Source organism: Gemmatimonas aurantiaca (assembly GCF_037190085.1).
GTDB classification, from domain to species: domain Bacteria; phylum Gemmatimonadota; class Gemmatimonadetes; order Gemmatimonadales; family Gemmatimonadaceae; genus Gemmatimonas; species Gemmatimonas aurantiaca_A.
The window spans coordinates 460,156-690,841 of sequence record NZ_JBBCJO010000012.1 but is presented as its reverse complement, the minus strand read 5'-3'; the positions used below and the strand labels follow the sequence as shown (position 1 = coordinate 690,841).

At 65.8% G+C, this 230,686-nt stretch carries 196 protein-coding genes and 1 riboswitch (1 of these 197 cut by a window edge); of the genes, 125 read left to right on the top strand and 71 right to left on the bottom strand.

Going from position 1 to position 230,686, the window contains the following annotated elements:
• Positions 1-267 precede the first annotated feature (267 nt).
• Entirely contained in the window at positions 268-552 is a 285-nt protein-coding gene (locus tag WG208_RS17525) for a type II toxin-antitoxin system Phd/YefM family antitoxin (protein WP_337172680.1), read from the top strand.
• A 72-nt stretch (positions 553-624) separates the two neighbouring features.
• Entirely contained in the window at positions 625-873 is a 249-nt protein-coding gene (locus WG208_RS17520) for a Txe/YoeB family addiction module toxin (protein ID WP_337172679.1), read from the top strand.
• Positions 874-978: 105 nt separating this feature from the next.
• Here the strand turns inward: WG208_RS17520 and WG208_RS17515 are convergent, their stop codons facing one another.
• Positions 979-1,800: a PEP-CTERM sorting domain-containing protein gene (locus WG208_RS17515; protein WP_337172678.1), complete on the bottom strand. Its 822-nt coding sequence runs from the start codon at positions 1,798-1,800 to the stop codon at positions 979-981.
• A 275-nt stretch (positions 1,801-2,075) separates the two neighbouring features.
• Between WG208_RS17515 and WG208_RS17510 the strand changes: the two genes are divergently transcribed.
• Complete coding sequence (locus WG208_RS17510; protein ID WP_337172677.1) at positions 2,076-2,834, top strand: hypothetical protein; 759 nt, start codon at positions 2,076-2,078, stop codon at positions 2,832-2,834.
• Positions 2,835-4,155: 1,321 nt separating this feature from the next.
• On the opposite strand, the gene WG208_RS17505 is transcribed toward WG208_RS17510, so the two are convergent.
• Both WG208_RS17505 and WG208_RS17500 read right to left on the bottom strand, forming a co-directional pair.
• Positions 4,156-5,355, bottom strand: a complete 1,200-nt coding sequence (locus tag WG208_RS17505; RefSeq protein WP_337172676.1) for a histidine kinase — start codon at positions 5,353-5,355, stop codon at positions 4,156-4,158.
• Entirely contained in the window at positions 5,352-6,173 is an 822-nt protein-coding gene (locus WG208_RS17500; RefSeq protein ID WP_337172675.1) for a LytTR family DNA-binding domain-containing protein, read from the bottom strand. The genes WG208_RS17505 and WG208_RS17500 overlap by 4 nt, the downstream gene beginning before the upstream one ends.
• A 105-nt stretch (positions 6,174-6,278) precedes the next feature.
• On the opposite strand from WG208_RS17500, the gene WG208_RS17495 reads away from it, so the two are divergent.
• A complete protein-coding gene (locus tag WG208_RS17495) occupies positions 6,279-8,102 on the top strand; it encodes a glycoside hydrolase family 9 protein (protein WP_337172674.1) in 1,824 nt (607 codons plus the stop codon).
• Here the strand turns inward: WG208_RS17495 and WG208_RS17490 are convergent, their stop codons facing one another.
• Positions 8,103-11,078, bottom strand: coding sequence for a BTAD domain-containing putative transcriptional regulator (locus tag WG208_RS17490; protein WP_337172673.1), 2,976 nt, complete (start codon positions 11,076-11,078; stop codon positions 8,103-8,105). It lies immediately after the preceding gene.
• Positions 11,079-11,272: 194 nt separating this feature from the next.
• On the bottom strand, positions 11,273-11,764 hold the full coding sequence (locus WG208_RS17485) for a hypothetical protein (protein ID WP_337172672.1): 492 nt from the start codon (positions 11,762-11,764) through the stop codon (positions 11,273-11,275).
• A gap of 197 nt (positions 11,765-11,961) precedes the next feature.
• Here WG208_RS17485 and WG208_RS17480 point away from each other — a divergent pair, with 197 nt between their 5' ends.
• Positions 11,962-12,864 (top strand): hypothetical protein, encoded by a 903-nt coding sequence (locus tag WG208_RS17480; RefSeq protein ID WP_337172671.1) that lies wholly within the window; start codon positions 11,962-11,964, stop codon positions 12,862-12,864.
• A 47-nt stretch (positions 12,865-12,911) separates the two neighbouring features.
• On the opposite strand, the gene WG208_RS17475 is transcribed toward WG208_RS17480, so the two are convergent.
• Positions 12,912-13,832 carry a 3'-5' exonuclease gene (locus WG208_RS17475; protein WP_337172670.1) on the bottom strand — a complete coding sequence of 307 codons (921 nt, stop codon included), beginning with the start codon at positions 13,830-13,832 and terminating at the stop codon, positions 12,912-12,914.
• A gap of 47 nt (positions 13,833-13,879) precedes the next feature.
• The gene (locus WG208_RS17470) at positions 13,880-15,106 is read right to left on the bottom strand and encodes a PLP-dependent aspartate aminotransferase family protein (RefSeq protein ID WP_337172669.1); all 1,227 of its coding nucleotides are present in this window, start codon (positions 15,104-15,106) and stop codon (positions 13,880-13,882) included.
• Positions 15,107-15,176: 70 nt separating this feature from the next.
• Between WG208_RS17470 and WG208_RS17465 the strand changes: the two genes are divergently transcribed.
• From WG208_RS17465 to WG208_RS17430, 8 genes are all read left to right on the top strand, one after another.
• A complete protein-coding gene (locus tag WG208_RS17465; protein WP_337172668.1) occupies positions 15,177-15,680 on the top strand; it encodes an Lrp/AsnC family transcriptional regulator in 504 nt (167 codons plus the stop codon).
• A 28-nt stretch (positions 15,681-15,708) separates the two neighbouring features.
• Entirely contained in the window at positions 15,709-16,491 is a 783-nt protein-coding gene (ytxJ, locus tag WG208_RS17460; RefSeq protein WP_337172667.1) for a bacillithiol system redox-active protein YtxJ, read from the top strand.
• A gap of 98 nt (positions 16,492-16,589) precedes the next feature.
• Positions 16,590-18,689 (top strand): M1 family metallopeptidase, encoded by a 2,100-nt coding sequence (locus WG208_RS17455; protein ID WP_337172666.1) that lies wholly within the window; start codon positions 16,590-16,592, stop codon positions 18,687-18,689.
• Positions 18,690-18,800: 111 nt separating this feature from the next.
• Positions 18,801-20,363: a methyl-accepting chemotaxis protein gene (locus WG208_RS17450; RefSeq protein ID WP_337172665.1), complete on the top strand. Its 1,563-nt coding sequence runs from the start codon at positions 18,801-18,803 to the stop codon at positions 20,361-20,363.
• Positions 20,364-20,557: 194 nt separating this feature from the next.
• A riboswitch (SAM riboswitch) is annotated at positions 20,558-20,632 on the top strand.
• Between the two features lie 58 nt (positions 20,633-20,690).
• Complete coding sequence (locus WG208_RS17445; protein WP_337172664.1) at positions 20,691-21,683, top strand: hypothetical protein; 993 nt, start codon at positions 20,691-20,693, stop codon at positions 21,681-21,683.
• An 89-nt stretch (positions 21,684-21,772) separates the two neighbouring features.
• A complete protein-coding gene (locus WG208_RS17440) occupies positions 21,773-23,350 on the top strand; it encodes an amidase family protein (protein WP_337172663.1) in 1,578 nt (525 codons plus the stop codon).
• 219 nt (positions 23,351-23,569) lie between these two features.
• Positions 23,570-24,124, top strand: a complete 555-nt coding sequence (locus WG208_RS17435) for an ECF-type sigma factor (RefSeq protein ID WP_337172662.1) — start codon at positions 23,570-23,572, stop codon at positions 24,122-24,124.
• Between the two features lie 7 nt (positions 24,125-24,131).
• Positions 24,132-26,429 (top strand): serine/threonine-protein kinase, encoded by a 2,298-nt coding sequence (locus WG208_RS17430; protein WP_337172661.1) that lies wholly within the window; start codon positions 24,132-24,134, stop codon positions 26,427-26,429.
• Positions 26,430-26,504: 75 nt separating this feature from the next.
• On the opposite strand, the gene argJ is transcribed toward WG208_RS17430, so the two are convergent.
• Positions 26,505-27,692, bottom strand: coding sequence for a bifunctional glutamate N-acetyltransferase/amino-acid acetyltransferase ArgJ (gene argJ / locus WG208_RS17425; protein ID WP_337172660.1), 1,188 nt, complete (start codon positions 27,690-27,692; stop codon positions 26,505-26,507).
• A gap of 157 nt (positions 27,693-27,849) precedes the next feature.
• Here argJ and WG208_RS17420 point away from each other — a divergent pair, with 157 nt between their 5' ends.
• Positions 27,850-29,862: a M1 family metallopeptidase gene (locus tag WG208_RS17420; RefSeq protein ID WP_337172659.1), complete on the top strand. Its 2,013-nt coding sequence runs from the start codon at positions 27,850-27,852 to the stop codon at positions 29,860-29,862.
• A gap of 228 nt (positions 29,863-30,090) precedes the next feature.
• Positions 30,091-30,609, top strand: coding sequence for a hypothetical protein (locus tag WG208_RS17415; RefSeq protein ID WP_337172658.1), 519 nt, complete (start codon positions 30,091-30,093; stop codon positions 30,607-30,609).
• A 3-nt stretch (positions 30,610-30,612) separates the two neighbouring features.
• On the opposite strand, the gene WG208_RS17410 is transcribed toward WG208_RS17415, so the two are convergent.
• Positions 30,613-32,115 carry an MBL fold metallo-hydrolase gene (locus WG208_RS17410; RefSeq protein WP_337172657.1) on the bottom strand — a complete coding sequence of 501 codons (1,503 nt, stop codon included), beginning with the start codon at positions 32,113-32,115 and terminating at the stop codon, positions 30,613-30,615.
• Between the two features lie 128 nt (positions 32,116-32,243).
• Here WG208_RS17410 and WG208_RS17405 point away from each other — a divergent pair, with 128 nt between their 5' ends.
• Together WG208_RS17405 and WG208_RS17400 are read left to right on the top strand one after the other, a co-directional pair.
• Complete coding sequence (locus tag WG208_RS17405; RefSeq protein WP_337172656.1) at positions 32,244-33,002, top strand: hypothetical protein; 759 nt, start codon at positions 32,244-32,246, stop codon at positions 33,000-33,002.
• Positions 33,003-33,140: 138 nt separating this feature from the next.
• Entirely contained in the window at positions 33,141-35,321 is a 2,181-nt protein-coding gene (locus WG208_RS17400; RefSeq protein WP_337172655.1) for a TonB-dependent receptor, read from the top strand.
• Between the two features lie 37 nt (positions 35,322-35,358).
• Here WG208_RS17400 and WG208_RS17395 read toward each other — a convergent pair whose 3' ends face one another.
• Complete coding sequence (locus tag WG208_RS17395) at positions 35,359-36,342, bottom strand: hypothetical protein (RefSeq protein ID WP_337172654.1); 984 nt, start codon at positions 36,340-36,342, stop codon at positions 35,359-35,361.
• A gap of 92 nt (positions 36,343-36,434) precedes the next feature.
• Positions 36,435-38,342 carry a signal peptide peptidase SppA gene (gene sppA, locus WG208_RS17390; protein ID WP_337172653.1) on the bottom strand — a complete coding sequence of 636 codons (1,908 nt, stop codon included), beginning with the start codon at positions 38,340-38,342 and terminating at the stop codon, positions 36,435-36,437.
• 253 nt (positions 38,343-38,595) lie between these two features.
• On the opposite strand from sppA, the gene WG208_RS17385 reads away from it, so the two are divergent.
• Positions 38,596-40,386 (top strand): acyl-CoA dehydrogenase C-terminal domain-containing protein, encoded by a 1,791-nt coding sequence (locus tag WG208_RS17385; RefSeq protein ID WP_337172652.1) that lies wholly within the window; start codon positions 38,596-38,598, stop codon positions 40,384-40,386.
• Positions 40,387-40,669: 283 nt separating this feature from the next.
• The gene (locus WG208_RS17380; protein ID WP_337172651.1) at positions 40,670-41,749 is read left to right on the top strand and encodes a GGDEF domain-containing protein; all 1,080 of its coding nucleotides are present in this window, start codon (positions 40,670-40,672) and stop codon (positions 41,747-41,749) included.
• A 271-nt stretch (positions 41,750-42,020) separates the two neighbouring features.
• Here WG208_RS17380 and WG208_RS17375 read toward each other — a convergent pair whose 3' ends face one another.
• Complete coding sequence (locus WG208_RS17375) at positions 42,021-43,916, bottom strand: heavy metal translocating P-type ATPase (RefSeq protein WP_337172650.1); 1,896 nt, start codon at positions 43,914-43,916, stop codon at positions 42,021-42,023.
• Between the two features lie 117 nt (positions 43,917-44,033).
• Between WG208_RS17375 and WG208_RS17370 the strand changes: the two genes are divergently transcribed.
• The gene (locus WG208_RS17370) at positions 44,034-45,656 is read left to right on the top strand and encodes an ATP-binding protein (RefSeq protein ID WP_337172649.1); all 1,623 of its coding nucleotides are present in this window, start codon (positions 44,034-44,036) and stop codon (positions 45,654-45,656) included.
• A 388-nt stretch (positions 45,657-46,044) separates the two neighbouring features.
• Here the strand turns inward: WG208_RS17370 and WG208_RS17365 are convergent, their stop codons facing one another.
• Together WG208_RS17365 and WG208_RS17360 are read right to left on the bottom strand one after the other, a co-directional pair.
• Positions 46,045-46,275 carry a hypothetical protein gene (locus WG208_RS17365; RefSeq protein ID WP_337172648.1) on the bottom strand — a complete coding sequence of 77 codons (231 nt, stop codon included), beginning with the start codon at positions 46,273-46,275 and terminating at the stop codon, positions 46,045-46,047.
• 112 nt (positions 46,276-46,387) lie between these two features.
• Positions 46,388-47,731 (bottom strand): DNA polymerase IV, encoded by a 1,344-nt coding sequence (locus WG208_RS17360; protein ID WP_337172647.1) that lies wholly within the window; start codon positions 47,729-47,731, stop codon positions 46,388-46,390.
• A gap of 99 nt (positions 47,732-47,830) precedes the next feature.
• Between WG208_RS17360 and ybaK the strand changes: the two genes are divergently transcribed.
• On the top strand, positions 47,831-48,301 hold the full coding sequence (ybaK, locus tag WG208_RS17355; protein WP_337172646.1) for a Cys-tRNA(Pro) deacylase: 471 nt from the start codon (positions 47,831-47,833) through the stop codon (positions 48,299-48,301).
• Between the two features lie 67 nt (positions 48,302-48,368).
• Here ybaK and WG208_RS17350 read toward each other — a convergent pair whose 3' ends face one another.
• On the bottom strand, positions 48,369-49,505 hold the full coding sequence (locus tag WG208_RS17350) for an alanine racemase (protein ID WP_337172645.1): 1,137 nt from the start codon (positions 49,503-49,505) through the stop codon (positions 48,369-48,371).
• A gap of 103 nt (positions 49,506-49,608) precedes the next feature.
• Between WG208_RS17350 and WG208_RS17345 the strand changes: the two genes are divergently transcribed.
• Positions 49,609-49,977 (top strand): Rid family hydrolase, encoded by a 369-nt coding sequence (locus WG208_RS17345; protein ID WP_337172644.1) that lies wholly within the window; start codon positions 49,609-49,611, stop codon positions 49,975-49,977.
• A gap of 46 nt (positions 49,978-50,023) precedes the next feature.
• Complete coding sequence (locus tag WG208_RS17340) at positions 50,024-50,293, top strand: hypothetical protein (protein WP_337172643.1); 270 nt, start codon at positions 50,024-50,026, stop codon at positions 50,291-50,293.
• 363 nt (positions 50,294-50,656) lie between these two features.
• Here WG208_RS17340 and WG208_RS17335 read toward each other — a convergent pair whose 3' ends face one another.
• The 4 genes from WG208_RS17335 to WG208_RS17320 form a co-directional block, all read right to left on the bottom strand.
• Positions 50,657-51,094: a S4 domain-containing protein gene (locus WG208_RS17335; protein ID WP_337172642.1), complete on the bottom strand. Its 438-nt coding sequence runs from the start codon at positions 51,092-51,094 to the stop codon at positions 50,657-50,659.
• Positions 51,081-51,431 (bottom strand): hypothetical protein, encoded by a 351-nt coding sequence (locus WG208_RS17330; RefSeq protein WP_337172641.1) that lies wholly within the window; start codon positions 51,429-51,431, stop codon positions 51,081-51,083. The genes WG208_RS17335 and WG208_RS17330 overlap by 14 nt, the downstream gene beginning before the upstream one ends.
• Positions 51,432-51,534: 103 nt before the next feature.
• Positions 51,535-52,740, bottom strand: coding sequence for an HDOD domain-containing protein (locus WG208_RS17325; RefSeq protein WP_337172640.1), 1,206 nt, complete (start codon positions 52,738-52,740; stop codon positions 51,535-51,537).
• A gap of 10 nt (positions 52,741-52,750) precedes the next feature.
• Positions 52,751-54,241 (bottom strand): CHAD domain-containing protein, encoded by a 1,491-nt coding sequence (locus WG208_RS17320; protein ID WP_337172639.1) that lies wholly within the window; start codon positions 54,239-54,241, stop codon positions 52,751-52,753.
• Between the two features lie 207 nt (positions 54,242-54,448).
• On the opposite strand from WG208_RS17320, the gene WG208_RS17315 reads away from it, so the two are divergent.
• Entirely contained in the window at positions 54,449-55,213 is a 765-nt protein-coding gene (locus tag WG208_RS17315; RefSeq protein WP_337172638.1) for a hypothetical protein, read from the top strand.
• Positions 55,214-55,266: 53 nt separating this feature from the next.
• On the opposite strand, the gene arfB is transcribed toward WG208_RS17315, so the two are convergent.
• Both arfB and WG208_RS17305 read right to left on the bottom strand, forming a co-directional pair.
• On the bottom strand, positions 55,267-55,716 hold the full coding sequence (gene arfB, locus WG208_RS17310; protein ID WP_337172637.1) for an alternative ribosome rescue aminoacyl-tRNA hydrolase ArfB: 450 nt from the start codon (positions 55,714-55,716) through the stop codon (positions 55,267-55,269).
• Positions 55,716-57,074, bottom strand: coding sequence for a hemolysin family protein (locus WG208_RS17305; protein WP_337172636.1), 1,359 nt, complete (start codon positions 57,072-57,074; stop codon positions 55,716-55,718). Before WG208_RS17305 ends, arfB begins: the two co-directional genes overlap by 1 nt.
• 141 nt (positions 57,075-57,215) lie before the next feature.
• Between WG208_RS17305 and WG208_RS17300 the strand changes: the two genes are divergently transcribed.
• The 20 genes from WG208_RS17300 (at position 57,216) to WG208_RS17205 (ending at position 80,612) form a co-directional block, all read left to right on the top strand.
• A complete protein-coding gene (locus tag WG208_RS17300) occupies positions 57,216-58,928 on the top strand; it encodes an ATP-binding protein (RefSeq protein WP_337172635.1) in 1,713 nt (570 codons plus the stop codon).
• Entirely contained in the window at positions 58,925-60,304 is a 1,380-nt protein-coding gene (locus tag WG208_RS17295) for a sigma-54 dependent transcriptional regulator (protein ID WP_337172634.1), read from the top strand. Before WG208_RS17300 ends, WG208_RS17295 begins: the two co-directional genes overlap by 4 nt.
• Before the next feature lie 2 nt (positions 60,305-60,306).
• Positions 60,307-60,684 carry a type II secretion system protein gene (locus WG208_RS17290; RefSeq protein WP_337172633.1) on the top strand — a complete coding sequence of 126 codons (378 nt, stop codon included), beginning with the start codon at positions 60,307-60,309 and terminating at the stop codon, positions 60,682-60,684.
• Positions 60,685-60,975: 291 nt separating this feature from the next.
• Positions 60,976-61,344, top strand: a complete 369-nt coding sequence (locus WG208_RS17285; RefSeq protein ID WP_337172632.1) for a prepilin-type N-terminal cleavage/methylation domain-containing protein — start codon at positions 60,976-60,978, stop codon at positions 61,342-61,344.
• Positions 61,345-61,495: 151 nt separating this feature from the next.
• Positions 61,496-62,713 (top strand): ATP-binding protein, encoded by a 1,218-nt coding sequence (locus WG208_RS17280; protein ID WP_337172631.1) that lies wholly within the window; start codon positions 61,496-61,498, stop codon positions 62,711-62,713.
• A 54-nt stretch (positions 62,714-62,767) separates the two neighbouring features.
• On the top strand, positions 62,768-63,208 hold the full coding sequence (locus WG208_RS17275; RefSeq protein ID WP_337172630.1) for a hypothetical protein: 441 nt from the start codon (positions 62,768-62,770) through the stop codon (positions 63,206-63,208).
• Between the two features lie 8 nt (positions 63,209-63,216).
• A complete protein-coding gene (locus WG208_RS17270) occupies positions 63,217-64,116 on the top strand; it encodes a prepilin-type N-terminal cleavage/methylation domain-containing protein (RefSeq protein ID WP_337172629.1) in 900 nt (299 codons plus the stop codon).
• Positions 64,113-65,213, top strand: coding sequence for a hypothetical protein (locus tag WG208_RS17265; protein ID WP_337172628.1), 1,101 nt, complete (start codon positions 64,113-64,115; stop codon positions 65,211-65,213). Before WG208_RS17270 ends, WG208_RS17265 begins: the two co-directional genes overlap by 4 nt.
• 308 nt (positions 65,214-65,521) lie before the next feature.
• Entirely contained in the window at positions 65,522-66,565 is a 1,044-nt protein-coding gene (gene pilM, locus WG208_RS17260; RefSeq protein WP_337172627.1) for a type IV pilus assembly protein PilM, read from the top strand.
• An 11-nt stretch (positions 66,566-66,576) separates the two neighbouring features.
• Entirely contained in the window at positions 66,577-67,335 is a 759-nt protein-coding gene (locus WG208_RS17255) for a PilN domain-containing protein (protein WP_337172626.1), read from the top strand.
• Between the two features lie 12 nt (positions 67,336-67,347).
• On the top strand, positions 67,348-67,965 hold the full coding sequence (pilO, locus tag WG208_RS17250; protein WP_337172625.1) for a type 4a pilus biogenesis protein PilO: 618 nt from the start codon (positions 67,348-67,350) through the stop codon (positions 67,963-67,965).
• Entirely contained in the window at positions 67,962-68,507 is a 546-nt protein-coding gene (locus WG208_RS17245) for a hypothetical protein (RefSeq protein WP_337172624.1), read from the top strand. The genes pilO and WG208_RS17245 overlap by 4 nt, the downstream gene beginning before the upstream one ends.
• 8 nt (positions 68,508-68,515) lie before the next feature.
• Positions 68,516-70,714 carry an AMIN domain-containing protein gene (locus WG208_RS17240; protein ID WP_337172623.1) on the top strand — a complete coding sequence of 733 codons (2,199 nt, stop codon included), beginning with the start codon at positions 68,516-68,518 and terminating at the stop codon, positions 70,712-70,714.
• Positions 70,715-70,736: 22 nt separating this feature from the next.
• Positions 70,737-73,145 (top strand): hypothetical protein, encoded by a 2,409-nt coding sequence (locus tag WG208_RS17235; protein WP_337172622.1) that lies wholly within the window; start codon positions 70,737-70,739, stop codon positions 73,143-73,145.
• Between the two features lie 156 nt (positions 73,146-73,301).
• The gene (aroC, locus tag WG208_RS17230; protein ID WP_337172621.1) at positions 73,302-74,546 is read left to right on the top strand and encodes a chorismate synthase; all 1,245 of its coding nucleotides are present in this window, start codon (positions 73,302-73,304) and stop codon (positions 74,544-74,546) included.
• An 8-nt stretch (positions 74,547-74,554) separates the two neighbouring features.
• Complete coding sequence (locus WG208_RS17225) at positions 74,555-75,145, top strand: shikimate kinase (protein ID WP_337172620.1); 591 nt, start codon at positions 74,555-74,557, stop codon at positions 75,143-75,145.
• A gap of 3 nt (positions 75,146-75,148) precedes the next feature.
• Entirely contained in the window at positions 75,149-75,577 is a 429-nt protein-coding gene (locus tag WG208_RS17220; RefSeq protein WP_337172619.1) for a DUF494 family protein, read from the top strand.
• A 4-nt stretch (positions 75,578-75,581) separates the two neighbouring features.
• Entirely contained in the window at positions 75,582-78,179 is a 2,598-nt protein-coding gene (topA, locus tag WG208_RS17215) for a type I DNA topoisomerase (protein WP_337172618.1), read from the top strand.
• An 8-nt stretch (positions 78,180-78,187) separates the two neighbouring features.
• On the top strand, positions 78,188-79,603 hold the full coding sequence (gene trmFO, locus WG208_RS17210) for a methylenetetrahydrofolate--tRNA-(uracil(54)-C(5))-methyltransferase (FADH(2)-oxidizing) TrmFO (protein WP_337172617.1): 1,416 nt from the start codon (positions 78,188-78,190) through the stop codon (positions 79,601-79,603).
• Entirely contained in the window at positions 79,572-80,612 is a 1,041-nt protein-coding gene (locus WG208_RS17205) for a tyrosine recombinase XerC (protein ID WP_337172616.1), read from the top strand. Before trmFO ends, WG208_RS17205 begins: the two co-directional genes overlap by 32 nt.
• Before the next feature lie 64 nt (positions 80,613-80,676).
• On the opposite strand, the gene WG208_RS17200 is transcribed toward WG208_RS17205, so the two are convergent.
• Positions 80,677-81,654, bottom strand: a complete 978-nt coding sequence (locus tag WG208_RS17200) for a threonine/serine dehydratase (protein ID WP_337172615.1) — start codon at positions 81,652-81,654, stop codon at positions 80,677-80,679.
• A 9-nt stretch (positions 81,655-81,663) separates the two neighbouring features.
• Between WG208_RS17200 and hslV the strand changes: the two genes are divergently transcribed.
• Positions 81,664-82,218 carry an ATP-dependent protease subunit HslV gene (gene hslV / locus WG208_RS17195; RefSeq protein WP_337172614.1) on the top strand — a complete coding sequence of 185 codons (555 nt, stop codon included), beginning with the start codon at positions 81,664-81,666 and terminating at the stop codon, positions 82,216-82,218.
• 18 nt (positions 82,219-82,236) lie between these two features.
• Here the strand turns inward: hslV and WG208_RS17190 are convergent, their stop codons facing one another.
• Entirely contained in the window at positions 82,237-84,657 is a 2,421-nt protein-coding gene (locus WG208_RS17190; protein ID WP_337172613.1) for a DUF5916 domain-containing protein, read from the bottom strand.
• 33 nt (positions 84,658-84,690) lie between these two features.
• Between WG208_RS17190 and hslU the strand changes: the two genes are divergently transcribed.
• From hslU to WG208_RS17150, 8 genes are all read left to right on the top strand, one after another.
• Positions 84,691-86,085 carry an ATP-dependent protease ATPase subunit HslU gene (gene hslU, locus WG208_RS17185; protein WP_337172612.1) on the top strand — a complete coding sequence of 465 codons (1,395 nt, stop codon included), beginning with the start codon at positions 84,691-84,693 and terminating at the stop codon, positions 86,083-86,085.
• Between the two features lie 130 nt (positions 86,086-86,215).
• Complete coding sequence (locus WG208_RS17180) at positions 86,216-86,461, top strand: hypothetical protein (protein WP_337172611.1); 246 nt, start codon at positions 86,216-86,218, stop codon at positions 86,459-86,461.
• Positions 86,445-87,014, top strand: coding sequence for a hypothetical protein (locus tag WG208_RS17175; RefSeq protein WP_337172610.1), 570 nt, complete (start codon positions 86,445-86,447; stop codon positions 87,012-87,014). Before WG208_RS17180 ends, WG208_RS17175 begins: the two co-directional genes overlap by 17 nt.
• A gap of 130 nt (positions 87,015-87,144) precedes the next feature.
• Positions 87,145-88,077 (top strand): ornithine carbamoyltransferase, encoded by a 933-nt coding sequence (gene argF / locus WG208_RS17170; RefSeq protein ID WP_337172609.1) that lies wholly within the window; start codon positions 87,145-87,147, stop codon positions 88,075-88,077.
• Between the two features lie 121 nt (positions 88,078-88,198).
• The gene (gene gcvT / locus WG208_RS17165) at positions 88,199-89,323 is read left to right on the top strand and encodes a glycine cleavage system aminomethyltransferase GcvT (RefSeq protein ID WP_337172608.1); all 1,125 of its coding nucleotides are present in this window, start codon (positions 88,199-88,201) and stop codon (positions 89,321-89,323) included.
• A 74-nt stretch (positions 89,324-89,397) separates the two neighbouring features.
• On the top strand, positions 89,398-91,002 hold the full coding sequence (locus WG208_RS17160; RefSeq protein WP_337172607.1) for a sigma-54 dependent transcriptional regulator: 1,605 nt from the start codon (positions 89,398-89,400) through the stop codon (positions 91,000-91,002).
• A 160-nt stretch (positions 91,003-91,162) separates the two neighbouring features.
• On the top strand, positions 91,163-92,122 hold the full coding sequence (locus WG208_RS17155) for a hypothetical protein (protein WP_337172606.1): 960 nt from the start codon (positions 91,163-91,165) through the stop codon (positions 92,120-92,122).
• A 338-nt stretch (positions 92,123-92,460) separates the two neighbouring features.
• On the top strand, positions 92,461-93,750 hold the full coding sequence (locus tag WG208_RS17150) for an HD-GYP domain-containing protein (protein WP_337172605.1): 1,290 nt from the start codon (positions 92,461-92,463) through the stop codon (positions 93,748-93,750).
• Here the strand turns inward: WG208_RS17150 and WG208_RS17145 are convergent.
• From WG208_RS17145 to WG208_RS17135, 3 genes are all read right to left on the bottom strand, one after another.
• Positions 93,747-97,022, bottom strand: a complete 3,276-nt coding sequence (locus WG208_RS17145) for an AAA family ATPase (RefSeq protein ID WP_337172604.1) — start codon at positions 97,020-97,022, stop codon at positions 93,747-93,749. The genes WG208_RS17150 and WG208_RS17145 overlap by 4 nt on opposite strands.
• A 216-nt stretch (positions 97,023-97,238) precedes the next feature.
• The gene (locus WG208_RS17140; RefSeq protein WP_337172603.1) at positions 97,239-98,225 is read right to left on the bottom strand and encodes a MoxR family ATPase; all 987 of its coding nucleotides are present in this window, start codon (positions 98,223-98,225) and stop codon (positions 97,239-97,241) included.
• A 148-nt stretch (positions 98,226-98,373) separates the two neighbouring features.
• On the bottom strand, positions 98,374-98,763 hold the full coding sequence (locus WG208_RS17135; protein ID WP_337172602.1) for a BsuPI-related putative proteinase inhibitor: 390 nt from the start codon (positions 98,761-98,763) through the stop codon (positions 98,374-98,376).
• 355 nt (positions 98,764-99,118) lie between these two features.
• Between WG208_RS17135 and WG208_RS17130 the strand changes: the two genes are divergently transcribed.
• From WG208_RS17130 to WG208_RS17080, 11 genes are all read left to right on the top strand, one after another.
• Positions 99,119-99,430, top strand: coding sequence for an AtpZ/AtpI family protein (locus WG208_RS17130; RefSeq protein ID WP_337172601.1), 312 nt, complete (start codon positions 99,119-99,121; stop codon positions 99,428-99,430).
• A 13-nt stretch (positions 99,431-99,443) separates the two neighbouring features.
• Entirely contained in the window at positions 99,444-99,851 is a 408-nt protein-coding gene (locus tag WG208_RS17125) for a hypothetical protein (RefSeq protein WP_337172600.1), read from the top strand.
• Between the two features lie 23 nt (positions 99,852-99,874).
• Positions 99,875-100,864 carry a F0F1 ATP synthase subunit A gene (atpB, locus tag WG208_RS17120; protein WP_337172599.1) on the top strand — a complete coding sequence of 330 codons (990 nt, stop codon included), beginning with the start codon at positions 99,875-99,877 and terminating at the stop codon, positions 100,862-100,864.
• Between the two features lie 189 nt (positions 100,865-101,053).
• Complete coding sequence (gene atpE, locus WG208_RS17115) at positions 101,054-101,323, top strand: ATP synthase F0 subunit C (protein WP_197525981.1); 270 nt, start codon at positions 101,054-101,056, stop codon at positions 101,321-101,323.
• A 78-nt stretch (positions 101,324-101,401) separates the two neighbouring features.
• Entirely contained in the window at positions 101,402-102,010 is a 609-nt protein-coding gene (gene atpF, locus WG208_RS17110) for a F0F1 ATP synthase subunit B (RefSeq protein WP_337172598.1), read from the top strand.
• Positions 102,010-102,567, top strand: coding sequence for a F0F1 ATP synthase subunit delta (locus WG208_RS17105; RefSeq protein ID WP_337172597.1), 558 nt, complete (start codon positions 102,010-102,012; stop codon positions 102,565-102,567). The genes atpF and WG208_RS17105 overlap by 1 nt, the downstream gene beginning before the upstream one ends.
• On the top strand, positions 102,564-102,941 hold the full coding sequence (locus tag WG208_RS17100) for a cupin domain-containing protein (protein ID WP_337172596.1): 378 nt from the start codon (positions 102,564-102,566) through the stop codon (positions 102,939-102,941). Before WG208_RS17105 ends, WG208_RS17100 begins: the two co-directional genes overlap by 4 nt.
• 144 nt (positions 102,942-103,085) lie before the next feature.
• Positions 103,086-104,075, top strand: coding sequence for a sugar phosphate nucleotidyltransferase (locus WG208_RS17095; RefSeq protein ID WP_337172595.1), 990 nt, complete (start codon positions 103,086-103,088; stop codon positions 104,073-104,075).
• On the top strand, positions 104,075-105,469 hold the full coding sequence (locus WG208_RS17090; protein ID WP_337172594.1) for a Gfo/Idh/MocA family oxidoreductase: 1,395 nt from the start codon (positions 104,075-104,077) through the stop codon (positions 105,467-105,469). Before WG208_RS17095 ends, WG208_RS17090 begins: the two co-directional genes overlap by 1 nt.
• Before the next feature lie 16 nt (positions 105,470-105,485).
• Complete coding sequence (locus WG208_RS17085) at positions 105,486-106,364, top strand: sugar phosphate nucleotidyltransferase (RefSeq protein WP_337172593.1); 879 nt, start codon at positions 105,486-105,488, stop codon at positions 106,362-106,364.
• 15 nt (positions 106,365-106,379) lie between these two features.
• The gene (locus WG208_RS17080; protein WP_337172592.1) at positions 106,380-107,759 is read left to right on the top strand and encodes a galactokinase family protein; all 1,380 of its coding nucleotides are present in this window, start codon (positions 106,380-106,382) and stop codon (positions 107,757-107,759) included.
• Between the two features lie 49 nt (positions 107,760-107,808).
• On the opposite strand, the gene WG208_RS17075 is transcribed toward WG208_RS17080, so the two are convergent.
• The 4 genes from WG208_RS17075 to WG208_RS17060 form a co-directional block, all read right to left on the bottom strand.
• Positions 107,809-109,017, bottom strand: a complete 1,209-nt coding sequence (locus tag WG208_RS17075; protein ID WP_337172591.1) for a M20/M25/M40 family metallo-hydrolase — start codon at positions 109,015-109,017, stop codon at positions 107,809-107,811.
• 17 nt (positions 109,018-109,034) lie between these two features.
• Positions 109,035-111,434 (bottom strand): prolyl oligopeptidase family serine peptidase, encoded by a 2,400-nt coding sequence (locus tag WG208_RS17070; RefSeq protein ID WP_337172590.1) that lies wholly within the window; start codon positions 111,432-111,434, stop codon positions 109,035-109,037.
• Positions 111,435-111,541: 107 nt separating this feature from the next.
• Positions 111,542-111,778, bottom strand: a complete 237-nt coding sequence (locus WG208_RS17065) for a YbdD/YjiX family protein (protein ID WP_345787009.1) — start codon at positions 111,776-111,778, stop codon at positions 111,542-111,544.
• A 104-nt stretch (positions 111,779-111,882) separates the two neighbouring features.
• Complete coding sequence (locus tag WG208_RS17060; protein ID WP_337172588.1) at positions 111,883-113,955, bottom strand: carbon starvation CstA family protein; 2,073 nt, start codon at positions 113,953-113,955, stop codon at positions 111,883-111,885.
• 250 nt (positions 113,956-114,205) lie between these two features.
• On the opposite strand from WG208_RS17060, the gene WG208_RS17055 reads away from it, so the two are divergent.
• From WG208_RS17055 to WG208_RS17035, 5 genes are all read left to right on the top strand, one after another.
• A complete protein-coding gene (locus WG208_RS17055; RefSeq protein ID WP_337172587.1) occupies positions 114,206-115,219 on the top strand; it encodes an isocitrate/isopropylmalate family dehydrogenase in 1,014 nt (337 codons plus the stop codon).
• Between the two features lie 28 nt (positions 115,220-115,247).
• A complete protein-coding gene (locus tag WG208_RS17050; protein ID WP_337172586.1) occupies positions 115,248-116,105 on the top strand; it encodes a metallophosphoesterase in 858 nt (285 codons plus the stop codon).
• 90 nt (positions 116,106-116,195) lie between these two features.
• Positions 116,196-117,353, top strand: coding sequence for a VOC family protein (locus tag WG208_RS17045; protein ID WP_337172585.1), 1,158 nt, complete (start codon positions 116,196-116,198; stop codon positions 117,351-117,353).
• Positions 117,354-117,362: 9 nt separating this feature from the next.
• Positions 117,363-118,088, top strand: coding sequence for a hypothetical protein (locus WG208_RS17040; protein ID WP_337172584.1), 726 nt, complete (start codon positions 117,363-117,365; stop codon positions 118,086-118,088).
• 100 nt (positions 118,089-118,188) lie between these two features.
• Entirely contained in the window at positions 118,189-119,007 is an 819-nt protein-coding gene (locus tag WG208_RS17035) for a SprT-like domain-containing protein (RefSeq protein ID WP_337172583.1), read from the top strand.
• Between the two features lie 100 nt (positions 119,008-119,107).
• On the opposite strand, the gene WG208_RS17030 is transcribed toward WG208_RS17035, so the two are convergent.
• Positions 119,108-121,951, bottom strand: a complete 2,844-nt coding sequence (locus tag WG208_RS17030) for a hypothetical protein (RefSeq protein WP_337172582.1) — start codon at positions 121,949-121,951, stop codon at positions 119,108-119,110.
• Between the two features lie 179 nt (positions 121,952-122,130).
• Between WG208_RS17030 and WG208_RS17025 the strand changes: the two genes are divergently transcribed.
• The 6 genes from WG208_RS17025 to WG208_RS17000 all read left to right on the top strand — a co-directional run bounded on the left by WG208_RS17025 (position 122,131) and on the right by WG208_RS17000 (position 132,078).
• A complete protein-coding gene (locus WG208_RS17025) occupies positions 122,131-123,369 on the top strand; it encodes an acyl-CoA dehydrogenase family protein (RefSeq protein ID WP_337172581.1) in 1,239 nt (412 codons plus the stop codon).
• A gap of 189 nt (positions 123,370-123,558) precedes the next feature.
• The gene (locus tag WG208_RS17020) at positions 123,559-126,651 is read left to right on the top strand and encodes a SusC/RagA family TonB-linked outer membrane protein (RefSeq protein WP_337172580.1); all 3,093 of its coding nucleotides are present in this window, start codon (positions 123,559-123,561) and stop codon (positions 126,649-126,651) included.
• 5 nt (positions 126,652-126,656) lie between these two features.
• The gene (locus WG208_RS17015) at positions 126,657-127,892 is read left to right on the top strand and encodes a RagB/SusD family nutrient uptake outer membrane protein (RefSeq protein ID WP_337172579.1); all 1,236 of its coding nucleotides are present in this window, start codon (positions 126,657-126,659) and stop codon (positions 127,890-127,892) included.
• A gap of 250 nt (positions 127,893-128,142) precedes the next feature.
• Entirely contained in the window at positions 128,143-128,898 is a 756-nt protein-coding gene (locus WG208_RS17010) for an electron transfer flavoprotein subunit beta/FixA family protein (RefSeq protein WP_337172578.1), read from the top strand.
• A gap of 2 nt (positions 128,899-128,900) precedes the next feature.
• Positions 128,901-129,890, top strand: coding sequence for an electron transfer flavoprotein subunit alpha/FixB family protein (locus WG208_RS17005; protein ID WP_337172577.1), 990 nt, complete (start codon positions 128,901-128,903; stop codon positions 129,888-129,890).
• Positions 129,891-130,023: 133 nt separating this feature from the next.
• Positions 130,024-132,078, top strand: a complete 2,055-nt coding sequence (locus WG208_RS17000; protein WP_337172576.1) for a (Fe-S)-binding protein — start codon at positions 130,024-130,026, stop codon at positions 132,076-132,078.
• A 61-nt stretch (positions 132,079-132,139) separates the two neighbouring features.
• On the opposite strand, the gene WG208_RS16995 is transcribed toward WG208_RS17000, so the two are convergent.
• Positions 132,140-132,622: a hypothetical protein gene (locus tag WG208_RS16995; RefSeq protein WP_337172575.1), complete on the bottom strand. Its 483-nt coding sequence runs from the start codon at positions 132,620-132,622 to the stop codon at positions 132,140-132,142.
• A 191-nt stretch (positions 132,623-132,813) separates the two neighbouring features.
• Positions 132,814-133,548 carry a methyltransferase domain-containing protein gene (locus tag WG208_RS16990; protein WP_337172574.1) on the bottom strand — a complete coding sequence of 245 codons (735 nt, stop codon included), beginning with the start codon at positions 133,546-133,548 and terminating at the stop codon, positions 132,814-132,816.
• Between the two features lie 127 nt (positions 133,549-133,675).
• Here WG208_RS16990 and WG208_RS16985 point away from each other — a divergent pair, with 127 nt between their 5' ends.
• A complete protein-coding gene (locus WG208_RS16985; protein ID WP_337172573.1) occupies positions 133,676-133,960 on the top strand; it encodes a hypothetical protein in 285 nt (94 codons plus the stop codon).
• 154 nt (positions 133,961-134,114) lie between these two features.
• On the opposite strand, the gene glp is transcribed toward WG208_RS16985, so the two are convergent.
• Genes glp through gpmI form a run of 5 tightly spaced genes read right to left on the bottom strand, consistent with a single transcriptional unit; the run spans position 134,115 to position 139,880 of the window.
• Complete coding sequence (gene glp, locus WG208_RS16980; RefSeq protein ID WP_337172572.1) at positions 134,115-135,434, bottom strand: gephyrin-like molybdotransferase Glp; 1,320 nt, start codon at positions 135,432-135,434, stop codon at positions 134,115-134,117.
• 60 nt (positions 135,435-135,494) lie between these two features.
• Positions 135,495-137,102, bottom strand: coding sequence for a D-alanyl-D-alanine carboxypeptidase/D-alanyl-D-alanine-endopeptidase (gene dacB, locus WG208_RS16975; RefSeq protein WP_337172571.1), 1,608 nt, complete (start codon positions 137,100-137,102; stop codon positions 135,495-135,497).
• 32 nt (positions 137,103-137,134) lie between these two features.
• Positions 137,135-137,563: a 6-carboxytetrahydropterin synthase gene (locus tag WG208_RS16970; RefSeq protein WP_337172570.1), complete on the bottom strand. Its 429-nt coding sequence runs from the start codon at positions 137,561-137,563 to the stop codon at positions 137,135-137,137.
• A gap of 20 nt (positions 137,564-137,583) precedes the next feature.
• Positions 137,584-138,318, bottom strand: coding sequence for a hypothetical protein (locus tag WG208_RS16965; RefSeq protein ID WP_337172569.1), 735 nt, complete (start codon positions 138,316-138,318; stop codon positions 137,584-137,586).
• Entirely contained in the window at positions 138,318-139,880 is a 1,563-nt protein-coding gene (gpmI, locus tag WG208_RS16960; RefSeq protein ID WP_337172568.1) for a 2,3-bisphosphoglycerate-independent phosphoglycerate mutase, read from the bottom strand. The genes WG208_RS16965 and gpmI overlap by 1 nt, the downstream gene beginning before the upstream one ends.
• 120 nt (positions 139,881-140,000) lie before the next feature.
• Between gpmI and WG208_RS16955 the strand changes: the two genes are divergently transcribed.
• From WG208_RS16955 to WG208_RS16900, 12 genes are all read left to right on the top strand, one after another.
• A complete protein-coding gene (locus tag WG208_RS16955) occupies positions 140,001-140,624 on the top strand; it encodes a hypothetical protein (protein WP_337172567.1) in 624 nt (207 codons plus the stop codon).
• A gap of 41 nt (positions 140,625-140,665) precedes the next feature.
• The gene (locus WG208_RS16950; protein ID WP_337172566.1) at positions 140,666-141,472 is read left to right on the top strand and encodes a L,D-transpeptidase; all 807 of its coding nucleotides are present in this window, start codon (positions 140,666-140,668) and stop codon (positions 141,470-141,472) included.
• An 85-nt stretch (positions 141,473-141,557) separates the two neighbouring features.
• Positions 141,558-142,604 (top strand): hypothetical protein, encoded by a 1,047-nt coding sequence (locus WG208_RS16945; protein WP_337172565.1) that lies wholly within the window; start codon positions 141,558-141,560, stop codon positions 142,602-142,604.
• Entirely contained in the window at positions 142,601-143,587 is a 987-nt protein-coding gene (locus tag WG208_RS16940; protein ID WP_337172564.1) for a D-Ala-D-Ala carboxypeptidase family metallohydrolase, read from the top strand. The genes WG208_RS16945 and WG208_RS16940 overlap by 4 nt, the downstream gene beginning before the upstream one ends.
• A 28-nt stretch (positions 143,588-143,615) precedes the next feature.
• Positions 143,616-144,101, top strand: coding sequence for a hypothetical protein (locus WG208_RS16935; protein ID WP_337172563.1), 486 nt, complete (start codon positions 143,616-143,618; stop codon positions 144,099-144,101).
• A gap of 3 nt (positions 144,102-144,104) precedes the next feature.
• Positions 144,105-144,692: a YkvA family protein gene (locus WG208_RS16930; RefSeq protein WP_337172562.1), complete on the top strand. Its 588-nt coding sequence runs from the start codon at positions 144,105-144,107 to the stop codon at positions 144,690-144,692.
• 79 nt (positions 144,693-144,771) lie between these two features.
• Positions 144,772-146,262: an IMP dehydrogenase gene (guaB, locus tag WG208_RS16925; protein ID WP_337172561.1), complete on the top strand. Its 1,491-nt coding sequence runs from the start codon at positions 144,772-144,774 to the stop codon at positions 146,260-146,262.
• A gap of 178 nt (positions 146,263-146,440) precedes the next feature.
• On the top strand, positions 146,441-148,012 hold the full coding sequence (locus WG208_RS16920; RefSeq protein ID WP_337172560.1) for an amino acid permease: 1,572 nt from the start codon (positions 146,441-146,443) through the stop codon (positions 148,010-148,012).
• Positions 148,009-149,040, top strand: a complete 1,032-nt coding sequence (locus tag WG208_RS16915) for a bifunctional oligoribonuclease/PAP phosphatase NrnA (RefSeq protein WP_337172559.1) — start codon at positions 148,009-148,011, stop codon at positions 149,038-149,040. The genes WG208_RS16920 and WG208_RS16915 overlap by 4 nt, the downstream gene beginning before the upstream one ends.
• Positions 149,041-149,162: 122 nt before the next feature.
• Complete coding sequence (locus tag WG208_RS16910; RefSeq protein WP_337172558.1) at positions 149,163-150,311, top strand: Mrp/NBP35 family ATP-binding protein; 1,149 nt, start codon at positions 149,163-149,165, stop codon at positions 150,309-150,311.
• Complete coding sequence (locus WG208_RS16905) at positions 150,292-151,665, top strand: MATE family efflux transporter (RefSeq protein ID WP_337172557.1); 1,374 nt, start codon at positions 150,292-150,294, stop codon at positions 151,663-151,665. Before WG208_RS16910 ends, WG208_RS16905 begins: the two co-directional genes overlap by 20 nt.
• Positions 151,666-152,119: 454 nt before the next feature.
• Positions 152,120-152,878 carry an SAM-dependent chlorinase/fluorinase gene (locus WG208_RS16900; RefSeq protein ID WP_337172556.1) on the top strand — a complete coding sequence of 253 codons (759 nt, stop codon included), beginning with the start codon at positions 152,120-152,122 and terminating at the stop codon, positions 152,876-152,878.
• Positions 152,879-152,925: 47 nt separating this feature from the next.
• On the opposite strand, the gene WG208_RS16895 is transcribed toward WG208_RS16900, so the two are convergent.
• Complete coding sequence (locus WG208_RS16895) at positions 152,926-153,699, bottom strand: zinc ribbon domain-containing protein (protein ID WP_337172555.1); 774 nt, start codon at positions 153,697-153,699, stop codon at positions 152,926-152,928.
• 176 nt (positions 153,700-153,875) lie between these two features.
• On the opposite strand from WG208_RS16895, the gene WG208_RS16890 reads away from it, so the two are divergent.
• Genes WG208_RS16890 through WG208_RS16855 form a run of 8 tightly spaced genes read left to right on the top strand, consistent with a single transcriptional unit; the run spans position 153,876 to position 159,785 of the window.
• Entirely contained in the window at positions 153,876-154,655 is a 780-nt protein-coding gene (locus WG208_RS16890; protein WP_337172554.1) for an ABC transporter ATP-binding protein, read from the top strand.
• Positions 154,652-155,356 carry a heme exporter protein CcmB gene (locus WG208_RS16885; RefSeq protein ID WP_337172553.1) on the top strand — a complete coding sequence of 235 codons (705 nt, stop codon included), beginning with the start codon at positions 154,652-154,654 and terminating at the stop codon, positions 155,354-155,356. Before WG208_RS16890 ends, WG208_RS16885 begins: the two co-directional genes overlap by 4 nt.
• A gap of 6 nt (positions 155,357-155,362) precedes the next feature.
• Positions 155,363-156,127, top strand: a complete 765-nt coding sequence (gene ccsA, locus WG208_RS16880) for a cytochrome c biogenesis protein CcsA (RefSeq protein WP_337172552.1) — start codon at positions 155,363-155,365, stop codon at positions 156,125-156,127.
• Positions 156,124-156,264 (top strand): hypothetical protein, encoded by a 141-nt coding sequence (locus tag WG208_RS16875; protein ID WP_337172551.1) that lies wholly within the window; start codon positions 156,124-156,126, stop codon positions 156,262-156,264. Before ccsA ends, WG208_RS16875 begins: the two co-directional genes overlap by 4 nt.
• A 6-nt stretch (positions 156,265-156,270) precedes the next feature.
• Positions 156,271-156,759: a cytochrome c maturation protein CcmE gene (locus WG208_RS16870; protein WP_337172550.1), complete on the top strand. Its 489-nt coding sequence runs from the start codon at positions 156,271-156,273 to the stop codon at positions 156,757-156,759.
• Between the two features lies 1 nt (position 156,760).
• On the top strand, positions 156,761-158,782 hold the full coding sequence (locus WG208_RS16865) for a heme lyase CcmF/NrfE family subunit (protein ID WP_337172549.1): 2,022 nt from the start codon (positions 156,761-156,763) through the stop codon (positions 158,780-158,782).
• A 2-nt stretch (positions 158,783-158,784) separates the two neighbouring features.
• Positions 158,785-159,357 carry a redoxin domain-containing protein gene (locus WG208_RS16860; RefSeq protein ID WP_337172548.1) on the top strand — a complete coding sequence of 191 codons (573 nt, stop codon included), beginning with the start codon at positions 158,785-158,787 and terminating at the stop codon, positions 159,355-159,357.
• Positions 159,354-159,785: a cytochrome c-type biogenesis protein gene (locus WG208_RS16855; protein WP_337172547.1), complete on the top strand. Its 432-nt coding sequence runs from the start codon at positions 159,354-159,356 to the stop codon at positions 159,783-159,785. Before WG208_RS16860 ends, WG208_RS16855 begins: the two co-directional genes overlap by 4 nt.
• Before the next feature lie 21 nt (positions 159,786-159,806).
• Here the strand turns inward: WG208_RS16855 and WG208_RS16850 are convergent, their stop codons facing one another.
• From WG208_RS16850 to WG208_RS16835, 4 genes are read right to left on the bottom strand one after another with little or no spacing between them, the layout of a single operon-like run.
• Complete coding sequence (locus tag WG208_RS16850) at positions 159,807-161,273, bottom strand: cytochrome c3 family protein (RefSeq protein ID WP_337172546.1); 1,467 nt, start codon at positions 161,271-161,273, stop codon at positions 159,807-159,809.
• Entirely contained in the window at positions 161,270-162,760 is a 1,491-nt protein-coding gene (locus WG208_RS16845; RefSeq protein WP_337172545.1) for a hypothetical protein, read from the bottom strand. The genes WG208_RS16850 and WG208_RS16845 overlap by 4 nt, the downstream gene beginning before the upstream one ends.
• The gene (locus WG208_RS16840) at positions 162,757-164,886 is read right to left on the bottom strand and encodes a hypothetical protein (RefSeq protein ID WP_337172544.1); all 2,130 of its coding nucleotides are present in this window, start codon (positions 164,884-164,886) and stop codon (positions 162,757-162,759) included. The genes WG208_RS16845 and WG208_RS16840 overlap by 4 nt, the downstream gene beginning before the upstream one ends.
• A 38-nt stretch (positions 164,887-164,924) precedes the next feature.
• Positions 164,925-166,481 (bottom strand): cytochrome c3 family protein, encoded by a 1,557-nt coding sequence (locus WG208_RS16835; RefSeq protein WP_337172543.1) that lies wholly within the window; start codon positions 166,479-166,481, stop codon positions 164,925-164,927.
• A gap of 274 nt (positions 166,482-166,755) precedes the next feature.
• Between WG208_RS16835 and WG208_RS16830 the strand changes: the two genes are divergently transcribed.
• From WG208_RS16830 to dsrP, 5 genes are read left to right on the top strand one after another with little or no spacing between them, the layout of a single operon-like run.
• Complete coding sequence (locus tag WG208_RS16830) at positions 166,756-169,014, top strand: molybdopterin-dependent oxidoreductase (RefSeq protein ID WP_337172542.1); 2,259 nt, start codon at positions 166,756-166,758, stop codon at positions 169,012-169,014.
• Entirely contained in the window at positions 169,011-169,790 is a 780-nt protein-coding gene (locus WG208_RS16825) for a hypothetical protein (protein ID WP_337172541.1), read from the top strand. Before WG208_RS16830 ends, WG208_RS16825 begins: the two co-directional genes overlap by 4 nt.
• Positions 169,787-170,536, top strand: coding sequence for a hypothetical protein (locus WG208_RS16820; RefSeq protein ID WP_337172540.1), 750 nt, complete (start codon positions 169,787-169,789; stop codon positions 170,534-170,536). The genes WG208_RS16825 and WG208_RS16820 overlap by 4 nt, the downstream gene beginning before the upstream one ends.
• Positions 170,536-171,516 (top strand): 4Fe-4S dicluster domain-containing protein, encoded by a 981-nt coding sequence (locus tag WG208_RS16815; RefSeq protein WP_337172539.1) that lies wholly within the window; start codon positions 170,536-170,538, stop codon positions 171,514-171,516. Before WG208_RS16820 ends, WG208_RS16815 begins: the two co-directional genes overlap by 1 nt.
• 9 nt (positions 171,517-171,525) lie before the next feature.
• Positions 171,526-172,770, top strand: a complete 1,245-nt coding sequence (gene dsrP, locus WG208_RS16810) for a sulfate reduction electron transfer complex DsrMKJOP subunit DsrP (protein ID WP_337172538.1) — start codon at positions 171,526-171,528, stop codon at positions 172,768-172,770.
• Here the strand turns inward: dsrP and WG208_RS16805 are convergent.
• From WG208_RS16805 to WG208_RS16790, 4 genes are all read right to left on the bottom strand, one after another.
• Positions 172,757-173,182 carry a tetratricopeptide repeat protein gene (locus tag WG208_RS16805; protein ID WP_337172537.1) on the bottom strand — a complete coding sequence of 142 codons (426 nt, stop codon included), beginning with the start codon at positions 173,180-173,182 and terminating at the stop codon, positions 172,757-172,759. The two genes, dsrP and WG208_RS16805, sit on opposite strands and share 14 nt — an antisense overlap.
• A gap of 410 nt (positions 173,183-173,592) precedes the next feature.
• Positions 173,593-174,321, bottom strand: coding sequence for a hypothetical protein (locus WG208_RS16800; RefSeq protein ID WP_337172536.1), 729 nt, complete (start codon positions 174,319-174,321; stop codon positions 173,593-173,595).
• Between the two features lie 16 nt (positions 174,322-174,337).
• Entirely contained in the window at positions 174,338-174,859 is a 522-nt protein-coding gene (locus tag WG208_RS16795) for a hypothetical protein (RefSeq protein ID WP_337172535.1), read from the bottom strand.
• 213 nt (positions 174,860-175,072) lie between these two features.
• Positions 175,073-175,675: a sigma-70 family RNA polymerase sigma factor gene (locus tag WG208_RS16790; RefSeq protein ID WP_337172534.1), complete on the bottom strand. Its 603-nt coding sequence runs from the start codon at positions 175,673-175,675 to the stop codon at positions 175,073-175,075.
• A 116-nt stretch (positions 175,676-175,791) separates the two neighbouring features.
• Here WG208_RS16790 and WG208_RS16785 point away from each other — a divergent pair, with 116 nt between their 5' ends.
• The 6 genes from WG208_RS16785 to WG208_RS16760 all read left to right on the top strand — a co-directional run bounded on the left by WG208_RS16785 (position 175,792) and on the right by WG208_RS16760 (position 181,048).
• Entirely contained in the window at positions 175,792-176,559 is a 768-nt protein-coding gene (locus WG208_RS16785; protein WP_337172533.1) for a ubiquinone/menaquinone biosynthesis methyltransferase, read from the top strand.
• Between the two features lie 21 nt (positions 176,560-176,580).
• Positions 176,581-178,086, top strand: a complete 1,506-nt coding sequence (locus tag WG208_RS16780) for a menaquinone biosynthesis decarboxylase (RefSeq protein WP_337172532.1) — start codon at positions 176,581-176,583, stop codon at positions 178,084-178,086.
• Entirely contained in the window at positions 178,086-179,045 is a 960-nt protein-coding gene (locus WG208_RS16775) for a UbiA-like polyprenyltransferase (RefSeq protein WP_337172531.1), read from the top strand. Before WG208_RS16780 ends, WG208_RS16775 begins: the two co-directional genes overlap by 1 nt.
• Complete coding sequence (locus tag WG208_RS16770) at positions 179,042-179,677, top strand: flavin prenyltransferase UbiX (RefSeq protein WP_337172530.1); 636 nt, start codon at positions 179,042-179,044, stop codon at positions 179,675-179,677. The genes WG208_RS16775 and WG208_RS16770 overlap by 4 nt, the downstream gene beginning before the upstream one ends.
• Positions 179,678-179,882: 205 nt before the next feature.
• Positions 179,883-180,560, top strand: coding sequence for a hypothetical protein (locus WG208_RS16765; RefSeq protein WP_337172529.1), 678 nt, complete (start codon positions 179,883-179,885; stop codon positions 180,558-180,560).
• The gene (locus tag WG208_RS16760) at positions 180,557-181,048 is read left to right on the top strand and encodes a metallophosphoesterase family protein (RefSeq protein WP_337172528.1); all 492 of its coding nucleotides are present in this window, start codon (positions 180,557-180,559) and stop codon (positions 181,046-181,048) included. Before WG208_RS16765 ends, WG208_RS16760 begins: the two co-directional genes overlap by 4 nt.
• On the opposite strand, the gene WG208_RS16755 is transcribed toward WG208_RS16760, so the two are convergent.
• The 6 genes from WG208_RS16755 to WG208_RS16730 form a co-directional block, all read right to left on the bottom strand.
• On the bottom strand, positions 181,006-182,292 hold the full coding sequence (locus WG208_RS16755) for a GIY-YIG nuclease family protein (RefSeq protein WP_337172527.1): 1,287 nt from the start codon (positions 182,290-182,292) through the stop codon (positions 181,006-181,008). The genes WG208_RS16760 and WG208_RS16755 overlap by 43 nt on opposite strands.
• The gene (gene mutM, locus WG208_RS16750; RefSeq protein ID WP_337172526.1) at positions 182,252-183,091 is read right to left on the bottom strand and encodes a bifunctional DNA-formamidopyrimidine glycosylase/DNA-(apurinic or apyrimidinic site) lyase; all 840 of its coding nucleotides are present in this window, start codon (positions 183,089-183,091) and stop codon (positions 182,252-182,254) included. The genes WG208_RS16755 and mutM overlap by 41 nt, the downstream gene beginning before the upstream one ends.
• Positions 183,084-184,364 carry a phosphoribosylamine--glycine ligase gene (purD, locus tag WG208_RS16745; RefSeq protein WP_337172525.1) on the bottom strand — a complete coding sequence of 427 codons (1,281 nt, stop codon included), beginning with the start codon at positions 184,362-184,364 and terminating at the stop codon, positions 183,084-183,086. The genes mutM and purD overlap by 8 nt, the downstream gene beginning before the upstream one ends.
• A gap of 158 nt (positions 184,365-184,522) precedes the next feature.
• Positions 184,523-185,587 carry a M48 family metallopeptidase gene (locus WG208_RS16740; RefSeq protein WP_337172524.1) on the bottom strand — a complete coding sequence of 355 codons (1,065 nt, stop codon included), beginning with the start codon at positions 185,585-185,587 and terminating at the stop codon, positions 184,523-184,525.
• Between the two features lie 39 nt (positions 185,588-185,626).
• Positions 185,627-186,796 carry an aminotransferase class I/II-fold pyridoxal phosphate-dependent enzyme gene (locus WG208_RS16735; protein WP_337172523.1) on the bottom strand — a complete coding sequence of 390 codons (1,170 nt, stop codon included), beginning with the start codon at positions 186,794-186,796 and terminating at the stop codon, positions 185,627-185,629.
• A gap of 196 nt (positions 186,797-186,992) precedes the next feature.
• The gene (locus WG208_RS16730; protein ID WP_337172522.1) at positions 186,993-187,712 is read right to left on the bottom strand and encodes a hypothetical protein; all 720 of its coding nucleotides are present in this window, start codon (positions 187,710-187,712) and stop codon (positions 186,993-186,995) included.
• Positions 187,713-188,135: 423 nt separating this feature from the next.
• On the opposite strand from WG208_RS16730, the gene glmM reads away from it, so the two are divergent.
• A complete protein-coding gene (glmM, locus tag WG208_RS16725) occupies positions 188,136-189,506 on the top strand; it encodes a phosphoglucosamine mutase (RefSeq protein ID WP_337172521.1) in 1,371 nt (456 codons plus the stop codon).
• Between the two features lie 11 nt (positions 189,507-189,517).
• Positions 189,518-191,344, top strand: coding sequence for a glutamine--fructose-6-phosphate transaminase (isomerizing) (gene glmS / locus WG208_RS16720; RefSeq protein ID WP_337172520.1), 1,827 nt, complete (start codon positions 189,518-189,520; stop codon positions 191,342-191,344).
• Between the two features lie 278 nt (positions 191,345-191,622).
• Here the strand turns inward: glmS and WG208_RS16715 are convergent, their stop codons facing one another.
• The gene (locus tag WG208_RS16715; RefSeq protein WP_337172519.1) at positions 191,623-192,957 is read right to left on the bottom strand and encodes an ankyrin repeat domain-containing protein; all 1,335 of its coding nucleotides are present in this window, start codon (positions 192,955-192,957) and stop codon (positions 191,623-191,625) included.
• A gap of 530 nt (positions 192,958-193,487) precedes the next feature.
• Here WG208_RS16715 and WG208_RS16710 point away from each other — a divergent pair.
• Entirely contained in the window at positions 193,488-195,131 is a 1,644-nt protein-coding gene (locus WG208_RS16710; RefSeq protein ID WP_337172518.1) for a peptide chain release factor 3, read from the top strand.
• Positions 195,132-195,208: 77 nt separating this feature from the next.
• Here WG208_RS16710 and WG208_RS16705 read toward each other — a convergent pair whose 3' ends face one another.
• Positions 195,209-196,561 (bottom strand): hypothetical protein, encoded by a 1,353-nt coding sequence (locus tag WG208_RS16705; protein WP_337172517.1) that lies wholly within the window; start codon positions 196,559-196,561, stop codon positions 195,209-195,211.
• A gap of 280 nt (positions 196,562-196,841) precedes the next feature.
• On the opposite strand from WG208_RS16705, the gene dtd reads away from it, so the two are divergent.
• Positions 196,842-197,315 (top strand): D-aminoacyl-tRNA deacylase, encoded by a 474-nt coding sequence (gene dtd, locus WG208_RS16700; RefSeq protein ID WP_337172516.1) that lies wholly within the window; start codon positions 196,842-196,844, stop codon positions 197,313-197,315.
• 108 nt (positions 197,316-197,423) lie between these two features.
• Here dtd and WG208_RS16695 read toward each other — a convergent pair whose 3' ends face one another.
• Positions 197,424-198,605: a PLP-dependent transferase gene (locus tag WG208_RS16695; RefSeq protein WP_337172515.1), complete on the bottom strand. Its 1,182-nt coding sequence runs from the start codon at positions 198,603-198,605 to the stop codon at positions 197,424-197,426.
• Between the two features lie 122 nt (positions 198,606-198,727).
• Between WG208_RS16695 and WG208_RS16690 the strand changes: the two genes are divergently transcribed.
• Positions 198,728-199,357: a Maf family protein gene (locus WG208_RS16690; protein WP_337172514.1), complete on the top strand. Its 630-nt coding sequence runs from the start codon at positions 198,728-198,730 to the stop codon at positions 199,355-199,357.
• On the opposite strand, the gene WG208_RS16685 is transcribed toward WG208_RS16690, so the two are convergent.
• Genes WG208_RS16685 through WG208_RS16670 form a run of 4 tightly spaced genes read right to left on the bottom strand, consistent with a single transcriptional unit; the run spans position 199,347 to position 204,426 of the window.
• Complete coding sequence (locus WG208_RS16685; RefSeq protein WP_337172513.1) at positions 199,347-200,456, bottom strand: glycosyltransferase family 9 protein; 1,110 nt, start codon at positions 200,454-200,456, stop codon at positions 199,347-199,349. The genes WG208_RS16690 and WG208_RS16685 overlap by 11 nt on opposite strands.
• A complete protein-coding gene (locus WG208_RS16680) occupies positions 200,453-201,274 on the bottom strand; it encodes a lipopolysaccharide kinase InaA family protein (RefSeq protein WP_337172512.1) in 822 nt (273 codons plus the stop codon). The genes WG208_RS16685 and WG208_RS16680 overlap by 4 nt, the downstream gene beginning before the upstream one ends.
• 7 nt (positions 201,275-201,281) lie before the next feature.
• On the bottom strand, positions 201,282-202,904 hold the full coding sequence (locus WG208_RS16675; RefSeq protein ID WP_337172511.1) for an adenylate/guanylate cyclase domain-containing protein: 1,623 nt from the start codon (positions 202,902-202,904) through the stop codon (positions 201,282-201,284).
• Positions 202,905-202,926: 22 nt separating this feature from the next.
• The gene (locus WG208_RS16670; RefSeq protein WP_337172510.1) at positions 202,927-204,426 is read right to left on the bottom strand and encodes a chorismate-binding protein; all 1,500 of its coding nucleotides are present in this window, start codon (positions 204,424-204,426) and stop codon (positions 202,927-202,929) included.
• A 142-nt stretch (positions 204,427-204,568) separates the two neighbouring features.
• Between WG208_RS16670 and WG208_RS16665 the strand changes: the two genes are divergently transcribed.
• A complete protein-coding gene (locus WG208_RS16665; protein WP_337172509.1) occupies positions 204,569-205,201 on the top strand; it encodes an NUDIX domain-containing protein in 633 nt (210 codons plus the stop codon).
• Here WG208_RS16665 and WG208_RS16660 read toward each other — a convergent pair.
• The 11 genes from WG208_RS16660 to WG208_RS16610 form a co-directional block, all read right to left on the bottom strand.
• Positions 205,119-205,799 carry a hypothetical protein gene (locus tag WG208_RS16660; protein ID WP_337172508.1) on the bottom strand — a complete coding sequence of 227 codons (681 nt, stop codon included), beginning with the start codon at positions 205,797-205,799 and terminating at the stop codon, positions 205,119-205,121. The two genes, WG208_RS16665 and WG208_RS16660, sit on opposite strands and share 83 nt — an antisense overlap.
• Positions 205,796-206,458 (bottom strand): ribosome biogenesis GTP-binding protein YihA/YsxC, encoded by a 663-nt coding sequence (gene yihA / locus WG208_RS16655; protein WP_337172507.1) that lies wholly within the window; start codon positions 206,456-206,458, stop codon positions 205,796-205,798. Before yihA ends, WG208_RS16660 begins: the two co-directional genes overlap by 4 nt.
• Positions 206,455-208,812, bottom strand: coding sequence for an endopeptidase La (gene lon, locus WG208_RS16650; protein WP_345787008.1), 2,358 nt, complete (start codon positions 208,810-208,812; stop codon positions 206,455-206,457). Before lon ends, yihA begins: the two co-directional genes overlap by 4 nt.
• An 83-nt stretch (positions 208,813-208,895) precedes the next feature.
• A complete protein-coding gene (gene clpX, locus WG208_RS16645; RefSeq protein ID WP_337172505.1) occupies positions 208,896-210,158 on the bottom strand; it encodes an ATP-dependent Clp protease ATP-binding subunit ClpX in 1,263 nt (420 codons plus the stop codon).
• A gap of 340 nt (positions 210,159-210,498) precedes the next feature.
• Positions 210,499-211,113 carry an ATP-dependent Clp protease proteolytic subunit gene (locus WG208_RS16640; protein WP_337172504.1) on the bottom strand — a complete coding sequence of 205 codons (615 nt, stop codon included), beginning with the start codon at positions 211,111-211,113 and terminating at the stop codon, positions 210,499-210,501.
• 47 nt (positions 211,114-211,160) lie between these two features.
• Positions 211,161-212,405, bottom strand: coding sequence for a trigger factor (gene tig / locus WG208_RS16635; protein WP_337172503.1), 1,245 nt, complete (start codon positions 212,403-212,405; stop codon positions 211,161-211,163).
• Positions 212,406-212,565: 160 nt separating this feature from the next.
• Positions 212,566-214,077: a phytoene desaturase gene (locus WG208_RS16630; RefSeq protein WP_337172502.1), complete on the bottom strand. Its 1,512-nt coding sequence runs from the start codon at positions 214,075-214,077 to the stop codon at positions 212,566-212,568.
• A gap of 9 nt (positions 214,078-214,086) precedes the next feature.
• On the bottom strand, positions 214,087-215,019 hold the full coding sequence (locus WG208_RS16625) for a carotenoid biosynthesis protein (protein WP_337172501.1): 933 nt from the start codon (positions 215,017-215,019) through the stop codon (positions 214,087-214,089).
• Positions 215,016-216,002, bottom strand: a complete 987-nt coding sequence (locus WG208_RS16620; protein WP_337172500.1) for a phytoene/squalene synthase family protein — start codon at positions 216,000-216,002, stop codon at positions 215,016-215,018. Before WG208_RS16620 ends, WG208_RS16625 begins: the two co-directional genes overlap by 4 nt.
• Before the next feature lie 140 nt (positions 216,003-216,142).
• The gene (locus WG208_RS16615; protein WP_337172499.1) at positions 216,143-217,393 is read right to left on the bottom strand and encodes a hypothetical protein; all 1,251 of its coding nucleotides are present in this window, start codon (positions 217,391-217,393) and stop codon (positions 216,143-216,145) included.
• Between the two features lie 14 nt (positions 217,394-217,407).
• The gene (locus tag WG208_RS16610) at positions 217,408-220,416 is read right to left on the bottom strand and encodes a SusC/RagA family TonB-linked outer membrane protein (RefSeq protein WP_337172498.1); all 3,009 of its coding nucleotides are present in this window, start codon (positions 220,414-220,416) and stop codon (positions 217,408-217,410) included.
• A 401-nt stretch (positions 220,417-220,817) separates the two neighbouring features.
• Between WG208_RS16610 and WG208_RS16605 the strand changes: the two genes are divergently transcribed.
• The 12 genes from WG208_RS16605 to nuoL form a co-directional block, all read left to right on the top strand.
• Positions 220,818-221,183 carry an NADH-quinone oxidoreductase subunit A gene (locus WG208_RS16605; RefSeq protein ID WP_337172497.1) on the top strand — a complete coding sequence of 122 codons (366 nt, stop codon included), beginning with the start codon at positions 220,818-220,820 and terminating at the stop codon, positions 221,181-221,183.
• Positions 221,184-221,197: 14 nt separating this feature from the next.
• Positions 221,198-221,755, top strand: coding sequence for an NADH-quinone oxidoreductase subunit B (locus WG208_RS16600; protein ID WP_337172496.1), 558 nt, complete (start codon positions 221,198-221,200; stop codon positions 221,753-221,755).
• 2 nt (positions 221,756-221,757) lie between these two features.
• Positions 221,758-222,336, top strand: coding sequence for an NADH-quinone oxidoreductase subunit C (locus tag WG208_RS16595; protein ID WP_337172495.1), 579 nt, complete (start codon positions 221,758-221,760; stop codon positions 222,334-222,336).
• Positions 222,337-222,403: 67 nt separating this feature from the next.
• Positions 222,404-223,558, top strand: a complete 1,155-nt coding sequence (locus WG208_RS16590) for an NADH-quinone oxidoreductase subunit D (RefSeq protein ID WP_337172494.1) — start codon at positions 222,404-222,406, stop codon at positions 223,556-223,558.
• Positions 223,555-224,055 (top strand): NADH-quinone oxidoreductase subunit NuoE, encoded by a 501-nt coding sequence (gene nuoE / locus WG208_RS16585; RefSeq protein ID WP_337172493.1) that lies wholly within the window; start codon positions 223,555-223,557, stop codon positions 224,053-224,055. The genes WG208_RS16590 and nuoE overlap by 4 nt, the downstream gene beginning before the upstream one ends.
• A complete protein-coding gene (gene nuoF, locus WG208_RS16580) occupies positions 224,052-225,428 on the top strand; it encodes an NADH-quinone oxidoreductase subunit NuoF (protein WP_337172492.1) in 1,377 nt (458 codons plus the stop codon). Before nuoE ends, nuoF begins: the two co-directional genes overlap by 4 nt.
• On the top strand, positions 225,425-226,927 hold the full coding sequence (locus WG208_RS16575; RefSeq protein WP_337172491.1) for a 2Fe-2S iron-sulfur cluster-binding protein: 1,503 nt from the start codon (positions 225,425-225,427) through the stop codon (positions 226,925-226,927). The genes nuoF and WG208_RS16575 overlap by 4 nt, the downstream gene beginning before the upstream one ends.
• A complete protein-coding gene (locus tag WG208_RS16570) occupies positions 226,924-228,078 on the top strand; it encodes a complex I subunit 1 family protein (protein ID WP_337172490.1) in 1,155 nt (384 codons plus the stop codon). Before WG208_RS16575 ends, WG208_RS16570 begins: the two co-directional genes overlap by 4 nt.
• The gene (locus WG208_RS16565) at positions 228,075-228,701 is read left to right on the top strand and encodes an NADH-quinone oxidoreductase subunit I (protein ID WP_337172489.1); all 627 of its coding nucleotides are present in this window, start codon (positions 228,075-228,077) and stop codon (positions 228,699-228,701) included. Before WG208_RS16570 ends, WG208_RS16565 begins: the two co-directional genes overlap by 4 nt.
• 17 nt (positions 228,702-228,718) lie before the next feature.
• Positions 228,719-229,207 (top strand): NADH-quinone oxidoreductase subunit J, encoded by a 489-nt coding sequence (locus tag WG208_RS16560; protein WP_337172488.1) that lies wholly within the window; start codon positions 228,719-228,721, stop codon positions 229,205-229,207.
• Positions 229,200-229,502 carry an NADH-quinone oxidoreductase subunit NuoK gene (gene nuoK / locus WG208_RS16555; RefSeq protein WP_337172487.1) on the top strand — a complete coding sequence of 101 codons (303 nt, stop codon included), beginning with the start codon at positions 229,200-229,202 and terminating at the stop codon, positions 229,500-229,502. The genes WG208_RS16560 and nuoK overlap by 8 nt, the downstream gene beginning before the upstream one ends.
• A gap of 15 nt (positions 229,503-229,517) precedes the next feature.
• Positions 229,518-230,686, top strand: partial view of an NADH-quinone oxidoreductase subunit L gene (gene nuoL, locus WG208_RS16550; RefSeq protein WP_337172486.1) — the 5' portion only. Its footprint extends 730 nt past the window's final position; 1,169 of the gene's 1,899 nt are visible here — the first part of the coding sequence; the start codon lies at positions 229,518-229,520; the stop codon falls past the right edge of the window.

Sequence of the window (230,686 nt, the reverse complement as noted above, 5' to 3'; positions counted from 1 at the left end):
AGTTCGTCCTTCAGGACGCGAGGGATGAGACTCGCAACATGACTTCGTTCGCGGCTCACTGGCCGATGCCTTGGTGGTGTCGCCACCGCTCGCCATGTGGGCCGTCAACGAAGTCATGTTGTGGGCAGCGCTGACGGTTGGTGGGGCAGCCGTCGGCGTTCGGCGATGCCGCGGGCTTGATACCCGCGGATTTCCCGGCGAATGATCTTCCGTATGGCGAAGGCTTCAGGTGTTGTACAATAGTCCTGTACAATACATCGAGGGCACGTGAGCATCACCACGTACAGCTACGTCCGGAACAACCTCGCCGAGGTGTGGAACGAGGTCGAGAGCAGCCAGGCGCCAGTGCGTATCCAGCGTCGGGGGCATCAGGATATGGCGCTGATCCCGGCAGACGAACTGGCAAGTCTTCAGGAGACGGCGCATCTCCTGCGTTCACCGAAGAATGCGGCGCGACTGCTCGCGGCGCTCACACGTTCGACCGGGAGCACGGCGCCGCCCGTGGAGTTGGCGGAATTGCGCCGTCAGCTCGGTCTCGAGATTGACGAGTAGGGCCGATCGGCAATGGGGCCTGCCAGAAGGGGTCCGGGACCGTCGCGCGGCAAACAGCGCGACAAAAGGCAGATGATCGTGCAGCCGGAGTGCCTCGAGGATCTGCTATACTGGGTGGACACCAATCGAAAGACTGCTCGGCGCGTGCCCGAGCTGATCGAGGCAACGCTGCGGGACCCCTTCGACGGAATCGGAAAGCCCGAACCACTCAAACATCTGGGTCCCGATCTCTGGTCACGTCGTATCACGGGTGTGGATCGACTGGTTTACAGAGTCCACGATGAGACCATCGACTTTCTGCAGGCCCGCTATCACTACTGAACCTGAGCGTCACCGGCCCCGCCGACAAACGTTCCACTCACACGACGTACACACGACGACGCCTGATGCGGCTTCTGTCACATCAGGCGTCGCGCCGCGCCGGAATCAGTTGGCGCGTCTCCGCCTGGCCACGAAGACGGTGGCCAGCAACCCCGTCGCCAGCAGCAGGACGGTGGATGGTTCCGGCACCGTGCTCACCTGACGCACCGTGAAGGCGCTGTAGGTCACGCCCTCCTGCGAATAATTGTAGAAGGCCATACTGCCATTGCTGAAGGCACCGCTCACCGACACCTGCTTGACATCGTCGACGAAGACCTCCAGCAGATCCGGCAGAAACACGAAGCGGAACGAGTACCAGGTGTTGGGGCTCCACCCGGTATTGCCCAGCGTCAGACCACGGGCCAGTTCCTCGAGCCCTCCGCCGGTGTGACCCGCGAAGTCGATGTGGCCCCAGAATTCGTCGGCCATGGGGATGCCGGTCACGCGTGACACCGCGAGACCCTTCTTGGCGGTGGTTGGGTATTCCTTGGAATCGCCGCTCTGCGTCTCTCTCTTCCAATCGACGAGCAGATAGTTGGCGGCCGGATTCGCGATGTCACCGATGTTGTAGCCGAGGGCGAATCCGATGAAGTCGTCGTCCCAGGGGTTGCCGTTGACCCGGATCTTTCCGGTGACCTCCGTGCCCTGCGCCATGAAATCGCTGGCGTACATGGTGGGTTGTCCATTGACGCTCTGCGTCACTGAATTGTGGTCGGCCGCCACAGTCCACTTGCCGGGAAGGAAACCGGAGATCACCGGATACGACTGCGCCTGCCAGGCGGAGAGATCCACCGGCGTTTGCGCCGAAGTGGTGGTCGGTGTACCCGTCACTGAGACCGCCAGCACCATGGTCACCGCGGTCGTCAGCCATCGCGAAGTGCGCTCCATCGCTTCCCGTCCTGCATCGAAAGGTGAAAACGAGACAGATGTCACGAGTCGTCACGACCGTGACCGTATTGTCATATCGCGAAAACGCGCATGGATACCGGACATCGCCGGACATCGATGAGTCGATACCGGGCTCGACCGGATGCCAGGCATCTGATGGCTGATGAGGTGTGTGGTGGTCCGGTTCGTCACCCGGCAGCCACCATCGGCCCGTAGGGACACGCCGTTGGCCCTGAACACCGCGACACCGCGTGCACACGGGGATAGCCTGCGGCATGCCTTCTGCACCCCTGCTTCTCCGCGCGGCCACCCGGTACGCGCTCATCGTACTCGTTGGGCTCGGCGCCTGCGGCAGTGTCGCCACGGCGCCCGATTTTGGTGCGGGCCGTACCCGCATCCTTTTTGTCGGCAATTCGCTCACCTACACGAACGACCTGCCGTCGATGCTGCTCCGATTGGCGCGCCTCGCCGGCGACACCACGATCTCCGTGGCTTCCATCGCGGAGCCGGACTATTCACTGGAAGAGCACTGGAATGACGGTCAGGTGGCACGCTGGCTGCAGGAACGTCCATGGGAGTACGTCGTGCTGCAGCAGGGGTCGTCGGCGCTGCCGGCCAGCCAGGACCATCTGCGCGCGTGGACCAATCGGTTTGCGCCACTCATCCGCGCCGCCGGAGCCGAACCGGTGTTGCTCATGGTGTGGCCCTTCCAGACGCGCCTCTTCGATTTCCCGAACGTGCTGACGTCATACCGCAACGCGGCCGCGAGTGTGGGCGGCCTGTTCGTGCCGGCCGGTGATGCGTGGACGGCGTATGGGGCCTATGATCCGCTCTACAGCGACGGATTGCACCCGACTTCGAGAGGCACCTATCTCGCGGCACTGACGCTGCTGGAGCGCTTGCGGGGCATCCGTCCCGATCGACTCCCGCCCAGCATCCCGGGCAGTGCGGCGGACAGTGCCACCGTGCGGGCGTTACAGCGTGCGGCGATCACCGCGCTCGATCGCAATGCGGCGTATCCGCAGCCGCAATGATCCGCTTGTCGATGGCTCGTTCGCCGGTCGCCCGTGCCAGTGGCGTATGCGTGCTCACGGCCCTGATGTCTGGCGCGACATCGCTGGCGGCGCAGTTGCCATCGTCCGCTCCGTCACCCGATTCCGCCACGGTGGCGCGCACGGCCTATGGGGAAGCGCTGCGCACGCGTTCGCTCACCGATGCGCGCGGCCATCTGTTGCGGGCCACCACGGCCTGGCCCGCACAACCGAGCTACTGGGTGTCTCTCGCACGTGTGGCCGCCCGACTCGGCGACAGTGCACTGGTGCTGCGTTCCGTCAGGACGCTCACCGGCATGCAGATCGCCGCCCCGTTGCTCACGGATACGACATTCTCACGCTGGTGGACCTGGCCGGCGTTATCGGCCGAACATGCGACGTTGCGGACGCTCACCGGGCCCACGCAGGAAGCCCGCCGCGCGGCGACGTTGGCGGACAGCACCGTGTTCGCCGAAGGAATCGACGCACACCCACGCACCGAGGCGTTGTACATCGCGAGCATCCGCCATCGCACCGTCTTCGAGTATGCGGCCGATGGGCGCATACGCGACCTCGGTGTGCACCGCGATCCACGCGTGGGGGCCATCTTCGGCGTGCGGGTGGCTCATGACGGTCGTTCACTCTGGCTCACGACGGGATCGCATGCGGCGATGCTCGACGAGGCGGGGCAGGCGTCCGCGAAGTTCCGTCTGCCCAGTGCGCTATTGCAGGTTCGCATCTCCGACGGCAAGGTGCTCGGGTACTGGGCACTGCCGCCCGACGACATCGTGCATATCGCCGGCGACCTGGCGATTGCGTCCGATGGCACCGTCATCGTCTCCGATTCAGAGGCCGCCTGTCTGCATGTACTGCCCACAGGTGGCACCTTGTTCACCATCCGTGATCCCTGGTTTCGCTCGCTGCAGGGGGTGGCGCCCATTCCGGGAACGCGCACGGCGGTGGTGGCCGACTATGCGCACGGGTTGTTTCTCGTCGACTTCTCCGAGCCGGCCCGCGCGTCGAAGTCCGCATCCGCAGCCGCAGCCGTGTCTCGCGTGCAACGCCTGCAGGATGCTCCCGGCACCACGGTGCTCGGACTCGATGGATTGCTCTGGCATGACGGAGCCGTCATCGCCGTGCAGAACGGCGTGACGCCCGCGCGTGTCGTGCGCATCACGTTCGATTCGGCACGCACGCGCGTGGACAGCGTCCAGGTGCTTGACCGTCAACCGTCCATTGCCACCGATCCCACCATCGGGACATTCTGGCGCGGGGGGTTCGCGTATGTGGCCAACAGTCAGTGGTCGCAGTACGATGCCAACGGTCAGCGCATCGCCGGCATGCCACTCGCGCCCACGGTCATCCTCTGTGTGCCGTTGCCTGCATCGGCGGCCACGCTGACGGCGGCGTCCACCGCACGAAAGGGAATGCGCAATGTGGCCTCCACGCCGCCCTCGACGCCGCCCTGCACGGTGAGTGCCGCCGCGGCACCATAGAGACGTTCGAGGCGGGTCCGCAGATTGGCGAGGCCGGTGCCGGTGCCACGTGACCTCAGGGCGCCATTCCCTTCCGTGACCAGACCGGGCCCGGTATCGCGTACACGAAGCATCAGCACACCACCGTCATGCCGGGCGTCGATCGAGACGATGCCCGGCGTGGTCTGACGCGCGATGCCGTGCAGCAACGCATTCTCCACGAGTGGCTGCAGGGCGAATGCCGGCACGATGGCCGCCGGCAAGGGTTCATCGGGCCATTCCACCTGCAGTCGGTCGGCGAAGCGCACGAGTTCGATATCGAGATACCGACGCGTGAACTCCAGCTCCTGGGCGAGCGGAATCTCCTGGCCGTCGCCGGCCTTGAGCGCCGCGCGCAGCAGATCCGCCAGACGCACCACGAGCTGTTGCGCCAGTGCCGGATCCCGACCGATGAGCGTGACGATCGAATTGAGGGCGTTGAAGAGAAAGTGCGGATTGAGCTGGGCCTGCAGTGCCCGCAACTGCGCCTGCGCGAGATCCTCACCCATGCGCGCGGCCAGCAGGCGTTCGGTCTGCCACTGGCCGTACCAGCGCAGCGCCATCTGTGCGATGACGATGGCACAGAAGATCACCAGGAACACATCACCGGCGGAGCGGATGCCGACGACCAGTGTGCTCTCGAAGCCGCGGGGCTCGGCGAGCCCGAACGCCACCGAGACTCTGGCCTGCACGAAGATCTGCACCACCACCACCACGGCGGCGAGCAGGATGTGAATTGCCAGTGCACGCAGCCGTTCACCGGCCCGAAACGGGACGCGGTCGCCCACGTACCAGATGAGCGCCGTCCAGACTCCCCACGTGCCCCACATGGCGAGCTGCGAGAGGAACAACGCCCAGGTGGGCAGTTCCGGATTGAGTCTGGAGGGCACCAATCGGAATCCGATGGTGCCCATGATCGCAGGAAGCAGCCAGAACCCGGCCAACGCCGCACGGAGCGGCCATTCCGAACGACCACTGACCAGACGGCCAGTCGCGGGGCCGGCGTTCACGGTTCGCCAGCCAGACGACGGGCCACTTCGGCGCGGTAGTTGCGACTGACCTTGAGTCGCGTGCCGTCGCGCAGAATCATGATCTGATCGCCGCCGAACCACGGCTGCAATTCCTTCATGGCGCGCATGTCCACGATGGTGCGCCGGTGGATGCGCAGGAACCGGCGGGGATCGAGACGCGATTCGAGGCTCGTGAGCGTCTCCCGCACCTGATACCGTTCCCGTCCGGCGTGCAGCACGATGTAGTTGCCGTCCGATTCGATCCACTGCACGTCGGAGAGCATCACCACGAAGGTGCGCTGGTCGTGTTTCACCACGATGCGATCGGCCCAGTGCGGTGCCTTCGCCGCCAGATGGGCCGCACGTGCGTTGGTGGGAGCAGCACTGTCGCTTGCCGGATCACGCTGCTGCAGCAGCGTGCCCAGGATGCGCGCCTGTTCGAGCACGGCGCCCGTGGCCAGACGCTCGGTCACACGCCGCCAGGCGGCCGCGAACCGGACATCGTCGAACGGCTTGAGCAGGTAATCGAGGGCCGCCACTTCGAACGCACGCAGGGCGAATTCGTCGTGCGCCGAGATGAACAGGGTGACCGGCATGTGCTCCACGCCCACGGCGCTGATGACATCGAAGCCGCTGCCGCCCGGCATCTGGATGTCCAGCAGGACGACGTCCGGCTTCCACGAGCCGATGAGTGCGATGGCGTCGGTTCCGTTACGGGCCTCCCGCAACGCCGCCTGGGGAGCGTAGGACCTCGTGAGCGCGACCAGACGTTCACGCGCCAGAGGTTCGTCATCCGCAATGAGGATCCGGCTGATCATGCAGGGAAGCTGGTGGCTCGGGCAGGAGCTGTCCACTGCGTGACATCTGTTTTTCGCGAACGTACAATTGCCGTCATGACCGGCATCGTCGTTATGAGCATGTCCATGAGCATGTCCCTGTTGGGAAGCGCCTGGCTGGGTGTGCCACCCGGCGGCGCCGACAGCACCCTGTTCGTCCGCGTGAATCAGGTGGGATATCTCCCGCAGGCGCCCAAGGTTGCCGTGCTCTGTGCGCTCGAACCCGCGAAGCCGGTCACCTTCTCCGTGATCGATGCCGCCGGCAAACGACTGCTCGCGGGGCGGCGCGTGGTGCCGGCTGGGGCATTCGGCCCGTGTCGCGAAACCTGGCGTCTCGACTTCAGTACGATCCGGACGGCGGGACGCGTGGTGGTGCGGGTGCACGATGCGCGCGGTGCGATCCTGGCCACCTCTCCCGCCGTTTCCATCGGCACGCGGGTCTATGCCGGCCTCGCCGACACGCTCATGGGCTACATGCGGCAGCAGCGCTCGGGCTACAATCCGTTTCTGCGCGACACCGCACATCGGTACGACGGCATCGTGGTCGATCATCCCACCCGTAGCGGCAGCTTCATCGCGGTGGGCGGCGGATGGGCCGACGCCGCGGACTATCTGCAGTACGTCACCACGTCCGCGACGGCCACCTATCAACTGCTCGCGGCCTATCGTGATGCTCCCGCGGCATTTGCCGATGCGCACGACGCGCGGGGATTGCCGGGACGCAATGGTGTGCCCGATATCCTCGACGAAGCGCGTCATGGCCTGTCGTGGCTGCTGCGCATGTTTCCCGACGACAGCACGATCTTCAATCAGCTCGGCGACGATCGGGATCACGTCTACTGGGACCTCATCACCACCGACAGCTCCGACTACGGATGGGGCAAGGGTCGGGAACGTCCGGTCTATCCCTGCACCGGAAAGCCGCAGGGCTTGTTCACCGCGAAGAACCGATCCACCGGGTATGCCTCCACGGCGGGCAAGATGGCCGCGGCGTTTGCGCTGGGCGCCGGGCAATTGCGTGACATCGATGCGGTGCTGGCCGATTCGCTCACACGCCGAGCCCGCGCGGCGTTTGCTCTGGGAGAGCGATTCCCCGGTGTGTGTCAGACCGCGCCCGGCCGTTCACCTTATTTCTACGAGGAAGACAACTGGGTCGACGACATGGAACTCGGCGCGTCGCTGCTGTACCAACTCACCGGCGAGGCGGCCTTTCAGCAGGCGGCGCTGCGGTATGCACGGCAGGAACCGGTCACACCGTGGATGGGTGCCGATACGGCGAGTCACTATCAGTGGTATCCCTTTCACAATGCGGGTCACTACGAAACGTGGCGCCGTGCGGGCAGGACCACGCAGGCCGAGTTGCTGGGGTTCTATCGGGAGGGATTGGCGCGCGTGGACCGGCGCGTGAACAGTGCCTTCGCCGTGGGCGTCCCGTTCATCTGGTGCTCCAACGATCTCATGGTCTCGGTGGCCATTCAGGCCACGTTCTACCGCGAGATGTCCGGTGACGATCGATTCCGCCATCTCGAGCAGGGCGCACTCGACTGGCTGTTCGGCACCAACCCGTGGGGCACGTCCATGATCATCGGCATACCGGGCGACGGCGTATGGCCCCGGCATCCGCACACGGAACTGCCGGACTCCTTACTGCATGGATTGACGGGTGGTCTCGTGGATGGTCCCGTCTATCGGTCCATCTACGAAAATCTGCGCGGCATCCAACTCACCGGTCCCGATCGTTTCGCACGATTCAACACCGGGTTCATCGTGTATCACGATGATCTCGGGGACTACTCCACCAACGAGCACATCATGGATGGGACGGCCAGTCTGGCGTACCTGCTCGCCACGCGCGATCCGGCGTATCGCCCTGCAGGGACGCGGGCGCCCCATTCCCGTCGCGCACGCTGATCAGGCTGGTACCTCGGCCCCCTGCAACAACTGCTCGAACACCCGCACGGTCTGCGGTTCGGGTTCAGTCTCGAGTTCCTGTCGGAGACGTTCGACGAAGCTGCGATACACCCGCACCCCCTGCGCCCGTTCGCCCAGCGCCGCATGACAACGCAGCAGATACTGCAGGGCGCTCTCGTGAAACTCGTCACGCGCCAGCACACGACGGAAGGCCTCGACGGCGCGGCGATGCCGCTCTTCCTGCAGGTACTGCTGGCCGAGTTCCATGAGACCGTCGAGATAGAGGATCTGCAGCCGGTCGCGATACTCCACATGCCAGTCGCCCACCGGTTCACCGTCGAGAAAATCCCCCCGGTAGAGAGCGAGCACCTGATCGAGCGCCTGCGTGGCGCCCTCCTGTTTGCGCTTGAGAGCCCGACGGGCCTGCGTCACCTCGTGTTCGAAGCGGGTGGCGTCGAACTCCTCCAGCAGCGCCGCATCCACGCGGTAGCGATCCCCATCCAGGGCGATCCATCCGGAGCCGCCGAGGGCTTTGCGCAGGCGATGGAGGGTGACGTGAAAGTTGTTGCGGAGCTGTGCGGGACTGGCGTCGGGCCAGAGTGCCAGCCCGGCCTGCTCCTTCGTGCGACCCTGAGGATGCAGCAGGAGATACACCAGCAGTTCGCGCGGACGGGCCGATCCCCACATCGATGCTTCGATGAGGCGCGTTCCCACGAACGTCTGCAGCGGCCCGAGCGTCAGCACACGAAGTCGCGCCGGTTCCGATACCGCGTCCGGCTGGGGCGTGATGGAATCCGCCGCCGACATCGCTGCTGATATCGTCGCTGACATCGTCGCTGATATCGCCACCGCAGGTGCTTTTTCCGGAGTGGCGGCCATCGTCGCTTCGGGCGCGACCACGGCGAATTCGGTGGTGTGCCCGAGCGTCTGATCGCAGGCGATCTGCACGATCTCGGACAGCGGCAGTGTGCGGCCTTCCGCCCGCAGGCGCGCGACGGCATCCGCACCCAGCTTTTCCTGGAGCAACGTCACCAGGCGCTCGAGTTGTTCATGAGCCATCGGCGGAGACACGATCATCGCCCGTTCCCGCAGCGCATCGCAGCCGCCCAGGATACGCGCGGCGTCGCTGTACCGGCGGCGTGCGACCGCGAGGCGCGCCAGTCCTTCCACGTCGAGCATCAGTCCCCATGCATCTTCGGGATCGAGATGATGGGTGATGGCGGTGATGTAGTACGTGTAGGCTTCGTCGAGGTGGCCTTCCGCCGTCTCGAGCATGCCCATGATCGTATTGGAGTGCCCACGCACACTGTGATGACGGGTCTGATGCCCCAGGCCGATCTGCATCGTGGCCACTTCGCGGGCGCGCTGGAGATCCCCCGTGACGAGGGCCAGCCACGAATCCCAGAAATACACGAATGCGTGCAGTACCGAAGGACTCCGCCCGGCGATCAACACCTGAGCCTCGGCAAGCAGCTGGCGTGCTTCCCCTATATGGCCACGCATGAAGTGCGTGGCGCCCAGTTTGGTCACGGCGAACGTTTCGTGCGCGCGATTGTGCGTCGCGCGCGCGATGTCCAGCGCGTCGGCCAGACATCGGGCACTCAACTCCCATTCACCCGTGGCGAGGGCGATAAGGCCGAGGGCGGACAGCGCGTTGGCGCGCAGCACACTGTCCTGATCGTGTCCGTTGGCCAGTGCCGCTTCGACGAATCGCTTCCCTTCCCGGTATTGCCCGCCGGGAAAAGCCATGGACGAACCATACCAGTACCAGAACAGTCCGTCGGCCAGACGCAGCGCATGCTCCGCCCGCGAAGGTTCGGCAATGGCCCAGGCCATCACCGCGCGCAGATTGTCATCCTCCTCCGCGAGCCGTGCGAGTTGCGCCGCCGACAGTTCGCCCTCGTACACATGAAGACCGGGGCCTTCCAGCAGACTGAGGAAGTACTCCGCATGACGGTGCGCGAAGTGTGTCTGTTCGTCGGCTTCGGCCAGACGTTCCAGACCGTACTGACGCACCGTTTCCAGCAGGCGATAGCGCGCATCGCCTTCACTGGTCACCAGTACGAGCAGCGATTTGTCGACGAGCGCGGCGATGCCGTCGAGAATGTCGTCCGCCTCGAGCATGGTGCCCTGACAGACGGTTTCGGCGGCATCGAGCGAGAACGAGCCGGCAAACACCGACAATCGTCGCAACAGTGCCTGCTCACGCGCTCCCAGCAGCGCATGGCTCCATTCCATCGTCGCGCGCAGTGTGCGGTGACGCGGCATGGCGGTGCGATTGCCGCTGCTCAGCAGACGGAAGGCATCGTCGAGGCGCCGGGCAATCTGTTCCGGAGGAAGGACCCGCACCCGCGCCGCGGCGAACTCGATGGCGAGAGGAATACCATCCAGTCGTCGGCAGATCTCCTCCACCGCCGGACGATTGGCCTCGGTGAGCGTGAAGCTCGGCAGACTCGATTGTGCGCGGTCGACGAACAACTGCACCGCTTCGGTCAGGCTCATGGCCGGCACGAGCCACGCGGTCTCGCTCATGACGCCGAGTGCTTCGCGGCTCGTGGCCAGCACCACCAAGTGCGGGCATCTCTGCAGTAACGTTTCAGTGACGGTCGCGCACGCATCGACCAGATGCTCGCAGTTGTCGACCACCAGCAACGTCCGCGAATCGCCGATGGCCCCGATCACGGCATCCAGCGGTGCGCCTCCGGTGCGTTCGGGAATGCGCAGCGCCGTCGCGATGCGGTCGTCGATGAGCGTGGGATCGGCGAGCGGCGTGAGATCCACCCACGAGACCCGCTCGAAACTTCTCCCCACCCGTTGTGCCGTTTCGCGGGCCAGTCGCGTTTTGCCGCTGCCGCCGGCTCCGGTGAGAGTGAGCAGTCGTGTGGCTGGCAGAAGACGCGCCAGATCGTCGAGTTCCCGCTCGCGGCCCACGAAGCGTGTCAGAGGCGCGGGAACGTCAGCGGACGTGGCAGTCATCGAAGAAAGGGGTGGCGGACGGCCGAAGGAGAGAGACCGAGATGCTGTGACGTGCGGCGAACGTGCTGTGAAGATCCTGCGAATGTTCTACGATATGGGGTCCGGCCATTCCATTCAAATTCCGGGAACCCGTACGAGCCGGAGACGCAGGCGTTTCAGCCGACCGGAGCCGTCGGACACATCGGACAGGCGGTTCATGGCACGCGCTCCAGGAATTCGCGAATGTGTCGACAGGCCGCCTCGGTGCTGAGCGTCGGGTCGAGCAGGAGCAGTGGACGGGGGCTCTCGATGGACGGCATGCCGGTCGTCACGAGAATGGCCGCGGCAATGTCCTCCCGCGTGAGCAGCGACCGTGCGACGTCATGAAAGGGTTCGCCGGCCACCAATGCCACGTCGGGAATGCCGAGTCCATCGAGCAGGGCGTCGAGCCAGTCCGCGTCGACCGCGGTTGACGGCGTGGTGGCGGGGGGCTCGGGTTGCAGCACACGGAACCATTGCGCCAGCGTTCCGGACATTTCGGGCCAGTTCCCATCGGCCTCGGCTGCGGACGGGGCCATCAGGAGCAGGATCACCCGACCCCGACCGCGGCCGGCCCGCCTGTAACGGATCACACGTTCGGCCACCCGTACTTCCGCCCATGGGGCGGCAGGGAGCGCCGCTGGCGGGGAATTCTGCATATCAGTCATGGACCAACATTCGTCCGGCCTGCTTACCGGCCGCTTACCGATGCGTGGACGGGGACACTGACAGCGCGCTCCACGCAGGCCGTAAGAAGGCCGGACGTAGGTATGGGCGTCGCCGCCCGCTGCAGGGTGCCGTGGGTGCCGGCGACACCGTACCGCCGCCCTGCGCGGCCTCGACGATGAGAATCCCCATGTTTTCCATGTCCAATTTTCTGAGCGCCGTCGTTCCGGCTGCCGTGTCGCTGCCTCTGGCCACCAGTCTGCTGGTCGCGCCGGCCGATGCACAGCGCGCACCGTCTTCCGGGCGGCCGGTGCAGTCGGCCGTGACCATGCAGTACGGTCAGCGTGCGACCGTGGGCAATGGTGAAGTGCGCAGCTACGTCATGCTCGACTCGAAGACCATGGCGCCCCTCGAAGTCGGTGTGGCGTTCTCCGAGCGTGCGCTCGAAGGCCTGCCCACCGACGGCGCCGGTCATCACGGGCAACCCGGTGTCGTGCATGAATGGTCGCTCGCACTGCCGGAGCCGTTCGCCACGCCCTTCCGGTTCATCGATGTGAACTGGAACCCTTCGGGACACGAGCCGGCCGGTGTCTACGATGCGCCGCACTTCGACTTCCACTTCTACATCGTCAACAAGGCCGAACGCGACGAGATCGTACCGGCCAATCCGCAGTACGCCGCGCAGGCGAATCTGTTGCCGAGTGGGGATGTGGTGCCGCCCTTCATGGTGCAGCTCAGCCCTCCGGGCTCGAAACCGGTGGACGCTGCGGTACCGAAGATGGGCGTGCACTGGGCAGACATCCGCTCGGCCGAACTGCAGGGACTGCTGGGGAAACCCGATCAGTTCAAACCCTTCACGAGCACCTTCATCCTGGGCTCGTGGAATGGCCGTTTCCATTTCTGGGAGCCGATGATCACGCGCGCGCACATTCTCGCGAAGAAGATGGCCACCGATGCCGCCGTGCGTGACGAAGTGATCCCACTGCCGGTTCCCGAGGCGTACGAGAAGCCGGGCGCGTATCCCACCGCCTATCGCATCCTGTGGGACGCGGAACGTCGCGAGTACCGCATCGCGCTGGCCAATCTCGAAGCGCGTCGCTGAACGAATGGGCGAACGAATGGATGACGGCGGCCGCGCCCATCCCACACCTATCCCATGCGTTCGGAGTATCGCTCGAGTGCCGTGAATTTCTCGAGCTTCCAGTTGGGATTGGCGCGACCGCCGTAGCCATGTTGCTGCAACCACTGCTGTTCCTCGGCCAGCGATTCGTCGCTGAACAGATCGCGATACCACCCTTTCTGTTTCTGATCATTGCCGGGGAACCAGCGATATCCACGGCTCTTGAGCACGTCCTTCACCTCGATGGGTGTGCCCGTGGCCCAGAGACGCCAGGTCCGGCGTCGTGCGTTCTGCAGGAGCAGTTGCAGGGGCGTGGCATCGCCGTCGCGCGGAACGGCGAGCAAGTGAAGCGTGGCGAAACAATCGTCGGCGGCCCGATGGCCGGTGTGAAATGCATGAGTGACACAATAGAGCAGGTAGTCGAGCTTCGCGCTGCGGCTGCCGAATCGTACCCATGGCACCTCTTGTTGTGAGCAGGCCCAATGTTTGTCCGCGAATGCCGGAAATCGGCGTTCGATCATTCGTCGGTCGAATCCTGCATTGTGTGCAATGACGAGGACAGCAGGTTCGAGGGCGGCGTGCACGGCAGCATCATCGATGCGTTCGCCGCGCACGTCGTCGTCGGTAATGCCAGTGATTGCCGCGGCCTCCGCGGGAATGGGACGCCCGGGGTCTTCGAGGTACGACAGGGCGGGGTGCACGGCGTACACGCGACCCTCGGCGTCAAAATCGAATGGCACCGCGCCGAACTCGATGATGGCATCACGGGCCGTGTCGAGTCCCGTCGTTTCGACGTCCACGATGAGCCCGCGCATCGTCGGCACCGCAGTCGGGCTCGCAGACGGCTCTGTGTAGAACGCGGGCACCTCGAGACGGCGGAGGACCTGATAGTCTCCCGAGGTCTCGAGGGTGCGTGCCATCGCTTCCAGTTCGGTCTTCTCTCCCTGCATGCGGAACGTCCGGCGTTGAGGTCTGCCGAAAGCTATCCCGCGAGGGGCTACGAGTGTTGGAGGGGACTCATGATTGCCCCATCGATCGTTTCCGCTGCCGCATCCAGGCCCGCGGAGAGATCACTCCACAACGCGTCGGCGGATTCGAGACCCACCGACAATCGCAGCAGTCCATCGGTGATGCCTTCGGCTTCACGCACCGCAGGATCGAGCAGGCGATGCGTGAGCCCGGCCGGGTGCTGAATGAGCGAATCGGTGGAGCCGAGACTGACAGCCGGTGTGATGAGCGTGAGTGCGCGCATGAGTGCATTGGCCGCGGTCACCCCGCCGTGCACTTCGAAAGCAATGAGCGTGCCCGGCCCCGCCATCTGCCGGCCGATCAATCCCATCGGGTCGCTCCCTGCGTGACCGGGGAAATGCACCGCCGACACCATCGGATGCGCGGCCAGTCGCGCGACCAGATCCTGCGCCGTTTTCTGTGCGAGTTGCACGCGCATCGGCAACGTGGGAAGACCACGCAGCAGCAGGAACGCCGCGAGCGGATGGAGAATGCCCCCGGTGAGAATGCGCACCTGTCGCAGACGACGCGCCCACGCCTCGCTGGTGGCCACCACGCCGGCCACGACATCACCGTGTCCGCCGAGGAACTTGGTGGCGCTGTGCAGAACCATGGTGGCGCCATGCGCCAGTGGACGCTGCAGCACCGGCGTGGCGAACGTGCTGTCCACCACCACCGGCACCTTGCCTGCGGCCCGCACGATGGCTTCGATGTCGAGCAGCGTCAGTGTCGGATTGGCGGGCGTTTCGATCAGCACCAGCCCCGTATCCGGGCGGATGGCGTCGGCCACCTCGTGCGGCTCCGCGAAGGTGACTTCGATGGGCAGCAGGCCACTCTCGAGCAGATGATCGGTGCCGCCATACAGGGGACGCACCGCCACCACGTGCCGGCCGTCCATGGCTGCCGCCAGCAGAACGGCGGTGGTGGCCGCCATACCCGAGGCGAAGGCCACGCAGGCCTCCGCGCCTTCCAGCGTCGCGATGGCCTGCTCGGCGCGCGCCACGGTGGGGTTGTGCAACCGGGCGTAGATCGCGCTGCCCTGCGGCGTGCCACCGGCCGCCATGGCGTCGTAGCTGGCGGTACCGGCCTCGGGGTCGGGCACCGGATAGGTGGACGAGAGGTCGATGAGCGGCGCGTGGATCCCCAGGGCGAGGAAGTCTTCCCGGCCGGCATGCACGGCGAGGGTCTGGAGATCGGACTGGGCGGGACGGATCACGGGGCCTCCGGAAGCGCGCGGATGGCGTGGAGTGTTCGGGTGGGAATGAAAATGTTAGAATGAGATTTCTATGACAGAGAAAAATCCGAAGAATATTCGTCCGGTGCTGGAGCCGGAGGCACTGGACCGAATCGATCGCGCCATTCTGGCGGCTCTCCAGCAGAATGCGCGGCTCACCAACAAGGAGCTCGCGGCGCGGGTCGGGCTGGCCGAGTCGAGCTGCCACGAGCGCGTCAAACGGCTCATGCAGGGTGGGGTGTTGCGGGGCTTCCACGCCGATGTCGACCCGCGGGTGCTGGGCACCGGACTTCAGGCGCTGGTGGCCGTGCGCCTGGCGCGGCACACGCGCGCCGCGGTGACCTCCTTCCGGCAGGCCATGCTCGATCTTCCGGAAGCCCTGGCTGTGTTTCACGTGGCCGGCGCCAACGACTTCCTCGTGCATGTCGCGGTGCGGGATTCCGATGAACTGCGGGACCTCATTCTGCGGGCGTTCACGGGACGTCCCGAAGTGGTGCACGTCGAGACCTCACTCATTTACGAGCACGCGCGCAATGCGGGGTTCGGGGCCCGGTAGCCCGCGACAATGGGCTAACTTTCCACGTATGAGTTCAGATACGGGAACGATGGCGGTGACCGACGCCGATTTTGCCCGCCAGGTTGCCGCGGGTGTGGTGCTGGTGGATGTGTGGGCCGCGTGGTGTGTCCCCTGTCTGACACTGGCGCCCGTGATGGAGCGCCTTGCCGGGGCGTATCGCGACCGGGTCCGGGTGCTCACCCTCGAGGCCGACAGCAATGTGGAGACCGTGGTCCGGTATGACGTGCGGGCACTGCCCACGGTGCTGGTCTTCCGCGATGGGGCGCTGGTGGCCCGGCAGTCGGGCGCGCAGGCCTTCGGGACCTATGCCGCGCTGCTCGATCGTGTCCTCGATCCGGGGTTCGAGAGCGCACCGGGACCGGTTGCCGAGGCTGGCACGCACCCCGTTCCCGCGAATGCGCGTGATGCCGCCTGGGCGGAAGCTCAGGCGCTCGTCGCCTCCGATCGTCCGGCCGTGTTGTTCAAGCACAGCGCCACCTGTTCCATTTCCATCGCGGTGAAGCGTGAATACGATGCGTTCACGGCGGAGCACCCCGATGTGCCCACGCGCGTCATCACGGTGCAGAACGAACGCCCGCTGTCCAATGCGCTCGAAGAACTGCTTCGGGTGCGGCATGAGTCGCCGCAGGCGATCGTGGTGCAGCGCGGCGAGGTGCTCTGGCATGCGTCGCACCGTCGCGTGACCGCCGCCGCATTGACCGACGTCATCACGAGCGCAGGCGCCGGTGCGATTTCAGGCGCAGGTTCAGACACAGGTTCAGGCACGACTCCAGGTGCGATTTCGGGCTGACCCGCTCCACGAGGACGGGTGACCCTGAACGGGTGACCCTGACGGGAGTGGCTTTGAGACGCTAGTTATCGGAGATCGGTTCCCTCCGCTCATTCTCCATGACCATGTCACGCTCCTTCGTTCCGCTGCGGCTATTGTCGCTGGCAGCTCCTCTCGCACTGTCGCTGGCCGTCCCGGCGGCGATCCATGCCCAGACGGCCAACCGCATGCCGCCGCGCGCCGTGCGCCGCGACATTCCGATGACCAATGCCATCCGTCGCGCGTTCGCCGCGGGCACGCGGGATTCGACGGGGCGCCCGGGCGCAAAATACTGGCAGTTGCGCACCGACTATCACATCGACGTTTCGCTCGATCCGGCCTCGGCCCGTCTCACCGGCAAGGCGCGCATCACCATCCACAACACCAGTCCGGATGCGCTCCGCGAGATCGGTCTGCGCCTCGATCCCAACCACTTCATCGGCACCGCGCCGCACGCTGCGCCGTGGTCACCGGCCGAGGTCACCGACGGCATGCGCATCGCACGCATGACCGTGGATGGTGCGCCGGTGAACATCGCGTCGAACGAGGCGCCGCAGGCGGCCGGTGCCGAAGGCGCCCGGGCCATTCAGAATCAGCAGCAGGCCGCGGCGAATGCGGCCACCGAAAACACGTTGCTGAATGGACGGTCCACCAACGCGCGCATCCGTCTCAACTCCCCCATCGCGCCGGGCACACGCGCCGTACTGGAAGTGGACTGGTCGCACAAGTTGCCGGGTGGACCGGGTACCGGACATCGCATGACACAGCGGTGGGCGGATTCATTGTTCCAGCCCACGCAGTGGTTTCCGCGTGTGGCCATGTACGACGATCTGCGCGGATGGGACACCGAGATCTACCTCGGGCCGTCGGAGTTCTTCAACAACTTCGGCACGTTCGATGTGAATATCGATGTGCCGGCGGGGTGGCTCGTGAGTGGCACCGGCACGCTGCAGAATCCCGAGCAGGTGCTGACGGCGCGTGCGCGGGAACAGTTGGCCAAAGTCACGCAGTCCGACGATCTCACCATGATCGTCGGACCCGACGAAGTGGGCCCCGGACAGGCGACGGCGACGAGCTCCAATGGGCGTCTCGTGTGGCGTTTCCATGCCGACACGGTGAACGATTTCGCCTGGGCGACGGCGCGGAAGTACGTCTGGCAGTCCACGCGGGCGATGATTCCCGGGAAAGGCCCGGTGCCCATTCACATGCTCTATCTGCCGGGACGGGCCAATCTCTTTGCCCGTGCGCCGGGAATCACGCGCCACGCGCTCGAGTTCTACTCGAAGCTCTGGTTCCCCTATCAGTTCCCGCAACTGACCATGCAGGACGGGCCGAGCGCCGGCATGGAGTATCCGATGGTCATCAACTCCAACCAGGGCGCGGCCGATCACGAGGCCGGTCATCAATGGTGGCCCATGGTGGTGGGCACCAACGAGACCTGGTACGGCTGGATGGACGAGGGATTCAATCAGTACATGAACATCCTCTCGGCGGCCGACGCGGCCGGTCGACCGGCCGTGCTCGATGGCGAAGGACAGAAGTACGGACAGACGGCCGGAAACGAAGCCGAGGCGCCGATGATGTGGAACGCCAACTACGGCGGCCCGGGCTTCTATGGCTTCACCACGTACAGCAAGACGCCGCTCATGCTTTCCATGCTGGGTGGTATCGTGGGAGACAGCGCGGTGCAGCGTGCGCATCGGCAGTTTGCCGACGCGTGGCTGTTCAAACATCCCTCGCCGTGGGACTGGATGTTCTTCATGAACAAGGCGCTCGGTCGCGACCTGGGATGGTTCTGGTATTCGTGGCTGTTCACCACGGCCAGCGTGGACGGCCGCATTGCCGGTGTGAAGAGTGCTGCCGGTCGCACGACGGTGACAGTGGCGCAGGATGGAGACATGCCGGCGCCCGTCGTGCTGAAAGTCAGTTTCGCGGCCAAGGGCGCGCCCATCCGGCCCATGAAGAACGCGGTGATGCTGGACGCCACGACGGCACTGGTGACCCTTCCCGTCGATGTCTGGTTCGGCGGCGCGCGCTCAGTGAACGTCGACCTCACCTTCGGTGGTCGCGCCATCGAGAAGATCGTGCTGGATCCGAACCGGCGGTTCCCCGACCGGAACCCGGCCGACAACGAATGGCCGGCCGCGGCTCAAGCCACACCCGCCACCCCCCAGCGTTAAAGTCCCCGGCGGGGAAGTCCGATACAGATAGGAGCGCGCGCTGGGTACGGTGCGCGCTCTTGTGCTGACGACGGAGTCGGCGCGCTCGACGCCCTCACGTCTCTGTCCGAAATGTTCGCTCCACGCACACTGCGCGCACGGTTGCGCGTTGTCGCTCTTCTTGGTGCCGCCGGAATGCTGGCGGTGACCGTTGCCGGACAGATTGCACTCGGTGTCGCCCGCACGGGAACGGCAGCTCAGGTGCAGAACGCGGTCACCGCCCTGTGGGCGATCTTCGCACTGTTCCTCATCGCGGGGACTATCTACACCTGGCGTCTGGCGCGGTCGCTGGAACAGCGCCTGCAGCGTATCACGGAGCAGGTGGCCACGTTGCATCGATTCGGCGTGGAAGGCGTGCGGCGAGCCCTCTCCGCACTGGCTCGCGGTGAACAGATCGCCTTGCAGCGTCACGATATTCCGCGGCTCGCCGACGCCGAAGGCGACGAACTCGGTGCGGTGGCCAATGCGCTCGATCGCATGACCGACGAGTGCGACGAATCGTTCCGCGGTTGCCTGCGGGCGCAGGACGCGGTGGCGCACACGGTGCGCGAGATCGATCGCCTCGCCGCGGAAGCGCGGGATGGGGTACTCACCGGCCAGGCCGCCCACGATGAAGTGCGGGGACGTTATGCCGAAGTGTTGCTCGGCGTGGAAGGGGTCATGACGGCTGTGGCCGCACCCCTGGCCGAAGCCCGTCGGGTTCTCGAAGCGGTGGCCGCGCGCGATCTGGAAGTGCGTATGGAAGGTGTGTTCCGCGGCGAATTTGCCCGCATGCAGGACGCACTCAACGACGCCATTGAACAACTGGCGGAAACGGTGGGGCAGGTGCGTGCCGCGTCGATTCAGGTGGACGGGGCCGCAAAACAGTTGGCGGACAACAGTCAGCAACTGGCCATCGGTGCGTCCACGCAGGCACAGAACGCCGATCGTGTGGAAGTTGCCATCAATGCGCTGGCATCCACCGCGACCCGCTCGGCGGAGCAGGCCGCGGAGATGAAGGACAGCGCCGAACAGGCGCGCGACAGTGTGCAGCGCGGTACGGAAACCATGCTCGCGCTCAACACCGACATGCAGCGGATCAAGCAGTCGGCCGACGCCACGCAGCGCATCGTGAAGACCATCGACGAGATCGCGTTCCAGACCAATCTGCTGGCGCTCAACGCGGCGGTGGAAGCCGCTCGCGCCGGCGAAGCGGGCCGCGGTTTCGCGGTCGTCGCCGAAGAGGTGCGCGCCCTCGCCATCCGTTCGGCGGAAGCGGCCCGGCAGACCGCGGCGCTCATCGACGAAGAGATTCAGAACGTCAACGGCGGTGTGGTGCGGGAAGAGCAGGTGCGCGAACAACTGCTGGCCGCGCGTGGACATGTCGAGCACATGACCGGTGCGATCACGGAGATCGTCGAGGCCGCACGGCAGCAGTCCGCGGCAACGAGCGAGATCTCCAGCGGCGTGGCCGTGATGGCGAACATCACGCAGCAGGTGGCCAGCAATGCCGATGAAGGAGCGGCTTCGTCGGAGGAACTGCTGGGGCAGGCTGCTCACCTGGCAGCCGTCGTGAAAGGATTCAAGACCCGGGATCTGCGTCATCGCCTCCCCGACGGCCAGTCACTGGACGCACGTCGGCGGGCGGTGGCCTGATCTCCTGGCCACTTCCCGCAGAGGAGGGAATCGAATCGAAGCGAATCGAAATGGGTCGCCGTGGTCTACTGTGAATTGCACTGCAATGGACGCCAATCGTGTGTGATGTCTGACTGCCCGTGAATTATTGTGTCCTCAACTGTTGAGAATCTTACTGCTTGACTAAATCAGTGTAGGCAGTCATGGTTCGGGAACAACCGATCCGTGGTCATTTGCCGCCAATTGCCGCCACGTAAAACAACGAGCTAAAACGCGATGCCCGGGCGGCCCAGCTGCCCGGGCTTTGTCGTGTCGGGACGGCGCCACCGCGCAGTGCAGGAGTGCTCCATGTCTTCCTCGTCCACCGACATCCGGCCGATCGCGATCTATCACGAGCACCCGGACTGGTTCCGGCCGCTCTTCGCCGAACTCGAGGCCCGCGGCATCCCCTACGAGCGGCTCGACGCAGCGGCGCATGTCTTCGATCCGTCGGAAACCGAAGCCCGCTGGTCGCTGGTGTTCAATCGCGCGAGCCCATCGGCCTATCTCCGCGGACACGGGCAGACCACGTTCTACACGCTGCACTGGCTCCGGCACATCGAACGACTGGGCATTCCGGTCGTGAACGGTGTGCAGGCGTACGGCAACGAGCTGTCCAAGGCCACGCAGCTCGACCTGCTGCAGTCGCTGGGATTGCCCTATCCCACTTCACGTGTGATCAACCATGCGTCGCAGGCGGTGGCCGCGGCTGAGGGCCTGCGTTATCCGGTGCTGGTGAAGGCCAATGTGGGCGGCAGTGGTGCCGGCATCGTGAAGTACGAAACCCGTGAGGCACTCGAAGCCGCGGTGGCCGCGGGCACGGTGGATCTCGGCGTCGATGGCACCGCGTTGGTGCAGGAGGCCGCGCCGCTGCGCAACGGGCACATCACCCGCGTGGAAACGCTGAACGGCAGGTATCTCTATGCCATCAACGTGTATCCCGCCGTGGGGTCGTTCGATCTCTGCCCCGCCGACGCCTGTCAGACCACCGGCGGTACGGAACTCGTGCGTGGTGCCTGCGCCGTCGATGCGCCGAAGAGCGGGATGCGTGTGGAACGTGCGGACCCGCCGGCGAAGATCATCGCGCAGGTGGAACGTATCTCGCAGGCCGCCGGCATCGACGTGGGTGGCATCGAGTATCTCGTGGACGATCGCGATGGCCGGCATTACTTCTACGATGTGAATGCGCTGTCGAATTTCGTGGCCGACGCGGTCAACGTGGTGGGCTTCGATCCGTTCGCGAAGCTCGTGGACTATCTCGAGGTGCGTGCAGGGCTGGTGTCCGCCGGAGCGAACGCCTGATCGCTGTGTCGACACCGCGTCCCGAGCGAGGCGCGCGCGTGGCGGCATAGGGTGCTCCATCGGGGCACCGACGACACCATATTTCCCGGATGTCCCGTTTCCGTTTCCTGCCCGCATTCGTGCTGTCCGGTGTCGCGAGTGCCATGCCACTCGCGGCACAGCCGCGTCAGGCGCAGCCGCGCCCCTTTCCCATCGACACCGCGTCGATCACCACCATCCACGCCGCGTTCAAGTCGGGCCGTCTGACGTGCCGGGCGCTGGTGACACGGTATCTTGCGCGCATCGATTCGCTGGACAGGAAAGGGCCGGCCATTAACGCCATCGTCACGGTGAATCCGCAGGCGCTGGCCACGGCCGAATTGCTCGACGCCACGTATGCGGCGCGGGGGCCGGTGGGTCCGCTGCACTGCATCCCGCTCATCGTGAAGGACAACTTCGAGACGCTCGGACTGCAGACCAGCGGCGGCTCGCTCGCGCTCGAAGGCTGGAAGCCCCCACAGGATGCGACGATGGTCAGGCTGGTGAAGGACGCCGGTGCCATCGTGCTGGCCAAGAGCAATCTCGCCGAATGGGCGTTCACACCCTACGAAACGGTGAGTTCGATCCTGCCGGGATACACACGCAATCCGTATGCACTCGATCGGGTGACCGCGGGGTCGAGCGGTGGTACGGCGGCCGCAGTGGCGGCCGGATTCGGCACACTGGGGCTTGGCACCGACACCGGGAATTCCATTCGCGGGCCCTCCTCGCATCAGGCGCTGGTGGGCATTCGCTCCACGATGGGCCTCACATCGCGTGCCGGCGTGATCCCGCTCAATGAAAGCGCCGATGTCGCGGGACCGATGGCCCGCAGTGTGGCCGATGCCGTGGCGGTGTTCGATGTCGTCGCGCACAGCGATCCCGCCGACACGGTCACCAGTCAGGCCGACAATCGTCGTGCGGCGCGGTACACCGACGCCCTGCAGCGGGGAGCGCTCAAGGGCGCGCGTATCGGCGTGTTGCGGCAGGCCTATGAGCGTCCCGGTCTTGATGCGGAAGTGACCGCCGTGTTCGAGCGGGCGATCGCCGACCTGCGCAAGGCCGGCGCGATCGTACTCGATACCGTGCGCGTCGATTCACTCGACGTCATTCAGCGTCGCCAGCAGGGCGGTTGCAATCGTTTCAAGGCCGATCTCGAACGGTACCTGGCGGCACGGGCGCCCAATGCCCCCATCAAGACCATCGACGACATCATCCGCAGCCGGCGTTTTCATCCCACCGTGGAACAGCGCCTGCGTGATGCGGCCACCGCCACGACCCCGCCCGAGCAGACCCCCGGATGCCAGAGCCGGGAGCAGGTGCGAGCCGCCGTGCGTGTCGCCGTGACGACGCTCATGGATTCGCTGCGGCTCGATGCCATGATCTATCCCACGTGGGGCAATCCGCCGCGGTTGATCGGCGATCTCAACACGCCGCATGGTGACAACAGTCAGCTCTTTTCACCGACCACGGGATTTCCCGCGATCACGGTGCCCATGGGATACACCCGGGGCGGTGTGCTGCCGGCCGGGATCAGTTTTTTCGGCCGGGCGTGGAGTGAATACCGACTCATCCAGCTCGTGTACGACTACGAGCAGAGCACGAAACACTGGAAGAAGCCCAGCTATCGCGTGAGCGTCGGGGGGTGAAGGAGAGGGCGTGAAGGTGATGGCGGTCACGGGTGCTCCCGGGTCATTCTGCTGAGGAGTTGAGAGGCGGTATCGACCTATTGCCCCACATGCACGTGTGGTTCATGTTGGCCCATACGCCCGTGGTGGCGCAGACAACACCTCGCAGACATCTCCGTGACTCGCGTCCCGCTCGATGGAATCGCGTCGCCGCACCGTCAAACCGGACATTCGGTCGAAATGGCCTCCGAAACGTTGCCGCAGTCCGACATATCCGCCGACCTCAGCCATCTCGAGCAACTCGCTTCCGCGCACTATGCCGAGCTCCTGCGCATCGCTCGGCGTCAGCGGCGTCGCGTCCGGGACATTGCCACGTTGGACACGCGCGCCGTGCTGCATGAGGCCTTTCTCCGTCTGGCCACGCAGCGACAGACGGTGTGGGTCGATCGCCCCCGATTCATGGCCGCGGCGTCGGGCATGATGCGGCGTGTGCTGGTGGATCATCTGCGTCGCCGGCGCGCTGAGAAGCGCGGGCATGGTGAGGCACCGCTGGCGCTGAATGAGGATCTCGATGCCGACCCGGGGCGCGACGCCCACCTCGTCGCACTCGATGACGCGCTCGATCGACTGGCCCGTGTGGCGCCGCGTCTGGCGCGCGTGGTGGAGTGCCGGTACTTCGGTGGTATGACCGAAGCGGAGATCGCCGAGGCGCTTGGCGTGACCGAGCGGACGGTGCGGCGCGATTGGGTGAAAGCCCGCGGTTGGCTGCACGACGCCCTCGATCACGGCGGGTGAGGGGCGCATGACGCGCGACTGGCAGCGGCTCGAACGCATTCTCGACGAAGTCCTCGACGAGACGCCCCGGGCCACGCTGGCCGAACGCGAAGCCGCGGTGCGCGCGCGCTGTGGTGACGACCTGGCGTTGTACGACGCCGTCATGCGCTGGGTGCGCGGGTGTGAGGGGGACGCAGAATCGGTACTCGATACACCGCCGCATCCGTCCACCGTGCAGGCCGCATTGGCCGCGGCGCTCGAGACCTCGCGGCATGCCGCGAGCGATACAGGCGACACGGACGTGGAGCGGGTGCATCAGGGGGCCCTGACCGCGCTCGATACCGCGCCTGACTTCGGCTCTGACTCCGACGACGAACGCGCCCGTTGCGAAGGCACCATCGTCGGACCATGGCGACTGGTCCGGGAGATCGGTCGCGGCGGCATGGGCGTGGTCTATCTCGCCGAGCGTATGGATGGCGATGTGGCCATGCAGGTGGCGCTCAAGTTCATGCGTCAGGTGGACGTCCTGGACGCGCTGGGGTTGCGCCGGTTTCGCGACGAACGACGCATTCTGGCCACGCTGGCGCATCCGTCCATTGCACGGCTGATCGACGTCGGCGTGGATCATGACACGCCCTGGCTGGCCACCGAATACGTCGATGGCGTGCCGATCGACGAATGGTGTGTGTCACGCGCGCTCGATGTGGACGCCCGCCTCACGCTGTTCTGCGAGGTGGTGGACGCGGTGCAGCACGCCCATGCGCGTCTCGTGGTGCATCGCGATCTCAAGCCGGCGAATATTCTGGTGTCGGAGAGCGGCCGGCCCGTGCTGCTCGACTTCGGCATCGCCAAGCTGCTCGATGCGGGCAGTGAACAGGGGCACGACAGGCCGGGATTCGCGGATGATCGCACGCGTCCCGGCGCGCAGCCCATGACACCCGCCTATGCATCACCGGAACAGCGGGATGGCGAGGCGCCGTCCACGGCGAGTGATGTGTACGCGCTGGGCGTCGTGCTGCACGAATTGCTCACCGGTCATCTGCCCGAGACGGGCGAACCGGCATCGTCGGTGGTGCGCCGTCGGGGAACGACCATGACTGACGTTGCGCGCCTGGCCCGTCGTCTGCGCGGCGATCTCGACACCATCATCGCGCGGGCCATCGACGAGCTGCCGGCCAGGCGGTATGCCACGGCCGATGCGCTGGCGGCCGATCTCCGCCGGCATCTCCGCGGATTGCCCGTGCTCGCGCGTCGCGATTCCGCGACCTACCGTCTGCGCAAGTTCATCTCACGGCATCCGGTCGCGGTGAGCAGCTCGATGTTTGCGGTCTGTCTCGTGGCGGCATTCACGCTGTTCACGGCCGCACAATCGCGTCTGTTGCGTCTGCAGGCGCTCGCGCTGCAGGAGCAGGCGGCCACGCTGCGGCTCGAGCGGGACAAAGCCATGGAAGTGACGCAGTTCCTCAAGGACGTGTTGTCCAGCGCCGATCCCTACAAGTCGGGCGGCACGGTACCGACGCTGCGTGAGGTCCTCGATCGCGGTACGGTCGACATGGAGCGTCGCCTGTCCGCGCGTCCCGAGATTCGGGCGCAGCTCTACAGCGCCATCGCGCCCGCGTACTTCGGACTGGGCGACTGGTCGCGGGCCGGCGATCTCGCGGCGGAAGCCGTCGCTCTCAGGCGCGGGGCTCCGTCACCGGACAGCACCGACCTGGCGGGCGCCCTCGTGTATCTCGCTTCGGTACGCCTCAATCAGGGGCGGGCCGGTGAAGCCGAAGCGCGGGCGCGCGAGGCCTTGAGCATCATGCGGACCCTGCGATCGGGCACGGGAAACGATTCACTGTCGGCGCTGGCCGCATTGGGCGCGGCGTTGCAGAAGCAGCAACGGTATCACGACGCCGGTGACGTGCTGGCGTCATTGCTCGACGTGGAGCGGAGCCGCCGTCCGGCCGATCCGATGCGTCTCGCGCAGTTCGCGCGCAATCTCGCGCATGTGCGGCGTGATGAAGGGCGCTATGCCGAAGCGGTGCAACTCTATCGCGAAGCGTATGCGCATCACGTCGATGTGCTGGGCACCGACCATCCGGAGTCCGCGAACAGCGCGGTCAACCTCGGCTACGCCTACGCGCTCGAAGGGAACCTGGACGCGGCGCTGCCATTGTTGCGCGCGGGTGTGGAGACCAAGCGGCGTTTGCTGGGCCTCGCGCATCCCGATGTGGCGGCCGACCAGATGACCTATGCGAAGGTGCTCGCGCAGGCGGGACGCACGGCGGAGGCGAGTCGTTTGCGTGCCGAAGCGTTGATGGGTTCCTCATTGCAGAAGTAGTGCCCGGGAGAAGGCCGGCACGATCGTGGATCCGGGGATGCCCCTCACTGCCGCTTCATCGAAAACGCGACGCGATCACGACGAATAGTACGCCGCGTTCTCCTCGACATATCCCTTGGTGAGATCGCATCCAAACGCGCGCGCCGAGGCGTCGCCCACACCCAGCGCGATCTCGAGATCCACGACTTCGCGTGACAGCGTTTCCCGCACCACGGCATCGTCGAAAGCGAGACGCTCGCCCTTGCCCACCACCTGATAGCCGTTGATCCAGGCGTCGGTGGTGGAAGGCCGGATGGTGCAGGAGAAACACTTGCCCACGGCCATGAGCAGGCGACCGACATTGGGATCGGCGCCGTGCACCATGGTCTTCACGAGCGGGGAGTTGAGCACGCTCTTGGCCACGGTATAGGCTTCCGCTTCGTCGAGCGCGCCGCGCACGGTCACGCGCAGCAGATGCTCCGCACCTTCGCCATCGCGGGCGAGAATCTCGGTCATGCGTGTGCAGCCGGCCGTGAGCACGGCCAGGAACTCGGCTTCGTCAACGGCACCAGCCAGACCGTTGGCGAGGATCGCGCAGGTGTCCGATGTGCTCGTGTCCGTATCCACCGACAACATGTTGAAGGTGGGCTTCACGGCGGCGCGCAGCAGACGGTCGAGCGTGGGAGCGTCGATCGCGGCATCGGTGAAGATGTAGGACAGCATCGTGGCCATGTTGGGCTCGATCATGCCCGATCCCTTCGCCACCCACGTGATGATGGCATCACCCACCGACGCGGACAGGGCCTTGGGGTGCGTGTCGGTGGTCATGATGCCCTCGGCGCCGATCATGGGATCGTCCTGCAGATCGCCCGCCATGCCCACCACGCCCGCTTCGATCTTTTCGATGGGCAGTGGCACGCCGATCACGCCGGTGGAGCTCACCAGCACCCGGTTTGCCGTGGTGCCGATCTCCTGCGCGGCGGCACGCGCCATGCGCCGCGCGTTCTCCACACCCGGGGCGCCCGTGGCGACGTTGCTCACCTTGCTGTTGGCGATGATCGCCCGCAGCGTGCCGCCCGTGCCGGCACCGATCGTCTCCCGCCCCAGAATGACCGGAGCACCGGGAAAGTGATTGCGCGTGAACACGGCGGCCGCGGCCGCGTCCACGTCACTCACGAACAGGGTGAGATCGCGTGCGGCCGGCTTGAGGCCGACGTTGCGGCTGGCACAGTGGAAGCCACGGGGAAACACCGGCGTGGCGTGAAAAGCAGGAGTCTCGGACATCCCTGAAAGCTGAAAGCCGTGGACCTGGCACGCCAGTGACCGCCCACGCCCGCGTCGGTGGCCCGTCGTTTAGCTGCCATTCACCTTGGGCCGTCTACATTTCTTCCTGCGGCCGCCCGGCCGGCGGTGCGCAGTCATGTCTTCTTCCCAATGTGCCATGCGTCGTCTCCCGCAGCACTTTCCGCATCACGTTCCGCGACCCGCCACCATCGCCGCCCTGCTGCTCGGTGCCACGATCCTTGCCACGGTCCCCGGTGATCTGTCGGCGCAGGATGCGCGGCCGCGTGCCGTCGCCGATACGTCCATCTTCGCGCCCCTCCTGCTGCCCACCGCCAACGAGATGCGCTCGGGCAGTGGCGCACCTGGCGCCCGCTACTGGCAGAACCGCGCCGACTACACGCTGCGCGCCACGCTCGACACCGCCGCCCGCACGCTGCGCGGCAGCATGGTGCTGCGGTATGCCAACCGGTCGCCGGACACGCTGCGGTTCCTCTGGCTGCAGGTGGAGCAGAACGCATTCCGCAACAACTCGCTCAATTCGTTCATCTTCCCCGAGAATTCCCGCTTCGGGGCGCGCGGATTCGATGGCGGCTACACCTTCACGCAACTGGCGCAGGTGTTGCCGGCGCGTGCGGGCGGTGCTGCGGTACGCAAGGTCGATCTCGCCCGTCGTCCGAACGAAACGATGATGAAGGTGGATCTCGCGGAACCGCTCGCTCCCGGACGCACGGCCACCATCGAGGCCGCGTGGACGTTCGTCGTGCCCGAGCACGGTGCCGATCGCATGGGCCGTGATGGCGCGCTCTACGAGATCGCGCAGTGGTATCCGCGCGTGGCGGTGTACGATGACGTCCGCGGCTGGAACATCGAACCCTATCTTGGACAGGGTGAGTTCTATCTCGAGTACGGGGACTTCGACCTTTCGGTCACCGTGCCGTCTGGATACACGGTGGCGGCCACCGGCGCCCTGCAGAATCCGCGTGAGGTGCTCACGCCCACGCAGATCGCCCGACACGCGCTCGCCGCGAAGTCGGACACGGTCATCCGTCTCATCACGGCGGAGGAATTGGAAAAGGGCACCGCACGGCCGCGCACCACGGGCACGATGACCTGGCGTTTCCTCGCGAAGAATGTGCGTGATGCCGTGTGGGCCGCGTCGCCCGACTTCCAGTGGGATGCATCGAGCTGGAAGGGCATCATGGCCTATGCGTACTATCGCCCGTCGGCCGCGGTGAACTGGTACGATGCGGCCGATCAGTCACGCATGTCCATCATGGAATACTCCGAACGGTGGTTCCCCTACCCATGGCCGCACATCTCGGCCGTGGAAGGTCCCATCAGCGGCATGGAGTATCCGATGATCGCGATGGAGAACAAGAGCCGTGATGTGTACGACCTGTACAACGTGATCACGCACGAGATCGGCCACATGTGGTTCCCCATGATCGTGGGCAGCAACGAACGTGTCTACATGTGGCAGGACGAAGGCTTCAATACGTTCATCAACACGTTCTCCGAAGGGCGCCGGTATCCGGAGAAGGGCGATCAGATGGCGCGCGCGGCCGAGGAGCGCCGGTTGGTGGAGCAGTACATGACGGCCGGCGTGGACAAGCCGGTGAACATCAACCCGGATCGCATCGATCCGCGTCTGCTGGGCGAGGCGGCGTACGTGAAGCCGAGTGTGGGGCTGCAGTTGCTGCGACAGGAGATCCTCGGCCCCGCCGCGTTCGACGACGCCTTCCGTGTGTACACGGCGCGGTGGGCCTACAAGCATCCCACGCCGGCCGATTTCTTCCGCGCCATGGAGGACGTGGGCGGCCGGCGGCTCGACTGGTTCTGGCGGGCCTGGTTCGTGGAGAATGCCCGCTACGATCAGAGCGTGGACAGTGTGGTCACGCAGACCAAGGGCGACACGACGTTCGTCGGGGTGATCTACGGCAACCGGGAACGGGGCGTGCTGCCCCTCCGTGCCCGGTTCACATTCACCGATGGCACGGCGCAGGAGTTCGACTACCCCGCCGAGGTGTGGAGCACGAACACCCGCCGCTATGTGCGCACCTACCGCTTCGTGAAGAAGCAGGTGGCCCGCATCGAGCTCGATCCGGACGCCCGTCTGGTGGACATCGATCGGAAGAACAACGTCTGGGGCACGCCGCCCATCCAGCCCTGAGACGGCGGCCCTGCGGCCCGGTCACCTGCGCGGAGCTTAAGCCTTGCTTAACGCGCAGGTGACAAGCCGTATTCCGGAATACGTTTTCAGGTTATTATATGTTGTGAGTCGTGTGCAGTGAGGGACGGATGACTCGGTCTTCGGACCGTGTGAAAAAGGGACGAAAGACTAGACTCCCCCTCAACTCACCCGTCTCTGACTCGCGGTTCCACCCAGCCCGAACTGTCTGTGCCCTCCCAGCCCTCGCTGCGTCCCTTCGACGTCGCCGTTGCCCTGCGTCTGATTCTCATCCCCGAAGACCGCTACGAGCCGCTGGCGAACGCACTGGCCACCAGTACCAGCGCGGTGCATCGCGCGGTGGCGCGTCTCCAGCATGCGGGGATCTGTGGCAGCGGGTCGCGCACGGTCAACAAGGCGGCCCTGCATGAGTTTCTCGTGCACGGGCTGCGGTACGCTTTTCCGCCGGTGCACGGGCCGGAGCGCGCGGGACTGCCGACCGCGGGGGCACACCCCGCCCTCGTGGCTGCTCTGGGAGAGAACGCCGGTCCACAGCTCGTGTGGCCGATGGAAGGCGGGCCGAGCCGCGCGGAGTCGTTGACGCCGCTGTTCAGCGGCATGACACGTGTGGTGCAGCGGGACGGCCGCATGCACGAGATGCTCGCCACCGTGGACCTGCTGCGGGTGGGAACAGCCGAGCAGCGCGCCGCGGCCGGCACGCTGCTCACCCGTCAGTTGGCTATCGACTGACGGCTATCGACTGACCGCGTCGGGGGTGGGTAATGCGGCCGGGGCGAATCCCGCGCTGCGCCACGCCTGATACCCGCCCGTGAGATTCACCGCGTCGGTACGACCGGCGCGGTGCAGCAGGCTGGTGGCGATCGCCGAACGGGTTCCCGACTGGCACTGTACGACGAACGGGCCCGCCGGCAGATCGGCCATCGCCTCGGGCAGGTTGCCCAGGGGGATGTGCCGCGCGTCGGGAATATGACCGGCATCCCACTCCGACAGTCCGCGCACGTCGATGATGGGCTCCGGCTGTGCGGCGAGTCGCGCGGCGGCGAACTGCGCGGCCGTGATCTGCGGAATGTGCGCCGGCGCCTGGCCCCGCTGCTGCCAGGTGGCGAGGACGTCGGTGGCTCGGCTCCATCCGCGCAGGCGATCGTATCCGATGGCCGTCAGATCGTGCATCGCCTGCAGGAGATCGTCGGGAACATCCACCGGTGCCGTGGATGAGGCGGACGGCTCGGTGGACTGCTCCATGCCCGACAGCAGGATGATCTCGCGGTCGATGGGAATGAGTGATCCCACCCAGGTGCTGAACGAACGATTGCGTGGCACGGAGAGGGTGCCCGGGACATGCGCGGCGGCAAACGCGGCGGCGGGTCGCATGTCGATGACCCAGGTATCGGTGCGGTCGGCAAGCCGATCGAGCACCTCGTCCACCTGGAGCACCGTGAACGGCATCCGGGTGGTCAGCAGCGCCGGGCCATCGCGGTTGATGCGTTTCATGTCCGCGAAATAGCGTGGCGGTTCGGGCTGTCCGGCGAGCACCTGTTCCACGAACGTCTCTTCGTCCGTTGCGGCGACACCCCAGTTCGCGAGCTTCTCGTAGCCCACCGTGCTGGAGGGCACGGCGCCGAGGGCCTTGCCGCACGCAGAACCGGCCCCGTGACCGGGCCAGACCTGCAGATGGTCGGGAAGGGCGCGAAAACGCGCCAGGGAACGGAAGAGGGTGCGGGCGCCCGCTTCCATCGTGTTGGCCACCTTCGCGGCGCGCTCCAGCAGATCCGGCCGGCCGACATCACCCACGAACACGAAATCGCCCGTGAGAATGCCCATCGCGCCCGCGGCCCGCGGCGTGTCGGTGACGATGAACGACAGATGTTCGGGCGTGTGTCCGGGCGTGTGCATCACGTCCAGACGGATGTTGCCCACCATGATCCCGGCGCCATCGCGGAGCAACGTGGCGCCATCGGCGGCGGCGTAGCCGTACTGCCAGTCGTGACCGCCTTCGGCGGACAGAAAGAGCTGCGCGCCGGTGGCCGCATGCAGTTCGCGGGCACCCGACACGAAGTCGGCGTGAATGTGCGTTTCGGTGATGTGCGTGATGCGCAGCCCCTCGGACTGCGCCACATCGAGATAGGCCGCGATGTCCCGCAACGGGTCGACCACGATGGCTTCACCCGTCGCCTGACAGCCGATCAGGTAGCTCGCCTGGGCGAGCGCCGTGTCATAGAACTGACGAAAGAACATGCGAAGCGTCTATGCAAGGAGAGGTGTCGAACGGCTCATCCGGAGAAAGTTCGCACCTTTTCCCGCTGGGTGACAGGCGTGCCATGCTGGCTATGCCCATTGCCTGCCGATGCTCCTAGCATGTACGCATGTCTTCCACGCCCAAGCGTCGCCCCTCCACGCTGGCCGCGACGAAATTCGTCGCGGCGCAGCGCCCATTGGGAGCGACACCCGACCCGCGCGAGGCTTCGCGCTCCGAGCCAGCCCCGAAGACGGGCGCCGGTCGGTCATTGGCGACGGCGAACATGACGACGTCCGCGCGTGCGGCGGCGGCGCGCCCCAGTCCGCTCATTCCGGGCGCAAGCGCATTCAGCATGCCTTCCGCGTCGTTCCGGAGCGCGGGCGGTGCGGCAACGTCCGCGGCAACCACTGCGGCAACGGCAAGCGCACCTCCACGTCCGACATCGCGTGGCGCGCGTGATGCCCGGGCTGCCAATGCCCGTCCTGGTGTTGCCGGCGCCGCCCGCGAACGGCAGGACAACATTCTGGTCACCAGTCTCATCGTGGCCTTCGTGTTGCTGACCCTGGGCATCGGTTCCGTGCGTGTGCGTGGTGGCATGACGGTGGAGCGCAGCAAGTCGGCCATCACGGCGACGCTCGCGACCGTACACCAGCAGCAGTCCACGTTCCGCACGCTCAATCAGCGCTATGCCACCTGGAATGAGCTGGAAGATCGTGGCATGAAGCTCGGACCGCGTCAGGTGGTGGTCGCCTCGAATGCGACATCCTATCACTGGTTTCTCTCGGTGCGGGACAGCAGCACCGGGGTGATCTGCTCGCGCACGGGCGAGCTGTTCGACGACAGCGCCAGCGATCGCCGGGCGGCCTGCGTCGATCGTGGACCGTAGGCGACGGTAACGCCTCACCGGCGGGAGCAGGGTTCCGCATCGTGGTACGGTGCGGTAGATCGCAGCGTGCCCTCCATTTCCTCCCCTTCGATCACTCGCGCGCCGCGTCGATCCATGCATCGGTCCATGCATCGGTCCATGCGTCGATCCCGGTGTGTCGCGGCCGCCTGGTCCTTGGCGTTGGCTGGCGTCCTGCTGGCCGGCCTGCCGCGGGATCTGTTCGCCCAGCAGCGCGATACCGTCGTACGCGAGGATTCCGCGCGGGTGCAGAGTCTGCAGTCGGTGCGGGTGTCGGTGACCCGGGACGATGCGCGTTCGCCGTTCGAACTGCCTTTTGCGCTGACGTCGGCACCGCTGAGTGCGCGTCCGGCACAGCGTCGCACGGGCGTGGGTGATCTGCTGCTGGGGGTACCGGGCGTGCAGGTGCAGGACCGTGCCAATCCCTCCCAGGATCCCCGCATTGCCGTCCGCGGATTCGGCGCGCGCTCGGCCTTCGGGGTGCGTGGCGTGCGGGTGCTGCGGGATGGCGTGCCACTGTCGTTGCCCGATGGACAGACGCCGGTGGACTGGCTCGACCTCGAGACCATCGATCGGGTGGACATCGTGCGCGGAACCGCCGCGGCGCTCTATGGCAATGCGGCCGGTGGTGTCATCGACATGCGCTCGCGCGCGCCGGCGCGTGCGCCATTCGGCATGGACGCCCGTTTCTGGGATGGCGGCGGACTGCGGCGCGCGAATGTGACGCTGTCGGGACGCGTGGACGATCACGAGGGCGCCTGGCGCGACCCCCAGTGGCTCGGGGCGTTCACCCGCACGTCCGGCAATGGACCACGAGCCTGGTCACGTCTCGATGCCACCAGTGCGTTCGTACGTGGACTGGCCACCGTCAAAGGGACCACGCTCGAAGTGCAGGGCACCCGCTACGAGGCGCCGCGGGCCGAAAACACCGGCGCCCTGACCGCGGCGGAGCTTGCACACGATCCGCGGCTTCCCGATTCGCTCAACATCACGAAGCAGTCCCGCAAGGCCGCCCGGCAGACACAGGTGGCATTCATCGCCGATCGGCCCTTCGGTGATGACGGTCGGAACGGCGGCGTGCGTGGTGCACTCTTCGCTGGCACCCGCACGCTCGACAATCCGCTGCCGTTTGCCATCGTGGCGGTGGATCGCGCCGTGCTGGGTGGCAGTCTGCACGGCAACTGGCGCACGGAGGCCACGCCGTGGCCGCTGCGCATGGGCGTGGGGATCGACGCCCAGCGACAGGTGGACGATCGTTACAACTACGAGAACTGTGTCGATCTCGCGCCCACCGCACCGCTCTCCGCGCGATGCCCCGCGCGTGTGGAGCGGGGAGCGGTGCGACTGGATCAGCAGGAGCGGGCCGGCAGTGTGGGCAGTTATGCGCGCGCCGAAATGGAAGCGCCGCACGGTCTGTTCGTGAGCGCGGCCCTGCGCGCGGATGTGGTGCGGTTCCGCGTGCACGATCGATTCATCACGGCCACCAACGCCGACGATTCGGGCGAACGCACGCTGCGGGCAGCCAGTCCCATGGTCGGACTGACCTGGCGCGCGCGGCCGCTGTGGAGTCTCTATGCCAATCTGTCGTCGGCGTTCGAGACGCCCACGGTCACCGAACTCACCAATCAGGAGGATGGTGCCGCCGGTCTGAACGTCACGCTCGATCCACAGCGGACGCGCACGGTGGAGCTGGGCACACAAGGCGTGTTCGCGGGGCGTGTGCGTCTCGAGGCGGCGGTGTTCCAGGCCACGGTGCGCGACGAACTGGTGCCCTTCGACGTGCCCAATCAGGTCGGCCGTCGCGCGTATCGCAATGCCGGACGCACATCGCGTCGGGGCGCCGAAACCAGTGTGCGATTCGCCGGCAGCCGGTTCGACGTGGGGGGCGCCTACACGTGGTCGCGCTTCCGTTTCGACCGGTACGATGTGGGAACGGTGTCATACGCGGGCAAGCCCATCCCCGGTGTGCCGGAGCACTACTGGCAATCGTTCGCGACCGCGCGGATGGCGGGGCTGTGGAGCGTCATCGAACTCACCGCGGCATCGCGGGCCAGCGCCACCGACGCCGCCACCGTGTACGCGTCGGGTTATGCCGTGTGGAATCTGCGGGCGGGCTACGACGTACCGACTTCCGCCCGCGGCGGCCTCACGCGTCTGCGTCTGTCACCCACACTCGGCGTCGACAATCTCTTCGATCGGCATTACGCGGGTTCACTGGTCGTGAATGCGACGCGGAACCGCTATTTCGAACCGGGCTTGCCGAGGCGCGTGACGGTGACGATGCAGGTGCGGTGGGAGTGACGGGGCGACGTTCGCCCCGCACCCACCGGCAATCCGATCACTGGTACTGGATGTAGAGCGGCTTCGGTGTCAGCGCCAACAACTGCGCCGGCGTCATCATCGGGCCGCCGTACCGCGTGTCGTTCTTGTAGAACAGCTTGAATCCCGTGAACTGCACCGGTTCGGCATACACATAGGCCGCGTACGAGTCGCGCTTGAGGCTTGGCGGACCCCAGCCGTCCATGTGAATCACGACCTGCACGCGCGGATCGCGTTTGATTCTATCCGCGTTGGTGAGCATCGGGCGCGTGAAGCGATGCACCACGAGGATCTTCGGCGGCAGTTTGTGCTCCGTGACGATGCGCGCGAGCTGATCGATCACCCAGTTCACATCGGCGGCGTCGTACGTGCCGATCTTCTTGCCGGGCCGCGTGCCGTCCTTCATGGAGAACTCGGGGTCCATGCCGAAGTGCACATCGGGCCGCGAGAGAAATGGCTCGAGACGCGGGAACTCCTGCTGGATGGTGCTCAACCCCACCTGCACATCCAGGAAGAGCAGGGCGTTCTTCTCTTTGGCCCATCCGTACACCCGCTCCGTGAGTGCATCGCCGTGCCGCATGCGATACCGGCCGTCCTTGCCCGAATCCCCCTGCGCCACGGTCGTGATGAGATGCAACGCAGGCTGCACCGGTGTGGAGGGATCGGCGCGTGTCCAGGCGGCGACTTCCCGATCGAGACGGGCCAGCATCTCCTCCTTGGGATACTCGCCCAGCACGCCCATGCGTTTGGAGAACGGATTGCCGTAGTACGCGACGATGCGCTTGGCTGGCAGCACACTGCCCGGCAGCGGTGTAGGACCGGGCACGGGCCACACCGGCGCCGGCTTGCCCGCCAGCGCGCGTGCCGCGGCCGACGAACCGGCGGTGGAATAGGCGTGCTCGTTCTGCGGCTGCGCGGCGGGTTTCGCGGTCGATTTCGTTGCGGGTTTCGAAGGCGCGGCCGGTTGTGCGGCAAGCGACGCACCGGCGCCCAGGCCGATCACACAACATGCCGCACCGATTCCACGGACGACACGTCCAATTCGTGGCTGAAATTGCCGAGGCTTCTGAAGTCGCTGAAAATGCAAGGTGCGAGTCACCGGATACGGAGGATGAACGGCAGTCGCGCGTAGAGTCCGCGCGGATCGTTGTACGACGACAGTAACGACAACTCACGCACCACATCGCGGGCCAGTGCGCCCGCGGCGCTCTGACCGGTGACCCTGGTCACGGCCTCGGATGTGCGGGGGGCCGAGGCGCGTGCGGCCACCGGCGTCGGTCCGCCCTCGAGCAGTTCGGTGATGCGCTCGGTGGCGGATTTCACGCGCGGATACTCCCGCACATCATAGTCACCGGTGATGGCCGCGAGACGGGCCGCCGTGCGCAACGCATCGTCCAGTCCACCGAGGGAGTCGACGAGCCCCAGTCGCAGCGCCCGTGCGCCCGACCACACCCGGCCTTCCGCGATCGCGCGCACGGAGTCGGTGGACAGTCCGCGGGCCTCGGCGACCCGATCGATGAAGGCATCGTACACGACATCGGTGCCACGCTGGATCACCGCCAGCTCGGCGTCGGTGCGCGGCCGCGTGATCGTGAACACATCGGCGTAGCGGCCGGTCTTCACCGTGTCGAAGGTCACGCCGTGGCTGTTGGCGAGGCCCTTCACGTTCGGCACGATGGCGAACACGCCGATGGAACCGGTGATGGTGTTGGGTTGCGCGAAGATCTGACGCGAGGCCGTGCTGATCCAGTAACCCCCGCTCGCCGCCAGCGATCCCATCGACACGACCACGGGCTTCTTCGCGTTGATGAGCGTGAGTTCACGTTGAATGCGTTCCGACGCGATCACGCTGCCACCGGGGCTGTTCACGCGCAGGACGACGGCTTTCACCCGGGCATCGGTGCGCAAGCGCCGCAGTTCACGCGCCAGCGCGTCGCCCCCGATCTGTCCTTCGGTGCCTTCGCCGTCCACGATGTCACCCTGGGCATACACCACGGCCACCACCTGGCTGGCGCCGAGCAGTCGCGCCTTGGTGACGGCGAGCGGGGCGTATTGGGCAAGCGCGATCTGCGGCAATGCGGGACGGTCCAGCAGCGTCGCGAGTTCGGCGGTGCGGGCACTGTCCCGCGAACTGACCGCGTTGCCCGAGGCCGTATTGGCTTCGTTCGCGATGCGCTGCAGATCGTCGAGCACCGTATCGAAATAGCCCACCCGGTCCACCAGACGGGCAGCCTGCGCATCGGGGGGTAGGATGATGCCCTGCGCATCGGCCTGCTGCTGCAGCGTGAGCGTGTCCACGGAGCGGCTGTCCGCCACCCCGCGTTTCACTTCGCTCCAGAGATCCCCCAGATAGCCCGCCACTTGCAGCCGGTTCTCCGGACTCATGTCACGTCGCGTGAGCGGCTCCACCGCGGCCTTGAAACGGCCCACCCGGCTGACCTGCACGCCGATGCCGTATTTCTCGAACAGCCCCGAGAGAAACACCTGTTCGGAGGCCATGCCCGGAAACAGCAGAGAGCCGAACGGATCAAGCGTGATGGAATCGGCTGCGGAGGCCACGTAGTACGTGGAGACGTCCGGCGTGACGAGGTAGGCGTGCACCGGCTTTTTCGAAGCCTTGAAGTCCTGCAGCGCGCCACGGAGTTCGCGCAGCGCGGCGTAGCCCGAACGCACTCCATCACTCGCCACGGTGCCGCGCAACAGGATGCCGCTGATGCGGTCGTCGTCGGCGGCGGCGCGAATGGCCAGCGTGGCCGATCGCAGCGGCAGCGCGGTCACACCGGCGGAAAGCGCCTCGTCGAACAGTCCCGGCGGATCGGTGCGCGATGCCTGATCGGCGAGCGGCTGATCGAGATCGACCACGAGAATCGACCCCGGACGCACCTCCACCGCTCCCCGCGAGCCGGCCGATGCGGCCACGCCCAGCACGAGGAGGATGAGGGCGACCACACACACGGCGATCGTCACGAGATTGGCGGCGAGCGCCGTGAAGAACTGCTTCATGTCCTGCTCCACTCAGAGAGAAGAGACCGGGCAGTGCCCCCCGATCCGCTGGAGGATTCTACCCGGAACCGCCCCCGAGGTGCAGCCGAGGTGCAGCCGGGGGCCGGTCAGGGCCCGGAGGACGCCCGTCGTGCTCCATCCGGCCGGCAAAAACATGACGATTCCGTCGCAATTTCCCCTTGCCGGAAGCGGCGGAGACGGGCAGCTTCCAGAGAGTCAGTGCAATGTCACCCCGCCACGAGGATGATCGCTCATGCCCGCATACAAGGCTCCACTCGACGAGATCCGTTTTCTGCTGCACGACGTCCACGATATCGGCCAGCTCGCGCAGTTGCCGGGATACGAGGACGCCACGCCGGAGATGATCGACGAGGTGCTGGCCGGCGGTGCCACGTTCTGCGAGGACGTGCTCTTTCCGATCAATCAGAGCGGGGACGCCGAAGGCGTGCACTTCGAGCACGGCGCCGTACGCACACCGTCGGGCTTCAGGGAGGCCTACACCCGGTATGCCGCCGATGGCTGGACTGCCGTGTCGGCCGACGCCAACTACGGCGGGCAGGGGCTGCCGGAAATGGTGCGTTTCGTGATGGAGGAGATGCTCTGTTCGGCCAATCTCTCCTTCAGCATGTATCCCGGCCTCTCCCATGGAGCGGTCAGCGCGCTCATGAGCCATGGGTCGGAAGAACTCAAGCAGCGCTTCCTGCCCAGACTCATCGACGGCTCGTGGGGCGGCACCATGTGTCTCACCGAGGCGCAGGCGGGCACCGATCTGGGCATCATCACCACCAAAGCGGTTCCTGCCGAGGATGGTACGTATCGCATCACCGGTCAGAAGATTTTCATTTCGGCGGGTGAGCACGATCTCACCGAGAACATCGTGCATCTGGTGCTGGCCAAACTGCCCGATGCTCCGGGTGGCACCAAGGGCATCTCGCTCTTCCTGGTGCCCAAGTTCATCCCCACCGCCGATGGGGGCCTCGGGGCGCGCAATGGCGTGACGTGTGGCAGTGTCGAGCACAAGATGGGGATCAAGGCATCGGCCACCTGTGTGCTCGATTTCGACAACGCCACGGGCTGGATGGTGGGTGAGCCGCACAAGGGCATGCGGGCGATGTTCGTCATGATGAATGGCGCGCGTCTGGCCGTGGGCCTGCAGGGGCTGGGACTGTCCGAAGTCGCGTACCAGAACGCACTGGCCTATGCCAAGGAGCGTCTGCAGGGACGCGCGCTCACGGGCCCCACGAACCCGGCTGGTCCGGCCGATCCCATTCTCGTGCACCCCGACGTGCGCAAGGGACTGCTGCGCATCAAGGCGCTCAACGAAGGGATGCGCTCGCTGGCGTACGCCGTGGGCATCCGCATCGATCTCGAACACCGGCATGCCGATGCCGCGGTGAGAGAGGAGGCCGAGGACATGGTGGCGCTCATGACGCCGGTCATCAAAGCCTTCCTCACCGACAAGGGTTTCGACAACACGAACATCGCGCTGCAGACACTCGGTGGTCACGGATACATCCGGGAGTACGGTGTCGAGCAATACGTGCGTGACGCGCGCATCGCGCAGATCTACGAGGGCACCAATGCCGTGCAGGCGCTCGACCTGGTGGGGCGCAAGTTGCCGATGGAGGGAGGGCGCCTGGTGCGGCGGTTCTTCGAGATCGTCAAGCGCGAGATCGATGCGGCCGCGGCGGTGGATGGGCTCGAGGATCATGCGAAGGCCCTGGGCGCGAGTCTGTATCAACTGCAGAAGGCCACGATGCTGCTGGCCGAGCGCGGGTTTGCCAACCCGGATGAAGTGGGGGCGGCGGCCACCGAGTATCTGCATCTGATGGGATACGTGGCGGTGGGTTGGCAGTGGCTGCGCATCGCCACGGTCGCGGACGAGAAGCTGGCCGCGGGCACCGGAGACCGCCGGTTCCTGGAAGCCAAGCAGAAGACGGCGCGTTTCTACTTCATGCGCCTGTTGCCCGAGACCGCGACGTTGCTGGCGGCCATCCAGTCGGGGTCGGGGCCGATCATGGCCATGGACGCGACCGACTTCTGATCGGAGCGGATAGGTCGAAGGGCTGATGCGGGGGCCGGGAGTGTGACGGAAGTGCCAGCCGCGTGACGTTCGCAGAGCGATGCGGGCAAATAGATAGCTGAGCACTCAACCTGTGAGCAGGTGCTGCCGATCTCTAAGGCAACCCAACTCCCTGCTCATGTTCTTCAAGAAGCTCCTGGCCGAGCCCCGCCCTGCGTCCGAACGAGGAAGTTCGAACAGCGCGATCGGCACCACTGTGCTGAAAGCTGCTCCCGGTTCCGCCGGAAGCGCGGCGGAGATCGTCGTGGCGCAATCATCCATGTCGCCGGAAGGTCATCTGGGCCTCGTCCTCGATGCCCTGGGTGGCGTCCTGACGGCGCTCTCGCGCTATCCCATAGACCTGCCGGACCGTCCCGGCGAGGAAAGCGCACGGCAGATTGGTTTGTGGCATCGGCATGCCACGCTCGGCTACGCGCTGCAGGAGGGCAGTGGCCAGGGATCCGTGGGCATCCAGGATCGCGACTGGGACGGTGTGGTCCGCGCCGTCACCGAACAGCGCCGCGACGAGCATCGGTATGTGGATGCGTCCATCAATGAACTGCGCGAAGCGCTCTGGGCCTGCGTCGAAACGGTGCACAATGCGGTGAAGGTGGACCACACCGCCGACCATGCGACCGACGAGCAGATGGAGCGCGCCAAGAATGCGCTCAAGCGCATGCAGACGGGTTCGATCAAGCAGGAAGTGCTCGGCGCCGTGCTGGCCATCGAATCGGCGCTGCAGACGCGTCGTGAGCAGCAGCAGGAGCAGTATGTGTCGCTGGCCACGCGTCTCGACCGGCTTGGCCGTCAGCTCGAGGAAGCGCGCCGGGAGAGCACGACGGATCCGCTCACGGGACTCGGCAACCGCAAGCTGTTCGACATGATGGCGCCGCGGGCCGTGCAGATGTTCTCGCTGGGCCGTCAGCCCGTGGTGCTGCTCATGATCGATCTGGACAAGCTGAAGCTCGTCAACGACATGTACGGGCATCAGGCCGGCGACATGGCCATCCAGACGCTCGCCAACGCGCTGGGGCGGGTGTTCCTCCGGCAGTCGGACGTGCTGTGCCGTTTTGGTGGCGACGAGTTCGCGGCGATCCTGCACAACACCGACTGGAAGATGGCCCAGACACTGGCGCGTCGTCTGCAGGAGCAGGTGGCGGCTATGCCCGCACCGCATCCGGCAATGGAGTTCTCCATCGGTGCGTCGGTGGGCGTCGCGCAACTCGACATGCACGAAGAAGTCGACGAGTGGCTGGCGCGCGCGGACAAGGCACTCTACAAGGCCAAGCAGAATGGCCGGGACCGAGTGTGTGTGGCAGAGACGCTGCTGCTCAAGTCGGCATGATGGTGAGGCCGTGTCCTCCGGGGCGCGGCTTTCTTTTTGCCGCCGGGATTTGAGGGGGCCGCCGGGATTTGTGGGGCGCCCTTCGGGCGCGATACCAGCAGGATGAACAGCCGGATACCTGCAGGATTTGTCTGGTGCGGGCGGTGAGGAGGTCGTGGGAATGGTTCGGGCCCGGCCACCAAATCCACCAAAAAAATCAAGTAAAAATCGAATCTTGTCTATTGATGTTCCCGATCTGTCACGACGCGACGTGCCGGCCGCAACGGAGGACTCATCCTGCTGGTATCCGGCTGTTCATCCTGCTGGTATCGCGCCCCGCAGGGGCGCCCCCAAACACTCGCCGCCTGCCCCGATCCCCGCGCCCCGGTCCCGCCGCCCGCAGCGCGTTGAGAATCACCGCCACATCGATGATTTCCTGCGTGACCGCACCGGCAACCGGTGAGAGCTGTCCGGCTGCGGCGAAGCCCATACCGATCAACGAGAGGCCGAGTCCCACGGCGATCGATTGACGCGCTATGGCCAGCGAACGCCGGCCGATGTGCACCGCCTCCGGAATGCACTGCGGATCGTCCACCAGCAAGACCACATCCGCGGCTTCGGCCACCACACCACCGCCGTGACCGGCGAGGGCCACACCCACCGTGGCCGCGGACAACGCGGGGGCATCGTTGGTGCCATCGCCCACCATCAGCACACGTTGGCCTGACGCTTCCAGGGCGGCAACACGATGTGCCTTGTCCTCGGCTGAGAGATCGCCGGCGCAACTCGTGATGCCGGTGGCGTGGGCAATGCGCTGCACGTTGGCGGTATTGTCGCCACTCAGCAGGTGCGGCGCGCCCAGACCGAGATCCGCCAGCTTGCGGAACATCGATGACAGATCCGGCCGCAGCGTTTCGGCAAAATCGAAGCGGGCCGCGACGCCGTCGCTCATGAGCGCCCAGGCGCGCAGACTTTCCGATCCATCGTCCAGTGTCTGCATTGCGGACTGCACGTCGGGACGATGGGCAAAACGATCCCGCACGTAGCTGGCGGATCCCACGGCCACGGTGACACCTGCCACGTCACCCTCCACTCCACGACCGGGGGTTTCGGTGAGCGCCGTGGCGGCGAGTACCGGCACACCGCGTGCTTCGGCTTCATTCACCAGTACGCGGGCCAGCAGATGACCGGAGCCCTGCTCGATGGCGGCGATACGGGCCAGCGCCTGTGTGGCGTCGGTGAGCGGAGCAACCGCCATGGTCGCGACGTGCGGCATACCCGTGGTGAGCGTGCCCGTTTTGTCGAACACCACCGTGTTCACGCGTGCCAGCCCTTCGAGAGCCTGGCCGGTGCGGACGATGATGCCACGGCGGGCCGCGCGATTGATGCCGCCGATGATGGCCACGGGCGCGGCCAGAATGAGCGGGCAGGGGGTCGCCACCACCAGCACCGCCAGCACGCGCGTCCAGTCATGCGCCATCAGCCAGGCCAGGCCGCACAGCACCAACGTCAATGGGGTGAACCAGATGGCCCATCGATCGGCCGTGCGTTGCAGTGGACTCTTGGAGGCCTGCGCGCGCCGTACCAGATCGACGATGCGCGCATACTGACTTTCCTGTGCACGCCGGACCGCACGCAATCGCAGCGCCCCTTCCTGATTGATGCTGCCCGATTGCAGCGTCGCACCCATCGATACCCGTCTGGGCATCGGTTCACCGGTCAGCCGCGAGGTGTCCACATGAGAATGTCCATCGATCACGACACCGTCGGCGGGAACGAGTTCGCCGGGACGGATCAGCAGCATGTCATCCGGTGCGATGTCCTCGGCGGCGATGTCGGTGATCCGTTCGCCTTCCACACGATGTGCCATGCGCGGAGCGTCGGCTTCCAGCGCCTCCACGGCGTCAGACGCACGGGCCACCGCATAGGCGTCGAGCGCCTCCCCGCCGGTCTGCATGAGGACGACCACGAGTCCCGCGAGCGGCTCCTGCAACAACACGGCTCCCACGATGGCCAGCATGGCCACCACGTCGGCGGCAAAATTGCCACGCAACATCCCGCGCAGTGTTCTCCACGCCACCGGCGCACCGGTCACCAGCAGACCGGTCAACCAGACCTGCTGACGCCAGGACCCGGCCGGTGTGACGAGAGGGGTGAGTGCTCCCGCCACGAGAAATGCGAGTGTCACTAGCGGGAGGGGAGACACTCTGCGCAAAATGGAGCTGATCATCCGGTTTGAACTGGGGCGATATGCGCTGGCGGCACCTGTCTGGCCATGTTGAAGTCCCCTTCGCTATTGTCGATCATGGCTGACACGCACTCCCACGCCGCGCTCGCCGCTGTCGTGAATATCGCATCCGACGCCATCATCGCGCTGGATGACAATTTCCGCATCGTGCGATTCAATCGCGGTGCAGAGCACATCTTCGGGTGGTCCGAGGCGGAAATGCTGGGGCAACCGCTCGACCGCATGCTGCCGATGGCGGCGCGCGCGGTGCATCGCGGTCACATGCGTACCTTCGCCGAGGGGCACGTGGATGCGCGCATCATGGCCGATCGCCGTGAGATCGCGGGCATGCGCAAGAATGGCGAGCAATTTCCTGCGGAAGCGTCGATCGCCCGGGTGACCATCGACGGGGAACGCACGTTCATGGTAATGCTGCGCGATGTCAGCGAGCGACGCCGGAGCGAGGAGCGCCAGAAGCTGCTGGCCACGGCGGGCTGGGTGCTCGCGGCGTCACTCGACGTGGATTCCACGCTGGCCACGATCGCGGAGCTGCCCGTGCCGCTGCTGGGGGAATGGAGTCTGCTGGAGCTGTTGACGCCTGATGGCTGCATCCGGCGCGCGGCGGCCACGCATATGGACCCGCATCGGCACGACGACACGGCGGCGCTGGTGATCCGGGCGCCCGATCAGTCGAGCCCCGATCTGCCGCTCACGAGTGCGCTGCGCGTGGCGCACGAATCGGAGGCGCAGCGCATCACCGACATCTCCGCCTGGCTGGACGCGAATTTTCCCGACACGCATTCACGGGCCCGCGCCGAATCTCTCGGAGCCAGTGCGGTGCTGCTGGTGCCGCTGCGTGCCGGCGGACGGGCGATCGGCGCATTGCATCTGGTGCGCACGCGCCCCGGGGCGTCGCATGCGAAGGAGGAAGTGCATGTGGCCGATCAATTCGCGGGACTGGCCGCGCTCGCACTCGAAAATGCCCGGCTCTATCAGGAATCGCGTCGCGCCGTGCGGGAACGCGACGAGATGCTGGCCATCGTGTCGCACGACCTGCGCAATCCGGTGAATGCCATCGTGATGCTCACGGGGGCGGTGCTGTCCCGCGAGGTATCGACGGAGGGTGTCGAGCCGGCGTTGATGGGACGTGAGGAGGTGGAGGCGATCCGCGGTGCCGCCCGGCAGGTGGATGGTCTCATCCAGGATCTGCAGGATGTCTCACGGATCTCGGCCGGTCGTCTGCGCGTGGAGCGGCGGGCCGTACCGGCCGGCGAGATCCTGAAGGAGGCGGCCGATGTGTTCGAGCCCGCAATGCAGGATGCGGGTCTGCAATTCATCCGGGAATTCGACGACGAGGGTCTGGTGCTGCTGGCCGATCGTCATCGCATTCTGCAGGTGTTGTCGAACCTGCTGGGGAATGCCGCACGGTTCACGCCGCAGGGAGGACAGGTGATCCTTTCGACGCAGCGCGAGGAGGACACCCTGCGTATCGCGGTGCGCGACACGGGACCCGGCGTGGCCGAGGAGGATGTGCCACGGCTGTTCGAACGCTATTGGCAGGCGCCGCGTCTGCTGCGTGCGGGCTCGGGGCTCGGCCTGTTCATCTCCAAGGGCATCGTGGAGGCCCACGACGGCGAGATCGGTGTCGTCAGTCAGGTCGGTAAAGGCAGCGAGTTCTGGTTCACGATTCCGGTGGCGTGAGGGCGCCGGGATCGGGGCGCGGGGATCGGGGCGGGCGGAGAGTGTTTGGGGGCGCCCCTGCGGGACGCGATACCAGCAGGATGAACTGCTGGATACCTGCAGGATGAGTCCTCCGTTGCGGCCGGCATGTCGCGTCAAGACAGATCGGGCACACCAATAAACAAGATTCGATTTTCACTTCATTTTTTGGGGTGGATTTGGTGGCCGTGCCCGGGCCATTCCCACGACATCCTCACCGCCCGCACCGGACGAATCCTGCAGGTATCCGGCTGTTCATCCTGCTGGTATCGCGCCCGAAGGGCGCCCCCCCATTCCCTGCGGCACCCTCAATAAAGAAAGGCCGCGCCCCGAAGGACACGGCCTTTTCATCGTGCGGACGCGAACGCGCTCAGTGCTTCGCGGCAGCCGGCTGTTCGGCCGCGCCGTGCTCGGCGGCTGCACCCGCACCATGCCCGCCCGCATCGCGTTCGTGATACACCTGCGTGGCCATCGGGTCGCGCGGGTGCCGATAGGTGTTCTTGTGGATCGTCCAGGCTCCGAAGAGCAGCGCACCCGTGAACACGCACGTGACGACGGCTGCACCCCAACCCTGCTTGTTCGGATCGTACGAGGCACTCATGAAAACACCCTGACGGATAGCGCGATCCGGCTGGTGCCGGCGCGTGGACAGCGGGAGGATGCCCCGGAATGGGACATCACGAAGTTCAGGGCAGAAACTATACGGGCGCCGGTCATTCTTCCACCCTCGGGCCGGTGTCGCGGCTGGAGTCGACCAGGCGGGCCGGGACGATCGCGTCGGCCCCGAACCGTCCGCGGATCCGGTCGAGCGCCTGCACCAGCGCCCGGTCGCGCGGCGTCTCCCGGGGGTCCTCGGGCGCCCTGGCCGGATCGCCAGCCCCGGAAAAGAGGCCCAACTGCACCGCCGGCAGTGGGTCTCCCTCGTCTTCGAAGTGCGACAGCGCGATGCCCAGCAGCCGGACCGGGGCCCGGCGGGACGCCCGCATCTGCCGGAGCAGCGGTTGCGCGGCACGCACCACCGAACGCTCCGACTCGATATAGGTGCTCAGGGTGCGTTGCGCCGAACGTGTACGGAAATCGGCGTCCCGCAACTTCACGGTGACCGTGCGGGCCCGCAGTGCCTGTCGGCGCAGGTCGGTGCTCACCCGCACGGCCAGGCGCAGCAGTTCACGTTCCACCACGTCATCGTCGTGCAGGTTGCGGCCGAACGTCGTCTCCCGACTCACCTGCTTCTGCCGATCGCGCGGCACCACGACGCTCTCGTCGCGCCCCCTGATCCGTCGGGCCAGCCAACGGCCCGCCCGTTCACCCAACCGGTGGACGAGGGCCTCCTCCGGCCACCGCTGCGCCTGCTCCACCGTCTCCAGTCCCATGCGCTCGAGCCGTGCGGCGAAACGCGGCCCCACCATGGGCAGGTCGCCAAGACGGAAGCCCCGCAGGAACTCCTCCTCACTGCCGGGGGGCACACAACACACACCGGTCGCACCCGTTCCCGGCTTGGGCTTCGCCATCTCGACGGCCATCTTCGCCACCAGGCGCGAGCTGCCACCACCAATGGACACCCGAAGTCCCGTGGCCGCGAACACCGCCTCGCGCATGCGATGTGCGGTCATCTCGAGTGGCTCGTGACCGTATAGCGCCTCCGTCCCGCCGAGGTCGCAATACCACTCGTCGATGCTCGATGGCTGAATGACGGGGGCAAACTGCGCGAGCACGGCCTGAATCTCCCGGCTGCGCTGTCCACACACATGGCGGGGCACTGGTACGCATGTGGCCTGCGGACAGAGCTTGAGTGCCCGGGAGATGGGCATGGCCGATCGCACGCCATAGGCGCGGCATTCGTACGACGCAGAGCACACCACACCGCGGGAACCGGGCCTGCCGCCCACGATCAGCAGCGTGGCCTTACCGGCGCCTTCCGGATCTTCCTGTCGGGCGACCGCGACAAAAAACGCATCCGCGTCGATGAGCAGGATGCGGCGCGGCGGTGTGGGTGGGTGATGGGGCGCATCACCACCGGTATCACCGGACGGAGGCATGGTCGCGGATGTGGACACACCCCAAATCTAGCCGCTATGCTGCAATCGGCTTCGACCTGAGATCAGGTGTGAAGCCAGACATGAAAACCACGGGAATCACCCGGTCCGGGAATATCGGTGACACCAGCCATTCTGCTTGCCCGCAAGGCCAGGATACCACACGAGGTGCTGAGTTACACACACGATCCGTCCGCCGAGTCGTACGGCAAGGAGGCGGCCGAAGTGTTGGGACTCGATCCACGGACGGTCTTCAAGACATTGGTGGTCGATGTCGAGGGTGTGGGGCTCTGCTGCGCCGTGGTGCCGGTGCAGGGCATGCTGGATCTCAAGGCCATGGCCGATGCGGTGGGTGGACGCAAGGCGAAGATGGCCGACCAGGCGGCCGCCGAGCGCGCCACGGGATACATCGTGGGCGGCATCAGTCCGCTGGCGCAGAAGAAGGCGCTGCCCATCGTGCTCGATGCCAGCGCCAGCGGCTTCGATCGCATTCACGTGAGCGCCGGACGTCGCGGACTCGAGATCGCGTTGGCCCCGGCGGACCTGCTCACACTCACGAAGGGGCGACTGGCACCGATCGGACGGGACTGACTTCGTCTCCGGCATCGCGCTCCCTCGCTCACGCGGGGAGACGATCATCCCGTCGGATACGCTCTGCTCACACCGCTCGCGGTTTGCTCGGGGCGATGTCGAAGTCCTGATTGGACTCCCGTCCGCGCGCGGCCACGGGCCAGCGTGTTTCCACGGCATGGCCGCGCACACCGATGATCTCGTCGAACAGATGCACCACGATGCAGACGTGGTTGGGGATCAGACGCACCTGATCGCCGAGTCGCGGACGCCAGGAGGTGTTCGAGAGATCGAGGATGCCGTGTTCTTCCGACATCCGCGTCACGAACACCTCGGGGTGATCCTGCACCATCGCGAATCCGTCGCCGTCGGCGCGCAGCGGTTCGCGCCCCAGCGTCTTGGTGCCGGCATCGATCACGGCCTGCCCCTTCACCGCGACACTGACCACCGTGGCGAGCACCGTGAGCGCACAGTCGTCCCAGTCGCAGGCGCCGATGCTGGCGGTGGTGCGGTCGTTGTAGACGTAGGTTCCGGGACGCACTTCGGTCACGCCGGGAATCTCGTGCATGCGCCACGCCGCCGGCGTGGAGCCACCACTCACGACGGCCGGCGGCAGTCCCGCTTCGGTGAGGGCGTCGATGAAAACACCGAGATCGGCGCCGACTTTGCGCAGCAGCGCATCCTGTTCACCCACGGGAGAGCGGATATGGCCGGGGTAGAACTGCAGGCCGGCAAATTCGAGCCCCGATGTCCGATCGATATGCCGCGCGATGGCGACCGCCTTCTCGGGTGTGGTGACGCCCACGCGGTGCATGCCGAGGTCCACTTCCACGCGCACGTCGAACGTGCGTTGCCCGAGCCGCGCCGCCACGGAGAGGGCATCGAGCGACTGGATGTCGTCGGCGGCCACCGATACGCGCACGTCCCGGGGCAGACGGGCCAGCCGTTCGAGGCGCGCGGCGCCCACGGGCGGGTAGGCGATGAGCAGATCGTCACATACCTCCGCCATGACTTCGGCTTCGCGCAGCGTGGCGCAGGAGAGACCCACGGCACCCAGTCGCAGCTGTTCCGCGGCAATGCGCGGCGATTTGTGCGTCTTCACATGCGGACGGAGTTTCAGTCCGTGCAGGGTGACGTAGGCGGCCATCCGGTCCAGATTGTGTGCAAGCCGGTCGAGATCGACGACCGGAACCGGGGTCTCGAGCTGTTCGAGATACGTTGCCACCGTGCTTCCTCCTGCCACTCAAGAGATGTCCGCTGAATCGTCCCCCCAGTCATCTGCGTCCTCCGCTTCGACCGAACAGACCAGCCGTGCCTGGACGTCGGTCATGCTTCCCGATGTCCCACCGCCTGCGGGAGCCTACTCGCCGGGCGTGCGCACCGCAAATGGGACGTCGTTGCTGTTCGTGTCCGGACAGACGCCGCGCGACCCGGCCACGGGCCAGATCGTGGGCACGACCTTCGAAGAGCAGACGCGTCTCACGCTGGCCAATCTCGAACGGGTGGTGCGGACGGGTGGCGCCACGCTGGCCGATATCGTGAGTGTCACCGTGTATCTCGCCGACGAAAACGACTGGGGCACGTTCGATCAGATCTACCGCACGGTGTTCTCGGCGCCGTTTCCCACGCGCGCCGTGGTGGGCGCCTCGTTGCGTGGCATCCTGGTCGAGATCTCGGCCATCGCGGTGGTGCGCTGATCCGGTGCGTCAGGGTGAGGGAGGTCCCGGTGATCCGGTGACGGTGGTGTATCTCACCGACCGCGCGCAGCGGCTGGCATTGGACCGCACACTGCGCGCGGCCGGGTTGACGGTGCGGCTCGCGTCGCGGCCAGCGGAACTGGCCAAGGCGTTGGCCGACGGTCGTGCGCGCGCGGTGATCTGTGACCCGCACACCCGTGTGCAGATCGGCGCGGTTCTCGCGGGTAGCACATCACCTGACCCGCAGTTGCTGGTGATCTCGGCTGATGTTGCGGCGGACGAGATCCTGACGCAGTTGCGTGGGGTGGTCGGTTGAGTGCACTGCGCGCTACATGGCCATCTGCAAATGGCTCCACATAGGTTTCCCCGATCTGTCATGGCGCGGAGTTCCCGTCGCCACTGAGGACTCATCCTGCTGGTATCCGGCTGTTCATCCCGCCGGTATCGCGCCCCGCAGGGGCGCCCCCAAACACTCGCCGCCGGCCCAGATCCCACCGCCTCGCGCCAGCAATCTCGCGCCACTCCCGCCACGGGCCCACACGCATCTGAGGAGTCCGCTGGCATTGAGGGGCGCCCTTCGGGCGCGATACCGGCAGGATGAACAGCCGGATACCTGCAGGATTTGTCCGGTGCAGGCCGAATGGCCCGCGTTCTTGCACTTCGGCGCCACTGTGGTCGGTCAATCCTCACCCTTGAGTCGACGCAGCGCGCGGCGGTCCCGTTTGCCGGGCTTTCCGTCTCCGTAGGCGAAGGCCGTGGGCATGGAACGCAGTTGTTCGGCCACCCGTTCCCGCCGGATGCGACCCTCCTCGGTTTCTTCGTACAACTGGCGGGCAATCTCGGCGGATCCGCGACGTTCGGCCACGTCACGCACGATGAGGCACCATTCGACGGGGCCCTGACGCAGTCGCACTTCATCGTTCACCTGCACCGGCTTGGCGCGCTTGGCACGCTCACCGTTCACGTCGACTTTGCCGCCATCGACGGCCTCGGCGGCGAGGGCGCGCGTTTTGAAGAACCGCGCCGCCCAGAGCCATTTGTCGAGACGCACACGTCCCGGTGGCAGGCCGTCGTTGTCGTCGTCGTTCGGCTGTGGTTGACTCTTACCGCGACTCATCGCGACGCTCCGCCTCTTCCACTTCCCGCAGCCGCGCGATGGCGCCGGCGTATACCGAGCGAACGGCGGCCTGCGCCTGATGCTGCTTCATGCGCGCCTCCAACTGCGGGACGAGCGCGGCGGCCAGCGTCGCCGTGTCTGGCTCCTCCTCGCCGTCGGTTCCGATTTCCTCGAGGAGATCGATGACGTCTTCGCAGGCATCGGCCATGCGTTCCGATGTGGCGGCATCAGGGCCCGGGACTTTCGTTCCGCGCCGCATGGTCGAGACGCGTTCGTGGAGTGCGCGCGCGTCTTCGGTGAATCGGTTGATGAGATAATCCCGGGCGGTCAGGGTCATACCCGTGAATCTATTGGGACATCCGGCCGGTGCCGATTCCACGGCGTCAATATTTCAGGGGGGAGCTGGTCAGGGAGGAGATCAATAGGAACCACGTCGCGCGTCAGAATCCCTCGGCACGCGCGACACCCAGTTCATCCCGGGCCACGCGCCAGGCGTCCAGCCAGGCCTCGGCAATCACCCGCGGTCTGATGCCCAGCCGCTGCGATCGGTACAGCATGTCGTCCCACCAGCCGTAGTCCATCGCATCGACCACATCCAGCAACTGCCCCAGGGGCTGCGCACGATCGACCAGTACGTCCTTGAGCGCAGGCGGCAGCGACAGCCGCTGGGCGATGACCGGACCCGGCGCGCCCAGGGCAAATTCGAGTGTCGACAACAAGCCCGCGATGACGCGCGCCCGTGGATGTGGCGCCGTGTCGAGCGCGGTGCCCACACGCTCGCAGAGACGCGCCCGTCGCAGAGTCAGGAATGCAAGCTCGTGATCCTGCGCCGCGTCGCCGATGAGACGCGCGATGACGGCGACCATGCGCTCCATGATCGCATCGCGTCCGAGCATCGTGAGCGCGTGCGACACCGATCGTGGGCCCCGCACTCCCAGCGACGCAGAAGACATGGCCTTGAGCAACGACGCCGCGACATGCGGATCGTCGCGTACGAATGCGTCGAACGTGGCGTCGGGTGGACGACCGTCGGCAAAGGCCGCGAGCATCGTGATCGCGCGGATGATGCTGTCTTCCGTGGTGCGATCGGGGGCCACCGCCGCGCCCCGCGTGAGCTGTCGACCACAGTAGAGCGGTGCACCAGCCGACAGCACACGCTGACGGGTCACCCGATCGTCCACACCACGCACGAGCGGACGCAGCCCCGCGTCGTTGAGCACGTGGATCCGTCCTTCGAGAACGGCTGCCGGTGTCCGCGCCGCATCGAGTACGATGGTGCTGCCGGTGAGCGAGGGGGGGAGCGGCTCACCTTCGGGATACCCCAGGAGCGCGAACTGGAATCCCGTCCCGATCAGACGGTCCACGGCACGGCGCGTGGGCGGATCGTCGAGCGCTTCGGTGGCCACGAGCCACACGGCGTCGACGGACGCAAATCGCGTGATCGCGCCGTCGCGCACCAGTGCCGGCGTGACCGGAACGATCACGCTGCGTCCGGCCAGACGCGCCAGCATCGGCACTCGTTCGACGATGCGCCGTGCTTCCTCGTCGGGGCCATCGCTGTGGCGCACGTCGTCCGGACATCCCGACACGCCGTACCCGACCACGCGGGCGCGGCGGTCGCGCAACGCCATCATCGAGATCAGCACGGCGCGGCGCTCATGCTTCGGGGCGGGCCAGTTCGGAGTTGAAGTACGCGGTCTCGCCCGTCACGTCGCGCACGATGTAGGGCGCCAGCCATCCCGGCACGTCGAAGGCTTCGTCCATCGACTGCAACTCGATTTCCGCGAGCACCAGCTGACGATCGCGGAACACGTCGATCTCCCAGTGATGCACACCTTCGGCGATCGTATAGCGCTCCTTGCGCACCCGCGCCTGACGCGTGAGTGGCCACAACGACGCGAAGAGATCGGGTGCGGTGGCTTCCTCCACTTCGATGCGCGCTTCCACCGGTCCGAGTTTGATGGTGCGCCAGCACGACACCGTGCCATCGGGCTCCACGCGGCGGCGCAGACGTTCCTTGAGCGCCTTGCCCGGCAACCATCCCTGATCGATCTGCGTGGGCCGGAGCGCACGCACGACGGGTGGACATTCACGCAGCAGAAACTTGCGTTCGATCTCGAGGGGCAGGCCACCGGTTGCCTTGGGGGACGTCATGGTCCGCAGTTCAGTGATCGCGGCGGCGAGCGACTCGGCCACATCCGACGGGCGATCGACCCAGTCACTCACGAACGCGGCATGATGCGCGAGCATCGTGTCGTGCAGCGCCCGTTCGAGCGCCGGCAATTCAGCCTTGTGCGCACGGTGGGCCAGCAACTGCGCATCGCGGATGGCGCCGAGGAGATCCTGTCCGCGGGTGGCGCGATCGAACCAGGCGCCCAGCGCGGCATGTGTCCTGGCGAACGGCGCGAGCAACGCGCGCTGACGCTTGAGGCGAATGCGCAGGCGATGCATCTCCACTTCGGCCCCTGCGTCGCGCAGCCGTTCCAGGTCCCTGCGCAGACGGCCCTCGCTGCGTGCCAGTCGGGATGCCAGGTGCCGCGCGTAGGGCGTGGGGGGGCTGCCGCCGCCCACACGCTTCAGGAGGCGATAGGTGCTGAGCCGGCCGAGCAGACGTTCCACGATGGGATCGAAATGACGGCGGAATGCCGATTCGACATCGGTGCTGGCGCGCTGCGAGCGACGTTCGAGTCGTTCGCGCAGTCGCTGGGCTTCGGCACGGGCGTCATCCGGGAGATGATCGTGTTCGGCTTCCAGCCAGGCGCGCTGCACATCCGAATCCCGCACCTCGTTCGTGGCCTGACCCAGGGCCCGTAGCGCGCGTGCCAGCCGCCGATCGATGGCGCCGTCGAGCACACTGTCGTGTTCACGCAGGGTGGCCCGCAGCCGGCGGAGCGCCACCCGGGCCTTGTGCAGGACATCCGCCGCGGTGGCCCTGCGCGTCGCCTCGTGATGGGCCGGATCGCTTTCGTCACCGGTCACGGTCTGCGGCAGCGTCTGCCATGCCTCCCGGGCATCGATGAGCTGATGCAACCAATGCAGGGCCAGCAGGCGCGCCCCTTCCTGGGCCGGCCGGGTCAGCGCACCGGGCAGCAGCCGACGCACGTCGGCGGCCGGCAGAGAACGATCGGGGGAAGACATGTCCATCATGGCCTCAACTTAGCGCCTGATCGCCCGATCGGCGGCGGATCGGGTGACCCCTTTGGTGACACCTTTCGTGACACCTTTGCCGGTTCGCGGCGTACATGCAATGGAGAGTCCCGAAGAGCCGGCGATGATCCGGCGCGTTGTCCTTGTTCCCCTTCGTTTCCTTCTGCCCGACTTCCCGTGCGTCATTTTCCGCGTCCTTTCCCATCGATGTCGTCGGCGACGTCTTCGAGCCGTCGTCATGCCGTGTCGCATGCCGCGCTCGGCGCTCTGGCCCTGGCTCTGGTGTTCCCGCTCACGCTCGAGGCGCAGAGAGATACGCGGAGCGATACGCAGCGCGATGCGCCGTCGGGACGTGGATCCTTCGGTATCCATGCCCAGGTCTCCGAGCCTAAGGGCGACTTTGCCAACAACACCAGCAATGGCTGGGGGCTGGGCGCGTACTTCCTGGGGGGACTGGATCAGAACAGCATCTTCAACATCCGCGGTGACTTCTCGTTCGTGAACTACGCGAACAGCCGGCGGCGCATTCCACTGAGTGGTACGGGTGGGCTCATTCAGCTCGACCTGCGGACGTCGAGCAACATTTTCTCGGTCGTCGCCGGCCCGCAGTTGCTGGGCCCCACCGGAACGTTCACGCCGTATGCGACCGCGCTTGGCGGGTTCTCGGTGTTCTCCACGGAGAGTACCATCGAAGGGTCCGACAATACCAACACCCCCTTCGCGAGCACGACCAACTCCAATGATGTCGTGTGGGCCTATGGCGGTGCCGTCGGTGCGTATGTGCGCGTGTACAACGGACGGAATCCGGTGCGGCTCGATATCGGCGCACGTTTCCTCCGCCATGACGACGCCAGCTATCTCAACGATCAGCGGGTCAAGGAAGCCTTCGAAAACAATCGCCCTGCGATTCCGTTGCGTGGCCGGGCGGACTTTATCACGTACTACCTGGGTGTGAACATCATCGCGTTCTGAAACACATCCCCCGGCGAGTCGCGCTCCCGTGCGCTCGCCGTGGTGGTTCCGTTTCAATCGTCATGATCGCGTCGGCGCTGCTGCTTGGTCCGGGAGCGTCGACGTTTTTCGTCCAGGCGCTCCTGAACGGCACCGCGTGACGGACGCGTGGCCTTGCGGGTGCGCGGCACGATGAGCGCGCGGGCCAGCAGTTGCTGCAACCGCTCCAGCGCCGCGCGGCGGTTCTGCTGCTGACTGCGGAATTCGCCGGCCACGATGCGCAGCGTGCCTTCCCCGTCCAGTCGCGACGCCAGTTTCTCGAGCACACGCGTGCGCTGTTCCTCGCGCAACGCCCGCGTAGTGCGCACGTTCCACTGCACCGCCACACGGGTGGCACTCTTGTTGACGTGCTGCCCGCCCGGGCCGCCGCCCGAAATGGCGCGGATGACCAGTTCGTCCAGCGGAATCGCCACGCCGGGCGCGATCGGCAGGCGTCCTTCATCGGTTGCGTCCGACGCGGCCATCACGATGTGCCTTCGGTGGGTTCGACGCGCTTGTGCACACGCAGCGCGGCCACACGACGTCCGTCCATGGCCACGACCTCGAGTTCACCACCGGGATAGGCGACCCGGTCGCCGACGTGCGGCAGGCGGCCCAGCGTCGCGAACGCATAACCGCCCAGCGTGCTCCAGTCGCCTTCGGGAATGGGCAGCTTGTGATCGGAGCGCACGTCCACCAGCGACAACGAACCGGCGAGTTCCAGCACACCGTCGAAGAGCAGCGCGTCGCGGGAGAGCGGGTCGTATTCGTCGGCAATGTCACCCACCACTTCTTCGACGAGATCCTCCATGGTCACGATGCCCGCCGTGCCGCCGAATTCGTCGAGCACCACGGCCAGATGGGCCCGCGTGCGACGCAGATCGTCGAGCACACGTTCGGCTGCCCGGGTGGCGGGTACGAACAGCGGTTCGCGCAACACCTGATGCAGTTCGAACGTTTCCGGATGCTCCGTGAGCCAGAAGTCCTTGGCCAGAAACACACCCACGATATCGTCGAGCGTGTCGCGGTACACCGGATACCGCGAGTACCGCTCGCGGCGCATGATCTCCGCGAGTTCGTTCCGGTCCACGTTCTCGGCGATGGCCACCATCTCGGTGCGCGGACGCATCACATCGACGGCGCGCTTGTTGTGAAAGTCGAACACGCCGGCCAGCATGGCGGAGTCGGACTCGTCGAGTGTCCCGTGCGCGCGCGCCTGCATCACGAGCAGGCGGAGTTCTTCCGGGCTGTGCACCTGACCGCCCTCCGACACCGGCTGGATGCCGAACGCTCCCAGCATGCGGTTGGCGGTGCCGTTCAGGAACCCGATGAACGGCGACATGGCCTGTGAGAAGATCATGAGCGGGCGCACGATCAGGCGGCTCACCCCTTCCGGCTTGGCGAGCGCGATGGACTTGGGCGCCAGCTCTCCCAGCACGATGTGCAGGAACGTGATGACCATGAAGGCCACCGCGATGCCCGCCCCGGTGTGCGCCGCGCCCGGGCGGGGGGCGATCCCCACCAGGTGCAGGACTTTGTCGACCAGGACCGCCACCGCCGGCTCGCCGATCCAGCCCAGCGCGAGGGAGGCCAGCGTGATCCCGAGCTGCGTGCCCGAGATGTACCGGTCGAGTTGATGGAGGGCCCGCTGGACGACGGCGGCGCTCCGGTCGCCATCGGCGGCCATCTGGTCGATGCGGCTTCGGCGCACCGCCACCAGGGCAAACTCGGCGGCCACGAAGAACGCATTCAGCAGGACCAGGAACAGCACCAGCAGGAGACGCACGGTCGCCGTTCCGAGGGTGAGTTCGGCGTCGGCGGGTAACGCGGGGTCGGCAATCATACCGAAAGGAAACGGTGAGACGGGTGGTTCGTCAGAGTAGTGCAATCTGCAAGACCGACGGGCATTCCGCGCCTCTTGCATTCTGCACGACATCGATTCAGCACCGCTTCAGCAACACTTCCGTCCCTCGATCGCCCCATCGTGCGCCATACGCCCGCCCTGCCGCAGGCACCGGTCCAGGAGATGCTCGACCCATCCCGCATGTTGCGGTGGGTCTGGCTGGGGCGTGCCGTGCTGGCCTGCGCCATTCTCGTGGCCGCCGTTTTTGTATGGAACCGGGCGGAGGCCAGCTCGACACTGATCGCGACGCTGGCTTTCGCGGGCGCGATTCTGGGTACGGGCCTGTCCATGATGTACCTCGGCCGCGAAGGACGGGCCGTGGGCCCGGTCTTCTACGCCGGGCAATGCCTGCTCGATCTGCTGCTGGTGACCACCGTGGTGCATCTCACGGGCGGTTGGAGTTCGCAGTTCGCGGCGCTCTATATCCCCGTGATCGCCAGTGGCGCGCTGCTGCTGTCGTTCCGTGGCGGACTGGCCATGGCGGCCGCTGCCTGCGTGCTGTACGCCCTCGATGCACTCTGGCTCCGGAGCAATGCGGCGCCCTACGCCGGCGTCCTCGTGCAGATCGGCGTGTTCGGGGTGGTGGCCATCGGTTCGGCGTTCGTGGTGCAGCGACTGCGGCAGGCCGGCCTGGGCCGCGAAGCGCTGGCGGCGCAGCTCATCGAGGTCCAGCTCGAAGCCGCCGACATTCTCCGCACCATCCGCTCCGGCATTCTCACCATCGACGGCCGGGGCTTCCTGCTGTACGCGAATCCGGCGGCCTCCGAACTGCTCGGGGTGGACCTTCGGGGACACACCGGGCATCCGGTGTTGCCACTGCTCGCGCGCATATCCCCGCGGCTGGCCGAACTGCTCGAGCAGAGCGCGCGTGACCAGATGCGCACCACCCGCGCCGAGGGCGTGATTCACCGCGACGGCGAAGAGATCGAGATCGGCGTGACCACCACCATCGCCGACGCCGTGCGCCGGGATGGCACGACCAGTGCCACGGCCATCTTCCAGGACATCTCCGACAGCAAACGTTTGCAGGCGCTGCACGTGCGCGCCGAACGTCTGCAGGCGGTCGCGGAACTCAGTGCGTCGCTGGCGCATGAAATCCGCAATCCGCTGGCGTCCATTCGCAGCGCCACCGAACAGCTCGCCCATCGACGTTCGTTGCGGGCCGATGCCGATGAGGACGAACGCATCCTGCATGGACTCATCGTGCGCGAGGCGGACCGGTTGAGCCGGTTGCTCGCCGATTTCCTCGATTTTGCGCGTGCCCGGGTGGCGCGGATGGAAACTCTCGATCTCGGCGCGCTCGCGCACACCGCGGCCATGCTGGCCGCTTCCCATCCCGATCGGCAACCCGGTGTGCAGGTGACTGTGGACGCGGCGCCCGGTCTTCCGCGCGCGCATGGCGACGAAGACCTGCTGCATCGCGCGGTGTTCAATCTCGTGCTCAATGCCATCCAGGCGCTCGGCGAGCAGGGCCACGTGTTCGTGGAAGTCGATCGTTACCATCCGGCGTCGCATGGCGTTTCCACGACCGCCATCACCGGCGAACTCGTCGCGATCAGCGTGACGGACGACGGGCCCGGTATCCCTGAAGAGCTGCGGGATCGGCTCTTCGAACCTTTCGTGACCAGCAAGAGCGGCGGCTCCGGACTCGGATTGCCCGTCGTGCATCGTGCGGTCGAAGCGCACCGCGGCGTGGTCCTGGTGGACCCGCTGCCGCAGGGGACGCGCTTCTCCATCGTACTGCCGCTCTCCACCGCCTCATCGAGTTCCAGCCAGATTGGAGTGGCCGCGTGACCTACGCGCTTTCGGAAGACGCCCCCCGCGTGCTCGTCGTCGATGACGAGACCAGCATTCTCGATTCCCTGCGCATCCTGCTCAAGACAGAGGGGTTTGCCCCGTTCACCGCGCAGGGCGGCAGGCAGGGACTCGAACGGTTGCCCGAGTTGCGTCCCGACATCGTGCTCACCGACGTGCGCATGCCCGACGTGAGCGGAGTGCAGGTGTTGAGTTCCTCGCGACAGGTCGATCCCGATGTACCGGTCATTCTCATGACCGCACAGGCCACGCTGCAGTCTGCCGTGCAGGCGGTGAACGAGGGCGCGTTCTACTACATCCAGAAGCCGTTCCGCAACGACGAATTGATCGCGATTCTCCGGCGGGCGGCGGAACACCGTCGTCTGCGGGTGGAGAACCACGTACTCAAGCAGGAGATCCGTCGTCGCGATCGTCACACGGCGCAACGGCCCATCGGTCGCAGCAAGAGCTGGCTCGATGTGCTGCGGCTGGCGGAAACCGTGGCGCCCACGGACTCCACGGTGCTCATCACCGGTGAGTCGGGCACCGGCAAGGAAGTCATTGCCCGCTACATCCACGAGTTGAGCGCGCGCACCGATCACAGCTTCATGTCGATCAACTGCGGCGCGCTGCCGGAGTCGTTGCTGGAGAGCGAACTGTTCGGTCACGTGAAGGGGTCCTTCACGGGCGCGGTGAAGGACAAGACGGGTCTGTTTGCCGCAGCGAATCAGGGCACTTTCTTTCTGGACGAAATCGGCGAGACCACGCCGTCCATCCAGGTGAAGCTGTTGCGCGTGCTGCAGCAGCGTGAAGTCATTCCGGTGGGTGCCACCGAGCCGCTCACGGTGGACACGCGCGTGCTGGCGGCCACCAATCGCGATCTGGAAGAGGAGATCAAGCGCGGCAGTTTCCGGGCGGACCTCTTCTATCGTCTGAATGTCATCGCGGTACATCTGCCGCCGTTGCGCGGGCGAACGGAAGACATTCCGCTGCTGGCCGAGGGGTTCCTCGCCCGGTCGGGCGCGCTGCGCGGCGAGGCGCCGAAGACGCTGAGTGAAGGCGCCCTCGATGCGCTCATGGCCTATGCCTGGCCGGGGAATGTGCGTGAACTCGAGAATGCGCTCGAACGCGCGGTGATTCTCTCCACCGGGAGTGTGATCACGCCGGACGCCCTGCCCGAACGGGTCACCGCGCGCCGGGCCGAGCCGCTGGTGAGTGAACGCGCGCCGGTCACGCCCACGCTGGAGGCCATCGAGCGGGCCTACATCCAGTGGGTGCTGCAGAACGAGGGTGGCAACAAGACCCGCGCCGCCGACATGCTCGGCATCGATCCGTCCACCTTGTACCGCAAACTCGCCCGCTACGGAGAGGCCTGATGATGCGCAGAATGCATATGCTGAATGCCACGATGCGACGCCGCACGGGGTTTACCCTGATCGAGTTGCTGGCCGTGGTGGCCATCATCGCCCTGCTGGCCACGCTGGCGGTGGCGAAGTTCGGAGACTCGAAGCGACGCGCCTATCTGGCGGCGATGAAGTCGGATCTACACGGCGTGGCGACCATAGCGGAAACACGATACACGCTGGACAACAGCTACGAATACATGACTACGCCCACCGGATCAGCGGGCATCACCCTGACATTCGTCGGCACTATCAATACGTGGACGGCGACGGCGCATCATGCGAAGCTCCCTGGGGTGACGTGCACAATGACGTACGCGCCCAACCTGCCATCGGCGATCGACTGCCAGTAGCAGTGATGGCCGTCCTTGCACCGCCGTGCCGTCACAAATGACCGCACGGCGTCACGGCGCAGGAAATCGGATCGGCGGGTGATGTGCGGGCCCAACTTGCACGCTGCAAGGCTTCTTGCAAAACACTATGTGAAATGAAATGACCCCAGCGGCAATGAAATGATGTAACTCGTTGAATGACAACGATTTCTATTACGCCAGACGCGCTGGCAAGGCAGTTGCCCTATGCGTCGGTGTCGCGAGGCCGGCCACCACGGGTCACCTCGCCGCAACCCCCAACTGGAGAATCACATGAACCGCACGCGCAAGGGCTTTACGCTCATCGAACTCCTGATCGTCGTCGTCATCATCGGCATCCTGGCCGCGATCGCGATCCCGAAGTTCGCCGAGACGAAGGAGAAGGCCTACATCACCGCCATGAAGTCGGACCTCAAGAACATGGTGTCGGGTGCTGAAGCGTTCTACTCGGATAACAATACGTATGCAGGCTTCCCGACGCCCACGGGTTCCTCGGGCGTGACGCTCACGTTCACCCCGGCTGGTGCCACCGGCTGGAGCGCCCATGCGATCCACGGCGCGACTGCGGTGACCTGCGACATCGGCGTCGGTACCGGCCCCATTCCGACCGGTGCCGCGGAAGGCGAGCCGAAGTGCCAGTAAGCACCACCGCACCACGCAATACCGACGGCCGGCCCGCCTAACGGGCCGCACCGGATGGGGGAGGGGGTCGGGCGAATGCCCGGCCCCTTTGCCGTTTCCAGAACCAAAGTCCCGGTTGCTTCCCGGCCGACCACCGCGCATCGTGAACGGCGTGAACGAACCCTCCCGCCCGCGCATCCACGACCGACTCCAGCGTGTCCTCGCCGTGGCGTGCGGGTTGACCATCGTCGCCATCATCGTGACGATGTGGATCACGGAGGGGCTCCCCTCGGCGACGCGCTGGCCGCTCGTCGCCCTGCTGCTGCTGCTCGTGGTCTGGGTGTTTGCCAGCGTACTGCGCCGGCAGGTGGCCCAGTTGGTGGAACGACCGCTCGCCGAGTCGGTCGCGGTGGCCGAAGCCATCGCCAGCGGGGAGAGCAACCGGATCGTGCCACGCGCCGAGACGCAGGAGTTCGATCAGCTGGCCACCAGCATCAACCGCATGACGGAGCAGATGCTGGCCGCCACGCAGTCGCGCATGCGTGTGGAGAAGCTGGCCACGATGGGACGTATCGCCGCCGGCATCTCCCACGAGATCGGCAATCCCGTGGCCGCGATCGCCAACTACGCACATGTGCTGCGCATGCGCACGGCGCAGGTGCCGGGCACCACCGAACCCATCGATGCCCTCGAACGCGAGATCACGCGCATCGATCGCATCATGCGCGGCCTGCTCGACTATGCGCGGCCGCGTCGGCTGACGCCCAAGCCCATCGTCGTCGACAACATCATCGAGGATGTGCTGCGACTGCTCGCCGATCAGGGGCTGACCCGCCGGTTCCGCATCAGCCGCGAGCTCGAAGCGCCCGATGGGGTCGTGTATGCCGAACGCCACGATCTCGAGCAGGTGTTCGTCAATCTGCTGCTGAATGCCGTCGATGCGATGGACCGCGAAGGGGATGTGGTCATCCGCACGCGCATCAACGAAGCCACCGCCTTCGGCGAATCCATCGAGAAGCGCCGCACCGATCCGGCCCCGCAGCGATGGGCCCATCGCCCCAGCAAGCGGGCGCTGGCCTGGCTGGCCCGTCCCGAGTCGCCGCGGCGTTTTCTACAGGTGGTCATGGCCGACTCCGGCACCGGGGTGTCGCCCGAAGACGAAGAGCGCATCTTCGAACCGTTCTTCTCCACCAAGCAGCCGGGCAAAGGGACCGGCCTCGGGCTCGCCATCGTGGCCAGCACCATCGAGAATCTGGGCGGCACCATCTGGGTGCAGCGGGCGCGCGAAGGAGGGGCTGCGTTCGTGATTCTCCTGCCCTTGCATGGTGGCGGCATGCGTGCCGTGACCAGCGAACACGCGGCAATACCGGGTTCTGCGTTGTCAGGGTAGTGCGCGCAATATTCTGATGACACATCATCGGCATGGCTGGCCTATCGTGGCCCCATGCCGATTTCATTTCGCAGTATTCGCAACGGCGGTCATGGCGGGATCGGTGCCCAGACCCACCGCCGGACGGGCTATGTGCTCGTCGAAAGCCTCGTGGCGCTTGTGCTGCTCGCCGGCGGAGCGGCGTTGCTGCATCTGGTCGCCGTCACCACCGCGGCAGGTCTCGATCGCGCCATCCAGCGTGACGCGGCCATCGTGGCCACCGATGTCTCCCGCAACATCTGGCTGCGCCAGGCCTGCTCGTCCGCCCTCCCGTTGGCGGAGGACTGGCCACTCGCGGTGGGATCCCGCCTGGCCCATCAGGTGGACGGTGCCACGGACGGTGCTTTCCGAATGCTCGTGGTGCGCACGTCGTGGACGGAAAGCCCGCTGGCCGATGACGGAGCACCCCCCGCAGTCCGCACGCATCGGGCCAGCACGGGGGTGCGATGCGATTGAGAACCCGCGTGTTCAGGCCGTCTCGTGGCACAGGCTCCCGTGACCCACGTCCCCGTCACGAACGCGGCTTCACGCTCGTGGAACTGCTCGTGGCACTCCCGCTGGCCGCTCTGGTGGCCGCATCGGCCGCGCTGCTGCTCGTGCAGCAGGCGCGCCATATCCGCGGGGGAGAGGCCCGCGGACAGGTCGTCCGCGAACTGCGTCACGCCCGTCTGGTGCTCGAGACCGATCTGGCCGTGTTGCACGCCGACGATCTGCTGATCGTCTCCGATTCATTGCTGGAGTTCCGCGCGCAGCTCGGTATCGGCATCGTCTGCGACATCGATCCATCGGGAGCGCTGGTCGTTGTCGCCGGCGACTCCGGCGGGAGCTGGATGGGGGGAACCCGGGCCGGCGATCAGTTCACCGTCTGGAGCTGGCCTGCCGGGATCGGTGCGATACCGGCCGCGACGACGGCGACGGTCCGGAGTGCGCCTGTATCGATGCCTGCTGGCGCCTGTGGTCCGGTGCCCGATCCAGTGGTTCATCAGCGACGCTGGAAGCTCGACATCGGTGGACTCCCTCCCTCAACGCGCGTGAGCGGCGCGCCATTCCGTCTGCAACGGTTCACACGGTATTCGCACTACCGCAGCGGTACGCAGTGGTGGCTTGGCCGACGCTCGCGCGATCTGACCGGATGGGATGTCGTGCAACCCCTCGCCGGTCCGCTGCAATCGGCGGCACGTCGGGGCATGCGCGTCCGCACCATCGACATGGGAGGCGCTGACGCCACTGCTGGTGACTCCGTGAAAGCCCTGCGCATCGAACTGCGCGCACCGCGCGAAGGCTCCGCGTCAGCGGGTGCCGGCGAAGACAGCCTTCGTTTCGAAATCACCCTTCGCGGCGCATCCCGCGCATCCTCACCATGAATCACAGGGCGGAAGACGGGAAAGATCGGCGGGGATTCGTGCTCCCGTTTGTCCTCGCGGCACTCACCGTGATCGGCTTGCTCGCGCTCAGCTTCACCACGGTCACGCTGCGGGATGGCATGGCCGTATCACACACCGCAGAAGCGCAGCGGCTGTCCATGGCAGGCGATGAAGCTATCGCCCGGTCGCTGCAACGCTGGCAGCTGGACTCGCTGTGGGCGCGAGGGCTCGACACACCGGTCACACGGGATCAGACGCTCTCCGCGTACGATCGGCAGACGGTCACCATCATCAGACCGCACCCCCTGGTCGCCTCGGTGCGTGCCATCGTCACGCATCGCGACCCTCGACGCGGCACACCCATACGACGCGAGCTGCTGCACACCGTCTGGCTCGAGCCGCCGATCGCCGCATTGCCCGCGGCGCTGACGGTGCAAGGTGCCCTGTCGGCCGTCGACCCCACGCTGATCTCCGGAGTCGATCTCCGGACGGCCGACTCGCCCTGCGGAGAGCGCCGGGACACGCTCAGCGTGTTGGCGCTGGTTGCCGATTCGATCCATGAGGATCTCGAAGGTGGCACGCCGTGGACGCTGCGACCGTTGGATATCGGCGTCGGTGTCTCCATCCCGGTGAGTGACAGCAGTGGGGGCCTCCGGCGTATCGGGGCCGCGGCCGCGCGTCTGGGCACCGTGCAGCAACGCACACCGATGCCGGCCCCACTCGATGTGACACCGACGTCACAGCCATGGCATTTGTTGTCACTGTACGGTACGGCCGTGCACCTCGCCGGCCTCTCGCGTTATCGCGGTCTGCTGGCAGTCGACGGGGATCTGGTCGTGGAAGGTGCGCTCGAACTGGACGGCCTGTTGTGGGTACGCGGGCGCCTCGATGTGCAACACGGACAACTCATCGTCGCCGGTACGGTCATCGTGCTCGGAGAGTCCGCTTCCGGGCAGCCCGCCCTCACGCAACCGGTGGCGCGACTGGGCGGTCGGACCCGCATACGCTTCGATCGATGTCTCGCCCAGATGGCGCTCGCCACGGTGGCCGAGCCGCGAAGCGCACCGTTTTCCCTCTGGAACATCGGTCCGCCGTGAAGGCGCGATGTCCCCTGCCGGCGATCGGCAGGGGACCGGCATGTAACCGGGATGTACGGGGCATGCCATGACCCGCGACGAACGGTCGAAAGGTCCCCAATGACGATCCGCGCAAAAAAGGCCCGCACTATCACGGAGTGGGCAGTCGTACCGGCCATGCGCCCAGCAAGGGCCGTTACCTCGTGAGGCTCGGGTCGTTTCAAGGGAGACATGACCGGACTCGGCAGGTCAATCTGTCCCATCGGAAGGGCCCACGAAGGGACATCCGCGCGCGCAAGCACGCACTCACGCTGCAACCACCTACGCCCATGGCGCTCTTCGGCCGCAAGAAACTGACTGTCGGACTGGATGTCGGCTCCGGACTCGTGAAGGCTGTGGTCATCGATCACAGCACCGGCACGCCCGAACTGGCCAAAGTCGTCATCACGCCCCTCAACGACACGGCGATCGTCGAAGGGGAGGTGATGGACCACGGCATCGTCGCCGACGCGATCCGCCAGACGATCTCCGCCACCGGCGTGAAGACGAAACAGATCGTCACCGCGGTGGGTGGTCGCGATGTGATCGTGAAGAAGATCTCCATGGAACGCGTGAAGGAAGCGCAGGCGCGTGAACTGATGCGCTGGGAAGCGGAACAGCACGTGCCGTTCGACATGGACTCCGTCGAACTCGACTTCCAGGTGCTCGACCCGGACGGCGATGGCCTCGACATGAGTGTGTTGCTCGTGGCCGCCAAGCGCGAACTCGTCGAGTCCAAGCAGCATCTGCTGCAGGAAGCCGGCGCCGCGCCCGCGGTGATCGATGTCGACGCCTTCGCGCTGCACAACGCATTCGAAGCGAACTATCCGGATGCGATGAACGGCACGGTGGCGCTGCTCAACATCGGAAACGAAGTCACGAATCTCAACATCCTCGACGACGGTGTGCCGATCCTCACGCGCGATCTCGGGGTCGGCACGCGCCGGTTCCGGGAAGATCTGCAGCGCGAGCAGGGTGTGAGCGCGGACGACGCCGAAGAGCTGCTGCGCAGCTTCGACCGGCAACCCGCTCTCGATAGCGCCATCGCCATGCGGGGCGAGGAACTCGCCATCGGTGTCGAGCGTGCCGCCACGTTCCTGGCCACGTCTTCCCGCACCTTCGGGCAGATTCGCGCCGTGTATGCCTGTGGCGGCGGTGCCCGCGTGCCGGGCCTGCTCCCCTGGTTGTCGGAGCGTCTTCGTATTCCCGTGCAGCCCGCCAATGCGCTCGCCAAGCTCGCCGTGCGTGAGGGGGCGCTCGAATTCCTGTCCACCGACGAAGTGGCCCCGCTGCTGATGTTGCCGGTGGGTCTTGCCTTGCGTGCCGCGGCCTGAGGACCAACGCCATGATGCTTGAAATCAATCTCGCTCCCGGGGCCCGCAAGGGAGCCCGTACCGGCACCGGGCTGGCGCTCCCCGCGGCCCTGAGTGCGGTCACCGCCAATATCCGCGATCCGTGGCTCATCGGCTCGGCGGCATCGGTCGTGGCCGCCGTCGCCATCGTCGGGGTGCTGTTCACGTCGCAGAATGCCCGGGCCGGTGAACTCGATCAGCGGCTCGAGCGGGCGCTGCGTGACTCGACGCGCTACGCCAAGGTGCTCGATGCCCGTCAGCGCCTGACCGCCGAGCGGGATTCGGTGCACCGGCAGCTGCAGATCATCCGTACCATCGACGACAACCGGTACAACTGGGCGCACATCCTCGATGAGGTGAGCCGCGCCCTCCCGGCCTACACCTGGCTGACCACGATCGAGCAGACCAGCAAGGCCCCCCTGCCGCCGGGTGTGGACAGCGTGGTGAAGGCCGCGGCGAAGCCCGCCAAGGCGGCTGCCGGCAAGAAAACCGAGGAACCCAAGCGGGATACGGTCGAAGTCCATCCGCCGCTCACGTTCCGCGTCGTCGGTCAGACCGTCGACATCCAGGCGCTCACGATGTTCATGCGCCAGCTGGAGAGCTCCCCGTTCGTGCAACAGGTGGCTCTGGCCAAGTCCGAGATCGTGATCGTCGATGGCAAGGACGTCACCCAGTTCGAACTGACGGCCGCCTATGAAGTGCCACCCGCGGGCGTCGTGCAGACGACACCGCTCGTCGTTCCCGTGCGCTGACCCGAGTCCACCATGGCTATCGCTCCCATCAATCAGCGTGATCAGGTCAAGCTGCTCATCGGCTTCGTCGCGATCGCGCTCGCCGTACTCTATTGGATGTACCCCTACTCGTCGAAGAACGCGCAGATCGCGCTCGACGAGTCGCGTATCACCACACTCGAAGACGCCAACCAGCGGGCGGCGCGCGAGTTCGCCAGTGGCAGCATCGAAGTGCTGCGGGCGCAGGCGGCCGAGAATCGTTCGGCGCTCACGGTGATGCGTCGCCTCGTGCCGACGGGCAACGAGGTGCCGGCCCTGCTCGAGGAAGTGAGCACCGCGGCCCGCCGCGCCGGTCTCGATGTGGGCGGTGTCGTACCCGAACCGGTGATCCAGGGCGATCGCTTCGACACCTATCGCTACACCATCACCATCATCGGCGGTTATCACCAGTTCGGCGAGTTCCTCGCCAACGTGGGATCGCTGCCGCGCATCGTGGCACCGGTGAACTTCTCCGTGGCAACGGGCACCGCCGCGAACCGCACCAGCCGCATCCGCACGTCGGAGAAGAATGCGCTGGCCTCGACGATCACACTGCAGACTTACGTCGAGAAGACGGCACCGGCCCCGAAGGCCAAGGAGCGTGCATCATGATGCCGCGATTCCCGCTCTCCCGAGCACTCGCGGCCGGCCTGCTGGCTGCCGTGCTCACGGGCGCGCCCCGGACCGTGGCCGCCCAGACCTCACGGACCGACGCCAAACCGGCCGGTGCCCGCGTGGTGTCGTCGGAAGCCGCAGGAACCGTGGGTGCGGCAGCGACGGCGGCGGCGAACAAAGCCGGCGCGATTGCACCGGCCAGCGAAATCACGCTGCATCGCGAAGTCTTCTCGTACAGCAGCGGTGGGCGTCGCGATCCCTACGCCTCGCTGATGTCGAGCAATGCCGTCCGCCCGCTCCTCAGTGATCTACGCCTCACGGCCGTGGCCTTCGACCCCGATGGCAACAACTCCGTGGCCATTCTGCGCGACAGTCACTCCAAGGAGCAGTACCGCATCCGCGTGGGCCAGCAGCTGGGTCGCCTGCGTGTCAGTGCCATCCGCCAGAAGGCGGTGCAGTTCACCATCGAAGAATTCGGATTCAATCGGCAGGAGACGCTGCCGCTGAGCAGCGACACGACGAAAGTGAGGAACCCATGATGGGATCGATGACCGTTGCGGTGACCGCCGCCCTGCTGGTGTACGGTATTGTGCCCGGCACCCCGGTGGCAGCCACCGCCCCCACGGCCGCGATGGCCATCACGCATCACCCGGCCACCGGTGCCGCATCCGACGATGACGCGCCCGTTCGTGGCCGCGTGCATGCCATCGAGGTGGCGCCGTCGGCTGGTGGTGCCGATGTGCTCATCGGCGCCGACTCCGGGCTGACGCTCGCGCACTTCACACTCGACAATCCGTCGCGCATCGTCATCGATCTGGGCGGAGCCAATCTCGCCGTGCGGTCGACGTACGATGGCAAGGCCCGCGGCCCGATCCGCAATGTGCGGTTGTCGCAGTTCCGCGCCGATACCGTGCGTCTCGTGATCGATCTCGACGCCTCGCGTCGCTACACGGTCGAACGCGAAGGCAACAGTGTCCGCATCGCACTCGCCGCGCCGGCCGTGGCGTTTGCACCCTGGACCACCGGGAACGTCACGCGCACGACCATGGCGACGGCGGCTGGCCGCCTCGATGTCGGCCCGGTCGCAACGCCGGTTGCTCCATCGGTCGAGCCCACGCCGGTCGTTGCGCAGCCCGCGAAGATCGACGTGCCTGTGGCCGAAGCGCCGAAGGTGACGCCGCCTCCCGCGGTCGAAACGACCGCTGTGGCGACCGCGGCCCCCGTGGTACCCACGGCACCGGCCAGCTCGGCCCGCCGTCAGCCGCAGCCCAAGCCGCGCATCACCGTCAGCTACGATGGCACGGACATCCGTGACGTCATCGCCGCTTTCGCCACGTTCTCCGGCCGCACCATCGTTGTCGGCAAGGACGTCCAGGGCATCGTCACCGCCGACATTTCCGACAAGCCATGGGACGTCGCGCTGCAGGCCATCCTGCAGGCGCAGGGCCTGGCGGCCACGGAAGACGCCAGCGGCATCATCGCCATCGACAGCTATCGCAATCTGGCGCAGAACCAGGCGCTCGAGCCGCTGATCACGCAGATCCTCGATGTGAACTACGCGAAGGCGGCGGTGCTGAAGGGCACCGTACAATCTCTGCTGGCTCGCGACTGCACCGGCCTCACCACGGCCGCCACCGGTCGTGACATGGGCATGAACGTGAATCAGAGCAGCGGCAGCGGCGGCCAGCAGAATCAGATGGGCGGACAGGGCTGCGTGGTACGCGGCTCCGTGGCCGCCGACAGCGCCACCAACAAGCTCATCATCACCGAAGTCCCCTCGCGTCTGCCGGAAATCGTCGCCCGCATCCAGCAGCTCGACATCCGCACGCCGCAGGTCGCGATCAAGGCGAAGATCGTCTTCGTCAACCGCACCGGCATCCAGGACATCGGTCTCGCCTACGACCTCGGCACCGGCAACAAGCAGTTCTTCCAGCAGCTGGTGCCGCGCACCGATCCGAACACGCTCAAGCCGGTGGACACCAACGGTGACGGCGTGCCCGACGCGATGGGTGGCGGGTCGCCCTTCGAAGGCCCGGCCCGCATCAATCTCGGCGGCAACGCCATCGCCGGCATCGCGAACGCCAACAACGCCATCAAGCCGAACGCGCTCAATCTGATCTACAGCACCGCGCTGGGTCGCTATCAGCTCACGGCCTTCCTCAACGCGCTGCAGACGTCGTCGCTGGCCGATGTGCAGTCGGAACCCAGCATCACGATCCTGAACAACCGCAGCGCCGAGATCTTCGTCGGTCAGGAGATCCCCATCCGGGTGATCGACGCCTCGTCGGGTGGCGGTGGCGCCAGCGGCGGCGGTGGTGGGGGCGGTGGCGGCGGTGCGAATGGTCAGCCCAACGCGGCGGCGTTCTTCCCCCGCGCCACGGTCTCCAAGGAAGAAGCCGGCATCAAGCTCTCCGTCACGCCGCAGATCACCAACAACAAGATGGTGATGCTCAACATCAAGGCGGAGAACTCCAGCGCGGAACTCTCGTCCACCGATGTGGGCGTGATCTTCAACCGGCAGCGTGCGGAATCGCAGGTGCTGGTGGCGGACGGCGAAGCGGCAGTCATCGGCGGACTCACGGTCACCGAAACCACGCGCTTCCGCAGCGGGATTCCGGTGCTCATGAATCTGCCGTTCGTCGGCCGGCTGTTCTCGCAGAACACCAAGAACGAGACCAAGCGCGACCTCCTGATCCTGGTCACGCCGCACATCCTGGACGAAGGCATCACGCCGCCAGGCCGCTGACGCGAACGGGGATCTTTCCACCATGATCGCACATACCTCCGGGCGCACCTCGATGCGCCCCACCATGCCACGTCGTCTCGCATCGCTGGTCGCCCTCGCGGCGCTGGCCGCCCTCGGGGCCTGTGATGGCGACGAGGTCATCGACCCGCCGTTTGCCGACACCATCAAGCCCACCGTGGCGATGGCGAAGGGCAATCCCACGGCGGACTCGCTCCTGGCCGTCACCATCAACGCCAACGACAACATCGGGCTCAAGCGCGTGCGCCTGCTGCTCGAAGGCGGCATCACGGCGGCGTACGACACCGTGATGACGAGCGCGGTGACCTCGCTGACGCTGTACGTCAACATCCGCGTGCCGTCCAACGCACCCATCGGCGCCACCGTCACGGCACGCGCCGTGGCCACGGACGGCGCCGGCAACATGTCCGATACCGCACGGGTAGCGCTCACGATCGGCAACCTCGAGCCGCCGGTGTCGGTGATCACCAGTCCGGTGGCCAATTCGCCGGTGGTGAGCGGCAAGGCGCTGGTGCTCTCCCTGTCCGGCAAGGCCCGCTATCGCGTGCGGACGCTGGGCTATCAGATCTCCGGTGCATACAACACCAGGGACTCGGTGCAGTTCTCGTCGCCGCTCAAGGACTCGGTGGCGATCCTCGACACACTCGTCATCCCCGATTCGGTGCGGGGTGCGACCATCCAGGTCACGCCGTTCATCATCGACTCGCTGAACCAGCGTGTGCCGGGCAACCCGGTCTCGTATGCCGTGCAGAGCCCTGCCAACGCCAACACCGTGCCGGTCGTGCGCAATGGCGTGGCGAAGCGCATCGAAGTGCGCGACACGGTCTTCGTGGAAGCCACCGATCCGGTGGGTATCTCCACGCTGGGCTACGAAGTGCGCTCCACCACGGGACAGCTGCTCGCGGCCGATTCGGTGAGCTCCGACGGCACGTTCTCGACCCTGGTGCGCACGTTCACCGTGCGGGTGCCGGTCAGCGTGTTCCCCACCCAGGTGGCCGTGTACGGCTTTGCGCGCAACGCCAACGGACGCCGCGATGTGGCCCGCTTCGGCAATGGTGCGCTCCGGCAGGACACCGTGATGGTGGTGGCCGGTCACACCCGGGCCCTTCCGCAGGGTGGCGAGTTGGCCGATGCGCTCTACTTCGAGCGCAACGATCGCCTCTACATGAGCAACATCGAGCGCAACTGGCTCGAGGTGTTCAGTCTCGCGGATTCCACGTTCGGGACGCCGATCGCCGTGGGCTCACGCCCCTGGGGACTGGCTGCCTGGCCGCGTAATCGCTCCGGCGAAATGGCCGACACGCTCATGGTCGCCAATTCCGGCGGTACGAACATCAGCTACGTCGATCTCAAGGCGGGAGCCAGTGGGCGCGAGGTGTATCGCTACCCCCTGCCCAACATCATCGTCTACACGATCACGTCCACCAAGTCGCAGAACACCGATCAGGTCATCACGCAGCGCACCGTGCACGACTTCAGTGATCGCCCGCAGTATCTGGCGAGCACGTGCAAGGGCGGACTCACGGCCGCGTCGCCCTGCGAGGATGTGATCGCGGTGTACTCCACCACGCCCACGCCGGGCCAGACGGAACCGTTCCCGAGCATGGGGTCGATCCGCTGGGAGAACCTCTCGAAGCACTCCACGCACTTCTTCTTCGAGCAGGCCATCGGACAGTCGCAGGGACGCTCGGATACCCTGGAAATCGTGCGCTTCGCGGCGGGCGGTGTCGGATCGGACTCGGTGCTGGTGCCGTACAAGCAGCAGGTCACCACCGGCGGCTCCACGTACGACTACTCCATCGTGGTCCGCATCGATCGGCTCGCGTTCCGTGACACCACCTACGTGCGCGGTTCGGGCAACTTCCGTCGGGCCGTGTTCGGTGAAGGCGGTCCGGTGCTGGGCAGCCGGGCCATGACCTACGACGCCACGATGGGCTTCGATCTCACGCCCCCGCTTCCCGTGATCGACCGCGGCATCTCGCGCCCGCTCGATGTGTCGGATTTCATCGCGAACACTTTCTCGCGGGTTCAGGGGGTGGGCGTGAACTTCGATGGTGAACTCAATGCGGTGAAGGGCGACTCCACCTATCTGTTCGACAGCACGCTCCGACTGCAGGGTATCCTGCAGTCGCGACCGAGCCCGGGTGGTCTCGACTTCCATCCGTTGAACACGGGGCCGCGTTCACCCACGCTGCGCACCCGCCTGGCTTTCGTGGCCTCGAGTGATCCCGTGATCGATGTGTTCGACACCTACTGCTATCGCAAGATCGCCTCGGTGGCCATCCGCGACCCGATCATCGGTCCGGTGCGTGCCGCGGTGCGCCCGAACGGCCAGCTCGTGCTGGTGGGTGCCACCATCCGTGGTGTGACCATGGTCGCCCTGCCGGACTCGTTCACCACGAGCTGCCAGTAGACCGAGCTGTCTGGAACACGATGGGAGCACCGTGGTGCTCCCATCGACTTCCGCTGCACTCCGGGAGGAGGCGCACGGCGAGTGGGTGGATTCGGGAGCATGCTCCCGCGTCCGCGCCCTACACGCCGGGCCCTCCTCCCGTCTACGTTCCGGGATATGTCGAACCTCCGCTTCACCACCGCTGGCGAGTCCCATGGACCCGCGCTGATTTCCGTGCTCGAGGGAATGCCGGCCGGCGTTCCCCTGCTGGCCGTCGATGTCGATACCGAACTGGCGCGGCGTCAGCAGGGCTATGGACGCGGACGCCGCATGCAGATCGAAACCGATCGCATCGAATTCCTGTCGGGTGTGCGCGCCGGTGAGACGCTCGGTTCGCCGATCGCGATGATGATCCGCAACAGCGACTGGAAGAATTGGCAGGAGATCATGGATCCCGCGCCGCGTGAGGGCGACACCGGTGGCCTGCGCAAGCGGCATGTGACCCGTGTGCGTCCGGGGCACGCCGATCTCACGGGCATCCTCAAGTACGACCGCGACGATGCGCGGGACATTCTCGAGCGCGCGTCGGCGCGTGAGACCACCGCCCGCGTTGCCGCAGCCGCCATCTGCCGGGTCCTGCTGCGCGAACTGGGCATCCACATCGGTTCGCATCTCGTGCACCTCGGCGGAATCGACGCGGCGAGACCGGACGACCTGCCGCAGGATCTCAATGCCGCGTCCGATGCGTCGCCATTGCGTACGCTCGACAGGGACGCCGAAGCGCGCATGATCGCCCTCATCGACACGACGAAGCGGGAGGGCAACACCCTGGGCGGCATCTGCGAAGTCGTGGTGACGGGGCTGCCGGTGGGCCTGGGCTCGCATGTGTCCTGGGATCGCCGGATCGACGGACGGTTGGGGCAGGCCATGCTCTCCATTCCCGCGGTGAAGGGCGTGGAGATCGGCCTGGGCTTCGAAACGGCCCGCCGGACCGGCGCCGAGGTGCACGATGAAATCGAAGCCGCGCCCGGTCGTACGCGGGCAGGTCATGTCCGGCGTCGCACCAACCGCGCCGGCGGCACCGAAGGCGGCATGACCACCGGTGAGCCGCTGGTCGTCCGGGTGGCCATGAAGCCCATTTCCACGCTGATGCGGCCCCTGGGCACGGTCGACATGGCCACGGGGCAGGCGGCGCAGGCGGTGGCGGAACGCAGTGACGTCACTGCCGTACCGGCCATGGGCGTGATCGCCGAGGCGATGGCCGCCTGGGTGCTGGCAGACGCGGTGCTCGAGAAGTTCGGCGGTGATTCACTGGACGAAGTCCGGCGCAACCTCGACGGTTATCTCCGGCAGCTCGACGCGCGGGTCGACAGCCGGGTCGATGGTCATGCCGACCGCCACGCCGACGGGCCCGCGTCCTGAGCCTGCCGGTGCCTGACCACGCGGATCGCCCGAATCGCAAGGATCGCACGGGCCGGCTGACGGGCCGGCAGATCGACGGACATATCGTTCTGGTGGGCCTGCCGGGGGCGGGTAAAACCACCGTTGGGCGGGCCGTGGCCAAAGCGCTGCGTCGTCCGTTCCTCGATTTTGATGTCGAGATCGAGCGTCGGGCGGGGATGCCGGTGGCCCGCATCTTCGCCGAGCGGGGGGAAGTGGCGTTCCGGGAGATGGAGGTGGCATTGACCCGTGAACTCGCCGCGGCTCCGCCCATGGTGCTCTCGCCTGGCGGCGGCTGGGTGACCAATGCCGGGGTGATCGAACTGCTCAGACCACCCGGCTACCTCATCCATCTCCTGGTATCGCCAGCCGAAGCCCTGCGTCGTCTCTCGCGGTCGCGTGTGGTGCGCCCGTTGCTGGCGCAGGCGGACCCATCCATAAAAATGCAGGCACTTTGGGAGGCTCGTGCCGGGCTCTACGGGAAAGCCGATATGGTTCTGAATGTGGAAGTTGTTGAACCGCAACGCATTACGGATTCCATCGTGGCGCTTGCCCACGGCAGGACGCCGGAGATAGGTTAGGAAATGGACGATCGCTGGATGCCGGTTGTGGCCGAATTGCGGGAGAGATTCTCCGCCGACACCGATGTGATAGAGGTGGAGGCGTACCTTTCGTCACAAGGATACGATCGGCGTCAAATTGGTGAGATTCTTTCCCTGCTGTTCAGCGATACTGTGCCGTCTCCGATGTGGGGCGGCGCGAACGATGCTCGGGAACCATCTCTGCGGGTGCAGGGTCCTCACGAGCGTGGTCGGTTCGCCGCCGACGCCTGGGGATATCTGATTTCACTCCACCGGGCCGGCGCCGTGAACCTTATCGACTTCGAGCAACTCGTGGAGCGTGCGCTGATCCATGTCGATGGCCGGATCACTCTGACGGATGTCCGCGCCATCGCGGAAGACATCGGAGTCGACGATGGCGCCATGGGCCGGGAGCGCCCCCTGATTCACTGAGCTGATGCCAATCAAGAAGGCTGCCAAAAAGGCGGCGACAAAGAAGACGGCGAAAAAAGCGACGACGACGGCGGCCACAAAGGCTGCTGGCGCCAAGGCGCCTGCCACGTCGTCCGCAAAAACCGCACGGAAAGCGCCGGCCCGGAAGACACCGGCTTCGAAAACCGCAGCCCGCAAGACCGCGGCTGGGAAGGCCACGTCCGGCAAGGCGACCGCCGGTAAGGCGACCGCCCGCAAGGCCGCGCTGCGCGCCGAGCCGGTCGATCTGCCGGACGACGAGCCGGCGCCGGCTGGCGGGACGTCGCTCGTCATCGTCGAGTCGCCCGCCAAGGCCAAGACCATCGGCAAGTACCTCGGCCGCGGCTACACGGTGAAAGCCACCGTCGGCCACGTGCGCGACCTGCCGGCCAAGAAGCTCGGTATCGATATCGATCACGGCTTTGCCCCCGAGTACGTCACCATCGAGGGCAAGGAAGACATCCTCACCGATCTGAAGAAGATCGCCAAGGGTGCGCGCGAGATCTTCATCGCTACCGACCCTGATCGCGAAGGCGAAGCCATCGGCTGGCATGTGGAGCAGTATTTCACGCAGCCCCGGCGTCACGCCGTCTCGGCGCCCATCCGCCGCGTGATGTTCCATGAGATCACCAAGGACGCGGTGCACAAGTCCATGGCGAAGCCCACGGATATCGACAACCGCAAGGTGGAAGCGCAGCAGGCCCGGCGGGTGCTCGACCGGTTGGTGGGATACAAGGCCAGCCCGGTTCTGTGGAAGACCGTGAAAAAAGGACTGTCCGCCGGCCGTGTGCAGACCGTGGCGCTGCGACTCATCGTGGAACGGGAGCGCGAGATCCGCGCGTTCACACCCGTCGAGTACTGGAGCATCGCCGCCGATCTGCAGAAGGGGCAGCAGGCGTTCACGGCCAAGCTCCATCAGGTGGACGGCAAGAAGCCCGAAATCCACAAGGGTGAGGAAGCCGAGCGCATTCTTGCCGATCTGAAGGGACGCAAGGAGTTCGTGGTCACCGAAGTGAAGCGGCGCGAACGTCGCAAGAACCCGGCGGCGCCATTCACCACGTCCACACTGCAGCAGGAAGCGGCGAAGAAGCTGGGTTTCGGTTCCAAGCGCACGATGCGCCTCGCGCAGGATCTGTACGAAGGCATCGACATCGGCATCGATGGCGCGTCGGGCCTCATCACGTACATGCGTACCGATTCCACGCGTGTGTCGGAAGATGCGGCCAACGCCGCCCGCGAGACTCTGCGTGCGCAGTTCGGTGACGACTTCCTCGCGGCGGCCCCGCAGCTCTATCCGAGCGGCAAGGCCAATGCGCAGGATGCACACGAAGGCGTGCGTCCCACCGACCCATCGCGTCGTCCTGAGCATGTGCAGAAGCATCTCACGGCCGATCAGTTCAAGCTCTATCAGCTCATCTGGCAGCGCTTCATGGCGTCGCAGATGGCGCCCGCGGTGTTCGACACCACCACGGTCGATTTCGACATCCCGGTGAAGACACCCGAGGGAGATCGTCGCTATCTGTTCCGCGCCACGGGCTCCGTCGTGAAGTTCCAGGGCTTCCTCGCGCTCTATCGTGAAGCCCGCGAAGAGGGAGACGCCAAGGCGCTCGAAGACGAGCAGGCGTTGCCGGTGCTCGACGTGGACGAGAAGGTGCCCGTGAAGGCCATCACGCCCACACAGCACTTCACCGAGCCGCCACCGCGTTTCTCCGAAGCGTCGCTCGTGAAGGAACTCGAGCGGCTAGGCATCGGTCGGCCGTCCACCTATGCGTCCATCATCTCCGTGCTGGCCGAGCGTCGTTACGTCTCGCTCGAACAGCGCCGGTTCTTCCCCACGTCGCTGGGCGAAACGGTGGAGAAGGTGATGGTGAAGAAATTCCCCGATGTGTTCAACGTCGGCTTCACCGCGCAGATGGAGGAGGAACTCGACAAGATCGCCGACGGCGAGATCGACTGGGTGCATGCGCTGGGCGATTTCTGGACGCCGTTCCAGCGCACGCTCAATGACAACGATCTCGATGTGCTCATCGGGGAGGCGTACGATCTTTCCGGACTGGCCAGCGAGCGTTGCCCGGAGTGCGGCGGCAAGCTGGTGGCCAAAGGCGGTTTCTTCGGACCGTTCATCGCCTGTGAGAATCATCCCAAGGCCTGCAAGTACACGCGCCCCATCAAGGGCGAGAAGAAGCCGGCGGAGCTCACGAGCTATCTCTGTCAGGAATGTGGTGCCCCCATGGTCATCCGGCATGGACGGTCGGGCGACTTCCTGGGGTGCAGCCGATTCCCGAAGTGTCGCGGCACGCGTTCCATGCCCACCGGCGTGAAGTGTCCCAAGGACGGCGGTGAGATCGCCGAACGGCGCAGCAAGAAGCGCGGCAAGGCGTTCTACGGTTGCGAGAACTATCCCAACTGCGACTTCGTCGTGTGGGACAAGCCCGTGCCCGAAACCTGTCCCGAGTGCGGGTACGTGGGCGCCGAAGCCAAGAGCAACAAGACGCGCGGCAACTACCGGAAGTGCCTCAAGTGTGGCAACGAGTGGGATGTGGCCACACCCGCGGAGGCCGAGGACGTCGCTGAGGTGGCGTGAGCACCCCGATGACGACACCGCTTTTGCAGCGCGACACGAAATCCGAGACGAGGTCCGACACGAATCGCGGTGCGACGTCACCGGTGCACATCGTCGGTGGTGGTCTCGCCGGCAGTGAGGCGGCGTGGCAGCTGGCGGAGCGTGGGCACGACGTCGTGGTCCACGAGATGCGCCCCGTACGGGGCACGGCGGCGCATCGGACGGAGCGTCTCGGTGAGCTGGTGTGCTCGAACACGTTCAAGAGCACGGAGACCTCCAACGCCCATGGCCTGCTCAAGGCCGAGATGCGCGCGCTGGGTTCGCTCATTCTCACCTGTGCCGACGAAGCCCGCGTACCGGGGGGCAGTGCGCTGACGGTCGACCGCGACGTCTTTTCGCAGGGCGTGCACGAGCGATTGCACGCCCATCCGCGCATCACGGTCACGCGCGAAGAAGTCACCGAATTGCCGGACGTGGGTGTGATCGCCACCGGTCCGCTCACCAGTGACGCACTGGCCGAACGCATTCGCGCGCGACTCGGAGTGGAGTCGCTCGCGTTCTACGACGCGATCGCACCGGTGGTGTCGGTGGAATCCATCGATCAGGGCATCGCATTCCGCGCTTCCCGCTGGGGCAAGGAGACGATGGAAGGCGCGGGTGAGGAAGGGGCGTTCCTGAACTGCCCATTCACGAAGGACGAATACGACGCGTTCGTCGCCGCGCTCACGACGGCCGATCAGTTCACGGCGCACGAATTCGACGCGGTGCCGTATTTCGAAGGCTGCATGCCCGTGGAGGAGATGGCGCGTCGTGGTCCGGAGACGTTGCGCTTCGGTCCGATGAAGCCCATCGGGCTGCGCGACCCGCGCACCGATCGCAAGCCCTGGGCGGTGGCGCAGCTCCGCATGGAGGACCGCGGCGGTCGCATGTGGAATCTGGTCGGATTCCAGACGCGGCTGCGCATCCCTGAGCAGGCGCGTGTCTTCCGGATGATTCCGGGCCTCGCCGAGGCGGAGTTTCTGCGCTACGGCAGCATCCATCGCAATTCGTACGTGAACGCTCCGGCGGCCCTGTCGTCGCACCTGTCGTTGCGGGATGCCCCGACCACGCTCTTCGCCGGGCAGATCACCGGTGTGGAGGGCTACACCGAGAGCAGCGCGACGGGACTGATCGCCGGCATCAATCTCTCGCGTATGCTGCGTGGTGAGGAGCCCGTCGTGCCCCCCGTCGCATCCATGCTCGGCGCGCTGTATCGTTATCTGCGGGAAGCCGATCCGAAGCACTTCCAGCCGATGAACGCCAACTTTGGTCTGCTCGATGAGCTCGAGGGCGTGCCGGCCAAGGTGCTGAAGGACAAGGTCCGCAAGCGCGAACTGTTTGCCGAGCGTGCCCTGCAGGCAATGGAGGCCTGGCGTGACGAACACGAACTCCTCGCGCACGCCTGACGAGGGTGAAGACCTGCACGGGAATCCGGACGAAGCGCCGGATCGCGCGACCGACGAAGCTCCGCTACCCGTCGAGATCCGCGAGTTCCTGACGCATCTCGAAAAGGAACGCGATCTCTCCGTGAATACGTTGCAGGCCTACCGGCGCGATTTGCGGGAGTTCTCGACGTGGCTGGCGATCACCCACGGCATTGCCGGATGGGACTGGAACGAGCTCACGCGCGCCACCATCCGTGGGTACATGGGGCATCTCACGCGACGCGGCCTGGCCAAACGGTCGGTGGCCCGCCAGCTCTCGGCCGTGCGCGGTTTCTATCGCTGGATGCATCGCGACGAACGGGTCGACGTCAATCCGGCGCGGGCGGTAGGCTCGCCGAAACTCCCGCGCACCCTGCCGGCCTGGCTCGACCGGCAGCAGGCGGAGACGCTGCTGCAGCACGCGGCCACACGCGCGCAGAGTCTCGAGTTCACCGATGTGCGCAATCTCGCCATGCTCGAGCTGTTCTACTCGAGCGGCCTGCGGCTTTCCGAGTTGCGCGGCGTGGATCTGGCCGACCTCGATCTCGTGTCGCAGCAGGTGAAGGTGCGTGGCAAGGGGCGCAAGGAGCGGATCGTGCCACTGGGCGATCACGCGCAGCGCGCACTGCGCAACTACCTGCTGAAACGCGACGCCCTGCTCGCACGCGTGGGGGAAACGCGACGCGCGAACAAGTCAGGCACGCCGCTCTCCCGTGGCGCCGTGTTTCTCAGTGAACGGGGCACCCGCATCAGCGTCCGGGCCGTGCAGCATGCCATGGTCACCCTCATGGCCGCCGTGAGTGAAGGAGCCGATCTCACCACGCACTCCCTGCGCCATACGTTCGCCACGCATCTCGTCGATGCCGGCGCCGACCTGCGCGCCGTGCAGGAACTGCTTGGCCACGCCAGCATCAGCACCACGCAGATCTACACGCATACGAGCGTGGATCGTCTCAAGAAAGTGTATCGGCAGGCGCATCCGCGGGCGTAGCGGCGCACGTAACAGCGCGTAACAGCGCGCGCCGGAACGCAAGGCGCGACGTGCGTTGCGAACGTCACCCCGGCGTGCCGCCACTCAGAACGGTCGCGGCCCGCGCGGCATCGAGATTGCCCCCGCACATGATGATCGCCACGGTCTTGCCGGCGAGACGCGGCGCCAGGGCGCGCAAGCCGGCCAGGCCGGTCGCCCCCGCGCCTTCGGCCAGGTTGTGCGTGATGCGCCAGAGATCGCGGATGCTCTGCGCGATGGCGTCGTCCTGCACCAGCACGAAGTCGGCGAGTCCGGCGCGCAAGGCGTCGAACGTCATCGTGTAGCTGCTGCCCGTCGCGATCCCCTCGGCGAACGTGCTAGCCGGCATGCCTGTGCGCATCTGCCCATCACGCCAGGCGTCGTGTTGTGCGGGCGCCCCGGCGCTCTGCACGGCGTAGATCTCGAGCGACGGCTTGAGTGTGTGGGTCACCACGGCGGCACCCACGGCCTGCGACCCACCACCCAGCGCGATCACCACCGCATCGAGAGCGGGGATCTGCTCGAGCAATTCGAGCGTCATCGTGCCCGCTCCGGCGATGACCTCGCGATGGTTGGTGGAGTGCACCAGGGCTTTCTGCTCCCGCGCCGCGAGGTCCGCGCAGGCGCGCGCCGCGTCGTCGTATCGGTCGCCCGTCTCGATGAGTGTGGCGCCATAACTGCGGATGGCCGCGTTCTTCTCGGGGTTGTTGCCCCGGGGCACGCAGATGGTCACCGGCACGCCGCACTGCGCGCCCGACCAGGCCAGGCCGAGTCCGTGGTTGCCGGTGCTGGCGGCGATCACGCCACGGGCGCTGTCCGCACTGGAGAGTGCGGTGATGGACGCGGTGCCGTTGCGCACCTTGAAACTCCCCGTGGGGAGATGGTTCTCGTGTTTCACCCAGACGCGGACATCATGTCCCACGAGGGCATCGAGTTCCGGATAGCGGCGGACCGGCGAAGGATCGAGAAAGGGCAGCAGCCGGTTGCGCGCCGCCAGCACGTCCGCGTAGGCGATGGGATACATTGTACAAATATGTCTCTTCCACAGGTTCGGGCGACCACCATTCTTGCCGTACGGCGCAATGGACAGGTGGCCATCGGCGGTGACGGTCAGGTGTCGGTGGGCGACACGGTGGCCAAGCAGCGTGCCGTGAAGGTGCGCACCCTGAAAGGTGGCCGGGTGCTGGCGGGTTTTGCCGGCTCGGTGGCCGACGCGCTCACGCTGTTCGAGAAGTTCGAGGAGAAACTCGAACGCCATCCGGGCAATCTGCCCCGCGCCGCCGTCGAACTGGCCAAGGAGTGGCGCAGCGATCGTGTGCTGCGCCGACTCGAGGCCATGCTCATCGTCGCCGATGTCGATCACGGCTTCATGTTGAGCGGCAACGGGGAACTGATCGAACCCGATGACGGCATCCTGGCCATCGGCTCGGGCGGCGCCTACGCCCAGGCCGCCGCCCGCGCGCTGATGCGCGAGACCACGCTCGCGCCCCGGGACATCGTGGAGAAGGCGCTCACCATTGCGGGCGAGATCTGCATCTACACGAACACCAACATCACGGTGCTGGAGCCGGCGCGCCCGGCTCCATAATCCGCTGTCCGGAGGGGGCTATTTTGCTCCCATCCGCATGACCCAGCTCGCTTTCACGAACACCCCGTCGGCCACACGCCGCAGACGATCGAAGGCCAGGGCATCGGGTTCGGTCAGGCTGCTTCCGTAACCCGCGAAGAACACCGTGCCCGGGCTCGGACGATAGGCAAAGAGCCAGTCGGCCCGCAGCAGATTGGAGCGGGTCGCCGTGAGCGGACGGAATGTGCCGTCGGAGAGTTGCGTGACCAGCACCTGACCCGTGCGCCAGTCACGCAACGCCTCCCGGCGGCTGGCTTCGTACTGCGTGACCAGACGCACGAAGACCGAGCGCGTCATCTGATACTCCGCCTTGATGCGCGGGATCTGCGTGCTGTACGACGAGCTGCCGTCCATGCGGCGGATGAACTCGTTGCTCGCATACGTGGCATTCACGCGCAGGCGCGTGTCCGGACGCCAGTCCACCGACCCCGTGATCGCCGTGCGGTTCACGCGTGCCGTTTCGTTGAAGTCGACGTCGTTGGCCAGCATGTACGTGGCGTTGGCCGCGAACCGGCGGAACTGCGGCGTGCCCAGCGAGAACTGCTGCGAGAACGTCGTGATGCGCGGCGATGGGGTGAACGGCACCGGCGTGCCCGAGCCGTTCGGCACCTGCAGGCCGCCGAACGCTGCCGGATCGAACGCATACGTGGAGAGGGTGGGGGTGTAGCCCACCGACCAGCCACGACGCAGCGTCAGTGTGCTGCCCGCGCTCGCCTTCGATTCCAGGAGAGGCTGGGCGTCGAAGAAGTCGGCGTACGTCCAGATGGCGTTGCTCTGCAGGAACAACTGATACCGTTCGAAGAGCTCGCCCGGTTTGCCGAACACCGTGAACCGGTTCGACGCACTCGGCTGCACATATCCCGTCCGCGCCACGAAACCGTTGTCCGAGCGGAAGCCGGGTTGAATGCCCAGCAGATTGTAGTGGAACCCCCAGCTCTTGCCGGTGCGATCGACGACCGCTTCCCACAACGCACCCGAAGAGCGGACACCACGATCGCTCGTGCTGCTCGAAGCGAACTGGCCCGACGCGTAGTACTTGCCGCCGAACACATGGCGCACGTCGCCACCGATGACGTGATTGGACCGCTGATCGCTGGAGCGGTCGCTGAACAGCAGGCCACTCTGCGATTGCAGGCTGAAGTCACGCGCGATGCGCACGATGTTGACCAGCGCCTTGGCGTCGTCCGCCACACCGGGCGGTGAATCGAAGGCCGAGAGCACCGCGATGTTCGCACGCCCCACGCGTCCGGTGAGTTTGGCCGCGGCGGTGGGCTGCACGATACGGCGCGTGTACACGAGCGTGTTCGGCACGTTGAACGCATCCGCGCCTTCCACGAAGAAGGGACGGCGTTCCGGGTAGAACAATGCGAACCGCTGATCCGCGGCCACCTGCGTGGCGTCGGCTTCCACCTGCGAGAAGTCGGGGCGGATGGTGCCGTTCAGCACGAAGTTGCTGCCCAGCCCGGCCCGGACGTTGCCGCCCACCCGCGGCGTGTTGGTGTACCGCCAGTCGCTGCCCGTGCCGCCGGGAGACAGCGGTGCCGGTGCGCCAGCCGTGGTGTTGGTGAGCTCCGGATTGAGCAGCACATCCACTCCGCGCTGCAGTCCGGAGAGGCCGCTGATGTACCCCTCCTGCGCGATGAACGACGCGGCGCCGCGCGCGACCGGTGTCCAGGTGCTTTCGTAGCCACTGTGCTGCATCTTGCGGTTGAACTGCAGGCCCCAGCGTTGCACCGCGCGCGAGGGAAAGCGCAGGCTGGAGTAGGGAATGCGGACTTCCACTTCGTAGCCATCGTCGGTGAGACGGCCACGCGACTGCCACAGAAAGTCGGCGCTCAGATCGACCTGACCCGGCGACACGTTCGCCCCCGGAATGAAGCCACCACCTTCGGCCTTGATGCCGTCCGCCTGGATGCCGAACGGATTCACGACGAACACGAAGGCGCGACGGCGTTCCTGAAACGGATCCAGATGGATCTCGATGTAGTCGTCGGCCGTGAGCCGGTCACGGTCTGCGAGCGTCGCACGGACGACTCCGTGCGGCTCGAATGCCCGGATGCCGAAGTAGATCGCATGTGCCGAATACCAGACCCGCACCTCCGTGGAATCGGGTGACGGCACCCCATCGGTGGGGGAGTAGAGGGAGAAGCCGGTGAGGATCGGCACGGTGCTCCACACGGGCTCGTCCAGACGACCATCGATCTCGATGGAGTCGGAACGGGGGGCACCGAGTGGGATATCGGTCTGGCCATTGCGGGCGTGAAATACCTGCGAGGTGGCCGCGGACGGCGTGGTCCTGGGGGTGTGCAGAGGGGACGGGGCAGGTTGCGCAAGGGCTGCGCTGTGAGCCGCCAGCAGCACACCGGCGACCCACCCCACGAAACGGCGGGACTGGGACATCCCCCAAAGCTAGAGCAATTGTTAGCGTTGTATATGCCCTCTGCACGTACGCAACAGGCGATCGCCAGACTCGCGGAGCTCACACCGCGGCAGATCGTCGCCGAACTCGATCGCTATATCGTGGGTCAGGCCAACGCCAAGAAGTCCGTCGCGATCGCCCTGCGGAATCGGTGGCGCCGGCAGCGGGCCCCTGAAGCCATCCGCGACGAGATCTCGCCCAACAACATCATCCTCATCGGACCCACCGGGGTGGGAAAGACCGAGATCGCCAGGCGCCTGGCCCGGCTGTCCGGCGCGCCGTTCGTGAAAGTCGAGGCCTCCAAGTTCACGGAGGTCGGGTATGTCGGACGCGACGTCGAGAGCATGGTACGCGACCTGATCGAAAACGCCATCGACATGGTGCGTTCGGAGCGCGAGACCGAGGTCGAGGATCTGGCCAACGAAAAAGTCGACGAGCGCCTGCTGGAACTGCTGCTGCCCATGCCACCCGTGCCCACCGGAGACACGCCGGAAGCGCGCGCCGATCACGACGCCGCGATCGATCGTCACAAGCGCACCCGGGAGAAGCTCAAGGCGTTGCTGCTGGACGGGCAGCTCGAATCGCGTGAAGTGGAGATCGAAGTCACGCAGACCGGTCCCCGGTTCCCGGGCGCCGCGATGCCCGGTGCGCCGGAAGGCATGGAAGGCGTGGCCGAGTGGTTTCGCGACATGATGCCGAAGAAGCGGAAGAAGCGCACGGTGAAGGTGAGTGAAGCCCGTCGCATCCTGCTCGACGAGGAACTCGACAAACTCATCGATCTCGACGACGTCACCGGTGACGCCGTGGAACGTGCGGAAGCGATGGGCATCGTGTTTCTGGACGAAGTCGACAAGATCGCCGGCTCACGCGGGCAGACCTCCGGCCCCGATGTCTCCCGTGAGGGTGTGCAGCGTGATCTGCTGCCCATCGTGGAAGGCTCGAACGTGCAGACCAAGTACGGCATGGTGAAGACGGATCACATTCTCTTCATCGCCGCGGGCGCGTTTCATGTGTCGAAGCCCAGCGACCTCATTCCCGAGTTGCAGGGCCGTTTCCCCATCCGCGTGGAGCTCGAAGCGCTCACCGAAGCGGATTTTGTCCGCATCATGACCGAGCCCGAGAGCGCGCTCACGCGGCAGTACGCCGCGCTGGTGGAGGCCGAGGGCGCGACGCTGTCGTTTGCCGCCGATGGCGTGGCCGAACTGGCCCGCGTGGCCGCGCGGGTGAACGAGCGCATGGAGAACATCGGCGCGCGTCGGCTGCACACGGTGATGACCACGTTGCTGGAGGAGGTGCTCTACGATCTTCCCGATCGTGGCCAGGGCGCCATCATGGTGGACGCCGACATGGTGCGCGAACGCCTGCGGGCGGTGAGTGAGGACGAGGATCTGCGGAAGTACATTCTGTAGGGGTGGGGTATGGCGGTTGCTGGGGGCGGGGCTGCCAGCGATGCGAACAGACGCCGAATTCCAGGAATGTGGCCGGAGGATCCTGTGGGGTGTTTGTCGCGGTGTTCGATGGGCGATACACTTCGAGAGTATGATTCGAGATATGATCACCTGCCCACAAGATCTCGTTCCCGCCGGCGTTCAACCTGAGGTGCTGACGCGTCAGATCGAGCGCTATCGCCGGATGTCGTACGAGGAGAAGCTGCGCCTGGCTGACGACCTCTATCGGCTCGCCTGGGAGATGACGTGCGCCGGCGTTCGTCTTCGTGAGCCGGCATGTGACGAGTCCGAAGTGCGCCGTCGTGCGAGGGCGATCCTGCGTGCTGCCGCCGACTGACGTTCTTTCCGTGTTTGCGCCGCGTTTTGCGGTGGCAGGCATCGAGTGGATGGTGGCTGGCGGTGTCGCGGCGATTCTCTACGGTGAACCGCGCTTCACACAGGACATCGACGTCGTGGTGGAAATGCAGCCACACGATGCCCAGCGTCTGGTCGCCGCGTTTCCCGATGAAGACTTCTACTGCCCTCCCATCGAGGTCATCGAGGAAGAAGCCCAGCGACCGGTCTTTGGTCATTTCAATTTGCTCCATCTCGAAACCGACGCACGCGCCGATGTGTATCTGGCTGGCGACGATGCGCTCGCACATCGTGGCCTGGCCCATCGGCGGTGGGTGCGATTGTTCGATATGGATATTCCAGTGGCTCCCCCGGAACATGTGATCCTGCACAAACTGCGATTCCGCCGCGAAGGCGCGAGTGACCGTCACCTCCGGGACGTTCGCACGATGCTGCGGGTGTTGGGGGACTCGGTCGATCAACATGCGCTCGAAAACGAAGTCCGTGCACTGGGGCTTCTTCGGGAATGGGAAGCCATGCGGAACCTGCGGGACTGATCTGCGTCGCCCCCGCCCGACCCCGACGCTGCCATTCCCCACATCGTCGGGATATATTCCGAAGTGATCCATCGCTCGGCGCGGCCCTCCAGCCGCGCCGTCTGCATTCCAGCCCCACCGTGGCCCGACCATGCAGGAACCCATGCCGTCCACGCATCGCGATTTCCTGAACATCGCCGATTTCTCCCCGGCCGAGACCTTTGCCCTGCTCGATCTCGCCGAACGTATGCGCACGGGCGCGTACGAGGGGAAACCGCTCGCCGGCAAAGCGCTGGCGATGATCTTCATGAAGTCGTCCACGCGGACGCGGGTTTCGTTCGAGGTGGGCGCCAGTCAGCTCGGCGGCACCGCGCACTTCCTGTCGTCGCGTGACGTGCAACTCGGACGGGGAGAGCCCATCCCCGACACGGCGCGCGTGCTCTCGCGCTACGTGCAGGGGATCATGATCCGCACCTTTGCCCACCAGGATGTGGTCGATCTCGCGGAGTATGCGAGCATCCCCGTCATCAACGGACTCACGGATCTGTCGCACCCGTGTCAGGTGCTCGCCGACGTGCTCACCATCCAGCAGCACCTCGGCGGCGTGCGCGGCAAGACCGTGGCCTGGATCGGCGATGGCAACAACATGGCCAATTCCTGGATGGAAGCCGCGGCGCATCTGGGATTCACACTCCGGTTGGCTTGCCCAGAGGGGTACGACCCCGACGCCCGGTTCCTGGAGCTGGCGCGGGCCAACGGTGGCGATGTGCAACTGCTCCGCGATCCGCGGGAGGCCGTCGCGGGCGCCGATGTGGTGACCACTGATGTCTGGGCCTCGATGGGGCAGGAAGAGGAGCAGGCGCAACGGGCGATGGCTTTCGCCCTGTATCAGGTGGACGCGGATCTCATGCGGCGTGCCGCGCGCCACGCCATCTTCCTGCATTGTCTGCCGGCGCATCGGGGGGAAGAGGTCACGGCCGAGGTGATCGACGGACCGCAGAGTGTCGTCTGGGATGAAGCCGAGAACCGGCTGCACATTCAGAAAGCGATCATGGCGGCGCTCATGGGGAACGAGCCGCTGTAGCAGCCGCTGGATCGGCCGCCGTCGCGAGCGGCTGAAGGTTTCGCGGCTGGCACCACCCCGTGTCTTCGGGCATCTTTAGCCGAACGTGGTCATGGAGACCGCGTCCTGCTTCCATCTTGCCATGACCGCACACGAGACCAGCGCGCAGGCTTCGGCGCTCAAGCGTACGCCGCTGCACGACATCCATGTCGCCCTCGGCGCCAAGATCGTTCCGTTCGCCGGCTACGAGATGCCCGTGCAGTATCCCGCCGGCATCACCGTCGAACACAAGGCCGTCCGCGAAGCCTGCGGCATGTTCGACGTGTCGCACATGGGCGAAGTCATCGTACGTGGACCCGATGCCATCCGCTTCGTGTCGTCGGTGACCAGCAACGACGTCGCCGCCCTGGCCGTGGGGCAGGTGCACTACAGCACACTGCTGCGGAGCGACGGCACGATCGTCGACGATCTGCTCGTCTATCGCTTCGCCGATCACCTCATGCTGGTCATCAACGCCAGCAATCGTGACAAGGATATTGCACATCTCGAGGCGCACATCGGTGGTTTCGAGTGCACCATGGAAGATGTTTCCGACGCGACCGCACTGCTGGCCATCCAGGGCCCCCAGGCGCCGGCCCTCGTGGCCTCACTGGCCGATGTCCCCCTCGACGGCGTGAAGTACTACTGGTTCACCGAAGGCAACGTGGCGGGCATTCCCTGCATCATCTCGCGTACCGGGTACACGGGCGAACTCGGATTCGAACTGTATTTCGACGCCGCAGAGGCCGGTGCCATGTGGAACGCCGTGATGGCCGCGGGCCAGGTCACGCCCTGCGGACTCGGCGCACGGGATACGCTGCGTCTCGAAGCGGGCCTCTGCCTCTACGGCAACGAACTCGACGATCAGGTCACGCCACTCGAAGCCGGTCTCAACTGGCTCGTGAAGCTTGGAAAGACCGAACCGTTCCTGGGCAAGGACGTGCTGCTCCGGCAGCACCAGGACGGCACCGATCGCAAGCTCGTGGGCTTCACGTTCGAGGAGCGCGCCATTCCGCGGCACGGGTATCCGGTGATCTATGGCGGGGTCGCTATCGGTGAGGTGCGCAGCGGGACCATGAGTCCGACGCTCGGCATTCCCGTGGGGACGTGTTATCTGCCGAGTGCGGCGGCCGTCGAAGGCACACGCTTCGAGGTGGATATCCGTGGCAAGCGCATCCCCGCGCGCGTGGTGAAGCTGCCCTTCTACAAGCGCCCGGGGAAGGCGTGAGCAATCGGCCGCGCCCCACCACATCGCGGAGCGGTGCAGTGGACGATGCGGAACGGAGCGTCATTGCGATTCTGATGACGGACGTCGAGCCGGCCGTGCGGTTGAATGCCGCACTGGAAGGCGAAGGCGTCGACACCGTCATGATCTCGCCGATGGACGACGTGCGCGGCGAGATCCGTCGCGCCCGTCCGTCCATCGTGGTGCTGACGGGCGCATTGCTCGACGGCGCCAACATCGCGCTGGTGCGGCAGCTGCTGTGGGACAATGTCGCGGTGCTCGGCTTCACCGATGTGAGCGACGCCACGCTGCTCGAGCGACTGCGGGACATCGGGTATGCGGAGACATGGCCGAAGCCCGTCAGCATCGACGAAGTGGTGGATGCGATCCGCCGGCGGCTCGAGCGACGGCGACTGGCCGAACTCACGGGACTCATCGGCGAATCGGCGGCCATTCGTGAAGTGCTCGTGAAGGTCGAGCAGATCGCGCCGGTCTCGAGCACGGTGCTTATCGAAGGGGAGAGCGGCACGGGCAAGGAACTCGTGGCCCGTGCGATTCACCGTCTGAGTCCGCGTCGTGGCAAGCCGTTCATCGCGGTGAATGTGGGTGCGTTGCCGGAGACGCTGCTCGAAAGCGAATTGTTCGGTCACGAGAAGGGTGCGTTCACCGGAGCGGCCGAACGCCGTCTGGGGCGTTTCGAACTGGCGGACACGGGGACGTTGTTCCTCGATGAGATCGGCGAGATCCCGCCGGCCACGCAGGTGAAGCTGCTGCGTGTGCTGGAGGAGCGTGAGGTCACGCGCGTGGGTGGCAGTCAGTCGATTCCGGTGGACGTGCGTGTGGTGGCCGCGACGAACCGACCGCTGCGTGAACATGTCGAAGAAGGCGGATTCCGTGCCGATCTGTTCTACCGGCTCAACGTGCTGAATGTGTATCTCCCGCCGCTGCGTGAACGGCGGGAGGACATTCCCCTGCTGGTGCGCCGCTTCGTGACGGAGTTTTCGGCGTTGCACGATCGCACGTTCCAGGGGATTTCCGCCGACGCACTCGAATTGCTGGTCGAGTATTCGTGGCCGGGCAACGTGCGCGAGTTGCGCAATCTGGTCGAGAGCATGGTGGTGCTGGCGCACGGTCGGGAGATCGTGGCCGACGACATTCCCCGGGCGATTCGGGAGGGCGGTGGACGCCGTTTGTTGCCCGTGCATATCGGCCCGGTGTTGCAGGGCGCCGAGCGGGCACAGGGACGCGAGCTCGAATTCATCGTGCGATCACTGGTCGAGCTCAAGTTGCAGGTGGAAGAGCTGCGGCGTCGCATGGATGTGGAGACGCGTGTCGTCCCCGCGCCTGCCGGGATGGCCGGCGGGTGGGTTGGCGAGGTGCGTCCGGCGTCCGTGCTGACGGGGCACGAGGAGCTGGCGGGACCGGCCTATGCCGGCGGGTTGGGCCGCGGCATCGAACCCCGGGATCAGAACCCGCCTCCGGCCGTGATCACGCTGGGGCTGGGCATGACGATGGCGGAAATCGAGCGGGTGGCCATCCAGGCCGCGCTTCGGGAAACCGGCGGCAATCGGCGGAAGGCCGCCGAGCAGCTGGGGATCGGGGAGCGGACGCTATACCGGAAGTTGCGGGAGTACGAGGGGGAGGAAGGGGCCGACGGAGCCGCTTCCCTCGACGAAACTTGAGGTATCGAGGTCTACATTCATGCGGGACAAGTGGTTGGAAGATCGTGAGCCTTGCTACAATGCGATCTCGGCCACATATTTGCCTCGTTGACAGCCGGAGCGTGCGCTCCGGTTCGCCTTCGCCGCGGAGCTCAGCCTGTCCATTCCCGTCAATTTCGGCATGACCTCCCCACCCGCGACCGCTGGAACGATCGCAGGGAGTGTGCTTCCCATCCGGCGAGCCGAGGAGTTGATCCAGACGCTTCCGGGCGTCCTGTCGGTTCGCATCGTACCAAATGAGACGGGCGCGATCGACGAAATTCACGTCCTCACGACAGATCAGGTGCTTCCGAAGCACACGGTGCGGAACATCGAGAGTGCGCTGATGGCGCAGCTCGGGCTCCGTGTGAACCATCGGAAGGTTTCCATCGCCACGACGCTCGACGCGCCCAGGGCCGCGGATGTGTCGTCGGTCGGTCCGCTTTCGGGGATGAGCGGTCTCGCAGCGGTGTCGGGTGGTGCGCCCCCCATCATGCCCACCTCGGTGCCATCGCCGGTGACTGTCCCGGCCACTGGCGCTCCGGCATCTCCGTCCGACGCCGCCGTGGGCGGGGCGGTGGAGGGCCGATTGCCTGCCGGGGGCGTGGAAGTCCGGAGTGGCCCTGAGCGCGGCGCACGGGAAAGTGCCCTGAACCGAACTGAGTCGTCTACACCCGTAGTGTCCCGTCCCGGCACGGAGCTGGGCCGGCGGTTGCTGATCTTCGAGGACGTCGAAGTCCGGCGATCGCGCGCGCGTGGGGTGACCTGCCTGGTCACGTTGTCGCGTGAAGGGCAGACGTACGTGGGTGAAGCGGACGGTCAGGAAACGGAGCGTTCCCGGATCGAGTTGGCGGCGCGGGCTACGGTGCAGGCGATTGCCGCCTCGCGTGGTTCCCCGGGTGGCGAGCGAGGGCTCGGCCTGGAGGGCGCGACGCTGATCGAAGCCTTCGATCGGGAATTCGTTTTCGTGAGCATTGCCGTACGGATCGGTCGTGAACCCGTGGTGCTGACAGGGAGTTGCGAAGTGCGGGAGACCGCGGAGACGAGCGCCGTTCTGGCGGTGCTCGACGCGACCAACCGCTGGTTGTATCTGGACAGATAGGACGCCGCCGACGGTGTCCGTCCACCGACCTTCATTCGTCCGTATTCGACGAACCATCACGTTGTCCCCGTCAACCGTCGTAGAGCGGAGCTGAGCGGGCAGGCCAAGCAGTAGGAGCGGAGCCAACCATAAGAGAGCACGCGGTGTTCCGAGCGGAACGCGCGTGACTGCCTAACGGGAGGTGACGCAGAATGGAGTTCCTGGCCGAGCTCGTGGATGCACTCTTGTCGTTCGTTTTGGCTGACCTCAAGCTCTGGGGCTGACCCTTAGCTTGGTTGACGGGGCCACACTTTACAAAGTCGATGAAGACAAGCGTAATCGCCTACGTATACGCGATCGTGGCAGCTGCAGCTGCCTCGCTTGTCGGGCTCTATTTCTATCAACCCCAGGTAGAGCTGTCTCTCCTTGCGGGAGCAGGCTGGCTCACGCTCGTTGCCTTTCTTGGAACGATTCTGAGCTACCGAGTCCAGGGCAGCACCTTCGGTGCTGTCTCTTTCATCCCATTTCTTACAGCATTTGTTCTGTATCCATCTTGGGCCACCGTAGGAATTGTCGGTGCATCGGCAATGGTGGCGGAATTGATAAAGCCCAAAATGGCTATCAAGCGCGCTTTCAATGTTAGTCAGATCGTGCTTGCGGGGTGTATCTCTAGCGCATGCTATTTGCTACTCGGCGGTCGCGCGCTGCAGATCGATCCTAGCTTCCAGCCTATACCACACATAGCTGCGGTCGTTGTTTTTCTTCTGGTGAACACCCTTGCTGTCGCTGCTGTCATCGGACTAGCTGAGGGGAAGAGCATCATAAAGACCTGGGCGGGCGGCAATTCAGCAGGATTGGTCTACGACATTGTCGCTATTCCGGGTGTCTTCGCTTTCGCCAGAGCCTATGTTGACTGGGGAGGGTGGGGTGTTGGAGTTCTTTGCGCACTTATTCTTGGCCTGAGACTCACCTATCAGTCTAAGCATCAGCTGGAGACGACTAATAAGGAGCTATTGGAGCTCTTTGTTCATACTGTCGAGTTTCGAGACCCCTACACCTCCGGTCATTCTCAGCGTGTAAGTCGGTATTCCAGGATCATCGCCCAGGTCGTGGGACTGACGCCAAAGGAGATAGATCGAATTTCGATCGCCGCGTTGCTGCATGATGTTGGTAAAATCCATGAAATCTTCGCACCGATTTTGATGAAGCCTGGTCGGCTAACTCCAGAAGAAAGAGCCATCATGGAACTTCATCCAATCAAGAGCGCAGAGCTCGTTGCGAAGATTTCAGATCTCCAAGATATCGTCCCGTCGGTTCGGCATCATCACGAAAACTGGGATGGAACGGGCTATCCCGATCAATTGAAGGGGAAAGAAATCCCTCTAGGTTCACGAATCATCATGTTCGCTGACACGATTGATGCGATGACTACGGATCGTCCATATCGAAAAGCTTTGGGTGAAGCTGAAGTCCGCGAGGAGTTGCGGAAGTTCAGGGGCATTCAGTTCGATCCAGATATCTGCGATGCACTGGTAGGATCGCCTGATTTCCGCAGACTCTTTGATAGCTCCGATTCTGGTAAAGTTCACTCGCTCACGCAGATCCTGGAGATCGTGAGAAAGCGAGTAAAGACTCCCGCCGTTGCTTAGTCGCTGCATTGAGCACGAGCCTCTTCTCGTGCGCGCTGGAGTGCAACGGATAGCGGCCCAAGCTCCCTCCGCAGCCGATTGGAATACTCCTCAATAAAGTCGCACGCACGACGATACTCCTTCTTTCGAACAAGAGTCGCGGCGATGGTGGACGTGAGGTAGTCACTCGTTCCAAAACTCGCCGTGCGGCGATGCTTTTCCATCGCCGCAGCGATCAAGGCTTCACTCGGCTCCCAACTGAGATCCAGCAACGAGACACCTAGCTCAAGAGCAACGACGTATGCGCTTGCCTTTGTGGTTGGTATCCTTGGAAGTGAGGATCGTACTTCGTGCAAAAACGTATTCGCGTCATGGTACATGCCAGCTTCTATTGCCATATGGCAGTAGTGAGCGGTTAAGAAGTTCGTAGATATTGGATCGTCGTTAGATCTGACTAAAGATCTCAGCTGACCGGTCCAGTATCCAAGCTCAGAGTCGTTCCCCGTGTCGAGTTGCATTTGGGAAAGCTGCCATGCGGGATATAGCGCAAGCTTCGGCGCATCCACCGATAGAGCCATTGTGAACGACAGTCGCAAGGCTTCTTCTGCCTCGGGGAGCTTCCCGCAGATTCTTAGTGCATAGGCGGCGCGTCCAATGTCCTGCGCAGCATGACTGGATGCTTCATGTCTCGATAGACGACGAATCATGTCTCTTGCCGTGCGCTCGGCTGCGAATAGGTCGCCAAAGATCGTATGGTATAGTAGTGAGAGGCGTTGGAACTGTTCGTCAGCTAGCTCTTCAAGATTCATATTGCTCTTGACCGCAGCATAGCACATGGACGCAATTGAGTTGTCGCAAGTATTGGCAGCTATCGTTAGGCCAATCTCAGCCGCCCGAGTTCTAGTCGATGGTGCCAAGTGCTGTAGGCCGACGAGAGTACCGCAGATCCTTGCGAGTTCATCGCGGTCGGCGAGCACATCGGCTCGATAGGCTGAATCCAGTGTAGAGAGCAACTCGTCAACGGCCGGCTCGGCAAGGGACTCAAGATTCGATGGCACAATGTATCCCCCGGGTGCATGAAGAAGAGCCCGGCCATATTCTCCCACATCAAGTCGCAATCTGGCGCACAGTTTTTCAACGTGATCTCTCAGTTCTGCATCTGCAAGCGAGATGTCTAGGGATTCAAGAAGTGTGAGGAGCGCCTTAGGGCGACCAGCCTGGATAAGATCTCTAGTGTGCGCAATCGCTAGTGAAGCACAACGCTCTTCACTTCCTGCACTGGCGTAGTGATACAATGCGTCGATGATGAGTGGAGCCTCAGGAGAGGATCTGAATTCCTCCTCCAAGCTTCGAGCAATCGCAAGATGGATGGTGGCTTTAGCGAGGCCTTGGAGCCGTTCCGTAGCGGCACGACCAATCAACTCATGAGTCACGACCATCGCGGCTTGAGCTCTCGAGAGACATCCCGCCTCCTGCAGTTGCTCTAGTGCATTGATCAGTTCATGAGTCGGAAGCTCCAAAACACGGCCAACCCGATCAACGGAGGCGAGTTTCCCGAGCACACAGACTGTCTGCATTGCCCTCAAGGCATGAGGATGCAACCGATCAATTCTGTGCTCGAGAAGAGCCTGCAATGTGGGAGGAATCCCCCCGGCATCGCCCGTCTCGATCCAGTGGTTCACTAGTGCTCGCAGAGCCAACGGACTACCTTCGCACGCGTCAATTATCCAACGCTCGGTCCCGGCATCCATTGTGGCGGCGTAGTCTTCACCTATCGCCCGAGCGAGCTTCAGGCTGGCAAGCGAAGACAAGGCAGGGATTGCGCGGATACCTAGGTTCGCTGGAATCCTATTTGGACGTTGAGCCAGGATTTGTCTTGAACGTGAGGTGATGACAAGAAAGACGCGCATGGACAGAATACGTTGTATAAGGTCAGCTATGCCGTCCCATGAATCACTATCCATCCAGTGAGAATCTTCGATGGAAATGAGTAGAGGGCGTTCCTCCGAAACGGCGCCAACGATGTCGACAATCGCATGGCGGATCGACTGTGTACGGACATTGCGAAGAGTCTCTTCTAATCGGAGTGTCCCGTTCGATTGGCGAAGATCATCTGTTGAAGAGCACTCGGTACTTGGAGTTATCGTGAGCTCTCCATCCCGCTCCCCCACCAACCGCTTCAACACCGCCATGCTCTCCGGCGAACATCCGAGCGCGCCGGGGCTCGACAACAGTTCCGGCAACGCTTCCAGGAACACACTCAGCGGACGCTGTAGGTCGGTCTCACGACACTCGATGCAGATCTCGCGATAGCCTTCGATCTGCGCGACCTTCGCAAGTTCGGTCACCAGCCGGGTCTTCCCGATGCCGGCGGGGCCATGCAGCAACACGGCACTCCCATCGTGCCAGCGCGCCCGCCGCATCGACATCGTCAATTCGGCCAGTTCCTGCTCCCGGCCCACGAAGTGCCGTTCGGTGACGGCCAGCGATGGACGACGGCGCGCCGGCGGCTCGGTGAATCGCTTGCGCAACAACTGCGCGGGCAGACGGATGTCACCGGCGTAAGGACCGAGTTCGGCCAGATACCGGTCCAGCATCGCGACGGCTTCCATCTTGCCGCCGGCAAGCATGGTGCATTCGGCCAGCGCGAGCGTCGCGTCCTCGTTCAGGGGATCGAACTGCAGCAGCCAGCGCGACAGCACTTCCGTCGCGCCCCAGTCGGCACGCTCCCGGCGCTGCCGCAGTATCTCCACCAGCACACGACGCACGTCGCCGTGCACCGTTTCCCTCGTCTGCTCGATCCACTGCCCGAAGACCGGACTGCACGACACGAATCCCGGCAGGAAGATGCCGAAGGGTTCGTCGCCCCGCGTGATGTCGCGGTCGAAACGCTCCAGATCCCGCTCGACGGAGAACGTGCGCAGCACCTGCTCGCGCGCCAGCTGCACCGTCTCGCCCCGCAGGGCGATGTCCACCTGCATGCCGCGCAGCTTGTACAGCGCCTGCCGCAGATTGCCCCGCTGACGGGTCGTCATCTGGTCCGGCCAGAGTTCCGACAGCAGGATGTCGCGCGGAATGCTCATCCCGGGCGTGTGCACGAGGCGCAGCAGGATGGCAAACACCACTTCGGACTGCGCGCTGATGATCTGCTCGCCCACCAGGATCCGGGCGGCACCCAGGCTCTGCACGCGGATACGCGGCCGCCCGTCCTCGGCGATGGTTTCCGGTGTCGTTCGGCGCGGAGGACGGGGGATTTCTCCGTCCGCGCGCAGCAGATCGTGTTCTCGCATCATCACATTGCCTCCTCTGGGCCACTCACCGCCATCCCCGGGACGTCCGGCCTTGTCGAGCCCCGTCTTCCCAAAGAACCTGCCGCTGTCAGCGACGTGTCATTTCAATCGACGGCCACGATCCGCCCGATTCCCGGGATACTCCCATCCACATACGAGAGCGGGAGACCGCGGTTCTCCCGCGATCCCCCGCTCTGCGTCAGCCCGCTCGTCCCAGATTCAGGACGGGAATTCGATCAACGACTCCTTCGCAATTCCGTCCGCTTCGGCCTGGAAGTTCACGACCAGGCGGTGCCGCAGGACGCCCTTCGCCACACCCCGCACGTCCTCGATGTCCGGCATCGCCCGGCCGTCCATCGCCGCCCGGGCCTTCGCGCCCAGCACCAGGTACTGCGAGGCACGCGGGCCGGCACCCCAGCTCACGTACTTCTTCACCCGCGCGGTCGCTTCCGGCGCGTCGGGACGGGTGCTCCGCACCAGCTGCACGGCGTACTGCACCAGACTCGGCGGCGCCGGCAGACGACGCACCAGCCGCTGCAGCTCGAGCAGTTCGGCGCCGCCGAGGACCGGCTTCACCGCGCCCTGCGTGTCGCCGGTGGTGGAGAGTACGATCTGCTCCTCCTCCTCGCGCGTGGGGTAGCCGACCGTGAGCTCGAACATGAACCGGTCGAGCTGCGCTTCGGGCAGCGGATACGTGCCTTCCTGCTCGATGGGGTTCTGTGTGGCGAGCACGAAGAACGGCCGCGGCAGATCGTACGTGCGTCCGGCCACGGTCACCGTCCGTTCCTGCATGGCCTGCAGCAGGGCTGCCTGGGTCTTTGGCGGGGCGCGGTTGATTTCGTCGGCCAGCACCATGTTGCCGAACACCGGACCGGGGGCGAAGCGGAACGCGCGTTTGCCGGTACCCGGTTCTTCTTCCATGAGCTCGGTGCCCGTGATGTCGCTGGGCATCAGATCCGGCGTGAACTGCACACGCGAGAAGCTCAGATCGAGGGCCTGCGAGACCGTCTGCACGAGCAGGGTCTTGGCGAGTCCGGGCACGCCCACCAGGACGGCGTGTCCTCCGGCCAACAAGGCCGTCACCAGATCATCGACGACGTGGGCCTGTCCTACAATGCGCTGCGCAATCTGTTGCCGCAGTTCCCGCCGCGCCGCCGCAAGGCGATCGAGCAACGCGAGATCGTTGGCGTCCGGGGATGGAGTCACGAGGAAACGTGAAGGTGGGGGCCGCGGCCACGGGGGCCGGAAACGATAACGGACGCCTGCGGGCGTCCGTTGCCGACTCGAAGGAATGTACCGCGGGGCCGCGTCAGCGGTACGTCCCGCGGGACATGCCGCGCGCCCGCTGCGCGGATCAGCGCAAGGCGAAGTCCACGCGCTGCTGCACCGGGTAGTTCTCACTCCGGAGCTGCGCGACGAGGGTGTAGCGACCGGGCGCGTCGGGGGACCAGCGTTCACGATAGACGGCCGAATCATGCGCGTCGAGCAGACGATTCTGCATGGCCTGTGTGAAGAGACGGCCGGCGCTCCAGCGCCAGACTTCCCGTCCGGTGGTATCGAGCACGACAAAATCGTGCGTCCGGCCATCGGGAAAATTGAGTTCCACCCGCTTGGTGGATGCATTCGTCACTTCGATCGCAAAGCGGACCGCCCCGTTGACGGTGTCGACCCTCACGTGCGAAACCACGCCCCGGTCCGTGCCGGTTCTGGCGGCCGCGGCCGCCGCCGCCCTGAGTCCGGCCATGGGGCGAGCGTTTGCCACCGGGTTCGGCGTTCGCGGACTGCACGCGAAGACGAGCCCAGCCGCTGCCAGCAGTGGAACGGTGATGCGCCAGAGCATCAGAACAGGGGGCGAATTGTCGGAGAGTGACGCCGGATACCGAACCTCAGCATCGACATACGGTTGGACGATCGGCGGTCACATTTCGATACGGCGCCACGTTATTAACCCCGGTCTCGCCTGTCAAGGGCCCATTCTCATCCTAAGTGACGATATGACTTTGTCTTTCAGGATTGTGACCAAATATCGGCATCTGTTCGGTTTCGGTCAGAATGATCGCTTGCGAAAAATTTCACAAGCGTCTAGCTTCCGCCCCCGAATGGCAGAAAATCCGCATCGTTCCACGCCGCGTTCTCCGGATCGCTCCACGCGTGATTCCAGACCATCGGGGGAAGTCTCACCGTGGGCACTGGCCGGTCTCGGGATGCAGTTTTTTGCCGCGATTCTGTTGTTCGTGTACGCCGGCAACTGGCTGGATCGCCGGCTGGGCACGGCACCACTGTTTCTGCTCGGTGGTGTGTTGGTCGGTGGGGGTGGGGCTTTTTACTCGGGCTATCGGCGATTGACCGCGGCGCAGCGCGAACCTCGCGCTTCACACGACGATCGCGACGACTCGACACCGGAACACTGAGGACGATCGCTCGATGACGAACGCGTCGCTGACGAATCCGTCGGACAACGATCGCCCCGGTACGACGGGGATGCTCACCGCCATCGTGCGGTTCACGGTCGCGCAGGTGATGCTGGTGATCCTCTGTGTGTACGTGATGCAGACGTTCGTGTGGACCGATCCGGCGTCGGTGCGGGCCGTGCAGGCGAGCGCGTGGCTCGCGGTCATCGTGCAGACGTTCACCTTCGCCATCGCGCGGCTGGTGGCGCGGCAACAGGTGATCGCCGGATGGGGACTGGGCGTGCTGCTGCGTTTCGCGTCCGTGGCGTTCTGGGGATTTCTCGGAATCAAGGCGCTGGGGTTGGTCGCAGGTCCGGCGTTGCTGTCCTTGGTGGTGTTCTACTTCCTCTCGACACTCGTCGAGCCGCTCTTTCTGAACTGACGTCTCAAACCCGGATGCAGTCGATGATCCGTTCGTTGTCCCGACTGGCCCGCCTGAGCGCGGTCTTCGCTGGTGCCGCCCTCATGCTGGCCGCCACGCCGCTGCCGGCGCTGGCGCAGGAGCACGAGGCCGCTGCGGCCGCCGCGACTTCGCATGGTGGCGAACACGCCGCCGGCCCGGTCGATATCATCACGCCGCACATCACCGACGGGCATCATCTCGAGCTGCCGTACTGGAAGGCGCCGTTCTACAAGGAAATCGAGCTGCCGCACTGGGAGCCGGTGCACATCGGCGGGCTCACGCTCGATCTCTCGCCCACCAAGCACGTGGTCTTCATGATCGCGTCCGCGCTGATCGTGGCCATCGCGCTCATCACCGCCGCGTCCCGGTCGCGTCAGCAGCATGCCAGCAAAGGCCGCTCGCACGGGTTCGCGGGCACCATCGAAGCCATGGCGCTCTACCTCCGCAACGAGGTCGTGCTGCCGAACGTGGGACATCACGGTGAAGCTTTCGTGCCGTTCGCGCTCACGCTCTTCTTCTTCATCCTGACCTGCAATCTGTTCGGGATGATTCCGTACGGTTCGACGGCCACGGGCAATATCTCCGTGACCGCCACGCTGGCCATCATCACCGCCATCGTCGTCGAGCTCGCGGGCATCCGCGCCAACGGGCTCGGGTACCTCAGCACGATCTTTTACTGGAACAAGGATCTGCCGTTCCCCATGCGCGTCGTCATGTTCTTCGTGATGTCGCCGGTCGAAATGGTGGGCAAGATCTCCAAGCCGTTCGCGCTCACGATCCGTCTATTCGCCAACATGACGGCCGGACACATCGTGCTCCTGGCGCTCATCGGTCTCATCTTCGCCTTCCAGAGCTGGGCGCTGGCCGGCGTGCCGGTGCTCATGGCTGTGGCCATCAGCATGCTCGAACTGTTCGTGAGTTTCCTGCAGGCGTTCATCTTCACGCTGCTCGCCTGCGTGTTCATCGGACAGATCCGCGAAGCGCATCACTAGACGCATCACTGTTTCCGTTTTTGTTGAAGCGTGCGTCGCGGCACTCCCTCGCGATGCACGTCGTAGCCGGTCGAGCGACCGGTGACACCCGTTGAGCCTCATCGCTCGCTGACGGGATACGCGGACCGGAGTGTCCGTCGGGAGTGCAGGACCACAACGACTACGACTCGGAGTAATACGATGGAAATCATGGGTCTCCTCCAGGCCGCCGCGCCGGTGGTGCAGGATCCGAAGGGCCTCGCGATGATCGGTGCCGGTATCGCCGCCGGTGGTGCCGTGATCGGCGCCGGCCTGGGTATCGGCCGCATCGGTGGTTCGGCCGTGGAAGGCATGGCGCGTCAGCCCGAAGCGGCTGGCCGCATCCAGACGGCTGCGCTCATCCTGGCCGCGCTCATCGAAGGCGCCGCGTTGTTCGGCGTCGTGATCGGCTTCCAGATCCAGGGCAAGATCACGTTCTGATCCGACTGCGTGTGGGGCGTCCGATCCGAACGGACGCCGGGCGCCCCACGTGCTTCCTTCATCTCCGTGGACCTTTCCATGTTCGCTCTTTCTGCACGCCGTCTCGGTGCCCGCCTCGGCGTGCTTGCCGTTGCTCAATTGATGATCGCCACGCCCGTCTTCGCCTCCGAGGCGCAGGGTGGGTCGGTGAACCTGCTCGAGCCCAATGCCGGCTTGATGTTCTGGACGCTGGTCATCTTCCTGCTGCTCTGCGTCGTGCTCGCGAAGTTCGCGTTCAAGCCGCTGTTCGCCGCCGTCGAGGCGCGTGAGAAGGCGCTCGAGGACGCCATCGAAGGCGCCAAGCGTGACCGGGCCGAGGCCGAGGCCGTGCTCGCGCAGCAGCGCGCGCAGCTCGAGAATGCCCGCAACGAAGCGCAGGCGATCATCGCCGACAGCCGCGGTGTGGCGGAGAAGATGCGCGCCGATCTGCTCGCGCAGACCAAGCATCAGCAGGAAGAGATGATCGAGCAGGCGCGTCGCGCCATCGAGAGCGAGAAGGCTTCGGCTATCGCCGACCTGCGTCGCGAAGCGATCGATCTCGCCATCGCCGGGGCGTCGCGTGTCATCGAGCAGAACCTCGATTCGGCGGGCAACCGCAAGATCGTGGAAAGCTTCCTCGCGTCGCTCGACAGCAAGGCGGCGCGCTGATGTCGGCCGGCGTGCAGGGCGAATCCGTCGCGCGCAACTACGCCGAGGCGCTGCTGGCGCTGGCCGGCCAGAGCAACGAAGCCGAGGCGTGGGGCGGTCTGCTCCGTCAGGTGGCCAACGCGATCACGGACGATGTGCATCTCGCGCGCTTCCTCGAGTCGCCGCGCATTGCGGCGGTGCAGAAATCGGACGTGCTCGCGAAGGCACTGGGCGATCACGTGCCGCGCCTCTTCCTCCGCTTCCTGCAGCAGCTCGTGAAGAATCGCCGGCAGATGCTCATTCCGGTGATCGCCACGGAATACGAGACGCTGCGTGATGCCGCCAACGGCGTCGTGCATGCGCGCGTCACCGTGGCGCGCGAGACCGGCGACGAAGAAACGCGGATGATCGCCGACCGCCTCTCCAAGGCCATCGGCAAGACGGTCGTGCCGCACCTCGCGGTCGATCCGGCCATCCTGGGCGGTGTGATCGTGCGCATGGGCGACACCGTCATGGACGGCTCGTTGCGTCGCAAGCTCGGGCTGCTGCGCCGTCGCATGGGAGCGAAGCGCGCGTGAGCGGCCGGGTGGAGGTGCGACACGTCCCCAAACCCTGGGGGCACGAGACGATCTGGGCCCATACCGATCGTTACGTCGGCAAGATCCTTCACATCAACGCCGGGCAGGCGCTCTCGGTGCAGTACCACGAGCGCAAGGACGAGACGGTCTACCTGTTGCAGGGGGAGATGAAGTACTGGGTGCAGCTTCCGGGCGATACGGAACTGCGCGACCAGCGCCTCACCACGGGACAGTCGTTCCGCATCACGCCCGGCACGATCCACTACATGGAAGCCGTGACCGATTGTGATGTGCTCGAAGCCAGCACGCCGGAACTGGACGACGTGGTCCGTCTCAAGGACCGATACGGACGGGAAGGCACCAGCGCCCCCTGACCCCGGGTTCTCTGTCCGGTCTCGACAGTGATCGACAGCGGCGACGCCCCTCCCGGGGGGCGTCGCCGTTCTGCATCTTGGGACGATGAGCGCCGACACGGTGGCGCGACGATGTGTCCCACCGAACCTCCAGCCCAGAACATCATGAAGGTCATCATCCCGCTCGCCGGTAAAGGCACACGACTCCGTCCGCACACGCACGTGGTGCCGAAGCCGATGCTCAAGGTCGCGGGGCGCCCCGTCATGAGCTACGTGATGGACGATGTCATGCGCCTCGGCAACGTGGAGCAGGTGGTCTACATCACCGGGCATCTCAAGGACAAAGTCGAGGAATACACCCGGCGGACGTACGCGATTCCCAGTGTGTTCATCGAACAGGCCGTGCAGGACGGCACGGCCGGCGCCGTGGCCCTGGCCAGGCCCCATGTGGATCAGCCGGTGCTCATCATCTTCGTGGACACGATCTTCGACGCCGATCTGGGCATCACGAAGGACACCGATGCCGACGGCATCATCTGGACGAAGGAAGTCGAGGACTATCAGCGTTTCGGCGTGGTGGTCACCGACGCCGACGGCCACATGACCCGCATCGTGGAGAAGCCGAAGGAGCCGATCTCCAAACGGGCCAACATCGGTCTCTACTACATCCGCAACTGGAAGCTGCTGTACGAAGGCATCGATCACGTGCTGACGACCGCGCCGAACAAGGGCGAGTGGTATCTCACCGACGCCTTCCAGTACATGATCGACAAGGGCGCGAAGATCAAAGTCGTGGATGTGGACGGCTGGTACGACGCGGGGCAGCTCGAGACGCTGCTCGCCACCAACCGCACCATGCTCGAGAAGGGCCGCGCGCGCCATCCGGCCACGCTCGGTCCGGGCGCGACCATCGTGGAGCCGGTCTATATCGAAGACGGGGTCACGATCGAACACGCGACCGTGGGCCCCAACGTGTCGATCGGCACGGGCAGCACGATCCGCCACGCCACCGTGCGCGATACCGTGGCCGGTGACGGCGTGCAGATTGCCAATGCCGCACTGCACGACTCGTTCCTCGGCGACCAGGTGGTGGTGGACGGGGTGCAGGGGCGCATGACACTGGGGGATCACTCCGAACTGCGAGGCGACCGCTGATGTCGGAAGACGGTACGGTTTCGAGACGCACACTGCTCGGTGGCGCCGCGGCGGTTGCCGCGACCGCGCTCGTGGGAACGCCGGCCCGTCTGCTGGCGAGCACGGATGACTGGCGGGTGGATCTGTTCGCGCCCGTACCGTCGGACAACGGCACCATGCTCGGCGTGCCCTTCGAGAAGCACGAGGTGATTCGTATCGCGATCGTGGGCACGGGACTTCGCGGTCGTTCGGTGTTGCGCGAACTGCTGGCCATCGAGGGCGTGGAGATCACGGCGCTGGCCGACATCGTGCCTGACAAGGCGCAGCGTGCGGTCGACATGGTCACGAAGGCCGGCAAAAAAGCGCCGGCGGTTTATACGAATGGCGAGCGCGATTTCGAACGACTGATGGAACGCCACGACATCGACTTCGTGTACACCGCCACGCCGTGGCCCTGGCACACGCCCGTGATGCTGGCAGCACTGCGCAATGGCAAACACTGCGCCAGTGAAGTGCCCATCGCGATGAGCGTGGAAGACTGCTGGAAGTTGGTGGAGGCGTCGGAAAAAGCCCGCCGTCACTGTCTCATGATGGAGAACTGCTGCTACGGCAACAGCGAACTGTCGGTGCTGCGCATGGTACGGGAAGGGGTCTTCGGCACGCTGCTGCATGCGGAAGCCGCGTATCTGCACGATCTGCGCAGCATCCTCTTCGAGGATCGTGACGAAGGCCTGTGGCGTCGCATTCCGCACACCGAGCGCGATGCCAACTTCTATCCCACGCATGGGCTGGGACCGGTGGCGCAGTACCTCGGCATCCATCGCGGCGACCGGTTCGACTACATGGTGTCGATGTCGTCTCCCGAAGCCGGTCTCAGTGAATGGCGGGAGGACAAGGTGCCGAAAGACAGCCCGAAGTGGCAGGAACGGTACCGCGCCGGCGATCTGAACTCGTCGCTGATCAAGACGGCGAAGGGCCGCACCATCCTGTTGCAACACGATGTGGTGAACCCGCGTCCCTATTCGCGTCTCAACAATCTCCAGGGGTCGAAAGCCATCTTCAACGACTACCCGCCCCGCCTGTACATCGACGGCGCGCCCGGTGGTGAACGATGGACGCCGCTCGCCGATCTCAAAGGCCAGTACGAACATCCCCTGTGGACGGCCGTCGGTGAGATGGCCCGGCAGGGCGGCCACGGCGGGATGGACTTCGTGATGGCGTATCGCCTCGTGCAGTGCATGCGCGAGGGACTGGCTCCCGACTTCGATGTGTACGACGCGGTGGCGTGGAGCGTGCCGTTCCCCCTCAGCGAGCAGTCGATGAAGAAGGGCAGTGCGCCGATCAAGTTCCCCGATTTCACCCGCGGGGCGTGGAAGACCTCCACGGCGCCGCAGGGACCGAAAACCACGCCCTGAGACTTCGCGTACTCTGATGATCCGTACGGCCGTGATCATGGCGCGGGGGCTTGGCACACGCATGCGCCGGGCCGATACCGCGGCCACACTCGATGCGAAGCAGGCGGCCGTCGCGGATACCGGCGCCAAGGGCATGATTCCCATCGGGCGTCCGTTTCTGGAGTACCTGCTCTCGGCGCTGGCGGATGCCGGCATCACCCGCGTGGTGCTGGTGGTGGCGCCCGGTGCCGATCCCATTCGTCATCACTTCACCACCGTGGCTCCTCCGCATCGGGTACAGGTGGAGTTTGCCGAGCAGCCCGAACCCATCGGTACGGCCGATGCGGTGGTGCGCGCTGCCGCAGTGGTGGGGCACGAGCCATTCCTCGTGCTCAACGCGGACAACTACTATCCGGTCGCCGCGTATGCCGCACTTGCCGCCGAGACATCGGCTGGTGTCGCCGCATTCGATCGGGATGCGCTCGTGCGCGAGGGCAATATCGACGCCGAACGGGTGCGTGCGTACGCGGTGCTCGATATCGCCACCGATGTCCAATCCGCTGGCCTATCCGATGTTCGACCCGATGCACGATCCGCTCCCGCAAAGACCAGCCTCACCGCTCGTCTGCGCGGCATCGTGGAGAAACCCGGTGAATCGCTCGATCTGAACAGCCCCGCGGCGCGGTGGGTGGGCATGAATCTGTGGGCGGTGACACCGGCCATCGTGGATGCCTGCCGACGCGTACCGCGATCGCGTCGCGGAGAATTCGAATTGCCGGAAGCCGTTGGCCTCGCGTTGTCGGAGGGCGTCGAGGTTCGGGTCGTCTGCATGACCGCGCCGGTGCTCGATCTGTCGCAACGCAGTGACATCGCCACGGTCGCGCGGCACCTGCACGATGTGGTACCCCGTCCGTGATCGTGGTGGCCGTTCGTGTCGACTGAAGACGACGCGATCTTTTCGCGACATACGCTTGCCGATGCCTCGGTGTCGGATTCGGTGCGCGAGGCCTGGGCGCAGTTGCTGCGGGATGCACACGCTACACTCGATCGATCGGGGGTTCCCGCGGAGGACCGGCGCATATGGATCGTGCCCGGCCGTATCGAAGTGCTGGGGAAACATGTGGACTATGCCGGCGGCCGATCGCTGCTGTGCACCGTGGAGCGCGCGCTGGTGGTGGTGGCCCGCCCACGTAGCGATGGCATGGTGGTGTTGCGTGATGCCCGGCGCCGGGAAACGGTTTCGCTTTCGATTGCGGCGCCGCAGCGGGGGGCCATCCCGTGGTCCGTCTACCCGCGTACGGTCATCGCGCGGCTCGCGCGGAATTTCGGCGACGTCATCACCGGAATGGACGTGGGGTTCGCGAGCAATCTGCCGGCGGCCGCTGGTGTGTCCAGTTCGAGCGCGCTGACGGTGGGACTCACGCTGGCGATGCTCCGATTGTCGGATGTGCCCCGGCTTCCCCGCTGGCGCGAAGCCATCACCGACCGTCTCGCCCTGGCTGGGTACATCGGCGCACTGGAGAACGGCGCGGACTTCGCCAGCCTGGGCGGGGAACGCGGGGTGGGAACGATGGGCGGTGCGCAGGATCAGACGGCCATTCTCTGCTGCTCTCGCGGGCAGCTGGACGTGTTCCGATGGATGCCGGTGCAACACGAGCAGTCGGTGGCGTGGCCTGCCGACCATCGTTTCGTGGTGGGCGTGAGTGGAGTGGTTGCGGCCAAGACCGGTGCGGCGAAGGAGCGCTACAATCGGGCCGCACGCACCGTGCATCGCATGGTGCAGGCATGGAATCGCCACGCCGGCGAAAGTGTGCGCACGTTGCGGGAGGCGTTCGTCTCCGCAGCCGGCACCGGGCAGCCGACAGAGGTTCCGGAGGCATTGCGTGCCGCGGTCCAGGCCGCCGCGGAGCCTGACTACACGGCCAGGCACTTCGATGCCCGACTCGATCAATTCTTCGACGAGACGTTCGTTCTGGTGCCGAAGGCCGCCGAAGCCCTGCGGCAGGGCGATCTGACGACGTTCGGCTCGCTCGTGGACGCGTCGCAGTTCGGTGCCGAGCACGCGTTGGAGAATCAGATTGCCGAAACCGTGCATCTGCACCGGTTTGCACGCGATCTCGGGGCCGATGCGGCGAGTGCGTTCGGCGCGGGATTCGGGGGCAGTGTGTGGGCGATGATTCCCGCTCGGCAGGCCGAGGCATTCATGGCCCGATGGCGTGAGCGATATGTGCGGGCGCATCCGGTGGCGGCGCAGCGCGCGCAGTTCTTCGTGACATCGCCGGGCGTGTCGGCGTTCGAGATGATCGGCTGAGGATCGGCGTGACCGGCGCAGCAGGTGGTGCCGGCCGTATCGAAACGCGCTACGCCGCGGCCAGTGTGAGGACCAGCCGGACCAGTCGCTCGATCCCCACGTTGCCATGCCGGTCGTCGTACCACTCGTCGACGGTGTGGGCGCCACCGCCCGTGCCTCCGGCGCCGATGGCGATGGCGGGAATGCCACGGGCGAGAGGAATGTTGGCGTCCGTGGAGGCGATTGCATGCCGCGGCGTGCGCCCTGACGCTTCGGTGGCGGCTATGGCTGCACGCACCAGCGTCTCATGTTCGGAGATCCCACCGGCGGGACGCTCACCGAGCACCGTGACCTGCAACGTCAGTGTCCCGCGCGGATGACGCGCCATCTCCTCGGCGATACACCGATGGGCGAGACGCAGAATCTCTTCGCGCAGATGTGTCAGACGCTGCGACGAGACGGAGCGTACGTCGACCTCCGCCCATGCCGCGATCGGAACCGATGTCAGCGATTCACCGCCGGCCATCCGGGTGACGGCCACTGTGGTCCCGGGCTCCGCGGCGTCGGCCAATCTTGTGATGGTCGCGACGAGATGGCCGATCGCGTGAACCGGATTGGCGGTGTGCGCATCGACCCAACTGTGGCCGCCCGGTCCGGCAATCGAGAGCCGGAGACGCAGTGCTCCCAGTGCCCGATGGACGATGGCTTCATCACCCGGGCCATCGATCGCGATCATGGCATGCGGGGCGATGTCGGTCGTGGCGGCATGGTCATCCAGCCAGCCACGCACTCCACGCAGATTGCCCACGCCCTCCTCACCAACCGTGGCCACCAGATGGATGGGACGGGTGAGCCGCTGACGCACCGACGTCGTGTCGAACAGATGGGCGAGCATCAGCAGCGCCGCGAGCCCACGACCATTGTCACCGATGCCCGGACAGTGAATCACCTGTGCTTCGCGGCGCATCACCAGAGGCGTGTCTTCGGCGAAGACCGTATCGAGATGTGCGAGGCAGATCAGTGGAGCGGCGTGCGTGGCCCCGGTGCCTGCCACACACGCCACCTGCGCGCACACATTGCCGTGCCGGTCGCATCGCACGTTCAGGTCCGGCAGTTCACGGAAACGTGTCGCCAGATACATCGCACGGGCCGATTCGGCGCCCGTGGGCGCGGCAATGCCGGTCAGAGCCATCTGTTGCTGCAGGATCCACTCCTGCCGACCACGCCAGTGATCGACAAGAGTGGACATCCAGGCGTCGGGCACCCGCCCTTCACGCATCGTGCACTCCGGAGAAGTTACTTCTTCACCTTGCTGCCGTTCGGACCGATCGTGCGCTCGAACAGATCGAAGATGCGACGGTATTCGTCGGTCCACGAATCCGGCCGCACGAATCCGTGATCTTCCACGGGATAGACCGCGAGTTCCCAGTCGGTCTTGCCCAGTTCGATGAGCCGCTGCGACAGGCGCACGATGTCCTGGAAGTGCACGTTGGTGTCGACCATGCCGTGGGCCATGAGGAGCGGATCCTCGAGGCCTTCGGCAAAGAAGATCGGCGACGACCGGCGGTAGGCGAGCGTGTCGTTCTGCGGCAGGTTGAGGATGTTGCTGGTGTATCCCTGGTTGTAGTGCGCCCAGTCGGTCACGCTGCGCAGCGCGGCGCCGGCACCGAACGACTTGGGCGCCGTGAACAGCGCCATGAGCGTCATGAAGCCGCCATAGCTGCCGCCGTAGAGACCGATCCGCTCGGGGTCGATGCCATACTCCTTCTGCAGCCACTTCGACGCATCCACGTGGTCCTGGAGATCACGGCCGCCCATCCAGCGATAGATCGCCGTACGCCAATCGCGTCCATAGCCCGCGCTGGCGCGGTAATCCACGTCGAGCACGATGTAGCCCTTGCTGGCGAGCAACTGATTGAACATGTACTCGCGTGCGTACTGGCTCCAGAAGTCGTGCACGTTGTGCAGATAGCCGGCACCATGCACGAACATCACCGCGCCACCGTTGGGCTGCGCGCCCATGTCCTGCGGCCGATAGATGCGCGCCGGCACCTCGATGCCGTCACTGGCCGGAATCTTCACGATGGCCGGCTTGAGCCAGTTGCGCGAGCGGAACGAGTCCGATGTCGAAACCGTGAGACGGGTCTGGTTGCCGCCATCGGCATTGGTGACGTACAACTCCCACGGCAGGTTGCTGGTCGAGTACACATCGGCGAAACGCTTGCCGTCGGGGCTCAGCGTGATGTTGTGACCGCCGTGTTCGCGCGTGATCTTCGTGCGCGGACCGCCAGTGCTCGCCATCCGGTACGCATGCCGCACGAACGGGGATTCCTCGCTGGTGTGCAGCAGGAACCAGGTGCCGTCGTCCGACAGCTCGGCGCGCTCCACTTCCCACTTGCCACTGGTGAGCGCCCGCGTGTCCGATCCGTCGGCGTTGGCCGAGTAGAGATGGGCATAGCCGCTCACTTCACTGCCGTACCACACGCGGCCGCTGGGCAACCAGCCCATGCACTGCGAGCAGGGGCCACCCACCCACGCGCTGTCGTTGAGGGCATGCACGATGCGGACATCGCCGCTGTCCCCCACCGTCGACAGATACCGCCACTTGGAGTCGGGCGTCGAGGCGGTGAGCAGTGCCGCCGAACCGTCGGCCTTCCAGCTGGCCACGCGCACCTGCGACGCCGGACGGTCGAGCGTGTTGGCGATGATGCCGAGCGGCTGCAGCTTGCCCGTGGCGAGATCCAGCCGATACGCGCGCGAGCGACCGGTGGCATCACCCACCTTCGTGCGCGACGGAATGTCTTCCGTGAAGCCGCTGGCCGTCACGTAGTTGGGCACGTCCGTGTTGCGGGGCTGAGCGCCACCGCCAGCGGCCGCACCACCGGCTCCACCGGCGGCGCCACCCACGGCTCCGATGCCGCCGCGACCACCACCACCGCCACCACCCGGACCAAAACCTCCCGGACCCGATGCCGTGGTCAGCACGGCATAACGCAGCGAGGGAGAGACACTGAGTGATGCCAGGCGTTCACCAGCGGGCAGATAGACGATAGGGAGTGCCCGCGCGATCGCCGCATTGCGCTGTGCGCGCTGGATCGAATCGGTGCGCTGCTTGTCGCGGATGACGTCGAACAGTTCGAGCTGCTGACGCTCGAGCGCCCCGCGCATGCCCGTGGCGCGCTCCGCGTCGCGCGGTGCCGGGCCATTCCGGATATCCGTCAGCTGACGCAGGTCGCCGGTGGTGAGATCGACCACGTAGGCGTTGCCATCACGCTGGAAGATCAGCGAACGGTCGTCGGCGGTGAAACGGGGATCGTTCTCCATCGACGACGTCTGCGTGAGGCGCCGTACGGCGCCGGTCTTCAGCGTGAAGAGATAGAGATCCCCACGCGACGCCACCGCGCGCCGCGTACGATCGCGGCTCAGCACCCCATCGGCCAACGAGGCCGACACACTGTCCATGTGCGCATCGGTCACCAGCTCCGGCGTGGCGCCGGCCACCGCGCGTACCCGATACGGGCGTGCCGGCGCGTTCCACGGTGCGCCTGCCGGTGCCCACTGGAAGTAGAGCCACTGACCATCCGGACTCCAGGCGACGTTCTGCGGTTCGCGGCCGTAGTGCTCCGGCCCACGCATCATGTTCGCGATGGAGAAGTCGAATGTGCCGGCCGACTGCGCCGGCAGTATCGAAGGCAAGGATCCGCTCAGCGCAACGCCGAGGGATACCATGAGAGACGCGACCGATGCGCGGGGCGTCGATCGCGTGATTGGAGAAACGGACATGGAGGGGAGGGATGAGGCGGTCAGCAGCAGCGGGTGCCCGGGCGGGTGTAACGATCCGCCATGCGTTCCCGCTCGAACGTGATGGGGTCGAGCGGGGTGCACTCGGGGTAATGGTGGCGCATGTGCTCGAGATAGGTCTCGTAGTCGGGCACACCGATGATGCGCCGCACGATGGCGATCGTCCGCTGGAACGCCGCACGCAGACGCGGGAACGGCGAGGCGGACTGGAGGCCGGGGAGAGAGTTCACAGGTGCCATACCGTGAAAGATCGTGCCCGAAAGGCCGAAGCGCGAGAGGAAAAATGACCGAAGGCCACGGCGCGACGCCGTGGCCTTCGGTGATGTCGCGGCGGACGCGAGGATCAGGCGCCGGAAAGCTGCGTCCGCTGATACGGGGTCTCCGAACTGACGGGCTTCTTCTGTCCCGACATGACGGCCATCCACTCGCGGATGGACGCCACGAGGATCGCGACCACCGACAGGAGGAAGAAGGCCGCCACGGCCGCGTCGAGGCGATCGTTGAAGATCATGCGCTGTGCTGCGGCAGCCGACGGGATGTTGGCCGGCAGGGTGCCGCTGGCGATCTGGTCGCTCAGCATGCGCGCATGCGAAAGGAACCCGAGCTTGGGATCGTCGGAGAAGATCTTCGCCGAGCCCGCGCTGAACGTCACGATGACCAGCCAGACGAGCGGGATGAGGGTGACGAAGGAGTACTTCGCCTTGCCCATCTTCACGATCACCGTCGTTCCGACGCACAGCGCGACGATGGCCAGCAGCTGGTTGGAGATCCCGAACAGCGGCCAGAGCGAGTTGATGCCACCGAGTGGGTCGGTGACGCCCTGGTACAGGAAGTACCCCCACATCATCACGAACAACGCCGAGCAGATCAGCACGGCCGGATACCAGGACACCCGTCCCAACGGCTTGTAGACGTTGCCGAGCAGGTCCTGCAGCATGAAGCGGCCCACGCGGGTGCCGGCATCGAGCGTGGTCAGGATGAACAGCGCTTCGAACATGATGGCGAAGTGGTACCAGATCGCCATGGCGCCTTCACCGCCGAGCGCGCGCGAGAAGAGGTGCGCCATGCCCACGGCGAGGCTGGGCGCGCCACCGGTGCGCGAGAGCAGCGAGTGTTCGCCCACCTGACGGGCCAGCGTCTCGAGATCGGCCGCCGAGATGGTGGCGAAGAGTCCCCACCCATTGATGGCATCGGCCGCACTGGCGGCGGTCGTCCCGATCGCCACGGCCGGCGAGTTGATCGCGAAGTAGATGCCCGGCGTCAGCACGCACGCGGCGATCAGCGCCATGATGGCCACCGCCGACTCGATGAGCATGCCGCCGTAACCGATCAGACGGGCATCGGGCTCACGACGCAGCAGCTTGGGCGTCGTGCCCGACGAGATCAGGGCGTGGAAGCCCGAGATGGCGCCACAGGCGATCGTGATGAAGGCGAAGGGGAACAGCTTGCCCGCGAACACCGGACCGGTGCCGTCCACGAACTTCGTCACCGCCGGCATCTCGAGGTCGGGGAGCACCCAGAGAATGCCCACACCCAGTGCCACGACCACACCGATCTTCACGAACGCCGACAGGTAGTCACGCGGGGCGAGCAGCAGCCACACCGGCAGCACCGAGGCGAAGAAGCCGTAGATCATGATCGAGAACGACAGCGTCGTGCCGCTCAGCGTGAACACCGGGGCCCACGTGGCCGACTCCGATACCCACTTGCCGATGTAGAGCGAGAGGAAGAGCAAGGCGAGCCCTCCCGCGGTGGCTTCGAGCACCCGGCCCGGACGTACCCATCGCAGATACCCACCCATCATGATGGCGATCGGGATGGACAGGCCGATCGTCACCGTGCCCCAGGGGCTGTCGCGCAAGGCGTTCACCACCACCAGCGCCAACACGGCGATGAGGATGATCATGATGCCCAGGATCGACACCAGCGCGATCGTACCGGCCACGCTGCCGATTTCGTCCTTCGCCATCTGACCGAGCGATTTGCCGTCACGGCGCACCGACGCGCAGAGAATCACGAAGTCCTGCACGGCGCCGCCGAGCACCACACCGACGAGAATCCAGAGGGCGCCCGGCAGGAAGCCGAACTGTGCGGCGAGTGTGGGGCCCACCAGCGGCCCGGGGCCGGCGATGGCGGCGAAGTGGTGTCCGAAGACGATCCACTTGTTCTCCGGCACGTAGTCACGGCCATCGTTCATCCGTTCCGCGGGCGTGGCCCGGGTCGCATCGAGTGCGAAGATGTCCATGGCGATGATCCGGCTGTAGAACCGGTAGCCGATCAGATAGACGCAGACCGCGGCCGTGAGAAGCCATGCGGCACTGATCCGCTCTCCACGATTGAGCGCGATCATGGCGAGCGCGCCGGCACCGAGAAGAGCCAGACCGATCCAGGGAAGGGTTTTCAGCAGACGGGACACGCGGAGGGGGAGGGGGGAGGGGAAGGGGAGGGAGGGAAGTCCGCAGGGGGGGAACGACGGCATCCGAACCGCCGACGAATCACGAGCGAATCGTGATGCGGACGTTAATGCGCCCAAGTACCGGCCGTTGTCAATGAACGCTCACCTGGAAGTGGGCGTTGGGGGCCCATGCCGCATGCGGAGTCGCTAGACTTGTGGACGATGCGGCGTGGAGTCCTCCACGCGCTGGTCCGTCTTCGCGCCATTTCTCATGTCCATTCCCGTAACGCTCATCCCCGGCGACGGCATCGGTCCGTCGATTGCCGAAGCCACCGTTCGCATCCTGGCCGCCGCGGGCGCCGACATCGAATGGGATCGCCAGGTGGCCGGCATGGCCGGTGTGGCCCGCTGGAACGATCCGATTCCCGACGCCACGCTCGACTCCATCAAGCGCACGCGTCTGGCGCTCAAGGGACCGCTCGAAACGCCGGTGGGCGAAGGCTTCCGGTCCATCAATGTGGCGTTGCGCAAGACGTTCGACCTGTACGCCAACGTCCGTCCGGCGTACACCATCGTGCCGGGCCGTTTCGAGAACATCGACATCGTGCTCGTACGGGAGAACACCGAAGGGCTGTACATCGGCGTCGAACACTACGTGCGCATCGGTGACGATCCGAAGGCCGCGGCGGAGTCGGTGGCCATCATCACCCGCGAGGGCTCGGAGCGTATCGTCCGGTATGCCTTCGAATACGCGCTGGCCCACGGACGGCAGAAAGTGACGCTCGTGCACAAGGCCAACATCCTCAAATTCTCGCAGGGGCTGTTCCTCGATGTCGGACGCATGGTGGCCGCGGAGTACGCCGGTCGCGTGGTGTTCGAGGAGCGCATCATCGATGCGATGGCCATGCACCTCGTCATGCGTCCAGAGCAGTTCGACGTGATCGTGACCACCAACCTGTTCGGCGACATCCTGTCCGACGAGATCTCGGGGCTCGTGGGGGGGCTCGGACTGGCGCCCGGCGCCAACATCGGCAAGAACGCCGCGATCTTCGAAGCCGTGCACGGCACCGCCCCCGATATCGCGGGCAAGAACATCGCCAATCCCGGAGCCCTGCTGCTCGCCGCGTGCATGATGCTCGAACACATCGGCGACAAGGAGCGTGCGCAGCGCATCCGCGGTGCGTTCGAACGCACCATCCGCGAGGGCAAGTCGCTGACGCGTGATCTTGGCGGGACGGCAGGCACGGACCAGTTCACCGACGCCGTCATCGCCGCCCTTGGCTGATCGGCCGGAAGGAACCGCAGAAAGAACCGTGGAAGGGCAGGACACGGAGCATCGGCCAATCCGTGTCCTGCATCTGTCGGACATCCACTGTGGGCACCCGTTCGTGCAGGCCCACATCACGGCGGCCTTCGACGTGGCGCACCGGGGGCCGTGGAACGCCATCGTCGTCTCCGGCGATTTCTCACAACGGGCCCGTGAGCGCGAATTCCGGCGCGCGCGGGAGTTGCTGGATGCGTTCCGCGACATTGCGCCGGTGCTGACGGTGCCCGGCAATCATGACACGGCATGGTGGCACGCGCCGTTCGGTGTGGGCGATGCGAGCCGTCTTCACGTGGGCTACCGCCACTGGATCGACGACCAACTCGAACCCAGTCTGCATCTCCCCGGGCTGTCCATCGTCGGACTCAACTCGGCGCAGGGCCTGCTGCCCCCCACGCTCACCTGGTATCCCCGCGACTGGCGGGTGAAGGGCGGACTCACCGACAGCCAGCTGACCGACGCCACGCGTCGCATGGCGGAAAGCCCCCGCGGCGATCTGCGATTGCTGGTGGTGCACCACAATGTCGTGCGTGGACGGCTTTCGAAGCGCTGGGGCATGGCGCGGCCACAGTCCACGCTCGACCGGATCGCCGCCATGAACCTCGACGTGGTGTGCACGGGGCACGATCACGAAGAACGGGTCGAGGTGGTGGAGCGCCGCACCGGTCGCTTTCTGCTGAGTGCCGCCAACACCCTCTCGCGACGGATGCGGGGGCGCCGTCCGAGCGCCCTCAATGTGATCGAGGCGACGCCATCGACCGTGACCGTTTCGGCGTGGACGTTCCGGGACGGGGCATTCACCCCCGGTCCGATGACCGCCTCCATCCCCCGCCGATCCCCGGACTGACGCGCCGTTGGACACACGGTTGACATAAAGGAGATGGCTAATATCTTAGTAATAAGATAATTAGAGCTCCCGGTGGAGCAGGAGGTCACCATGTCGGTTTCCAGTCCCATTCTCGGATTGCATCACGTCACCCTCGTTGCCGCCAACGCGCAGCGCACGGTCGACTTCTATTCCCGCGTACTCGGCCTGCGGTTGGTGAAGACCACGGTCAATTTCGACGACCCGGGCAGCTACCACCTGTATTTCTCCGATGAAACCGGCGGTGCCGGCACCGTGGTGACGTTCTTCGAGTGGCCACGGGCACCGCGTGGGCGTACCGGCATCGGCGGTACGCACCATGTTGCGCTGCGTGTGGCCGACCGGGACGCGCTGCTGCGCTGGAAGCGCCGTCTGACGGACCTGGGGGTGCGTGTGCACGGTCCGTGGAATCGCCACTACTTCACGAGCATCTATTTCCGCGATCCCGATGGTGTCATCCTCGAAATCGCCACCGACGGACCGGGCATGCTCTTCAACGAGCAGTCGGGAGAGATCCTGCAGCGCACACCGCCCGCGGAACTCATGCGCGGTGGTCGTGACGAAGAGGCGATCGCGGCGATGACCTGGCCCGAGCCCGTGCCCACGATCGACGCGGCGATGGCACTCACCCGCGGCATGCATCACCTCACGGCCATGACGGCAAATGTCGAACTGACCGACCACTTCCTGCGCGACATCCTCGGCATGTCGATCGTGAAGAAGACGGAGAATTTCGACGATCCCGGCACACGGCACTGGAGCTGGGGCACCCCCGACGCACGTCCCGGATCACTGGTGACGTATCTCGAGCGCCCGGCCACGGAACGGCGGTCGCACATGGGGACGGGACAGGGGCATCACTATGCGCTGGCCGTGGCGAACGAGACGGTGCAACTCGAGATGCGCGATCGGTTGCTCGACGCCGGTGTGCAGGTGTCGCCGGTGCTCGATCGCGTGTATTTCAGGAGCATCTACACCCGCGATCCCGATGGTCACATCGTGGAGCTGGCCACGATGGGCCCGGGGTTCCTCGTGGACGAACCGCTGGCGGGCACGGGATCGACACTGCGTCTGCCGCCGTGGCTCGAGGAGCAGCGTGCACGCATCGAGCCCGCGCTCACCCTCATCGATCGGGCACCGTGGCCGTATGATGGCAGCGACGCCGAGCGTGGCATGAGGCACTATCCGGGTCGTCTGGATCGTGTGACCACGTCGAAGGATGCCGGCTGAGCGCGGAGGATGAAGCAGATGGAACAGAGTGTGATGTCGGGTCCGCATGCGGGGGAGACACCGCTGCTGGCGGGAGCGCCGCTGGGCGAAGCCGCGTATGCGTTGATCCTGGTGCACGGTCGTGGGGGCACGCCGGAGGGGATGGTGCCGATCGCTCGCGCGGCGCGGGCGATCGGCGGGACCAACGATGCGGCCATCATTGCGCCGCGGGCGCATGGCAATAGTTGGTATCCCTATCGGTTCCTCGCGCCGAAGGCCGACAACGAGCCGTGGCTGAGTAGCGCACTGGCAGCCGTGGGGCATGCGGTGGACATGGCCCGTGGCGCGGGCATTCCCGCGGACCGGATCGTGCTCGTGGGGTTCTCGCAGGGAGCCTGCCTCAGTCTCGAATATCTCGCGACCCGCGCCGTATCCCCGGCCGCGATGGGTGATACGCGTCTGGGCGGCGTGATGGCCATGGCCGGCGCGCTGATCGGGGATCCCGCGGCGCCGCGTGTGGCGACGGCGGAGCAGGGAGATGTGCTGGGTGGCATGCCGGTGATCCTGGCCTGTGGTGATGCCGACCCCCACATCCCCGAACCGCTGGTGCGTGAGTCGGCCGCCTATCTTGCGGCGCTCGGTGCGCGCACCGACCTGCGGATCTATCCAGGCGTGGGCCACGACATCGTCGGCGATGAGATCGAGGCGCTGCGCAGGCTGGTGGAGGACGTCCGCGGCCGGATCGTGAGCACCTGATCCGTCGTGCGGTGACGGGGGCTCCGGTCACGCGGGCCTGGCGCATGGGGGTGCGGTATGGAGCTTCCCGCGAAGCCGATGCGTGGCCATCTTCCGCGTGATGGCTCACGACACCGCCGCACAACTCGGCTTCGATCTCTTCGGGATGGCTCCTTCGGCGACTGCGCCAGCGGAGACATCATCGGCGATGTCTCTGCCGATGTCTCCGTCGGCGCCAGTGGACGCGGAAACCGCTGAGCCGCGACCGGCGCGTGGCCGGACCGCCCTGCGCGCCCGCACAGCGGTGCTGTTTTCCCGCTTGCAGGATCTGGGACTGCGCGGCGTGGATGCGCTGGTGCTCATGCGCACACGCACCGTCATGGTGTCGCTGATCGGTCGCACCCTGCGGGTGCACGAAGGCTACGCCGATGCGCCGGAACGTGTGTTGCATGCGGTGGTGGCTTTCGCCATCGCCCGCACGAAGACGGAGCGTCAGGCCGCCCGCGACGTGATCCTCGCGTACGACGTGGAACGGGCGCCGGTGGCCCGTCGGCGCGAATCGGCACGCCCCGGTGATCTGCCCATGCTGGCCCAACTCGCCGAAGCGCATCGCCAACTCAATGCGCGGTGGTTCGAAGGCACGCTGCAGGCCATCCCGGTGCGTCTCTCCGGACGCATGGCCACACGACTGGGGCATTTCGATCCGGGGTCGAAACACACGCCGCCCGAGATCGTGCTCTCACGCACGCACATCACGCGACACGGATGGCGCGAGGCCATGCACACGCTGCTGCACGAGATGGTGCATCAATGGCAGCATGAGACGGCACGCCCGGTGGATCACGGGGCGGAGTTCCGTCGCAAGGCCCGCGAGGTGGGAATCACACCGGCGGCGCGGCGGGATGTGACGCCGCTGGAGAAGAAGCGGCGGGCGGGCTGACTCCTGCGGGAAACGAAAGGCCACGGCGCATCCTGCAGCCGTGGCCTTCGTTCATGCGGCGTGTCAGGGGATGCCGAAACACCCCCTGACTTTCAGAGCATCACGGCGTCCGCGTGCCGTAGATGGCTGCGGTCTTCACCATCAGATCCTCCGTGGTCGCCGTGGCGCCGCCGGCACTGTAGGCGATTGCTCCGAAGGACACCGAGGTGCCTGCGCGCAGACCCCAGTTCGTGTCGAATCCACTCACGCCGCTGAAGTCGGGCATCTCCACCGAGTACGTGGACGCTCCCGCGAAGTAGGCGCGGGAGGCCGAGATCAGCCAGCTGCGGTTCACACTCGACACCGACTGCGAGAACGTGCCATAGAGCCAGTCTCCGTAGTCGGCTTGCCAGGTGCCGTCCACCTTCAGACGGGCATACGGCGTCGTGGCGATGGTGACCAGGCCGGTTCCGCTGACGGAGAGATCCGGCCCCAGCGTGAGCGACTTGTTGGCGATGTTGCGGTTGAACACGGTCACCGACCGCGACGACACGGGGATATTGCCCACCGTGACGGTCGATGTGGCCTGCACCAGGTGGAAGTCGCCCGGCTGGGTGAGCGATGACGGCAGGCCGTAAATCGTGCGTGGGCCCGACGAAGTGCCCGTCAGGTCACCAAAGGCAAAACCGCCGAAGGTGCCGTTCGCCGTCTGAACGCTCGAGATCACGGTGAGTATGCCGCCGCTCGGATTGGTGACCGTCACCTGGGCCGAGGCCGGCACGAACGCCTCGCTCGAATTGAAGTCGAGCACCGGAATGGTGCTGCCGTTCGCATAGTTCACGCCGCGACGGATGATGCCCTTGTCAGGCACGATGCTCACCGACGTCCCGGCGATCGTCGTCGTGGCCCGATAGGCCAGCAGATCGGTGGAGCCGTCCGCCACCTTGGTCAGATTGAAGGCCGTCGCGCCCGCGCTGGTCTGGGCAAAGGCGCCGCCGACACTGACTTGGCCGGCCTGCAGTGGTCCGCTCAGCCCGGCGAACGTGCCGCTCAACGTCTTCGTGGCCGCCGGATTGTTCGCGCACTCGGCCGTGCCAAGGTTCGTGAGTTCCGTTGCACTGCCGTAGTGCACCGTGACGGCGTAGCCATTGCTGCCGTCCGGCTTCACCCAGGCCATGCCACCCACACCGGAGATGGAGAAACTGTAGGACTGGTTGGAGCCGGCGGTGGCGCGTGTCCACGTGCCCGACGTACCACTGCGGTACGCCACCCACAGGGGATACTCGCTCGGGTCGCAGAAGCGGATGGTCACATTGCCGGACCCCCCGCCACTCGCCGTCACCGTACCCGCCACCGTCGTCGTGACGTTGGCGAGGCCCGTGGCCGTGCCGGTGATGGTGGCCGTGAACGCACCCGTGGTCGCGCCCGACGTCGCGGTGAAGGTCAGCGTGGAGCTGTTGCCCGTGGCCGCCGCCGGGTTGAACGAGGCCGTCACGCCACTCGGCAGACCGCTCACCGCGAGATTCACCGTGCCGGCAAATCCACCGCTGCGGGTGATGGTCACCGTGCTGGTGCCCGTGCCGCCCTGCTGCAGCGAAGCCGCACTGGCGGAGAGCGTGTAGCTCTGGGCCGGCGTGGCGGCGGTGATGGAGAGGTTCACCGTGGCGGTCTGGTTCGACACGCCGGTGCCCGTCGCGGTGAGCGTGATCGGTACCGCCGTCGCGGTCACCGCGGCCGTCGCGCCCACGGCGACGGTCATCGTGCCGGTGGTCGCGCCGGAGGCGATGGTCACCGGTGCCGCCGTCACGCCGGTCGGCAGGCCAGTGGCCGTCACGGTCACGGCGTCGGTATATCCGCCCGTGCGCGTGATGGTGACGGCGATCGTGCCTGACGCGCCCTGGACCACCGAAAGTGTGGGGGCGCCTGCCGCGATGGTAATGCCAGGCGCCGCGGCCACTGTCACCGTGATACCGGTGGTCTGGTTGGAGACGCCCGTCCCGGAGCCCGTGACCGTGAGGTTGTACGTGCCCGGTACCACCGACGCCGTCGTGGCAATGGTGAGTGTCGACGTCGTGGCGCCCGTGGCCACCGACGTGGGGTTGAACGTGGCGGTCATGCCGCTCGGTGCCCCACTGACCGCCAGCGCCACTGCGTCAGTGAATCCGCCGGTGCGCGTCACCGTGATGGTCGACGTCGCACTCTGGCCCACGGTGATGCTGGTCGAGGCATTGCTGGCCGTCAGCGAGAAGGCCGGCGTGGCCGCGGCGGTGATGGAGAGGTTCACCGTGGCGGTCTGGTTCGACACGCCGGTGCCCGACGCGGTGAGCGTGATCGGTACTGCCGTCGCGGTGACGGCCGCCGTCGCGCCGACGGCGACGGTCATCGTGCCGGTGGTCGAGCCGGAGGCGATGGTGACCGGTGCCGCCGTCACACCCGTCGGCAGGCCGGTGGCCGCGACGGTCACCGCTCCCGTATAGCCGCCGGCGCGCGTGATCGTGAGGGGAATCGTGCCCGAAGCTCCCTGCACCACTGAAAGTGTGGGGGAGCCCGCCGAGACGGTGATGGCCTGCGGGGTGATGCTCAGGGTGAAGGTGCTCGTCGCCGAAGTCACGCCCGACCCGGAGGCCGTGATGACCACCGCGCCGCCGGTCGTGGTTCCACTGCCGACGGTGATCGTGGCCGTGGATGCCGTCGAGCCGCTGGCCAGCGCCGCTGGATTGAAGGCCACGCTCACGCCCGACGGTGTCGTGGCCGTCAGGTTCACCGTACCGGTGTAATTCCCGCCCCGCGTCAGCGTGACCGTGGTGGTCGTACTGGCACCCTGGTTCACCGTCGCCGAGGCTGGCGACAGCTGAATTCCGATGGTGGGTGTGGGCGGGTTGACAGTCCCGCCGTCGCCGTCTCCACCGCCCGAGCATCCGGCCAGTGCGAGCAGGGCGACACTCAACAACTGCAAGCGACGCATCTGTTCCTCGTGATGTTTGAATATGTGACAGGAGGGTTCTGTCCCCTGCGGATACGACCGCATTTACCGCAAAGTGTCAACCGGTCTCGGCCATTTCCTTCCTGCACGATACCGGGGCACTACATTTCGTCGTCACAACACGATTGTCGGTCCCACCTTTTGTTCGACTCCTGCCCCCTATGGCCACCGATCTGCTCCTGGCGCGAACCGTTCCGGCGCTGCCCTCCGTCGACCTGAAGGCCCACGCGGGCGATCTGTTCAACATCGACGCCGCCCTCACCGAAGAAGAACGCGCCATCCGGGATACCATCCGCGCGTTCGTCGACGAGAAACTCATCCCGGTCATCGGCGAGTGCTACGTGGAAGGGCGCTTCCCCGATGAACTGATCCCCGAACTCGCCGAACTGGGCGTGCTTGGCGCGAATCTCCCCGAGGAATACGGGTGCGCCGGCCTCTCCAGCGTGGCGTATGGACTGATCATGCAGGAGCTCGAGCGCGGAGACTCGGGCATCCGGTCGTTCGCATCCGTGCAGGGTGCGCTCGTCATGTATCCCATCTTCGCGTTCGGTTCGGAAGCCCAGAAGCATCACTATCTGCCGAAGCTGGCCAAGGCCGAACTGATCGGCTGCTTCGGACTCACCGAACCGGATTACGGATCGAATCCCTCGGGGATGATCACCCGGGCGCGCCAGCAGGCCGATGGCAGCTGGATTCTCAATGGCGCCAAGATGTGGATCACCAACGGCTCCAAGGCACAGATCGCGATCGTGTGGGCGAAGACGGGCGACAGTACCGACGACAGTTCGATCCGCGGCTTCATCGTGCACACCGACACGCCGGGGTTCCAGGCGCGCGACCAGAAGGGCAAGCTCTCGTTGCGGGCCAGTGACACCTCGGAACTCGTGCTCCAGGACGTGCACGTGCCCGCCGATGCCATCCTGCCCAATTCCAACGGACTCAAGAGTCCGCTCATGTGTCTCACGCAGGCCCGGTACGGCATCTCGTGGGGCGTGCTGGGTGCGGCGATGGCGTGCCTGGAGGAAGCGGTGTCGTATGCCAAGAGCCGCGTGATGTTCGACCGTCCCATCGGTGGCTTCCAGATCCAGCAGGTGCGACTGGCCGACATGCTCACCGAAATCGTGAAGGGCCAGCTGGTCTCGTTGCATCTCGGTCGCCTCAAGGATGCCGGCAACTTCACGCCGCAGCAGGTGTCGCTGGCCAAGCGCAACAACGTGGACATCGCCACGAACGTCGCGCGTGAGACGCGCCGGCTGCTCGGGGCCAACGGCATCCTCGCCGAGTATTCCGCGATGCGGCACATGGCGAACCTGGAAAGTGTGTACACGTACGAAGGCACGCACGATGTGCACTCGCTGATTCTGGGACAGGCACTCACGGGACTGAACGCATTCAAGTGAGCTGAGCCTCTCAGTGCTGTGGCGATCACTGCAGAGAAATCACAGTAAGGAATTTCAAACGCCCGCATGGTGAGAAATGCGGGCGTTTGTCATAGGGGTGGATGAGGAAGTGACGCGCTCTCGCTTGCCGGGCTTGTATACACAAGTAGGTTCTGCGAAAACCGTCCTACCTTGTCGAGGAGTCCTCGTATGGAGCATTCAGTTGTTGCCTTGGAGAGGCGCCGAAGCCTCCCGCTCCGCCGCTCACCACTGCGCGCACTCGCGGGGCTGATTGCCACCGCGGTGTTGGCGTTCGCACCGGGAGGTGGCGTGTTGCACGCGCAGAGTTCCGGCACGATTGCCGGAACCATCGTGAATGAACGCAGTGGTGCGCCGATCAGCGATGCACAGATCGCGGTTGAAGGGCGCAACACCGGCGCGACATCCGATGCCGCCGGCCGTTTTCGTATCGTCGGACTGACGGGCAGTGGTGAGGTGCAGCTCAGCGTGCGTCGTATCGGATTCCAGTCGCGCACGATGAATGCAACGATCGGTGCCGACAACGTGCGCATCGGTCTCACCGAACGTGCGATGGAGCTCTCGTCGGTGGTGGTGACGGGTACGGCCGGTATCGCGGAGAAACGCGCCATCGGCAATGCGGTGACGACGGTGAATGCGGCCGATGTGGTGGCCACCCAGCCGGTGAATTCCTTTCAGGAACTGCTCAACGGTCGCGCCTCGGGGGTGAGCATTGTCGCCAGCTCCGGTCAGGTGGGCACGGGATCGCGCATCCGCGTGCGGGGGGCGTCGTCGCTGTCCCTGTCGAGCGACCCGCTCATCTACGTGGACGGCGTGCGTGTGGACAATACGCAGGCCTCCGGTCCGGCCAATCAGGCATTCGGATCGGCGTCGATCTCGCGCTGGAACGACTTCAGTCCCGACGACATCGAAAGCATCGAAGTCATCAAGGGACCGGCAGCGGCCACGCTGTACGGCACCGAGGCATCCAACGGCGTGATCCAGATCATCACCAAGAAGGGAGCGAGCGGTCGTTCGGTGTGGAATCTCGTCGCGCGCGGTGGCACGAGCTGGGTGCCGAACTGGCTCACGCGCTTCGAAGACAACTATGGCACGGTGCCGCGCGCCGGCAGTGCGACCGCACTCGACACGGTCACCATCTCCACGAAGCAGCTCAACGATTCGCTCAATGCGAATTTCGGGCACGATATCTTCCAGGTCGGACAGCTGCGGGACGTGCAGCTCTCGCTGTCGGGTGGCACGCAGGCCATTCGCTACTACACGGCCGGCGGCTATGAAGAGAATTCCGGCGCGGAACGTGTGAATCGGTTGCGGCGCACGAACCTGCGCGTGAACCTGCAGGCCAATCCCTCGCCGGCATTCGATCTGCAGGCGAGCCTCGGGTTCACCACGGGCCGCACCTACCTGCCGTATGAAGCCGGCGGTGGCGGCGCGACGTGGGCCACGTACTATGCGTCGCCGAGCTTCCTGTACGGCGGTGTCGGCGTGGATGCCCGCGCACCGAACAATCCACAGCTCGGTTTCCGCTCGGGGCCACCCGACATCTACTATCAGGCCTACGACATCTTCCAGGATGCGGATCGGTTCACCAGCAGCTTCCAGATCGCGAATCGTCCGACGTCATGGTTGAATCACCGACTCATCGTCGGTCTCGACCGTCTGGCCGAGAACAACGAAGAGCGGACGCCACGCAACGACATCATCGGCGCCAAGTACGCCTCGTTCGCCGGCAGTGGGCCGCCCACGTCCGGTGGCATCTCGGCCTCCATGCGCGATGTGACCGTGACGTCGTACGACTACGTTGCGAACGCCAGCTTCTCGCTGACGTCTTCGCTCAAGTCCGTGACATCGGGCGGCGGACAGATCTACATGCGTCAGTCGCGGCTGCGCGGCATCAGCGGCTCCACGTTTCCGGCGGCGGGTCTCACGTCGATCGCCTCGGCTTCCATCCGCAACGTGGGCACCGATGAGTTGTTCCAGAACAACACCGTGGGCGCGTTCGTCCAGCAACAGGTGGTGTGGAACGATCGGCTCTTCCTCACCGGCGCCATCCGGACCGACGACAATTCGGCGTTCGGCACGAACTTCGATGCGGTGACGTATCCCAAGCTGAGCGCCTCGTGGGTGATCAGCGATGAACCCGGCCTGCATGTGCCGGCGATGTTCAACCAGTTGCGACTGCGCTCGGCCTATGGCGCCAGCGGTCTGCAGCCCGGTGCGTTCGACGCCATTCGCACGTATACGGCCGCCGGCGGCTTTCTGACACCGTCGTCGGCGGGCAATCCGAACCTCGGGCCCGAACGCAGTACCGAACTCGAACTCGGTCTCGACGCCGGCATGTGGGACGATCGGGTCTCTCTCGAGCTGACGTATTTCAAGGGCAGCACGAAGGATGCGATTCTGTCGCGACAGGCGCCGCCCTCCGACGGCTTCCCCGGCTTCCAGCTCTTCAATGCCGGACAGGTCGATCGCAGCGGTCTGGAATGGATCGTTCGCGCACAGCCCATCCGTGGTGAACGTCTGGCGTTCGATCTCACCCTCAGTGGCTCGAACAACAGCTACAACATCGCGTCACTCGGTACCGGGACGGACTTCGTGTCGTTGTCCAGCAACGTGGGACACCGCGTGGGGTATGCACCGGGCGCCTGGTGGGATCGCCGTATCGTGAGTGCCGACTACAACGCGGCGACCAAGCGGGCCACGAATCTCCTCTGCGACGACGGCAAGGGCGGCACGGTGGCGTGTGCATCGGCACCCCGGGTGTTCCTTGGCAATTCGGTACCCACGTCGGAAGGTTCACTGACAGCGGGACTCACGCTGTTCGGCAACCTGCGCATCAACGGTTTCTTCGACTGGCGCGGTGGGTACAAGAAGCTCGATGGTAACTATCGGGTACGCTGCGGCGCGTTCGTGCTGTGCCGCGAGTTGTACTACCCGGACGAAGTGCAGGACAAGGCCCTGCTGGCGGCCGTGCAGGCCGGTACTGCCTACACGCATCATCTCATCCACGATGCGGGCTTCATGCGTTTCCGCGAACTGTCCGCCACGTACACGTTGCCAACACGCTTCGCCAGCCTCGCGCGCGCCAGCCGCGCCTCGATCACGCTGGCGGGCCGCAATCTCGCGCTGTGGACCGATTTCCCGGGTATCGAGCCCGAAGCCTCGTTCAACGGCGGCTCACGTGGAGGCGCGTTCGGCATGTGGGAACAGAACGTCCTGCCGCAGCTCCGTCAGTTCGTGGCCACCGTCAACCTCAACTTCTGATCATCATGCGTAACATGACGATGAAGATCGTGGCGGCGGTCCTGGCCGTATCAGTCACCGCAGCCTGCAGTGGCTTCGACCGTCTGCTCAGCGTGCAGACACCGAGCCGTCTGGCCGAGGATTCGTATCTCGTGCCCGCCAACGCGGCACTCATTTCGGCGAGCGCGGTGGCCGACTACGAGTGCGCTCTCGGTGGGTACGCCGTGGCCAGCGGCATGGCGTCCGGTGAGCTGTTCGACGCCATTCAGACCGCGGCCCGCTGGAACTACGATCGCCGCAATGTCCTCGCGGTGGACGCCCTCTATGCCACCTCGGGCTGTGAGGCCATCGGGGTGTACACGCCCATCAACACGGCGCGCTACACCAACGATCAGGCCGTGACCAAACTCGAGGAGTGGACCGACGCCCAGGTACCCAATCGCCAGCGCCTGATCGCGCTGAACTCGGCCATCGCCGGATTCAGCCTGATCCTGCTGGGTGAGGGCTTCTGCAGCGGTTCGATCAACGTGGGCCCCGCGCTCACCTCTGCGCAGCTCTTCGATTCCGCCGAAGTGCGCTTCACCAAGGCCATCGCCGCGGCCACGACGGCGGGGGACGCCAACATCCTCAATCTCGCCTACGCCGGTCGGGCCCGGGCGCGGATCGACAAGGGCAACAAGGCGGGAGCGGCCGAGGACGCCGCGCGGGTACCCACGGCCTTCGTGTACAACGCCACCGCCGACGCCACCGTGGGACGACGGAACAACCGCATGTTCCAGCAGAACAATCAGTCGTTCTCGGTGACCGTGGCCACGGCGTATCGCACGCTGAACGATCCGCGGGTATCCGTCACCAACCAGAATCGGCTTGCCGCGGATCAGGTCAATCAGATCTGGACGCAGAACAAGTTCCCGAGTCTCACGGCCAGCTTCCCCATCACGTCGGGGATCGAAACGCAGCTCATCCTGGCCGAAGCCCGCGGCGGGGCGGAAGGATTGGCGATCCTCAACGCGCTCCGGGCCCGTTCGGGTGTGGCGCTGTCGGCGCTCCCCGCGAGCTCCGATTTCACGCAGGCCCTGATCGACGAACGCAGCCGCGAACTGTTCCTGCAGGGCAACCACTGGTTCGACGTGCGGCGCTTCAACACCACGCTCGTGCCCGCTACCGGCACGGCCTATGGAAAGGGTGGTGTGTACGGCGATCAGCGCTGCTGGCCGCTGCCCGATGCGGAAACCCTGGCCAATCCGAACACGCGGAGCTGAGTCCGCGGCGCGGCGCGACGCTGATATCGCGCCCGGGGTGAACTGACCACCGCCGCCATGGAGTCCACCCGGACCTGTGGCGGCGGTGCACGTCTGGGCCCATGAGCCAAGGGCCGAACCGCGAGTCATCGGGGCGGTGACGCACAGGGGTAAATGTGACGATATCGTCGCATTGCCCGACGGGGGCCCCCTCTCTAGCTTCCCCGTTGCCTCTTTGTTTTCTCCCTGACTCTCGAACGGAGCGACCGCGGTGAAGATCGCCGTGTGCATCAAGCGCGTACCCGTGATGGAAACCAAGTTTGCCATTGCGGCCGACGGGACCCGCGTGGACGACGCGGGGCTCAAATACGACGTCAACGACTTCGACCTGTGGGCGATCGAAGCGGGCCTGCAGCTCAAGGAAAAGAACAACAACGTGGGTGAGGTCGTCGCGATCTCCCTCGGTCCTGACGCGGCGCAGGAGCAGATCCGCAAGGCTCTGGCCATGGGCGCCGATCGTGGCATCCTGCTGCAGGCTGGCAGCACGCCGGCCGATGGCCTGGCCGTGGCGCGGGCCCTCGCGGCGGAACTCAAGGACGGGGGATACGACCTCATCCTGTTCGGTCGCATCGCCATCGATTCCATGAATCAGATGACGGGACCGATGGTGGCCGAGCTGCTCGATCTGCCCTGTGTGACCAACGTCTTCCGTCTCGACATCACCGGCACGACCGGTCGGGCCGAGCGGGCGCTCGAGGGAGCCAGCGAGGTGGTGGAGTTTCCGCTCCCCGCGCTGCTCACCATCGACGATGGACTCAACAAGGAACGCCTGCCGTCCCTCAAGGGGATCATGGCAGCCAAGAAGAAGCCGCTCGAAGTGAAGCCCGCCCAGTTGGGTGAGGCGCGCGTGGCGGTGCAGAAGATGGTGCTTCCGCCGGAGCGTGCGGCCGGCCGTATCCTGGGCGACAGCGCGGCCGCCGTGCCGGAGCTGGTCAAGCTCCTCCAGACTGAAGCCAAGGTGCTCTGATCATGGCCAACGTTCTCGTTTTTGCAGAAGTCCGCGGCGGTGAGCTGCGCAAGGTGGCGCTCGAAGCGGTGACCGCCGCCCGGCAGCTCGCCGATCTCTCCGGCGGTGGCAGCGTGCACGCGGTGCTGGCCGGTGCGCCCGGCATCGGCGCCAAGGCCGAAGCGCTCGCGCAGCATGGGGCCGACAGCGTGCTCGTGCTCGAGCATCCCGGTTTCGCGCAGTACAACCCGGAAGCGCTGGCGGCCACGCTCGCCCAGCGACTGGGCAGCGGCAACTACGGCTTCGGCGTGTTCAGCGCCACGGCGCAGGGCCGTGATCTCTCGCCGCGGGTGGCGGCAAAGCTCGGCGTGGGCCTCGCGCCCGATCTCACCGGTTTTGCGGTGGAAGGCGGGCAGGTGGTCGGCCAGCATTTCAACATGAACGGCAAGACCATCGCCACGCTGGCGCTCAGTGGTTCGCCGGCGCTGCTCTCGGTGCGTCCGTCGGCGCTGCAGCCGGTCGTCGCCGCCCGGCCGCTGGTCACGGAAGCCATCACGTCGGCCACCGATCCGTCGGCGTCGCGCGTGAAGGTCGTGGAACTCAAGCAGGGCAACACCGGCAAGATCGATCTCAACGATGCGCCGGTGATCGTGGCCGGTGGTCGTGGCCTCAAGGCCGCCGAGAACTTCAAGCTGTGTGAAGATCTCGCCGACGCGTTCGGCAACGCGGCCGTGGGCGCCACGCGCGCGGTGACCGACGAAGGCTGGCGTCCCCACTCCGATCAGATCGGACAGACGGGTCGCAATGTGAGCCCGAATCTGTACATCGCGGTCGGGATCTCCGGCGCCATTCAGCATCTCGCCGGCATGCGCACCTCGAAGACCATCGTCGCGATCAACAAGGACAAGGACGCGCCGATCTTCAAGATCGCCGATTACGGGATCGTGGGCGATGTCTTCGACGTGGTCCCCGCGCTCACGGCAGCCGTGAAGGCCGCCAGGGCGCAGGGCTGAGTTCCAGCGGTTCACGGGCCCCATCGCCGCAAGGCGGTGGGGCTCTGTCTTGTGCGGCAGTCACGAAGCGCGGATGCCGGGTCTGCCTGACTGTGCGCTTGTCGTCGCCCCTCTCCCGGTCTAGCTTCGCGCCATGACCCTGTCCAACCTCGTGTTTGCGGTGATCCTCGCCGGCGGCTTCTGGATGTTTGTTCCCCAGGCGCAGCGGCTCGTGCGCTGGCTGAAGCTGGCCAGGCCCGAGGATCGCACCGACCACCCCGATATCCGCACGAAGAACTTCGTGCTCATCGGTCTCGCCCAGAGCAAGATTCTGCGCGATCCCTTCGGTGGTCTGATGCACGCCCTGGTGTTTTGGGGCTTCTGCGTCCTCGGTCTCGGCACGCTCGAGATCTGGATCCAGGGCCTCTACACGCCATTCACCTGGGGCGTCATCCTGCCCCGGTTCCTCTACGTGCCCTACGTGTTCTCGCAGGAGATCTTCGCGGTCTTCGTGCTGATGCCGGTGGGCTATCTGCTGTATCGTCGTCTGGTGCTCAAACCGCGACGGTTCACGGTGGACGCGGTGCACAGCGGTGAGGCCGTGCTCATCCTGGGCGTGATCGCCACGCTCATGATCACGCTGCTGCTGGTGTTCGTGGGCGAGGCCATGCAGCCGGGCGCCGATCGGGTGGGCCGGCCCATCACGGCGTTGCTGCTGCCGCTGTTCCGGGGCATGTCGCCGGAAACGGCGCACATCATGGCGCGGGTGTGCTGGTGGATCCACGCGGTGCTGATCCTGTGGTTCCTGAACCACCTGCCCAAGTCGAAGCACCTGCACGTGCTCACGTCGCTCATCAACGTCTGGTTCTCCAACACCAGCGGACCGGGGCGCATCGGGGCGATGAAGCCGATGGATCTCGAAGCCGAGGACGCTGAACAGTTCGGCGCGGCCGACATCGAGCATCTGTCGTGGAAGAATCTGCTGGACGGGTATTCCTGCACGGAATGCGGACGCTGCACGGCGGCCTGCCCGGCCAACATCACCGGCAAGGTGCTCTCGCCGCGCATGATCATGGTGAAGACGCGCGCGCGTCTGACGGAGAAGGCCACCGTCATCGACGCCGTGGCCGCGGCCGGTGGCGCGGTCACCGAAACGCAGCAGGCCGTGCTGGACAAGCACCTGCTCGACGACTGGATCACCGAGGAAGAACTCTGGGCCTGCACGAGCTGCCGGGCGTGTGTGCAGGAGTGCCCGGTGAGTATCGATCAGCTCGAGATCATCAACGAGCTGCGTCGCGACCTGATGCTCATGGAGTCGCGCTTCCCCGAGGAGTTGCAGCCGGCGCTCACCAGTCTCGAGCGCAATGGCAGCCCGTGGGCGTTCAGTGCCGCCGATCGTGAGCAGTGGGCGGAAGGCATGAACATTCCCACCATGGCGGAGATGGCGGCCGCGGAAGAGAAGCCGGACATTCTCTTCTGGGTGGGCTGTGCCGGTTCGTTCGACGACCGTGCCAAGAAGATCACGGTGGCGTTCGCGCGCATTCTGCAGGCGGCCAACGTGAAGTTCGCCATTCTCGGTCAGGAAGAGACCTGTCACGGCGATCCGGCCCGGCGCATGGGCAACGAGTATCTCTACCAGATGCTCGCCAAGGGGGTCATCGAGACGCTCGATGGATATGCGGTGAAGACCATCGTCACGTTCTGCCCGCATTGTTTCCATCAGATGGGGAAGGAGTTCCCCGATCTGGGCGGACACTACGAAGTCATTCATCACACCGAGTACATCGAACGCCTGCTGGCCGAGGGTCGCGTGCCGCTCGACACCGAGCATGGTCAGCGTCTCAAGGTGGCCTATCACGACTCGTGTTATCTGGGCCGCTACAACGAGATCTACGATGCGCCCCGCAACACGCTCAAGAAGGCGCTGCCCATCGTGGAGCTGGTGGAACCCAAGCGTACGAAGAGCCGCGGCATGTGCTGTGGCGCCGGCGGTGGACGCATGTGGATGGAGGAGAACGTCGGCAAGCGCGTCAACGTCGAACGCAGCGAGGAACTGCTGGCGACGGGCGCCGATCAGATCGCCGTGGCGTGCCCCTTCTGCATGACGATGATCAACGACGGTGTGGCCAGCACGGGCAGGGAAGTGCCGGTGTTCGACATCTCCGAAATCGTGGCGTCGAAGCTCGCCGAGCCCGCGGGCTCGGCGTGATCCGGATGCATTGATGCGTCGGGAGCCGTACGGTCGTACTGCTCCCGCGCTGCTTCGGTACTTATTTGCGTACTTCGAGGGCGGCCTGGGCCGCGGTCATCATCTCGCCGCCGAAGTCGACCACGGCGTAGAGGGTGTAGTGGCCCGGCTCCAGCTGTGGCATGGCCAGCCGGAATTTCTCCGAGCGACCGGCGTCGATGCGGCGGGCTTCGGCAAATGACACCGCCAGCACCACCTCGTCGTTTTCATCCCGCACCTGCAGCTCGCCTTCGATGATCGTGGCCACGGTGCCGGTATTGCGATAACGCACTTCGAGCTGCTTACCCTTGAGGAACAGGTCGCTGACCTCTCCGTCGACGACCTGGGCCGGCACCGTGTCGGTCCTGGCGCTGGTGGCGAGGACGAGCGGGGCATGGCCAGTCAACGACTGTGCACGCAGTGCAGCGAGCGGTGCCAGGGCGAGCGCGGCGACGGCAAGCGTGCCGAGCGCCAGGAGCGGGGCCCGCAGGAGGGAGGGGGCCTTGGGCGATGGAGTGTGCGGCATGCCGGGCTCTACTGGAAGGATGATGCCACGCGCTCCCAGAGGGAAAACATGCCGTCGGAGCCCGGATTGTGGTGTGTCCGCGACAATGGGTGTCGGACGCGGACGGCACGTCTGAAGGCGCCATGGGCGCCCGTTGCGGGTGGTGGGGGATGGGTTTGGGGTCCCAGACTTTGTGATCGGCGTCGAGCGATTCAGATTTTCCGAATGTGCATGATCTGCACCTGCTGTTTCACCGCCCCTTCCTCGAACGGGGTGGTCGTGATGTGATCGATCCGGAGGCCCGCCGTAGGCAGACGGTCGCGGAACGTGGGCAGCGCCAGCCGCCCGGGGTCGGCGACGAGCGCCACCCCATCGGGGCGGAGGGCACGGGCCAGACAATCGGCCACCAGCGTGGCGTATTCCTGTTCATACAGGACGTCGGCTGCCATCACCACGTCGAAGGTGCCGAGGTCCTCGGGCCAGTGACGCCAGTTCACCATGCGCACCGTGGGCTCCTGTCCGAGATTGCGCCGGGCATTGCTGCGCGCGACATGCAGCGCGTCCTCGTAATAATCGGTGCTCGTGACGGTGAACCCCGCCGCCATTGCCGCCACGGTATCCAGTCCGAGTCCACATCCGAGCTCGAGCAGCGTACGTCCGTGCCCCTGTTCAGTGAGCAGCGCACCGGCCAGTACGCGCGCCGATGGCCAGAGATCCGCCCAGTACGGCAGGCGTTCGTCGTGCACGTAGTCGGCTTCGCTGATCAGGTGATCGGCGTTGGCGGGCTTGATGAGCTGAAATGTGCGCGCATGCGGTTCGGCGCCCACCGTGATCCCGACTTCGGCCAGTGTGAACCGCTTGGCCAACGCGGCATCGAGCGCGTCACCGTGCAGTGTGGCAAGCGCTTGCGCCGCGGGGTCGAGCGCGGAGATTTCAAAACGTGGCATCGGAATACGTGAATGCGGAGGTCGGTTGCACGATGATGGCAACTTGGGCCATTGCCGGGCCGGGCGACAGCGGCCGGTCTGCTTTGCCTGCGGGAGGGGAGGACGTACCCATGACGATGCACCCGTGATGCGCAGGATGCTGATCGGCGGCCGGAGGATTTTGGTCCTTGGGTTGGGCTTCGTACTGGCCGTCGCGCCGGTGGAGGCTCAGTCGTCGTCGGCCATCGTGCCTTCTCCGAACGAAGTCGGGCAGATCATCGACGCCGCATTGCAGGCTGTGCTTGTACCGGAGAAGGAGCTGTCAGGAATTCCCGTCGCCGAACGCGGTGTGTATTTCGATTTCGGGCAGACGATGAAGGCATTTGGCTTGGATGGTCCGTCTCAATCCAATGGGCTGATGGCAGTTCGGTGACGTCAGCCAAACAGCAACTGCCTTGCCGCGGATTACGCGGATGTCGCGGATTTACACGGATACTGCGGGAGTGACCGCTGTTTGATCCGCGTAAATCCGCCGCATCCGCGCAATCCGCGGCAAAGCAGTTGCTGTTTTATTTGTTCCGACGATCTCACGCCTTCGCAACAAAAGGCCCATCCGGAATCAGCATGGCCCCGAGCGTCATGCCGGCCTCCACACGCCCCACCGGCTCCGGCACTTCTATCAGCGCATCGGCCAGCGCAATGCTCTGCTGCAGATTCGATCCTTGCGCGCCGGTGATGGTGGCTTCGAGCTGACCGTCGTGCCCCACGGCCAATTGCGCACGCAGGAAATGCGTGAGCGCAGCCGGTGTCTCCGCCGCGTTCGTCATGCGCACGGGCAGTTTCACGTGGCACGTGCGCCCATGTCCGCCCAGTTGTCGCAGCAACGGCCAGGCGAAGAGCATGCCCGTCACCAGCGTGGACACCGGATTGCCGGGCAGGCCGATCCAGGGGATGTCGCGCACCATGCCCGTTCCGATCGGGCCACCGGGGCGGATACGCGCCCGCCAGAATTGCTGCACGCCGCCAAGTGCCGCGAGGGCGTCGCGGGTGTAATCGTGCGCGCCCACCGAGACACCACCTGTCGTGACGAGCAGATCGCAGCCGCCGGTGAGCGCCGTGTCCATGGCCTGCACCATCGCATCGAGCGTGTCGTTCACCAGAGGCGCCATGGTCACCTCGGCGCCAGCCGAACGCAACAGCGCCGGCAACGCATAGCTGCTCGAGGACACGATGCGTGAACCCGCCAGCACCTGATCGAACTGCTCCACGGTGACGAGTTCGTCGCCACTCGACAGCACGGTGACACGTGGCGCGCGATGCACGGCCACCTGCGCATACCCGATGGACGCCAGCAGCCCGAGGTGCGCCGAACGAACGGACGTGCCGGCCGCGAAGAGCGGAACACCCGGTTGCACATCCTCGCCGCGTGCCCGGATGTTGCCGCGTCCCTGGGCATCCCGGTCGTTCAGGATGCGCACCGACGCGCCCTCGGTCTCCGCAGACGCGTCCGTCGATACCTCCGTATCCTCCACACGAATGACCGCATCCGCACCAGGCGGGATGGGCGCACCGGTCATGATACGCACGGCATGTCCATCCGTCAGCGCCGGCAACTGCCTGGGATCACTGCCGGCCACACTCGTGCCGATCACCCCGAGCACCCGTGGCGCTGCGGCACCCGCGCCCAGCACGTCGGCGCGGCGCACGGCGTAGCCGTCCATGCCGGAATTGTCCCACGGCGGCAGCGCGACCGGACTCGTCACCGGTGCCGCCAACGCGTGCCCGAGCGCGTCGGTCAGGGCAATCGTGACGACCGGCGTCGTGCGATGCGCACAGGACGCGAGCACACTCGCGAGGGCGTCTGCATACGCGAGTCGATAGCTGCCGCGTCCCTCCGCATCACCCATCCGAACACGCCTCGTGGTGCGCCCGCCGACGCCTCTCCAAACCCATCACCCCGGAACCCATCACTGCATCGCCGGAAACGTCCCACCCGCCATCGTGCTCACCAGCAGATCCTGCACCCGCTCCACTTCGCGCGTGGGAACCGAGAAGTTGTTGCACAACAGCGAGAAGAAGAGCAGCCGGCCATCGCTGCTGGTCACGTATCCCGACAGCGAACGCGCCTTGTCCAGCGTACCCGTCTTGGCGTGTGCGTTGCCCTGCGCCGGGGTGCCCTTCATGCGGTTGCCGATCGTGCCATCCACGCCCGCCAGGGGCAACGCGTTCCGGAACAGATCGTACCACGGCGAACGATGCATCGCGTCGAGCACACGCACCACGGCGCGCGGCGTGAGATAGTCGTGCCGCGACAGTCCACTGCCATCACGATACGCCGCGTCCTGCGCGGTGATGCCCCACCCGGCCAGCGTCCGCGCCCCCACGGCCCGCGCACTGTCCAGCGAACCGTCACCGCTCGTGACATAGCCCGACGTGCGGAACAGCAGTTCGGCGATCTGGTTCTGCGAAGGCTTCTGCATGCGCCGCAACACATCGGCAAACGGCACGCTTTCGATGACCGTGAGCGTGTCGAGCGCGGGATGTCCGGGAGGATTTCCGAGAGGACGTCCGCGGGGACGCCGCACCACGGCGCTCTGCACGGAGATCCTGCCCGCCCGGAGCGCGCCTTCGAGCGCGGACACGAAGGCGTCGCCCGGATGCCGGTACGCAATCGTCACCCGTGTGCTGTCGCCCAGCCGCATGGTGCCCGACACCAAGACCGTATGTCCGATGCTGTCGTACGCCACCGACAGCGGCTCCGGACGCGCGGCATTCCCAGTGGCCAGCGCGGTGATCGCACTGTCTCTCGTGACGGCTTCGATGCGGAGCGGCGGATAGCGGTCGGTGGGCGCACGTGTCACCGTGACCTTCCGGCCCACTTTCGATCCGGCCTTCACGTACAGATAGAGTTCGCCCTCGTTGTACATCAGTTCGTCGACGGCGGCGCTGTAACTGGCATCGAAGTCGTCCCACGCCCAGCCGTAGCCCGTGGTGGAGCCGGGCATGGCATCGCCCCATGGCAGCACCCGACCGGTGATGCGTGTGATGCCGCGCGCACGCAACGCGTCGATCACGCCATCGAAGGCACTGGCCGCGTGTCCGCCACGCAGGGCATCGCTGATGCTCGGATCGCCGCTGCCCTGCACGAGCAGATCGCCGTGAAAAGTCGATCCACGCCGCGTGCCATCGAGCAGCACCGGTGTGTGCCAGCGGAAGTCAGGCCCCAGCCGCTGCAGCGCGATGGCGCCGGTGAGCAGCTTCTGATTCGACGCCGGCATGAAGAGCCGGTCGGCGTCGTGCGACAGGATGGTGTCACCACGCGCCGGATCGACGAGCAGAATGCCCCAGCGTGCGTTGCGCCACATGGGCGCCGCAAGCACGGAGTCCACGAGATACTGCAGGGTGTCGCGTGTGCCGGGCATGCCGATCGTGGCCATGGGCATGACCACCGGAATCATCTCCGGCGCCACCGGCTCGGGACGATGCGGACCCACCGGCGGTGCCGCCTGCTGACGCGGTGCGCATCCCCACGCGGTCAGCAGACCCGCGAACAACAACGTCGCGCTCCGTTTCACGCGCCCACACATTCGCTCGCTCAAGCGCCCCGTCATGCATCCACCTCGTAGGTGCTGCTCAAGGTGACATCCTCCGCCAGATGCACGCGCACCACGCGTGCCGTGGTGTGGGCCAGCGCCGCCTGCACGCGCTCGCAGATGAAACGTGCCAGATTCTCGCCGGTGGGAATCAGTTTGCCTTCGGCGAACTCCGGCACATCGAGATTGATGTTCCGGTGATCGAAGCGTTCCCGCACTTCGCGTTGCAGCACCCGGTCGAGAAACCCGAGATCGACCACGAAGCCGGTTTCTTCATCCACCGGACCGGCCACGGTGACATCGCAGGTGTACGTGTGACCGTGATAGTGCGGATGCGCGCAGGCCCCGAAGACCTCGGCGTTCTCCTGATCGCTCCAGTCGGGACGCCGGTACCGGTGCGCGGCGGCGAAGACGACACGGCGAGTGAGCGAAGTGCGGGGCATCCGATCCGGCGGCGCGAGGACTAACGGAACACCGGGATGGACACGCCCGCACTCACGCCGAAGTTGTTGCGCCAGGCCGAACGTTGCCGGGTGTTGGTCAGCACCGACGTGGTGTCGGAGGCCTTCACGAAGTAGTTGTCGGGGTACTGATACTTCCACAGCGCACGCGTGAGATCCACGCGGATCTGCGGACCGTGCTTGGGCAGGAAACGCAGGCTTCCGCCCAACGTGAAGGCGAACTTGCTGCCGAAGCGATAGTAGCCCGTATCGGCCGACGCGAAATTGCTGACGATACCGATGCCGGAGTTCAGCGACGGCATGAGATGATGCCAGGTCTTCCGGCCCGTCAACGAGATGTCGAAACCGAGATCCATCAGATGCATGGTCGCCGACTGCGTGCCCATCACGCGCGTGGCGCGTGGATTGGATGGCAGCAGCACCGTGCGATCGGTGGGCGCGAGCGTGTAGCGCACGAAGAGCGACGCCGGTCCGCCGATGCCGAGGTCGTAGCGCAGCTGCCCCATCGCCGTGGACTTGGGCGCCACGCCGGCCGGGTCGCTTTTGACGGCCAGCCAACCGGCCATGATGGAGACCGTCTGACCGATCTTGAAATCCTCGTACGGACTGCTCTCCGGCCGGTGACCAACCTGCGCCGAAGCGGCCGTGGGCACACCCAGCATCAACGCCGTCAGTACCGTCGGGACGGCCAGCGCTGCGAACGAATCGGCGAACGAACGGGAAGAAAACACACGCATCACGAATGAGCTCGATCGGAAGAACGGACACGGAGATCGCGTCCGGTGATTTCAGGAGGAAGCGGGAGGCCCAACAGCGCCAGTGCGGTGGGACCCACGTCACAGAGGGCTCCTCCATCCCGCAGCGGCGCGGTTTCATCGGGGTCGAGCACGACGAGCGGCACCGGATTGGTGGTATGCGCCGTGTGCGGTTGTCCGGTGACCGGATCGACCATGACATCCGCGTTGCCATGGTCGGCCGTGATGATGAGACGCGCCCCACCCACGCGGGCCGCCTCGAGAATGCGTCCGAGACACGCGTCCACGGTTTCCACGGCCCTGATGGCGGCGGGCAATGAGCCGGTGTGTCCCACCATATCGGTGTTGGCGAAGTTGCACAGCATGAAGTCGTACGTGTGGTTCTCCAGCGCCGCACAGAGAATGTCGCACACGCCCGGCGCACTCATCTCCGGTTGCAGATCGTACGTGGCCACCTTGGGACTCGGCACCAGCTGCCGGTCCTCCCCCGCGAAGGGTTCGTCGCGTCCGCCGTTGAAGAAGAACGTGACATGCGGATACTTCTCGGTTTCCGCGGTGCGCAGTTGCGTGAGGCCCGCGTCGGCGATGATCTCGCCGACCAGGTTGTGCATCGACTGCGGCGGGAACGCCACCGGAAACGGAAAGGCGTCGTCGTAGCTGGTGAGTGTCGCGATGTGCAGCGCGGGCCGCGGTCCGGTGTCGAAACCGGCAAAGTGCGGCTGCGTGAGCGCACGCAGGGCCTGCCGCATGCGATCGCTGCGGAAATTCATGCACACCAGCACGTCACCGTCGCGCATGGGCGCCAGTGCGCGGCCATCGGGGCCGGCCATCACCCAGGGATGTACGAATTCATCGGTCGTGCCGGCGTCGTAGGCCCGCTGCAGTGCCGCCAAGGCATCGGTTTCCACGGGCGCATCGCCGTTCACGGCCGCGCGATACCAGAGACCCGTGCGCTCCCAGCGATTGTCGCGGTCCATGCCATAGTAGCGCCCGCTCACCGACGCGAGCTGCGCCCGGCCATCGACGCGCGCGAGCAACGCGGGCAGGAACGTCTGCGCGCTCGACGGTGGCGTATCACGGCCATCGAGCAGGGTGTGGATCACCGTGCGTGGCACACCTTCGCGATGGGCCAGGTCCACCATGGCGAGCATGTGATCGTCGTGTGCATGCACGCCGCCGTTCCCCAGCAGGCCGAGCAGATGCAGCGTGCCGCCGCTGCGCCGGGCCGCCGCGCACGCTTCACGCAGGACGGCGTTCCCGTAAAACGCGCCGTCCTCGATGGCCGATCCGATGCGGACGAGATCCTGCATGACCACACGGCCGGCCCCGAGATTGAGATGCCCCACCTCGCTGTTGCCCATCTGCCCTTCGGGGAGCCCCACGGCCCGGCCCGACGCCGCGAGCAGCGTTCGTGACGCATGTGACCAAATGCGGTCCCAGTTCGGGGTACTGGCGAGGCAGATTGCATTGGCCTCACATGATTCGCGGTATCCCCATCCGTCCAGGATGATCAGGGCCACCGCCCGCGTCGGTCGTGCAGACATCGGTCTCCGGGGTAAGCTTGGGGGAACGTCGTGGGCTGAATCTACTGCAACGACCCCCAACCATTCAGAGGACCCTGTCTCTTCATGCGAGTTCGGCGTCGAATTGTCGTACTGACCCTGTTGTTGGTCGCCCTTGCCCTGGTGGATGGTTTCCTATTGCTGCGTCGCTCCCGCTATCGGGAAGAGACCACCCGCCTGCGCGCCGGGATGACGGCCCTGGAACGGCAGCGGGCGGACGCCATCGTGGCGGCCGACGCGGACCGGGCCACCCTGCTGGTGGAGTTGCTGCGCCGACAGGCCGAGGGCGACAACGGCCTGCATCTGGCCGTGAGCAGCGATTCCTCCTACGTGGCCCTCGACCGGGGCACCGCCCGGTTGCGCACCATGCCGGCCGAATTCGGCCCGGAGCGCCGCGTGGGCACGCCCCCCGACACCGTCCACATGGTGGTGCCCCGGGGCGTGCGCATGGTCGAACAGCTGCTCGGTCCGGCCGACCGCTATGAGCTGCCGGCATGGCTGTGGGCAGACCGGGGGCTGCCCGTGCCGGCCTCCCGCGCCGACAGTGGCTGGACGGGACCACAGGCCATCGTGACCACAGGCGGGGTACTGATCTATGCCCTGCCCAACCAGGGGCCGCTGGCCGACAGCAGTTATGTGATGCCTGGTGCCGTCCGCGTATCGGCACGGGACCTGGCGGCCATCCGCGAAAACCTGACCACCGGAACCAAGGTGTATTTCTTCTAAATATGGAACCTTTCTTCCGTATCCGAGCCCGATGGCTCCTGATGGCGCTCGTGCCCATGCTGGCCATCACGGCCTGGCTCACCGTGAGTACCGTCCGGCTCCGTTTCGAGAGGGATGTGGCCCGCATGGTGTTCAACGACAACTCAGAGAGCATCGAACAGGCCATTCTGCAGGCCGGTGCCGGCGCGGACAGTCTCCGGACGGAACTCGCCGAGAGTGCGCCGCCGGTCGATGCCAACGCGCCCTACCTCGTGGTGTCCATCGCCGATCGGCGCGTCTGGTATAAACAGGGTGACAGCGTGCTGTTCACGGCGCCGGTGGCCACCGGCTCGGGCCGGCAGATGGTGGTGAAGGGCAGCACCAGAGTCATGCGCTTCGAGACACCGCGTGGGCGGCTCGTGGTGCAGCGCCGGGATTCGGCGCCGGCCTGGATTCCGCCCGACTGGCACTACCAGGAGCAGGCCAACAAGCGGGGGCTGGGACTGGTCCAGCTCGTGCGCGGCGTCCCGATCAAGCTCAAGGATGGGTCGAGCATCACAGTGCAGGGGAACGATGTCGTCCGGCTCGGGTCCGATGGAAACGCCAGGCCGCTCTCCGCCAGTGATGGCCGGGAGATCGTCGCCGACGGACGGATCGTCATCCCGCCTTTTGGCACGAATCAGCGCAAGTATCCCGACGTCCTGGGCACCCGCCGCCTCTATCTGGGGGACGGATACGCCCTGCACGGGACCAACAATCCCAAGTCGGTCGGCCAGGCGGTGAGCCACGGCTGCGTGCGGCTGCGGAACGAAGACATCGAAACACTGTACAATCAGGTTTCCGTCGGGACCGCGGTGTACATCTACTGATATATTTCCGGACTGGCGCTCGATCGTCATTCCTACAGCATTCCGGTCATCGAGCGCCATCCCAGACTCCGTGAAATTACCTTCGTTGTCCGCACGTTCCGCCGGTCGTCGATCCACTGCCCATCGCCTCTCGCGTCGCTTCCTGGTGACGCTGGGTCTTGGTGCGTGCCTGACACTCGTGGCGTTTGCGCGCCCGGGAGGGGCGGTTGCCGGTACGACGACGTCGCGGACCGCGGCACCCCACGCGGTGGCGCCGGGCGTTTCAACCTCGCGCCCGGGAGGCGCGGCCGGTGGCGCGCATGCCGCGTCGGCGCGCGCTGGAGCACCCGGTTCGCTGCTCGATTCCCTGCGTGGACGCAGCCGCAAACTGCGCGCGCGGTTCCTGGCTCCGACCCGCACCGCCTCCGTGCCCATCCTGCGCGAGCTGTTCGGGGATTCCGCCAACACCCATGCGGGTGTGTATGCCACGCCCGACGCCGGCAATGATCTGGCGCCGTTCCATTTCATCACCATGCGTCCGTTCGCCGACAAGGTGAAAGGCCGCATCGGTACGTACCGTATCGGGTTCTTTCCCGCCGAACGACGCGGGGTGCGCAGCAACGCGTACGGCAATCCGGAAGGATTCCTCGAAGTCACGATGGGCAATCAGGACACACCCATCTCCGAACATTTCCGGTTGCGCGATTTCCTGACGCACGATCAGGTGAATGTGTGGCCCAAGTATCTCGTGTTGCAGGAGGCGCTGGTCGACAAGCTCGAACTCGTGCTGGCCGAACTGCGCGCGATGGGCGTGCCGGCACAGAAGCTCCGGGTCATGTCGGGGTTCCGCACGCCGCAGTACAACGAGCAGGGTGTGGGCGCCGGTGGACGTGTGCAGGACAGTCGTCATCAGTACGGCGACGCAGCCGATGTGTATGTCATCAACGGCACGCGTGACTGGATGAGCGATCTCGATGGCAACGGTCGGGTGGACACGCGTGATGCCCGCGTGCTGGCGAAGGCCGCCGAGCGCGTCGAAGCCGCGCACCCCGAACTGGTGGGTGGCATCGGCGTGTACACGGCCACGAAGGCGCATGGCCCGTTCGTGCACATCGACGTGCGCGGACAGCGGGCCCGCTGGGGGCAGTTGTGATCCGCCGACGCACCGCACTCGTCCTGAGTGGACTGGCGGCCATCACCGCGGCGATCGTGTATCAGCCTCCCGGTGAACTGATGGCCGACACGTCGGCGCAGAGCGCCGCGCGACGCGTGCCGCGCGTGGAAGCCTCGGCCGAGGTGAAGGGGCTCAGCGGCGACGTGCAGATGCAGTTCGTGCGGGCCGGTGAGCGCATCGCCTTTCCACTGCGCGTGAATGGTGATCCGCTCGGGTTCACGTATCAGTGGGTGGAAGTGGGCAGCAACCAGTCGGGAGACGTGGCCCGTCCGCTCGACAGCGACACGTTGCTGGCTCCGCTCACGGCCGGGTTCTACGAACTGGTGGTGACTCGCGCCGGCGTCTCGCAGCGCATCACCGAGCCCCGTCTGGCGGTGCTGGTGCCGTTCGAGCTCAAGCTGGGCAGCACGCTCAACGGCTATCAGATCGGACGGTATCCGGCCGAGTGGTCGCGCGACGAGCAGGGCGAACGTCCCGATGGTTTTGCCGAAGTGCACGAAGAACATCTCGATCTGCCGCTCACGCGTCACCTCAAGGTGCGCGACTTCGTGACCCACGATCGGCAGACCATCTGGCCGCGGTACGTGGCGGTCGATCCGCGTGTGCTCGACAAGATCGAGCTCGTGCTGCGGGAACTCGCCCGTCGCCGGGGTGAGGAGCGGATGGACTTCACGCTCGAGGTGCACAGCGGATTCCGTACGCCGCTGCACAACTCCAACGTGGAAGGGTCGGCCCGGGACTCGCGGCACCTGTATGGCGATGCGGCCGACGTGGCCATCGACGCCGATGGGGACGGCCGGCTGACCATCTTCGACGCCTATCGCGTGGAGCAGGCGGTGGACTGGGTGGAGCGTCTCCACCCCGAACTGGCCGGTGGACTGGGCGTTTACAGCAGTCGCCGCTTCGCCACGCCATATTGCCATATCGACGCCCGCGGCGAACGGAAACGCTGGCGCGGCTGACCGCGTAAGGCGGGCCAGGAGGAAACACATGAATCCGTACGTCCGCGATCGCATCAATCGAAAACTCGAGACACTCAACGACGAGCGCCTGTACCAGGTGCTCGATTACGTGGAGTTCCTGGAGTCCAAGTACGGCGAGAAACCCGCGCCAGTGGCCAACGTCTTCCAGCGGTTCACCGACGGCGTGGAGGACACGCTGCGGGCCGGCGGACTGGCCGTCGGAACCGTTTCCGAGGCGATGGGGTTTCTGAACAAGGCGGTCGGGGTGCTCAGTAATGTCGCCCAGACCACCAAGACCGTCGCCAGCGATGTGGTCACCGCCGCAAAAACGGCGGCCGATCAGATCGGCGCGCCGTCGGCGGGAGTGCCGCCAGGTGGTGGCCCGCCAACTGGTGCGGCGCCCGCCGGTGCGGCGTCTGCCGGAGAATCGCCGGCCGTCTCACCTGCCGCCGCGCCTCAGGCGCCATCCGCCGCACCGCCGCAGGCGCCCGCCTCGGACACTCACCCCGGTTGAACCATGAACGAACGTCAGCGACCCGAATCAGACGCCGAATTCGACGACGTGGATCCCGACCTGGAGCACGAGACGGAGCACGACTCGCGACGGGAGTCGCGGAGTGGAGCCCGCCGCGATCGGGATCGCGGTCGCCGCCGGTCGGCCGTTCAGCGCGCCCGCCGGGCGCATCGGGACGAGGACGAGGCGCCCAGTCGTCGCGCGGCGCCGCAAAAGGGACTCAAGCGGTCGGTGGTGCACGCCATCCGGCAGATCCCGTCGTATCTCCGTCTGCTGATCGGGCTCATTGGTGACCGGCGGGTGTCGGCCGTCGACCGGTTCATCGTGATCGCGGCGGCGGCGTACATCGTGTCGCCGCTCGATTTCATCCCCGACGTCATCCCGTTCCTGGGGCAGGTGGATGACATCTTCATCCTGATCCTGTCGCTGCAGCGGTTGATCGAACGGGCCGGGGATGCCGTCCTGCTCGATCACTGGCATGGGGATCCGGCGGAACTCGATGATCTCAACCTGGCCGCGATCGTATCGGCGGCGGGGTTCTTCCTGCCGGGCCAGATCCGTCGGCGTCTGCGCAAGATGGCCGGCCGCTGACAGTGCGCCGACACTGCGGCGGAGTGACCCGGAATTGATGCAGAGTTGATTCACCGTTGGGTGCCGTCTACTTTCCAAGATGGCACCCTCGACAGATGGCCCCTCACGGGGCTCCGCCCGTATTCGTGAGGACGTCGCGCTCACCTTCGACGACGTCCTGCTCGCCCCGCGCCATTCGCGCACGCACCCCCGCGACGTCACGCTCACGTCGCGCCTGACCAGGGGCATCACGCTCAACGTCCCGCTGGTTTCGGCCTCGATGGACACGGTCACCGAGAGCGAAATGGCGATCGCGATGGCCCGCTACGGCGCCATCGGCGTGCTGCACAAGAACATGTCCATCGATCGGCAGGCCGCCGAAGTGGACCGGGTGAAACGCAGCGAGAGCGGGATGATCCTGAACCCCATCACGCTCTCCCCCTCGGCGTCGCTCCGTGAAGCGGTCGCGCTGATGATGCGCTTCAAGATCTCCGGGGTGCCCATCGTCGATGGCAGCGGGAAACTGGTCGGCATCCTCACCAATCGCGATCTGCAGTTCGAGCGGGACCTCGACCGTCCGCTGCGCGATGTGATGACCAGCGAACGCCTGATCACCGCGCCCGTGGGCACGACGCTCGATGAAGCCGAACGCACCCTGGGCAAACATCGCATCGAGAAGCTGCCGGTCGTGGATGATGCGGGGATGCTGAAAGGGCTGATCACGGTGAAGGACATTCACAAGCGCCGTCAGTATCCCGATGCCAACAAGGACCAGCATGGCCGCCTGCGGGTGGCGGCGGCGATCGGCGCCGGCGGTGACTATCTCGATCGGGCGCGGGCGCTGGTGCAGGCCGGGGTGGATGTCATCGTCATCGACACGGCCCACGGACACAGCGAAGGCGTTTTGCAGGCCACGGCGCGGGTGCGCGAGGCCTTCCCCGACGTCCAGTTGATTGCGGGCAACGTGGCCAGCCGGGCGGGGGCCGCAGCGCTGGTGGAACGCGGAGTGGACGCGGTGAAGGTGGGGGTGGGACCGGGGTCGATCTGTACGACCCGCGTGGTGACGGGGGTTGGTGTTCCGCAGCTCACCGCCGTGATGGACGCCGTGGATGGGGCGGGGGACGTGCCCGTGATTGCCGATGGCGGAATCAAATATTCGGGTGACATTGTGAAGGCGCTGGCGGCCGGTGCCTCGAGTGTGATGATGGGGTCGATGCTGGCGGGCACGGAGGAGAGCCCCGGTGAATCGTTCCTGCTCGAAGGACGCCGCTTCAAGATGATCCGCGGCATGGGCTCGCTCTCCGCCATGCAGGACGGTTCCGCCGACCGCTACTTCCAGGAAGGCGAGATGTCCCCCAAGAAACTCGTCCCCGAAGGCATCGAAGGCCGGGTGCCCTACAAGGGACCGGTGGGCGACGTGCTCTTCCAGATGGTGGGTGGTCTGCGCAGTGGGATGGGCTACGTAGGGTGCGACAGTATCGAGGCGTTGCGTACCGAGGCGGAGTTCGTGCGCATCACCACGGCCGGCCTGCGCGAGTCCCACCCCCACGACGTCACGATCACCCGGGAAGCCCCGAACTACTCGCTCTGACGGGTTCTTTCGCGGAGGCACTGTCCGAAACCATCGCCCGTGGGCACATTAGCGGCCACGGGCGATCTGCCTCCCGACGGCAGGGGTCCGACGGCTGGTCCGTACGGCAGGTCCGTGTTGTCCCCTCGCGTGCCGCGCTCCACCCTGCGGCCCGCTCCACCCAGACCACACCGCTCTGATGGGAATCTGGTCAAAGAAATCGATCACGGCGCTGCGCGCGGAAGCGAACAGCTCCGAAGGGGGGCTCAAGCGTACGCTGGGCGCCCTCAACCTCACGTTGCTCGGCATCGGGGCCATCATCGGCGCCGGTATCTTCGTGCTGACGGGCACGGCGGCCGCGAATTTCGCGGGGCCTGGCGTCTCGCTCTCGTTCGTGCTCGCCGGCCTGGCCTGTCTGTTCGCGGGTCTGTGTTATGCCGAGTTCGCGTCGATGATTCCCATCGCGGGATCGGCGTACACGTACAGCTACGCCACGATGGGTGAAGGGGTGGCGTGGTTCATCGGCTGGAACCTGGTGCTCGAGTACCTGTTCGCGGCGGCCACGGTCAGCGTGGGCTGGTCGGGCTACTTCGGCGCGCTGCTGAGCGAAGTGGGCATTCACATTCCGGCGGCGTTCGCCTCGGCCCCGCTCACGGTCGAAAACGGACATCACGTGGTGCGCGCGTTCACCTGCGTCGATCCGGCCACGGGCGGCACGCTCATGGATGCGGCGACACATGTGGCCTACACCGCGCGTGACGCCTGCATGGGCGCGGGCGGCAATGTGGTGGACGGTCTGATCAACCTGCCGGCCGTGCTGCTCATCGTCGCGCTCACCGTGCTGCTGGTGCGTGGCGTGCAGGAGTCGGCCACGTTCAACAATGTCGTCGTGGCGATCAAGATGACGGTGGTGTTGCTCGTGATCGGCTTCGGCTTCATGTACATCAACCGCGAGAACTGGACGCCGTTCATTCCGGAGATGGTCACGAACCCCGACGGGTCGACCAAGTACGGCATCTCCGGCGTGCTGCGCGCGGCGCCGGTGGTGTTCTTCTCGTACATCGGCTTCGACGCCGTCTCCACCGCGGCGCAGGAAGCGAAGAACCCGCAGCGCGACCTGCCCATCGGCATGATCGCGTCGCTGCTGATCTGCACGGTGCTCTACATCCTGATGTCGCTGGTCATGACGGGTCTGGCGCCTTACCAGCAGCTTGGCGTGCCGCACCCGGTGTCGGTGGCCATCGCGGCGGTGCCGCAGCTCAAGTGGCTCGAGTACCTCGTGAACATCGGCGCCGTGGCCGGTCTCTCGTCGGTCGTGCTCGTGATGCTCATGGGTCAGCCGCGCATCTTCTACACGATGTCGCGTGACGGTCTGCTGCCCAAGATCTTCAGCCGCGTGCATCCCACGTATCAGACGCCGGCGGCGTCCACGTGGATCGTCGGCGGCATCGCCATCCTCATCGCGGGCTTCTTCCCGCTCGGGTTGCTGGGCGAGCTCGTCTCGGGTGGCACGCTGGCCGCGTTCGCCACGGTGTGCATCGGTGTGTGGGTGCTGCGTACCCGCTCGCCCGAACTGGAGCGTCCGTTCCGTACGCCGCTGGTGCCGCTGGTGCCCATCCTCGGCGCCGGTGCCACGCTGTACATGATGGCGCAGCTGCCCAAGCTGACGTGGACGCTGCTCGGCGTCTGGACGGCCATCGGCATGACCACGTACTTCCTGTACGGCATGCGCAACTCGACCATCGGCAAGCAGGAAGCCGGTCGTCGATGACGGAGAGTGTGTCCGATGGGCTGCTGAGCGCATCGGAGGCGCGGCAGGCGGCGATCCATACGTGGTTCGCCGCTTTCCGCCCCGGCATGACGGTGGCATTGTCCACCCACATCAATGCCGATGGGGACGGGTGCGGATCGGAGACGGCCCTGGCCCGTCTCCTGGCGCAACGGGGGATCGATTGCCGGATCGTCAATCCCACGCCCTGGCCGTCGATGTTCGATTTCCTGCTCGGTGCCGATGTGCAGGAAATGAGCGCCCTGGGCGCGGCGGGACTGCGGGATATCGACGCCCTCGTGGTGCTCGATATCAACGATGTCCGGCGCCTGGGGCAGCTGGCCGACACCGTGCGTTCGCTCACCGTGCCGGTGCTGGTGGTCGACCACCACATCGCGGGTGACGAACCGGTGGGGACCACCGCGGTGGCCGACACGCGTGCCTGCGCCACCGGCGAGCTGGTGTACGACATCGCGGTGACGCTGGGGCTGGAGATCACGCCCGCGATCGCGCAGAGCCTCTATGCCGCCATCCTCACCGATACGGGCAGCTTCCGGTTCAGCAACACGTCACCGCGGGCGCACGCCATCGCGGCCCGGTTGCTCGCCGCCGGTGTGAACCCCGAAGAGATGTACCGGCGCATCTATGCCCAGGTGAGCGTGGGGCGTCTGCAATTGTTGCGGGAGGCGCTGGGCAGCCTGCACGCCGAGCCCGAACTGGGATTGGCGTACATCTCGGTGGCGGCCGATGCGATGGAGCGGTTCCAGGTGACCAGCGAGGAACTCGACGGCATCGTCGAGCATCCGCGCAGCATCAGCGGCACGCGGATGGCGCTCTTCTTCCGCGATCTCGGACACGACCGTGTGAAAGTGAGTTTCCGGAGCACTGGCGATGTGGACGTGCAGCAGTTCGCGCGTCGATATGGCGGTGGCGGTCACGCCAAGGCCTCGGGCGCCATGCTGACCGGGTCGCTCGACGCCGTGCGCGACCGCGTCGTCGCCGACGCCCGCGCGTATCTGCTCGGGGAATGACGTCGCGCGGCATGGCGCCGCGCACGATAGAGAGGCAGAGACGCGCAGAGACAGGCTGAGAGGGCATTCCAACACCCCGACCCGGTCCCTAGCTTTCTCCGGGTACCCTGTCACCTCTCTCAATGCCGCCACTCATGGAGCGGATCACCGACGCGCTGTCGGCGGTCCGTAACCCGCGTACCGGCGCCGACGTCATGGCTGCCGAACAGGTGCGCGATATCGCCACCACCGTCGACGGGAAAGTCCGTCTGACCCTGCTGTTGGCGCCGGACGACGATGCCACGCTGGTGCGTGACGTGCGTCAGGCCGTCGAACGACTGGATGGTGTGATCGACGTGCGTGTCGACGTGCGTGATCCCGCCCAGAGTGAACCCACACCGGCGCGTCGCGCGCCATCTCCTCCCATGTCCCAGTCCACCGCGCAACCGGGCAAGAGCCGTGCGCTGCCCGTCATGGACGCCGCGCCGGCCCCCAAGCCGCCGCCGCGCGTTCCCGATCCCGTGCAGTACCCCAACCTGGGTCGCATCATCGCCGTGTCGTCGGGCAAGGGCGGCGTGGGCAAGAGCACCGTGGCCGTCAATCTCGCCATCGCGCTCGCGAAGGCCGGCAAACGGGTGGGCATCATGGATGCCGACATCTACGGTCCCAATCTGCCCCTCATGCTCGGCGTGGATGCGGCACCCGCCGTGCGCGACGAGAAGATCATTCCGCTCGAAGCCTACGGCATCAAGGTCATCTCGCTCGGTTTCCTCATCGAGAAGGAGCAGCCGGCGATCTGGCGCGGCCCCATCGTCATGAAGATCATCACGCAGTTCCTGCGTGACGTGAACTGGGGTCAGCTCGACTACTTCCTGGTGGACATGCCACCGGGCACCGGCGACGCGCAGTTGTCGCTCGTGCAGGCCACGCAGGTGCATGGCGCGGTGGTGGTCACCACGCCGCAGCAGGTGGCGGTGGGCGACGCGCTGCGTGGCGTGAAGATGTTCGAACGCACCGCGGTGCCGGTGCTGGGCATCGTCGAGAACATGTCGTACTTCGAGAATCCGGAGACGGGGAAGCCCATCGCCGTATTCGGCAGCGGCGGCGGTGAACGACTCGCGAAGGAATGCGATCTGCCGCTCATCGGGCAGATTCCGCTCGATCCGCGCATTCAGGAAGGCGGTGACACCGGACGTCCCATCGTCGACGCCGAACCCGAGAGCAAGGCCGCGAAGATGATCCAGCAGGTCGCACAACGGGTGATGGAACGGCTTGACGAACGCTATCGCTGATCGCGTCGAAGATCCGATCGAACACGATGCCCCACGCGGCGAACTGGTTGGTGAACCTCTTGCACTGACCATTCGCCGCGTGGCGCTTCCGGCCGTCATCGCCAATCTGCTGATGACGGCCTTTCACAACGTCGACACGTTCTGGATCGGTCGTTCACTGGGGGCCGAGGCATTGGCCGCCGTCACCGGATCGATTTTCTGGATCTGGCTGGTCATCTCGCTCGGCGAGATGGTGAGCATCGGACTCGATGCCATCGCCGCGCGTCGTCATGGTGAACGCCGGCCCGCCGATGCCGCCCGTACGGTGAGTGAAGGGCTGGTGCTCGCCATGCTGCTGGGTGGCGCCATCGCACTGGCCACGCCGTTCGTACTCGGATGGCTCTTCGCGGTGCTGCACACCGGCGAGGCCGTGAGCGATATCGGCCGGCACTACCTCGGCACGTATCTGCTGGGCATGCCGTTGCTGTTCGGGTTCTTTGCCGTGGACGCGGCGTTCCGCGCCAAAGGCGACACCAGAACACCGCTCGTCATTCTTGCCGTCACCACAGTCCTCGGACTGGTGCTCGATCCCATTCTCATCCGTGGACTGGGCCCGGTGCCGGCACTGGGTGTGCGCGGAGCCGCGCTGGCCACGCTCGTGCCCCGTGGACTGGGCTGTGTGATCGGCGTGGTGCTGCTGCGTCGGCGCGCGATGCTGCACTGGGCGCGGCCACGATGGAACGTGATCACCGCCATCGTGCGCGTGGGGGCGCCCGCCGCGGCAACGGGCGTGGCGTTCAGCGCGATCTATGTGGCACTCACGCGCATCACCACACAGTTCGGGACGCCCGCGCTCGCGGCACTGGGACTGGGCTTCCGTCTCGAGAGTGTGGTGTATGTGGTGAGTGTGGGGATGGGCGCCGCGGTGGCGGCCATCGTGGGTCAGAGTCTTGGCGCGGGTGATGTGCGTCGCGCGGCGCGCGCGGGATGGTATGCCACGGGCATCGTCAGCGTCATCGGGCTCATCATGGCCATCGTGAGCTTTGTCTTCGCCACCGAGTTCGTGTCCATCTTTTCCACCGATCCCGCCGTGGTGGCCGAGGCGTCGCATTATCTGCGCATCGCGGCATTCAGTCAGCTCTTTCTGGGGGCGGAGGTGGTGCTGGAGAGCGCCATGGGCGGCGCGGGCTGGACGCTGATGCCCATGCTGCTCAGCACGTTCATCACGGCATCACGCCTGCCACTGGGCGCATGGGCCGCGGCGCAGTGGGGCACGACCGGCCTCTGGTGGACGCTCGCACTGACCGCGGCGGCGCGCGGCGCGGTGATGGCCCTGCTCTGGGGCTGGGGGCGGTGGCGGCGCGTGCGGGTGTGAGCGCGATCCGGGTCAGAGTTTCAGACGGGGTCAGAGGTCAGAGATCAGCGGGTCAGAACTGAGACGGCGATCGAATGATGAGAGATCAGACAACTACGAAATCAGAGGTCCGAGCACTTCGTCCGCGGGTTGAGTTCTGACGCGAAAGTTCTGCGTTTTGCGGGGCGCTTAGCGCCCCGAAGGACCCTGCGGGCGCCCAGCCAGCAACGCGTGACGCGCACGATCCTCTCGACCGCCAGTGCTCAGATCTCTGATTTCGTGGTTGTCTGATTTCTCATCATTCGATCGCCGTCTCAGTTCTGACCCGCTGATCTCTGACCTCTGACCCCGTCTGAAGATCTGAGCCTGCGGCCAGACCTCCAGCGTCCGATGTTCCAACCCGGCTCCCCGCAGCGACACCGCACAATGCGCGCCGGGCAATTGACATCCGCGGGCTCGTGGCGGAAATAACTTCATGCCGGCGCCCGCCATCACCCTGCTCACCGACTTCGGCACCGCCGACGGCTATGTGGCCGAGATGAAGGGCGTGTTGTGTACGCTCGCGCCCGGTGTGTCGCTCATCGATGTCACGCACGACATCGCGCCGCAGGACATCACGGCGGCGCGCCTCGTCCTGGCCCGCTGCTGGCGGCGGTTCCCCGTTGGGACCGTGCATCTGGTCGTAGTCGATCCCGGTGTGGGCACCCAGCGCGCAGCCATCGCCGTGGAGAGCGAGGGTCGCTTCCTCGTGGGGCCCGACAACGGCGTGTTGTCGCCGGCCCTGTTCGCGCTGGATGCACGCGTGGTGCAGTTGCCCGTGCCCTCGGCCGCCGCGGCCACGTTTCATGGGCGCGATGTGTTTGCGCCGGCCGCTGCGGCACTCGCCGAAGGTGCGGCCCTGGCGGATCTGGGTGAACCCTTCTTCACACCGGTGCGACTACGCACCCCGCAGCCGCGACGCGAAGCCGACGGGTCGTTGCATGGGGAAGTGCTGACCATCGACCGCTTCGGCAACGTCATCACCAACCTGATGACGCGGGAGCCGAGCGGCGCGGTGCACGTGGCCGGCCGCGTTGCGCGGCTGGTGCGCACATACGGCGATGCGGCGCCCGGCGAACTCGTCGCGCTGGTCGGATCGAGCGGCTTCGTGGAGATCGCGGTGCGCGAGGGGAATGCGGCCGGCGCACTGGGGATTGCGCGGAGGGAGGGGGTCGTGCTGCGGGGGGTCGGGTAGTGGGTTCACCACGGAACCCGTGAACCCGAACCCCAAAACCCCCAGCTCTACCTCGCCAACTCCGCCGCCCGATCGATATCGCTCCGGTGCGCCTGGTACTCCGGCAGCGCCTTCTGCAACTCCGCATTCTTCGCCGCCGTGAATCGCTGCCAGTAGGCGGCGGCCTCACTGCGTTTGCCCTGCAGCGTCGCCGTGCGCGCCGCGAGGGCGAGACCGAGCAGATGAGTCGGTTGCGCCTTCAGGATCGTGTCCGCCTGGGCCGCAGCGAGGTCGAGATCGCCGACTTCCTGCGCTACGCGCCCGTAGTCGTAGCGCGCATCGGTATCGAGATCGGCACCGAGCGCCTCGAAGCTGCCGAGGGCCATGGGGGCGAAGAACTGCACGGAGTCGGTCTGACCGGCTTCGGTGTACCGCATGATGCGGTCGTACAGGCGACTCGCCCGTTCCCGGGGCGACATCTGGCTGATGTCCGTGGCTCCGGGAGCGGACACACCGCCCGCCAGCGGCGCGGCCGACAGACCATCCGTGGCGCGGGAGGCTTGCATCGCGAACCAGGCGACCGCCGCCACGAGGAGTCCGCCGGCAATCGTCCAGGGAAGCCACATCCCCGATCTTCCCGTGGTGTCCGCACGGGGCGCGGTGGAGGTGCCGGCGCCTGCGGGGGCACCACATTCGTTGCAGAATCGGGCACCGGGGGACAGCGGAGCCTCGCAGTGGCGGCAGCGTACGCCGCCGAGGACGGCACCGCACTGCTGGCAGAAACGACCCGTGGCGGAGACGCCGCACGCCGGGCAGGTCGTGAAAGCGGGAAGCTTGGTCATGGTGCCCGATCTAACACAAGGAACCCCATATGGGATCGGGCAATCATGCCCCCCGTCGTCCGGACATCCCCGATGGACGTCATTGGGCGATCTTCCTAGCATAGCCTGCGTTCAGGCCATATTCACGGTATTCACGGTATTCGCGGTATTCACCGTCTCCTCTGTTTCCTCACGACGTGCACGCCATCGCCCTCCGGGAAATCGCCCACAGATTCGGCCGACGTTGGGCCTTGCGAGGCATTTCCATGGACGTGCCACGGGGAGAGGTCCTGGCCCTTCTCGGGCACAACGGGAGCGGAAAAAGCACGTTGTTGCGCGTGGCGTCCACGGTCATTCGTCCGACACGTGGTGGCGGCGCCGTGCTGGGGGTCGATCTGACAGCGTCACCCTCGACGGTCCGTGGACTCGTGGCGCTGCTGTCCACGACGCCCGCCGTGTACGGCGACCTGACGGCCATCGAGAATCTGGTGTTTGCCGCGCGCATGCTGGGGGTGCCGCACGATCCGCTGCAGCTTCGTCGAGCTCTGGATCGTGTCGGCCTGGGCAGGGAAGAACACGAGTTGGCGCGAAACATGTCCAGCGGGATGCAGCGCCGCCTGTCGATCGCCCGCCTGTTGCTGCGTGAAGCGCCCATCCTGCTGCTCGACGAGCCATACAATTCGCTCGACGTCGAGGGGGCCGGCCTGGTCAACGATCTCATTCGGGAGACGCGTGCGCGTGGCGGCACGGTGCTGCTGGTCGCGCACGACATCGGACGCGCCGAGGGGTTGCCGGACCGCACCCTCACCATGGAAGATGGCGTGCTCATGGACGGCGACGTCGATGTGGAGAACGACGCCGTGAGCCTCCACGTGAACACCTCCGTGAATGCGCCCGTGAACGACACCAGCGTCGTGCCCATCGACACCGCGCGCGGCTTTCGCGCGGCGGCCACTCTCCGAGGACCACGCCTGTGACCACGCCCGTGCAGGCCGGCTGGCGCGCGGATGCCACGCGCGTGATGGCGGTGTGCGTGAAGGATCTCACCGCCGAACGGCGAACGAAATCCAACTTCAACGCCATCGTCGCCATGGCGGGGATGATTCTGCTGCTGTTCGGATTCGCCCTCGGTGCCGACACCGAGGGGCTCCGGAATGCCGCCGCCGGCGTGCTCTGGCTGACCATCCTCTTCAGCGGCGTGCTCGCCTTCAATCGTTCCTACCAGATCGAACTCGAATCCGGGGCGCTCGAACAACTGCTGCTCTATCCTGGCGAGCGATGGACGATCTTCATCGGCAAGGTGCTGGCGAATCTCGCCTTCGTGCTGTCGATGGAAGCGATCACGCTGCCGCTCACCGGCGTGCTGTATCATGTGAGTTTTCCCGAGCGGTGGCCCGAAGTCCTCGGTGTGTTGCTGCTGGGAACGGTCGGTTTCGTGACGCTCGGAACGCTTTACGCGGCCATGGCCAGCCGAAGCCGGAGTCGTGAAGTGCTGTTGCCGCTGCTGCTGTTCCCGATGCTCGTGCCGCTGCTGCTTTCGGCGACCCAGGCGACCGCTGCCCTGCTCGGCGGGGATGTCATGGGAGACAGCCGCACATGGATTCGCCTGCTGGCGACCTTCGATGTGATCTTTCTCGTGGGCGCCACCTGGGCGTTCCCGTACGTGATGGAGGGATGACGCGACATGGCTGAATCGACGAGACGGGAACCGGTACCGCAGCCCTCGGCGCGGATCGCCCGCCACACGCCCCTGGTGACGCCGGCACCGGCGCGCTGGCTGACGGCGCTCACCTGGTTCGCCCCGCTCTTCGCGATGGCGGCGCAGGCGTACTTCGTGAGCCAGTCCGCGCCCGATCGCGACATGGGGCACCTGCAGAAGATCATGTACGTCCACGTGCCGGCGGCGTGGAGTGCGTTTCTGGCGTTCTTCTGGGTGTTCGCACAGAGCATCCGCTATCTGGTCACGCGCAACGAGCGCGCCGATCTACAGGCGGCGTCCGCGGCGGAAGTGGGGGCGGTGTTCACCGGACTGACGCTCGCACTGGGCTCGATCTGGGGGCGCCCGACTTGGGGGATCTGGTGGACGTGGGATGCACGACTCACCTCCACGGCGGTACTCTTTCTGATGTTCGTGGGATATCTCGCCCTGCGTGGCCTCACCGACGATCCGGACCGGCGCGCACGCTGGAGCGCGGTCGTCGGCATTCTGGGCGCGCTCAACGTCCCCATCGTGTACATGTCGGTGAAGTGGTGGCGCACACTCCATCAACCACAGTCGTCACCGGGAACCCTCGATCCTTTCTATACCCTGGGACTGCGCACCAACGCCGTCGCGTTCAGCTTCCTGCTCATCCTGTTCATTGCGCATCGCTACCGCACGCATGTGGCGCAGCGCGTGAGAGAGATGGCGCAGGACGCCGCCGCCCTGCAGCGGAGGCGCACGACATGAACGGCATGGCACAGGACGTCTGGTCCTATATCGTCGCGGCATACACGATCACCTGGGTCGTGCTCGCGGGGTATGCCTGGTACCTCTGGCGCATCGCGCGCGCCGCTCACGCAGCGGACACCGCCTCAGCACGGTAAATGGTCATGAACGACACGACGATGCCCACGGGCATACCCGCGGGGGACACGGGGCGCTCCCGTCGCCCGATCATCATCGGCGCCGTGGTGGTGCTGGTGGCCGCGTTCGCGTATCTCGCCTTCGGCGGGATGCAGAACGATCTCGTGTATTTTCTCACCCCGTCCGAACTGATGGCGAAAGGTGACGGAGTGGTGGGACGCCCCGTGCGTCTTGGCGGGCAGGTGGTTCCGGGCTCCGTGCAGTGGAACGCGGCCACGCTGCATCTCACGTTCCGTGTCACGGACGGCACGAAGGAGATCGCCGTGTACTCCTCTGGCGCGCCACCGCAGATGTTCCGTGAGGGGATCGGTGTGGTCGTGGAAGGAAAGCTTGGCACGAACGGCACGTTCGACTCGAAGAGCCTGATGGTCAAGCACTCGAACGAATACCGCGCGCCGGAGCAGGGAGAGGGTGGCCATCCCGCACGTATCGACAAATCGCTGATCCGGAGCTGATGTGACGCGTATCGTGGGGCTCGCCTCCGTCTGGGTCGCGCTGGCGATCTCGGTGTACGGCCTGGTCGCACTCGTGGTGGGAATCACAAAGCAACGCCCCGCGTGGATCACGAGCGGCCTGCAGTCGGTGTACGTGAATTGCGCGCTGCTGACGCTGTCCACCGCCGCCATGATCCTCGCGCTGGTGACGCACGACTTCAGCGTGGGCTACGTGGCGCAGGTGGGCAGTCGGGCGACGCCGCTGCTCTTCACGGTGATCTCCCTGTGGGGCGCGCTCGAAGGATCCATCCTCTTCTGGGGGTGGGTGCTGGCGATGTACAGCGTCGTGGTGATCTACACGAATCGGCATCGCCCCGGCGCACTGGTGCCATGGTCGGCGGTCGTCCTGCTCGGCGTGGGCGCGTTTTTCTATCTCCTGCTCGTCGGTCCCGCGAATCCATGGCATGCCGTGTCCCCCGTGCCCCTCGATGGCCCGGGACCGAATCCGTTGCTGCAGAATCACATCCTCATGGCGGTGCATCCGCCGCTGCTGTACCTCGGCTACGTCGGGCTGACGGTGCCGTTTGCGTTCGCGGTCGGCGCGCTGCTCAGCGGCGAGGTGCACAAGGACGACTGGATCAGGCTCACGCACCGGTGGACGCTGAGTGCATGGGCCTTTCTGTCGCTCGCGATCATCGCCGGGATGTGGTGGTCGTATGAAGTGCTCGGCTGGGGCGGGTACTGGGCCTGGGATCCGGTCGAGAATGCCTCGTTCATGCCCTGGCTCACCAGCACCGCATTCCTGCATTCGGTGATGGTGCAGGAGCGGCGCGGGATGCTGAAGCTGTGGAACGTGAATCTCATCGTGGGCAGTTTTCTGCTCACGATCCTCGGAACGTTCCTCACGCGCTCGGGCATCATTTCCTCGGTGCATGCGTTCACCACCGGCACCATCGGGTACTACTTCCTCGGGTTCATCGCGTGCTGTCTGCTCGTCTCCCTGATTCTCGTCGCCGGCAACAGTGCGGGGCTGCGCAGTGAAGGGCGTCTCGACGCCATGGCGTCACGCGAAACGGTGTTCCTGTTCAACAATCTGCTGCTCACCGGCTTCACGCTGGTGGTGATTCTCGGGACGCTCTATCCGTTGCTCGCGGAAGCGATCAATGGAGCGAAGGTCACCGTGGGCGCGCCCTTCTTCAATCGCATGTCGATTCCGATCTGCGTCGGACTCCTCTTCCTCATGGGGGTCGGCCCGGCCCTGCCGTGGAAGGCGGCCACGGATGCGCAGGTGAAGCGCGCCCTGCTGCTCCCCGGCGTGGTCGCTCTGGGGGTGGCCCTGCTCGCGGTGGCGTTCGGCAAGCGCGATGCGTACACGGTGCTCGCGTTCGCCTTCTCGGCATACGCGGCGGTGAGCAACCTGCGGGAATATGCGGTCGGGATCGCGGCACGGCGGAAGGCCCATGGGGAATCGGTGCCCGTCGCACTCGGCCGGCTCGTGGCGGCCAACCAGCGCCGGTACGGCGGCTACCTCGCGCATCTCGGCATCATCATGGTCGCCGCCGCCATCGCCGCGTCGTCGAGTGGCAGGGTCGAACGCGAGGCCACGCTTGCGCCTGGGCAGACCATGGAAGTGGGCGACGGGGTTTCCGTGCGCCTCAAGACGCTGTGGGGCCGAGAGGAGTCCCACCGTCAGGTCGTCGGCGCCGATCTCGAGATTCTGAAGAACGGCGCGGTGATCGGACTGATCGATCCGCGCATGAACTTCTACCACTCCCAGGAGCAGCCAGTGCCGACGCCGGCGGTACGCAGTCGTGTGCAGGGGGACATCTACGCGAACCTGATGGCGTTCACGCCGGATGGACAGTCCGCGACCCTCAAGGTGATCCTCGAGCCGTTCGTGCCGTGGATCTGGATCGGCGGCCTGGTCATGGCGGTTGCGGCGACCGTGAGTGCCTGGCCCACGGCGCGTTCCACGCGTCGTGCCGAGCGTGCGTCGATCGCCGTGGACATTCGCGCCACAGCGGCCATACCGGAGGTCTCTTAGCCATGGACTGGAAACGCGCCCTTGCCGTGACGGGAGCGATCGGACTCCCGTTCATTGCCTTGTTGGCGTTCGGGATGACCCGCGATCCGCGGCAGATTCCGTCGCCGCTGCCCGGCAGGAGTGCGCCGCTTTGGGAGCGTGCCGTCTTCGCGTCCGGTGACGATGCGGTGTTGCGTCGCCCGGTCGGCGACACCGTGCGACTCACCGACCTCAGGGGACGCGTGGTCGTGCTCAACTTCTGGGCATCGTGGTGCCTGGCGTGCCGCGGCGAGCATGCCGATCTGTCGTTCGTGGCAACAGAACGGGCGTCGCAGGGCGTACAGGTGTTCGGCATGCTGTACAATGACACCGAGCCGAACGGCGTACGGTGGATCCGGACCATGGGCGGGCAACCCTATCCATCGGTTGCCGATCCCGGCGCGCGCACGGCTATCGACTATGGCCTGTATGGTGTGCCGGAAACGTTCGTCATCGATCCCGAGGGAAAGGTGGCTCACAAGTTCATCGGGCCGGTCACGGCACAGGGACTGATGAAAGTGGTCGACTCCGTCCTCGCCGCCGTGGCCACGCCATGATCCTTCCCCGAGTGGCCCTGCTGGTGCTGCTGGCCGTGCAGCCGGTCGTGCCACCTCCTGGTGCCGATACCGTGCTCGATCGACGGGTGCGGGGCGTCGCCCAGCGCCTGCGGTGCCCGGTGTGCCAGGGCGAGAGCATTCAGGAGTCTCCCGCCGAACTGGCTGTGCAGATGAAGGGGGTGGTGCGCGAACAGTTGGCCGAAGGGAAGAGCGAGCGGGAAGTGATGGACTACTTCCTGGCGAAGTATGGCGACTGGATTCTCCTCGAACCGCGCGCCGAGGGACTCAATCTCGTGGTGTATTGGGTGCCGGTGATCTTCCTGGCGATCGGTGGCGTCACCCTGTTCATGGCGGTGCGCAAATGGACCCGCCCCGATGCCGTCGTCGCCAACACGGACACGGCAGACACCGAGGTCGACGCGTCCTGAAGCGTGCCCTTCGGGCGGCCATCACCGCGTGGGGATGGCCCTGCCGTGACAGGCAATGCACACCGATGGATTCTTCGCGCGGGCACGGGCCGCGTTGAAGTTCGCGCCGTGCGGGTTGAATCCGTAGCCGCCACCCACCGCCGAGTGGCAGCTGGTGCAATCGCGTTCGGCATGACACGACGCACAGGACTCGAGGTGCTGTCGCGCGGCCTGTCCATGGCCCAGGCTGAAGCCGCGGAATGCGTCGTGATAGCCCCGACGCGCGAGCCGCGCGGTCGCGGTCAACCCGGACTGCTGGTGGCAGGACTGACAGAACTGCTGGGTGTTGTGGCAGCGCGCGCAACTCACGGTGCGTGAATACGCCTGATTCGGATGCGACGTGAGGAAGCCCGTCGGATGATATGCCGACGACCGCGCCCCATCGGGACGATGACAGGTGAGGCAGGTCGTCCGCTCATGACACGTTTCGCAACTGCGAGGACGCGCGTCCGCTTCTCGGCCATGCGCCGTGCGGAATCGCTCGGTGTGTGAGGGGGGCGGCGTGCGTTCCACGTGGGCACCGGCCGCGCGACCTGCAGCCGCGGCCGGCAGACGGCTGATGGTTGCGGGCGCATTGCCGATGTGGCAGGTGAGACAGCTCGATCGTGCGTGACAGGTGGCGCAGCGTGCCGTGGCTTTCCGCGCCTCCGCTCCGTGTGCGCGCAGGAACGTGTTCGTCGCGTGGCTCACCGGCACCGGCTGGTCGCGCGTGAACGCCGGGGGCCGTTCATCCAGCGCCAATGCCTGAATCGCCGGGACATCCGGTGCGTCGACATGACAGGCGAGACAGAGATTGCGGGCATGACAGGTGGCGCAGTTCGCGGCAACCGGAGACGTGCCGCCGCGGGTCACCTTTGCGATCGCCCCGTGACCGCCCAGCACGAAGCCGGGCGCATCGTGCGAGGCCGGTTTCGGAAACTTCGCGATCACATCGCGGGTCAGCCTGGGAGCCTGCGTGAGCGGAACATGACAGGTGGCGCAGGCGTTGCGGTCCACATCGAAGTGCGAACCCTGAAGTCCGTGGCAGGAGAGACACTGATTCACCACCGCGTAGCGAACGGCCAGACGGTTGTCACCGGTTCGGACGTGGCATGAAGCGCAGTTGTTCATCGCCAGGCTGTCCGCGGGCCGCTTGGCCGTCATCGCCGTGTCATGCCGGGCGTGTGTGAACCGGAGGCTGTTGATGTTGACCTTGGTCCGGGCTTGCCATTGCACACGGGGGCGAACCTCGCCGTCGTGGCAACCGGCGCAGCGCGCGGCCGCGGGGAAGACGGGTGCTCCGCTGCGCTGCACATCGCCGTGACACGTTGCGCACGAGGTGAACAACGACGCATGTCGTTCATGGGGGAACGTCGCCTGCGGCTGGGCGCGCTGCGCCAGACCATAGGTCGCGGCGCCCACCAGCAGTGCCGCAATCACAGCGGCCGTCGCAATCCGGGCGGTTGTCATGGTGTCATCCGCCGCGCTTTGGGAAGCGCGAGACGATCGGCGCGCGATCCGAATGTCACGCTCACGCCCGCCCGTGCGCGGACCTGGGCAAGGCTTGTCGCCGCGGCATCCGGCCGATCGCGCGCATCCCGCATGAATGCCAGGTCGCCCCACATCCGGTGATGCGAGGAGAGCCGCCAGTCCGCGCGCGTACCGATCCAGCGTGCTGTCGCATCGAAGTATCGCAGCTCGAGCGGACGGGCCATGGTGCCACCGTACACGCTCAACGCGTACTGATCGGATGGGGCGTAGCTCACGGCGATATCGCCGTATTGTCCCGCCGCGCCCGGGCCACGCTCCAGGTCGTAATGGCCATCGATCGTCACCGCGTTGCCGATGGTGACGGTGGCACCGGACGACAGGCGTCGTCCGCGATTCGTGAGATCCGGCACCACACCCGTGGAAATTTCGGCGTCCTCGTACGCATACAGTTCACCGCTGGCATGCACCGTCAGCCATGACCGTGGTCGCAGTTCGGCCGTGGCATTGACCGCGTGGTACGCGACCGGATTGAATGCGCCCCACAGTGTCCAGAGGTTGAAGTACGGCTGATAACGACGAACGCCAGCGGACACCGAGAACCGGGGCTGCATGTACGTCGCGGTGAGGTCGGCGCTGCCCGGGCTGTTGTCGAGCAGGTCGAGGTCGGCGCCACCGATCAGGCGCAGGTTGGCCAGGCGCGCGCCCAACGACACCGTCGCGCGTTCGGAGACGAAGTAGTGATCGCGCGGATCGATTTCGCGGCGATATTCGGTGCGGACGTCGATGCGCTCTCCACGGTACTGCACTTCGGCACCGGCCACCGTCTGCCGGTCGCGCGGACGCCATTCGTCCAGCGGGTTGAGCAACGGATTCGTCACGCCGAGCGCCGACGCCTGGGCCAATCCCCACCCGGCATAGGCCGTGAATTCCATCGAGGCTCGATCCCAGCGCGATTTCACCGTCGCACCATCGAACCCCAGGGGCTCGAGACGTGAGGACAGAAGCTGACGTCCCGCCCGCGCCACGATCACGCCTCGCTGATACTCGACGTATCCTTCGAGCAGTTGTCCGGTAGGCGAAGTGCCCGGCCACACGCGATCCCGGCCCGCGTCGGCAATGACACGCCCCGTGGCCTGCAGCGAAAGTCCTTCCACGCCGAAGCCCCAGGCAGCGAGGTTCACCGTCGTCGAGACGGGCACCGCCCGGAGGGCATCGCCGGTACGCATGAACAGGCAATAGTCGTTGCCGAGGCATCGCACCGCGTAGCCATCCGGCGTCTGCAACCCCCCGTTCGGCGAAGCGACGACTCGTGTGGCGAGGATGCTGTCCGGAACGAGCCTGCGGAATGCGGCGGACTGTGCGTTGGCGTCGAGACGGAGCCGGTAGTGTTGCGCCGGCACCTGCATGGGCCATCCGGCGACGATCGGCGCCATGAGCAGAATGAGCCGTCGGATCACTCGCGTCATGATCGCGGTGTGGTCAGTCTGGCCCGATACGCCTCGGGCGTCGCGAGAAAATGACAGGTGGTGCACTCCCGCCCGTCATAGTGTCCACTGGCCTTCTGCTGGTGACAGGCCCCACAGAGACTGCGTGTCGGTGTCAAAGGCGCGATGGCCGCAGGGGTATGGCAGGCATCGCATTGCCGGTGAGTCTTTTCGATGGGCGTGTGCGCGGCTTGGGGATCGGCAATCTGATGGCAGGTGGCGCATGTGCGTTGCGCGCCATGATGCTCGACGTGACAGCCCTGGCAGGCCGCCTTGTCCGGTCCCGGTATCATGCTCACCGGTGTCGTGTGACACGCGGTGCACGGCTTCGAGGCATGCCGCGCATGCTGAAAGGTCACCATGCGAGGCTTCGGAGCGTTGCCCGGCACGGTGATGGTGACACGCGCCTCGCGTGGGCGCGCATACCGCTCTTCCCGATGACAGGACACACACTTGCCGGGAGCGGGATCCTGATGATGACACAACTGACACCCGCGCGGTCGTTCGAACACCAGTTTCCCGTGACCATCGCCGGACCCATGGCATGTCAGACAGGCGACCTTCGTGTGTCGGGCATGCGGGAAACTGTCTGCCGCCGCGCGCCGGTCCTGAGGCAATGCCGCAGGCGAATCGGTACGGAAAGCGGCATGCAAAGCGGTCGTGCGCAACGGGGCCGTATACAGGAGCGCCGTGGTCGACGGCGCTGAATGGGCGGAGCGTGCGGCATATGCTGAGGATGACGGCATGACAGGGCCATCGTCTTCGGCAGACGACCAGTCGTCGTCGGCAGAAGGTCCTCCCTGCGGGTGCTCACCGCCGCGGTAGGGTGCGGCGGGCGGTGGTGGCCCATCGGGCGGTGTGGCACGGCGGATGCGATTCAGCGCTTCCAGCGTGTCGAAAGGCAGTGGCGGCCGATACCGACTCGCGCCACGCACCCGGCGATGACAGGATTCGCATCCGCTGGCGTCGACTTTTGCGGCGTGCGGGATATGGCATGTCGTGCACTGCGTGCCGACTCGGCGATGCTTGTCGCCGACATGGAATGGTGTATCGCGCCAGTTGTCGTGACAGCCACTCGTAGTGCAACTCGTCCTGGCATCGGCGGGCAGTTTCTGGAGATGCGGGTTGTGACAGGTTCCGCACTTCGCACCGTGGGGTTCCGCTCTCCGGTTGAAGTCCGCGAGCACCGTCCGCATCTCGTGACAGCCCAGACACTCGGTCTGTCCCGGCTTCATCGTTCCGCGCGCCGAGTCCGTCGTGGCAAGCTGCGGCACGTCCGCAGTGAAGGCGTGACAGCTCGTACAATGGCGCACGGTCTGCACGGCCATCTTGCCGAGGACGATGCGGGTCTCGTCCGTCTTGTGGCAGCCCGATTGACCACACGTTTCCGCCACCGGGCGGAAGCGGTGCACTTCGGCTCCGTGGCACGTCACGCACTGCACCTTGTCGAGGGCGCTGGAGTCCGATTCGAGATGCACCCGGTGACCGGCGGTCTGCTTGATGCGCTGCCACTTCGCGGTATCGGCGGTGACGTGACACCCTTCGCACACGGGGTCCGGTACCTTGGAGTGTTGTCCGATATCCTCCGGACGTTCCGCGACCCAGAAGTACAACTGTCGCATGCTGGCGAAGATCGACTGCTGGTGGCAGTCGTGGCAGGACAGCTCCTGATGTTTGTTGGTGACGGCCGAGAAGCGCTGGAACGCGGGGTTCATGACATGGCACCCCGTGCAGAATTCATTCGAATGCTGTGTGTAGTTCCAACTGGCCTGGCCGGCGATCCCTGCCGTCACGATGACCAGCAGCAGCACGGCCACCATCGCCCCGTGTACCGGTCGCGTCTGGCGTGTGACCCACGCCCACAAGGCGGCGCGTCGGCGGAACAGGTACACGGTCACCAGCGCGACGACGAAGATGCCCAGCACGACCCCGCCGATCTGCATCCACGGGGGCACCGTATTGAGCAGCCAACGCACCATTTCCGACACGCCCGTTGGCAGCGGCGAGTCGGTCACGGTGGAGTCGATCGGTACCGTGGGAGGGTGCTGTCGCAACGCCGTGGCCGGAGCGAACCCCCGGCTCACGGTGTCGGCAAGGACACGTGGCATGCTCAGTGCCAACTGAAGAGAGCGCAACGCTCGGTGCGTTACTTCGGAGACGTGCCGGTGACCACCATGTTGCGATTGAACTCACCACCGATGGGCCCATGCGGGAGGGTCGCCTGCGCGGTAGCCGGAAGAGCATAGTAGGTGCGAAGGTAGCTGATGGTGGAGATCAGCAGCGCTTCACACAGGAACGGATTGTGGATGCCCTTCGAGTTGTCGGCGTTGGACTGCCCATACTCCCCGCAGAGTCGCGCGTTGAACTCCGCGCCTTCGGCAGGCGTGATCACCTGATCGGTCGTCGACCACTCCGTCGGCTTGCTCTGCCGCAACGTGGGGAGCAAGCCGCCGTCGGTCGGACTCGCCTGCATCGATCCGTTGCCGTTCAGGTCCGTCCAGAGCTGATCCGTGTAGAACTTCATGCGACTGCGGATCGTCGTGAACGCGTTCGCGGCGGCCGCGGCATTGGCATGGCATCCGCTCGCCGCACAGGTCTGCCAACTGCGGGCCGTGGTCGTGTAGGCGCAGGTCTTGCTCCCCGTCGGCTTGCCGGCGGCGTCGAGGCACGGCACCGGACGCATCAGGTGACCCGTCGCCTGGAAACTGAACTCTCCGTTGGCCTTGTCGGTGCCGGTAAAGCGACCGACGTGACAACCGGCGCAGAGCTTCGGGTTCTTCTCCGTGGCATGGGAGCCGAAAATGCGGGCGGTGTCGTAGGCAAAGCCCGGCGGACGCCAGCCGCCCATTCCCAACAGCACGGCCCCCTGCGGCGCATGCGGTGAACTCGAGGTGACCGTGGGTTCGGCCACCCGCATGTGACACTTGATGCACAGATTCCGCTCGGGATCCGTGGTCGTGATGGGGAAGCGCAGTTGCGCCGAGTTGGGCGAGCCGTGTGGGTCGTGGCAGACGGCGCAGGTGATGGCGACGTACGCCGTGGGATTATCCTTCTCTGCGAAGTTGGCCTTGACCCCCCACTTGGCCAGTGCGCCGCGTCCTTCATGACACCCCTGGCAGGACGCGTTCGACGCGCGGGACGCATTCACGTTCGCGTGATTCGACTGCTCCCACTCTTCGGCGAACGGCTGGTGCGTGCCCGAATGGCAGTCACCGCAGGTGCCTTTGCCGGTCATGGAAAGCTTCGGCAGCGGGCGAATGACCGTCGCGTTCCCCACCCCTTCGACATGCTTCAACCCGGGCCCGTGACAGCTCTCGCACTGCACGTCCATGTAACTGGAATCCCTCACCTTCATATAGCCGACACGTGCCGTCTCGGTCGCATTGCCGTTGCCGTTCACCGAGTGACATCCGGCGCACAGCGTGTCTTTCGTGATCTGCGGGGTCATCGACGTGCGAAGCGTGGCGAACGCACTGGCGTGCTTCGTGTCCTTCCAACTGCGCTGGTAGTCGACGTGGCAGTTGCCGCAGGTGGTCTGCCTGGCGGCAATGTTGTAGTAGCCCAGGTATCCAGTGGCCGAATCGGCGGGGATGTTGAACGGTGCACGATCGCGGTACACGATCGTGTCACTCGAGCAACCGGACATGGCGGTTGCCGCCAGAAGGGCAACCGCGAGACGCAAGGGCCAGAAGGTGTGTCGCATGCTTCGCCTGCTATGCGGAGTGAGGCGTCGACGTCGACGCGCGAAGGGCTCTCGCGCCAAGAAACCATTTCATGTTCCTCCGTAGCAATACGGAGATTCCCCCGAGTCCTGTAGGGTATTCTTCCGGTCGGGAAAACCCGGACATGGCATAGGTTGTTTTACGGAGTCGGGACAGTGCCGGCGCGTTGATCCTTGAACGCGTTCCGGCCGGGTGAGGCGGCATCGCCCGAGCGGTGCAGCGCACAGAAGGCACCCGATCCCATTTCCCACCTGTATGCGACCTACGCGACGTGTCGACCGGAGGACGTTCCTCAAGGGGGCAGCGGCCGTCTCCGCTGGAATGGCGACTCCGTCGCTGATACAGGCATCGGCACAGGCGTCGGCACCAGGTGACGGCACGGTGATCTCGAACTTCGATGCCGCGCCGGCGTGGAAATCGGTGCCGTGCCGGCTGTGCGATGTAGGATGTGGACTGCAGGTGGGTATCGAGAACGGTCGCGCGGTGGCGGTACGCGGTGATCCCACCGACCCCGTGGCGTGCGGGCTGGCCTGCGCGAAGGGGTACTACGCCGCGCAGGCCCTGTACGTGGGCGATCGGCTGCGGCGTGCCATGGTACGGAAGAACGGCACGCTCGTGGAAGTCCCGATCGGTGAAGCGCTCGATGTGGTCGCGCGGACGCTGCGCGAAACGATTGCGGCGCACGGCAAGGACAGCGTCGGGGTGCACGGCGGCAGCCAATGGACCGTCCCCGATGCCCAGGCCGCGCACACCCTGTTCGCCGAGTCCATCGGCACGTCCCGCGTGTCGGGCGGAGCCATGGCGTCATCGGCCGCTGCGCGCGCCGGTTGTCGCACGACGTTCGGGCTGGAGGGCGCCGTCGGCTGCTACGACGACATCGACCACGCCGATACCATCGTCCTGTGGGATGTGAACGCCGCGGAAAGTGACCCCGTGCTGTTCTCGCGCATGCTCGATCGCCGTCGCAAGAATCCGGGTGTGCGGATCGTCGAGGTGGCCACACGGAAGACCCGCACGAGCTACGCGATCGACCGCACCATTCTGCTTGCGCCCCGTTCGATCGATGCGATGGCGCAGGCCGTCGCGCACGAACTGGTGAAGCGCAATCTGACCGATCGCCCATTCATCACGCGCCATGTCGCCTTCGCGCGTGGGCGCACCGGGGTCGGGTACGGGGTATCCAGCGATCGACTCGTGGACGACGACGCCCGGACGGCGTCATGGAACGACTATGTGGCGCAGTTGGCGGATTTCGCGCCCGACACGGTGCCGGCGCGCGTCGGTACCTCGGCCGCCGACATTCGCTGGCTGGCTTCGTTGTACGGTGACCCCGCGCGCAAGGTGCTGTCGCTGTGGGGGGCCGCCGTCAATCAGCAACCGCGCGGCACGTACACCAACAACCTGCTGTACAATCTGCATCTGCTGACGGGGAAGATCGCCTCGCCGGGCAACGGGGCGCTGCCGTTGTCGACGGCGACGGGCGGGGTCCCGGCCACCGAGGGAGCGCGCGGGCCACACATCCTGGAGATGTTTCGCGGCTTCGATCGCGGCGACATCCGCTTTCTGTGGGTGCAGGCCGCGAACCCGCTGGCCAATCTTCCCAATGCCGGACGATACCGGCGCGCCGCGGAACGCCGTGACCGGTTTCTGGTGGTCTCCGATGTGGTGCCCACCACCACCACACGGCTGGCCGATGTCGTGTTGCCGGCGGCGATGTGGTTCGAGCGTGAAGGAATCGATGTCAACATGGAACGTCGGCTCCGGCATTTCGACCTGTTGACCGCCGCACCGGGCGATGCCATGAGCGATGCCTGGCAGATGGTGGAAGTGGCGAGACGGCTGGGGCACGGAAAGGCGTTCCCTGCCGAACGCCGCGGCCATGTGGAACAGTTGTGGAACGCGTATCGCGTGCGCTCCGCCACCGCCCACACCGCGCTGCCGTCGATGGAGGCCGTGCGGTCGCCCGCGGGGGTGACCTGGCCGTACGACCACGAGACGGAAACCCGGTGGCGCTACAATCCGGCGCATGACCGTCGAGCCGATCGCGCACGTGGTGATTTCGATTTTTATGGACATGCCGATGGGCGGGCCCGCATCTGGATTCGCCCCATCGATCCGCTCGTCGAAGTGCCATCTCGCGAGTACCCCTTCTGGCTGTCGACGGGGGAGGTGCTCGAGCATGCGGGGCGCGGCACGCTCACGCAGCGCATTCCGACACTGCATCGCGCGGTGCCCGGCAGCTATGCGGAGTTCAACGTGGAAGACGCGAAACAGCTGGGGCTCCGCGATCAGGATCGCGTGCGTCTCTCCAACGCACGCGGTGCGATCGAATCGAGCGTGCGCATCGACTATCGCTCGCAGCCGCCGCGTGGTGTCGTCTTCGTGCCGTGGTGCGATGAAACGGTGCCCGTGGCGACACTGATGCCCGATGCCTTCTGTCCGGTGTCCGGTCAGCCCGAGCGTACCCTGTGTGTGGTCCGCGTGGAGCGTCTCACCGGAGCGACGGCCCGATGACCACGCGCCCCCGCACGGCACCGGGGCTGTTCCTGGTCTTCTCGGCGATTTTGGGCGGCGGCGTATCGTGCGCGCCGGACGACCATGCGGGGGAGAGGCGCGAGCCGGTCGTCGCGTCGCACGGGCCCTCCACCGTTGCCCCGGACGATCTGGTCGGCGATTCCATTCCAGCCGAAGCCTACGTGTTTCGTACCAGCGAGAACATGCTCGCCATTGGCGATGTCCGTACGCGTCGACGTGAGGCCCATCCGCGCTCACTGAAAACCTATCGTCTGCTGCGCGCCTACCCCGGTGCGCCCCCACGCATTCCGCACGGGCTCACGCCGCAGGAATTCCGGGAGAATGCCTGCCGTGCCTGTCATGAGCGCGGCGGATTCTCCATTCGCTTCAACGCGTATGTGCCCGTGACGCCGCATCCCGAAATGGGGGCGTGTCTCCAGTGTCATGTCGGCGATGCCAGGCTGATGGCGATTCCGCTCCCCAACACGGATCCCAGTTCGCGCTGCCATCAATGCCACAACCCGTCGTCGCCTCGTCCGGGCGACAGAGAGGTGGCGTGGCAGCCGCTGGCGTGGCCCACGGTGCAACAGGTGATGCCCGGCCAACTCCCGCCACCCATCCCGCACGATTCACCGATGCGGGTGAACTGTCTCGCGTGCCACTCCGGTCCGTCCAGCATCGCCGAGATCCGGACGTCCCACCCGGAGCGAGCCAACTGCCGCCAGTGCCACGTGCAGGGAACAGCGGTACCCGATGGCGGGAGCACGGCCCCATGACCCGGACCTGGATATCGCGGGCCTGTGCCTGGTCGTTGCTCGCGCTCGTGGCCTGCAGCGGACAGCGCGAATCGGAAGATGGCGAACGGGTACGCGAACGCCGTGCCGGACTGCCCGTACTGCCCACCGATTCCGCCCAGCGCGCCGCCGATGCGGCACTGCGGTCGCCGTGGTCCACGCGGCAGCCCGGGGAACTGTCCACGGTCACCGCCGAGCCGGTGGTTGGATGGAGTGGCCCGGGCGGGCAGCCCTTCGAAGTCACTCTCAGAACGCACGTGCGTTCGACCGATCTCTATCGACGTTTCGGCACGATCACCATGCACAACGCGTTGCGCGATCGCTCTCCGGATCTCCATCAGTACCCGTGCACCTCCTGTCACTACGGGCGGACCGTACGCATGGAGGATCAGCGCATCGCCGATGCGCATCAGAACATCCGGGTGGAGCATCCCCAACAGACGGGCGCACTGTGTTCGACCTGCCACTCACCGGACAATGTCGAGTCGCTCGCGCTCAAGAGCGGTGAGCGCGCATCACTCGATCACGCCTATCGACTCTGCGCGCAATGCCACTTTCGCCAAGCGGAATCGTGGGCCGGTGGCGCACACGGCAAGCGACTGGATGGCTGGCAGGGGCGTCGTGTCGTCATGGGGTGCGCCGACTGCCACAACCCGCATCATCCGCAAACAGACCCCCGCATCCCGTTTCGCGCTCCACGGATCGAGCGCACCGAGGCTTCGCACTGATGAGCCAGAAACCAGCGGCAGAGCGCGACATCCCGGAAAACGAAAGCCTCCTGCGAAAGCGTCTGGATCGCCGTCGCGCGCTGGGCATTCTGTTGGGCGGCGCGGCCGTCGGCGTGCAGGCCGCGACGGCGTGCGCGCCCGCACCGGTATCGACGACGAGCGTCGAAAGTCAGGAACTGAAGCGCATCGCGTGGCGTGAGTACATCAAGAAGAACTATCGCTTCATGTCCGAAACCGAGCGGGCCGAGACCATCGCGCGCCTCGAACGCAAAGCGAAGCTCACGCGCCGGGTCGATGTGAAGATCCAGTCCACGGAGGCGCAGCCCGGCGTGGAGTTCGGCTATGCGTTCAACATTTCGAAGTGTCAGGGGTTTCGCAGTTGTGTCGAAGCCTGCATCAACGAGAACAACCTGGATCGCAAGGCCGACACGCAGTACATCCGCATCTTCGAGATGGAGGGCGGCAACGTCGATTTCGAAGCCGGTGATGCGACCTTCCAGCATGCGGTGCCGGCCGAGGGGCACTTCTATCTCGGCACGCAGTGCTTCCAATGCGCGGATCCGCCGTGCGTGAAAGTGTGCCCGGTGGGCGCCACGTGGCAGGAGCCCGACGGCATCACCGTCATCGACTACGACTGGTGTATCGGGTGCCGCTACTGCATGGCCGCCTGTCCGTATTGGGCGCGTCGCTTCAACTGGAGTGCCCCCGACGTTCCGGCGGAGGAACTCAATCCGAATCAGCACTACCTCGGCAACCGCGCTCGCAAGACGGGGGTGGTGGAGAAGTGCACGTTCTGCATCCATCGCACCCGGCAGGGTCGGCTGCCTGCCTGCGCGGAAGCCTGTCCGACCGGCGCGCGGGTCTTCGGGAATCTGCTGGATCCCGATTCGGAGATACGCTGGGTGCTCGAGAACAAGCGGGTGTTCCGCCTGAAGGAAGATCTCAAGACCGAGCCGCGCTTCTGGTACTTCACCGACTGACCGACTGACATGCTGATCCACATCAGGCACTTCATCAAGGATGCCTTTCATTCGGCCATCATCAGTGGTGGGCGCCGGTATCACATCTGGATGGGATCGCTGGTGTGCGTCATGGCGGCCGGTGCGGTGGCGTACGCGTTGCAGCTCCGAGACGGCCTCGGCGTGACCGGCATGACCGACCATGTGAGTTGGGGACTCTACATCTCCAACTTCACGTTCCTCGTCGGACTGGCCGCGGCCGCCATGATGCTCGTGCTCCCGGCCTACATCCTGCACGATGTCGACTTCGGGCGGGCGGTCCTGATGGCGGAGGCGGTGGCCGTCGCGGCGCTGCTCATGTGCCTGGCGTTCGTCGTGGTGGACATCGGCAACCCCTTCGGAAGCTGGCACCTCGTTCCGCTGATCGGCCATCTCAACTGGCCACGCTCATTGCTGGCCTGGGACGTGGTGGTGCTGAACGGCTACCTCGCCCTCAACCTGTGTATCCCGTTCTACATCATCTACATGAAGTACACGGGACGTGCGCCGGAGAAGAAGAAGTATCTGCCGTGGATGTACATCGCCGTGATGTGGGCCGTCAGCATCCATCTGGTCACGGCATTCCTGCTGGCGGGGCTGCCGGCGCGCCCCTTCTGGAACGATGCGTTGCTCGGTCCGCGATTCCTGGCCTCGGCGTTCACCGCCGGCCCGGCGTTCGTGATCGTCCTGCTGTGGATCATCAAGACGCACACGCGCTATCCCATTGCCGATGGCGCCTTTGCGAAACTGGCGCTCATCACCACCGTGACCGCCCAGATCAACCTGGTGATGCTGGGATCGGAACTGTTCTACAAGTTCTACTCACCCACCCATCACGGCGTGAACGCACAGTATCTGTTCTTCGGTCTCCATGGTCACGCCAAGCTCGTGCCGTGGATCTGGACCGCCATCGCGATGAATGTCATCGCCACGGTCACGCTGATGGTGCATCCGCTGCGCAGCAACCCCCGTTCACTGATGGCCGCCTGCATCCTGCTGTTCGTGGCGATCTGGATCGAAAAGGGGATGGGACTGGTCGTGCCGGGCTTCCTCCCCTCTCCGCTCGGAGAACTGGTCGAATACACGCCCAGCCTCATCGAGATCACGGTGTGCGCCGGCATCTGGGCGCTGGGGATGTTCGTGCTGACCATGCTGGTCCGCATCGCGCTGCCCATCGAGCTGGGCGAAGTGCGAAGTCCCGCCGTCGAGCGCCCGCACGTGCCTATTGCGGCTTGATGACGGGATGCGAGGGGATGACGCCGGCATGCGGACTGGCCGTTGCGGCAGGGTCCGCGTGTCCGACCGCGTTCTCACCCGAGAGCTGACGGATCATGCGCGTGGCACTGTCGGCGAGTGACGACCGGCCTGTTTTCTGCGCCACCATCAGCACGCCGTAATACGGCGACGCCGACGCGGGGTCGAGGGTGCTCGCCTTCGAGTAGTGCGTGAGCGCTGCGTCATATCTGCCGGCGCGGAACTCGGTGTTGCCGCTGTCCAGCACAGCGAGCATGGGCGCTTGGTGCGCCGCAATCTGGGCCTCGGCGTCCGCCTGCTGCTGTGCCTGGTCCAGCGGGGTTTTGGGTGCGTCCTGGGCGGGCGTGCAGGCGGCCGACAACGCAGCTGCCGCGACGAGGAATGGAGTACGCATGGATTCGACGAGTGCGGATACGGGAGCCGAGGACATCGGCGGTGTGCTCAACCTATTGTCGTGGAGGCATGCGGGGCGTCGGAGTGGAACGGCGCTGAGGCCGGGGAAAACCTGACGGATGGGGGCCCGGGTGAATGACTGGGGGTTCGGGGGTCGGGTTCACGGGTGTTGAGGGGCACCGCCGGGTCGTGGGTTCCGGGTGAGGAGTAGCGCGTCGCGATTTCCAGCGGTTTCGCGGGCTGCGGTGTGAGAATCCGCTGCTGGGAGCCGGTGCGTCCCGGGTTGTGAGTTCAGGGTTTGGGGATGAACAACCGGGTTAAGCGACACGGGTCCCGGGTCACATGACCCGGAACCCGGCTGTTTCACCCCAAACCTCCAACCCACATAAAACCGAAAACCGACGCGAAGCCCTACAGCTCCGCCCCGTTCCCCGTCCCCTGCGCGTTGTCCACCGGCCGCCGGGCCGCCACGACCCCCTGCACGGGCGTCGGCGTCTGCCAGCTCACGGGCACCTGGATTTCGTTGGTGGTGGTCGTGGACGCCGGGGCCCAGCGGGCGCTCCAGCGGGCGCCGCCGAAACGGCCGAATTGCACGCTCAGACGCGAGACGCCGATGCGTGACTTCACCACCGCGCCCATACCCACAGTGGCTACGGCCCACGTGAACGCCACGGCCACGAGACGGGCCAGTGCACCCGCCACCGGAAGGCTGGCGGCCAGCGCCGCGCCCACCCAGATGAGGCTGAGCGCCAGCATGCCCACCGTGAGCCCGCGCACCGCGGCGCTGCGTTCGGAGCCCTGACCACTGCCGGCCAGCGCCCGACCGATCACCAGTGCCACGGCTAGCAGCCCCAGTGTGATCGCACCGGCCAGCGCGAGCCCCCACGCCAGCACCGCGATCGGGATGGCCAGGAGACCGATGATGGTGATCGCACAGGCCACGATCAGCACGACCAGCGCCGGCACCGCCAGCAGCTGGGTGAGCACGCCGGCCCAGAAGCTGCCCGACACATCCCGCGCCGCCGTCTTGGCCACGGCCACGAGGGCCTCCTCGGCGGTCATGAGCACGACCAGACCGATGATCATGCCGATGCCAAAAACACCGGCGATGGCGACGAGACTGGAGGTGATGGCCGTCATCGGACTGACACCCCGTTCAGCGGGCGGTCCGGGTCGTGGACGCCAGTGCGCGGATGCCCACCACACCCATCCCCGCCGCCGCCACGAAGCCGCCAGCGGCCAGCGCCATCACTTCGGGTGAACTGCCGCGCAGGGCGTCGAGACCGGGCTGGCCGAGTACCGTGCTGATCACATCGGAACCGGCCGCCACGACCTGTTCACGGAACCGCTCGAGACCGAGCTGCGTGAGCACCACCGCCATGTCGGCGCGGGCCACCGCCCAGGTGGCGCCCGCCGTGGCGAGACCGGCCGTGACCGCCGCGCCGAACCCGGCGGCAATACGCGCCGGACGGGTGGCCGGCACCAGCTGCCCCACCGTGCGGGTGGCCGCGGCATGCCACGGCTCGAACACCTGCACCTGGCTCATCACCCGGTCGGAGAAACCGGCCGAGGGGACAAAATCGGGAAGGGCATCGAGCGCGACCATCAGCTCCCGTGCCTGTTCGAGCTCGGTCTGGCATGACGAACACGAACGGACGTGAGCCCGAAGGGGCGCCACGCCGAATCCTTCCTCGCCATCGAGGAGGAGCTCTATTTCGTCGGGTCTGAGGTGTCTGTCTGGCATCGTGGCCTCCATGACCGGATTACGGGGACGGCTGGCGGCAGGTTTCAAGAGGGTACGCGGAGTGTGGTTGCGGCGCTGGCGTTCGGCGCGGATCCGACCCGGAAGCCTCCGGATCGCCATCCGGCGTCACGCCCATGGCCCCATCCATCACTCCCGCAGCGGTTCGAGGGCCCGGCGCAACTCGTGCCGGGCGCGGTGGATGTAGGTCTTCACGGTGCCGAGCGGCAGGTCGAGCGTCGTCGCGATTTCTTCGTACGATCGGCCTTCCACATGACGCAACATGATGCAGGCGCGATACTCGGGGCGCAGCCCGCCGATGGCCCGTTCGATGGCCGATCCCAGCTCACGGGCCTCGATCTCTTCGAGCGCGTTTTCCTGGTCGGCTTCGAGCTCCAGCGACGTCGCCTCGACCTCCGAGGCCGTGGCCGCATGCGGGCTGCCATCCATGCTGATCGTCTCGACGCGCCGGCGCCGGAGATGATCGATGGCCACGTTGTTGGCGATCTTGAACAGCCAGCTCGAGAACTTGAATTCGGGGCTGTAGCGGTCGATGTGATTCAGGACCTTGATGAAGGCATCCTGGGCCAGATCCTCCGCCGTCTCCCGATCGCGCACCATGCGATAGACGAGCGAAAATACGGGCCGCTCGTAGCGGCGCACGAGCTCGCGGAAGGCGAGCTCACGCCCCTGCTGGGCGAGGCGGACCACGTCGGCATCAGGAAGTGTTCCCAGCTCGTCGAGAATCGGCATGCGCAGGGGCAAAACTAGTCCCACGCGGCCCACGCGACCAGCGGTCGGCCACGACAATGTCGTCGACGGTGTGATTCACCGCTTGCTCGCACTCGGCCGTGATTGGATGTTTCGAGATGCCTGGGACACACTCCGTCACGACCGCTGCCGCGCCGTCAGCTGCTTCCGTAGCCGCTTCCGCCGCGCAGGGCGAGGGAAAGCGGGACTACGTGCAGCAGATGTTTTCCGACATCGCGCCGCGGTATGACCTGCTCAATCACGTCCTCTCACTGAACATCGATCGACGCTGGCGTCGACGGGCACTGGCCCGACTGGGGTGGACGGCGCATCCCACCGGCACCTTTCTCGATCTCTGCGCCGGCACGCTCGACGTGGGCGCCATGCTCACCCGACAGACCGGCTTCGAGGGCCGGGTGATCGGTGCCGATTTTGCGGTGCCCATGCTGCGACAGGGCATCGGCAAGGCACCGGCCGACAGGCTCGCCCCGGTGGGCGCGGATGCGTTGCAGCTTCCGTTCACCGATGCCGCCTTCGACGGGGCCGTCGTGGCTTTTGGCATCCGCAATGTGGCCGATCTCGACGCCTGCCTGCGCGAGGTGCGCCGGGTCCTCAAGCCGGGCGCCCGGTTCGTCATTCTCGAATTCTCCACGCCGCGACTGGCCATCGTGCGCGCCGGTTATCTCTTCTACTTCCACCGCATCCTGCCGCTCATCGGTCGTCTCGTGAGTGGACATGGCTCGGCCTACACCTATCTGCCGCTGTCGGTGGCGCAATTCCCCACTGAGACCGCGCTGGCCGATCGCATGCGCGCCGCCGGGTATCAGACCGTCGATTGGGAACGTCTCAGCTTCGGCATCGCGGCCATCCACGTCGGTACCGCCTGAACGGATATCCAGCCCCGCGTCATGTCTCTCGATACTCTCGCGCAGTTCCTCGACGCCATCGATCGGGCCGGCGAACTCCATCGCATCACCACACCGGCCCGGGTGCATCTCGAGATCACCGAGATCACCGATCGGGTCTCGAAGATGCCGGGCGGTGGCAAGGCCTTGCTCTTCGAACGGCCCATCCTGCGGGATGGCACACCCTCGGCGTATCCGGTGGCCATCAATCTCTTCGGCTCGATGCGTCGCATGGCAATCGCGCTGGGGGTCGAGTCGCTCGACGAGATCGGGGCACGCATCACGCAGCTCATGGATCTCAAGGTGCCCGATGGATTGCTGGGCAAGCTGTCCTTGTTGCCGCGTCTGATGGAGGTGTCGAAGTTCCCGCCGCGGGTGAAGGGCGGCGCGCCGTCGTGTCAGCAGATCGTCTGGCAGGGCGACGACATCGATCTCGACAAACTGCCGGTGCTGCACTGCTGGCCCGAGGATGGTGGACCGTTCCTCACGATGACGGCGGTGGTGAGCAAGGATCCCGCACGGGGCATCCGCAACGTGGGCATGTATCGCGTGCAGCAACTCGGCAAACGTCATGTGGCCATGCACTGGCAGCGGCACAAGACCGGTGCGGAGCATATGCGGCAGATGGCCGAGCGCGGTGAGAAGATGCCCGTGTGCATCGTGATCGGATCCGATCCGGCCAGCATGTATGCGGCGAGTGCACCGCTGCCGCCCAACATCGACGAGTTCCTGTTCGCCGGCTTTTTGCGCAAGGATCCGGTGCGGCTCACCAAAGCCGTCACCAACGATCTCGAAGTACCGGCCGACGCGGAGATCGTCATCGAAGGCTACATCGATCCCGCCGAGGAACTCGTCGTGGAAGGCCCGTTCGGCGACCACACGGGATTCTACTCCGAGGCCGATCTGTATCCACGCGTGCACGTCACCGCGGTGACGATGCGGAAGGAGGCCGTGTACGCCACCACGATCGTGGGGCGTCCGCCGATGGAGGACTTCTATCTCGGACACGCCACCGAGCGCATCTTCCTGCCGTTGCTCAAGCTCACCACGCCGGAAATCGTGGACTATCACATGCCGGCCGAGGGCGGATTCCACAACCTCGTGTTCGTGAGCATCGACAAGAAATATCCCGGCCATGCCGACAAGGTGATGCACGCCTTGTGGGGGCAGGGACTCATGTCGCTGGCCAAGGTGCTCGTGGTGGTGGACAAGGAGGTGAACGTGCGCAATCCGGTGGAGGCGTGGTGGGTGGCGCTCAACAACATGGATCCACAGCGTGACGTGCGATTCACCATGGGGCCCGTGGACGTGCTCGATCATGCGAGCCGGGCGTTCACCTACGGCAGCAAGATGGGCATCGATGCCACGCGCAAATGGCCCGAAGAGGGCTTCACGCGGGCCTGGCCCAAGGTGATCGGGATGGACGACGCCACGAAGCGCGCAGTCGATGCGAAGTGGGCGAGTCTGGGACTCGGCCCGTTGGTGCCGGGTCTCTCCGGAGGACGATGATGGGCACGGCACCGGGAATCATTCCACCACCGGGCGCGCGCGACGGCCAGCTCATGCAGGGGCAGTCGCTGCCGGTGCGGCTCGTCAACTTCGTGAAGTTGCCGCACACGGTGTTTGCGATGCCGTTCTCGCTGGTGGGAGTGCTGTTCGCAAGCGCCGTGGCGCCCGTCACGCCGGCCATCGTGTGGTGGGTGATCGTGGCGTTCACCAGCGCGCGATTCGCCGCCATGGCCTTCAATCGCCTCGTCGATCGTGATGTGGATGCGCTCAATCCGCGCACGGCCATGCGGGAGTTGCCGGCGGGGACGCTCACGCTCACGCAGGCCCGGGTGAGCATCGTGGTGACCAGTGCGCTGTTCCTCTATGCGGCGTGGCGACTCAATCCGCTGTGTTTTGCGCTGTCACCCGTGGCGTTGCTCTGGGTGCTGGGATACAGCTACACCAAACGGTTCACGCGCTGGTCGCATCTGTGGCTGGGGCTGGGATTGTCGATCGCTCCGGTGGGCGGCTATCTCGCGGTGACCGGACAGTGGAGCGACCCGTGGTGGTTGCTCTGCGTGCTGGCGCTTGCCGTGGTGTGCTGGAGCGGCGGGTTCGACATGATCTATGCGCTGCAGGACGCGGAGTTCGACGCGCGGTATGGGCTGCACAGTGTGCCGAGCACGTTCGGCGTGGTGAAGGCCATCCGCATTGCGCGCACGTTGCATGTGCTGGCCGTGGCCTGCTTTGCGGGGGTCATGGCGGCGCATCCCCTGGGGCTGACGCCCTCCTTCGTGACTGCGGTGCTGTGGGTGGCGGTGGTCGGCGTGGCGGCGATGCTGCTGTGGGAACACCGGTTGGTGAAGGCGCACGATCTCAGCCGCGTGGACGCCGCATTCTTCACGATGAACGGCATGATCTCGATGGGATTCCTGACGGTGGTGTTCGCCGCGCGTCTGCTGCTCGGAGTGCGTCGATGACGGCCGGGATCGAACGCTGGATGCCGCGTGACCCCGTGGCGCTGGCCATCACCGGCGCGTCGGGGGCGCCGTATGCGGTGCGCCTGCTGCAGGCACTGGTGATGTTGCGCATACCGACGTGGCTGATCGTGTCGGGGCACGGCTGGCGGTTGCTGCAGACGGAGAGCGATATCGCCAACCTGTCCGCGCTGCGAGCGCATGCCGAGGTGGGCGGAGTGGCGGGCAGCTTCGATGAAGTGGTCCGGGTGTTCGACGACACCGATCGTGGTGCGGCGCCGGCCAGCGGTTCGGCGCGTTCGAGTGGCATGGTGGTGTGTCCGTGTTCCATGGGCACCGTGAGTGCGATCGCGCATGGCACGTCGCGGTCCCTGGTGGAGCGGGCGGCCGATGTCGCGCTCAAGGAACGCCGCAAGCTGATCCTCGTGCCGCGCGAAACGCCGCTGTCGCTCATCCATCTCGAGAATCTCACCGCGGTGACCCGGGCCGGTGCCGTCGTGATTCCGGCGGCGCCCGGCTTCTATCATCGCCCCACGGATATTGCCGATCTGGTGGACTTCATCGTGGCGCGGATCCTCGACCAGTTGGGCATCGAACACACGATCGGACGGCGTTGGGGCGAAGAGCCGGGGTAAACGGGAGGGCTGCCGCTTCTCCCGGCATCAAACGGCAGGCGTCCTGCTGATATCCGCAGTTCATCCTGCCGATATCGCACCCGCAGGGTGCCCTTCACACGCCAGGCCCGCTCCGATCTCCCGGTGACGTGGCCGCCCATGGACGCGTCCTTCCCCCGATGTGACGGCTCTGTGATGCGACGTAGCGTCCCCCCGGGAGTGTCCAATGCTCGATCTCGCCCTGTTCGAGAAATCGGTTCGCCGTGAACGCCAGCGACGTTTCCGGAGCGCGCTCTGGCTGGGCGCGCTGGTGTCCGGCGCACTCGTCGCGCCGTCGATCGTGATCGTGGCGCTGAACGGCGTGGAGGGACGCACCCGCCTGCTCCTGGCCATGGTCCTCGCTCCGCTGGGCACCGGCGTGCTGTTTGCCGCGCTGACGTCGGTCACGAGACTGGGGGGATCGGTGCTGCAGCAATTCCTGCATCCTTCAGGCGGAGCATCCGCGCTCGCGCCTGCGCCGGTGTCCCAGGCCGAGGCGCTGGCCGCGCAGGGCCGACTGGACGACGCCATCGACATCTTCGAATCCATCCGGGTCACGCATGGCGAGTCGGCCGTCTCGCTGCGATCGGAGGCCGAACTGATGACCGTGGGTGGCCATCACGACCGGGCGCGCGAACTCCTCCAGCGTCTGCGACAGGCCGGAGACGCCACCCGGCGCGACGAGTTGTATGCGACCCACCGGTTGATCGATCTCTACCTCGGACCGTTGGGCGATGAAGGGCGCGGCATGGTGGAACTTCGGCGGCTGGCAGACAGATTTCCGGGGACACCGGATGCGGAGGGCGCGCTCGCTGAATTGCAGCGACGTCGTGCCCTGCGCACCGCCATCCCCGAACGCGGATGACCCAGCACGCCACGATCATCGGACTGATCTCCGACACGCACGGACTCGTACGCCCCGAGGTCTTCGAAGCCCTCCAGGGTGTCTCCCAGATTCTGCACGCCGGCGACGTCGGGCCGGCCGACGTGCTCACCGAACTGGCCACCATCGCGCCGGTACGTGCAGTGTGGGGCAACACCGACGCGCCCGGCCGGCCGGATCTCGTGGAGCGCATCGAAGACGTCATCGACGGCGTGCGCATCGTCGTGACGCATGGACACGAACTCGGTGCGCCCACCCCCCCGAAGCTCGTCAGCGCCTATCCCTCAGCGGACGTGATCGTGTATGGCCACACGCATCAGCAACTCGTGACCAAGGCCGCGCGGCGTCTCGTGGTGAATCCCGGCGCGGCAGGACCGCGCCGCTTCAAGCTGCAGCCCTGCGTGGCCAGACTGTACATCCATCGCGGTCAGGCGGACGTGGAACTCATTCCGCTGCCCGGCAACGAGTAGGGCGTCGAGTCGTGTGCCGAGCGATGCGTCGAGTAGTGTGCGGCCAACTGCTGCAGCGCCTCGATCACCGTATCGGCCACGAGCGCCTGCTCGCGCTGCCGTCCCCGTAACCACGATTCCACCAGCAGCAATTCATCCAGACGGTCGACCATGGCGCCGGTGGGCGTCTGCAGGGGGCGCGTCTCGAGGGTCTGCAGGGCGTTCACCGATTCCGGATCGTCGCAGCGCGCTTCGGCCACCACACACCCGTGCCGGATGAGATACAATCGATCGTCTCCCAGCCGTCCAGGCACGGCATAGACACAGCTGGGACGCGACAGCGCCTCCCGCACCCGCGCGAGTTGTGCGTCGAGTTCCTGCAGGGCGGTGAGACGATCCCGGAGCCAGCCCGCACGTTCGTACGACAGCGCCGCACTGGCCGCGGCCATCTCCCGCACGAGATGCTGTTGTGGCGAATCGTCGCGTCCTTCGAGCACCGCCTTCGCGCGCGACAACTGCGTGTGATACTCGTAGGCCCCCGTGGCGCCCACACACGGGCCCAGGCACCGGCGCGTTTCGTAGCGATGACACCCCGGCGTGCGTTGCATGGCCGGATGATGGGCGTCGAACAACTCCACCACGTCCCGCAGATGCATGCGGATTCGATCGGAACAATCGCGGAGTCCGAGCGCATCGTTGAGCACCCGCAGTGCGTCCACGAGCGGACGACGTGAGGCGAACGGCCCGATGACCTGCGCCACGTCGCGCGAGCGGGCCGCGGCGCTGGCGCGCTGCACGCGCAGACGCGGCGCGATGCCTTTCGCGATCGTGATGACCCACCATTTGTCGAGCGGACGCGCCGAACGCACGTTGTAGCGGGGCAGGTGTGCGCGGATGAGACGCACCTCGCGCAGCAGGGCACCGAATTCACTGGGCTGCGGTTCCCATTCGATGCGCGCGGTCTCGCGCAGCAGACGCGCATGCCGGTGCTCGGGCCACGGCAGCCGGAAATACGACAGCAGCCGGGTGCGGACCTGCGTGCTCTTGCCTACGTAGAGGACGTCGCCATGCGGACCGCGCATGAGATACACGCCGGGCTCGTTGCGAGCCGACGCGCGGACCTGCTCGCGCAGTCGCTCGACGTGGAGTGCCGGGTCGAATGCCGGAGTGTCGACGGCAAGATCGAGCTGCTCCGCCTGCGGCGCGGGCGCGCCCGGGAACCGGTCAGAACTGGCAGCCCGGGCAGAAGACCGTGCTGCGGCCATCGACGGCGTGGGTGACCACGAGCCGTCGCCCGCAGCGAGCGCAGGGTTCACCGCCGCGTCCGTACGCGGCCAGTTGCTCGACAAAGCTGCCACGCTCACCTCGCGCATCGCGATAGTCCCGGAAGCTGGTGCCGCGCGCCGCGATGCTGGCGGTCAACACCTCGCGCAGCTCCTGCAGCAGCCGCGTCGTCTCGGGCTCCTGCAGGGTGCGTGCTTCGCGGGATGGATCGATACCGGCGCGCCACAAGGCCTCGTTCGCGTAGATGTTGCCAACGCCGGCCAGTCGTCGCTGATCCATCAAAGTTACCTTGATGGACTGGCGCGATGCCCGAAGAAGACCCGAAAATGTGGCGATGTCCAACGCCGGGTCAAGAGGCTCGGGGCCCAATCCCGCAGAATACGCCTGAAAACGGGCCGGTGACATCAATGCCACGGTGCCCAGACGACGGACGTCGCGATAGTGGACACGCCGGTCGTCGGCGAGATGCAGGGTCACACAGACATAGGCCAGCTCTTCTGCGGGCAACGACCCGTCGTCCACCACGAGGCCGCCGGTGAAACGTGGCTGCACCGCCACGTACCAGGATATCGGCGCAGGCGTTTCGAGATCGAGCACGACGAGCTTGGCCCGCCGCCACACCCTGGTGATGTGCGCTCCACGTAACGCCGCCGGCAGCGCCTCCGCCGATGTCTCCCGCAGCACATCGGGGCGATGAACGGTCACGTCGCGCACCGCCGTTCCCACGATCATCGCATGCAGATCGCGCGCGATGGTCTCCGTTTCCGGAAGTTCAGGCAAGCCGCGCCGCTTCCCGCCAACCGATATCGGAGCGGAAGATCGCGCCGTCGAATTCGATGCGCGCCGCCGCTTCACGGCTGGCCTGCTGCGCGGCGCGGAACGTGTCGGCCAGCGCGGTCACCGCGAACACCCGTCCGCCACTCGTGCGCAGCACACCCGATGCATCGCGGCTCGTGCCGGCATGGAACACTCGTACCTGGTCCCCAAAATCGGGTAGCGTGATGGCCATGCCTTTCCGTGGCGCATCAGGATACCCGCTCGACGCGACCACCGTGGTCACACTCGCACCCGGTCGCCAGGTGAAGGCCGGCATGTTGCCGATGCGTGCCCCGCGCGCCACCGCCAGCATGGGATCGAGCAGGCTGCTCGTGAGCATCGGCAGGATGGCCTGCGTTTCCGGATCGCCGAAGCGGCAGTTGAACTCCACCACCCTGGGGCCGTCGGGCGTCAGCATGAGTCCGGCGTACAGCAGCCCCGTGAACGGCGTGCCGCGCTTGCGTAGCGCGTGCAGCGTGGGCAGCAGAACACGTTCGGTGACATCGTCCACCAGTGACGGTGTGGAGAACGACACCGGTGTATAGGCGCCCATGCCGCCGGTGTTCGGGCCCTCGTCACCATCGAGCAGACGCTTGTGATCCTGCGCGCCGATCATCGGCAGTACATCGTAGCCATCGGTCACCGCAAAGAGCGACAGCTCCTCGCCGGTCATGAACGACTCCACCAGACACTCGCTGCCCGCATCACCGAACGCCCGGTCGTCGAGAATGCGATCGATGGCATCGAACGCCTCGGCTTCACTCTGGCAGACGATGACCCCCTTGCCCGCGGCCAACCCGCTGGCCTTGATGACCACCGGCGCACCGAAACGGGCACGCACGGCGTCCTTCGCCGCCGCGGCATCCCGATGGGTTTCCGCGTGCGCCGTGGGAATGCCGGCCGCCATCATCAGCGCCTTGGTGTCGGCCTTGGACGTCTCGACGGTGGCGGCGCCCATGGTGGGGCCGAACGCCGGGACCCCGCGCTGCTGCAGGTAATCCACGACCCCGGCCTCCAGCGGCGCCTCCGGCCCGACGACCACGAGGTCCACCTGCTCCTGTTCGGCGATCGCCGCCACCGCTTTGGGATCGTTCGGATCGATGGCCACGAGCCGACCGAGTTCCGCGATCCCGGGATTGCCGGGCGCGGTGAGCAATTCGATGGCGGTGTTTTCGCGCAGAAGCGTATCGGCGAGCGCATGTTCGCGGCCGCCGGAACCGAGGAGCAGGATCTTCACTGCGGTCGTGGGTTTTGGGTTTGGGGGGTTCTGGGGTGAACGGCCGGGTACCGGGTGGACGGTCGTGCGTCATGGGAACCCCACCACGCGTGACCCGCGACCCGTCACCCGGCTTTTCACCCCCGAACTCTAAACCCCAAACCCACAACCGGCCTACACTAACTCGCCGAGGGCCCAGCCGGCGGCGGTGGCGGCGGCGCATCGGACGGCCCACCGTCCCCCGCAGCCGCCGAAGTGGCCGTTGCGGCGGCCCGGAACGCATCCCGGAACGCGTCCGCCGCGCGATTGATCACGTCGCCCACGGTTTCGGCGGCGGCTTTGGCCTTGTCGGCGTAGTAGTCCCGGGCGTCCTTGATGTCCTCGCGCAATGGGCGTTCGGCTTCCGAGCCGCGGCGGATGTACTCGCCACTCACGATCGCGGCGTAGGCCCCCGACTGCTCCCACCGGCGCAGCTCACCCGCGCGCACAGTGTGGAAGGGGTGTTCACGCAGCGCCGTGTTGAGCGCCTTGAGCACACTGTCCCACGCGGTGCCGCCCAGCTCGTAATCGGCCGCCTGCGCCAGGTAGGCATCGAGATCGATGGTGTCCCCGTCGGCCCGGCCACCGGCCAGCTTGAGGAACGTCATCAGACTGGTGCGCGGGTCCTGCGTGCCCAGCATGCCCGCCCGGTCGGCCGAGAGCTCCGACTTGCGGTACCACTCGAGCAGGGCGAGCTGGAAGGGCAGCAACGCGATCGATGCCAGCAGCGGCAGCGCGCTCATGCCGAAGAAGAGCACGATGAGCGCGATGGTGCGATAGGTCGTACGTCCGGTCATGATGTGCCCGAGCTGTTGCGCGAGCACGAAGCGTTGTTCGGCGGGGTCGAGCAACTCCAGCGTGCCGGAGCTGATCACGATGAACGGCTGATCGAACCCCACGGCGCCCGCATTGGCGATGGGCGTCTGCGCCACGTACAACTGCGGCGCCGGCTGGCCCGCGTTGGGCCAGTCGAGCGCGGCCAGCACCTCCTGATACAGCGCATGGAGGCGTGGCCGTTGCGTGGGGCCGACCAGGACGGCATCGCCGAGGAAGAGATTCCGGACGCCGCGTTCACCAAAAACATTGGCGATCTTGCGGACGACTTCGTCAAAACCAGGAAGGGCGCGCAGGGTCTGCAGCGCCGCGCGGTCGGCGGGATGTTCCCAGGTGACCGACGAGATCTGCGTGAGTGGGGTAGTGGGCATGGAAACACTACGTGCCGTGGTGGGTTGTGGGTTTCGAACTCACAACCCCTCGAGCGCCCCCTCCAGATCCCCGATCAGGTCCTCCGCGTCCTCGATGCCGCAGGACAGGCGAACCATGCCGTCGGTGAGCCCCATGGCCTGCTTCACGTCGGCCGGCACGGACCCATGCGTCATCGAGAACGGATGATTCGTGAGGCTCTCCACGCCGCCCAGCGATTCGGCCAGCGAGAACACCCGCACGCGCTCGAGGAAACGGCGGGCGTTGTCGATCGAACCGAGCTCGAGCGTCATCATGCCGCCAAATCCCGACATCTGCTGCTTCGCCAGTTCGTGATGCGGATGGTGCGCGAGTCCGGGGTAGATCACCCGCTCCGGTCCGATGCGCTGTTCGAGAAACGCCGCGATCGCCCGGCCGTTGGCATCGTGCTGCTTCATGCGGAGCGGCAGGGTCTTCGTCCCACGCAGGGCGAGCCAGGCATCGAATGGCCCCGGCACGGCCCCGGCCGCATTGAGAATGAACTGGAGACGGTCCGCTAGCTCGTCCTCAAGTACCACCGCCAGCCCGCCGATCATATCGGAGTGGCCGTTGATGTATTTCGTGGTCGAATGCCAGACGATGTCGGCGCCGAGTTCCAGCGGACGCTGAAAGACCGGCGTCGCGAAGGTGTTGTCCACGATCAACAAGGCCTCGTGCCGCCTGGCGATGTCGCTCATGGCACGAAGATCGGTGAGCCGCATCAGCGGATTGGTGGGCGTCTCCACGAGGAGCGCCCGCGTGGCCGGCGTCATGACATCGGCCACCCGCTGGGGATCACTGGTGTCCACGTACGAGAAGGACAGTCCCAGATGCCGCAGGATGCGATCGAACAGCCGGAACGTGCCGCCGTACACGTTCTCCGCGCACACGATGTGATCACCGGCGCGGAACAGTTTCATGATCGAGTCGAGGCAGCCCATGCCGCTGCTGAAGGCAAAGCCGTGACGGCCGCCTTCCAGCGTCGCCACGTTGCGCTCGAGCGCCTGCCGCGTGGGGTTCTTGCCCCGCGCGTACTCGTACCCCTTGTTGACGCCGATGCTCTCCTGCACGTAGGTGGACGTGAGGTACAGCGGGGTCATGATGGCGCCCGACACTTCGTCGGGACGCTGGCCGGCATGAATGGCGCGTGTGGCGAGGCCACCCGCGAGATCTTCGTCGTAAATGCGCGTCATGGGCTCCAGATCGTTCGGGGAGGTGTGCCGCGGGAAGCTAGCCGCCGGACGGGCAGGGGTCGAGCAGCACATCCGACGACTCGCCCGACCGTCTCGTCGATCGGACGTCCGGCACAGCCCGGTCCTCGCGATCCCCGGCCTGCCGCCTGATCCGTTGGGTCTGATCGGTCGGTTCTGACCAGTCGGTTCTGATCCGTCAGTGAACGAGGCGTGTCGGCGCGAACTGATCGATCGGCGCGCGGTCCTCGGTGGGCGTCACGAATACCTCACCGCCGTACAACAGCGGTGCGACCACACCGGCGACGAACAGATCGACATCGGCGGTGGGCATGACGGTCATCGTGCGATCGACCGGCGTGAGGCCCGCGGTGGCGCCGAATGCGCGTGCGTCGCGGAGGAGGTCGCGATGCGTGAGGATCCGCTCGCCGATCAACAGGCACTCCTCGTCACGCCCCTCAGCGTCGCGCTGCCCCTCCAGCGGCAACCCGAAGTGCGAACCCAGGTCGACGACGATCCGGCGATCCCCCGCGTGCACGACCGCGTGCGCAGGCGCGTCGTCGAGCAGCACCAGGGGGATGTCGGCGCCCAATGCCAGGCGACACGTCGCCGTGAACGTCTCCATCGTGAACACGGCGCCCACGCCGTAGGCCGCACTGCGGCTGCCGAGCTCGTCCGGTGAGACATGGGGATCGCACCAGAAGAGACCACGCCCGTCGGACGCGGCCAGGGCGCACAGGAACGCGGGGTCGGCCGGCAACACCGCCGCTGCCCGTTTCCCTGCCAGCGCGCGCACCAGCGGGGCACAACGCTGCAGGAGCGTGAAACCCGCGGCCACGGCACGACTGGCGTCGATCCGATTCAGACGACCGCCTCCGGCAGCGAGGGCCAGCGGCAACAGGGCAAGGGGATCCGACATACCGGACGATAGACGGGAACCCCCGGAAAGTGGGAGGCGGGGAACCACTCGAAGTCGGTGATGGCGAGGTGCCCGGGGACCTCCGGAAAGTGGGAAGCGGTGCCACGACTGTAACCCGGATCACTGCCAAGCGTCCTAATTCTGAGTAGAAAGTGATGCGTCCGACGTGGGTGCGCAGAGATCGACCGCGATCGATGCTCCATCTTCACGTCAACGGCTGAGTCGGCTGCGGTGATGATTACGGCGACGGTGCCTCTTGGTGCCCGCACTGTGACGCGCCTAGCTTGCACGATTGCCGGTTCGGACGTGATCTCCACGGAATCTGCAGGTGATCGCGCGTCTCCACGTGGCTTCACAGTGGTTCACGGGGGCTTCGCGTGTGCCGCGGAACTGAAACGGGCTGACAAAGAGCTGAGGAGCCTCATGGCGTTTGATGGGTTGATGGTCAGTGTGTCGGGGGTGCGGGGCCGCGTCGGTGACGCGCTCACGCCGGAGGTGGTCGCGACGTTTGCCGCAGCATTCGGGGCCTGGGCCTCGCGCACGGGCAATCGCCGCGTGGTCGTGGGACGCGACAGTCGCGTATCGGGCCCGATGTTCACGCGCATCGTGCATGGTGCGCTCGAATCGGTGGGATGCACGGTCATCGATATCGGCATGGTCCCGACGCCCACCATTCAGCTGGCCGTCGAACATCATCATGCCGCCGGCGGTCTTGGCATCACGGCCAGCCACAATCCGATCGAATGGAACGCGCTCAAGTTCATCGGGCCGTCCGGACTGTTTCTGTCGGCTGCCGAAGGCGCCGAGATGCGGTCGTTGCTCGACAGCGGCATCCCCCGCGCCACATGGGACAAGCTCGGCGAGATCGTCCGTGACGATGAAGCCGTTCATCGGCACATCGCGCAGGTGCTCGCGTTGCCGTGGCTCGATGCCGAGGGCATCCGCGCGCGACGTTTCCGCGTGGCGCTCGATTGTTGTCATGGCGCGGGCAGTGTGATCATGCCGGCGCTGCTCACCGAGCTGGGATGCGAGGTGTACGCGATCAACATGGAGGCCGATGGTCGCTTCCATCGTCCGCCCGAACCGGTGGCCGAGAACCTCGGCGAACTCGAAGCGCTGGTGCGCAGTACGAAGGCCGACATCGGGTTCGCCACCGATCCCGATGTCGATCGCCTCGCGCTCGTGCTGGACGATGGCAAGGCGCCCGGAGAGGACTACACGCTGGCGTTCGCGGCGCGTACGGTGTTGCGGCATCGTCCCGGTCCGGTGGTGACCAATCTCTCCACCAGCAAGGTCGTGTCCGATGTCGCGCACGAACTCGGCGTGCCGTTCCATTTTGCCAGTGTGGGTGAAGTGAACGTGGCCATCGCCATGCGTGATGCCGGCGCGACCATCGGCGGGGAAGGGAACGGCGGAGTCATCCTCCCCGAGCTGCATCTCGGACGCGATGCACCGGTGGGTGCGGCGCTCATGTTGCAGCTCATGCTCGAGGAAGGCCGTCCGTTGTCGCAACTTGTGGCCGATCGCGCACGCTACGTGATCGTGAAGGACAAGCTCGATCGCCCCGATGCATCGCTCGACGCGGTGTATGCCGCATTGCGGGCGGCGTTCGCCGACGCCTCGGCGGACACGCAGGACGGTCTGCGGCTCGACTGGTCCGATCGGTGGGTGCATCTGCGCCCCTCGGGGACCGAGCCGATCGTGCGCGTCATCGCCGAAGCCCCCACCGACGCCGAAGCGCGTCAACTCATTTTGCAGGCCCGCGAGCCGCTCGACGCGCTCGTTTCCCTCTGACCTGACCGACCATGTGCGGAATCGTTGGCTATGTAGGTGACAAGATCGCGACCCCGATGCTGATCGAGGGGCTCAAGCGTCTCGAATATCGCGGGTATGACTCGGCCGGCGTGGCGATCATGAACGGCAAGGGCGTCGAGACACGCCGCGCGGCCGGCAAGATCTCGCGACTCGAGTCCACCATCGCGGCCGATCCGCCGCAGGGGACGATGGGCATCGCACACACGCGCTGGGCCACGCACGGTCCGCCGAACGAGACCAACGCGCATCCGCACGTGAGTCAGAACGGCAAGATCGCCGTGGTGCACAACGGCATCATCGAGAATGCCACGGCGCTCAAGGCCGGTCTCGAATCGCGCGGATACGTGTTCAAGTCGGACACCGACACCGAAGTGCTCGCCCATCTGATCGAGACGGCCTATGCCGGCAACCTCGAAGCCGCGGTGATCGAAGCGTTGCGGCAGGTGGACGGCACGTATGGCATCGCGGTCATCTCGAGCGACGAGAAGGACAAGATCGTCGCGGCCCGCAAGGGCAGTCCGCTGCTGATCGGCATCGGCGAGGGCGAGTACTATGTGGCCTCCGATGCGTCGGCCATTCTGGCCTACACCCGTCACGTGGTGTACCTGGACGACGGCGACATCGCCGTCGTGACCCGCGACGGATACAAGGTGCTCGATCTCGATTCGGTGACCCGCGAGAAGCCGGTCACGCGCATCGAATGGGACCTCGCGCAGATCGAGCGGGGCGGATATCCGCACTTCATGCTCAAGGAGATCTTCGAGCAGCCGACCACGGTGGAGAACACCATGCGTGGACGTCTCATTCTCGAGGAAGGATTCTCCAAGCTGGGGGGGCTCAATATCCCGAAGGACGATCTGCTCGCGGTCGACAACATCATCATCACCGCCTGCGGCACGAGCTGGCATTCGGCCCTCATCGGCGAGATGATGATCGAGGAACTCTGCCGCATTCCGGTCGAAGTGGAATACGCCTCCGAGTTCCGCTACCGCAATCCGATCGTCACGCCGCGCACGCTGTGCATCGTGATCTCGCAGTCCGGTGAGACGGCCGACACGCTGGCTGCCATGCGCGAAGCGAAACGTCGCGGTGCGCGCACGCTGGGGCTCGTGAACGTGGTCGGCTCCACCATCGCCCGTGAGGACGATGGCGGTATCTACCTGCATGCCGGTCCGGAAATCGGTGTGGCGTCGACCAAGGCGTTCACGAGCCAGGTGGTGGCGCTGGCGCTCTTCACGCTCAAACTCGCGCGTCTGCGCGACATGAGTGTGCAACGCGGCCGTGAACTCGCGCAGGCGCTGGCCAGGTTGCCCGAGCAGATCCAGAGCATTCTCGATCGTGCGGATGAGATCGAGGAGGTGGCCGAGGAGTTCAAGCGGGCGTCCAATTTCCTGTATCTTGGCCGGGGCTACAACTTCCCCGCCGCGCTCGAAGGCGCGCTCAAGCTCAAGGAAATCTCGTACATCCACGCCGAGGGGTATCCGGCGGCCGAGATGAAACACGGGCCCATCGCACTCATCGACGAGATGATGCCGGTGGTGTGCATCGCGCCGCACGATTCGGTGTTCGACAAGATCACGTCGAACATCCAGGAGGTGAAGGCACGCAAGGGCAAGATCATCGCGATCACCACGCGTGACGAGCCGTCGCTGGCGGGCAAGCTGGACTACGAGTTCCGCATCCCCGAAACGGTGGATCTGCTGACGCCCATCCTGGCCTCGGTGCCACTGCAGCTGCTGGCGTACTACATCGCGGTGAAGCGGGGCTGCAACGTGGACCAGCCGCGGAATCTGGCCAAGAGCGTGACCGTCGAATAGCAGCGGCAGAGAATCAGAAATCAGAGGGTCAGAACTCAGACGGATATAGGGAGCAGGAAGGAGCAGCCAGAGGTCAGAGGTCCGAGCACTTCGTCCGCGGGTGGGTGCTGACGCGAGGGAGCCGTGTTTTGCGGGGCGCATTGCGCCCCGCAGGGGTCCTGCGGGCGCCCGGGCTGCAAGCCCGGCCAGCAGGGCTCGTGGCGCACACGGCCCCCTCGACCGCCAGTGCTCAGATCTCTGATCTCGTTGTTGTCTGATCTCTCAACTCGATCGCCGTCTCAGTTCTGACCTACTGATTTCTGACCTCTGACCCTGTCTGAAGATCTGAAACCAGAGGCCAGCCGCGCCCATAGCTCTTCGTCCGCGCGTAGCCGATCGTCGTCGATCCACTCGGCCTTCACGTCTGCGCCCGCGTCGAGCAGGCGTCCGATGATGGCCTTGTATGCGCTTGCCGGTGTTTTGCCGTCCACGAGCCAGGCGTGCAGGGCCCAGACCAGCGGCGTCGTGCCATAGGTTGCATCCGCACGGTGCACCGAGGCGCCGCGGGCGAGCAGCGTGTCGACCAGGGCTTCCTGTCCGGCATAACAGGCCACATGCAGCGCAGTTGCGCCGTCGCCGTTCGGGGTATCCACCGGCACCCCATGATCGAGCAGCGTCGCAATGGATTCGCGTCGGTCGTACCATGCTGCCATCGACAGGGCTTCTTCGGACTCGGCCGCCGAAGGCGCGCGCTCCACGAGCCGATCCGCGAGCAGGTCCACGCGCTCCACGCACGCCAGTTCCTGCAGATCCAGCGGAATGCCACGTGCGAGACAGAGCGCGCCCATGTGCACCGCGGCTTCGGGGCACCCGTTGGCGAGACAGGCGCGCACCATGCCCGCCACCACACGCGCGCCGCGGGCGATCAGCAGATCGGCCAGCGCCAGTTGCACGCCGGCCGCGCGTGGGTGCGCACTGGTGATGGCCAGACTGAGCGTATCCGCGCCGCCGCCGTAGACATCGCAGGTGGCGCGGACATCGGCGCCGGCGTCGAGTAGCGTCGCAGCGATATCGCAGACGTTGGACGGCGTGCGCTGACGGTAGTTCTCGACGCCGTTCGCGGACACGTAGTGCAGCAACGTCGATCCATGCTCACGATCGGATCGTGCGTGCACCAGCGCGGGATCGGCCCGCAGCAGGGTCGACAGGGTGGCCAGATCACCGCTCACCACCGCATCGGCCGCGTGCTCGAAGTGTGAGACGGGCGAGCGCTCACGTGTCGACGCGTCGAGATGCTGCAGCAGGCGCGTCCAGCTCGGAAATCCGTGGGCGCGGGCAATGACGAACTGCGCCTGACTCAGCGCCCCGCGCGTGCCGTTCAGTCGCTCCATCGCAAACGCGGCCACCTGTGCGACGGATCGGTTCACATCGTGGGCATGGGGCGGCATGGGCGGGGTGGGTTGCCCATCGGCTGAACCGGTGCGCCACAGGGCCGAGATCCAGCGTTGTGCCCAGGTCTCTACGGCGGCGGGGGCTTCATGGTGCGCGCGCACCAGTTCCTTGGCGCGGGTGCGGTACTGCTCCACGTCTGGACGGGACGGGAGCGGCAGGACGTCCTGCGGGTTGGGATACATGCGAATCTCCTTTCACGCGCCCGGAGTCCGCACTGATCGGGCTGAAAGAAGGTTCGGATGATGACCTTCCAGGATGGGTGGGCACGGCCCTTTTCGCGGACTGAATGCGCCCCTCGCGCGACTTGAGTCTAGTGCGGAGCACGCGGGGGGGCCACGGGCTGGCGTCTGGGTCTGGCGTCAGACCTTCAGAGGTCTGATGTCAGAGTTCCGAGGTCAGAACTGAGACGGAGATAGGGAGCAGGAAGGAGGGTTCAGAGGTCAGAGGTCCGAGCACTTCGCTTGCGAGCTGGGTGCTGACGCGAGGGCTCGCTGTTTTTCGGGGCGCTGCGCGCCCCAGCCTGCGGGCGCCCGGCCCGCAGCCGGTGGCGCGCACGAGCGGTCGTCGCCGTCAGCGCTCAGACTTCTGACCTCATGGTTGTCTGATCTCTCAACTCGATCGCCGTCTCAGTTCTGACCGGCTGACCTCTGACCTCTGACCCCGTCTGAGGGTCTGACGTCCGGCCCGACTCTTTGCATTATCTTTCAAGGCTATGACCGAAGCTGCACAGCCGCCCCTCGGGCCGACCGAAGCCGACACGGCCGCCGATCCCTCGCGCCTCACGAGCGAGATCGCGCGCCGTCGGACCTTCGCCATCATTTCGCATCCCGACGCCGGCAAGACCACCCTCACCGAGAAGCTGCTGCTGTACGGTGGTGCCATCCATCTCGCCGGCTCGGTGAAAGCCCGGCGCGCCACGCGGCACGCCACGTCCGACTGGATGAAGCTCGAGCAGGAGCGTGGCATCTCGGTCACCAGCTCGGTGCTGCAGTTCGAGTTCCTCGGCTACCAGCTCAATCTGCTCGATACACCGGGGCACGAAGACTTCTCGGAAGACACCTATCGCACCCTCGTCGCGGCCGACAGCGCCATCATGCTGCTCGACAACCGGCGCGGAGTCGAAGAACGTACGCGCCAGCTGTTCGACGTGTGCAAGATGCGGCGCACGCCCATCTTCACGCTGGTCAACAAGTGCGATCGGCACGGCGAGGATCCGCTCAAGCTGATCCAGGACGTCGAAGCCGATCTCGGCATCGACTGTTATGCCGCCACGTGGCCCGTGTTCGAGAGTGACGTGTTCATCGGCGTGTACGATCGCCTCAAGCGCGAGGTGCATCTCTTCGAACGCAGCGGGGATCGGGGCGCCACGCGCGCCGACGACACCATCATGAGCATCGACGACCCGAAGCTCATCGACGCCATGGGCGAGTCCGCGTTCGATCGCCTCATGAACGACATCGAACTGCTCGATGCCGCCGGACACGAGTACGAACATCAACGCGTGATCGAAGGAACGCTCACCCCGGTCTTCTTCGGCTCGGCGCTCACCAACTTCGGCATCGAACCCTTCCTGCGGGAGTTTCTCGAACTCGCACCGTCACCGGGACCGCGTGAATCGAACCTCGGTCCCGTGGCCCCCTATCGCTCCGATTTCACGGGCTTCGTGTTCAAGATCCAGGCGAACATGGACCCCAAACATCGGGATCGTGTGGCGTTCCTGCGTGTTGTCTCGGGGCACTTCGAAGCGGGCATGCAGGTGGTGCATCAGCGTACGGGCAAACCCGTGCGGCTGGCGGCCCCGCAGCAGTTCATGGCGCGCGACCGGGTGGCCATCGAGGAAGCCTGGCCGGGCGACGTGATCGGCGTCATGGACCGCGGCAATCTGCGCATCGGTGATACCCTGGGCGGCGACGGGACACTGGAATTCCAGGGCATCCCGCGTTTTGCTCCGGAGCATTTTGCGCGCGCCATGCCGGCCGATCCGATGAAGCGCAAACAGTTCGACATCGGTCTCCGGCAGCTCACCGAAGAAGGGGCGGCGCAGGTGTTCTACGCCGAGACCAGCGCCGGGGCACAACCCATCGTCGGAGCGGTGGGACAACTGCAGTTCGACGTGATGGCGTTCCGTCTCGAATACGAGTATTCCGCGCCCTGCCGATTCGAGAAGATGAATCACCGCTGGCCGCGCTGGCTCACCGGACCCAAGGCCGATGTCGAGCGTGTTGCCACCGGTCTCGGTCGCATGAAGGTGTACGATCACAAGGGCAATGTCGTCGTGCTCTTCCAGGATCAGTGGGCGCTGCGTCGTGCGTTGCAGCACGAAACGACCGTGCAGTTTCACGAGACGGCGCCGTAGCCGGAACCGGCAGACAAAAGAAAACGGGGCGGCGAGCTTCTCAGCTCACCGCCCCGTTTTTCGCTGCCGGAGGTCGCTTACTCTTCGGTCACCGCGCGGGCGATGACGTCGATCTGACGACCGACGTGGCCGATGACGAACCCGCCGTCTTCGGTGCTGGCAAAGTAGATGCGCAGGCAGGTGACCGGGTTGCTGCCCTTGCGCAGCTGATCGGCACACTCGACCTCGCGATCTCCGTCGCGGAACACGTACGGCGTCTTGCGGGCCGGATCGCTCGGTCCGGGTGAGTAGTCGACGCCCAGGTCGGCGAAGACTTCACCCAACGGGCGGCTCAGCGCCCGATCCTGACGGCGACGGCCGACTTCGCCGAGCGCCTTGAGATACGACCAGGCCGTATCGGGATCGGGGAACTCCGATTCCCGCGACGACTGGAAAGCCGAGGGGAGAATGCGGAGCGCATCGGAATAGAGCGCCTGGGCGCGTTCCACCGCTTCGAGCACCGACTGCGGAGCATCGCTGGCCGGCTTGGAGAGCGGCTGACGCTCCTTGAGGGCGGCCAGCGTGGTGCGGAGCCCCCGGGCCGACGAACGTTCGCTCTCGAGCTGCTGACGCGACTCGTTGAGGCGTTCACGGGTGCGGGCCAGTTCGCCTTCGGCGGCGCGAACGGCTTCTTCGAGCTGACGGACGATCCCGATGAGCTGGGTCTTGTCCATCTCCACCCCCGATTCCGCGGCGGCGAGCGCTTCCGACGCATCGGGACGCTGGCTGTAGGACGCGCTGCGCAGATCCCGCAGTGTGTCGGCAACGGCCGGATCGGAGAAGGGACGCTGCACCGATACTTCGGCCAGACGCTGCACGAGGCGGCGACGCTCACCGGGCAGTGCGAGCGCGCGAGCCAGGACCAGCGGATGCTGGAATGGATCGGACTCGAGCGTGAAGCCCGGCAGGTAGGCGCGGGCCGAACCCAGGAAGACGCTGCGGGCATGACCACCCACCGCATCGGAGAGGGCGAACGTATCAGCGTGACGGAGCTGGAAGCAGAGTCCGAGTCCGAACATCTCGGCCGCGAACTGCTCGGGCGGCAGCACATATCCCCCGTCGGGCAGCTCGGTCAGCAGCAGGACGGGCATGGTGCGCGCCGGATCGCACAACACGAAGCGCACGAAGGCATCGAGGGTGCCGGCTTCGAGCTGCGTCGGCGTCCGCTGCAACGGACCGTCGTTCGACACGAGCGTGAACGTGGCGTCGAGCTCGGAGAGCAACCGCGGCGGACGGACCGGCGGCGGCGCGCCATTGGGAGCTCCCCCCTCGGTGCCGACACGAATCGTCACCTGGCGATGGATCACACCGGCCGGATTGGTCGATGTCACATAGGTGACATGTGTGGACCACTGCAGCGACCGATCGAGCGGGTCGGGCGCGTGGACCACGATGTCAGCCAGCGACGCACCCTCTTTCCGGAAGGGCGCCCAGCGAAGGATCCGGCCACCGTCGAGAGTGTGATTCGAAGGCGAATCCCAGGACAGTGGCTGACCCTGATCCAGTCCCAGCCACGCAACGCACGCGGCGAGGAATGCAGCATCAGCATCTGTGGCCGCGAGACGCGGGGTCAGATCGAAGTGGAGAGCAAGACGTGGTTGCACGGGCGGTCGTTGATTGCAATGTCTCCGGTCTTTCGCGTTCACGTGACCGAAGCCAGACTCTGTTGCTATGCGAATACTACTCCAACGCGTTAAGTCTGCTGAAGTCCGCATTCGCGCGGAATCGCCCGAAGGCCCTAGCCGGGTCTCTGGCCGAATTCGTGCCGGATATGTGTTGTTGGTCGGCTTCACCCACGACGACACCGACGCAGAACTCGAATGGATGACCGAGAAAGTGATCGGTCTCCGTCTGTTTCCCGACGATGAGCAACGGATGAATCGCGACATCCGGGAACATGGCGGTGCACTGCTGGTCGTCTCGCAGTTCACGCTCTACGGCGACGTACGCAAGGGAAGACGTCCCAGCTTCGTCGATGCAGCCAAACCCCAGCCTGCCGAACTGTTATATAACCGATTCGTCGAGGGTTTGCGACAGAGGGGGATGGAGGTGGAGACCGGAGAATTCGGCGCCATGATGGACGTCGAATTGATTAACGACGGTCCCGTCACAATCCTGCTCGAACGTGAAGCGGACCGCCCCTGACTACGCACAGGTCACACAACCCGCTGAACGGACGGGAGCCGCTGCCGAAGCCCTTTCCATATAGTGACCGCGGGGAGCTGCGCCAGAGACGTGGATCAGTGCCGGCCATCACAGAGCAAGAGCCTGTTCCAGATCGGTGATGATGTCGTCGGCGTGCTCCAGGCCGACGCTCACCCGGATGAGCCCATCGGCGATGGCCACGGCTGCCCGTTCGGCGGGTGTCAGCTTGCTGTGGGTGGTCGAGGCCGGATGGGTCACGATGGTGCGGGTGTCGCCCAGATTCGCGGAGTGGGACACGAGGCGCACGCGGTCGAGAAACCGGCGGCCGGCGTCGAGGCCGCCACGCAGCACCAGCACCACGATCCCTCCGCCCTGAGTCATCTGCCGGCGGGCCAGGGCATACTGCGGATGTGACGGCAGAAAGGGATACCGCACCGACTCCACCGCCGGGTGCCCGTCGAAGTGGGTCGCGATCCGGAGTGCGCTCGCGCAGTGCCGGTCCATGCGCACGGCCAGCGTCTCCAGCGACTTGGAGAGCAGCCAGGCGTTGAAGGCGCTCATGGCCGGTCCGGTGTGACGGGCAAAGAACCGGCAGTCGGCCAGATACGCGCGGTCTCCCACGATGGCGCCACCCAGCACTCGTCCCTGGCCGTCGATGTACTTGGTGGCCGAGTGCACCACCACGCTGGCGCCGAGCCGGAGCGGCTGCTGGAGATAGGGCGTGGCAAAACAATTGTCGACGACGAGTGGAATGCCGCGCGACTGCGCCAGGGCACCGAGCCACGCCAGATCGATCAGTTCGAGCCCGGGATTGCTGGGAGTCTCCACGAAGAGCAGCCGCGTGTTCGGACGGATGAGGCGCTCCCACGAGGCGGGATCCGCCACATCGGCGTAGTCGCTGGTCACGCCCCACCTTGGCAGGAGGCGGGTCAGGATCTGGTGGGTGGATCCGAACAGCGCACGGGACGCCACGATGTGGTCACCCGCCGATACCCGCGCGGCCAGGGCGGTGAAGACCGCCGACATGCCCGACGCCGTGGCGATCCCGTCCTCGCCCCCTTCCAGCAGACACAACTTCCGGACGAATTCGTCGGTATTGGGGTTCGCATACCGGCTGTACACGTTGCCGCTCACTTCCTCCGCGAACAATGCGCGGGCATGCTCGGCGTCGTCGAAGCGGAAGCTCGACGTGAGATACAATGGCACCGAATGCTCGCGCTCCGCGGTGACCGGAGCCTGCGTGCGGATCGCGAGTGTCTCGAAGTGCGGATCGGAACGGTCGTCGGACATGGCAGGCCGGGCGGAGTGGTGACGGTGATCAGAAACAGCGGGGGCACCGTGTGAGTGCCGCACGATCGGGACGCGCCAAAGCCGGCTGCACCCGATGCGAGGCACGCCATAAACTTATCGGCATGATTCCTTTGTCCGATTCCTCCACGCCGCAGGCCGGCGCTTCCGTGCGTGTCATTCTTGCCTCCCAATCCCCGCGTCGCCGCGAACTGCTGACGCTCATCGGCATCCCGCACGAGGTCCGTCCGGCGGATGTCGACGAGACGGTGTGGGAGGGAGAACAGCCGGTGCCGCACTGTGAGCGGCTCGCACGCAGCAAGGCGCACACTCTGGCCGGCGCCAACGCCGACGCCCTCGTGATCGGATCCGACACCATCGTGGTGGTGGATGGCGATATCCTGGGCAAACCCCGCGATCGTGACGACGCCATCGGGATGCTGCAACGTCTTGCCGGCCGCGAACACACGGTCTTCACCGCCGTCGCCGTCGCGCACGGTGGCCGCACCGTGTCGGGCGTGGAAGCGGTGCAGGTCCGGTTCCGTGCGCTCGATCGGGCGCGGATCGAAGCCTATGTCGACACCGGCGAACCGATGGACAAAGCCGGGGCGTACGGCATCCAGGGGTACGGCGCGACCATCGTGGAACGCATCGACGGTGACTACTTCGCCGTCATGGGGCTGCCGCTGGGACGCATGGTGACACTCATCCGCTCACTCGGCTTTCACTACGACTTCGGTCCGGTCAGCGTTTGAAACGCAGGGCCTCGAGGCGCGCATCGGCATAGTGGGCGCGCCAGTGGTGCAGCTTGTGCACGACGTCGTCCACGGTGATACGCGCCAGACGACCTTCCCGGTACGTCATGTCCACGGGATAGTCTTCGCCGGGATCGCCATAGGCGTCGATCATGAGATCGTGCGCAAAATCGTACGGTCCCACGCGTTTGGGGTTGGTGTATCCCAGCAGCGAGATGACCGGCGTGCGGAGCGCGATGGCCAGATGTAACGGGCCCGTGTCCGGTGAAAGCGCCACCGCCGCTCCATCGAGGATGGCCGAGAGCTTGCGCAGTCCGCTGCCCAGTGCCGAATGCGCCATCGGGGCCGTGCGCAGAATGATCTCCTCCGCGGCCCGCTCCCGTTCCGAATTGCCGCCCACCAGCACCGGCTGCAATCCGAAGTCGTTCCAGAGCACCTGACACACCGCTGCCCAGCGCTCCGGCATCCAGTCCTTGGCTGGCTTGCTGGTGGCCACGACGATCGGAGCAATGGGACGATCGAACCGGGCCAGGAACTGACGCTGCCAGTCCCGCTCTTCGTCGTTCCAGGGGCCCAGCGTCCACTGTGGCACGCCGTGAGGCACCCCGAGCGCATCGAGGAATTCGAAGTACTGATCCTGCACGTGTTGTCCCGCGTGCGGCGGAATGCGATGCGTGGTGAAGAGCCAGTTCGCATCGCGCGCGCGGGCGCGATCGAAGCCGAGTTTCACCGGTGCCTGCGTGAACCCCGTGATGAGGCCGGCCTTGAAGTACACCTGCAGGCCGAGCACCACATCGAATTGCCGGTCGGCGAGCTGCCGGCGTACATCGAGGAACGCGCGCCAACCGCGGCTGCGATCGAACAGCACGATATCGTCCACCAGCGGATGCCCGCGCACCAGCGTGGCCGGCCCGGGTTGCAGCACCCACGTGACATGCGATGTGGGCGCGTGGGCTTTCAGCGCGTGGATGACCGGCATGACGTGCACGGCATCACCCACCGCACTCATCATGACGATGCCGATGCGATCGAGCCGCACCGGAGGCAGCGGGGGTGTGGTGATCGTACGGGTCGGAGCCGGAAGGGACGGGATGGTCATGCCAGATGCCCGTCGACGAGATCCGCACGCGCGGCATCGGCGAATCCGGCAATGCGCGGGTCGGCAAAATCGCATCCGAAATGACGTCGCCACTTCATCATCGAACGGGTCAGACGTCCCACATTGCGTTCCATCGTTTCCTGCGGCGTGCGTGATGGATTCCACTGCACCACATCGACATCGATCATGAGGGCTTCGAGTGCGCCATCGCCCGTTGCGCCACCGCCCGTGCGGCGGAGCAGGATGTTCTTCACATTGAGATCGGGGTGCACGACCCCATGTCGCGCGAGGGTCAGCAGCAACTGCCGCGTGGCACGCAGGGCCTGCTCACATTCCATGGCGGGTGCGAGTCCGGCCAACACCATGCCCAGGTCGGCGGTATCGGGCACGTAGTGCGTGACCACATCCACCCGCACGAGTCCGGGACCGGCATGATACCGCACGAAGCCGAGTACCTGGGTGGTGGGGATGCCCGCGTTGCGCAGTGCCGCGGAATGGGCCATCTCCACCGGCGCGCGCGAGGGACGACGGAAGCGATCCCCGGTGATGGGTGCGAACAGACCGCCATGCCAGGCGTGGCGCACCACCACGTGAACTCCCGACAGCGGCAGCGTGGCCACGTACACCGGCGCCCGGCCACGCAGGGCCTGGGCCTGTGGTTGTGCCGATGCCCAGTCGTACAATGACCCGTAGCGGCTCACGAGGCTCACGAGATCCTCGCGCACGAGTGCCACCGCCGTCACGTCGGCACGATCGAGTGTCACGGCGGGGGGGAGGACAGCGGGAGCCGCGAGGGTCGCGGCGGCGAGAGTGGTCACATGCCGCTCACGGTGTCGTCGACGGTGCTGCTGGTGCTGCCGCTGGTGTCGCCGCAGGTGCAGGCGGCGTCACCTGCCACACCGGGCTGTCTTCACTGGTGTGACGGAACACGTGCAGCTCGGGACGCGGGAGACAGGGTCGGCTGACGGCGAGGCGGTCGGCCATGGCTTCGCTCACGAGAATCTCTCCGCTCCGGGCGAGCGAACAGAGCCGGCTGGCGAGATTCACCGTGTCACCGATCAGCGTGAACTCCAGTCGTCGTGGTGATCCGATGTTGCCCACGAACGCATCGCCGGTGTGAATGCCGATGCCCACGTCGAGCTGCGGTCGTCCTTCCCGGCGCCAGCGTGCATTGAGGGTGTCCAGCGCCTGTAACATGTCGATCGCCGCGGCGACGGCCCGTTCGGGGTCGTCGTCACGTGCCTCCGGTGCGCCCCAGTAGGCCATGATGGCATCGCCGATGAACTTGTCGAGTGCGCCCTCATGCCGGAACACACAGTCCACCATGGCGCCGAAGTATTCGTTCAGTTGCTGCGCCATGGCGGTGGGCGGCAGCGATTCGGCGATGGCCGTGAAATGGCGGATGTCGCTGAACAGCACCACCACCGGCTGACGGACGCCACCCAATGACACCTGGGTCGTGCTGCCGGCGATGCGTTCGGCCAGTTGCGGCGTGAAGTAGCGTTCGAAGTTCTCGCGGACCCGTTCTGCGTGCTGCAGCTGCGCCGCCGCGAGTTCGCGTTCCACTGCGGCCGAGGCGATGCCGGCAAACGCCACGAGCAGCGCCAGATCGTCGTCCTGGAATGCCTGATGGGCGCGCAGATGATCCACGTACAGCACGCCCAGCGTGGCGCGTCCCTGTTCCTGTCCGTCACCCAGCAATGGCGCCGCCATGGCCGACTTCACGGCCTGCTGCACCACCGATTCGCCGGCCGTGCGGGTGTCGGTTGCCGCATCGTTGGTGAGCAGCGCCACCTGGCGTTCGGCCACGCCATGCGCGATGGCGCGGGGCACCGGACGGGGAATGGCGCCCAGACGGTCGCGGGACACCCGGGTGCCCAGTGTGCCGTCGGGTTCGGTGAGCAGCACGGCCACCCGGTCGGCATCGAAGGTGGCGAACAGATCGGCGGCGATCGCATCGAGCAGCTCTTCGAGATCGCCGAACGCTCCGAGACGCTGCGCGATCCGCACGAGCTGCGTGAGACGCACCGTGGCGCGTTCATGATTGACCGCGATATCGGCCAGCGCCTGATCGGGCGAGGGCACGAGACGTTCGCGCAGCATCGTCGAACCGGCGCTGGCGCCGGCATACGATGGGGTCGGACGCATCGCCGCCGATTCCACCTCACGCACGGTGAAGGTGACCGTGCCGAAGGCCACCGTGTCACCGGCGCGCGCCACGCCACGTGTGACCCGCGTGCCATTGATCCACGTGCCGTTGCGCGAACCCAGATCCACGATCTCCACCGAGCCATCCTGCTCGCTCAGCGAGAGCTCCGCATGACGGCGCGAAACGGCGGGGTCGAGCACCGGCAGATCGCTCACCGGATCGCGTCCCAGCACCAGCGCCGCGCGTCCCACGAGGGAGAAGCGGCGGTCACCTGATGCCGAAGTCAGGACGAGTGTCACGGGATGATGTCCGGCCGAACGATCAGCTGCGGGCGCGGCCGATGGCCGTGAGCATCGCGCGCGCCTTGTTCTCGGTCTCTTCCCATTCCCGTTCGGGGACCGAGTCGTACACGATGCCGGCGCCGGCCTGCACCGACGCCACCCCATCCGCGATGACACAGGTGCGGATGGTGATGGCGAGATCCATGCGTGTATCACCCGCGCCGATCACACCCAGGGCGCCGGCATACGCGCCGCGCCGTTCCGGTTCGAGTTCGTCGATGATCTCCATGGCCCGCACCTTGGGCGCGCCGGTCATCGTGCCGGCGGGGAAGACGGCCCGGAAGGCATCGAGCGCACTCGAACCGTCCGCGAGTTCTCCTTCCACCTGACTCACGATATGAAACACGTGCGAGTAGCGCTCGATGATCATGAGATCGGTGACTTCCACGGTGCCGTACTTCGCGAGCCGTCCGACATCGTTGCGGCCGAGGTCCACGAGCATCACATGTTCGGCGCGTTCCTTCTCGTCGGCCAGCAGCTCGGCGGCGAGTGCGTCGTCTTCTTCCGGTGTGTGGCCACGCGGGCGCGTGCCGGCAATGGGACGCACCGTCAGACGACCGTCCGCCACCCGCACCAGCATCTCCGGCGAACTGCCCACGAGCTCCAGACCGTCGAGGTACAGGTGATACATGTACGGCGACGGATTGAGCGCGCGCAGGGCGCGGTACAGCGTGGTGGTGTCGAAATCGAGCGGCACTTCCATGCGACGCGCGAGCAGCGCCTGGAAGACGTCACCGGCGAGGATGTATTCCTTGATACGCTCCACATCGCGCAGAAAGTCCGCCCGGGGATACATCGACGTCGCCGTGGCCGGCGCCGCCTGCTCGTCGAGCGTGAGCGGCGGCAGGGTTTCCGGCCCCTGCAACCGCGCGATCGTTTCGTCGAGTGTGGCCACGGCGGCGGCATACTGCGCGTCGAGCGCGGCGTCGGTGGCATTGGCTGCGACCGGCACGGAGACGATCGCCCGCGCCTGACCGCGCCAGTTGTCGATGACCACGAGCGCGTCGGTGAACACGAAACACGCATCGGGATAGTCGAGCGCCCGACGGGGCGGATTGGGCAGCCGCTCGATGTGACGCACCACATCGTAGGCGAAAAATCCGAACGCGCCGCTCCAGAGCACGCCGAGCTCCGGCGCGTCCACGGGGTTCATGTCACGCACGATGTCACGAAGATCGGCGATCGGATCGGCCGGCGTGCGTGCGCCATGCCAGCCGGCTTCCGGTGTCCAGTCTTCCACCACCCCATCGCGCAGTCGCCAGGCGCCGCGCGGTTCCGTCCCCATGTACGTGTAGCGGGACCAGGCTTCGCCCCGCGTCACGGCCGATTCGAGAAAAAACGCGAACGGCCCGCGACGGAGTTTGGCGAACGCGGAAACGGGGGTGCAGAGATCGAGCAGGCAATCGCGCCAGACAGGTACGAGGCCGCCGGTCGATCGGCAGCTTTCGGCGCGGGCCCGGAATTCAGCGAGCGTAGTCATCGGGGGAAAGTTCGCCGGACCGCTTGCCATGAGGCAAGCGATGGTGCGGAAGCTCCGGTGCAAAATCTCCGATGGAGCATGTGGACCATGCGGATCGTGCGGGCCCATCGCAGGGGACGCGACCGGCCCGTATCGTATGCGTATGGAATCGACATCACCTGGAACGGCGGACGGAGCGATGGCGGGGGCGGCGGAGACCACGCGCATCGCCGCACGGATCGTGGACGTCCTGATCCTCGCGCCCTCTGAAGACGGCACGGCAGACGGCCCGCTGGCAAGCACCTTTCCCGCCCGCTGGCGCGTCCTGGCGCTGCGACGGGCGGCTCACACGCGCTGCACAGGGGCCTGGGAAATCGTGCATGGGCGCATCGAAGCCGGTGAACGTCCCGCGGAAGCCGCACGCCGGGAAGTCTTCGAGGAGACCGGATTCACCGTGGACCGCCTCTACAGCCTGTCGGTCAATCCGTTCTATCTCTCGGTGACGGATACCGTGCAACTGGCCGTGGTCTATGCGGCCGTCCTCGATCGGCAGGATATCGCGGTGCGTCTCAGCGAGGAACACGACGCGGCACGCTGGCTGACCGCCGAAGACGCGCAGCAGATTCTCGCCTGGCCGCGCGAACACGAGGCCGTGCGGCACGCGATGTGGTTGCTGCGGAGCGGGGATGCGGGCGCGGTGGAGGATGTGTTGCTCACCGCTTCACCGCCCCCGCGCGCGAGCGCACCAGCGCCCGTTCCCGCTCCACCCGTTGCAGCACCTGACTCCAGTCGGTGATGCTCTGCACACTTTCCATCTGCGCCGTGACCGGCTGATTGATGTCGAGCTGACCGTCGAACACCAGCAGGGCCGACTGCACTTCGCGTTGACGCAGCCGGTATTCGCCGAAGCCCGGCGTCAGCGGAACCATGTCGAGCGGGCGGAAATCGCGGCCGGTGTTGGTGATGATGAACTCCTGCGGAGAGAACCGCGTCTCGCCCTGTTCGAGCGCGAAGAAGCTCACGTACCAGATCGAATAGTTCGGCAGCCGGTTGCGTTCGCGGATGGCCTGCAGCTTCCGCTCGTTGCCCGCCACCAGCTCACGCAGGGCCCGATACGAATCGGGGGAGAGCAGCCGGATGAACCGTTCCTCGAGCGGAATGGCGCGCACCTGCAACCCCGCCGACGGCGAGGTCTTGAGCGCGATATCGTCCTGTCGCAGGGTGCCGAAGCCCGCCGGTATCCAGTTGGGATCGAGCGTGTCTCCGGAGATGGCCGGCAGCGAGGGCGGGATCTGCGCGCCGACCGGCACCGGCGAACCGCCGGCACAGGCCAGCAGCATGGCCGACAGTGGCATCCACGCGGACCAGCGCCACATCCCCAGCCTCTTCATCACGCGTCGTCTCCTGCTCCCTCGGTTTCTTCTCCGTTGTCGTCCAACCGCCAGTCGGGCGCGGCAAGCAGCGCCATCAGCGCCGACGCCAGTTCATCGCGTCCCGCACCGGTCCTTGCCGAAAACGACACCACCTGATCCGGATCGAGCCCGAGCCGCGCGCACAGCGCCTGCACCCGTTCCACCGCCTCGCGCGGCTTGAGCTTGTCCGTCTTGGTGATGGCCACGATGGTTGGTACCCCGACCTCGGCCAGGAAATCCATCATGACCAGATCGTCCTCGGTCGGATCGTGCCGCACGTCGAGCAGTTGCACCACGCCCCGCAACGTCGGGCTCTCCGACAGGTATCCCTCGATGAGCGGACGCCACTCGGCTTTGCGTGCCTTGCTGATGCGCGCGTAGCCGTAACCCGGCAAGTCCGCGAGCACGAACTGACGATTCACATCGAAGAAGTGAATCTCCCGCGTGCGCCCTGGCGTGGTGCTGACCCGGGCGAACGCCTTACGTCGCATCAGCGTGTTGAGCAGAGAACTCTTGCCCACGTTGGAACGCCCCACGAAGGCGATCTCCGGCAGGGTGATCTCGGGACGCCAGCCGTCACGGGTGGCCATCGGCCCCAGATACTCCAGGTGCCTGATGACGAGAGGATCGGGCGTGGTCATGTGGGCTGCCCCTGCTCGGCCTGCACGAACACGGGAGGTTCGTGACGGGTTTCTTCGGGCAGCCCGGTCGGTGCATCCCGCAGTGCCAGCGCCAACACCTCGTCCATGGTCTTCACCGTGTGCCAGGTGAGTCCTTCGCGCACGTCGGCGGGCAGTTCGGCGAGATCCTTGGCGTTGCCGTGCGGAATGATGACGTGCGTGAGGCGATGCCGATGCGCCGCCACGCCCTTCTCGCGCACCCCGCCGATGGGCAGCACACGGCCGCGCAGCGTGACTTCCCCTGTCATCGCCACATCACCGCGCACGGGGATGCCCGTGAGCGCACTGGCCAGCGCGGTCGCCAGCGCGATGCCCGCGGACGGACCGTCCTTGGGCGTCGCGCCCGCGGGCAGGTGCACGTGGATATCCCGCGAGCGATGAAAGTCGGGCGGCAATCCCAGGGCGTTGGCGCGGGCGCGCACGTAACTCAGAGCCGCGGCCGCCGATTCCTTGATCACGTCGCCCAGAGTGCCCGTGAGTTGCAGCCGTCCCCGACCGGGCACCACACTCACCTCGATCTCCAGCAGTTCGCCACCGGTGCTGGTATACGCCAACCCCGAGGCGACACCCACCTGATCGCTCAGCGCCGACTCTTCGTCCTCGTGCTGAATGGGACCGAGCAACGCGGGCAGTTCATCGCGGGTCACGATGACGGGAGCGGCCTCCGAGGTTTCTTCGGGCCATTCCCGTCGCGCGAGTTTGCGCGCCACGCGCGCGATGCGACGCTCGAGATCACGCACGCCCGCTTCCCGTGTCCAGCCGCGGATGATCGCCGGCAGCACATCGTCGGCCAGCGCGACCTGCGCTGCGGGTACGCCGTTGGCCGCGAGTTGACGCGGTACCAGGTACCGTCGCGCGATGGCCAGTTTCTCGCCTTCGAGATATCCCGGAAGCCGGATGATCTCCATGCGATCGCGCAACGCCTCGGGAATGCCCCCCAGCGAATTGGCCGTGGTCACGAACAGCACCTGCGAGAGATCGTAGTCGACTTCGAGGTAATGATCGTTGAACGCCCGGTTCTGTTCGGGATCGAGCACTTCGAGCAGGGCCGCTGCCGGATCACCGCGCCAGTCGCTGCCCAGCTTGTCGATCTCGTCGAGCAGGATCACCGGGTTCTTCGATTCCGCGCGACGCATCGCCTGGAGGATGCGCCCCGGCATCGAACCAATGTACGTGCGCCGATGACCGCGGATCTCGGCTTCGTCACGCACGCCGCCCAGCGCCATGCGCACGAAACGACGGCTCAGGGCTCTGGCGATGGAACGACCCAGCGACGTCTTGCCCACGCCTGGCGGACCCACGAGACAGAGGATGGGACCCTGCTGCGTGCCCACACGCGCGAGGACGGCGATGTGATCGAGGATCCGCTCCTTCACTTCGTCGAGACCGAAATGGTCTTCCTCGAGATACTGCTTCGCCTGCGCGAGATCCGTCGTGTCTTCGGTCTGGGTGTTCCAGGGCAGCGCCAGCACCCAGTCCAGCCAGCCACGTGCCACGGCGGCATCCGGTGAGGTGGGCGAGCTGCGCCGGATCCGCTTCAGTTCACGCTGCGCGCGTGTCTCCACCGCTTCGGGCAGTCCGCGCGCGGCAATCTGCCGGGCGAGCTCCTCGAACTCGTCCCCGTCTTCCTGGCCGAGCTCGCGATGAATGACCCGCAACTGCTCCTGCAGGAAGAACTCGCGCTGATTCTGAAAGATCGAACCGCGGACCTGTTCGTCGATGCTGCGTTCGAGTTTGAGCAGTTCGAGTTCGCTGCCCAGCAGTTGCACGAGCTGTTTTGCCAGATCCTCGAGCGAGGGCGCCGCCAGCAGCTGCTGACGCTGTTCGATGGGGACCTGCAGGTGCGCGGCGATACCGAACGCGGTGCGCTCTTCCTGTTCGAGTCCCTGCAGCATGCCCACGATTTCCGGCGACAGCCGTCGCTGCAGTCCCGCGTATTCCTCGAACAGGGTGAGCGCATGACGGATCTGTGCGGAGGTGATCTCTGCACTCTGTCGTTTGGACGGCGCGAACGGCAGCAGATCGGCGCGCGCTTCGAGCAGCGCGTCATCGCCGGGTTTCCGCGAACGTTTGGGTGGAGCGCCGAAACGCCGGACGATCATCCGGTCGGTGGCATCCACCAGGATCTTCATCGTGCCACCCGAGCCACGACTGGCCTGCTGGATGCGCGCGCGCACCCCGATCCGGTACAGATCCGACGCCGCGGGCTGCTGGACTTCGGGATCCTGCTGCGTCACCAGCAGCACTTCCCGGGAACCTTCGAGGGCGTTGGCCACGGCGGCCAGTGAACCGGGCCGTCCGATGAGGAGCGGCATGGCGACGTGGGGGAACAACACCACGTCGCGAAGCGGAAGGACCGGCAACCTGTGGCTGCCGGTCCTCGAAGAACGTTGTGTGGTCAGGCTTCCTTCTTCTGCCGCTTGGGCGCGATCTCGAGGAGTGGTGGACCGCCGTTCTGCACGGCGGCTTCGGTGACACGCACCTCCACGACATCCTCTCGCGTGGGCAGATCGAACATGGTATCGAGCAGGGTTTCTTCGAGAATCGCCCGCAGGCCGCGCGCACCGGTGCCGCGCTTGAGCGCCTTGGCCGCCACCGCGCGCAGTGCGGACTCCTCGAAGGTGATCTTCACTTCTTCCAGGTCGAAGAGACGCTGGTACTGCTTGGTCAGCGCGTTCTTCGGTTCCTTGAGGATGGACACGAGCGCCTCCTCGTCGAGTGCTTCGAGCGGCACGCAGACGGGGAGGCGGCCCACCAGTTCCGGAATGATGCCGAAGCGCAGGAGATCGTCCGGCTCGACTTCGGCAAACGGGGTCTTCGGCGTGGTCTTGCCGATCGACACGACTTTGGTGTCGGGCTTCTCGTCGCCGAAGCCGATCAGGCGGCGGCCGGTGCGCGCCTCGATGATCTTCTCCAGGCCATCGAAGGCACCTCCGCAGATGAAGAGGATGTCCTTCGTATTGATCTGGATGTACTCCTGCTGCGGATGCTTGCGGCCACCCTGCGGCGGGACGCTGGCCACCGTGCCTTCGAGAATCTTGAGCAGGGCCTGCTGCACGCCTTCGCCCGACACGTCGCGCGTGATGCTCGGGTTTTCCGACTTGCGCGCGATCTTGTCGATCTCATCGATATAGACGATGCCCCGCTCGCACTCGGCCACGTTGAAATCACCCGCCTGCAGCAGACGGACGAGGATGTTCTCCACGTCCTCGCCCACGTACCCGGCTTCGGTGAGGGTGGTCGCGTCGGCGATGGTGAACGGCACATCGAGGATGCGGGCCAGCGTCTGGGCCAGCAGCGTCTTGCCCACGCCGGTGGGGCCAATCAGCAGGATGTTCGACTTGTCGAGCTCGGCGTCGTCCTCGCGGGCGGAGCCGGCCGCGTTGATGCGCTTGTAGTGATTGTAGACGGCCACGGACAGGGCCTTCTTGGCCTGATCCTGGCCGATCACGTACTGGTCGAGGATGTTCTTGATCTCACGCGGGGTGGGAACCTGCGTGATGGCCTCGGCGACCTCGCGCTCCTCGTCCTCCGCCAGGATCTCATTGCAGAGTGCGATGCACTCGTTGCAGATGTAGACCGACGGGCCCGAAATGAACTTCCGGACGGCGTCCTTGGACTTGCCGCAGAAGGAGCAGCGGAGGTGCTTGTCGTGGGACATTGCGATCCGGTACGGGGCTTGCTGGGGAGGCCGGCTCCCCGATTGGGCGCACAGGCGGCCGCGACGGATCGCGACTGCTCACGTGCCACATGCCTGTAGAGTTAACCCCGGTCGGCGTACAGGGTCAAGCGAAGACGTTGCCGAGATGAGTGTCGGCAGGTCGGGGGAAAATCCGAACGGCCGGGGGCGTTTGGGGAACAGCTCAGGGGCGTTCTGGGGTTCGGGTCGTGGGGTTGGGGGTGAACAACCGGGTGGTGGATCGTGGGTCCCGGGCCACGCGACCCGGAACCCGGCAGTTCACCCCCCCAACGCCAAACCCGGAACCCATTCCCGCGAGGGGCTACCGCCCCGCGCCCACCAGCTCCGCCTGCATCTGGATCACGTTGTCGATGAGGCCGTACTCCTTGGCGTCCTCGGCACTCATGAACCGGTCACGGTCGGTGTCGCGCTCGACCTGTTCCACCTGACGGCCGGTGTGCTTGGCCATCAGCTCGTTCATCTTCTGGCGCAGGTACAGGATTTCCCGGGCCTGGATTTCGATATCCGAAGCCGAGCCGCCGCCGCCGTTCTGCGAGGGCTGGTGGATCATGATGCGGCTGTGGGGCAGGGCCGCCCGATGGCCCGCCGCGCCCGCGCAGAGCAGGAACGCGCCCATCGACGCCGCCATGCCCATGCAGGTGGTGTACACCGGCGACTTGATGAACTGCATCGTGTCGTACATCGCCAGGCCCGCCGAGACGGAGCCGCCCGGCGAGTTGATGTACAGATGGATGGGCTTCTCGGGGTTGTCCGCGTCGAGGAACAGCATCTGGGCGATGATGATGTTCGCGACGTCGTCGTTGATCGGCGACCCCAGGAACACGATGCGGTCCATGAGGAGACGCGAGAAGATGTCGTACGTCCGCTCACCACGACTCGAGCGCTCGATGATGTACGGCATGTAGATCGATGCCATTGCGACTCTCCGGTACGGGATGCGATACGGTTGCGGTGGACGGCGACTCAGGCCGCCGTGATGGGATTCTTCTCGAGCAGCCAGTTGAACACGCGCTCTTCGGTGAGTTCGCGCTCGATCTCGGTCAGACGACCCGACTTCTGGAGCTGCGCGTACACCTGGCCGGGATCGGCGTTCCGGGCCTTCGCGAGTTCTTCCACCTTCGTGTCGACATCGGCCGCGCTGGCGGCGAGTGACTCGCGTTCGGCCAGCGTGTCGATGATGACGTCACGACGCACCTGACGTTCCGCCATCGGCATGAACTCCTGCGCGAACGTCTGCTTCTGCGTGTCGGGCACGCCGTACATCTGCATGTAGCCGTCCACGAGCTGACGCACCCACGCCTGCGGCACGTCGAACGGGTTCGCGGTCACGATCTGCTCGATGAGCTGCCCACGCACATCGGCGTCGGCTTCGCGACGCACATGTTCGCTCATGTCCACCCGCACCGCGTCGCGCAGCGCCTGCAGCGTGTCGAAGTCTCCCACTTCGCGCGCGAACGCATCGTCGAGCGCGGGAAGGGCTTTGCGCTTGACGTCCTTCACGACCACGCGCACGAGCTTGCTCACGCCGCGCTGCGATTCGTCGGGGAAATCATCCGGCCAGCGCACCGACTTCTCGGACGACGCACCCGGCGCGGTTTCCATGATCAGCTCTTCGATGCCCGGAATGGCCTGACCGCCGCCGAGCACGATGCGGTATTCCTTGCCTTCGGGCAGGATGCCGTCGGTTTCTTCCGTGGAGAGGATGACCGTGACCATGTCGCCTGGCGCGGCCTTCTCTTCCACCGGGGCCCATTCGGCCTTCTGTTCACGCAGGCGTTCGATCTGCTCTTCGATCAGCTCGTCGGTGACGGCGGCTTCGTTGCGCGTGATCGTGAACCCCTCGACCTTCTCGAGCGCGAGCTCGGGGCGCACTTCGCAGTGCAGCTCGAATTCGATCGGCTGACCGGGTTCGGCCTTGAGGTCGTGGATGTGCGGCTGGGCGGCAAGCTTGAATCCTTCACGGTCGATCGCTTCCCGGAAGGCGTCATTGATGACCAGTTCGACGGCTTCCTGACGCACCGCTTCCGGGAAACGCTTGCGGACCATCGACGGCGGCGCTTTGCCCGGACGGAAGCCGGGAATGCGCACCTGGGTCGCGTATTTACGCGCCGCCTGGTCTTCGTAGGATGCCACCGTTTCGGCCGGCACCGTGATCTGCAGGCGGCGGGAGACGCCTGCGGTTTCGGTCGGGGTAATGGAAATGTTCATCCCGGGGAATCTAGTGGGACGCGGCCGGGGCCGCGCAGTACCGGGGACCGCCGGCTCTGGGTTCCGGGGGCTGGGTTTGGAAGTGAACAGCCGGGTGGTGGGTTGCCGGTCGCAAGACCCGTGACCCGGTACCAGTGATCCGGTTGTTCACCCCCCAACTCTAAACCTGAAACCCGGAACTCCTCGCAATCATCTCCGCCACGATCTTCCCGCTCGAAATGACCCCCGGGAGTCCCGCCCCCGGATGTGTCCCGGCGCCGCAGAAATAGAGATTCGGAATGTCCCGGTCACGGTTGTGCGGCCTCAGCCAGGCGGACTGCGTGAGTACCGGTTCCGGACCGAAGGCGCTGCCGAGGTAGCTGTTGAGCGTCCGCTCGAAATACCGGGGATCGATACGCCGCTCCGTCACGATGTGATGCGACAGCCCGGGCAGATAGCGCGCTTCGAGATAGTCCATGATGCGATCGCGGTAGCGCTGTCCCACAGCCTCCCAGTCGGTGCGGCTGCCCAGATGCGGCACGGGAGACAGCACATACCAGGCATCATGCCCCGGAGGCGCGAGCGAGGGATCGGTGGCCGTGGGGCGATGCAGGTAGAGCGAAAAGTCGTCGGCCAGCACCTTGCGCTCGAAAATGTCCTCCAGGAGTTCGCGATAGCGCGGACCCATGAGGATCTCGTGATGCGCGAGATCGGGATACTGCCGGTCGGTGCCGAAGTAGATCACGAACAACGACATCGAATGCCGCATGCGCTCCAGCCGAAGGGCCCGGCGTCGGAGGCGCGCGGCCGATGCGGCCGATGCGCTCGATCCGGTGGATGCCAGGAACAGCGTGCGGTAGGCCTGCACCACATCGCCATTGAAGACCACGGCGTCGGCGTCGAGCGTGCGGCCGTCGGTGAATTGCACACCGCTGGCACGACCGTTCGCACCGATCAGCAGTTGCTGCACCTCGTGCTGATAGCGTACCGTCCCGCCCAGGTCTTCGAAGGCCCGCACCAACGCCTGTACCAGCGCCCCCGTGCCGCCCATGCAGAAGAGCACCCCCCACTGCTGCTCGAGTTTGTGGATGAGCGCATACATCGACGACGCACGGAACGGATTGCCGCCCACCAGCAGCGGATGAAACGAGAACACCTGCCGCAGTCGTTCGTCGCGCAGGCAGGCGTTGGCCATGGCCGCCACCGAACGGTCCGAGCGCGTGCGCACGATGGCGGGCAGTGCGCGGACCATGGAGCCGATCGTGTCGAACGGCTGATCGATGAGCGGCATGCCGGCATCGAAGATGGCGCCGGCCTGCTCGCGGAATCGGAGATATCCCGATTCGTCCGCCGGAGAGAACGCGCGCACCTGGGCCCGCAGTGCATCGGGATCGCCGTTGTAGCGGAACACCGACCCGTCTTCGAAGCGGATGTTGTAGAACGGATCGAGACGCACGAGCGAGACGTAGTCGGCGGTCGTGCGGCCGGTGAGCGCGAACAGTTCGTCGAGCACCCAGGGCGCGGTGATGATCGTCGGACCGGCGTCGAAGGTGAATCCGTCCTGCGTGAACACGCAGGCGCGGCCACCGGGCTGGTCGAGCTTCTCCACGATCGTCACCTGATGACCCTGCGCCTGCAGGCGGATGGCCGCGGCCAGTCCACCAAACCCGCTGCCCACGACCACGATGCGCATCACGATGCCTCAGCGTGCGAGCGTGGCATGTTGCGTGGCGTGTTGCGGCAATCGCCGACGGAAAGCCAGCAGCAACGGAAGGCCCATGGCGATCGTTCCGAGCACACCGGCCAGCACCATGTCCTGCGCGAAGCAGATGGTGAGCGGCAACAGTCCGTTCACGGCGTACAGCACGAGCGGCAGCGTATGGGGTGCCACCTGCCGGGCCCACGTGGTGGGTGGCACGATGGCCAGCATGGCGCGCGCGACCAGTACACCCGTGAGAATCCACCCCAGCCAGTTGGTGAGCGGCATGCCGAAAAAGAACGGGGTGCCGATCAGACGCAGCAACGCAGGCGCATCGGACAGATCGCCACCGAGCCAGAGCCAGTGGCGCGTCTTCACCATGGCGGGGTCCATGGACACATCCCACGCCGTGAGCACGAGACTCGCCACGAGCGACCACCACCATTTCGAGGCATTGTCATCGCGCGCGGCGAGTGTCCGTCCGCAGATCGCGAGTGACGCGACCAACATGTAGAACCACGACGTGGGAATGTTGAACGGCACCAGTCCGCCGATCTTGTACCCGAGTTGATCGGTGTAGCCGTACGCGCCGAACGGGAATCCCGTGGCCGTGCCGGCAAGTTCCGAGGACAGCGCCAGGACGAACGCCACCACGAACGTGATCAGCGCCAGGCGCTTGCCGATGGCATGCATCAGAAAGGCGAGTCCCGCGATGGCGCCGAGCACCACGGTGGTCTGGCCCCCCCAGGTGTAGCCGATGGCCATCGCGCGCTGGTTGGTGGGCGTCTGCAACCACTCCGGATACGGCGGCACGAGGAAGGTGGCGAAGGCAAACGCCGAAAAGGCGCTGAACACCGCGTGCGCCACGAGCGCCAGCACGGCCACACGCAGCAGGGATGTCGGCGGCGTCTGCTGCGGAATCTTCTGCTCCGTCACAATGCCCGGGCTTCCCGGAGTGGCGCGGGGCCTGTCGGTAGCGGCATGGTGGGGGCCGGCGCGGCCCGATGGCGCCAGGCCTTCCAGAGCAGACGCGCGCGGGCCGGCGTACTCACCCGGGCGCGCCTGGAGACCGTGTCGTACCGCTGGGCCTCGATGGCCGACAGGATGCCCGCATACCCCTCCGCGCAGGCCAGGGCACAGCCCTGGGCATCCGACGCCAGCAACGCGATGCCCGGCGTCGCCTCGGCGTACAGGGCACGCGCCCGTGCGATCTGGAAGCGCATGAAGGGCGCCCATCCGTCGCGGCCGGGCAGGGTCGGCGTTCGCTGCAGGACATCCTCGATGGACAGACCGAACTGCGCGAGTTCGTCGGCGGGCAGATAACAGCGCCCGCGGCGCGCATCCTCGCCCACGTCGCGCAGGATGTTGGTGAGCTGCATGGCCAGGCCCAGGGTGCGGGCGTGTTGAACCGCTGACGCCACGAACGCCGCCGATGGCTCACGCACCCCGAGCCCGAACACGTAGGCGCACATCTCGCCCACGGAGCTGGCGACCCCCTCGCAGTAGCGGGCTACGGCGGCCCAGTCGGCGTAGTGGGGCACCCGCAAGTCCTGCTGCACACCGCCAAGCAGCTCGAACAGGGGCGCCGAGGGGATCCGGAACGTGTTCACGGCCCATGCCACTTCGCGGAAGATCGCGTCCTCGGCGGTACCGGCCAGGGCGGTCGCGAGGTGCGTGCGGTAGGCCTCCAGCTTCGCGGCGCGTTCGGGGAACGGCTCGGCGTCCACCTGATCGACGAGATCGTCGGCCACCCGGCAGAATGCATACAGCGCATTGGCGGCCCGTCGTTTGTGGGCGGGGAGCAGGCGGCTGGCCAGCGAGAAGGTACGGGCGTGCTCAGCCGTGATTCGCGCGCACTCGGCGGCATCGGCGGAATCTGGCGTAGAGCGCCAGCGGAGAGACCTTGTGATGAGCGGCACTCACGTAGGAATCGCATGCGGGGACTGCAATTGCAACCTTCCGTTTCGAGGCGAATGGCTCACCGCGCAGAGGTCACAAACGACAAACGGGCACTGGGATAACCCAGTGCCCGTTTTTTCCTGCCACATCCCAGTCCCCGTTACTTCGGGAAGTTGGGATTGTTGTCCGTCTCCGGACGCGGCAGCGGATAGCAGGTGTTGGTGCCCACGTTCCCGTAGCCGGGCTTGAAATACGGCTGGCCCGCCGGGGTGATCGTGGTCACCGACGAGGGCGACCGACGCATGTCGGCGACACGGCGTCCTTCGAGGTAGAACTCGAGGGCGCGCTGGTTGTACAGCTCCGTCTTCACGCTCGCGGCGTCCGTCGGGCCGGAGTACGCCGGGCGGCCATTGGCCGACCGACGGGCGGCGATGAGCGCCAACTGCGCCTGCACATCACCCGACGCTTCGGCGGCGATGTAGTTGGCTTCGAGCTTCGATGCCAGCCGCACCGGTGCGGCATAGCTGGGGAACTTGGTCTGCTGGTAGAACCCGCCCGGAACGGGATCCTGCGGATTGGCCGTGGTCTGACCCGGCACGCGATACGTCACGCGCGGATCGTCCTGGCGGTACCAGGGCGCGACACTGATCGCGCCGCGGTCGAAACTCATCTGCCACTGGATGTTGGACAGGCGACCGCGGTTACCGGCATCGTCGGTGTAGCGCATGTTGAACACGAAATCCGCCGGGACGAGCGCGGCATCGGCCGCCGCGCCGGCATTGTCCCCCTTCTGCAGCTTCGCGCGGGCCCGTCCGACCAGCGCGGCGTTCGACAGGGCGATGCCATCCGCCGTGTTGTTCGCCTTGCCGACATCGTAGCCCTTCGAGAACCAGAAGATGGCCGAGTCGAGCACCTGCGCGGTCGTCAGCGGCGCGCTCGAGGAGAAGCTGCCCTGACAGAAATCCGTGGCGATCTGCAGCATGCCGAATGCACGGAAGGTCGAGGCCCGGGCCAGGTTGATGTTGGTGGTGGGATTCGGCAGGTCGAGGTCCGCCACCGCCTTACCGGCCTGCACGACCCGCGAGATGAGCGTCCACACCTCGGTGTTCAGCGACGTGTTCTGATCGGTGATGTTGCGCAGACCGAACTCGTTGCGGGTCGGGAACGTATCGGAGACGTTGGCCTCTTCGGAGAACCAGCCCCCGTAGATCGAGAGCCAGCCCAGCGCCACCGCGTAGTTCTGCTGTGTCGTGGCCGCCAGTTCCGCCGCCCGGGAATTGAAATCGACGGTGCTGGCGTCGATGACATCCGGATTGGTGACGGTGATGAACTTGTCGGAGCAGCCAGCGGCACCCAGCAAGAGGGCGGAACCGATGGCCGTGCGCTTGGCAGCGCGTCGGAGATTTTTCATATGTCGGCTATCGCTCAGAAGGAAACGTTGAGGCGCAGGATCGCGGTGCGCGGATTCGGCAGCGTCAGGAAGTCCTGTCGCGACCAGGCGTTGGTCTGCGAATTGACTTCCGGATCCGGGCCCGTGTAGTCCGTCCAGAGCTTGAGGTTCTGCACCGCGAAGGTGAGTGAGGCGTTCTGTACGCGGTTCCCGACCGCCTTCAGCAGGCTGTTCGGCAGCGTGAGCGTGGCCGACAGCTCGCGGAACCGCACGAAATCGCCGCGTTCCAGGTACGCTTCCTTCGCATCGTTGACCGGTACCGTCTCGCCCTTCGAGTTGAAGAACGGCCCGAAGCGACGGAGCTTCTCCGTTTCGGAGAGCGCATTGACGTCGATCCGGTTGCGCGCGCGCGGCACCTGCGTTTCGCGGAAGAACGCGGTGTTGTTTTCGACCATGAAATCGCGCTTGGCGTCGAGCATGGCCGACAGGCGGAGGTTCTTGAACAGCGTCACCGTGTTGGTGAGGTTCCACTCCATCGTCGGCAGGAGGTTGCCCACCGGCACGAAATCATCGGCGACGGTCACCCGCTTGTTGGCCACGTCGATGCTCTGCACGGTCTTGGTCACGAAGACACCGAGCTGCTGGCCTTCCATGATGCGGCCGGCACCGCCGATCGCGTACGCCGGCACGCCACCCAGATCGGTGAGCTCGTTGTGCAGGGTGTTCGCGCCGAGACGGAGATCCCATCGCGCGTTCTGCAGATTGAGCGCGTTCACGTTGAGCGCCAGTTCGAGGCCGCTGTTGAGCACGGAGCCCAGGTTGGCCAGCGGATTGAGCGCGTAGCCGAGCGAGGGCGGGATCGGCCGGGCGATGATCAGGTCCTTGGTGACCTTGCGGTAGTAGGTCAGTTCGGTCGAGACGCGGTTGTTGAACAATCCGGCGTCGATGCCGGCCTCGAACTCCGTCCCACGTTCGGCCTTGAGGTTGGGCTGTCCCGGACGATTGAGACGGATGCCCGACCCGGTCACGCCCGTGATGTTGTAGGCGGACGCCGTCAGCGTCTCGATGGCGTCACCCGGATTCGGCGAGCGACCCGTGGTGCCGTAGGACGCACGCAGACGCATCGTCGAGAACAGACCCGACAGCGGCTGGAAGAAGTCCTCTTCGCCGATCGCCCACGAAACGCCCACCTTGGGCAGAATGAACGTCGGGGCGGAGGACCCGAATGACGAGTTGCGATCCGCACGCACACCGAGCTGCAGGAAGCGCTTGTTCATGTGGCCGATCTGGAGCTGGCCCAGATAGCCGTACTGGCGCTGTTCCGTGAACGTGCTGTTGCCCGTGGTCGTGGCCGCCGAGTTGATCGAGATGTTGTCGTTGGTGACAAAACCGATGCCGGTGGCTGCCACCACCTGATCGCGGCTGGAGATCACCTGCATGCCGAAGGACAGGTTGGTCTCCCAGTCGGTGCCCCACTGGCGCTTCATGTTGCCGAGCCAGTCGAACGTGTAGCGCTCCTGGTTGCGGGCATTCTGCGCCATGTTGCCGCCGTCGTTCAGACCGCCGTACCAGAGGCTGTCGTTCTTGGGCTGGAACTCACGACGGTTGTCGGCGGCGAAGTCCATGCCGACCGTGAATCGGTTGGTGAACCACTCCACCGGGGAGTAGTTGCCCGTGATCGAACTCACGACGCGCTTCGTCACCATGTCGCGCTTGTACGAGTTGATGGCGTTGTAGTGACGATTGCTGTACCAGCCGTCCGGCGTGAGCTGTCCCGTCGGGGAGTCGTTGCGCGTGGTCGGATTGCCCAGCAAGCCACCACCCAGCCAGCCGTAGACATTGTTGTCGTTCGTCGGCAGTTCGGCCCACGTCTGGCTCAGACCAAGGCCGACATCGAAGTTGAGCTTCGAGTTGGCCACGTAGTTGGCGTTGGTGCGGACGTTGTAGCGGTTGAAGCCGTTGTTCGGCAGGATGCCTTCGGAATTTTCCGACCCATAGGAGAGGCTGTAACCGTAGTTCGAGCCGCCGCCACGGGCATTCCAGTTCAGAATCCGCTGGCTGCCCTTCTGGAAGGCCCCGACCCGCATGAGCGGATTGTCCGACACGAGATCACCCACCTGCTTGCCGCGGCAGAGCGGATTGGTGCTGGTCGATGCGACGAGCGCCGCGGTGCAGACCGCCCAGTTGTCATCCGGGCTCCAGCCATTGGCGCGGTCCATCTGACCGCCTTCCAGCCGGATATTCTGCGAGAACGTGTTGGAACCGGCGCGTCCCTTCTTCGTGATGATCTGGATGACACCGGCGGACGCGTCCGCACCGTAGAGCGTGGCCGCGGCCGGACCCTTCACGAGCTCGATGCTCTCGATCTCTTCGGGGTTGAGATCGTTGAAGCGGTCGTACTGCTGACCACTCTGCCCCGAGCCGGTGAAGGCTTCGTTCAGGCGCACGCCGTCCACGAAGACCAGCGGCTGATTGGACAGGTTGATGGATGACGCGCCGCGGATGCGGATCGCGGTGGCGGTGCCCTTCGTACCCGACTGCGAGGTCAGGGACACGCCCGGCACGCGCGACTGCAGCATGCTGGCGATATTGGACACCGGCGCGTCCTTGATCACGTCGGCGGCCGTCACGGACGCCACGAGGGCGGCCTGGGCCTTGCGTTCCTGGTTGCCGGCCGTGCCGGTGACGACGACTTCCGAAAGATTGATGACCGACTGCGTCATCTCGAGGTTCAGCGTAACGGTCGCTCCCGTCGCGACCCGCACCGTATCCTGCTTCAGCCGGTAGCCGATGCGGAAGGCGGACACGGTCACGGGGCCGGGACGCACGTTGATCAGGCGGTATTCGCCGTCGCGACCCGTCTGGGCTTCGAACGTGGTGCCGGTAATGACGACACGGACGTCGGCAATGGGGAGTTTGGTGGCAGCATCAGTGACCTTGCCGGTGATCGTACCGGTCTGCGCCTGCACAGCGTGCAGGGGAGCGGCGAGCACCAGGAGGGCCCCGACGGCCACCAAGCGACGGGAAATCGCTCGGTGGAACATCAATAGTCTCCTTCCGGGGGGTGAATGATTCGACGACACTGTGACAACCACACCAGGCGTCGAGTCGTCACGGGGGCGGGTCGGTGGGACCAACCGATTAAAGAGGGCACCCCTGTGATCTGGCGCATTGCGGCGGGACGGGATCCCACTTTGTGCCCCTCGGATCTTAGTGAGGGGCCAACGGTTTGCCTACTGGCATCCCGAGTAATTCGCTTTGGTTTTTCGGCGCCAAAGAAGCCCGGTGTCGGCTCGTGCAGGTACAGGAAAGCCTGCTTGACGCAGCCGGTACGCCACCGCACGTTGCCCACGTTGAAGGGCCGCCTGCATGGCTGAGGCTGGCCCTCCCGTCTGCATTCCACCGCCGCCCCCGCGCCGGTGGGTGCGGATCCTGCCTGTCCGCGATGACTCCCTATCTCACGTTCTTGCTGTACTTCTGCGCGATCGTCGGCTTCGTTGGCCTGGCGTTGGCGCTCAACGCGCTGCTGGGACCCAAACCGGCCATGACGTCCACCAAACTCGAACCGTTCGAGTGTGGCGCCACGGCCGTCGATCTGCTCAACGTCAAGGCGGTGCCGATCAAGTACTACGCGGTCGCCATCGTCTTTCTGCTGTTCGATCTCGAGACCATGTTCCTCTTCATCTGGGCGCTCGGTGCGCGTCCGCTGACCGGGTTCATGGTCTTCACCTTTTTCCTGTTCGCCACGCTCCTGGTGCTGTGCCTGCTGTACGTGTATCGCGCGCGGGTGCTGGACGCCGTGACGGAGTGACGAACGGAGTGAGCATGTACGGCAAGCAGCTCCCCATCGTGGATGTGACGAGACCGGCGCCCGCAGGGGCCTCCGCCGGATCCGCCACCCCGGGCAAACACGCGACGTTCGAGTATCTGACGACGCGCAAGGACGAACTCGTGGGGTGGGCGCGCAAGTTCTCGCTCTTCCCCTATCCGTTCGTGACGGCCTGCTGCGCCATGGAATTCATGGCCGTCAGCGCCTCCAACTACGACACCGACCGGTTCGGGGCCGCGCTGCCGCGCTTCTCCCCGCGTCAGGCCGATCTCCTCATGGTCGTGGGCACGGTCACCCAGAAACAGGCCCCCATCCTGCTCAAGGTCTACGAGCAGATGTGCGAGCCCAAATGGGTCATGGCCTTCGGGGTCTGCGCCACGTCGGGCGGGTTCTACCAGAACTACGCTTCGCTGCCCGGGATCGACCGCATCATCCCGGTGGACATCTACGTCCCCGGCTGCCCGCCGCGCCCGGAAATGGTCATCGATGGGATCATGCGCCTGCAGGAGAAGATCGCCAACGGGCGCCATCCCATCATCAACGACCGCTTCTGATCGTGACGGCAACGGTTTTCACACAGCTCGAGCAGTCGCTACTCCAGTCGCTGCAGGTCCCGGCGCCTCCGGATGCGGATGAGGCGCTCCCGCTGTCTCCCGAACGTCCCGTGCGGTCGCTCGGCGTGCAGCACGGCATCCTGGTGCTGGAACTGCTCCCCGAAGCCCTCGTACGCGTGGCCCGTGGCCTGCGCGACGACTTCGGTTTCGACCTCTTTCTCGATGTGACGGCGGTGGACTGGCCCGACCGCACGCCGCGGTTCGACGTGGTCTACCACTTCTACTCCACCACCCATCATGTGCGCATCCGGCTCAAGGTGCGCGTACACCAAGCCGCGGACGCGACCGCACCCGATGTGCGGCCCGAGGTGGAGACGCTGACGGGACTGTACGGTTCCGCCGGATACATGGAACGCGAGTGCCACGACATGTATGGCATCGTCTTCCGCGGCAATGCCGATCTGCGTCCCATTCTTCTGTACGAGGGGTTCGTCGGTCATCCGCTGCGCAAGGACTATCCGAAGCAGCAGGAACAACCTCTCGTGCCGTACCGTCCGCCGCAGAGTGCCCTTGTCCGCTAGCCCCGTTCTCCGTCCACCGATCGCGAACCCGGTCGCGGCCGCCTTCGGGCCTTCCCGTGACGACACGGTGGTCGTCAACATCGGTCCGTCGCATCCGGCCACGCACGGCACGGTGCAGATCATTGCCGAACTCGATGGCGAGAAGGTGCTGCGCACCGATGTGCACTGCGGCTACCTGCATCGCGGGTTCGAGAAGGAGTGCGAGGATCACACCTGGCACAACCTCATCCCGTACGTCGACCGGCTGAACTACTGCTCGGCGCTCATCAACAACTTCGCGTACTGCGATGGGGTGGAGCGTCTGATGGGCATCGAGATCACGCCGCGCACGAAGTACCTGCGCACGCTGCTGGCCGAGTACTCCCGTCTGGCCGACCATCTCACCTGTGTGGCCGCGTCGCTCATGGAACTCGGTGCGATGACGGCGTTCCTGTATCTCGTGACGGTGCGGGACGCGATGTACGAACATCTGGCGGCGCTCACCGGCGCGCGGGTCACGTACTCGTACGGCCGTATCGGTGGCCTCGCGGCGGACGTGCCCGAGGGCTGGTTCAAGCGGCTGGAGGAGATCCTGCGCGACTACGAGTTGTACCTCGAACGCGTGCATGGCCTCGTCGACCGCAACCGCATCTTCATCGATCGCATGCGCAACGTGGGCACCCTCAGTACGGCGGAGGCGCTGCACTGGGGATTCACCGGACCGATTCTGCGCTCCACCGGTGTGCCGCGCGATCTGCGCAAGGATACCCCGTATCTCGCATACGCCGAGCTCGATTTCGACGTGCCCGTGGGGATTCTGGGCGACAACTACGATCGCTACTACGTGCGCATGCGCGAGATGGACGAATCGGTGTACATGATCCGTCAGCTCATGGACATGATCCCCGACGGCCCCATCAACGTGGACGACCGTCGCTGCGTGTTCCCCGAGAAGCAGCTCGTGTACGGGGAGATCGAATCGCTCATCAACCATTTCAAGCTGGTGATGGAAGGGCCGGTGGTGCCGGCGGGCGATGTGTACGTGGGCCACGAAGCGGCCAACGGCGAGCTGGGATTCTACATCGTCAGCAATGGGGAGGGCGTGCCGCACAAGGTGCATGTCCGCTCGCCGAGTTTCGTGCACATGGGCGGCGCGCACCGCATGCTCGACGGATATCAGTTGGCCGACATCGTCACGACGTTCGGCTCGATCAACATGATCGGTGGCGAGTGCGACCGATGACGACGCCGGTGAAAAAACCGATGGAGAACATCCAGCATCTCATTCCGGAGTTCGAGCGCTGGAAGACGCGCTATCCGGAGGATTTCACGGGATCGCTCACGCTGCCGTGTCTGCGCCGCATCCAGGAGGAGCGTGGATACATCGCCGACAGCGATATCGACGAACTCGTGGCGTATCTCGGCGTGTCGCGCATCCAGGTGGACGAGGTGATCGCGTTCTACACGCAGTTCACGCGTGTGCCGCTCGGCACCCACCATCTGCAGGTGTGTCACAACCTCTCCTGCTCGCTGCGTGGTGCCGAAGGCCTGGTGGGCTACCTGTGCCAGAAGCTCGGGATCAAGCCGGGCGAGACCACGGCTGACGGCAAATTCACGCTCAGCACGGTGGAGTGCCTCGCGTCCTGCGGCACGGCTCCGATGATGATGGTGAACGACACGTACCACGAGAACCTCACGCCGGCCGCGGTGGACGCGCTGCTCGAGGACCTCGCGAAATGACGACACCGGTCACGGCCACTCCCGAATTTCCGGCGCTGAGCGGGCGGAAGTACTTCATGAACTTCCCCGTCACGGACACGTCGCATTCCCTCGCGGCGTACCGGGCTCGTGGAGGTTATCAGTCGCTGCAGAAGGCGCTCACCAGCATGCAGCCCACCGATGTCACCAAGGAAGTCTCGGCCGCGGGTCTGCTCGGACATGGCGGGGCGGCCTTTCCGGCCGGCCGGAAATGGGGCGTCATCAAACTGAACGACGGTGAGCCGCACTACGTCTGCATGAATGCCGACGAGGGCGAACCGGGCACGTTCAAGGATCGCTGGCTGCTCGAGCATGTGCCGCACCTGTGCATCGAAGGCCTCATCCTGGCGTCCTACGCCATCATGGGGCGGCACGCGTTCATCTACATCCGCGGTGAGTTCGATCTGCCCTACCGTCGGCTGCGCGATGCCATCGAAGAGGCGTACGACGCCGGGCTGCTGGGCCGGAACATTCTCGGCACCGACTATTCGCTCGATATCGTGCTGTATCGCGGCGCCGGTTCGTACGTGTGCGGTGAAGCCTCGGCGATGCTGGCGTCTCTCGAGGGCAAAAAAGGCTGGCCGCGCAACCGTCCGCCACGGCTTACGGTGAAGGGCTTGTATCAGCGACCCACCGTGGTGAACAACGTGGAGACGCTGGCCAACATTCCCGCCATCGTGGGGGAAGGCGGCGAAGCGTTCCGGAAGGTGGGGCTGCCCAAGAGTCCCGGCACGCAGATGATCTCCATCTCCGGCCACCTGGTGCGCCCGGGGGTGTACGAAGTGGAATACGGGTACTCGTGGGAGAAGTTCCTTTACGAGGACTGTGGCGGCATTCCCGGCGGGCGTGGTCTCAAGTGTGTCATTCCGGGCGGCGTGTCCACGAAGATCCTCGATGCCAACGAACTCAAGGGACTCACGCTCGATCACAACTCCGCGCTGAGTGCCGGTTCACAGATCGGCTCCGGCGGCATGATCGTCATCGCCGAAGGCACCTGCATGGTGCGGGTCGCGCGCATCATCCAGCGCTTCTATCACCACGAATCGTGCGGACAGTGCACGCCCTGCCGCGAGGGCATGGGGTGGATGGAGCGCATCCTGGACCGCATCGTGCGCGGTGAAGGACATCCCGACGATATCGACCGGCTGTACCACATCTCCAACGCCAACGATGGCACCACCATCTGCAGCCTCGGGGACTCGGCGGGTTACGCCTGTTCGGCGATTCTCGATCACTATCGCGATGAATTCGAGTACTTCATCACGAACGGACGCTCGATGTACGACGGGCGGTTGACGGTCGACGATCCGTTCGCGGATGTGACGGCGACCGCAACGGCGGGGGCTTCCGCATGAGTGAGAATCGCCCCGAGAAGATCCTCGAGTTCTTCATCGACGGACACCCGGTCACCGCGAAGGATGGACAGACGGTGATCCAGGCGGCGCGCGAGCACGGGTTCGACGTGCCGCATTTCTGCTGGCATCCGCAGCTTTCGGTGCCGGGCAACTGCCGCATCTGCATGGTGGAAGTGGAGTCGGACAACGGTGATCCGTGGTTCGACATCGGCTGCAACATGCCGGTCACCGCCGGGATGCGGGTACTGCTCAATTCGGACACGGTGAAGAAGTTGCGGAAGGACACGATGCAGTTCATCACCCTGAATCATCCGGTGGATTGCGGCATCTGCAGCAAGTCGGGCGAGTGCACCCTGCAGGACTACCACTACGAACACAACGGCGCGGCGTCACTCTCGCGCGACCGGAAGAATCACGCGACGAAGTTCTACCCGCTCTCCGATCGCATCATGCTGGACAACGAGCGCTGCATCATGTGCACGCGCTGCGTCCGGTTCACCCACGAGGTCTCGAAGACCCACGCGCTGGGGGCGGTGTACCGCGGCGATCACTCGCTGATCCGGCCGGCCGAGGACGCGAATTTCAACGACGACGTGTACTCGGACAATGTCATCGACATCTGTCCGGTTGGGGCGCTGCTGTCGCGTGAGAACATCGACAACTCCCGTGTGTGGTACACCGAGCCCACGGCCTCGGTGTGTCCCGGCTGCGAGCGGGGGTGCAACATCTCCATCTGGCATCGTCGCCAGGCCTGGGCGTTCAAGGCACTCGATCCGAAACTCAATACCCGCATCGAACGCGTCACGCCGCGGGAAAATCCCGACGTCAATGGGCCGTGGGTGTGCAACAAGGCCCGCGATCTGGCGAAGATCCTCGAACGTCCGCGTGCCGAACAGCCGATGATTGCCGGCCGCGTGGTCGATCGTGCCGACGCCATCGCGGCCGCCGCGGCGTTGCTCGCGGGGGCGAAGAAGGTGGTGGCGCTGGTGTCGAGCTGGGGATCGAACGAGGAACTCGCGGCGTTCCAGCTCACCATTGCCGCATCGCTCGGCGACCGGCTCACGGCGTGGGTGAAAGCCGATCATCAGCCGGTTCCCGGTGAAGTGATCGAGGACGACATCCTGATCAAGGCCGACAAGAATCCCAATCGTCATGGCGCGCTGGCGTTGTTTCCGCCGCTGCCGGCAGAAGGGCTGACGGCCATTCCGGCTGATGCCGATGTGGTGCTGGTGTGGGGTGAGGGCGTGCCCGCTGCGGCGCTGCCGCAGGGAGCGCAGGTGATCCGGCTCGATGCATGGGCGCATGCCGACAACGAAGTGGCGGCGGTCTTCCTGCCCATCAGCATCCAGACGGAACGGGCAGGGCACTATACGAACTTCGCCGGCGTGGTGAGCGACTTCGCGGCGTGTTTCACGCCGGCGCCTCTGGTCACGCACGCCGAGACACTGTTCGGCATGCTGCTCTCCGCCGAAGTCGGCGTGCGGAGGGCCTCGGCATGAGTCAGGTGCTTCCCGATCTCGTGATGACGCTGGCCTTCATCATCTACTCCATGGTGATGCTGCTCAGTTTCGGCGGTCTGCTGACCTGGGTGGAGCGCAAGCAGTCGGCGGTGATGTCGGACCGGGTGGGCGCCAATCGCGCCTACATCCGCATTCCGTTCACCAACATCAAACTGGTGTGGCTCGGTCTGTTTCACGGTATGGCAGACGGCGCGAAGATGCTGCTCAAGGAGAACTTCAAGCCACGGGCGCACGACCAGCTGGGATACTTCCTGGCGCCGTTCGTCGTGTTCACGCCGGTGCTGCTGGTGTTCGCGGTGATTCCGTTCGGCGGCACGATCGATCCGGGCGCGCTGTTTCCGGCGCTGGCGTCGTGGTTCGGTGGACGCACCTACTCCATGCAGATCGCGCAACTCGACGCCGGACTGCTGGTCGTGTTCGCGTTCAGCGGGCTGACCATCATCGGGGCGATGCTCGCGGGCTGGGCGTCGGAGAACAAGTTCTCGCTCCTGGGCGGTCTGCGTGCCGGCTCGCAGATGATCTCCTACGAGCTCGTCATGGGGCTCACGGTGATGGGGCTCATCCTGGTATATGGCACGGTCGATCTCGGATCGATCGTGCAGCAGCAGTCGGGCACGATGGCCGGCTTTCTGCCGGCGTGGGGTCTCTTTCAGCAACCGCTGGCGGCGTTTCTCTTCCTCACTGCCGCGATCGCCGAGAACAAACGCATTCCTTTTGACCTGCCGGAAGCGGAATCGGAGCTGGTGGCCGGGTATTTCACCGAATACAGCGCGATGAAGCTCGGGCTGTTCATGTTCTCCGAGTTCATCCAGATCGCCATCGTGGGCGCGCTGTTCGCGACGTTGTTCCTGGGCGGCTACAATCTGCCGTTCATGAACGACGCGGGATTCCTGCTGCCCGGGGGGCGCGAGATCGCGCTGAGCCAGGGTGTGCGCGTGCCGCTCCAGATGCTGACGTTCCTCGGCAAGGTGGCGCTGCTGTGCGTGCTCCAGATCCAGATCCGGTGGACCCTGCCGCGGTTCCGGTACGACCAGATGCTGGGGCTGTCGTGGAAGCTGCTGTTGCCGCTCTCGCTGGCCAACCTGGTCGTGACGGTGCTGTTCATGTGGATGCGCGGAGGTGCGTCATGAGCGTCCGGTATCAGCGCAAACAGTACTGGAACGAACCCACCATGAACTGGTGGGAGAAGGCCTATCTGCCCGAGGTGCTCCGTGGTCTGTTCATCACCACCGGCGTCTTCCTGCGCAACATGGGCAAATGGGTGACGGGCCGCCGTGGGGCGGTCACCACGTACTATCCCGAAGAGCGCCGCCCCGATTTTGCGCCGCGCAACCGCGGCAAGCATGTGCTGACGCAGCGCCCCGACGGCTCGGTGCAGTGCATCGCGTGCAACATGTGTGCGACCGTGTGCCCGGCCAAGGTCATCGAAATCGAACCCGGTTTCGACGCCAACGATCCGGCGCACCCCAAGTATCCGGTGCGCTTCGAGATCGACTATTCACGGTGCGTGTTCTGCGGCATGTGCGTGGAAGCCTGCCCCGAAGACGCCATCCGCATGGCGCCCGACGTGCCCAACCTGGTCTCGGACGACCGCTACAACATGTGGCTCACGATGGACGAGATGATGACCTGGCGTCCGCAGGCGGATGTGGCCAAGCCCTATCCACCGAAGCCCACGTTGCCGGTGCTGCCGCTCGTGCGGGATGCGCGTGGCGCGCACGGTGTCGCGGGAGGTGTCCCATCGAAACACTGACACTGGCCGTCTTCGGCGTGCTGGCACTGGTGAGTGCGGCGTCGATGCTGGTCCTCCGGGAGCCCATGCGGGTGGCGCTGGCGCTCATCACATCGATGATGTCGCTGGGCGCGATCTACGGATTGCTCGGCGTGCATTTCATCGCCGCGTTCCAGGTGCTGATCTATGTCGGCGCCGTGATGGTGTTCATGGTCTACGTGATCATGCTGCTGGAAGTGCGGGAAGGGTCGGGCAGCCGGCGGTATTCCTCGCTGCTCGTGCCGGGACTGGTGGGCGGTGCGGTGCTGCTGGGCGCGCTCGCCGTGGGCATGTCGCGTCCGGCCACTCCGCAGGCGGCACTGCCGGCCTCGTCGCAGTCGTTCGGGCTCACGCAGTTCTCCACCGATTTCCTGCAGCAGTACTGGCTGGCCTTCGAACTGACGACGGTGTTCCTCGTCGCGGCGATCGTGGCGGCGCTGGCGGTCATCGGCGTGAGTCGCCGGGCGCGGGAGAGTGCCCGTGGATAAGGTGACGGCACTGCTCTGGTTGTCGGGCGCGTTGTTCGTGTTCGGGTTGCTGGGGGTCGTGATCCGGCGCAATGCGCTGATCATGCTGATGTGCATGGAACTCATGCTGAACGGCGTGAACCTCAGTCTCGTGACCTTCTCGCAGCAGCGTGGGGATGCTGCGGGCGCGGTGATGGTCTTCCTGGTGTTCGTGGTGGCCACCGCCGAGGTCGCACTGGCGATCCCGATCGTGCTGCTGCTGGTCAAACATGCGCGATCGCTCGATCTCGATCGCTTCTCCGAGCTCAAGGGCTAGTCCGGCATGTCGTTCATGCAGTCGCATATGCTGGCGCTCATCGCGCTGCTTCCACTCGTCGGCTTCCTGCTCAACGGCACGTTTGCCACGTCGCTGGGCGGGAACCGGTTCGGGCATGGCGTGGCCGCGGTGATCGGATGCGCAACGCCCCTGCTGTCGTTCGCGCTCGCGATCACCGCGTTCCTGCAACTCCAGGCCGGCGGGTACACACCGATCGTGGAGCCGTTCTACCGGTGGGCCTCCATCGGCGGGAACACCTTCGATATCGCGTTCCATTTCGACCGTCTGAGTGCGGTCATGACGCTGATCGTGACCGGTGTGGGATCGGTTATCCACATCTACTCCACCGGGTACATGCACGACGACAAGAGCTTCGGGCGCTTCTTCGCGTATCTGAATCTCTTCCTCTTCTTCATGCTCCTGCTGGTGCTGGGGCGGTCGATGCTGGTGCTGTTCGTGGGATGGGAAGGTGTGGGCCTGGCGTCCTATCTCCTGATCGGGTTCTGGTTCGACGATCTCGCCAATGCGGCCGCCGGCCGGAAGGCGTTCATCACCAATCGCGTGGGTGATGCCGCGTTCCTGCTCGGGATGTTTCTGCTCTACCGGGCGTTTGGCACGCTGGACATGGACACCATCAACGGGGCGCTGGCCGGCGGGCAGAGCGCGATCGTACCGGCCGGTCTGGTGGGGCTGCTGCTGTTCATCGGCGCCACGGGCAAGTCGGCGCAGATTCCGTTGTACGTATGGTTGCCCGATGCCATGGCCGGCCCGACGCCGGTGTCGGCGCTCATCCACGCGGCCACGATGGTCACGGCCGGTGTGTATCTCGTGGCGCGCATGTCGGCGGTGTACGTGCTCACGCCCGAGGTGTCGCAGCTCATCGCCATCATCGGGGTGCTCACGGCGTTTTTCGCCGCCACCATCGCCCTGGTGCAGACCGACATCAAGAAGGTGCTCGCCTATTCAACCGTCTCGCAGCTGGGGTTCATGTTCCTGGCACTCGGCGTGGGCGCGTATGGCGTGGCCATCTTTCACGTGATGACGCATGCCTTCTTCAAGGCCTGTCTGTTTCTGGGCGCGGGCAGCGTGATTCACGCGCTGGGTGGCGAGCAGGACATCCGGAAGATGGGCGGCCTGCGCACGCGTATTCCCATCACCTTCTGGACCTTCGCCATCGCGACGGC

Excerpts from the sequence above, each read along its gene's own strand:
- WG208_RS17520 (WP_337172679.1), top strand. The coding sequence starts at position 625 with ATGATCGTGCAGCCGGAGTGCCTCGAGGATCTGCTATACTGGGTGGAC.
- WG208_RS17515 (WP_337172678.1), bottom strand. The coding sequence starts at position 1,800 with ATGGAGCGCACTTCGCGATGGCTGACGACCGCGGTGACCATGGTGCTG.
- WG208_RS17510 (WP_337172677.1), top strand. The coding sequence starts at position 2,076 with ATGCCTTCTGCACCCCTGCTTCTCCGCGCGGCCACCCGGTACGCGCTC.
- WG208_RS17500 (WP_337172675.1), bottom strand. The coding sequence starts at position 6,173 with ATGATCAGCCGGATCCTCATTGCGGATGACGAACCTCTGGCGCGTGAA.
- WG208_RS17495 (WP_337172674.1), top strand. The coding sequence starts at position 6,279 with ATGAGCATGTCCCTGTTGGGAAGCGCCTGGCTGGGTGTGCCACCCGGC.
- WG208_RS17490 (WP_337172673.1), bottom strand. The coding sequence starts at position 11,078 with ATGACTGCCACGTCCGCTGACGTTCCCGCGCCTCTGACACGCTTCGTG.
- WG208_RS17485 (WP_337172672.1), bottom strand. The coding sequence starts at position 11,764 with ATGACTGATATGCAGAATTCCCCGCCAGCGGCGCTCCCTGCCGCCCCA.
- WG208_RS17480 (WP_337172671.1), top strand. The coding sequence starts at position 11,962 with ATGTCCAATTTTCTGAGCGCCGTCGTTCCGGCTGCCGTGTCGCTGCCT.
- WG208_RS17475 (WP_337172670.1), bottom strand. The coding sequence starts at position 13,832 with ATGCAGGGAGAGAAGACCGAACTGGAAGCGATGGCACGCACCCTCGAG.
- WG208_RS17465 (WP_337172668.1), top strand. The coding sequence starts at position 15,177 with ATGACAGAGAAAAATCCGAAGAATATTCGTCCGGTGCTGGAGCCGGAG.
- ytxJ (WP_337172667.1), top strand. The coding sequence starts at position 15,709 with ATGAGTTCAGATACGGGAACGATGGCGGTGACCGACGCCGATTTTGCC.
- WG208_RS17455 (WP_337172666.1), top strand. The coding sequence starts at position 16,590 with ATGACCATGTCACGCTCCTTCGTTCCGCTGCGGCTATTGTCGCTGGCA.
- WG208_RS17450 (WP_337172665.1), top strand. The coding sequence starts at position 18,801 with ATGTTCGCTCCACGCACACTGCGCGCACGGTTGCGCGTTGTCGCTCTT.
- WG208_RS17445 (WP_337172664.1), top strand. The coding sequence starts at position 20,691 with ATGTCTTCCTCGTCCACCGACATCCGGCCGATCGCGATCTATCACGAG.
- WG208_RS17440 (WP_337172663.1), top strand. The coding sequence starts at position 21,773 with ATGTCCCGTTTCCGTTTCCTGCCCGCATTCGTGCTGTCCGGTGTCGCG.
- WG208_RS17435 (WP_337172662.1), top strand. The coding sequence starts at position 23,570 with ATGGCCTCCGAAACGTTGCCGCAGTCCGACATATCCGCCGACCTCAGC.
- WG208_RS17430 (WP_337172661.1), top strand. The coding sequence starts at position 24,132 with ATGACGCGCGACTGGCAGCGGCTCGAACGCATTCTCGACGAAGTCCTC.
- argJ (WP_337172660.1), bottom strand. The coding sequence starts at position 27,692 with ATGTCCGAGACTCCTGCTTTTCACGCCACGCCGGTGTTTCCCCGTGGC.
- WG208_RS17420 (WP_337172659.1), top strand. The coding sequence starts at position 27,850 with ATGCGTCGTCTCCCGCAGCACTTTCCGCATCACGTTCCGCGACCCGCC.
- WG208_RS17410 (WP_337172657.1), bottom strand. The coding sequence starts at position 32,115 with ATGTTCTTTCGTCAGTTCTATGACACGGCGCTCGCCCAGGCGAGCTAC.
- WG208_RS17405 (WP_337172656.1), top strand. The coding sequence starts at position 32,244 with ATGTCTTCCACGCCCAAGCGTCGCCCCTCCACGCTGGCCGCGACGAAA.
- WG208_RS17400 (WP_337172655.1), top strand. The coding sequence starts at position 33,141 with ATGCGTCGATCCCGGTGTGTCGCGGCCGCCTGGTCCTTGGCGTTGGCT.
- sppA (WP_337172653.1), bottom strand. The coding sequence starts at position 38,342 with ATGAAGCAGTTCTTCACGGCGCTCGCCGCCAATCTCGTGACGATCGCC.
- WG208_RS17385 (WP_337172652.1), top strand. The coding sequence starts at position 38,596 with ATGCCCGCATACAAGGCTCCACTCGACGAGATCCGTTTTCTGCTGCAC.
- WG208_RS17370 (WP_337172649.1), top strand. The coding sequence starts at position 44,034 with ATGGCTGACACGCACTCCCACGCCGCGCTCGCCGCTGTCGTGAATATC.
- WG208_RS17365 (WP_337172648.1), bottom strand. The coding sequence starts at position 46,275 with ATGAGTGCCTCGTACGATCCGAACAAGCAGGGTTGGGGTGCAGCCGTC.
- WG208_RS17345 (WP_337172644.1), top strand. The coding sequence starts at position 49,609 with ATGCTTCCCGATGTCCCACCGCCTGCGGGAGCCTACTCGCCGGGCGTG.
- WG208_RS17335 (WP_337172642.1), bottom strand. The coding sequence starts at position 51,094 with ATGAGTCGCGGTAAGAGTCAACCACAGCCGAACGACGACGACAACGAC.
- WG208_RS17330 (WP_337172641.1), bottom strand. The coding sequence starts at position 51,431 with ATGACCCTGACCGCCCGGGATTATCTCATCAACCGATTCACCGAAGAC.
- WG208_RS17320 (WP_337172639.1), bottom strand. The coding sequence starts at position 54,241 with ATGATGGACATGTCTTCCCCCGATCGTTCTCTGCCGGCCGCCGACGTG.
- WG208_RS17315 (WP_337172638.1), top strand. The coding sequence starts at position 54,449 with ATGTCGTCGGCGACGTCTTCGAGCCGTCGTCATGCCGTGTCGCATGCC.
- arfB (WP_337172637.1), bottom strand. The coding sequence starts at position 55,716 with ATGGCCGCGTCGGACGCAACCGATGAAGGACGCCTGCCGATCGCGCCC.
- WG208_RS17305 (WP_337172636.1), bottom strand. The coding sequence starts at position 57,074 with ATGATTGCCGACCCCGCGTTACCCGCCGACGCCGAACTCACCCTCGGA.
- WG208_RS17290 (WP_337172633.1), top strand. The coding sequence starts at position 60,307 with ATGCGCAGAATGCATATGCTGAATGCCACGATGCGACGCCGCACGGGG.
- WG208_RS17285 (WP_337172632.1), top strand. The coding sequence starts at position 60,976 with ATGAACCGCACGCGCAAGGGCTTTACGCTCATCGAACTCCTGATCGTC.
- WG208_RS17275 (WP_337172630.1), top strand. The coding sequence starts at position 62,768 with ATGCCGATTTCATTTCGCAGTATTCGCAACGGCGGTCATGGCGGGATC.
- WG208_RS17265 (WP_337172628.1), top strand. The coding sequence starts at position 64,113 with ATGAATCACAGGGCGGAAGACGGGAAAGATCGGCGGGGATTCGTGCTC.
- pilM (WP_337172627.1), top strand. The coding sequence starts at position 65,522 with ATGGCGCTCTTCGGCCGCAAGAAACTGACTGTCGGACTGGATGTCGGC.
- WG208_RS17255 (WP_337172626.1), top strand. The coding sequence starts at position 66,577 with ATGATGCTTGAAATCAATCTCGCTCCCGGGGCCCGCAAGGGAGCCCGT.
- pilO (WP_337172625.1), top strand. The coding sequence starts at position 67,348 with ATGGCTATCGCTCCCATCAATCAGCGTGATCAGGTCAAGCTGCTCATC.
- WG208_RS17245 (WP_337172624.1), top strand. The coding sequence starts at position 67,962 with ATGATGCCGCGATTCCCGCTCTCCCGAGCACTCGCGGCCGGCCTGCTG.
- WG208_RS17240 (WP_337172623.1), top strand. The coding sequence starts at position 68,516 with ATGACCGTTGCGGTGACCGCCGCCCTGCTGGTGTACGGTATTGTGCCC.
- WG208_RS17235 (WP_337172622.1), top strand. The coding sequence starts at position 70,737 with ATGATCGCACATACCTCCGGGCGCACCTCGATGCGCCCCACCATGCCA.
- aroC (WP_337172621.1), top strand. The coding sequence starts at position 73,302 with ATGTCGAACCTCCGCTTCACCACCGCTGGCGAGTCCCATGGACCCGCG.
- WG208_RS17220 (WP_337172619.1), top strand. The coding sequence starts at position 75,149 with ATGGACGATCGCTGGATGCCGGTTGTGGCCGAATTGCGGGAGAGATTC.
- topA (WP_337172618.1), top strand. The coding sequence starts at position 75,582 with ATGCCAATCAAGAAGGCTGCCAAAAAGGCGGCGACAAAGAAGACGGCG.
- trmFO (WP_337172617.1), top strand. The coding sequence starts at position 78,188 with ATGACGACACCGCTTTTGCAGCGCGACACGAAATCCGAGACGAGGTCC.
- WG208_RS17200 (WP_337172615.1), bottom strand. The coding sequence starts at position 81,654 with ATGTATCCCATCGCCTACGCGGACGTGCTGGCGGCGCGCAACCGGCTG.
- hslV (WP_337172614.1), top strand. The coding sequence starts at position 81,664 with ATGTCTCTTCCACAGGTTCGGGCGACCACCATTCTTGCCGTACGGCGC.
- WG208_RS17190 (WP_337172613.1), bottom strand. The coding sequence starts at position 84,657 with ATGTCCCAGTCCCGCCGTTTCGTGGGGTGGGTCGCCGGTGTGCTGCTG.
- hslU (WP_337172612.1), top strand. The coding sequence starts at position 84,691 with ATGCCCTCTGCACGTACGCAACAGGCGATCGCCAGACTCGCGGAGCTC.
- WG208_RS17180 (WP_337172611.1), top strand. The coding sequence starts at position 86,216 with ATGATTCGAGATATGATCACCTGCCCACAAGATCTCGTTCCCGCCGGC.
- argF (WP_337172609.1), top strand. The coding sequence starts at position 87,145 with ATGCAGGAACCCATGCCGTCCACGCATCGCGATTTCCTGAACATCGCC.
- gcvT (WP_337172608.1), top strand. The coding sequence starts at position 88,199 with ATGACCGCACACGAGACCAGCGCGCAGGCTTCGGCGCTCAAGCGTACG.
- WG208_RS17160 (WP_337172607.1), top strand. The coding sequence starts at position 89,398 with ATGACGGACGTCGAGCCGGCCGTGCGGTTGAATGCCGCACTGGAAGGC.
- WG208_RS17155 (WP_337172606.1), top strand. The coding sequence starts at position 91,163 with ATGACCTCCCCACCCGCGACCGCTGGAACGATCGCAGGGAGTGTGCTT.
- WG208_RS17145 (WP_337172604.1), bottom strand. The coding sequence starts at position 97,022 with ATGATGCGAGAACACGATCTGCTGCGCGCGGACGGAGAAATCCCCCGT.
- WG208_RS17135 (WP_337172602.1), bottom strand. The coding sequence starts at position 98,763 with ATGGCCGGACTCAGGGCGGCGGCGGCCGCGGCCGCCAGAACCGGCACG.
- WG208_RS17130 (WP_337172601.1), top strand. The coding sequence starts at position 99,119 with ATGGCAGAAAATCCGCATCGTTCCACGCCGCGTTCTCCGGATCGCTCC.
- WG208_RS17125 (WP_337172600.1), top strand. The coding sequence starts at position 99,444 with ATGACGAACGCGTCGCTGACGAATCCGTCGGACAACGATCGCCCCGGT.
- atpB (WP_337172599.1), top strand. The coding sequence starts at position 99,875 with ATGATCCGTTCGTTGTCCCGACTGGCCCGCCTGAGCGCGGTCTTCGCT.
- atpE (WP_197525981.1), top strand. The coding sequence starts at position 101,054 with ATGGGTCTCCTCCAGGCCGCCGCGCCGGTGGTGCAGGATCCGAAGGGC.
- atpF (WP_337172598.1), top strand. The coding sequence starts at position 101,402 with ATGTTCGCTCTTTCTGCACGCCGTCTCGGTGCCCGCCTCGGCGTGCTT.
- WG208_RS17105 (WP_337172597.1), top strand. The coding sequence starts at position 102,010 with ATGTCGGCCGGCGTGCAGGGCGAATCCGTCGCGCGCAACTACGCCGAG.
- WG208_RS17095 (WP_337172595.1), top strand. The coding sequence starts at position 103,086 with ATGAAGGTCATCATCCCGCTCGCCGGTAAAGGCACACGACTCCGTCCG.
- WG208_RS17090 (WP_337172594.1), top strand. The coding sequence starts at position 104,075 with ATGTCGGAAGACGGTACGGTTTCGAGACGCACACTGCTCGGTGGCGCC.
- WG208_RS17085 (WP_337172593.1), top strand. The coding sequence starts at position 105,486 with ATGATCCGTACGGCCGTGATCATGGCGCGGGGGCTTGGCACACGCATG.
- WG208_RS17075 (WP_337172591.1), bottom strand. The coding sequence starts at position 109,017 with ATGCGTGAAGGGCGGGTGCCCGACGCCTGGATGTCCACTCTTGTCGAT.
- WG208_RS17065 (WP_345787009.1), bottom strand. The coding sequence starts at position 111,778 with ATGGCACCTGTGAACTCTCTCCCCGGCCTCCAGTCCGCCTCGCCGTTC.
- WG208_RS17055 (WP_337172587.1), top strand. The coding sequence starts at position 114,206 with ATGTCCATTCCCGTAACGCTCATCCCCGGCGACGGCATCGGTCCGTCG.
- WG208_RS17045 (WP_337172585.1), top strand. The coding sequence starts at position 116,196 with ATGTCGGTTTCCAGTCCCATTCTCGGATTGCATCACGTCACCCTCGTT.
- WG208_RS17040 (WP_337172584.1), top strand. The coding sequence starts at position 117,363 with ATGAAGCAGATGGAACAGAGTGTGATGTCGGGTCCGCATGCGGGGGAG.
- WG208_RS17035 (WP_337172583.1), top strand. The coding sequence starts at position 118,189 with ATGGCTCACGACACCGCCGCACAACTCGGCTTCGATCTCTTCGGGATG.
- WG208_RS17030 (WP_337172582.1), bottom strand. The coding sequence starts at position 121,951 with ATGCGTCGCTTGCAGTTGTTGAGTGTCGCCCTGCTCGCACTGGCCGGA.
- WG208_RS17025 (WP_337172581.1), top strand. The coding sequence starts at position 122,131 with ATGGCCACCGATCTGCTCCTGGCGCGAACCGTTCCGGCGCTGCCCTCC.
- WG208_RS17020 (WP_337172580.1), top strand. The coding sequence starts at position 123,559 with ATGGAGCATTCAGTTGTTGCCTTGGAGAGGCGCCGAAGCCTCCCGCTC.
- WG208_RS17015 (WP_337172579.1), top strand. The coding sequence starts at position 126,657 with ATGCGTAACATGACGATGAAGATCGTGGCGGCGGTCCTGGCCGTATCA.
- WG208_RS17005 (WP_337172577.1), top strand. The coding sequence starts at position 128,901 with ATGGCCAACGTTCTCGTTTTTGCAGAAGTCCGCGGCGGTGAGCTGCGC.
- WG208_RS17000 (WP_337172576.1), top strand. The coding sequence starts at position 130,024 with ATGACCCTGTCCAACCTCGTGTTTGCGGTGATCCTCGCCGGCGGCTTC.
- WG208_RS16995 (WP_337172575.1), bottom strand. The coding sequence starts at position 132,622 with ATGCCGCACACTCCATCGCCCAAGGCCCCCTCCCTCCTGCGGGCCCCG.
- WG208_RS16990 (WP_337172574.1), bottom strand. The coding sequence starts at position 133,548 with ATGCCACGTTTTGAAATCTCCGCGCTCGACCCCGCGGCGCAAGCGCTT.
- WG208_RS16985 (WP_337172573.1), top strand. The coding sequence starts at position 133,676 with ATGCGCAGGATGCTGATCGGCGGCCGGAGGATTTTGGTCCTTGGGTTG.
- glp (WP_337172572.1), bottom strand. The coding sequence starts at position 135,434 with ATGGGTGATGCGGAGGGACGCGGCAGCTATCGACTCGCGTATGCAGAC.
- WG208_RS16970 (WP_337172570.1), bottom strand. The coding sequence starts at position 137,563 with ATGCCCCGCACTTCGCTCACTCGCCGTGTCGTCTTCGCCGCCGCGCAC.
- WG208_RS16965 (WP_337172569.1), bottom strand. The coding sequence starts at position 138,318 with ATGCGTGTGTTTTCTTCCCGTTCGTTCGCCGATTCGTTCGCAGCGCTG.
- gpmI (WP_337172568.1), bottom strand. The coding sequence starts at position 139,880 with ATGTCTGCACGACCGACGCGGGCGGTGGCCCTGATCATCCTGGACGGA.
- WG208_RS16950 (WP_337172566.1), top strand. The coding sequence starts at position 140,666 with ATGGCGCTCGTGCCCATGCTGGCCATCACGGCCTGGCTCACCGTGAGT.
- WG208_RS16935 (WP_337172563.1), top strand. The coding sequence starts at position 143,616 with ATGAATCCGTACGTCCGCGATCGCATCAATCGAAAACTCGAGACACTC.
- WG208_RS16930 (WP_337172562.1), top strand. The coding sequence starts at position 144,105 with ATGAACGAACGTCAGCGACCCGAATCAGACGCCGAATTCGACGACGTG.
- guaB (WP_337172561.1), top strand. The coding sequence starts at position 144,772 with ATGGCACCCTCGACAGATGGCCCCTCACGGGGCTCCGCCCGTATTCGT.
- WG208_RS16920 (WP_337172560.1), top strand. The coding sequence starts at position 146,441 with ATGGGAATCTGGTCAAAGAAATCGATCACGGCGCTGCGCGCGGAAGCG.
- WG208_RS16915 (WP_337172559.1), top strand. The coding sequence starts at position 148,009 with ATGACGGAGAGTGTGTCCGATGGGCTGCTGAGCGCATCGGAGGCGCGG.
- WG208_RS16910 (WP_337172558.1), top strand. The coding sequence starts at position 149,163 with ATGCCGCCACTCATGGAGCGGATCACCGACGCGCTGTCGGCGGTCCGT.
- WG208_RS16900 (WP_337172556.1), top strand. The coding sequence starts at position 152,120 with ATGCCGGCGCCCGCCATCACCCTGCTCACCGACTTCGGCACCGCCGAC.
- WG208_RS16895 (WP_337172555.1), bottom strand. The coding sequence starts at position 153,699 with ATGACCAAGCTTCCCGCTTTCACGACCTGCCCGGCGTGCGGCGTCTCC.
- ccsA (WP_337172552.1), top strand. The coding sequence starts at position 155,363 with ATGGCTGAATCGACGAGACGGGAACCGGTACCGCAGCCCTCGGCGCGG.
- WG208_RS16875 (WP_337172551.1), top strand. The coding sequence starts at position 156,124 with ATGAACGGCATGGCACAGGACGTCTGGTCCTATATCGTCGCGGCATAC.
- WG208_RS16870 (WP_337172550.1), top strand. The coding sequence starts at position 156,271 with ATGAACGACACGACGATGCCCACGGGCATACCCGCGGGGGACACGGGG.
- WG208_RS16860 (WP_337172548.1), top strand. The coding sequence starts at position 158,785 with ATGGACTGGAAACGCGCCCTTGCCGTGACGGGAGCGATCGGACTCCCG.
- WG208_RS16855 (WP_337172547.1), top strand. The coding sequence starts at position 159,354 with ATGATCCTTCCCCGAGTGGCCCTGCTGGTGCTGCTGGCCGTGCAGCCG.
- WG208_RS16850 (WP_337172546.1), bottom strand. The coding sequence starts at position 161,273 with ATGACAACCGCCCGGATTGCGACGGCCGCTGTGATTGCGGCACTGCTG.
- WG208_RS16845 (WP_337172545.1), bottom strand. The coding sequence starts at position 162,760 with ATGACGCGAGTGATCCGACGGCTCATTCTGCTCATGGCGCCGATCGTC.
- WG208_RS16840 (WP_337172544.1), bottom strand. The coding sequence starts at position 164,886 with ATGCCACGTGTCCTTGCCGACACCGTGAGCCGGGGGTTCGCTCCGGCC.
- WG208_RS16835 (WP_337172543.1), bottom strand. The coding sequence starts at position 166,481 with ATGCGACACACCTTCTGGCCCTTGCGTCTCGCGGTTGCCCTTCTGGCG.
- WG208_RS16830 (WP_337172542.1), top strand. The coding sequence starts at position 166,756 with ATGCGACCTACGCGACGTGTCGACCGGAGGACGTTCCTCAAGGGGGCA.
- WG208_RS16825 (WP_337172541.1), top strand. The coding sequence starts at position 169,011 with ATGACCACGCGCCCCCGCACGGCACCGGGGCTGTTCCTGGTCTTCTCG.
- WG208_RS16820 (WP_337172540.1), top strand. The coding sequence starts at position 169,787 with ATGACCCGGACCTGGATATCGCGGGCCTGTGCCTGGTCGTTGCTCGCG.
- WG208_RS16815 (WP_337172539.1), top strand. The coding sequence starts at position 170,536 with ATGAGCCAGAAACCAGCGGCAGAGCGCGACATCCCGGAAAACGAAAGC.
- dsrP (WP_337172538.1), top strand. The coding sequence starts at position 171,526 with ATGCTGATCCACATCAGGCACTTCATCAAGGATGCCTTTCATTCGGCC.
- WG208_RS16805 (WP_337172537.1), bottom strand. The coding sequence starts at position 173,182 with ATGCGTACTCCATTCCTCGTCGCGGCAGCTGCGTTGTCGGCCGCCTGC.
- WG208_RS16800 (WP_337172536.1), bottom strand. The coding sequence starts at position 174,321 with ATGACGGCCATCACCTCCAGTCTCGTCGCCATCGCCGGTGTTTTTGGC.
- WG208_RS16790 (WP_337172534.1), bottom strand. The coding sequence starts at position 175,675 with ATGCCGATTCTCGACGAGCTGGGAACACTTCCTGATGCCGACGTGGTC.
- WG208_RS16785 (WP_337172533.1), top strand. The coding sequence starts at position 175,792 with ATGCCTGGGACACACTCCGTCACGACCGCTGCCGCGCCGTCAGCTGCT.
- WG208_RS16780 (WP_337172532.1), top strand. The coding sequence starts at position 176,581 with ATGTCTCTCGATACTCTCGCGCAGTTCCTCGACGCCATCGATCGGGCC.
- WG208_RS16775 (WP_337172531.1), top strand. The coding sequence starts at position 178,086 with ATGGGCACGGCACCGGGAATCATTCCACCACCGGGCGCGCGCGACGGC.
- WG208_RS16770 (WP_337172530.1), top strand. The coding sequence starts at position 179,042 with ATGACGGCCGGGATCGAACGCTGGATGCCGCGTGACCCCGTGGCGCTG.
- WG208_RS16765 (WP_337172529.1), top strand. The coding sequence starts at position 179,883 with ATGCTCGATCTCGCCCTGTTCGAGAAATCGGTTCGCCGTGAACGCCAG.
- WG208_RS16760 (WP_337172528.1), top strand. The coding sequence starts at position 180,557 with ATGACCCAGCACGCCACGATCATCGGACTGATCTCCGACACGCACGGA.
- WG208_RS16755 (WP_337172527.1), bottom strand. The coding sequence starts at position 182,292 with ATGGCCGCAGCACGGTCTTCTGCCCGGGCTGCCAGTTCTGACCGGTTC.
- WG208_RS16740 (WP_337172524.1), bottom strand. The coding sequence starts at position 185,587 with ATGCCCACTACCCCACTCACGCAGATCTCGTCGGTCACCTGGGAACAT.
- WG208_RS16735 (WP_337172523.1), bottom strand. The coding sequence starts at position 186,796 with ATGACGCGCATTTACGACGAAGATCTCGCGGGTGGCCTCGCCACACGC.
- WG208_RS16730 (WP_337172522.1), bottom strand. The coding sequence starts at position 187,712 with ATGTCGGATCCCCTTGCCCTGTTGCCGCTGGCCCTCGCTGCCGGAGGC.
- glmM (WP_337172521.1), top strand. The coding sequence starts at position 188,136 with ATGGCGTTTGATGGGTTGATGGTCAGTGTGTCGGGGGTGCGGGGCCGC.
- glmS (WP_337172520.1), top strand. The coding sequence starts at position 189,518 with ATGTGCGGAATCGTTGGCTATGTAGGTGACAAGATCGCGACCCCGATG.
- WG208_RS16715 (WP_337172519.1), bottom strand. The coding sequence starts at position 192,957 with ATGTATCCCAACCCGCAGGACGTCCTGCCGCTCCCGTCCCGTCCAGAC.
- WG208_RS16710 (WP_337172518.1), top strand. The coding sequence starts at position 193,488 with ATGACCGAAGCTGCACAGCCGCCCCTCGGGCCGACCGAAGCCGACACG.
- dtd (WP_337172516.1), top strand. The coding sequence starts at position 196,842 with ATGCGAATACTACTCCAACGCGTTAAGTCTGCTGAAGTCCGCATTCGC.
- WG208_RS16695 (WP_337172515.1), bottom strand. The coding sequence starts at position 198,605 with ATGTCCGACGACCGTTCCGATCCGCACTTCGAGACACTCGCGATCCGC.
- WG208_RS16690 (WP_337172514.1), top strand. The coding sequence starts at position 198,728 with ATGATTCCTTTGTCCGATTCCTCCACGCCGCAGGCCGGCGCTTCCGTG.
- WG208_RS16685 (WP_337172513.1), bottom strand. The coding sequence starts at position 200,456 with ATGACCATCCCGTCCCTTCCGGCTCCGACCCGTACGATCACCACACCC.
- WG208_RS16670 (WP_337172510.1), bottom strand. The coding sequence starts at position 204,426 with ATGACTACGCTCGCTGAATTCCGGGCCCGCGCCGAAAGCTGCCGATCG.
- WG208_RS16665 (WP_337172509.1), top strand. The coding sequence starts at position 204,569 with ATGGAATCGACATCACCTGGAACGGCGGACGGAGCGATGGCGGGGGCG.
- yihA (WP_337172507.1), bottom strand. The coding sequence starts at position 206,458 with ATGACCACGCCCGATCCTCTCGTCATCAGGCACCTGGAGTATCTGGGG.
- lon (WP_345787008.1), bottom strand. The coding sequence starts at position 208,812 with ATGCCGCTCCTCATCGGACGGCCCGGTTCACTGGCCGCCGTGGCCAAC.
- clpX (WP_337172505.1), bottom strand. The coding sequence starts at position 210,158 with ATGTCCCACGACAAGCACCTCCGCTGCTCCTTCTGCGGCAAGTCCAAG.
- WG208_RS16640 (WP_337172504.1), bottom strand. The coding sequence starts at position 211,113 with ATGGCATCGATCTACATGCCGTACATCATCGAGCGCTCGAGTCGTGGT.
- tig (WP_337172503.1), bottom strand. The coding sequence starts at position 212,405 with ATGAACATTTCCATTACCCCGACCGAAACCGCAGGCGTCTCCCGCCGC.
- WG208_RS16630 (WP_337172502.1), bottom strand. The coding sequence starts at position 214,077 with ATGCGCATCGTGGTCGTGGGCAGCGGGTTTGGTGGACTGGCCGCGGCC.
- WG208_RS16615 (WP_337172499.1), bottom strand. The coding sequence starts at position 217,393 with ATGAAAAATCTCCGACGCGCTGCCAAGCGCACGGCCATCGGTTCCGCC.
- WG208_RS16610 (WP_337172498.1), bottom strand. The coding sequence starts at position 220,416 with ATGTTCCACCGAGCGATTTCCCGTCGCTTGGTGGCCGTCGGGGCCCTC.
- WG208_RS16605 (WP_337172497.1), top strand. The coding sequence starts at position 220,818 with ATGACTCCCTATCTCACGTTCTTGCTGTACTTCTGCGCGATCGTCGGC.
- WG208_RS16600 (WP_337172496.1), top strand. The coding sequence starts at position 221,198 with ATGTACGGCAAGCAGCTCCCCATCGTGGATGTGACGAGACCGGCGCCC.
- nuoE (WP_337172493.1), top strand. The coding sequence starts at position 223,555 with ATGACGACGCCGGTGAAAAAACCGATGGAGAACATCCAGCATCTCATT.
- nuoF (WP_337172492.1), top strand. The coding sequence starts at position 224,052 with ATGACGACACCGGTCACGGCCACTCCCGAATTTCCGGCGCTGAGCGGG.
- WG208_RS16575 (WP_337172491.1), top strand. The coding sequence starts at position 225,425 with ATGAGTGAGAATCGCCCCGAGAAGATCCTCGAGTTCTTCATCGACGGA.
- WG208_RS16570 (WP_337172490.1), top strand. The coding sequence starts at position 226,924 with ATGAGTCAGGTGCTTCCCGATCTCGTGATGACGCTGGCCTTCATCATC.
- WG208_RS16565 (WP_337172489.1), top strand. The coding sequence starts at position 228,075 with ATGAGCGTCCGGTATCAGCGCAAACAGTACTGGAACGAACCCACCATG.